Source organism: Streptosporangium sp. NPDC002721, assembly GCF_042888905.1.
Lineage (GTDB): Bacteria > Actinomycetota > Actinomycetes > Streptosporangiales > Streptosporangiaceae > Streptosporangium.
Map to the genome: position 1 here is coordinate 55216 of NZ_JBIAQI010000008.1, position 227334 is coordinate 282549.

202 protein-coding genes and 1 riboswitch (2 of these 203 cut by a window edge) are annotated in these 227334 nt (G+C 72.1%); of the genes, 77 read left to right on the top strand and 125 right to left on the bottom strand.

The window, feature by feature from the left end; genetic code table 11:
- Both ACFYWM_RS12555 and ACFYWM_RS12560 read right to left on the bottom strand, forming a co-directional pair.
- Nucleotides 1-688, bottom strand: the 5' portion of a protein-coding gene (locus tag ACFYWM_RS12555; protein WP_389912889.1) for a DUF2268 domain-containing protein. 224 nt of this gene lie to the left of the window's left edge; 688 of the gene's 912 nt are visible here — the first part of the coding sequence; it begins with the start codon at nt 686-688; its stop codon lies off the left edge, out of view.
- A 90-nt stretch (nt 689-778) separates the two neighbouring features.
- On the bottom strand, nt 779-1543 hold the full coding sequence (locus tag ACFYWM_RS12560) for a hypothetical protein (RefSeq protein WP_389912891.1): 765 nt from the start codon (nt 1541-1543) through the stop codon (nt 779-781).
- Nucleotides 1544-1790: 247 nt separating this feature from the next.
- On the opposite strand from ACFYWM_RS12560, the gene ACFYWM_RS12565 reads away from it, so the two are divergent.
- The 5 genes from ACFYWM_RS12565 to ACFYWM_RS12585 all read left to right on the top strand — a co-directional run bounded on the left by ACFYWM_RS12565 (nt 1791) and on the right by ACFYWM_RS12585 (nt 6118).
- Complete coding sequence (locus tag ACFYWM_RS12565; protein WP_389912894.1) at nt 1791-2795, top strand: AAA family ATPase; 1005 nt, start codon at nt 1791-1793, stop codon at nt 2793-2795.
- Nucleotides 2792-3772 (top strand): DUF58 domain-containing protein, encoded by a 981-nt coding sequence (locus tag ACFYWM_RS12570; RefSeq protein ID WP_389912897.1) that lies wholly within the window; start codon nt 2792-2794, stop codon nt 3770-3772. The genes ACFYWM_RS12565 and ACFYWM_RS12570 overlap by 4 nt, the downstream gene beginning before the upstream one ends.
- Nucleotides 3769-4716 carry a VWA domain-containing protein gene (locus ACFYWM_RS12575; protein ID WP_389912900.1) on the top strand — a complete coding sequence of 316 codons (948 nt, stop codon included), beginning with the start codon at nt 3769-3771 and terminating at the stop codon, nt 4714-4716. Before ACFYWM_RS12570 ends, ACFYWM_RS12575 begins: the two co-directional genes overlap by 4 nt.
- Before the next feature lie 99 nt (nt 4717-4815).
- A complete protein-coding gene (locus ACFYWM_RS12580) occupies nt 4816-5427 on the top strand; it encodes a class I SAM-dependent methyltransferase (RefSeq protein ID WP_389912903.1) in 612 nt (203 codons plus the stop codon).
- A 133-nt stretch (nt 5428-5560) separates the two neighbouring features.
- Nucleotides 5561-6118 (top strand): TrmH family RNA methyltransferase, encoded by a 558-nt coding sequence (locus ACFYWM_RS12585; RefSeq protein ID WP_389912906.1) that lies wholly within the window; start codon nt 5561-5563, stop codon nt 6116-6118.
- 86 nt (nt 6119-6204) lie between these two features.
- On the opposite strand, the gene ACFYWM_RS12590 is transcribed toward ACFYWM_RS12585, so the two are convergent.
- Nucleotides 6205-7989: a cytochrome bc complex cytochrome b subunit gene (locus tag ACFYWM_RS12590; RefSeq protein ID WP_389912908.1), complete on the bottom strand. Its 1785-nt coding sequence runs from the start codon at nt 7987-7989 to the stop codon at nt 6205-6207.
- 374 nt (nt 7990-8363) lie between these two features.
- On the opposite strand from ACFYWM_RS12590, the gene ACFYWM_RS12595 reads away from it, so the two are divergent.
- The 4 genes from ACFYWM_RS12595 to ACFYWM_RS12610 all read left to right on the top strand — a co-directional run bounded on the left by ACFYWM_RS12595 (nt 8364) and on the right by ACFYWM_RS12610 (nt 12059).
- On the top strand, nt 8364-9161 hold the full coding sequence (locus ACFYWM_RS12595) for a glycerophosphodiester phosphodiesterase (protein ID WP_389912911.1): 798 nt from the start codon (nt 8364-8366) through the stop codon (nt 9159-9161).
- Nucleotides 9162-9225: 64 nt separating this feature from the next.
- Complete coding sequence (locus ACFYWM_RS12600; RefSeq protein ID WP_389912914.1) at nt 9226-10581, top strand: MFS transporter; 1356 nt, start codon at nt 9226-9228, stop codon at nt 10579-10581.
- Nucleotides 10582-10729: 148 nt separating this feature from the next.
- A complete protein-coding gene (locus ACFYWM_RS12605) occupies nt 10730-11074 on the top strand; it encodes an RNA polymerase-binding protein RbpA (RefSeq protein ID WP_030904469.1) in 345 nt (114 codons plus the stop codon).
- A gap of 160 nt (nt 11075-11234) precedes the next feature.
- Nucleotides 11235-12059: an isocitrate lyase/phosphoenolpyruvate mutase family protein gene (locus ACFYWM_RS12610; protein ID WP_389912917.1), complete on the top strand. Its 825-nt coding sequence runs from the start codon at nt 11235-11237 to the stop codon at nt 12057-12059.
- 60 nt (nt 12060-12119) lie between these two features.
- Here the strand turns inward: ACFYWM_RS12610 and ACFYWM_RS12615 are convergent, their stop codons facing one another.
- Both ACFYWM_RS12615 and ACFYWM_RS12620 read right to left on the bottom strand, forming a co-directional pair.
- Nucleotides 12120-13322 carry a PP2C family protein-serine/threonine phosphatase gene (locus ACFYWM_RS12615; protein ID WP_389912920.1) on the bottom strand — a complete coding sequence of 401 codons (1203 nt, stop codon included), beginning with the start codon at nt 13320-13322 and terminating at the stop codon, nt 12120-12122.
- Between the two features lie 216 nt (nt 13323-13538).
- Nucleotides 13539-13799 (bottom strand): hypothetical protein, encoded by a 261-nt coding sequence (locus tag ACFYWM_RS12620; RefSeq protein WP_389912923.1) that lies wholly within the window; start codon nt 13797-13799, stop codon nt 13539-13541.
- A gap of 247 nt (nt 13800-14046) precedes the next feature.
- Between ACFYWM_RS12620 and ACFYWM_RS12625 the strand changes: the two genes are divergently transcribed.
- Complete coding sequence (locus ACFYWM_RS12625) at nt 14047-14934, top strand: MHYT domain-containing protein (RefSeq protein ID WP_389912925.1); 888 nt, start codon at nt 14047-14049, stop codon at nt 14932-14934.
- Nucleotides 14935-15107: 173 nt separating this feature from the next.
- A complete protein-coding gene (locus ACFYWM_RS12630; RefSeq protein ID WP_389912928.1) occupies nt 15108-16391 on the top strand; it encodes a phosphotransferase family protein in 1284 nt (427 codons plus the stop codon).
- 96 nt (nt 16392-16487) lie between these two features.
- Here the strand turns inward: ACFYWM_RS12630 and ACFYWM_RS12635 are convergent, their stop codons facing one another.
- Nucleotides 16488-16685: a hypothetical protein gene (locus tag ACFYWM_RS12635; protein ID WP_389912931.1), complete on the bottom strand. Its 198-nt coding sequence runs from the start codon at nt 16683-16685 to the stop codon at nt 16488-16490.
- A gap of 525 nt (nt 16686-17210) precedes the next feature.
- On the opposite strand from ACFYWM_RS12635, the gene ACFYWM_RS12640 reads away from it, so the two are divergent.
- Together ACFYWM_RS12640 and ACFYWM_RS12645 are read left to right on the top strand one after the other, a co-directional pair.
- Nucleotides 17211-18332 (top strand): S1 family peptidase, encoded by a 1122-nt coding sequence (locus ACFYWM_RS12640; RefSeq protein ID WP_389912934.1) that lies wholly within the window; start codon nt 17211-17213, stop codon nt 18330-18332.
- A 64-nt stretch (nt 18333-18396) separates the two neighbouring features.
- Nucleotides 18397-18963 (top strand): snapalysin family zinc-dependent metalloprotease, encoded by a 567-nt coding sequence (locus ACFYWM_RS12645; RefSeq protein ID WP_389912937.1) that lies wholly within the window; start codon nt 18397-18399, stop codon nt 18961-18963.
- A gap of 211 nt (nt 18964-19174) precedes the next feature.
- On the opposite strand, the gene ACFYWM_RS12650 is transcribed toward ACFYWM_RS12645, so the two are convergent.
- Nucleotides 19175-19663 carry a GNAT family N-acetyltransferase gene (locus tag ACFYWM_RS12650; protein ID WP_389912940.1) on the bottom strand — a complete coding sequence of 163 codons (489 nt, stop codon included), beginning with the start codon at nt 19661-19663 and terminating at the stop codon, nt 19175-19177.
- A 226-nt stretch (nt 19664-19889) separates the two neighbouring features.
- On the opposite strand from ACFYWM_RS12650, the gene ACFYWM_RS12655 reads away from it, so the two are divergent.
- Nucleotides 19890-20333 (top strand): SRPBCC family protein, encoded by a 444-nt coding sequence (locus ACFYWM_RS12655; RefSeq protein ID WP_389912943.1) that lies wholly within the window; start codon nt 19890-19892, stop codon nt 20331-20333.
- Here ACFYWM_RS12655 and ACFYWM_RS12660 read toward each other — a convergent pair.
- From ACFYWM_RS12660 to ACFYWM_RS12675, 4 genes are all read right to left on the bottom strand, one after another.
- On the bottom strand, nt 20320-20886 hold the full coding sequence (locus ACFYWM_RS12660; RefSeq protein WP_389912946.1) for an FxsA family protein: 567 nt from the start codon (nt 20884-20886) through the stop codon (nt 20320-20322). The genes ACFYWM_RS12655 and ACFYWM_RS12660 overlap by 14 nt on opposite strands.
- Nucleotides 20887-21059: 173 nt before the next feature.
- Complete coding sequence (locus ACFYWM_RS12665; protein ID WP_389912950.1) at nt 21060-21836, bottom strand: polyprenol monophosphomannose synthase; 777 nt, start codon at nt 21834-21836, stop codon at nt 21060-21062.
- Nucleotides 21836-23929 carry an apolipoprotein N-acyltransferase gene (gene lnt, locus ACFYWM_RS12670; RefSeq protein WP_389912953.1) on the bottom strand — a complete coding sequence of 698 codons (2094 nt, stop codon included), beginning with the start codon at nt 23927-23929 and terminating at the stop codon, nt 21836-21838. Before lnt ends, ACFYWM_RS12665 begins: the two co-directional genes overlap by 1 nt.
- Before the next feature lie 606 nt (nt 23930-24535).
- Nucleotides 24536-26884 (bottom strand): HelD family protein, encoded by a 2349-nt coding sequence (locus ACFYWM_RS12675; protein ID WP_389912956.1) that lies wholly within the window; start codon nt 26882-26884, stop codon nt 24536-24538.
- 202 nt (nt 26885-27086) lie between these two features.
- Here ACFYWM_RS12675 and ACFYWM_RS12680 point away from each other — a divergent pair, with 202 nt between their 5' ends.
- From ACFYWM_RS12680 to ACFYWM_RS12705, 6 genes are all read left to right on the top strand, one after another.
- Entirely contained in the window at nt 27087-28283 is a 1197-nt protein-coding gene (locus tag ACFYWM_RS12680) for an ROK family protein (protein ID WP_389912959.1), read from the top strand.
- Nucleotides 28284-28417: 134 nt separating this feature from the next.
- Nucleotides 28418-29761 (top strand): extracellular solute-binding protein, encoded by a 1344-nt coding sequence (locus ACFYWM_RS12685; protein WP_389912962.1) that lies wholly within the window; start codon nt 28418-28420, stop codon nt 29759-29761.
- A 6-nt stretch (nt 29762-29767) separates the two neighbouring features.
- Nucleotides 29768-30709, top strand: a complete 942-nt coding sequence (locus ACFYWM_RS12690; protein WP_389912965.1) for a carbohydrate ABC transporter permease — start codon at nt 29768-29770, stop codon at nt 30707-30709.
- The gene (locus tag ACFYWM_RS12695) at nt 30706-31608 is read left to right on the top strand and encodes a carbohydrate ABC transporter permease (RefSeq protein WP_389912968.1); all 903 of its coding nucleotides are present in this window, start codon (nt 30706-30708) and stop codon (nt 31606-31608) included. Before ACFYWM_RS12690 ends, ACFYWM_RS12695 begins: the two co-directional genes overlap by 4 nt.
- Nucleotides 31605-32864: a 6-phospho-beta-glucosidase gene (locus tag ACFYWM_RS12700; RefSeq protein ID WP_389912972.1), complete on the top strand. Its 1260-nt coding sequence runs from the start codon at nt 31605-31607 to the stop codon at nt 32862-32864. Before ACFYWM_RS12695 ends, ACFYWM_RS12700 begins: the two co-directional genes overlap by 4 nt.
- On the top strand, nt 32861-33832 hold the full coding sequence (locus tag ACFYWM_RS12705; RefSeq protein WP_389912974.1) for an N-acetylglucosamine kinase: 972 nt from the start codon (nt 32861-32863) through the stop codon (nt 33830-33832). The genes ACFYWM_RS12700 and ACFYWM_RS12705 overlap by 4 nt, the downstream gene beginning before the upstream one ends.
- Before the next feature lie 127 nt (nt 33833-33959).
- Here ACFYWM_RS12705 and ACFYWM_RS12710 read toward each other — a convergent pair whose 3' ends face one another.
- The 3 genes from ACFYWM_RS12710 to ACFYWM_RS12720 form a co-directional block, all read right to left on the bottom strand.
- Nucleotides 33960-34895, bottom strand: a complete 936-nt coding sequence (locus ACFYWM_RS12710) for a nucleoside hydrolase (protein ID WP_389912977.1) — start codon at nt 34893-34895, stop codon at nt 33960-33962.
- Between the two features lie 115 nt (nt 34896-35010).
- A complete protein-coding gene (locus tag ACFYWM_RS12715; RefSeq protein ID WP_389912980.1) occupies nt 35011-35487 on the bottom strand; it encodes an Lrp/AsnC family transcriptional regulator in 477 nt (158 codons plus the stop codon).
- A gap of 94 nt (nt 35488-35581) precedes the next feature.
- Nucleotides 35582-37204: an ATP-binding protein gene (locus tag ACFYWM_RS12720; protein WP_389912983.1), complete on the bottom strand. Its 1623-nt coding sequence runs from the start codon at nt 37202-37204 to the stop codon at nt 35582-35584.
- A gap of 168 nt (nt 37205-37372) precedes the next feature.
- On the opposite strand from ACFYWM_RS12720, the gene ACFYWM_RS12725 reads away from it, so the two are divergent.
- Nucleotides 37373-38326, top strand: a complete 954-nt coding sequence (locus ACFYWM_RS12725; RefSeq protein ID WP_389912985.1) for a pirin family protein — start codon at nt 37373-37375, stop codon at nt 38324-38326.
- Nucleotides 38327-38344: 18 nt separating this feature from the next.
- On the opposite strand, the gene ACFYWM_RS12730 is transcribed toward ACFYWM_RS12725, so the two are convergent.
- Entirely contained in the window at nt 38345-39196 is an 852-nt protein-coding gene (locus ACFYWM_RS12730) for a LysR family transcriptional regulator (protein ID WP_389912988.1), read from the bottom strand.
- Nucleotides 39197-39268: 72 nt separating this feature from the next.
- Between ACFYWM_RS12730 and ACFYWM_RS12735 the strand changes: the two genes are divergently transcribed.
- From ACFYWM_RS12735 to ACFYWM_RS12775, 9 genes are all read left to right on the top strand, one after another.
- A complete protein-coding gene (locus ACFYWM_RS12735) occupies nt 39269-40519 on the top strand; it encodes an MFS transporter (protein WP_389912991.1) in 1251 nt (416 codons plus the stop codon).
- Nucleotides 40520-41102: 583 nt separating this feature from the next.
- Nucleotides 41103-42794 (top strand): ABC transporter substrate-binding protein, encoded by a 1692-nt coding sequence (locus ACFYWM_RS12740; RefSeq protein ID WP_389912993.1) that lies wholly within the window; start codon nt 41103-41105, stop codon nt 42792-42794.
- Between the two features lie 15 nt (nt 42795-42809).
- Nucleotides 42810-43766 (top strand): ABC transporter permease, encoded by a 957-nt coding sequence (locus ACFYWM_RS12745; protein ID WP_389912996.1) that lies wholly within the window; start codon nt 42810-42812, stop codon nt 43764-43766.
- Between the two features lie 70 nt (nt 43767-43836).
- Complete coding sequence (locus ACFYWM_RS12750; protein ID WP_389912999.1) at nt 43837-44700, top strand: ABC transporter permease; 864 nt, start codon at nt 43837-43839, stop codon at nt 44698-44700.
- A gap of 131 nt (nt 44701-44831) precedes the next feature.
- Nucleotides 44832-46877 carry a dipeptide ABC transporter ATP-binding protein gene (locus ACFYWM_RS12755; RefSeq protein WP_389913002.1) on the top strand — a complete coding sequence of 682 codons (2046 nt, stop codon included), beginning with the start codon at nt 44832-44834 and terminating at the stop codon, nt 46875-46877.
- A gap of 39 nt (nt 46878-46916) precedes the next feature.
- Complete coding sequence (locus ACFYWM_RS12760) at nt 46917-47801, top strand: alpha/beta fold hydrolase (RefSeq protein ID WP_389913005.1); 885 nt, start codon at nt 46917-46919, stop codon at nt 47799-47801.
- A complete protein-coding gene (locus ACFYWM_RS12765) occupies nt 47798-48829 on the top strand; it encodes a 2-oxoglutarate and iron-dependent oxygenase domain-containing protein (protein ID WP_389913008.1) in 1032 nt (343 codons plus the stop codon). Before ACFYWM_RS12760 ends, ACFYWM_RS12765 begins: the two co-directional genes overlap by 4 nt.
- Nucleotides 48830-48832: 3 nt before the next feature.
- Entirely contained in the window at nt 48833-49606 is a 774-nt protein-coding gene (locus ACFYWM_RS12770; protein WP_389913011.1) for a DUF427 domain-containing protein, read from the top strand.
- Nucleotides 49607-49847: 241 nt separating this feature from the next.
- The gene (locus tag ACFYWM_RS12775; protein ID WP_389913014.1) at nt 49848-51257 is read left to right on the top strand and encodes a dihydrolipoyl dehydrogenase family protein; all 1410 of its coding nucleotides are present in this window, start codon (nt 49848-49850) and stop codon (nt 51255-51257) included.
- 93 nt (nt 51258-51350) lie between these two features.
- Here ACFYWM_RS12775 and ACFYWM_RS12780 read toward each other — a convergent pair whose 3' ends face one another.
- Together ACFYWM_RS12780 and ACFYWM_RS12785 are read right to left on the bottom strand one after the other, a co-directional pair.
- Nucleotides 51351-52523 carry an acyl-CoA dehydrogenase family protein gene (locus ACFYWM_RS12780; RefSeq protein ID WP_389913017.1) on the bottom strand — a complete coding sequence of 391 codons (1173 nt, stop codon included), beginning with the start codon at nt 52521-52523 and terminating at the stop codon, nt 51351-51353.
- 479 nt (nt 52524-53002) lie between these two features.
- Nucleotides 53003-54121: a M24 family metallopeptidase gene (locus ACFYWM_RS12785; RefSeq protein WP_389913020.1), complete on the bottom strand. Its 1119-nt coding sequence runs from the start codon at nt 54119-54121 to the stop codon at nt 53003-53005.
- A gap of 171 nt (nt 54122-54292) precedes the next feature.
- On the opposite strand from ACFYWM_RS12785, the gene ACFYWM_RS12790 reads away from it, so the two are divergent.
- The 3 genes from ACFYWM_RS12790 to ACFYWM_RS12800 all read left to right on the top strand — a co-directional run bounded on the left by ACFYWM_RS12790 (nt 54293) and on the right by ACFYWM_RS12800 (nt 58026).
- A complete protein-coding gene (locus tag ACFYWM_RS12790) occupies nt 54293-55564 on the top strand; it encodes a PP2C family protein-serine/threonine phosphatase (RefSeq protein ID WP_389913023.1) in 1272 nt (423 codons plus the stop codon).
- A 17-nt stretch (nt 55565-55581) separates the two neighbouring features.
- A complete protein-coding gene (locus ACFYWM_RS12795) occupies nt 55582-56484 on the top strand; it encodes a 5'-3' exonuclease H3TH domain-containing protein (RefSeq protein ID WP_389913026.1) in 903 nt (300 codons plus the stop codon).
- 114 nt (nt 56485-56598) lie between these two features.
- Nucleotides 56599-58026: an RNB domain-containing ribonuclease gene (locus tag ACFYWM_RS12800; RefSeq protein WP_389913029.1), complete on the top strand. Its 1428-nt coding sequence runs from the start codon at nt 56599-56601 to the stop codon at nt 58024-58026.
- Between the two features lie 69 nt (nt 58027-58095).
- Here the strand turns inward: ACFYWM_RS12800 and ACFYWM_RS12805 are convergent, their stop codons facing one another.
- From ACFYWM_RS12805 to ACFYWM_RS12835, 7 genes are all read right to left on the bottom strand, one after another.
- On the bottom strand, nt 58096-60825 hold the full coding sequence (locus tag ACFYWM_RS12805) for a DEAD/DEAH box helicase (protein WP_389913032.1): 2730 nt from the start codon (nt 60823-60825) through the stop codon (nt 58096-58098).
- Between the two features lie 126 nt (nt 60826-60951).
- Nucleotides 60952-61827, bottom strand: a complete 876-nt coding sequence (locus ACFYWM_RS12810; protein ID WP_389913035.1) for a diacylglycerol/lipid kinase family protein — start codon at nt 61825-61827, stop codon at nt 60952-60954.
- A gap of 17 nt (nt 61828-61844) precedes the next feature.
- Nucleotides 61845-62801, bottom strand: a complete 957-nt coding sequence (gene tatC / locus ACFYWM_RS12815; protein WP_389913038.1) for a twin-arginine translocase subunit TatC — start codon at nt 62799-62801, stop codon at nt 61845-61847.
- Nucleotides 62802-62859: 58 nt separating this feature from the next.
- Nucleotides 62860-63195 carry a Sec-independent protein translocase subunit TatA gene (tatA, locus tag ACFYWM_RS12820; protein ID WP_389913040.1) on the bottom strand — a complete coding sequence of 112 codons (336 nt, stop codon included), beginning with the start codon at nt 63193-63195 and terminating at the stop codon, nt 62860-62862.
- A 65-nt stretch (nt 63196-63260) separates the two neighbouring features.
- Complete coding sequence (locus ACFYWM_RS12825) at nt 63261-63449, bottom strand: hypothetical protein (protein ID WP_389913043.1); 189 nt, start codon at nt 63447-63449, stop codon at nt 63261-63263.
- Nucleotides 63450-63474: 25 nt separating this feature from the next.
- Nucleotides 63475-64431: a helix-turn-helix transcriptional regulator gene (locus ACFYWM_RS12830; protein ID WP_389913046.1), complete on the bottom strand. Its 957-nt coding sequence runs from the start codon at nt 64429-64431 to the stop codon at nt 63475-63477.
- On the bottom strand, nt 64428-65384 hold the full coding sequence (locus ACFYWM_RS12835) for a helix-turn-helix transcriptional regulator (protein WP_389913049.1): 957 nt from the start codon (nt 65382-65384) through the stop codon (nt 64428-64430). Before ACFYWM_RS12835 ends, ACFYWM_RS12830 begins: the two co-directional genes overlap by 4 nt.
- Nucleotides 65385-65423: 39 nt before the next feature.
- On the opposite strand from ACFYWM_RS12835, the gene ACFYWM_RS12840 reads away from it, so the two are divergent.
- Nucleotides 65424-66521 carry a DUF3866 family protein gene (locus tag ACFYWM_RS12840; RefSeq protein ID WP_389913052.1) on the top strand — a complete coding sequence of 366 codons (1098 nt, stop codon included), beginning with the start codon at nt 65424-65426 and terminating at the stop codon, nt 66519-66521.
- On the opposite strand, the gene ACFYWM_RS12845 is transcribed toward ACFYWM_RS12840, so the two are convergent.
- The 8 genes from ACFYWM_RS12845 to ACFYWM_RS12880 all read right to left on the bottom strand — a co-directional run bounded on the left by ACFYWM_RS12845 (nt 66467) and on the right by ACFYWM_RS12880 (nt 73937).
- Complete coding sequence (locus tag ACFYWM_RS12845; protein ID WP_389913612.1) at nt 66467-66943, bottom strand: DUF3291 domain-containing protein; 477 nt, start codon at nt 66941-66943, stop codon at nt 66467-66469. The two genes, ACFYWM_RS12840 and ACFYWM_RS12845, sit on opposite strands and share 55 nt — an antisense overlap.
- A 32-nt stretch (nt 66944-66975) precedes the next feature.
- Nucleotides 66976-67617: a helix-turn-helix transcriptional regulator gene (locus ACFYWM_RS12850; protein ID WP_389913055.1), complete on the bottom strand. Its 642-nt coding sequence runs from the start codon at nt 67615-67617 to the stop codon at nt 66976-66978.
- A 346-nt stretch (nt 67618-67963) separates the two neighbouring features.
- Nucleotides 67964-68875, bottom strand: a complete 912-nt coding sequence (locus ACFYWM_RS12855; protein ID WP_389913058.1) for an FKBP-type peptidyl-prolyl cis-trans isomerase — start codon at nt 68873-68875, stop codon at nt 67964-67966.
- A gap of 137 nt (nt 68876-69012) precedes the next feature.
- Entirely contained in the window at nt 69013-70371 is a 1359-nt protein-coding gene (pafA, locus tag ACFYWM_RS12860) for a Pup--protein ligase (protein WP_030904553.1), read from the bottom strand.
- Nucleotides 70372-70543: 172 nt separating this feature from the next.
- Nucleotides 70544-71215: a hypothetical protein gene (locus ACFYWM_RS12865; protein WP_389913063.1), complete on the bottom strand. Its 672-nt coding sequence runs from the start codon at nt 71213-71215 to the stop codon at nt 70544-70546.
- Between the two features lie 115 nt (nt 71216-71330).
- A complete protein-coding gene (prcA, locus tag ACFYWM_RS12870; RefSeq protein WP_389913067.1) occupies nt 71331-72134 on the bottom strand; it encodes a proteasome subunit alpha in 804 nt (267 codons plus the stop codon).
- Nucleotides 72135-72159: 25 nt separating this feature from the next.
- The gene (gene prcB / locus ACFYWM_RS12875) at nt 72160-72978 is read right to left on the bottom strand and encodes a proteasome subunit beta (RefSeq protein WP_389913614.1); all 819 of its coding nucleotides are present in this window, start codon (nt 72976-72978) and stop codon (nt 72160-72162) included.
- A 749-nt stretch (nt 72979-73727) separates the two neighbouring features.
- Nucleotides 73728-73937 (bottom strand): ubiquitin-like protein Pup, encoded by a 210-nt coding sequence (locus ACFYWM_RS12880; protein WP_389913070.1) that lies wholly within the window; start codon nt 73935-73937, stop codon nt 73728-73730.
- 230 nt (nt 73938-74167) lie between these two features.
- On the opposite strand from ACFYWM_RS12880, the gene ACFYWM_RS12885 reads away from it, so the two are divergent.
- The 3 genes from ACFYWM_RS12885 to ACFYWM_RS12895 all read left to right on the top strand — a co-directional run bounded on the left by ACFYWM_RS12885 (nt 74168) and on the right by ACFYWM_RS12895 (nt 76639).
- Nucleotides 74168-74572: a hypothetical protein gene (locus ACFYWM_RS12885; protein WP_389913073.1), complete on the top strand. Its 405-nt coding sequence runs from the start codon at nt 74168-74170 to the stop codon at nt 74570-74572.
- Between the two features lie 170 nt (nt 74573-74742).
- Entirely contained in the window at nt 74743-75537 is a 795-nt protein-coding gene (locus ACFYWM_RS12890) for a serine/threonine-protein kinase (RefSeq protein ID WP_344743373.1), read from the top strand.
- Between the two features lie 214 nt (nt 75538-75751).
- Nucleotides 75752-76639 (top strand): serine/threonine-protein kinase, encoded by an 888-nt coding sequence (locus ACFYWM_RS12895; protein WP_389913076.1) that lies wholly within the window; start codon nt 75752-75754, stop codon nt 76637-76639.
- Between the two features lie 295 nt (nt 76640-76934).
- Here the strand turns inward: ACFYWM_RS12895 and ACFYWM_RS12900 are convergent, their stop codons facing one another.
- From ACFYWM_RS12900 to ACFYWM_RS12945, 10 genes are all read right to left on the bottom strand, one after another.
- Nucleotides 76935-78257, bottom strand: coding sequence for a cobyrinate a,c-diamide synthase (locus ACFYWM_RS12900; protein WP_389913078.1), 1323 nt, complete (start codon nt 78255-78257; stop codon nt 76935-76937).
- Nucleotides 78251-78853, bottom strand: a complete 603-nt coding sequence (gene cobO, locus ACFYWM_RS12905; protein ID WP_344743375.1) for a cob(I)yrinic acid a,c-diamide adenosyltransferase — start codon at nt 78851-78853, stop codon at nt 78251-78253. The genes ACFYWM_RS12900 and cobO overlap by 7 nt, the downstream gene beginning before the upstream one ends.
- Before the next feature lie 154 nt (nt 78854-79007).
- A complete protein-coding gene (locus tag ACFYWM_RS12910; protein ID WP_389913082.1) occupies nt 79008-81218 on the bottom strand; it encodes a magnesium chelatase subunit D family protein in 2211 nt (736 codons plus the stop codon).
- A 55-nt stretch (nt 81219-81273) separates the two neighbouring features.
- Nucleotides 81274-81837, bottom strand: a complete 564-nt coding sequence (locus ACFYWM_RS12915; protein WP_389913085.1) for a histidine phosphatase family protein — start codon at nt 81835-81837, stop codon at nt 81274-81276.
- Nucleotides 81834-82580, bottom strand: a complete 747-nt coding sequence (locus ACFYWM_RS12920) for a CbtA family protein (protein ID WP_389913088.1) — start codon at nt 82578-82580, stop codon at nt 81834-81836. Before ACFYWM_RS12920 ends, ACFYWM_RS12915 begins: the two co-directional genes overlap by 4 nt.
- A gap of 7 nt (nt 82581-82587) precedes the next feature.
- Nucleotides 82588-82782 carry a CbtB domain-containing protein gene (locus ACFYWM_RS12925; protein ID WP_389913090.1) on the bottom strand — a complete coding sequence of 65 codons (195 nt, stop codon included), beginning with the start codon at nt 82780-82782 and terminating at the stop codon, nt 82588-82590.
- A 34-nt stretch (nt 82783-82816) separates the two neighbouring features.
- Nucleotides 82817-82946: riboswitch (cobalamin riboswitch) on the bottom strand.
- A 130-nt stretch (nt 82947-83076) separates the two neighbouring features.
- Complete coding sequence (gene dop, locus ACFYWM_RS12930; RefSeq protein WP_389913092.1) at nt 83077-84594, bottom strand: depupylase/deamidase Dop; 1518 nt, start codon at nt 84592-84594, stop codon at nt 83077-83079.
- An 87-nt stretch (nt 84595-84681) separates the two neighbouring features.
- Nucleotides 84682-85839, bottom strand: a complete 1158-nt coding sequence (locus tag ACFYWM_RS12935; protein ID WP_389913095.1) for an acyltransferase family protein — start codon at nt 85837-85839, stop codon at nt 84682-84684.
- A 253-nt stretch (nt 85840-86092) separates the two neighbouring features.
- Nucleotides 86093-87856, bottom strand: coding sequence for a proteasome ATPase (gene arc, locus ACFYWM_RS12940; protein WP_389913098.1), 1764 nt, complete (start codon nt 87854-87856; stop codon nt 86093-86095).
- Between the two features lie 205 nt (nt 87857-88061).
- On the bottom strand, nt 88062-88940 hold the full coding sequence (locus ACFYWM_RS12945) for a tRNA (adenine-N1)-methyltransferase (RefSeq protein WP_389913101.1): 879 nt from the start codon (nt 88938-88940) through the stop codon (nt 88062-88064).
- Nucleotides 88941-89094: 154 nt separating this feature from the next.
- Here ACFYWM_RS12945 and ACFYWM_RS12950 point away from each other — a divergent pair, with 154 nt between their 5' ends.
- The gene (locus tag ACFYWM_RS12950; protein WP_389913104.1) at nt 89095-90201 is read left to right on the top strand and encodes a GNAT family N-acetyltransferase; all 1107 of its coding nucleotides are present in this window, start codon (nt 89095-89097) and stop codon (nt 90199-90201) included.
- Nucleotides 90202-90233: 32 nt separating this feature from the next.
- Here the strand turns inward: ACFYWM_RS12950 and ACFYWM_RS12955 are convergent, their stop codons facing one another.
- Both ACFYWM_RS12955 and ACFYWM_RS12960 read right to left on the bottom strand, forming a co-directional pair.
- Entirely contained in the window at nt 90234-91457 is a 1224-nt protein-coding gene (locus tag ACFYWM_RS12955; protein WP_389913107.1) for an aminotransferase class III-fold pyridoxal phosphate-dependent enzyme, read from the bottom strand.
- Between the two features lie 108 nt (nt 91458-91565).
- Nucleotides 91566-92489 carry a carbohydrate kinase family protein gene (locus tag ACFYWM_RS12960; protein WP_389913110.1) on the bottom strand — a complete coding sequence of 308 codons (924 nt, stop codon included), beginning with the start codon at nt 92487-92489 and terminating at the stop codon, nt 91566-91568.
- 80 nt (nt 92490-92569) lie between these two features.
- Here ACFYWM_RS12960 and ACFYWM_RS12965 point away from each other — a divergent pair, with 80 nt between their 5' ends.
- Nucleotides 92570-93169: a TetR/AcrR family transcriptional regulator gene (locus ACFYWM_RS12965; RefSeq protein ID WP_389913113.1), complete on the top strand. Its 600-nt coding sequence runs from the start codon at nt 92570-92572 to the stop codon at nt 93167-93169.
- A 29-nt stretch (nt 93170-93198) separates the two neighbouring features.
- Here ACFYWM_RS12965 and ACFYWM_RS12970 read toward each other — a convergent pair whose 3' ends face one another.
- A complete protein-coding gene (locus ACFYWM_RS12970) occupies nt 93199-93987 on the bottom strand; it encodes a serine/threonine-protein kinase (RefSeq protein ID WP_389913115.1) in 789 nt (262 codons plus the stop codon).
- A gap of 120 nt (nt 93988-94107) precedes the next feature.
- Between ACFYWM_RS12970 and ACFYWM_RS12975 the strand changes: the two genes are divergently transcribed.
- The gene (locus tag ACFYWM_RS12975) at nt 94108-96162 is read left to right on the top strand and encodes a cation:proton antiporter (protein WP_389913117.1); all 2055 of its coding nucleotides are present in this window, start codon (nt 94108-94110) and stop codon (nt 96160-96162) included.
- 209 nt (nt 96163-96371) lie between these two features.
- Here ACFYWM_RS12975 and ACFYWM_RS12980 read toward each other — a convergent pair whose 3' ends face one another.
- The 4 genes from ACFYWM_RS12980 to ACFYWM_RS12995 form a co-directional block, all read right to left on the bottom strand.
- Nucleotides 96372-97838, bottom strand: coding sequence for an FHA domain-containing protein (locus tag ACFYWM_RS12980; protein WP_389913120.1), 1467 nt, complete (start codon nt 97836-97838; stop codon nt 96372-96374).
- On the bottom strand, nt 97835-98269 hold the full coding sequence (locus ACFYWM_RS12985; RefSeq protein WP_389913123.1) for a hypothetical protein: 435 nt from the start codon (nt 98267-98269) through the stop codon (nt 97835-97837). Before ACFYWM_RS12985 ends, ACFYWM_RS12980 begins: the two co-directional genes overlap by 4 nt.
- A 12-nt stretch (nt 98270-98281) precedes the next feature.
- Nucleotides 98282-99817 (bottom strand): hypothetical protein, encoded by a 1536-nt coding sequence (locus tag ACFYWM_RS12990; RefSeq protein WP_389913126.1) that lies wholly within the window; start codon nt 99815-99817, stop codon nt 98282-98284.
- 164 nt (nt 99818-99981) lie between these two features.
- Nucleotides 99982-101070, bottom strand: coding sequence for a site-2 protease family protein (locus tag ACFYWM_RS12995; protein WP_389913617.1), 1089 nt, complete (start codon nt 101068-101070; stop codon nt 99982-99984).
- 169 nt (nt 101071-101239) lie between these two features.
- On the opposite strand from ACFYWM_RS12995, the gene ACFYWM_RS13000 reads away from it, so the two are divergent.
- From ACFYWM_RS13000 to ACFYWM_RS13010, 3 genes are all read left to right on the top strand, one after another.
- The gene (locus ACFYWM_RS13000; protein WP_389913129.1) at nt 101240-102118 is read left to right on the top strand and encodes a RecB family exonuclease; all 879 of its coding nucleotides are present in this window, start codon (nt 101240-101242) and stop codon (nt 102116-102118) included.
- A gap of 125 nt (nt 102119-102243) precedes the next feature.
- Nucleotides 102244-103464: a sensor histidine kinase gene (locus tag ACFYWM_RS13005; protein ID WP_389913132.1), complete on the top strand. Its 1221-nt coding sequence runs from the start codon at nt 102244-102246 to the stop codon at nt 103462-103464.
- A complete protein-coding gene (locus ACFYWM_RS13010; RefSeq protein ID WP_389913135.1) occupies nt 103464-104147 on the top strand; it encodes a response regulator in 684 nt (227 codons plus the stop codon). The genes ACFYWM_RS13005 and ACFYWM_RS13010 overlap by 1 nt, the downstream gene beginning before the upstream one ends.
- A 54-nt stretch (nt 104148-104201) precedes the next feature.
- Here the strand turns inward: ACFYWM_RS13010 and ACFYWM_RS13015 are convergent, their stop codons facing one another.
- From ACFYWM_RS13015 to metH, 8 genes are all read right to left on the bottom strand, one after another.
- Complete coding sequence (locus ACFYWM_RS13015; RefSeq protein WP_389913138.1) at nt 104202-105263, bottom strand: ABC transporter ATP-binding protein; 1062 nt, start codon at nt 105261-105263, stop codon at nt 104202-104204.
- A gap of 34 nt (nt 105264-105297) precedes the next feature.
- Nucleotides 105298-106341: an ABC transporter ATP-binding protein gene (locus ACFYWM_RS13020; protein ID WP_389913141.1), complete on the bottom strand. Its 1044-nt coding sequence runs from the start codon at nt 106339-106341 to the stop codon at nt 105298-105300.
- Nucleotides 106338-107351, bottom strand: a complete 1014-nt coding sequence (locus ACFYWM_RS13025) for an ABC transporter permease (protein ID WP_389913143.1) — start codon at nt 107349-107351, stop codon at nt 106338-106340. The genes ACFYWM_RS13020 and ACFYWM_RS13025 overlap by 4 nt, the downstream gene beginning before the upstream one ends.
- A gap of 83 nt (nt 107352-107434) precedes the next feature.
- Nucleotides 107435-109213, bottom strand: a complete 1779-nt coding sequence (locus ACFYWM_RS13030) for an ABC transporter substrate-binding protein (protein ID WP_389913146.1) — start codon at nt 109211-109213, stop codon at nt 107435-107437.
- 58 nt (nt 109214-109271) lie between these two features.
- Nucleotides 109272-110282 (bottom strand): ABC transporter permease, encoded by a 1011-nt coding sequence (locus ACFYWM_RS13035; RefSeq protein WP_389913148.1) that lies wholly within the window; start codon nt 110280-110282, stop codon nt 109272-109274.
- 265 nt (nt 110283-110547) lie between these two features.
- Nucleotides 110548-111105 carry a cellulose synthase gene (locus ACFYWM_RS13040; protein WP_389913151.1) on the bottom strand — a complete coding sequence of 186 codons (558 nt, stop codon included), beginning with the start codon at nt 111103-111105 and terminating at the stop codon, nt 110548-110550.
- Nucleotides 111106-111390: 285 nt separating this feature from the next.
- Nucleotides 111391-112065 carry an HAD family hydrolase gene (locus ACFYWM_RS13045; protein ID WP_389913154.1) on the bottom strand — a complete coding sequence of 225 codons (675 nt, stop codon included), beginning with the start codon at nt 112063-112065 and terminating at the stop codon, nt 111391-111393.
- Between the two features lie 46 nt (nt 112066-112111).
- Nucleotides 112112-115576: a methionine synthase gene (metH, locus tag ACFYWM_RS13050; RefSeq protein ID WP_389913157.1), complete on the bottom strand. Its 3465-nt coding sequence runs from the start codon at nt 115574-115576 to the stop codon at nt 112112-112114.
- Between the two features lie 286 nt (nt 115577-115862).
- Between metH and ACFYWM_RS13055 the strand changes: the two genes are divergently transcribed.
- Both ACFYWM_RS13055 and ACFYWM_RS13060 read left to right on the top strand, forming a co-directional pair.
- Nucleotides 115863-116717, top strand: a complete 855-nt coding sequence (locus ACFYWM_RS13055; protein ID WP_389913159.1) for a PAC2 family protein — start codon at nt 115863-115865, stop codon at nt 116715-116717.
- 255 nt (nt 116718-116972) lie between these two features.
- Nucleotides 116973-117608: a hypothetical protein gene (locus ACFYWM_RS13060; RefSeq protein WP_389913163.1), complete on the top strand. Its 636-nt coding sequence runs from the start codon at nt 116973-116975 to the stop codon at nt 117606-117608.
- 202 nt (nt 117609-117810) lie between these two features.
- Here ACFYWM_RS13060 and ACFYWM_RS13065 read toward each other — a convergent pair whose 3' ends face one another.
- The 5 genes from ACFYWM_RS13065 to ACFYWM_RS13085 form a co-directional block, all read right to left on the bottom strand.
- Complete coding sequence (locus ACFYWM_RS13065; protein WP_389913166.1) at nt 117811-118545, bottom strand: sirohydrochlorin chelatase; 735 nt, start codon at nt 118543-118545, stop codon at nt 117811-117813.
- The gene (locus tag ACFYWM_RS13070) at nt 118542-119711 is read right to left on the bottom strand and encodes a uroporphyrinogen-III synthase (RefSeq protein ID WP_389913169.1); all 1170 of its coding nucleotides are present in this window, start codon (nt 119709-119711) and stop codon (nt 118542-118544) included. The genes ACFYWM_RS13065 and ACFYWM_RS13070 overlap by 4 nt, the downstream gene beginning before the upstream one ends.
- A gap of 76 nt (nt 119712-119787) precedes the next feature.
- Entirely contained in the window at nt 119788-120159 is a 372-nt protein-coding gene (gene nirD / locus ACFYWM_RS13075) for a nitrite reductase small subunit NirD (RefSeq protein ID WP_389913172.1), read from the bottom strand.
- Nucleotides 120160-120225: 66 nt separating this feature from the next.
- Complete coding sequence (gene nirB / locus ACFYWM_RS13080) at nt 120226-122673, bottom strand: nitrite reductase large subunit NirB (protein WP_389913174.1); 2448 nt, start codon at nt 122671-122673, stop codon at nt 120226-120228.
- 233 nt (nt 122674-122906) lie between these two features.
- Entirely contained in the window at nt 122907-124229 is a 1323-nt protein-coding gene (locus tag ACFYWM_RS13085) for an MFS transporter (RefSeq protein ID WP_389913176.1), read from the bottom strand.
- Nucleotides 124230-124464: 235 nt separating this feature from the next.
- Between ACFYWM_RS13085 and ACFYWM_RS13090 the strand changes: the two genes are divergently transcribed.
- Together ACFYWM_RS13090 and ACFYWM_RS13095 are read left to right on the top strand one after the other, a co-directional pair.
- Complete coding sequence (locus ACFYWM_RS13090; RefSeq protein ID WP_389913179.1) at nt 124465-124941, top strand: peptide deformylase; 477 nt, start codon at nt 124465-124467, stop codon at nt 124939-124941.
- A 215-nt stretch (nt 124942-125156) separates the two neighbouring features.
- Nucleotides 125157-125360, top strand: coding sequence for a cold-shock protein (locus ACFYWM_RS13095; RefSeq protein ID WP_344903117.1), 204 nt, complete (start codon nt 125157-125159; stop codon nt 125358-125360).
- 328 nt (nt 125361-125688) lie between these two features.
- Here ACFYWM_RS13095 and mshC read toward each other — a convergent pair whose 3' ends face one another.
- The 5 genes from mshC to ACFYWM_RS13120 form a co-directional block, all read right to left on the bottom strand.
- Nucleotides 125689-126912: a cysteine--1-D-myo-inosityl 2-amino-2-deoxy-alpha-D-glucopyranoside ligase gene (gene mshC, locus ACFYWM_RS13100; protein ID WP_389913182.1), complete on the bottom strand. Its 1224-nt coding sequence runs from the start codon at nt 126910-126912 to the stop codon at nt 125689-125691.
- 92 nt (nt 126913-127004) lie between these two features.
- Entirely contained in the window at nt 127005-127733 is a 729-nt protein-coding gene (locus tag ACFYWM_RS13105; protein ID WP_389913185.1) for an NRDE family protein, read from the bottom strand.
- Nucleotides 127734-127879: 146 nt separating this feature from the next.
- Nucleotides 127880-128641 (bottom strand): SCO1664 family protein, encoded by a 762-nt coding sequence (locus ACFYWM_RS13110; RefSeq protein ID WP_389913188.1) that lies wholly within the window; start codon nt 128639-128641, stop codon nt 127880-127882.
- On the bottom strand, nt 128638-129213 hold the full coding sequence (locus ACFYWM_RS13115; RefSeq protein ID WP_389913191.1) for a DUF3090 domain-containing protein: 576 nt from the start codon (nt 129211-129213) through the stop codon (nt 128638-128640). The genes ACFYWM_RS13110 and ACFYWM_RS13115 overlap by 4 nt, the downstream gene beginning before the upstream one ends.
- A 9-nt stretch (nt 129214-129222) precedes the next feature.
- Nucleotides 129223-129924: a histidine phosphatase family protein gene (locus tag ACFYWM_RS13120; protein ID WP_389913194.1), complete on the bottom strand. Its 702-nt coding sequence runs from the start codon at nt 129922-129924 to the stop codon at nt 129223-129225.
- 65 nt (nt 129925-129989) lie between these two features.
- Between ACFYWM_RS13120 and ACFYWM_RS13125 the strand changes: the two genes are divergently transcribed.
- Together ACFYWM_RS13125 and ACFYWM_RS13130 are read left to right on the top strand one after the other, a co-directional pair.
- On the top strand, nt 129990-130934 hold the full coding sequence (locus ACFYWM_RS13125) for an aldo/keto reductase (RefSeq protein WP_389913198.1): 945 nt from the start codon (nt 129990-129992) through the stop codon (nt 130932-130934).
- Between the two features lie 263 nt (nt 130935-131197).
- A complete protein-coding gene (locus tag ACFYWM_RS13130) occupies nt 131198-132178 on the top strand; it encodes a hypothetical protein (protein WP_389913200.1) in 981 nt (326 codons plus the stop codon).
- A gap of 107 nt (nt 132179-132285) precedes the next feature.
- Here ACFYWM_RS13130 and fabI read toward each other — a convergent pair whose 3' ends face one another.
- Together fabI and ACFYWM_RS13140 are read right to left on the bottom strand one after the other, a co-directional pair.
- The gene (gene fabI / locus ACFYWM_RS13135) at nt 132286-133050 is read right to left on the bottom strand and encodes an enoyl-ACP reductase FabI (protein WP_389913203.1); all 765 of its coding nucleotides are present in this window, start codon (nt 133048-133050) and stop codon (nt 132286-132288) included.
- 1 nt (nt 133051) lies between these two features.
- Nucleotides 133052-133756: a beta-ketoacyl-ACP reductase gene (locus ACFYWM_RS13140; RefSeq protein WP_389913206.1), complete on the bottom strand. Its 705-nt coding sequence runs from the start codon at nt 133754-133756 to the stop codon at nt 133052-133054.
- 76 nt (nt 133757-133832) lie between these two features.
- Here ACFYWM_RS13140 and ACFYWM_RS13145 point away from each other — a divergent pair, with 76 nt between their 5' ends.
- Together ACFYWM_RS13145 and ACFYWM_RS13150 are read left to right on the top strand one after the other, a co-directional pair.
- The gene (locus ACFYWM_RS13145) at nt 133833-135332 is read left to right on the top strand and encodes a TldD/PmbA family protein (RefSeq protein ID WP_389913209.1); all 1500 of its coding nucleotides are present in this window, start codon (nt 133833-133835) and stop codon (nt 135330-135332) included.
- 71 nt (nt 135333-135403) lie between these two features.
- Nucleotides 135404-136771: a metallopeptidase TldD-related protein gene (locus ACFYWM_RS13150; RefSeq protein WP_389913620.1), complete on the top strand. Its 1368-nt coding sequence runs from the start codon at nt 135404-135406 to the stop codon at nt 136769-136771.
- Between the two features lie 108 nt (nt 136772-136879).
- Here ACFYWM_RS13150 and ACFYWM_RS13155 read toward each other — a convergent pair whose 3' ends face one another.
- Nucleotides 136880-138016 carry a carcinine hydrolase/isopenicillin-N N-acyltransferase family protein gene (locus ACFYWM_RS13155; protein WP_389913212.1) on the bottom strand — a complete coding sequence of 379 codons (1137 nt, stop codon included), beginning with the start codon at nt 138014-138016 and terminating at the stop codon, nt 136880-136882.
- A 38-nt stretch (nt 138017-138054) separates the two neighbouring features.
- On the bottom strand, nt 138055-138267 hold the full coding sequence (locus tag ACFYWM_RS13160) for a dodecin (RefSeq protein WP_389913214.1): 213 nt from the start codon (nt 138265-138267) through the stop codon (nt 138055-138057).
- A gap of 111 nt (nt 138268-138378) precedes the next feature.
- On the opposite strand from ACFYWM_RS13160, the gene ACFYWM_RS13165 reads away from it, so the two are divergent.
- Complete coding sequence (locus ACFYWM_RS13165; protein WP_389913217.1) at nt 138379-138654, top strand: DUF3099 domain-containing protein; 276 nt, start codon at nt 138379-138381, stop codon at nt 138652-138654.
- A 196-nt stretch (nt 138655-138850) separates the two neighbouring features.
- Here the strand turns inward: ACFYWM_RS13165 and ACFYWM_RS13170 are convergent, their stop codons facing one another.
- From ACFYWM_RS13170 to ACFYWM_RS13190, 5 genes are all read right to left on the bottom strand, one after another.
- The gene (locus ACFYWM_RS13170) at nt 138851-139108 is read right to left on the bottom strand and encodes a DUF6457 domain-containing protein (RefSeq protein ID WP_389913220.1); all 258 of its coding nucleotides are present in this window, start codon (nt 139106-139108) and stop codon (nt 138851-138853) included.
- On the bottom strand, nt 139105-139833 hold the full coding sequence (locus tag ACFYWM_RS13175; RefSeq protein ID WP_389913223.1) for a molybdenum cofactor guanylyltransferase: 729 nt from the start codon (nt 139831-139833) through the stop codon (nt 139105-139107). The genes ACFYWM_RS13170 and ACFYWM_RS13175 overlap by 4 nt, the downstream gene beginning before the upstream one ends.
- A 79-nt stretch (nt 139834-139912) precedes the next feature.
- On the bottom strand, nt 139913-140902 hold the full coding sequence (moaA, locus tag ACFYWM_RS13180) for a GTP 3',8-cyclase MoaA (protein WP_389913225.1): 990 nt from the start codon (nt 140900-140902) through the stop codon (nt 139913-139915).
- A gap of 149 nt (nt 140903-141051) precedes the next feature.
- Nucleotides 141052-142239: an RtcB family protein gene (locus ACFYWM_RS13185; protein WP_389913227.1), complete on the bottom strand. Its 1188-nt coding sequence runs from the start codon at nt 142237-142239 to the stop codon at nt 141052-141054.
- A gap of 202 nt (nt 142240-142441) precedes the next feature.
- Nucleotides 142442-143011, bottom strand: a complete 570-nt coding sequence (locus ACFYWM_RS13190) for a PadR family transcriptional regulator (RefSeq protein WP_389913229.1) — start codon at nt 143009-143011, stop codon at nt 142442-142444.
- 53 nt (nt 143012-143064) lie between these two features.
- Here ACFYWM_RS13190 and ACFYWM_RS13195 point away from each other — a divergent pair, with 53 nt between their 5' ends.
- Entirely contained in the window at nt 143065-144255 is a 1191-nt protein-coding gene (locus tag ACFYWM_RS13195) for an FAD-dependent oxidoreductase (RefSeq protein ID WP_389913232.1), read from the top strand.
- 132 nt (nt 144256-144387) lie between these two features.
- On the opposite strand, the gene ACFYWM_RS13200 is transcribed toward ACFYWM_RS13195, so the two are convergent.
- Complete coding sequence (locus ACFYWM_RS13200) at nt 144388-145257, bottom strand: UbiA family prenyltransferase (protein ID WP_389913235.1); 870 nt, start codon at nt 145255-145257, stop codon at nt 144388-144390.
- A 354-nt stretch (nt 145258-145611) separates the two neighbouring features.
- On the opposite strand from ACFYWM_RS13200, the gene ACFYWM_RS13205 reads away from it, so the two are divergent.
- The 4 genes from ACFYWM_RS13205 (at nt 145612) to ACFYWM_RS13220 (ending at nt 149201) form a co-directional block, all read left to right on the top strand.
- Nucleotides 145612-146991 carry a type III polyketide synthase gene (locus ACFYWM_RS13205; RefSeq protein WP_389913238.1) on the top strand — a complete coding sequence of 460 codons (1380 nt, stop codon included), beginning with the start codon at nt 145612-145614 and terminating at the stop codon, nt 146989-146991.
- Nucleotides 146992-147284: 293 nt separating this feature from the next.
- Nucleotides 147285-147602, top strand: a complete 318-nt coding sequence (locus ACFYWM_RS13210; protein ID WP_389913241.1) for a 3-oxoacyl-[acyl-carrier-protein] synthase III C-terminal domain-containing protein — start codon at nt 147285-147287, stop codon at nt 147600-147602.
- A gap of 7 nt (nt 147603-147609) precedes the next feature.
- Nucleotides 147610-148191 carry an isoprenylcysteine carboxyl methyltransferase family protein gene (locus ACFYWM_RS13215; RefSeq protein WP_389913244.1) on the top strand — a complete coding sequence of 194 codons (582 nt, stop codon included), beginning with the start codon at nt 147610-147612 and terminating at the stop codon, nt 148189-148191.
- Nucleotides 148188-149201: an NAD(P)/FAD-dependent oxidoreductase gene (locus tag ACFYWM_RS13220; RefSeq protein WP_389913246.1), complete on the top strand. Its 1014-nt coding sequence runs from the start codon at nt 148188-148190 to the stop codon at nt 149199-149201. The genes ACFYWM_RS13215 and ACFYWM_RS13220 overlap by 4 nt, the downstream gene beginning before the upstream one ends.
- 72 nt (nt 149202-149273) lie before the next feature.
- Here the strand turns inward: ACFYWM_RS13220 and ACFYWM_RS13225 are convergent, their stop codons facing one another.
- Nucleotides 149274-150158: a hypothetical protein gene (locus ACFYWM_RS13225; RefSeq protein WP_389913248.1), complete on the bottom strand. Its 885-nt coding sequence runs from the start codon at nt 150156-150158 to the stop codon at nt 149274-149276.
- 318 nt (nt 150159-150476) lie between these two features.
- On the bottom strand, nt 150477-152312 hold the full coding sequence (locus tag ACFYWM_RS13230) for an AMP-dependent synthetase/ligase (RefSeq protein WP_389913251.1): 1836 nt from the start codon (nt 152310-152312) through the stop codon (nt 150477-150479).
- A 180-nt stretch (nt 152313-152492) separates the two neighbouring features.
- Here ACFYWM_RS13230 and ACFYWM_RS13235 point away from each other — a divergent pair, with 180 nt between their 5' ends.
- Entirely contained in the window at nt 152493-153992 is a 1500-nt protein-coding gene (locus tag ACFYWM_RS13235) for a peptide MFS transporter (RefSeq protein ID WP_389913254.1), read from the top strand.
- A 55-nt stretch (nt 153993-154047) separates the two neighbouring features.
- Nucleotides 154048-154662: a trimeric intracellular cation channel family protein gene (locus tag ACFYWM_RS13240; protein ID WP_389913257.1), complete on the top strand. Its 615-nt coding sequence runs from the start codon at nt 154048-154050 to the stop codon at nt 154660-154662.
- Between the two features lie 9 nt (nt 154663-154671).
- Here ACFYWM_RS13240 and ACFYWM_RS13245 read toward each other — a convergent pair whose 3' ends face one another.
- Nucleotides 154672-156108: a PLP-dependent aminotransferase family protein gene (locus tag ACFYWM_RS13245; protein WP_389913260.1), complete on the bottom strand. Its 1437-nt coding sequence runs from the start codon at nt 156106-156108 to the stop codon at nt 154672-154674.
- Between the two features lie 75 nt (nt 156109-156183).
- Here ACFYWM_RS13245 and ACFYWM_RS13250 point away from each other — a divergent pair, with 75 nt between their 5' ends.
- The 6 genes from ACFYWM_RS13250 (at nt 156184) to ACFYWM_RS13275 (ending at nt 164095) form a co-directional block, all read left to right on the top strand.
- A complete protein-coding gene (locus ACFYWM_RS13250) occupies nt 156184-156819 on the top strand; it encodes a YitT family protein (protein WP_389913263.1) in 636 nt (211 codons plus the stop codon).
- An 18-nt stretch (nt 156820-156837) separates the two neighbouring features.
- Nucleotides 156838-158598 (top strand): glycoside hydrolase family 15 protein, encoded by a 1761-nt coding sequence (locus tag ACFYWM_RS13255; RefSeq protein ID WP_389913266.1) that lies wholly within the window; start codon nt 156838-156840, stop codon nt 158596-158598.
- 170 nt (nt 158599-158768) lie between these two features.
- Nucleotides 158769-159023, top strand: a complete 255-nt coding sequence (locus tag ACFYWM_RS13260; RefSeq protein WP_389913269.1) for a hypothetical protein — start codon at nt 158769-158771, stop codon at nt 159021-159023.
- Between the two features lie 94 nt (nt 159024-159117).
- Complete coding sequence (locus tag ACFYWM_RS13265; RefSeq protein ID WP_389913272.1) at nt 159118-160074, top strand: nucleotide exchange factor GrpE; 957 nt, start codon at nt 159118-159120, stop codon at nt 160072-160074.
- A gap of 193 nt (nt 160075-160267) precedes the next feature.
- The gene (locus tag ACFYWM_RS13270; protein ID WP_389913275.1) at nt 160268-162124 is read left to right on the top strand and encodes a dynamin family protein; all 1857 of its coding nucleotides are present in this window, start codon (nt 160268-160270) and stop codon (nt 162122-162124) included.
- Between the two features lie 42 nt (nt 162125-162166).
- Nucleotides 162167-164095 (top strand): dynamin family protein, encoded by a 1929-nt coding sequence (locus ACFYWM_RS13275; protein WP_389913278.1) that lies wholly within the window; start codon nt 162167-162169, stop codon nt 164093-164095.
- A gap of 197 nt (nt 164096-164292) precedes the next feature.
- On the opposite strand, the gene ACFYWM_RS13280 is transcribed toward ACFYWM_RS13275, so the two are convergent.
- The 3 genes from ACFYWM_RS13280 to ACFYWM_RS13290 form a co-directional block, all read right to left on the bottom strand.
- Nucleotides 164293-167064, bottom strand: coding sequence for an Hsp70 family protein (locus tag ACFYWM_RS13280; protein ID WP_389913281.1), 2772 nt, complete (start codon nt 167062-167064; stop codon nt 164293-164295).
- A gap of 226 nt (nt 167065-167290) precedes the next feature.
- On the bottom strand, nt 167291-168220 hold the full coding sequence (locus tag ACFYWM_RS13285; RefSeq protein ID WP_389913284.1) for a hypothetical protein: 930 nt from the start codon (nt 168218-168220) through the stop codon (nt 167291-167293).
- Nucleotides 168221-168247: 27 nt separating this feature from the next.
- Nucleotides 168248-169186: an LD-carboxypeptidase gene (locus ACFYWM_RS13290; protein WP_389913287.1), complete on the bottom strand. Its 939-nt coding sequence runs from the start codon at nt 169184-169186 to the stop codon at nt 168248-168250.
- Nucleotides 169187-169216: 30 nt separating this feature from the next.
- On the opposite strand from ACFYWM_RS13290, the gene ACFYWM_RS13295 reads away from it, so the two are divergent.
- Nucleotides 169217-170107 carry a sulfotransferase family protein gene (locus ACFYWM_RS13295; RefSeq protein WP_389913290.1) on the top strand — a complete coding sequence of 297 codons (891 nt, stop codon included), beginning with the start codon at nt 169217-169219 and terminating at the stop codon, nt 170105-170107.
- A gap of 22 nt (nt 170108-170129) precedes the next feature.
- On the opposite strand, the gene ACFYWM_RS13300 is transcribed toward ACFYWM_RS13295, so the two are convergent.
- The 6 genes from ACFYWM_RS13300 to ACFYWM_RS13325 all read right to left on the bottom strand — a co-directional run bounded on the left by ACFYWM_RS13300 (nt 170130) and on the right by ACFYWM_RS13325 (nt 176484).
- Nucleotides 170130-170480 carry a transposase gene (locus tag ACFYWM_RS13300; protein ID WP_389913293.1) on the bottom strand — a complete coding sequence of 117 codons (351 nt, stop codon included), beginning with the start codon at nt 170478-170480 and terminating at the stop codon, nt 170130-170132.
- Between the two features lie 56 nt (nt 170481-170536).
- Nucleotides 170537-172411: an ABC transporter ATP-binding protein gene (locus ACFYWM_RS13305; protein WP_389913298.1), complete on the bottom strand. Its 1875-nt coding sequence runs from the start codon at nt 172409-172411 to the stop codon at nt 170537-170539.
- A 171-nt stretch (nt 172412-172582) separates the two neighbouring features.
- Nucleotides 172583-173386, bottom strand: coding sequence for an enoyl-CoA hydratase/isomerase family protein (locus tag ACFYWM_RS13310; protein WP_389913301.1), 804 nt, complete (start codon nt 173384-173386; stop codon nt 172583-172585).
- A gap of 133 nt (nt 173387-173519) precedes the next feature.
- A complete protein-coding gene (locus ACFYWM_RS13315; RefSeq protein WP_030904785.1) occupies nt 173520-173735 on the bottom strand; it encodes a helix-turn-helix domain-containing protein in 216 nt (71 codons plus the stop codon).
- A 114-nt stretch (nt 173736-173849) separates the two neighbouring features.
- The gene (locus tag ACFYWM_RS13320; RefSeq protein WP_362685863.1) at nt 173850-175448 is read right to left on the bottom strand and encodes an ABC-F family ATP-binding cassette domain-containing protein; all 1599 of its coding nucleotides are present in this window, start codon (nt 175446-175448) and stop codon (nt 173850-173852) included.
- Nucleotides 175449-175827: 379 nt separating this feature from the next.
- A complete protein-coding gene (locus ACFYWM_RS13325) occupies nt 175828-176484 on the bottom strand; it encodes an acVLRF1 family peptidyl-tRNA hydrolase (protein WP_389913305.1) in 657 nt (218 codons plus the stop codon).
- Between the two features lie 131 nt (nt 176485-176615).
- Here ACFYWM_RS13325 and ACFYWM_RS13330 point away from each other — a divergent pair, with 131 nt between their 5' ends.
- The 3 genes from ACFYWM_RS13330 to ACFYWM_RS13340 all read left to right on the top strand — a co-directional run bounded on the left by ACFYWM_RS13330 (nt 176616) and on the right by ACFYWM_RS13340 (nt 180115).
- On the top strand, nt 176616-177713 hold the full coding sequence (locus ACFYWM_RS13330) for an EAL domain-containing protein (RefSeq protein ID WP_389913308.1): 1098 nt from the start codon (nt 176616-176618) through the stop codon (nt 177711-177713).
- A gap of 172 nt (nt 177714-177885) precedes the next feature.
- The gene (locus ACFYWM_RS13335; RefSeq protein ID WP_389913311.1) at nt 177886-179214 is read left to right on the top strand and encodes an aminotransferase class V-fold PLP-dependent enzyme; all 1329 of its coding nucleotides are present in this window, start codon (nt 177886-177888) and stop codon (nt 179212-179214) included.
- A gap of 49 nt (nt 179215-179263) precedes the next feature.
- Nucleotides 179264-180115 carry a siderophore-interacting protein gene (locus ACFYWM_RS13340; RefSeq protein ID WP_389913314.1) on the top strand — a complete coding sequence of 284 codons (852 nt, stop codon included), beginning with the start codon at nt 179264-179266 and terminating at the stop codon, nt 180113-180115.
- A gap of 125 nt (nt 180116-180240) precedes the next feature.
- Here ACFYWM_RS13340 and ACFYWM_RS13345 read toward each other — a convergent pair whose 3' ends face one another.
- The 23 genes from ACFYWM_RS13345 to ACFYWM_RS13455 all read right to left on the bottom strand — a co-directional run bounded on the left by ACFYWM_RS13345 (nt 180241) and on the right by ACFYWM_RS13455 (nt 204450).
- A complete protein-coding gene (locus tag ACFYWM_RS13345) occupies nt 180241-180846 on the bottom strand; it encodes a DNA-binding response regulator (protein ID WP_389913317.1) in 606 nt (201 codons plus the stop codon).
- A 43-nt stretch (nt 180847-180889) separates the two neighbouring features.
- On the bottom strand, nt 180890-182041 hold the full coding sequence (locus ACFYWM_RS13350) for a sensor histidine kinase (RefSeq protein WP_389913320.1): 1152 nt from the start codon (nt 182039-182041) through the stop codon (nt 180890-180892).
- Nucleotides 182038-182772 (bottom strand): ABC transporter permease, encoded by a 735-nt coding sequence (locus ACFYWM_RS13355; protein ID WP_389913323.1) that lies wholly within the window; start codon nt 182770-182772, stop codon nt 182038-182040. Before ACFYWM_RS13355 ends, ACFYWM_RS13350 begins: the two co-directional genes overlap by 4 nt.
- Complete coding sequence (locus ACFYWM_RS13360; RefSeq protein WP_389913326.1) at nt 182772-183656, bottom strand: ABC transporter ATP-binding protein; 885 nt, start codon at nt 183654-183656, stop codon at nt 182772-182774. Before ACFYWM_RS13360 ends, ACFYWM_RS13355 begins: the two co-directional genes overlap by 1 nt.
- A 132-nt stretch (nt 183657-183788) precedes the next feature.
- On the bottom strand, nt 183789-184634 hold the full coding sequence (gene hisG / locus ACFYWM_RS13365) for an ATP phosphoribosyltransferase (RefSeq protein ID WP_389913329.1): 846 nt from the start codon (nt 184632-184634) through the stop codon (nt 183789-183791).
- Between the two features lie 60 nt (nt 184635-184694).
- Entirely contained in the window at nt 184695-184958 is a 264-nt protein-coding gene (locus tag ACFYWM_RS13370) for a phosphoribosyl-ATP diphosphatase (RefSeq protein WP_012892448.1), read from the bottom strand.
- 157 nt (nt 184959-185115) lie between these two features.
- A complete protein-coding gene (locus ACFYWM_RS13375) occupies nt 185116-187473 on the bottom strand; it encodes a glycoside hydrolase family 2 protein (RefSeq protein WP_389913334.1) in 2358 nt (785 codons plus the stop codon).
- The gene (locus ACFYWM_RS13380; RefSeq protein WP_389913337.1) at nt 187470-188450 is read right to left on the bottom strand and encodes an ABC transporter ATP-binding protein; all 981 of its coding nucleotides are present in this window, start codon (nt 188448-188450) and stop codon (nt 187470-187472) included. The genes ACFYWM_RS13375 and ACFYWM_RS13380 overlap by 4 nt, the downstream gene beginning before the upstream one ends.
- 15 nt (nt 188451-188465) lie before the next feature.
- Complete coding sequence (locus ACFYWM_RS13385; RefSeq protein WP_389913340.1) at nt 188466-189407, bottom strand: ABC transporter ATP-binding protein; 942 nt, start codon at nt 189405-189407, stop codon at nt 188466-188468.
- Nucleotides 189408-190301, bottom strand: a complete 894-nt coding sequence (locus tag ACFYWM_RS13390) for an ABC transporter permease (RefSeq protein ID WP_389913343.1) — start codon at nt 190299-190301, stop codon at nt 189408-189410.
- Complete coding sequence (locus ACFYWM_RS13395) at nt 190298-191293, bottom strand: ABC transporter permease (RefSeq protein WP_389913346.1); 996 nt, start codon at nt 191291-191293, stop codon at nt 190298-190300. The genes ACFYWM_RS13390 and ACFYWM_RS13395 overlap by 4 nt, the downstream gene beginning before the upstream one ends.
- A 94-nt stretch (nt 191294-191387) precedes the next feature.
- Nucleotides 191388-193178 carry an ABC transporter substrate-binding protein gene (locus ACFYWM_RS13400; protein ID WP_389913349.1) on the bottom strand — a complete coding sequence of 597 codons (1791 nt, stop codon included), beginning with the start codon at nt 193176-193178 and terminating at the stop codon, nt 191388-191390.
- 160 nt (nt 193179-193338) lie between these two features.
- Nucleotides 193339-194025, bottom strand: coding sequence for an endonuclease/exonuclease/phosphatase family protein (locus ACFYWM_RS13405; RefSeq protein ID WP_389913352.1), 687 nt, complete (start codon nt 194023-194025; stop codon nt 193339-193341).
- 384 nt (nt 194026-194409) lie between these two features.
- Nucleotides 194410-196122 (bottom strand): DEAD/DEAH box helicase, encoded by a 1713-nt coding sequence (locus ACFYWM_RS13410; RefSeq protein WP_389913355.1) that lies wholly within the window; start codon nt 196120-196122, stop codon nt 194410-194412.
- 367 nt (nt 196123-196489) lie between these two features.
- A complete protein-coding gene (locus tag ACFYWM_RS13415) occupies nt 196490-196894 on the bottom strand; it encodes a metal-sulfur cluster assembly factor (protein WP_389913358.1) in 405 nt (134 codons plus the stop codon).
- Nucleotides 196891-197328, bottom strand: a complete 438-nt coding sequence (gene sufU / locus ACFYWM_RS13420; RefSeq protein ID WP_389913361.1) for a Fe-S cluster assembly sulfur transfer protein SufU — start codon at nt 197326-197328, stop codon at nt 196891-196893. The genes ACFYWM_RS13415 and sufU overlap by 4 nt, the downstream gene beginning before the upstream one ends.
- Before the next feature lie 118 nt (nt 197329-197446).
- On the bottom strand, nt 197447-198706 hold the full coding sequence (locus ACFYWM_RS13425; protein WP_389913364.1) for a cysteine desulfurase: 1260 nt from the start codon (nt 198704-198706) through the stop codon (nt 197447-197449).
- Nucleotides 198706-199476 (bottom strand): Fe-S cluster assembly ATPase SufC, encoded by a 771-nt coding sequence (gene sufC, locus ACFYWM_RS13430; protein ID WP_389913367.1) that lies wholly within the window; start codon nt 199474-199476, stop codon nt 198706-198708. The genes ACFYWM_RS13425 and sufC overlap by 1 nt, the downstream gene beginning before the upstream one ends.
- Before the next feature lies 1 nt (nt 199477).
- Entirely contained in the window at nt 199478-199795 is a 318-nt protein-coding gene (locus ACFYWM_RS13435; RefSeq protein ID WP_389913369.1) for a Rieske (2Fe-2S) protein, read from the bottom strand.
- Nucleotides 199792-200913, bottom strand: a complete 1122-nt coding sequence (sufD, locus tag ACFYWM_RS13440; RefSeq protein WP_389913371.1) for a Fe-S cluster assembly protein SufD — start codon at nt 200911-200913, stop codon at nt 199792-199794. Before sufD ends, ACFYWM_RS13435 begins: the two co-directional genes overlap by 4 nt.
- On the bottom strand, nt 200913-202325 hold the full coding sequence (gene sufB / locus ACFYWM_RS13445) for a Fe-S cluster assembly protein SufB (protein WP_389913374.1): 1413 nt from the start codon (nt 202323-202325) through the stop codon (nt 200913-200915). The genes sufD and sufB overlap by 1 nt, the downstream gene beginning before the upstream one ends.
- Nucleotides 202322-203113 (bottom strand): helix-turn-helix transcriptional regulator, encoded by a 792-nt coding sequence (locus ACFYWM_RS13450; protein WP_389913622.1) that lies wholly within the window; start codon nt 203111-203113, stop codon nt 202322-202324. Before ACFYWM_RS13450 ends, sufB begins: the two co-directional genes overlap by 4 nt.
- 104 nt (nt 203114-203217) lie before the next feature.
- On the bottom strand, nt 203218-204450 hold the full coding sequence (locus ACFYWM_RS13455) for a multidrug effflux MFS transporter (RefSeq protein WP_389913376.1): 1233 nt from the start codon (nt 204448-204450) through the stop codon (nt 203218-203220).
- A 322-nt stretch (nt 204451-204772) separates the two neighbouring features.
- On the opposite strand from ACFYWM_RS13455, the gene ACFYWM_RS13460 reads away from it, so the two are divergent.
- The 3 genes from ACFYWM_RS13460 to ACFYWM_RS13470 all read left to right on the top strand — a co-directional run bounded on the left by ACFYWM_RS13460 (nt 204773) and on the right by ACFYWM_RS13470 (nt 207786).
- Complete coding sequence (locus tag ACFYWM_RS13460; protein ID WP_389913379.1) at nt 204773-205681, top strand: ABC transporter ATP-binding protein; 909 nt, start codon at nt 204773-204775, stop codon at nt 205679-205681.
- A gap of 214 nt (nt 205682-205895) precedes the next feature.
- Complete coding sequence (locus tag ACFYWM_RS13465; RefSeq protein ID WP_389913383.1) at nt 205896-206663, top strand: ABC transporter permease; 768 nt, start codon at nt 205896-205898, stop codon at nt 206661-206663.
- Between the two features lie 205 nt (nt 206664-206868).
- Nucleotides 206869-207786: a DMT family transporter gene (locus tag ACFYWM_RS13470; RefSeq protein WP_389913386.1), complete on the top strand. Its 918-nt coding sequence runs from the start codon at nt 206869-206871 to the stop codon at nt 207784-207786.
- A 222-nt stretch (nt 207787-208008) separates the two neighbouring features.
- Here the strand turns inward: ACFYWM_RS13470 and ACFYWM_RS13475 are convergent, their stop codons facing one another.
- The 11 genes from ACFYWM_RS13475 to ACFYWM_RS13525 all read right to left on the bottom strand — a co-directional run bounded on the left by ACFYWM_RS13475 (nt 208009) and on the right by ACFYWM_RS13525 (nt 219010).
- Nucleotides 208009-208689, bottom strand: a complete 681-nt coding sequence (locus ACFYWM_RS13475) for a GntR family transcriptional regulator (RefSeq protein WP_389913389.1) — start codon at nt 208687-208689, stop codon at nt 208009-208011.
- A gap of 138 nt (nt 208690-208827) precedes the next feature.
- Nucleotides 208828-209553 (bottom strand): ABC transporter ATP-binding protein, encoded by a 726-nt coding sequence (locus ACFYWM_RS13480; RefSeq protein ID WP_389913392.1) that lies wholly within the window; start codon nt 209551-209553, stop codon nt 208828-208830.
- Complete coding sequence (locus ACFYWM_RS13485) at nt 209546-210448, bottom strand: ABC transporter ATP-binding protein (RefSeq protein WP_389913395.1); 903 nt, start codon at nt 210446-210448, stop codon at nt 209546-209548. Before ACFYWM_RS13485 ends, ACFYWM_RS13480 begins: the two co-directional genes overlap by 8 nt.
- Nucleotides 210445-211533 (bottom strand): branched-chain amino acid ABC transporter permease, encoded by a 1089-nt coding sequence (locus ACFYWM_RS13490; protein ID WP_389913398.1) that lies wholly within the window; start codon nt 211531-211533, stop codon nt 210445-210447. The genes ACFYWM_RS13485 and ACFYWM_RS13490 overlap by 4 nt, the downstream gene beginning before the upstream one ends.
- Nucleotides 211530-212423, bottom strand: a complete 894-nt coding sequence (locus tag ACFYWM_RS13495) for a branched-chain amino acid ABC transporter permease (protein WP_389913401.1) — start codon at nt 212421-212423, stop codon at nt 211530-211532. The genes ACFYWM_RS13490 and ACFYWM_RS13495 overlap by 4 nt, the downstream gene beginning before the upstream one ends.
- Nucleotides 212420-213592, bottom strand: coding sequence for a branched-chain amino acid ABC transporter substrate-binding protein (locus ACFYWM_RS13500; RefSeq protein WP_389913404.1), 1173 nt, complete (start codon nt 213590-213592; stop codon nt 212420-212422). Before ACFYWM_RS13500 ends, ACFYWM_RS13495 begins: the two co-directional genes overlap by 4 nt.
- A 426-nt stretch (nt 213593-214018) precedes the next feature.
- Nucleotides 214019-215020: a proline racemase family protein gene (locus ACFYWM_RS13505; RefSeq protein WP_389913407.1), complete on the bottom strand. Its 1002-nt coding sequence runs from the start codon at nt 215018-215020 to the stop codon at nt 214019-214021.
- 43 nt (nt 215021-215063) lie between these two features.
- The gene (locus tag ACFYWM_RS13510) at nt 215064-215957 is read right to left on the bottom strand and encodes a dihydrodipicolinate synthase family protein (protein ID WP_389913410.1); all 894 of its coding nucleotides are present in this window, start codon (nt 215955-215957) and stop codon (nt 215064-215066) included.
- Between the two features lie 3 nt (nt 215958-215960).
- A complete protein-coding gene (locus tag ACFYWM_RS13515) occupies nt 215961-217424 on the bottom strand; it encodes an FAD-dependent oxidoreductase (protein ID WP_389913413.1) in 1464 nt (487 codons plus the stop codon).
- Between the two features lie 7 nt (nt 217425-217431).
- Nucleotides 217432-217740 carry a (2Fe-2S)-binding protein gene (locus ACFYWM_RS13520; protein WP_389913416.1) on the bottom strand — a complete coding sequence of 103 codons (309 nt, stop codon included), beginning with the start codon at nt 217738-217740 and terminating at the stop codon, nt 217432-217434.
- Between the two features lie 40 nt (nt 217741-217780).
- The gene (locus ACFYWM_RS13525; RefSeq protein WP_389913419.1) at nt 217781-219010 is read right to left on the bottom strand and encodes an NAD(P)/FAD-dependent oxidoreductase; all 1230 of its coding nucleotides are present in this window, start codon (nt 219008-219010) and stop codon (nt 217781-217783) included.
- A gap of 220 nt (nt 219011-219230) precedes the next feature.
- Here ACFYWM_RS13525 and ACFYWM_RS13530 point away from each other — a divergent pair, with 220 nt between their 5' ends.
- Both ACFYWM_RS13530 and ACFYWM_RS13535 read left to right on the top strand, forming a co-directional pair.
- A complete protein-coding gene (locus ACFYWM_RS13530; protein WP_389913422.1) occupies nt 219231-220238 on the top strand; it encodes a heme A synthase in 1008 nt (335 codons plus the stop codon).
- Between the two features lie 84 nt (nt 220239-220322).
- Nucleotides 220323-221003 (top strand): vancomycin high temperature exclusion protein, encoded by a 681-nt coding sequence (locus ACFYWM_RS13535; protein ID WP_389913425.1) that lies wholly within the window; start codon nt 220323-220325, stop codon nt 221001-221003.
- A gap of 81 nt (nt 221004-221084) precedes the next feature.
- Here the strand turns inward: ACFYWM_RS13535 and ACFYWM_RS13540 are convergent, their stop codons facing one another.
- Complete coding sequence (locus ACFYWM_RS13540) at nt 221085-222305, bottom strand: PrsW family intramembrane metalloprotease (RefSeq protein ID WP_389913428.1); 1221 nt, start codon at nt 222303-222305, stop codon at nt 221085-221087.
- A gap of 409 nt (nt 222306-222714) precedes the next feature.
- Nucleotides 222715-223668, bottom strand: coding sequence for a heme o synthase (locus tag ACFYWM_RS13545; RefSeq protein WP_389913431.1), 954 nt, complete (start codon nt 223666-223668; stop codon nt 222715-222717).
- A 386-nt stretch (nt 223669-224054) separates the two neighbouring features.
- Between ACFYWM_RS13545 and tkt the strand changes: the two genes are divergently transcribed.
- The 3 genes in view from tkt to ACFYWM_RS13560 are tightly spaced (at most 7 nt apart) and all read left to right on the top strand, a layout consistent with a single transcriptional unit that may run on beyond the window.
- Nucleotides 224055-226088 (top strand): transketolase, encoded by a 2034-nt coding sequence (gene tkt / locus ACFYWM_RS13550; protein ID WP_389913624.1) that lies wholly within the window; start codon nt 224055-224057, stop codon nt 226086-226088.
- A 2-nt stretch (nt 226089-226090) separates the two neighbouring features.
- Nucleotides 226091-227191, top strand: a complete 1101-nt coding sequence (gene tal / locus ACFYWM_RS13555; RefSeq protein WP_389913434.1) for a transaldolase — start codon at nt 226091-226093, stop codon at nt 227189-227191.
- Nucleotides 227192-227198: 7 nt separating this feature from the next.
- Nucleotides 227199-227334: the 5' portion of a glucose-6-phosphate isomerase gene (locus tag ACFYWM_RS13560; RefSeq protein ID WP_389913437.1), read on the top strand. Its footprint extends 1493 nt past the window's final position; the window shows 136 of its 1629 coding nt (coding positions 1-136); its start codon is at nt 227199-227201; the stop codon falls past the right edge of the window.

Consider the following 227334-nt stretch of genomic DNA (forward strand, 5'->3'; position numbering starts at 1 on the left):
CCGGGGTGTTCCACATTCCCCGCAGACCGGCGGCCGCGGTGATCGTGTCGTACGCGCGGTCGAACTCCGCGCCGGTCACCATCCCCGACCACGGGCCCATGGCCTCGGGACCCGACAGTTCCCTGACGAACGCCTCGGCGAGCCCCTCTGACACGATGTGCTCGCCGACGGTGACCGTCTCGGGGTTCCACTCCACGTTGTGGTAGCGCACCTGGTGGTGGAACTCGTGCACCGCGCAGTGGGCGATCCTGCCGATGACGTCGTCCGAGGGCCAGGCCAGCAGGTAGAGCCAGCCCGGTGAGCCGCCCATCCCGTAGTAACCTCCGGCGACGTTCATGAGGTACGCGTCGTCGGGGTCGCCGAGGACGAACATGACCTGCAGCCTCTCCGGCCCCTTGATGTCCGGTACGGCGTCGCCGAGACGCTTCCAGGCGGTCCGCAGGGCGTCCTCGATCCGGCCGCGCACGTCCTGCTCGACCAGCCGCCGCAGCGCGGGGAGCTGGCGGTCGTCGTCGCGGTCCGCCCGGAAGCCGCCGCCCGTGTGGTGGATGTCGACGAGGTCGCCGGGCATGGGGACGGCCTCGCGCATGGGCGCCAGCATCGCGCGCAGCGCTTCCGGACGCCGCTCCACCGGGAGACCCACCAGGTCCAGCATGACCCGCGGGGTGTCGTGAACGATGATTTCCATGCCCGGGATGGTAAAGGCTCCCGTTACGGGAGACTCAAGCGAATTACCGGCCCCGGTAGAGGAGCCCTGAACAAGGCCCTGGCCCGGGCCCTAGATGGGCTCGCCCTCGTTCTCGTCGCCCTCCTGGGGGCCCGGCGTGCCGGTCCCGCTCTGGCTCGGCGACGGCGACGGGGTGGGCTGACCGGGCTCGGGGGTCGTCGGGACCGGCGGCGGGGTCGGCACGAACACCGTGGGCGGCAACGGCCTCGGCAGCGGCTCGAAGTCGTCCTCCCTGCGCAGCAGGAACCAGACCATCGCCGCCAGCAGCACGAGCAGCACGGTCAGCACGACCCCGGCGATGATCACGGACCGGCGGGTCTCGGTCGGCGGCGGCGCGCCCTTGGGCGGCGCGGGCAGCGCGGGCGAGCGGTCGCCCACCCAGTGCGGCGCGAAGTCGGGGCCGTGCCGCTCGCCGATCAGCGTGCCGCTGACCAGCACCGGTTCGAGGAACCTCTCCGCCCCGGCCCGGTCGGGCTCGTACGGCGTGGCGACCCACGGGGCGCTCCCGCCGTCCATGGCCAGCACCTGCGGGACCGTGTCGGCCACGGCGGTGCGCGCGCGTGTCGCCCTCGCCATCCAGCCCCGTACGCCGGACCGGCTGGCCGTCGCGTCGCGGACCCCGGTGACGAAGCGGTCGCGGGCCGCCGGGTCGAGGGCCGCCCCCTTGGTCAGCACCGCGACCGAGACGGCCCGGCCGTCGGGCGCCAGCCCGAGGTAGACCAGCCCGGCGGGTCCCACGCGCAGGCGGGCCTGCACGAGGAAGGGCCCCAGCTGGGGCGGGTCACCGTACTGGAGTGGAGTGGCCACGTCTGACATGAAAGCACACCCCGCCGATCACCCCGCGCCCCAGAGGCACCCGGGGCGCGCGAGGGGACGCGGGGGACGCGAAGAACCGCGAAAGGCACACGAGGGCACACGCGGGCACTGCGAGGGCGCCCGGCGCGGCCCGTGAGGGGTCCCGGGAGCCCGCGAGGGACACCCGGGGACCCGCCCGCGGGCACTGTCAGGAAATACGGAGCGGGCCCGCCGTGCGAGCCGCCTTTTCATTTGATGGAATACCGACATGACCGTCGCCGAAGAACTGCCGAGCGAGACCGACACCGGACTGCTGCGCGACGCCTTGACCGAGGTCCGGAGGGTCATCGTCGGGCAGGAGCACATGGTGGAGCGGTTGCTCGTGGCGCTCCTGGCCAGGGGCCACTGCCTGCTGGAGGGGGTGCCGGGGGTGGCCAAGACCCTGGCGGCCTCGACCCTGGCCACGGTCGTCGGCGGCGAGTTCGCCCGCATCCAGTTCACCCCCGACCTGGTCCCGAGCGACATCGTGGGCACCCGGGTGTACCACCCCTCCCGCGAGGCCTTCGACGTCGAGCTCGGCCCGGTGTTCGTCAACTTCCTGCTCGCCGACGAGATCAACCGGGCCCCGGCCAAGGTACAGTCTGCGCTGCTGGAGGTCATGGCCGAGCGGCAGGTGACCCTGGCCGGGGAGACCCACCCGCTGCCGAGGCCGTTCATCGTGCTGGCCACCCAGAACCCGATCGAGTCCGAGGGCGTCTACCCCCTCCCCGAGGTCCAGCGCGACCGGTTCCTGTTCAAGGTCCGCGTCACCCACCCCAGCGCCCACGAGGAGCTGGAGATCCTGCACCGGATGAGCGTGACCCCGCCGACTCCCGAACGGGTGCTCGATCCCACGCGGCTGGCCGCCCTGCAGTCCATGGCCGACCAGGTCTCGGTCCACCAGCTCGTCGCCGACTACGTGGTCAGGCTCGTGATGGCCACCCGCTCCCCCGCCGAGTACGGCCTGGGCGAGCTGCAGGAGAACATCGAGATCGGCGTGAGCCCCCGGGCCACCCTCGGTCTGGTCGCCGCCGGGCGCGGCCTGGCGCTGCTGCGCGGGCGCGACTACCTGCTCCCCGACGACGTGCGCGACGTGGCGGTGGACGTGATGTCCCACCGGCTGATGCTCACCTTCGACGCCATCGCCGACGGGATCGACCCCGAGGACGTGGTCCGCCAGATCCTCGCGGCGGTGCCGCCCCCGCTGGTCGTCTGGAACCAGGGCCCTCGGTGACCGGCCCCGAAGGCACCGGCGAACCTGACCTGGGCACGGCCGAGCAGGCGTTGCGGCGGCTGGAGCTCACGATCGTCCGGCGCCTGGACGGGCTGCTCCAGGGCGCGTACCAGGGGCTCCTGCCCGGCCCGGGAAGCGAGTTCGGCGACAGCCGGGTCTACGTGCCCGGCGAGGACGACATCCGGCGGATGGACTGGGCGGTGACCGCCCGCACGACCGTCCCGCACGTGCGCGACCTGATCGCCGACCGGGAGCTGGAGACCTGGGCCCTCGCCGACCTGTCGCCCAGCATGGACTTCGGCACCGCCGGCATGGAGAAGCGGGACCTGGTCGTGGCCGCCGTCGGGGCGATCGGCTTCCTGTCGGCCCGGATCGGCAACCGCTTCGGCACCTACGTCCTGCACGACGAGTACGTCCACCGGATGCCCGCCAGGAACGGCCGCCCGGCCCTGTACGGCCTGCTGCACTCGCTGATGGACGCCCCCAGGGGCCGCGCCGTCGCCGGGGCCCCCGACCTGGCCGAGGCGATCGAGATCCTGGCCTCGGCGCGGCGCCGCCGCGGCCTGCGGGTGATCGTCTCCGACTTCCTCGACCCCGAGCCCACCCTCGACCCCGCCCTGGAGCTGCCCTGGGAGCGGCCGATCCGACGGCTGGCCGCCCACCACCAGGTGCTGGCCGTCGAGGTGATCGACCCTCGCGAGCTGGAGCTGCCGCCGGTGGGGCTGGTCAGCATGACCGACCCGGAGACGGGGCGCAGCCGCGAGATCCAGCTCACGCCCAGGGTCCGCCACGCCTACGCGGAGGCCGCCGCCGCGCAGCGGCTGACCAACCAGGTCGCGTTGCGCCGCTCCGGGGTGGCCCACCTGGTGCTGCGCACCGACCGCGACTGGGTGTTCGACATCGCCCAGTTCGTGCTGCGGCAGCGCCGCATGGCGCACCTGACCCATCGGCCCCCGAGGTCGGGAGCGACACGGTGACCTTCCTCTCTCCGGTCTGGCTGTGGCTGTTCGCCGCGCTGGCGCTGCTCGTGGCGGGCTACGTGGCCGCCCAGTTCGCCCGGCGCCGCTACGCGCTGCGCTTCACCAACCTGCCCCTGCTGACGCTGGTGGCCCCCGCCGGGCCCGGCTGGCGGCGGCACGTGGCCCCGGCGTTGTTCCTCGTCATGATGAGCCTGCTGATCGTGGGCGCGGCCCGTCCCGCCGACTCGGTGCGCGTCCCCCGAGACCGCGCGACGATCATCATCGCGCTGGACGTCTCGCTGTCGATGGAGGCCGACGACGTCCAGCCGAACCGGATCACCGCGGCCAAGGAGGCCGCCCAGAAGTTCGTCACGGACCTGCCGGAACGCTTCAACGTCGGGCTGGTCGCCTTCGCCCGCTCCGCCTCGGTCGTGGTCTCGCCCACCACCGACCACCAGGCGGTCGGCACCTCCCTCGGCACCCTCAGCACCCGGGCGGGCACCGCGATCGGCGAGGCGGTGTTCAGCTCCCTGGAGTCGCTGCGCTCCTTCGACCAGCAGGCGGTGACCGACCCTCCCCCGGCCGCGATCGTGTTGCTGTCCGACGGCGACAACACCTCGGGGCGCTCGGTGGCCGAGGCGATCGACGCGGCCAAGACCGTCCGGGTCCCGGTCTCCACGATCGCCTACGGCACCCAGGAGGGGACGGTCTCGATCGACGGCCGCGACGTGAACGTACCGGTGAACAAGGCCACCCTGCAGACCCTGTCGGAGGGCACGGGCGGCCGGGCCTACGAGGCGGAGTCGGGCAGCGAGCTGAAGCAGGTGTACGAGCAGATCGGCACCTCGCTGGGCTACCGGACGGTCAACCAGGAGATCACCCAGTGGTTCGTGGTGGCGGCGATCCTGGCCGGGCTGGTGACCGCCGCAGCGGCCCTGCTGCTGGGGTCGCGTATCCCCTGACCCTCACGTGTCCACGACGGGGGCGCGGTGGAGGGAGCAGTGGAGGGAACGGCCGCGACCGCCCTGAGCCGGTCCCGGCCGTTGGTAACGTTCTACGACGTGGCACATTACTTCGAGGAGCGCCCGGAGACCGCGGGCCGTCCCGGCTCGGTCACGCTCGTGCTCCCCGACCTCCATCTGAAGCTGGAGACCGACAGCGGGGTGTTCTCCGCCGAGCGCGTCGACCAGGGCACCCGGATCCTGCTGGAGAGCGTCCCCCCTCCGCCGCAGGGCGGAGACCTGCTCGACCTGGGCTGCGGCTACGGGCCGATCGCGCTCACGATGGCCTCGCGCGCCCTGGAGGCGACGGTCTGGGCGGTGGACGTCAACCGCAGGTCGGTCGAGCTGTGCGCGAGGAACGCCAGGGCCGCCTCCCTTGACAAAGTAAGATCGATGCACGTCGACGAGGTCCCGCCGGAGGTGCGGTTCTCCGCCATCTGGTCCAACCCGGCGATCCGCATCGGCAAGGCCGCGATGCACGAGATGCTGACCCGCTGGCTGTCGCGCCTCACCCCTGACGGCGTCGCCCACCTGGTGGTCCAGAAGCACCTGGGCTCCGACTCCCTGCAGCGCTGGCTGAACGAGCGGGGCTGGCCCGCCGAGCGCGTGGCCTCCCGCTCCTCGTACCGGATCCTCCGGGTGGGGGCGCGCCCGGAGGCGGAGCCGCGGTGAGCGGTCACTCCCCCGCGGGCGCCGCCGGCGCGCCGGGGCCGGCAGGCGGGCACCGGCACGGCGGCGGGCGGGACACGGAGCGCCGCGAGACGCGCGGAACGAACGAGGAACGACGAGGAACGGTGAACGACCGATGACGGCGAACCCGCGCAGGCAGCTGCGCCCGACCGATGTCAAGCGCCTCAACCGCGGCTGGCGCAGGAACACCGAGGGGCGGCTGGGCCTGATCCTGGAGTCGGTGACCGGCCCGTTCAACATCGGTTCCATCTTCCGCACGGCCGCCGCCTTCGGCGTGGAGCGGATCTGGCTGGCGGGCAACGCCACGCCGCCGACCAACCCCAAGGCGCAGAAGACCGCGCTGGGCACCGACCGGCTGGTGGCCTGGGAGGAGCCGGTCCCCGTCCTGGAGGCCGTACGGGCGGCCAGGGAGGACGGGTTCAGGGTGGTCGCGGTGGAGCTGACCGGGGACGCCGTCCCCCTGTCCGAGGCCAAGCTGGACGGGGACGTGTGCCTGGTGGTGGGCAGCGAGGACCACGGGTGCTCCCCCGCGCTGCTGGAGGCCGCCGACGGCGTCTGCTACATCCCGCAGGTCGGCCGGGTCGGCTCGTTCAACGTCGCGGTGGCGGCGGCGATCGCGGTGGCCGAGGCCCGCCGCCAGGAGTGGTCGGGCAAGGCGGCCCCCGGGGAGTGACGGCCCCGGCCGGTCACGGCAGGGCCGATCCGGCGGGTCCGGTCACGGCAGGGCCGATCTGGCGGGTCCGGTCACGGCAGGGCCGGTCACGGCGGCCGGTTCTCGTCCGTCCCCGGGCCGACGGCCGCGCGCCCGGCAGCGTCACGTCCCTCCCGCTCGCCGTGGCCGTCGCGGCCATTGTGGCCGTCGTGGCCGTCGTGCTCGCCGCGACCGGCGCGGTCACCCCCGTCGTGCCCGACGCGCTCGCCGTGGCCGTTGTGGTCGCCGTGGCCGTTGTGGTCCCGGTCTCCGTCGAGGGGGACCTTCTCCCCGCCGTACGCCCTGCTCATCACGGCGCGAAGCCTGAGGAGCGGGTGGTGCTTGCCGTCCTGCGGGACACCGTCCCCGTCGCCGCCCTCGGCCGCCCCCGGGAGGATCGGGACCGGCTCCTTGCCCCGTACCTGGGCCTCGATGGACTCCATGGGCGGGACGTGGACCTCGATGTACTCCCCCGTGGGCCGACGCTTGATCACGCCGGTCTCCACGCCGTGCCCGAGGGCCTCGGCGTCGCGGCGCTGCAGGCCCAGGCAGATCCGGTAGGTGACGTAGTAGGCCACGGCCGGGCCGACGAAGACCACGACCCGGCCGAGGTAGATGATCGCGTTTATCGAGAGGCGGGAGTTCGCGGCGATCACGTCGGTGGCGGCCATCAGCCACAGCACGCCGTAGAACGTGACCGCCGACATGCCGATCGCGGTGCGGTGCGGGTTGTTGCGGGGACGGTCGGCGAGGTTGTGCTCGCGCCGGTCCCCGGTGATCCACCGCTCGGCGAACGGGTACAGGACCAGGCCCAGCAGGATGATCCCCAGCGGGAGCAGCGCCGGGACGATCACGCTCATCGGCAGCGTGCCCCCCGCGGTGCCGAAGAGGTTGATCTCCCAGGAGGGCATCAGGCGCAGCGAGCCGTCCAGGAACGCCAGGTAGAAGTCGGGCTGGGAGCCCGCCGAGATGTCGGACGGCTTGTAGGGGCCGTACAGCCAGACGGGGTTGATCTGGGCGAAACCACCCAGCAGCGCGATGATCCCGAAGGTGAACATGAAGTAGGCGCCCGACTTGGCCATGAAGGACGGGTAGGTCGGCGCGCCCACCACGTTGTCGTTGGTGCGGCCCTTGCCCGGCATCTGCGTGTGCTTGAGCACCCACGTCAGGATCAGGTGGGCGGTGATGAGGGCCAGCAGGATGCCCGGCAGGAGCAGGATGTGGATCGAGTAGAACCTCGGGATTATCTCGTCGCCCGGATACTCGCCGCCGACGAGGAGGAAGGTGAGCCAGGTACCGACCAGCGGCAGCGACTGCGCCACCCCGGCGGTGATCCGCAACCCGGCGCCGGAGAGGAGGTCGTCGGCCAGGGAGTAGCCGGTCAGGCCCTCGAACAGGGAGAGGGCCAGCAGGGCGACGCCGATCAGCCAGTTCAGCTCGCGCGGCCTGCGGTACGCGCCGTGGAAGAACACCCGGAGCAGGTGGATCATCATGCCGCCGATGAACAGCAGGGCGGCCCAGTGGTGCATCTGCCGCATCAGCAGGCCGCCGCGCACGTCGAAGCTGATGTCCAGTGTCGAGGCGTACGCCTCGGACATCGAGATGCCCCTGAGCGGCGAGTAGGAGCCGTTGTAGACGACCTCCTCCATGACGGGCTTGAAGAAGAACGTCAGGAACGTGCCGGTCAGCAGGAGGATGACGAACGAGTAGAGAGGGATCTCGCCCAGCAGGAACGTCCAGTGGTCAGGAAAGATCTTCCGCATGTTCCGCTTGAGGAACTTCGCCGCGCCGAGGCGGTCGTCGGCGAAACCGCTCACGCTCGCCAGGCGTCCGGGCGTGCTTCTCCCGCTCATGCGCGGCCTCCGTTCTCACGGGCCTCGGCCTCGGCGCGCCCCGAAATCGGGCATGACGCCGAGACCCACCGTGGACGACCAGGTGTTTTCCATCATCCACGGCGATGGACAGGTCAGGGCAAAGCCCCGCCCGGGCTCCGGCCGTGTCGGGACCACCGCCGTGCCCCGTCTCCCACGGCCCTGTGATCCGAACACCCACCGAACCGTCCGCGCCGGAGCCACCGCCGCGTCCCGTTCGGGACCCTGCGGCCTCTGCGCGGAGGTTGATCCCGGTGCGGGGTGGAGACCCGCCGCATCCCGTTCAGGACCCTGTGACCCAAACGTTCACCTGCCCGCGATGACGCGTCCGGCCCGCAGGGGGCATACTCCTGCACGTGCGACGCCGTTACCCCTTCCTCGACCATCCCGGCCCCCTGCCCTTCGCCCACCGGGGTGGAGCCGCCGAGGGCAGGGAGAACACCTTCTCCGCCTTCGAGCGGGCCGTCGGGCTCGGTTACACCTACCTGGAGACCGACGCGCACGCCACCTCCGACGGGGTGCTGCTCGCCTTCCACGACCACACCCTGGACCGGGTGACCGACCGCCGGGGCCGGATCGCCGAGCTGCCGTACCGGATGGTGCGCGAGGCGCGGATCGGCGGCGTGGACGAGATCCCGCTGATGGAGGACCTGCTGGGCTCGTGGCCCGAGGCGCGCTTCAACATCGACGTCAAGGAGTCGGCGGCCATCGCGCCGCTCGCCAGGGCGATCGACCGGACCGCCTCCCACGACCGGATCTGCCTCACCTCCTTCTCCGAGGAGCGGCTCGCCAGGGCCCGCGCCGCGATCGGCCGCGAGGTCTGCTCCTCGCTGGGCCCGCGCGGCGTGGCGACCCTGCGCGCCGCCGCCAGCACCTCCGGATATGGCCGCCTGCTCGCCCGCCTGGCCCGCGCCGGGGTGCCGTGCGCGCAGGTGCCGGTGGGCTTCCGCGGGCTGCGGATCACCACACCCGCCCTGATCCGCACCGCGCACGCGCTCGGCATGCAGATCCACGTGTGGACCGTCAACCACACCGGGGTGATGGAACGCCTGCTCGACCTCGGGGTGGACGGCCTGATGACCGACAACATCTCGGGGCTGCGCGACGTGCTGGAGTCACGTGGCCAGTGGTACCCGGGGCGCCTCGCCGCGTAGGCCACGCGAACGCGACGCCCCTTCTCCTCCCCGCTTCCCCCCTCCAACACACCGAGGACCGCTCATGACCTCCGAACAGGCCGTCGAGGACTCCCCCCAGTCCCGGCGCCGCGAGCAGCGCGGCTGGTACTTCTACGACTGGGCGAACTCCGCCTTCCCGACCACCATCCTGACGGTCTTCCTCGGCCCGTACCTGACGACGATCGCCGAGACCGCCGCCCAGGGGCGCCCGTACGTCGACGTGCTCGGGTTCGACGTGCGGCCCAGCGCCTACTACTCCTTCGTGGTGGGCTGCGCGGCCGTCCTGCAGATCATCCTGATGCCGATCGTGGGCGCGCTGGCCGACCACACCGGCCGCAAGAAGGAGCTTCTCGGCGTCTTCGCCTACATCGGCGCCGGGGCGACCGTCTGCTTCTGGTTCGTCGCCGACGGGCGCTACCTGCTGGGCGGCGTGCTGTTCCTGGTGTCCAGCGTCGCCTTCGCCGCCGCGTTCGTGATCTACAACTCGTTCCTGCCGGAGATCTCCACGGCGGACGAGCGCGACAAGGTCTCCGCCCAGGGATGGGGCTTCGGCTATCTCGGCGGCGGCCTGCTGCTCGCCGTCCACCTGGCGCTCTTCCTCGGCCACGAGGGCCTGGGCATCGCCGAGGGCGAGGCCGTGCGCATCGCCCTGGCGTCCGCGGGCCTGTGGTGGGGCGGGTTCACGATCATCCCGCTGCTGCGGCTGCGCAACCGGCGGGCGCTCCCCTCCGGCGCGGAGAACGTGGGACAGGCCGTGACGGGCAGCTTCCGCCAGCTGGGCCGCACGATCAGGGAGCTGCGGCGCTACCCGCTCACCCTGGGCTTCCTGGTCGCCTACCTCATCTACAACGACGGCGTGCAGACCGTCATCTCCTTCTCGGCCACCTACGCCGACAAGGAACTCGGGCTGGACCAGACCGTGCGGATCGCGGCGATCCTGATGGTGCAGTTCGTGGCCTTCTTCGGGGCGCTGCTGCTCGGCAGGCTCGCCGCCTCGTACGGGGCCAAGCGGGTCGTGATGGTCGCGCTGGTCGCCTGGATCGCCGTGGTGGCCGTGGCCTACTTCCTGCCCAGGGGCGCGGCCCTGCCCTTCTTCGCACTGGCGTTCGCCATCGCGATCGTGATGGGCGGCACCCAGGCCCTGTCGCGGTCACTCTTCTCCCACGTGATCCCGAAGGGCAAGGAGGCGGAGTACTACAGCCTGTACGAGATCAGTGACAAGGGCTCGACGTTCCTCGGGTCGTTCACCCTCGGCCTGGCGCTCCAGCTGACCGACAGCTATCGCCTCGGCATCATCTCTTTGGTGATCTTCTTCGTGCTCGGTCTCGTGCTGCTCGCCCTCGTCAACCTGCCCAAGGCCATCAGAGCGGCCGGAAACCAGGTGCCCGAACGCATCTGAGAACACCGAGAAAAAGGGGTCCTTCGCAGACCGGGTCAAGAACGTGCGATTGGATCACCCTGTCTGTGGGAATCCACACACGGTATCAAGCGTTGTACGCCGTGGGAGACAAACCCCTCACGACGGGGCCCTCAGGAGGCATTCAGACATGGGCGAGCGTGCGCTACGCGGCACCAGACTCGGGGCGACCAGCTACGAGAACGACCGCAACACCGATCTGGCCCCGCGCCAGGAGGTGTCCTACACCTGCCCGAAGGGTCATCGATTCGACGTTCCGCTTGCCGCTGAAGCCGAGATCCCGGCGACCTGGGAGTGCCGCATGTGCGGCGCGACCGCCCTCCGGGTCGACGGCGAGGTGCCGGAGGCCAAGAAGGCCAAGCCCCCACGGACGCACTGGGACATGCTGCTGGAGCGCCGCACGATCGAGGACCTGGAGGAGGTGCTCAACGAGCGCCTGGCGATCTTGCGCGCCCAGCGCCGCAAGAGCGCCTGACCGATTCCGAGAGTTCGAGAGCCGGAGACCCCTGACCCCCACCGGGGCCGGGGGTCTCCGGCGTTCTGCCCCGCCGGGCCGGGCGCGGGGAAGGTGGCCCAATCGATTGGTGCGCGATTGGCTCTTAAGGTCGGTCCGCTTTCCCCCTAGGGTCGCTTCCATGACCACTACCAGCGAAGGCACCGGCGGCGACGCGTCGGCGACGGTCCGTGAGAACGCCTCGGCCCTGCGAGCCCTGCACGTGCCCGGCAAGCCGTTGGTGCTGCCCAACGTCTGGGACGCCGCCTCGGCCCGCGCCGTCGAGGCCGCGGGCTTCCCGGTGATCGCCACCGGCAGCGCCGCGATCGCCCCGGTGCTCGGGTACGACGACGGCGAGGAGACCCCGGTCGGGGAGATGCTGGCCGCGATCGCCAGGATCAGCCGCTCGGTCGGCCTGCCGGTCACCGCCGACATGGAGCGCGGCTACGGGCTGGAGCCCGCGGAGCTGGTCGAGCGGCTCGTCGCCGCGGGGGCGTCCGGCTGCAACCTGGAGGACTCCGACCCCCGCACCGGGGCGATGGCCGACGCCGACGAGCAGGCCGCCTTCCTGCGCGCCGTCCGGGACGCCGCGACCGCCGCGGGCGTGGACCTGGTGATCAACGCCCGGGTCGACACCTACATGAACGGCACGGGCGGCGCCGAGGAACGGCTGGCCGAGTCGGTGCGGCGGGGCCGCCGCTACCTGGAGGCGGGCGCCGACTGCGTCTACCCGATCTTCGCGGGTGAGGCGGGGGCCGTTCGCGCGCTGGTCGGGGAGATCGACGGACCGGTCAACATCCTGTTCCGTCCCGGCACGCCGTCGCTCGGCGAGCTGGCGGCCCTCGGGGTGGCCCGGGTGAGTTTCGGCCACGGCCTGCACAAGGCCGTGCAGGCGTACGCGGCCCAGATGCTCGCGGCGATCCGCGACGGCGAGAGCCCCTACCCTCCCGGGCCGCCCGCCTCCTGAGCCCTACCCGCCGCCCCCGGCCCGCCGCGGCCTCCGGACGACTCAGAGGGCTCAGAGGGCTCAGAGGCGCAGTTTTCCCTGGGCGCCGCCGCGCCACTCCACCAGCAGGACGGTCGCGTCGTCCTGCAGCCTCCCGTCGTGATACTCCAGCACGCTGCGGACCAGGCGCCGCAGGGTCTCGGGCACGGGAAGGCCGTCGGCGCTGCGGCGGATGATGAAGTCGACGAAGCGCTCCAGGCCGAACTCCTGGCCCAGCCGGTTTCGGGCCTCGGTCATGCCGTCGGTGTAGAGGAGGACCCGGTCGCCGGGTTCCAGCTGCTCCCTGCACAGGGTCACGGGCAGTCCCAGGCCGAGGCCCATCGGGTGGGCTGGCGGGCACCGCAGGGTGGCGACCCAGCGTCCTCTCCTGATCACCACCGGGGGGTGGTGCCCGCGGTTCACCCAGGTGAACACGCCGGTACGCATGTCCAGGTTGGCCAGGATCGCCGTGGCGAAGCGGTTGCCCAGGCCGAACTCGGCGATCAGCACGTCCTCGATCCCCTCGCTGACCTCGACGAGCCCGGCGCCCTGGCGGCGGCGGTTGCGGCAGGCGGCCACCGCGAGGTTCGCGGTCAGCCCGGCCGACGCGTCATGGCCCATCGCGTCGAAGACCCCCAGGTGGACGAACCGGCCGGAGAGCGCGTAGTCGAAGGCGTCGCCGCCGAGCTCGTAGGCCGGTTCGAGCGCGGCGCCGATCACCACCTCCTCGTTGGCGAAGGTGAGCGACGGCAGCAGGTTCCACTGCATCTCGGCGGCGACGTTCATCGGCCGGGTCCGTACCAGCCGAGCGTAGGAGTCGCTCTGGGAGCGCTTGCTCACCAGCAGCAGCGCGACCATGGACGCGAGGTGCCGCATGTCCTCCTGGGCCCGGCCCGCCTCCGTCCGCGGCCGGACGGCGGCGCGCAGCACCCCGAGGCGTTCGGTGCCGTCGAGCAGCGGCACCCACCAGCAGCCCGGCTCGGTCCCCGAGGGGAGCTTGGGCAGGACGCGCACCTCCTGGAAGGCCCGCCCGGCCAGCGTCCCGTCGATCCGCAGCTCCCCCTCCCCCGGCGCCGCCCCCGTACCGGCGTCAAGGCCGGTCAGCGGGCGCAGCACGTCCTGCTGCAGGTCGGCCAGGTAGATCAGCACGTCGTACAGCCCGACGTGGGCGGCGTGCTCCTCGACGAGGGCCGGTAGGTCCTCCACCGTGCTCATGTGGCTGGCCTCGGCCAGCCCCGCGAGCATGCTCGCGCGTCCCTCGCGGGGCCCGGTTCCGCCGTTCCCGCGATCTCCGTTCGCTCGCGGTCCAGATGGCACAGATCCGTCCACGACCACCTCTCGACGCTCACGGCACCACCGGACGGCCGGTACGAGCGGTGCGTCCGGCGTCCATCCAGGACTTCTACCCCAGCCCGGGAGGTTGACCCGGCTCCTTCCCGCCCCGTCCACGGGGCCCGCCGGTCACCACTCGTCGGCGGGCAGGTCGACGCCGTTGACGCGGTCGTAGATCACCAACCCGTCGGACAGCCTGACCACGCGCACCCTTCTGGCGAGCCCGGCCGTCTCCAGGTTGCGAGCCGAGTGCACCGCGTGCCCGGGAAAGTGGTAGAGGTCACGGGTGCTCCCGTGTGGTTCGTCGCGCTCGCAGGCGACCTCGTAACGGTCCTGCGGCCATATCGGAGGCGGCGGCGTCTTGCGTCCCTGACCGGTGAGCCTGGTCATCGGCCCCTCCTCTTCTGGAATGTTCACTTCACGTGAGCGGAACAGTCACCGAGTGATCGTTTTAGGCATTCGTAATCACCCCATTATGGCCATTCGGAACCTCGGAACTGTAAGGTGAGCACCCCTCGTAGTGATTGGACGGTCAGCCAATCACGGTACGGGCCCTCTCGACCATCCTGCGCGCGCCGACCGCCCTGACCTCGGTTTGGCACGTTCCAGAACGCCTTCCGTCCGCCAGGAGTTCGCCATGCCTGCCATCGACCACTTCGCCTACGGGTTCGTCACACCGGCGGCCTCCTACATCATGTCGAGTATCGGCTGTCTGCTGGGGCTGCTGCTCACGGCGCGGGCACGCGGCGCGGAGGACGGCTCGGGCGCGTTCTGGCTCGCCGGCGCGGCCCTGTCCATCGGCGGGACCGGCATCTGGGTGATGCACTTCATCGCGATGATGGGCTTCGACGTGCGGGGCACGTCGATCCGCTACGACGTGCCGCTGACCATCGCCTCCGCGCTGCTCGCGATCGTCGTCGTCGGCGCCGGCCTCTTCCTGGTCTCGCGCAAGGAGAACAGCACCGGCGCGCTCCTCGGCGGCGGGCTGCTGACCGGCCTGGGGGTGGCCGGGATGCACTATCTGGGCATGGCGGCCATGAACATGTCGGCGCACATGAGCTACGACCCCCTCCTGGTCGGGTTGTCGCTGCTCATCGCCGTGGTCGCGGCGACGGTGGCCCTCTGGTTCAGCCTGCGCGTACGCGGGGCGCTCGCCACCACCGGCGCCGCGCTGCTGATGGGGCTCGCGGTGAACGGAATGCACTACACCGGCATGTTCGCCATCGGCGTCGGGGTCCACGACACCGTCACGCCGACGAGCGGGGCACAGGGGATGGACTTCATGCTGCCCCTGCTGGTCGGGATCAGCCTGCTCACCCTCGGGCTCCTCCTGGCCATCTTCCTGTCCCCCTCCGAGGAGGAGATGCGCGAGGACGCGGAGCTCCAGTCGCAGCTGCGGCGCAACCGCGCGGGTGACGGCCGGGCGGACGACGGCCGTCACCCGGCTGGACCGATGGAACCGCACGCGCAGCCGGCCCGGCGGCGCGAGCCCTCCCTGTTCGACGACCACGGCCCCGGGCACTGACCGGGCACCGAGGCACCGCGCGGGTACCGAGGCACTGACCGGCCCCCTCCCGTCCGGGAAGGCCTCGGGGAAAACCCGTGGCGCCGGCGGTCCCCCCGGCGGCACACTGCCCGCGTGAGCGAAGCATCAGGCCGTACGGTGAGCACCCCCGCGACCGAAGCACCGGACCGCACGTGAGCACCCCCGTAAGCGCGGCCTCAGGCCGTACGGTGAGCGCCCTCGTGACGACCGGCGGCGAGTGGCTGGGAACGGTCGGGCCGTTCCCGGTGGCCGATCCCTGGTGGGCCGAGGTCGGATCGGTCGTGGCTCACCTGGAGGGGGTGCTCGGCACGCCCGTGGTGGTGCTGCGCCTGGTCGACGCCGAGGACCGGGGCCGCGGACCCCGCGAGGGCCACACGACCTACCACGTCGAGGCCCTCGGCCCGCCGGCGACCGGCCCGGCCTCCCTGCGGCCCGGCACCCCGGACGCGGCCGGGAGACCGTCCGCGCTCGAGGACCTGACGGGCCCCGTGGCGCACCGGGCGGAGTGGGCGAAGGCCTCGGGGGTGCGCGCGGCGCTCGGCTGGGCCCGGACCGCGCTGCGCGAGGCGGGCAGGCCGGCCGAGGGGCCCGCGCGGCAGGTGAGGACCTGGAACCTGGCGGGGCTGTTCCGCATCCCCACGGGCCCGGGGCCGGTCTGGTTGAAGATCACTCCCGGTTTCGCCGCCGACGAGGCCCGCGCGATCGGGATGCTCGCGGCGGAGGACCCCGGCCTGGTGCCCGCGGTGGTGGCGGCCGACACCCCGAACCGGCGGGTGCTGCTGGAGCACGTGCCCGGCGGCGGCTGTCACGACGCGCCGCGGGAGATCGTCGCCGGGGCGGTGAGCCGGCTGGCGAGGGCACAGGCGGCCCACGCCGCGCGCGGGGACGGGCGGCCCGACGGCCTGCTCGACCGCACCCCCGAGGTCATGGCCGCCCTGGTGGGCGGGCTGCTCGACGGCGAGGCGGGCGGCGACCTGGACACCGGGGAGCTGCGCCTGGCCCACCGGCTGGCCGGCCGCCTGCCCTCGCTGATCGCCGCGCTGGAGTCCTGCGGCCTGCCGCGCACGCTGGTGCACGGCGACTTCCACCCGGGCAACTGGGTGTCGGGGCCGCGCGGCCCCGTCGTGCTCGACCTGGCCGACAGCCACTACGGCCACCCCGCCCTCGACGGGCTGCGGCCCCGCGACTTCCTGCCCGCCGACCGCTGGGAGGCGGCCGCGGACGCCTGGTGCGCGACGTGGGCGGCGAGCGTCCCCGGCTGCGACCCGGCCCGCGCGCTGATCCTGGCGGAACCGCTGCAGCATCTCGCGTACGCCCTCCGCTACCAGGAGTTCCTCGACAACATCGAGCTCAGCGAGCGGCGCTACCACGAGGGTGACCCGGCGCAGGCCGTTCGCGCGGCCGTGGCGTCCGCCGAGGCGATCGGCGTCCTCTGAGGGTGCCTCCCCCGCGTGGAGTGCCTGTCCTCGTTCGCGGGGCAGGACGGCCAGGGTAGAACGGCCAGGACAGGGCGACCGGGACCGGTCGGCCCGTCACTCACCCGCGCACAGCGCGGGAGCCTTCTTGTGCGGGTAGACGTGGTCCAGGTCGTGGCCGGGCGGCAGGACGCAGCGACGCTCGCCGGGCTCGGTGTGCGGGCACCGGAGCGCGTCGACGCGGCGCGGCAGCGTCTCCGTCTCCCCGCTCCCGCCGTCGACGGCGGCTTCGACGGCGGCGGCTTCGTCAGTCATGACACATGTCCTTCTGTGACGTCCGGGCCGTGACGGCCCGGCGGTGAGGGGCCGGGACGGCGGCCCGCGCGGGGCGTGTCCGGGGGCGGCACGGAACGGAGCTCGCGAGGGCGCCTTGCCCGCGATCGGCCGCGCGTGCGGGGCAGCGATCCATCCTCGCGAGTTCTGGATGTCCAGAACAAGTCATCGACGCTGCTCCGTTTGATCGCTGTCAGGAATCGGCACCCGTGCGCCGAAGGCGCGGCGACCAGTCTTCCAGAGTTCCCCCCGGCCGCGCGAGTAGGGGAAGCGCGCGATCGCCGATCGCTCGCCCGCCGTTTCGGCTCCATTCCTCGGCGGTTTCGGTCATCTCAGCGCCCCGGGAGGAAGGCGTCCGCGGTCCGCGTACGGTCGTCGCACCTCAGCTCGCCATAAGTCCATAAAAGCCAGCAAGACTCCCCATAACATCGCGATAGGGATTCTTTGGGAGATCCCTCCGCTGGTCTCTCCCCAATACCTTGACATCACCCCTCACAAGGAGTGTTCATGTTACGTCGAGGTACCCTCCTGGCCGGCGCCGCTACCGTGGCCCTGTACCTGGTCGCCACCGTGGCGCCCGCCGTCGCAGCATCCGCCCCCCCTGCCCCCCAGCCTCCGGCAGCCATGCTGGACGCCCTCCAGCGCGACCTCGGCCTCACCGCCGAGCAGGCCGTCCAGCGCCTGGCCAACGAGCACCGCGCGGCCGCCTCCGAGGCCGCCCTGACCAAGGAGCTCGGCGCCGAGTACGCCGGCGCCTGGCTCAACGGAGACGCCTCCCAGCTCTCCGTGGCGACCACCGACGCCGCCGACGCGGGTGCCATCAGGGCCAAGGGCGCGCAGCCCGTGATCGTCAGCCGTTCCCTCGCCAGCCTCGACGCCGTCAAGGCCAAGCTCGACGGGGCGTCGGCGGAGGCCAAGGCCGGCGCGTCCCTCTGGTACGTCGACGTCACGACCAACAGCGTCGTGGTCCTCGCCGGCGACCAGGCCGCGGGTGAGGCCCTCGCCGCCGCCGCGGGCGCGGACCGGGGCGTCGTGAAGGTGGTGCTCTCCACCGAGAAGCCCGAGGCCTTCATCAACATCATCGGCGGCAACGCCTACTACATCGGCGGCAGCCGCTGCAGCATCGGCTTCTCCGCGCGCCGTGGCACCGCCCCCGGCTTCGTGACCGCAGGCCACTGCGGCAGGGCCGGTGCCGCCACCACCAACCCGTCCGGCTCCTTCTACGGCTCGTCGTTCCCCGGTAACGACTACGCCTGGGTCTCCACCCCCGGCCACACCGTGACCCCCTACGTCCGCGGCTCCGGCGGCGCCAACGTCACCGTGCGCGGCTCCACCCAGGCCTCGGTCGGCGCCTCGATCTGCCGCTCCGGCTCCACCACCGGCTGGCGCTGCGGCGTCATCCAGCAGCACAACGCCAGCGTGCGGTACTCCCAGGGCACGGTGAGCGGCCTGACCCGCACCAGCGCGTGCGCCCAGCCCGGCGACTCCGGCGGCTCGTTCATCTCCGGCAGCCAGGCCCAGGGTGTCACCTCCGGCGGCTCGGGCAACTGCAGCGTCGGCGGCACGACCTACCACCAGCCGGTCAACGAGATCCTCTCGGCGTACGGGCTGACGCTCGTCACCGGCTGATCTCGCCTCCTCACCAGCTGCTCCCCGTGAGCAACCCCCCGACGGCCGAGGAGGCCCGCTAGAAATGTCGAGAATCATTCGCTTCGGCGTCGCCCTCATCCTGGGGCTGGCCTTCCTGGTGACGGTCACCCCCGCCCAGGCCGCGCCCGCCCACGCGGCGGACGCCGGCACGGCAGCGGTCCGCGTGCTCAGGTACGACGCGAGCAGGGCCGCGGAGTTCCGGTCCGCCGTGAACCAGGCGGCCCAGATCTGGAACTCCAGCGTCTCGAACGTACAACTGGTGGCCGGCAGTCCCGCGGACTTCGTGGTGATCGCCGACAACGGCTGGCCCCGTGCGCAGCCCACCAGCCTGGGACGCGGAACCGTGTGGATGGGGCGGCAGGCGACCGCTCAGGGTCACAACCCGCTGCGGATCGCCGCCCACGAGATCGGCCACATCCTGGGACTGCCCGACCGGCGTACCGGTCGGTGCACGGACCTGATGTCCGGCGCGAGCGCGGGCACGAGCTGCACCAACGCCAACCCGAACGCGGCGGAGAGAGCTGAGGTCCAGCGCAACTTCGCCGGCTCCACCCCGTCGATCGACTTCGGTCGGATCTACGTCGACAGTCCGGAGCACGCGGCGTTCTAGACGCCCGCGAGCACCTCGCCGGTCCGGCCGTCCCCTCGGCCGGACCGGCGAACCCGTGTCCGGGGACCGGCGGATCCACTTCGGGGGGTACGGTGTCAGAAAGCTTGTCAAATCCGGTCAGGAAAGCCTCTCCGGGGTGGGCCGGTGAGGCCTGTCGAAACGGATCGGGGAAGCCTCCCGAAACGGGCCGCGGGTGCCTACCCGCAGCGGATCAGAGAAGCTTCTCGAAACAGAGGGAACCGGGGAGCCGCTCGTAGGGAGGGAAGACGGGGATGCGGGTGTAGCCCTCCCGCCCGTACATCCTCACCGCGTCCGGCTGGCGGGGACCGGTCTGCAGGACGACCCGGGACGCGCCCAGCGCGCGGGCCGCGTCCTCGGCGGCGGCCAGCAGGGCCCGCGCCACGCGGGTGCCCCGGTGGGACGGGGCCACGAACATCCGCTTGAGCTCCACGTCGTCACCGAGCGCGCGCAGCGCCACGTGGCCGACCGCGTCGCCCTCCGCGTAGGCGACCCCGGTGTAGGCGACGGTCTCCGGCTCGACGTTCATGCCCTCGGGCACGAGGCCGATGACGGCGAGCATGTCGGCGTAGCGGGCGTCCATCTCCTCCGTCATGGCCCGTCGGAGCGCCACGGCCGCCGTGTCGTCCCAGCTGACCGGCCGGACCTCGATCAGGCCGGTTCCCTGCGCGAACGCGGTCATGTGTGAAACCGCCCCTCTCCCCGTTCTCGCGGCCACGGGCCGTCCCGGGCCCGCCGTGGCGCGTGTCGCGCCGGCACGCCCTCATGGCCGCGGTTAGTCCGAAATTCCAACTTAAAAGGTAGAAAAATAGGACTTTACTGTCAACGTCCACGGCAGGATCTCACGGCGCGACCCGGCCCGACGGGGCACGGGGGTCGCTCACCGGTCACTGGGGAAGGATCCAGGGATGACCAGTTCTCATATCAGCGTCTCGGTGGACGCGCACGCCCCGCCGGAACGGGTGTTCGCCGTGCTGACCAATTGGCGGAGACACGACGAGTGGATGATCCTGACCCGGGCGCGCGTCACCGCCGGGAACGGTCACAGCGTCGGGAGCCGGCTGGCGGCCTTCACCGGGGTGGGGCCGGCCGGGTTCGTCGACACCATGGAGATCACCGACTGGGACCCGCCGAGGAGCGTGGGGGTCCGGCACACCGGATGGCCGGTGCGCGGCACCGGGGTCTTCCGCGTGCTGCCCCGCGAGGGCGGCGGCAGCACGATCGTCTGGGAGGAGGAGCTCGACGTGCCGTTCGGCGCGGTGGGACGGCTCGGCTGGCAGGTGATCAAGCCGCTGAACGCGGCCCTGTTCCGCTTCTCGCTGCACCGCCTCGCCGCCCTCAGCGGCCGGTGAGGCCCCGGCCGGAGTCTCTGGAACCACCCGGCGCCCCCGTGCCGCCCGGCTCGTCGCGGACGACCTCGCCGTGGACGACCGGCCCCGAGCCGGGGGGCCTGCCCGCGTCGCGCAGCACGTCGAAGGGCGAGCCCGGGCCGCCGAACGGTGAACCGAGCCCGGCGCCCGCCGAGCTCCTGGCGACGAGGGTGCGGACCCGGCGGGCGAAGAACCAGGCCCCGATCCTGCGGACCATCGGCCGGGTGAACGGCAGCAGGCACAGGAAGCCGAGGACGTCCGTGAGGAAGCCCGGCGTGAGCAGCAGCGTGCCGCCCACCAGGATCAGCGCGCCGTCGGCGAGCTCGCGGTCGGGCATCCGGCCGCTCTGCAGGGCGCCCTGGAGGTTGCGCCAGGCCCGGCGGCCCTCGCGGCGCACGATCCAGGCGCCGAGCAGGCTGTCGGCGAGCAGGAGGGCCACCGTCGGCCACCCGCCGATGACCTGGCCGACCTGGATGAGCACCCATATCTCGAGGACCGGCACCACGAGAAAGGTCAGGAACAGCAGAATGCGCATTTTCGCCTCAACTCGTGCGACAGCCGTATGACATGAACAACGTCCCGGGGTGGCGGCGCGTTCCGCGTTCGCTCAGCGTGGACGGCGTCCTCAGCGGACTCTCAGGATCGCGCCCCGGAGGGTCCGGCGGCCTCGCGGGAGCACCCGCGAGCCCCGGACACGTGAGCCGTGAACTACCGGGCGGCGGGACCGCGGAGCAGCCGGCGCTCGCGACGGCGGCGCAGGCGGGAGGGCAGGCCGGTGACACCCCAGACGGTGATCCGCCACAGGGCCTCGACCACGATGCTCCGGCTCATCTTGCTGGCCCCGACGGTGCGCTCCACGAAGGTGATCGGCACCTCCTTGACGCGCATCCCGCAGACGGCCGTGCGCAGGGTGAGGTCCACCTGGAAGCAGTAGCCCCGCGACTCGACGTCGTCCAGGCTGATCCGCTCCAGGGCCGACGCGCGGTAGGCGCGGAAGCCGGCGGTGGCGTCCCGGACCGGGAGGCCGAGCACGAGCCGGGTGTAGAGGTTGGCGCCGCGCGACAGGAACTCCCGCGAGGCCGGCCAGTTGACGATCTTCCCGCCGGGCACCCAGCGGGAGCCGATCGCCAGGTCGGCCCCCCTGGCGAGCGCGTTCAGCAGCTTGGGCAGCTCCTCCGGCTGGTGGGAGCCGTCGGCGTCTATCTCCACCAGGACGCCGAAGCCCTCCTCCAGACCCCAGCGGAAGCCCGCGATGTAGGCGGCGCCCAGGCCCTGCTTGGCCGCCCGGTGCAGCACGTGGACGTGGTCGTCGTCGGCCGCCAGCTTGTCGGCGATCGCCCCGGTGCCGTCGGGGCTGTCGTCGTCCGCGATCAGGAGGTGGGCCTCGGGCACGGCCTCGCGCAGCCGCCGGGTGATCAGCGGCAGGTTCTCCCGCTCGTTGTACGTCGGGACGATGACGAGCACCCGACCAAGCATCCGCTCCATCACGCGTCTCCCACCTGCTGATCATCCTCCCGGTTCACGGAGTGCCCCACGCCGGGCCTCCGGTGCCGCCAGGCGGCGGCCACCGCACCCGCACCCACAAGTATCAGGGCCCATTCGGGCAGCGCGCCCACGCGGGTGGCGAGGGTCCGCGCGGTCCTGACCGGAACGGTCAGCACGTTCATCGCCGGGACCAGCTCGCCGGTACGCCAGGCGATCGAGCCGTCCGGGGTCACATATGCCGATATGCCGGTAATCGCGGAAGTGATCACCGCTCGATTGTGCTCCACCGCCCGCAGCTGGGACATGGCGAGCTGCTGCGGCGGCAGGTTGGTCAGGGCGTAGGTGGCGTTGTTGGTCTGCACCACCAGCGGCGTGGCACCGGTCCTGGCGGTGTCGCCCACGATGCCGTCGAAGGCCACCTCGTAGCAGTTGATCGCGCCGACGGTCACCGGGCCCAGCTTGAGATCGCCGTCGCGGGTGCCCGCCACCGACTGCTTGCCGACCAGGGCGGCCCGCTCGAACAGGGCCAGCACGAGCCCCTGGAGCGGGGTGAACTCCCCGAAGGGGACCAGCTGCTGCTTGTCGTAGTGGGCGCCGGGGCCGGTGACCGGGTCCCAGACGATGCTGCGGGTCGCCCGGTTGTTCTCCCCGATCCCGACCACGGCGCCGACCAGGACCGGTACCCCGACGTCCTTGACCGCCGCGTCGATCTCGCTTCGGGCGAACTCGTTGCGCAGCGGGTCGATGTCGGTGGAGTTCTCCGGCAGCACGACCAGGTCGGGGCGGGGCGTCCTGCCCTCCCTGACGTCCCGCGCCATCTGGTGGAGCATCCGGGTGTGGTTGCCGAGGACCACGGCGGGCTCGTCGCCCAGGGGGTGCATGCCCCGGCCGGGGACGTTTCCCTGGATGACGCCGACGGTCACGCTCCTGCCCTCGTCGCCGTACCGGGGAATCGCCAGGGTCGCGGCCGGGACGGCCAGCGCCCCCGCGAGCGGCAGGGCCAGCGCCCGCCCCCAGCGCCCGTCACGGGCACGGCGGGGAACGGCGGACGCGGGCGGGCCCGGGGAAACGGGCGGCACCGGGACCGGGAGCGGGCGGGAGGCCGCGGCCTCGGGGCTCGCCGCCGACGAAGGAGCCACCGCCGACGAAGGAGCCACCGCCGGCGAAGGAGCCACCTGCGACGAAGGAGCGCTCGGGAGCGAAGAGGAGGCCGGAAGCGAAGAGGAGGCCGGGGACGAGCGGCGGGCCGGGAACGAGCGGCGGGCCGGGAACGAGCGGCGGGCCGGGAACGAGCGCACCGCCGCCAGGGCGAGCAGGCCGCCGCACAGGGCCACCGCGAAGCTCACCAGCGGCGCCCCGCCGAGCGCGGCGTACGGCGTGAAGATCGACTCCCCCTGGCTGAAGGCCACCCGCGCCCAGGGGAACCCGCCGAAGGGGAACTGTCCCCGCGCCCACTCGGCCGCCACCCAGAGCGCGGCGCTCCACAACGGCCACAGGCGCAACCGGGTCACCAGGGCGACTCCCGTCCCCCAGAGGGCGTAGAAGGCGCTCTCCATGGCCACCAGGCCCAGCCAGGCGTCGGTGCCGATCGGGCTCACCCAGTGCAGGCCGGGCAGCAGCAGGGCGAGCCCGGCCACGAGACCGAGCCAGGTGCCCCGGCGCGGGCGGGTGCCACGGACCGCCAGGACCGCCAGGGCCATGCCGAGCGGCGAGAGGAACCAGAGCCCGAGCGGCGGGAAGGCGAGGAACATCAGCAGGCCACCGGCCACCGCGCCCGCGACCCGGGCGGGCAGCGCCAGACGCGAGGCGGAGAACGGGGCGGGAGACGGGGCGGGGGGCGGGGCCTCCCCGGGACCACCCGGCGACCCGTCGACGGTCCCACCCGCCGGATCGCTCACCGGACCATCCGCGAGAACCGGACCACCCGCGGGAGCGGCCGCCGGATCGCTCACGGAACGGGTCTCCGGACCGACCGCCGCGCCGTTCTCCGGAACGACCTCGGGAACCCGCGCGGGACCGGCCGCCGGGCCGGTCGCGGGATCGCCCGCCACGGACCTCTCCGGTACCGGAGCGGCCGTCTTGTCCTGCACCACGGGCGGGGCTCCTTGTGATGTCGTGCGGGCGGATGGCGCCTGAAGTCCTCCCGGCCGGAACGCCGGTCTTCCTAGCCGGAACGCTACCGCCCTGCGGGCACGCCCCCAAAAGCTCCACACCACATTAACCAGAAACAACGCTAAAGCACTTTAAACCCGACAAATGCCACCGTAAGTGGCTCCAGACGCGGCAACGGGGCGGCCCGGGGTGTCCTTCGACACCCCGGTCCGCCCCGACGCTTGCGGCGCTCGCACGGGAGCGGGAAGAGGGCCCGGACGACCCTTCGGACCGGTTCCGTCCCGTCGGCGGCGAGCGCGGATTGCCGTTGTCTACTGGGTGCCCGGACCCCTCCTGGGTCCAACCCCCCGCCCGGAAGGAGTGCCCCGCCTCGACGGACTGCCGGTCCTGCGCCTGGCTGTACGGACGGGGTGAACCCCCGTCACGGGCGCAGGAGACGGCGATGTCGAATGGCGGCCGACCGGCCAGTCCCGTGCTGGACTGGGCAGCAAACTACCGAGCCCAGCGCAGATGTCAACCGTGTCACTAACTGCGGAAACATCAAGTTTTCGCAGCTGGGACATGATCGACGAGAGCCGTCAATGGTCTCATGTGATCCGATGTCCCTCAAGTCGAGCGAGCGCGTCGGGAAGCGGACCGTCGTGCACGACGCCAAGCCGCCGGGTGGCGCGGGTCAACGCCACGTAAAGGTCGCTCGCCCCGCGCGGGGACTCGCCCAGGATCAGCTCCGGTTCGACCACGACGACCGCGTCGAACTCCAGCCCCTTGGCCTCGGCGACGGTCAGCACCGCCACCTGCGCGTCCAGGGCCGCCGCGCCCGGCCCGGCGACCGCGCCCTCGACGGATCGGACCACGACCTCCCCGTACTCCCCGGCGCGCGACTCGGGGACGATCACGACGAGCCGCCCGCCCTCGACGACCTCGGCCTTGACAACCTCGCCGAGGGAGGCCGTCGGGGATGCCGCCCACGGGCGCGCCCCCGTCTCCCTGACCGAGGCCGGGGCGGTCAGCGCCGGGTCGACCAGGGTGAGCACGTCGGCGGCCACGGCCATCAGCTCGGCCGGGGTGCGGTAGTTGACGCTGAGGGTCTCCTCGCGCCAGCGCCCCGAGACGTACGGGTCGAGGACCCGGCCCCAGGAGCGCGCCCCGGCCGACGAGCCGGTCTGGGCCAGGTCGCCGACGATCGTCATCGACCGCGTCGGGCAGCGGCGCATCAGCATCCGCCAGTCCATCGGCGACAGCTCCTGCGCCTCGTCGACGATGACGTGACCGAAGGCCCAGGTGCGGTCGGCCGCCGCGCGCTCGGCGGTGGTCAGGAAGACGTCGTCGCCGAGGTGGCGGGCGGCGAACTTCTCGGCGTCCATGATGTCGGACAGGCCGGTCAGCTCCAGGACCTCCTTGGCGTAGGCGAGCTGGTGCTGCCGCTCGTCGAGCGCGGCGGCGCGCTGCGCGGCCTGCTCCTCCTCGGCCATCCAGGCCCCGGCCCGCAGCACCGCGGGGTCGATGTCGCCGAGCAGCTCGGCGGCCTCGTCCAGGAGCGGCACGTCGGACTCGGCCCACCAGTTCTCCCCCGTGCGGGGCGGCTCGCGCAGCATCAGCTCGCGCTCGGCCTCGCCGAACTCGGCGGCGGCGTGGTCGAGGCGCTCGCGGGAGGTGAACAGGCCGATCAGGAGCTGCTGCGGGGTGACGTAGGGCCACAGCCGGTTCAGGGCCGCCTTGACGGGCCGCTCGGTGCGCAGGTCCTCGCGGATGTCGGCGAGCTCGTCGTCGTCGATCATCCCCTTGCCGAGCTGCCGGGCGGCCTGCCGGGCGAGCGCGTTGAGCAGGTGGCGGACGAAGACGGCGCGGGCCTCGTTGTGCGCCCTCTTGGAGCGGGCCGCCCGGTTGCGGGCGGCCTCCAGGACGCTGCCCTCCAGCCGGAGGGTGTAGCGGTCGAGCTTGATCTCGATCGGCTTGCGCGGCACCCGCTGCCGCTCGCGCACGGCCCGCGCGACGACCTGGGCCATCCGGGCGTCGCCCTTGACGCCGGCCACCTCGGGACGCTCCTTACGGCCGGGGACGACCCCCGGGTACAGCTCCGAGACGGTCGACAGCAGCACGTCGGTCTCGCCCAGGGAGGGCAGCACCTGCTCGATGTAGCGCAGGAAGGTGAGGTTCGGCCCGAGGATGAGCACACCCCTGCGGGCCAGCTTCTCCCGGTGGGTGTAGAGGAGGTAGGCGGCGCGGTGCAGCGCGACCACGGTCTTGCCGGTGCCGGGACCGCCCTGCACGACGAGCACTCCGTTGAGGTCGGAGCGGATGATGCGGTCCTGCTCGGACTGGATGGTGGCGACGATGTCGCGCATCCGGCCGGTGCGTTTGGCCCCCAGGGAGGCCAGCAGCGCGGCCTCCCCGTTGAGGGTGGCCACGTCCTCCTCGGTGAGGCTGTCGAGGTCGAGGAGGTCGTCGTCGATCCCGATCACCTTGCGGCCCTTGGTCTGCAGGTGCCTGCGGCGGGTGACGCCCATCGAGGCCGCCGGGGTGGCGCCGTAGAAGGGCTGCGCCACCGGCGCCCGCCAGTCGATCAGCAGCCTGCGCTGGTCGTCGTCGGCCATGCCGATGCGGCCTATGTAGAGTGAGGTGTCGTCGGCGTTGTCGAGCCGGCCGAAGCACAGGCCGTTCTCGACCGCCCACAGGCGGCCCAGGCGTTCGGCGTACATCCCGGCGAAGCTGTCGCGCTCGGAGCGGTTCTGATGCGTGCCGCCACTTCCGCCCTGCGCGAGGACGCCGTCCAGCTGCCGCTGGGTGCGCTCGCGCAGCAGATCGAGCCGGGCATAAAGGCAGGAAACATACTCCTGCTCCCGGGCCAGCTCGATTTGACGGGTTGCCGTCGCTCCATTATCGTTGCTAGTAATGGGATACTCCGGGCCATTGCGCTGGTTGTTATGACAAACCATCACCTTAGCAGGTCCGTCGAGAAGTCTACCCACCCCTCGGTCATCACAGCTTGATTGCGGCGCCCCCTGCCTTCTTGACGAAAATCCGCCGGGTTCCTTACATTCACTCGAAGTTAGGAAAGTTTCCTAACTTTGCACCATCCGTGGACGCTCCGTTCGCGGATGCGTCAATCGTGGATGCAAGAACCCCCGCGGAGGATCAGTGGCCCAGCCGACGCCCGGCACTCCCAGCCTGCTGCGCGCGATCAACGACCGTGCCGCCCTGCAGGCGCTGCTGGAGCGCGGCCCGCTGACCCGCCCGGAGATCGGCGCCCTCACCGGCCTGTCCAAGCCCACCGCCTCCCAGCTCCTCATCCGCCTCCAGGAGGCGGGCCTGGTCGTGCTCGACGGCATCCGCGAAGGACTGCCCGGCCGCACCGCCGAGGTCTACCGGCTCAACCCCGCCGCCGCGCACGTCGCCGCGCTGGACGTCACCCGCTCGGGCATCGACGTCAGGGTCGCCGACATCACCGGCGCCGTGGTCGGCGAGCACCACCTGCCCAGCCCCGGCCGCTCGGGCGGCGACGCGCTGGAGCGGGTCCGGGCCGCGCTGGAGGGCGCGGGCGCCCCGGCGGGGCTGCGGCGCGTGGTCATCGGCGTGCAGGGCACGATAGACCCGGGCACCGGCAAGATGGCGTACGCCACCAGCAAGGACATGCCCGGCTGGCACATCCCCGACCTGGTCCGCACCCTCGCCGACGGCCTGGGCGTGCCGGTCGCCGTGGAGAACAACGTCAACCTCGTCGCCCAGGCCGAACAGGCGCACGGCGTGGGCCGCGGCCACCGCGACTTCGTGCTGCTCTGGGCCGACGAGGGCCTCGGCGCCGCGCTCGTCCTCGGCGGGCGGCTGCACCGGGGCGCCACCGGCGGCGCGGGAGAGGTCGGCTACATGCCCACCCCCGGCGCGCCGACCGCCAGGGAGACCGGCCGCTACGCCAACCACGGCTACCAGGCCCTCACCGGCGGCCCGGCGGTGCTGAAGATCCTGCGGTCGTACGGCGTGCGCGGCACCGCGCCCGCGCAGGCGGTGCTGAACGCCGTGCGATCCTCGGCCTCCACCGGCAGGCGCGCCGACGACGCCCGCGCCGGGCTGCGCGACATCGCCTCCCGGCTGGCGGTCGGGCTGGCCGCGATCACCTCCGTCGTCGACCCCGAGATCATCGTGCTGACCGGAGGCACCCTCCTGGCCGGCGGCGACACCCTGCGCGAGCTCGTCGAGCACGAGCTGCACGCGCTCACCATCCCCCGGCCCCCGCTGCTGCTGTCGACCGTCGAGGGCAACCCCGTCCTCGCCGGCGCGCTCGACCTCGCCCTCGCCACCGCCCGCGACGAGGTCTTCAGCTCCACCGTCCCCTCCTGATCCCCCTCCGCCCACCACGCAAAGCCCCGTAGGAACCCCAGCCGGCTCCACAGTCCCCTCCTGCCCCTCGCCGCCCACCACGCAAGCCCCGTACGGACCCCAGCCAGCTCCACCGCCCCCAGGAGGCAGCCGTCGTGCACCGACGCTTTCTCGCTTTCGCCCTGGCCACCCTGACGGCCACCACCCTGACCGCCTGCACCGCGGGCACGGAGAGCGCGCCCGCGCTGGGCTCCCAGCCCAAGCCCTCGGGCTCCGCCTCCGCCGCGCTGCCGGCCTCCACCATCGAGCTGTGGCACGGGTTCTCCGCGCCGGCCGAGGTGAAGGCGTTCGAGGACGCCATCGCGGGCTTCCGCACGAAGTTCCCCCAGATCACCGTCAAGCTGGTCAAGGGCGTGCAGGACGACCAGATCACCCAGGCGGTGCGCGGCGGCAAGGCGCCGGACGTCGCCTCCTCGTTCACCACCGACAACGTGGCCCAGTGGTGCCGCAGCGGAACGTTCCAGGACCTCACCCCGGTGATCAAGCAGGACGGCATCGACCTGTCCGTGCTGCCGGAGGTCTCGCGCTCCTACACCGAGTACGAGGGCAAGCGGTGCGTGATGCCGCTGCTCGCCGACGCGTACGGGCTCTACTACAACAAGGCCCTGATGAAGGGCGAGCAGCCGCCCAAGACGCTCTCGGAGCTGACCGCGCTGACCAAGAAGCTCACCGTCCGCGACGCCGACGGGAACATCAAGGTCGCCGGGTTCGTGCCGAGCTTCCAGTACTACGAGAACTCCGCCTCGCACATGGGCCCGATGGTCGGCGCCACCTGGTACAAGCCGGACGGCACCTCGGCGGTCGGCTCCGACCCGGCGTGGAAGGAGCTGCTGCGCTGGCAGAAGGAGCTCGTCGACTGGTACGGCTACGACAAGCTGGAGAAGTTCCGCAAGAGCCTGGGGCAGGAGTGGTCGGCCGACCACCCCTTCCACAAGGGCAAGATCGCCATGGTCCTGGACGGCGAGTGGCGCAACGCCATGCTCGCGGGCGAGGCCAAGCACATCGACTACGGCACCGCGCCGCTCCCGGTCTCCGACTCCAAGCCCGACCTGTACGGCAGCGGCTTCACCGCGGGCACCGTGATCGGCGTGCCCAAGGGCGCCAAGAACCCGCAGGCCGCCTGGGAGCTGGTCAAGTATCTGACCACCGACACCTCCGCGCTGGTCACGCTCTCCAACGCGCTGCGCAACGTGCCGACCACCAAGGCGTCGCTGGAGTCGCCCGACCTGGTCAAGGACGCGAACTTCCAGACCTTCCTCGACATCTTCGCCCACCCGAAGACGAGCACGGTCCCGGCCAACGTCAACAGCACCTTCAACCAGGAGTCGCTGCAGGAGTTCCTGGTCAAGTGGGAGAACGGCTCGGCCACCGACCTCGACGCCGGGCTCGCCGCGGTCGACAAGCGCCTCGACGACAAGATGAAGCTCTCCGGGGGCTGATCCTCGATGAGCACCGTCCACGCCGCGCCGCCCAGATGGCGGCGCGGCGAGGGCCTCAAGGCCCTCCTTTGGATGTCGCCCTGGCTGGTGGGGTTCGCGGTCTTCTTCGCCTACCCCCTCGCGGCGACGGTCTACTTCTCCTTCCACCGCTACGACCTGTTCACGCTGGAGTTCGTCGGCCTGGACAACTACCGCTACTTCCTGGTGGACGACCGGGCCTGGGTCTCCATCAAGAACACGCTGTGGCTGGTGGTCCTCATGGTCCCCGCGCAGGTGCTCTTCGGGCTGGGCGTGGCCTGGCTGCTCACCCGCCTGAAGTCGGGCGTCGGCTTCTTCCGCACGGTGTTCTACCTGCCGTCGCTGATCCCGGTGGTGGCCGGCACGGTCTCCTTCGTGTTCCTGCTGAACCCCTCGGGGCCGCTCAACCAGTTCCTGGAGTTCTTCGGGATCGCCGCGCCCGACTGGTTCGGCGACAAGGACTGGTCCAAGCCCGGCCTGACGATGCTGGCCATGTGGGGCATCGGCAACACCATGATGATCTTCCTGGCCGCGCTGCTGGACGTGCCCAAGCACCTGTACGAGGCCGCGGCCATCGACGGGGCGGGCGCGTGGCGGCAGTTCAGGAGCATCACGCTGCCGACGATCTCGCCGGTGCTGATGTTCTCGACGGTCACCGGCGTCATCTACGCCCTGCAGTACTTCACCCAGGCGATGATCGCCTCCCGGGTCGCGGCGGGGGTCACCGACTCCCCCGGCAGCAGCTTCGTGCCCGGCTATCCGGAGCTGTCGACGCTGACGCTGGCCCAGTGGCTGTTCCACGTGGGCTTCCGCGACTTCAGCATGGGGTACGCCTGCGTGCTGGCCCTGCTGCTGTTCGCGTTCTCCACGGTCTTCACCCTCATCCTGCTCCGCAGGTTCCGCGCGTTCGACGAAGGAGGCGACCGGTGACCACTGTGAACACTGTGGCCACGAGACCCGCCGGGGCCTCCGTCCCCGCCCCGCGCCCCGCCGCGCGCGGCCCGCGCGGCCGCGCGATCCTGTACTGGATCGCCACCCACGCCATCGCCATCGCGCTGTCGCTGATGTTCGTCGGCCCGCTGGTGTTCGTGGCGCTGACGGCCGTGATGAGCAACGACCAGGCGCTCACCGGCGACCTGTGGCCCCGTACCTGGAACTGGTCCAACTTCGCCGACGTTTTCGCCAGGTCGCAACTGCTGGCCTGGCTGGGCAACACGTTCCTGTACGCCGGGCTCGGCACCGCGTTCGTGCTGCTGTCGTCGATCCCGGTGGCGTACGCGATGGCCCGCTTCCGCTTCCGGGGGCGCAGGCTGGCCTTCCTCGCGGTCATCACGATGATGATGCTGCCGCCCCAGGTCGTCGCGGTGCCCGTCTATCTCATCTGGGCGCGCCTGGACCTCACCGGCACGCTGTGGCCGCTCGTCCTGCCGATGCTGTTCGGCGACGCCTTCTCCATCTTCCTGCTGCGGCAGTTCCTGGTCAGCATTCCCAAGGAGTACACCGAGGCCGCCAGGGTGGACGGCTGCTCGGACTTCCGGACGCTCGTCAGGGTGGTCCTGCCGATGGCGCGCCCCGCGATCGCGGCGGTGGGTCTGTTCCAGTTCTTCTACTGCTGGAACGATTACTATGGTCCGCTGCTCTACGCCTATACGAACGAGGCGAACTGGACGCTCTCCCTCGGGCTGGCGTCCTTCCGGGCACTGCACAGCGTGCAGTGGAACCTCACCATGGCGGCGACGCTGCTCGTCATGGCCCCGGTCATCATCGTGTTCTTCTTCGCCCAGAGGGTCTTCATCGAGGGCGTCACGCTGACAGGAGTAAAAGGGTGAAACTCGCCGTTGTCGGGGGCGGCTCGACGTACACGCCGGAGCTGATCGACGGGTTCGCGCGGCTGCGCGACGAGCTGCCGCTGACCGAGATCGCGCTGGTCGACCCGGACGTTCACCGGCTGGAGCTGGTGTCGGGCATGGCGCGCCGGATGCTGGCGCGGGCCGGGCACCCGGCCACGGTCCTCGCGACCACCTCGGTCGAGGAGGGCGTCGCCGGGGCGCACGCGGTCCTGCTGCAGCTGCGCGTCGGCGGCCAGGCCGCGCGGAACGTGGACGAGACGCTGCCGCTGGAGTGCGGCTGCGTCGGCCAGGAGACGACCGGCGCGGGCGGGCTGGCCAAGGCGCTGCGCACGGTGCCGGTGGTGCTCGACATCGCCGAGAAGGTGAGGAGGCTCGCGCCGGACGCCTGGATCGTCGACTTCACCAACCCGGTCGGCATCGTCACCAGGGCGCTGCTCGAGGCAGGGCACCGGGCCATCGGCCTGTGCAACGTCGCCATCGGCTTCCAGCGCCGCTTCGCCGCGAACCTGGGCGTCGCCCCCGAGCGGATCTCGCTGGGCCACGTCGGCCTGAACCACCTCACCTGGGAGCGTTCCGTCCACCTCGACGGGGTGGACGTGCTGCCGAAGCTGCTGGAGAGCCACGCCGAGGAGATCGGCCGGGACGTCGGCCTGCCCGCCGCGCTCCTGCGCCACCTGGGCGTGGTGCCCTCCTACTACCTGCGCTACTTCTACGAGCACGACCTGGTGGTGGAGGAGCAGCGGACCAAGCCCTCGCGCGCGGCCGAGGTCGCGGCGATGGAGAAGACCCTGCTCGAGCTGTACGCCGACCCGGCGGTGGACACCAAGCCCGAGCTGCTGGGCAAGCGCGGCGGCGCCTTCTACTCCGAGGCCGCGGTGGCGCTGATCGCCTCGCTGGTCGGCGACCGCGGCGACACCCAGGTGGTGAACCTGCGCAACGACGGCACGCTGCCGTTCCTGCCCGACGAGGCGGTCATCGAGGTCCCGGCCACGATCACCTCGGCGGGCGCGGCCGCGCTGCCCGTCGCCCCGCTGGAGCCCCTCTTCGCCGGGCTCGTCGCCCACGTCACGGCGTACGAGACGCTGGCGATCGAGGCGGCGCTGCACGGCGGCGAGGACCGCGTCGCCGACGCGCTGCTGGCCCACCCGCTGATCGGCCAGGCCTCGCTCTCCGGCGACCTGGCCAGGCGCCTGATCGAGGCCAACCGCGGGCACCTGTCCTGGGCGACCGCGTGAGAACGGTCCTGGCCGTCGACGGCGGCAACAGCAAGACCGACATCGCGCTGGTGGCCGAGGACGGCTCGGTCCTCGCCACCGGGCGCGGGGGCGCCTTCCAGCCGCAGACCACGGGGGTGGGCGTCGCGATCGACGTGATCGGCGACGCCGCGCGCTCGGCGCTCGGCCCCGGCGCGACCGCGCCGTACGCCGACCACGTGGCCGCCTACGTGGCGGGCGCGGACCTGCCGGTGGAGGAGGAGGCGCTGCGCGCGGAGATCCTCTCCCGGGGGTACGGCGGGGAGGCGACCGTCGGCAACGACACCTTCGCGCTGCTGCGCGCCGGGGCCTCCGGGCCCGCGGGGGTGGCCGTGGTGTGCGGCGCGGGGATCAACGCGGTGGCGGTCTCCCCGTCGGGGGAGGTGGCGAGATACCCGGCGCTGGGACGGCTCACCGGCGACTGGGGCGGCGGCCTCGGCCTCGGCGAGGAGACGCTCTGGCACGCGGTGCGCGCCGAGGACGGCCGAGGCCCGGCGACCGATCTGGTCACCGGGGTCCGCGAGCACTTCGGCACCCGTACCGTCGAGGAGGTGTCCCTCGCCGTCCACTTCGGCGAGCTGTCCTACGGCAGGCTGAACGAGCTGGTGCCGGTGCTGATGGCGGTCGCGGGCCGGGGGGACGGGGTGGCCCGCTCGCTGGTGGCCCGGATGGCCGAGGAGGTCGTCGTGCTCGCGGTGGTCGCGATGCGCCGCCTGGACCTGCTCTCCGTCCCGATGGAGGTGGTCCTGGGCGGCGGCGTGCTCACCGCCCGCGACCCGCTCATGGGCGAGCTGCTGGAACGGGGCTTCGCCGAGAGCGCGCCGCAGGCCAAGCTGATCGTCGCCGACGTCGCGCCCATCATGGGCGCCGCCCTGCTGGGCCTGGACGCCCTCGGCGCCACCGAGGAGGCCAGGGCCCGGCTGCGGGCCCACTTCCACGCCCTGACCTGAGGTTTCCTGAAATATTGTGACATCGCGCCGCGCACGGCCCGCGTCGAGGGACGCGGGCCGCGGCGCGCGGGGGCACGGGTCGTGGGACGCGGGCCGCGGCGCGCGCGGAGGGGCACGGAGAGCGGCCTCAGGGCCCGATCGTCTTCGCGACCCGGTCGTAGACGGTGAGCAGCAGGTCCCAGAAGCGGCCCACGTCGAGTGAGGTGCCGACCAGGGCGTTGGGGGCGCGGCCCCGGAGGGCGAAGTCGGTCACGGTCATCCCGGCGGTGAAGCGGCCCGCCGTCTCGACGTCCACGACGGCCGGTTCGAGGGTGATCAGCGACGGGTCGATCAGGTGGGCGATCGCGCAGGCGTCGTGGATCGCGGGCCCGCCCTCCTCGGTGATCACGCCGTAGAACCGCACGCACGGCAGGAGCAGATCGGTGCCGAGCCTGCCCATGGCCGCCATGCGCTCCGCCACCGCCCGCGTGGTCACGGCGCCGCGGCTCACGTCGAGGCCGATCATGTTCACCGTCCAGCCCGCGCCGAAGACGACCGCGGCGGCCTCCGGGTCGGCGGCGATGTTGAACTCGGCCGCGGGAGAGAAGTTGCCCCGCGTGTAGGAGCCGCCCAGGATCGTGAGTCCCCGCGCCCAGCCGACGATCGCCGGTTCCCTGAGCACGGCGAGCGCCACGTTGGTCAGCGGGCCGATGGCCACCAGGGTCACCTCACCCGGGGCGGCCCGGAGCGTCTCGACGATGAAGTCGGCGGCGTGCCCGGAGGCCGGCGGGAGCGAGGCCGGGGGCAGCAGCGCCTCCCCGAGGCCGGAGTCCCCGTGCACCCCGGCCGCGTTCACCGGGGGACGTAGAAGGGCGCCCGCGCTGCCCGCGACGACCGGCACGCCGCCGAACCCCAGGAACTCGCGGAGCCGCAGCGCGTTGTCGGTGGTCCTGGCCAGCCCGACGTTGCCGCCGACCGTGGTGATCCCCAGGATCTCCAGCTCCGGGCTCCCGTGGGCGAGGACGAGCGCCAGCGCGTCGTCGATCCCCGGGTCGCAGTCGATGATGATCTTTCTGGGAGGCACCCGTCCAGCTTGGGGCAACCACCACATTCCCGGCAAGCCGCGGACGGCCTCCCGAGGAGGTGAGCGATCACCGCGCCAAGGCCCCTCGAACCCGCCGGGAGCATCCCCGAGACGGTCAGGGGCGCTCCTCGGGCCTCCCGCCGTCCTCGCCCACCGGCTCCGGGGTGCGGTGCTCGTACGGCGTGCTGAGCACCACCGTCGTGCGGGTGGAGACGTTGGCGGCGGTGCGGATCTGGTTCAGCAGCTCCTCCAGCGCGATCGGCGAGGCCACCCGGACCTTGAGGATGTAGCTCTCGTCCCCGGCCACGCTGTGGCAGGCCTCGACCGCGCTCAGGTGGGCCAGCCGCTCGGGGGCGTCGTCGGCCGCCGCCGGGTCGATCGGCTTGATGGAGACGAACGCGGTGAGCGAGAGCCCGATGGCGTCGTAGTCGACGAGCGCGGCATACCCCCGCAGCACGCCGCGCTTCTCCAGCCGGCGCACCCGCTGGTGCACCGCCGACACCGAGAGCCCGGTCTCCCTGGCGAGATCGGTGAAGCTCATCCGGCCATCCCTGGCCAGCAATGTGACGATACGGCGGTCGATCTCCTCCATCCGGTAAACGGTAACGGCATTCGGATACGGTGCGTACCGTCCGCGTGTCACGGCACGGTCCCAACCGCGATCTCCGCGGAGTCCTCCCGTCCGGTCACGACACGTTCCCGGCCGTGATCTCCACGGGGTCCTCCTGTCCGGCCTCTCCCTCACCCTCGCCCACCCGCTCCGGCGCGACGGCCTCGGCGGGCAGCGTGATGACGAAGCGGGCCCCCTCGGTGTAATCGGTGTCCAGCCGGATCGTGCCGCCGTGCTGCTCCACGATCTTCCGGCAGATCGCCAGGCCGATCCCGGTGCCCTCGTAGGCGTCGCGCTGGTGCAGCCGCTGGAAGATGATGAAGATCTTGTCTGCGAAGTTGGGCGAGATGCCGATGCCGTTGTCGGTCACGGTCATCCGCACCTCCCCGTCGAGCCGCTCGGCCCCGATCTCGATCCGGGGCGTACGGCCGGGGTCGCGGAACTTCAGGGAGTTGCCGATCAGGTTCTGCCAGAGCATCACGAACTGGGTCCGGTCCCCGACGACGGTGGGCAGGTCGCCGACCTCGATCTCGGCCCCGGACTCCTCCACCGCCGCGGAGAGGTTGGCCAGGGCCCGGCCGACCACGTCGTTCAGGTCCATCTCGACGGGTTCCCTGCTGATCCGCCCGACCCGGGAGAAGGTGAGCAGCTCGTTGATGAGCACCTGCATGCGCTTGGCGCCGTCCACGGCGAAGTCGATGTAGGTGTTGGCCCTCTCGTCGAGCTGGGAGGCGTACCGCTGCTGGAGCATCTGGCAGAACGACGCGATCTTCCGCAGCGGTTCCTGCAGGTCGTGCGAGGCCACGTAGGCGAACTGCTCCAGTTCGGCGTTGGAGCGCTTCAGCTCCTCGGCCTGGGCGGCGATCCGCACCCGGGAGCTCCGGGCCTCCTCCAGCTCGGTGACGATGCGCCGGCGCATCGCCTCCATGTCGTCGGCCAGCTCGGCGAGGTCGGTGGGGCCGCCGGTGTCGACGTGGTGCGCGAAGTCCCCCATGGTGACCCGGCGGGAGGCCTCGCGCAGGCGGCCCAGGGGGCCGAACACCGCGCTCCTCAGCAGCACCGCCACGGTGACGATGGTGACCAGGAAGGCGGCCAGGATGCCGAAGAAGGTGGCGTCCCTGATCTTGCGGGCGACCTCCAGGTCGGCGCGGGCCAGCTGCCTGGCCTGGGCCCAGGCGTCGTTCTGGGCGACGAGCCCCCTCCTGACGGCGTCGAAGGAGCGCTTGCTCTCCTCGGCCTGCGCGGGGCTCACGCTCTCCGGGCCCTCGGCCCTGACACTCGCGATCATCGGCTCCGCGTAGCGGGTCCGCCAGTCGGCGGCCAGCCGCTGCACCTCGTCGAGCGCCCGCAGCGGGGCCGCGCCCGGCGCCAGCCGCTCGATCTGCGACGACACGGCCAGCTGGTCGCGGAGCCCGTCCGTGTACGGCTGCAGGAACTCCTCCTTGCCGCTGATGACGAAGCCCCGCACCCCCGTCTCCTGGTTCAGCAGGGTCGCCTGCAGGCGCTCCGCCTGGATCCTGCCCACCGAGATGTGGTCGATCAGCCGGTTGGAGGCCGACGCCGCGTTCCGCAGGACCGTGGCGCCGACGATCGCCGACACCCCCAGCAGGAGGGTCATGGCGAGCAACACGACGTTGAACCACGTCTGCGCGCTCCAGCGGCTCTTGCGGGATCCGCCCGGAGGTGTCTCGGTGGTCATTCGGCCTCTCACTTCACACGGTGTCGTCCCGGCGGGGCCGTGGGTGCCCGGCGGGGTGGACGAAAGATACCGGAAGCGGCCGACAGGCACGCGCGTGATCCCCCGGGAGGCGGCGCCCGCCCGGTCCCCGGTGCCCGGAGGTGCCCGATCTCGTCGTACATTCACGGGATGAGCAACCTGGAAACGGACCCGAGGGAATCGGCGTGCGGCGGCCTCGCGGACGTGGCGGCGGAGCCGGTGAGCGAGCTGCTGGCCGGCCGGGACGTGGTCCTGGGCGGTCCCCGGGCGATGAAGGTCACCAGGACCCTGCCGAACCGGGACCTCAGGATGGTCGGCGCGTGGTGCTTCGTCGACCACTACGGCCCCGAGCGGGCGACGATGCACGTCCCCCCGCACCCGCACACCGGCCTGCAGACCGTCAGCTGGCTCGTGGAGGGCGAGATCCTGCACCGCGACAGCGTCGGCAGCGAGCAGCTGATCAGGCCCGGCCAGCTCAACCTGATGACCGCCGGGCGGGCCATCTCCCATTCGGAGGATTCGCCCGCCGAGGCCGCGCTGCACGGGGTCCAGCTGTGGGTGGCGCTCCCCTCGGCCGCCCGCGACACCGCCCCCGCCTTCGAGCACCACCCGGCGCTGCCCGCGCTGACCTCTCCGGGAGTGACGGTGACCGTCATCATGGGCGAGCTGGGCGGTGTCACCTCCCCTGCGACGACCCACACCCCGCTGATCGGGGCCGAGGTGACCCTGGAGGCCGGTGCCACGACGTCGGTAGCGCTGCGTCCCGGCTTCGAGTACGCCGCGCTGGCCCTGTCCGGCACCGTACGGGTCGGCGAGACGCCCCTCTCCCCCGGGCCGCTGCTCTACCTGGGCAGCGGGCGCCCGGAGCTGGCGCTGGGCACCGAGGGGGGCGGGCGGCTGCTGCTCCTCGGCGGCGAGCCGTTCGAGGAGCGGATCGTGATGTGGTGGAACTTCGTCGGCCGCAGCCACGAGGAGATCGCCGGGTTCCGGCGGGAGTGGATGGAGGGCGAGGGGTTCGGCACGGTGCCCGGCACGGGGGCCGCCCCGCTTCCCGCGCCCGCGCTGCCCCTCACCCCCCTCAAGGCGCGCGGCCGCCGCCGCTAGCGGGCCGGGCGGCCCTGTTCAGATCATCCGCCGCAGGGCGGTCTCCACGGCGTCGACGAGCGCGTCACCCTCGGTGCCGGGGTGGCGGGCGAGGCCGAGCTCGACGTCCGGCAGGGTGGGCAGCGCGGCCGCGTCGTGGCAGGCCATGGCCGGTTCGAGGTTGGCGGGCAGGAGCGCCGCGACCCCGAGCCCGGCCCGTAGCGCGGCGAGCACCCCGGCGAGACCGTTGCTCTCGAACGCCACCCGCCAGCGGCGCCCCGTGCCCTCCATCGTCTCCATCGCCTCCAGCACCGACGTCCGCCAGGCGCACGTGTTCGAGAACAGCACCACCGGCAGCGGATCGGCGTCGACGGCGACCCCCTGCCCGACCGCCCAGACCAGCGGCAGGCGTACCGTCCAGCGCGGCGGCCAGGGAAGGTCCGGGACCTCGTCGAGCACGAGCTGGACCCGGCCGGTGTCGTAGGCCTCCCGCATCTCCGCCCTGGAGAGGCTGAGCACCTCCAGCGTCGCGCCGGGGTGCAGCCGCGCGAGGTCGGCGAGCGCCTGGGAGAGGCGGGAGGCGGCGAGATCCTCGATGAGGCCCACCCCGCAGTGCCCGGTGAGCGCCCGTCCCGTCCCGGCGAGCGCCTGTGCCGACAGCGCGAGGATGCGCTCGGCGTAGGGCAACAGCTCCTCGCCCGCCTGGGTCGGCGAGACGCCGGACGGCGCCCGGTGCAGCAGCGGGCTGCCGACGGCCCTTTCGAGCCTGCGCAACTGCTGGCTGAGCGCGGGCTGGGTGCGGCCGAGCGCCGCCGCCGCACGGCTGATGCTGCCCGCCCGCACGGCGGTGACGAACGACCGCAGCAGCGCGGTGTCGAGATCACGTGCCATAAGCGTTCATTATGCCCGGCCCAACGAATTGACGGCTTCCTATGGCCTCCCGGGTTGCCTAGCGTTGAACCGGTGACCGGATTTCGGCAGGTTCTCGCGGTGCCGGGGATGACCCCGCTGCTGGGCGTCTCGCTGCTCGCCCGTGCCGCGATCACGGCGGACGCGATGGCGTTGACCATGTACGTCGTCATCGCCCTCGACATGGGCTACGCGGCGGCGGGGGGCGTGGTGGCGGCGCTCACCGCCGGGGTCGCGCTGGGCGGGCCGCTGCTCGGCCGGATGATCGACCGGCGGGGCCTGCGCGCCGTGCTGCTGTCCACGATCGTGCCGCAGCTCGTGTTCTGGCTGACCGTGCCCGTGCTGCCGTACGTGGTCCTGCTGGGCGCGTCCTTCGCCGCCGGACTGCTGATGGTGCCGGTCCAGTCGGTCACCAGGCAGGCGATCGCCGCGATGACGGCGGCGAGGCTGCGACGGGCGGCGTTCGCGCTGGAGTCGGTGGTGGGCGAGCTGTCGTACATCGTGGGACCGGCGGTGGTGATCCTGGGCGCGGCGACGGTGTCCCCCGGCGCGGTGGCGTGGGGAGTGGGTGCCGCGATCGTCGCCGGCGGCGCGGGGATCGCCCTGCTCGACCCGCCGATGCGGGCCGGGGACGAGGCGGACGGCGAGGCGGGCCTGCCCCGGCCCCGGCGCCGGGAGTGGCTGGGAGCGCGCATGGTCGCCGTCCTGACCATGGGGTTCGGCGTCGCGATGCTGCTCGGCGGCGTCGACCTGGCCATCGTCGCCACCCTCCGGGAGGCCGGTCAGGTCTCGTGGGCGGCCGTGGTCGTCGCCGTGTTCGGGGTGACGTCCGTCGTGGGCGGCCTGGTGTACGGGTCGCTGTCCTGGCCGGTGCCCACCTGGCTGCTGCTCGGCCTGCTCGGGCTGGTGACGGTCCCGGCCGGGCTCGCCCGGGACTGGCCCTGGCTGTGTGTGGCCGTGATCGGCGCCGGGCTGCTCACCGCGCCGACCCTCTCCACGGTCTCCGACGCGGTGAGCCGGCTGGCGCCGGCCGGTGTGCGAGGTGAGGCGACCGGCCTGCAGTCCTCGGCGGCGAGCGCGGGGTTCGCGCTCGGCGCCCCGGTCGTGGGAGTGGCGATCGACGCGTCCGTGCCGGCGGGCGGCTTCGCGGCGGCCGGGCTGACCGGCCTGCTCACCGCGCTGGCGGGGTACCTGCTCTCGCGCCGCTCACCCGCCGCCGCGCCCTTCCCACCGCCCCCACGGTCCCCGTCGCGGGCGGCCGGGTCCCGCGACGCCGTCGCGCCGGCCCCCGTTCCCCGCACGTGAGCGGTCCCCGGCGCGGGGATCACGCCCGGCGTCCTCGAACGCCGTGGAGCGCGCGGGTGCCGCCTCAGGTGTACGTCCGCCTGCCCAGGGCGGTCTCGTAGGCACGCATCGTCCGCACGATCGTGGCGCGCTGCGGGCGCAGGGCGCCCTGACCGGCACGGAGGAGGGCGCCCTGCGCCGTTTCTCGTCCCCCACGGGACCCACAGGGTCCGCAGAACGCCTACAGGGTTCACAAGGCCCGCAGGATCCGCAGTGTCCACAGGCCCGCGGTTCGCAGACCTGCAGGATTCGCAGGGCCGCAGGATCCACGGAACTCGCAGGATTCACAGGAGCCGCAGGGCCTGAGCGGAAGCTCGGAGGCGCGGAGGAAGGCCGGGGACACACCGGGGACACACCGGGGACACACCGGGGGCCGGAAGTGCGGTGAAAGGCCGGGAACGGTCGCGCCACCCGGGCCCGGCAGGCCGCACACCCTTGACATCCCAGTATTCCTACCTGAATAGTATGGATATATTCGAGCCGCCGCGGGACAGCGCCGGGCCGCGCGGATCCTCACCAGCCGCGACCGCGAGGAGACCCTCCGATGCAGGAATCCCCCCACCGTGCTCCTCGGAACGCCCCTCGGAGCGCCCCCGTCCCCGGCGGTCCGGGCCACGAGACGCTCTCCCGCCTTCCCGGCCTGTCACGGCGCCTCTTCCTCGGCGCGGCCGGAGGTGCCGCGCTGACCGGGCTGCTCGCCGCCTGCGCGGGCGGCGCGGGCGACACGGCGAGCGCGGGCGGCGGCGGTCCCCGGACCGCCGCCGCCTCCCCACCGGGCACCCCGAAGACCGGCGGCGTCCTGCGCGCCGGCTCTCCCCCGCCGCCGACCGCGGTCGACCCCGTCACCATGTACGACGGCTCCGCGATCGCGATCGTCCAACTGGTGGCCGACTACCTGATCTGGCTGGACAGGGACTTCGAGCTCGTCCCCCGCCTGGCGGAGAAGTGGGAGTCCGAGGAGGGCGGCAGGCGCTGGGTCTTCTCCCTTCGGAAGGGCGTCACCTTCTCCGACGGCACGCCGCTGGACGCGAAGGCGGTCAAGGCCACCTTCGACCGGCTGCTCGACCCGAAGAGCAAGTCCGCCGCCGCGGCGGCGTTCGACTCGGTGCTGGCCAGGGGCGGCATCGACGTCCGGGGCGACTCGACGGTCGTCTTCACCCTGGAGCGGGCCTTCTCCGACTTCCCGTACCTGGTGTCGGCGGGAAACTACAACGCGGTGATCCTCAAGGAGGACTACGCGGGCGACTTCACCGCCAGGCCGGTCGGCACCGGCCCGTTCCTGCTGGAGTCGTACGACGCCTCAAGCGGCGCGGTGTTCACCCGCAACCCGAAGTACTGGGAACCGGGCAAACCATACCTGGACGGCGTGCGGATCACCTTCTACGCCGACGACCAGGCGGACCTGCTGGCGCTGCAGAGCGGCGAGATCGACGCCCAGATCCTCAGCCGCCCCGCGCTGGCCGGGCCGCTCAAGGGGCTCGGCGACATCGTCGTCGACCAGGTCCAGGGCACCGGCCTGACCGCCTTCACCCTGCGCGTGGACCAGCCTCCCTTCGACAGGAAGGAGGTGCGCCAGGCGATCGCGTACGCGCTGGACCGGCCGGGGGTGAACGCGGGCGTCTACGACGGCATCGGCGCGCTGGGCAACGACCACCTGTTCGCGGCCCTGTTCCCGGCCGCGCCGCCGGACGTCCCGCAGCGGGCCAAGGACCCGGCCAAGGTCGCGTCGCTGCTCGCCGCGGCCGGTGTGGAGAAGCTCTCCTTCGCGCTGACCTACGACCCGCCGAGCAAGGACTACGCCCTCACCGTGCAGGACCAGCTCAAGCAGGTCGGCATCGAGGTGGAGCTCGACCAGCGCACGTCCGGCGACTTCTACGGCGGCGACCAGGAGAAGGACACCCCCTGGCTGTTCACCCGGGCCAACCTGGTGGGCTGGGCCGGGCGCGCGGTACCCAGCCAGTTCATCATCCCGATGGTCAAGAGCGGCGGCGTCTGGAACGGCTCGAAGTACGCCAACCCCGCGCTGGACGCCGCCACCGACGCCTACGACTCGGCGACGACCGACGAGGAGCGCGAGGCCCAGGCCGCGATCATCGCGAAGGCGCTCCACGAGGACGTCCCGGTGATCATCGCGGTCTGGAGCGGCACCGTGCGGGCCTACGACGGCAAGCGGTTCACCGGCGTGGCGGCCCATCCATCGAGCTACGTCGACTTCAGCTCGGTCTCGCGGCTCTAGGGCGGTGGAGGCGGCATGAGACGGTTCCTGCTCCGGCGGCTGGCGGCGATCCCGGTCACCCTGCTCGCGGTGTCCCTGATGGTCTTCGCCGCCACCGAGCTGGTCCCCGGCGACGTGGCCCGCACGATCCTGGGCCGCGAGGCGGGCGAGGAGGCCGTGGCGCGGCTCCGCGAGCAGCTGGGGCTCGACCGGCCGCTCGCCGACCGCTACGCCGACTGGCTGTCGGGGTTCTTCACCGGCGGGTGGGGCGACTCCCTCACCCTCGGGGTGCCGGTCCGCGATCTCGTGCTCGGGCGCCTCGCCGACTCCCTGATCCTGGGCGGGCTGGCGTTCGCCCTGCTGGTACCGGTCGCCGTGACGCTCGGGCTGGTCGCCGGGGTCAACCACGACCGTCCCGTCGACCGGGTCATCAGCGTCACCGGGCTGGCCCTGGGCGCCATACCGGAGTTCGTGACGGGGGTGGTGCTGCTCGTCGTCTTCGCGGTGCGGCTGCGCTGGTTCCCCGCCTCGGCCCAGGCTCCCGACGGCGCGACGATCGCGACCCGGCTCGGCCACCTGGCGCTGCCGGTGATCTCCCTGGTCCTGCTGTGCACCGGCTACGTCGCCCGTCACGTGCGCGCCGGCACCGTGGCGGCGGTGGAGAGCCCGTACGTCAGGGCCGCGGAGCTGCGCGGTCTCGGCCGGGCGCAGGTGGTGCGGCGGCACGTGCTGCGCAACTCCACGGTGCCGGCCACCAGCGCGCTCGGCGTGCAGCTGCAGTTCCTGCTCGGCGGGCTGGTCGCCGTCGAGCTGCTGTTCAACTACCCGGGCATCGGCGCCCTGCTGCTGCAATCGGCGATCGACAAGGACCTGCCGACCCTGCAGGCCACCGCGATGGTGCTCGGCGTCCTCTACATGTCGATCATCCTTGCGGCCGACCTGGCCTACCGCCTGCTCGACCCCAGGGTCCGGCTCGGGGAGGCCGCCGCGTGACCGGGCACACGAGCCGCCCGGCCGTCGAGCGCCGGGAGACACCGGATGCCGGGCGCGGGAGGGAGTCCACATGAGCGCCGTCACAGCGAGCGCGGGCTCAGGCTCGGGCGGGGTGCGGCGGCGGGCGGCCGGGCGCGACTTCCGCGTGGCCCTCGTCGCGGGCGGCGCCCTGGTGCTGGCCTGGGCGGTCGTCGCCGCCTTCTGGCCGCAGCTGGTCCCCTACGACCCGCAGCAGCACGACCCGCTGAGCCGCTTCCTGCCCCCGGGCCCCGACCACTGGCTGGGCACCGACCAGTTCGGCCGCGACACCTTCTCCAGGATGCTCGCGGGAGCCCGCCCGGTGCTGCAGGTCGCGCCGCTCGCGACCGCGCTCGCCGTCGTGGCTGGCACCGCGGTCGGCCTGGCGGCGGGGACGTTCGGCGGCCTCGTCGACGAGATCGTCATGCGGCTGCTCGACGCGGTCGTGGTCTTCCCCGCGATCATCGCCGCGGTGCTGTTCGTGGCCCTGGCGGGCCGTTCGGTGACGGTCATGGTGCTGGTCGTCGCGGGGTCGTTCGTGCCCATCGTGGCCCGCAGCGTCCGCGCGGCGACGCTGGTCGAGCGGGAGAAGGCGTACGTCGAGGCGGCCAGGCTGCGCGGGGAGCGCCCCTGGTCGCTGATGCGGCGGGAGATCTTCCCCAACGTCGGCACGACCGTGCTGGTGGAGGCGACCTCCCGGTTCGGCGACGCGATCTTCGCCGCCGCCACGCTGTCGTTCCTGGGGCTCGGCCAGCCGCCGGGCTCCCCCGACTGGGGCGCCTCGGTCTCGGACAACCGCGTCTGGCTCCAGCTCGCGCCCTGGACCGTGCTCGCCCCGGCGCTGGCCATCGCCTCCCTCGTGGTGGGGGTCGCGCTCGTCGCCGACTCGCTGCGCGGCAGATGGGAGGCGTCATGACCGGGACGGGACACATCGGGACGGCGGGCACCGGCGGACCTCGCCTCTCGCACCCTCGCGGCCCCGGCCTCGCGCCACCCCCCGGGCAGGTCCCGCACGTCCCCGGATCCCGGCCCGGTGAGGAGGAACCGGTGGGCCGGGGGCTGCGTGTGTCGGGACTGTCGGTCTCCTACCGCACGGCGCGCGGCGAGACCCCGGCGGTGACGGACGTCTCCTTCGACGTCGCCCCGGGCGAGACGTACGGGATCGTGGGCGAGTCGGGGTGCGGCAAGACCACGCTGAGCCGCGCGCTGGGCCGCCACCTGCCGCCCGGCGGTTCGATCACCGGCGGCGGGGTGACCGTGGACGGCGTCGAGGTCCCGGCCCTCTCCCCCGCGGACCTGCGGCGCTGGCGGACCACCTCGCTCGCCGTCGTCCACCAGGAGGCGGGCAGCTCGCTCGACCCGACGATGCGGATCGGCGCGCAGCTCGCGGAGGTCCTCAGGCTGGGGGGACGCGGCCGGGCCGAGGCGCGGCGGGAGGCGGTCGCGCTGCTGGCCAGGGTGCGGCTGCCGGACCCGGCCGCGATCGCGCGGCGCTACCCGCACCAGCTCTCCGGCGGCCAGCAGCAGCGCGTCGTGATCGCCGCCGCGCTGGCCACCCGCCCCCGGCTGCTCGTCCTCGACGAGCCGACGACCGGCCTGGACGCGACCGTGCGGCACGAGATCCTCGACCTCATCTGGGCGCTGCGCGCGGAGACGGACGCGGCCGTGGTGCTCATCAGCCACGACCTCGCGCTGGTCGGGCGCCTGTGCGAGCGCGTCGGCGTCCTGTACGCGGGCCGCATGGTCGAGGAGGGCCCGGCGGCGGAGGTGATGGCGGGCGCGCGGCACCCGTACACCTCGGCGCTGCTGGCGAGCGCCCCGCGGCTGGGCGTCTCCCGTCACGCGCGGGAGCTCGCGGCCATCCCCGGCCGGCCCCCGGGTCCCGGCGAGGAGGTCCGCGGGTGCGCGTTCGCGCCCCGCTGCGCCCTCGCCGACGACCTCTGCCGGGAGGAGAGGCCCGCGCTGGTGACCGCCCCCGGCGGGCGGCGGGCCCGCTGCCACCACACCGACCGGCTGCTCGCCATGACGCCCGACACGACCGACACGACCGGGGAGAGTGACGGTGAGCCACCCGGCCCGGCCGGTGCGGCGGACGCCTCCCGCGAGGCGCCGCTGCTGGAGATCCGCGGCCTGACCAGGAAGTACGGCCGGACCACCGTCGTCGACGAGGTGAACCTGACCGTCGGCCGCGCCGAGATCCTCGGCCTGGTCGGCGAGTCGGGCAGCGGCAAGACGACGCTGGCCCGCGCCGTCGCCGGGCTCGGCCCCCGGGGGACGGGGACGATCGCGCTGCACGGGCGGGAGCTGGCCCCGGCCGTGGGACGGCGCGACGCGCTCGACCACCGCCGCGTCCAGATGGTCTTCCAGAACCCCGAGACGTCGCTGAACCCCAGCCACACGATCCGCACGATCCTGACCAGGGCGGTCCGCGGCCTGGGCGGCTCCCGCACCGTCACCGAGCTGGCCGCACGGGCCAACCTGGACGACCACCTGCTGGACGCCCGTCCCGACCGGCTCTCCGGGGGCCAGAGGCAGCGGGCCGCGATCGCCCGCGCCTTCGCCGGGGACCCCGAGCTGGTGGTGTGCGACGAGCCGGTCTCGGCCCTCGACGTGAGCGTGCAGGCGGGCGTGCTGCGGCTGCTGTCGGAGCAGCAGCGGCTCACCGGGACGTCGTACCTCTTCATCTCGCACGATCTCGCGGTCGTCGGCTACCTGGCCGATCGGATCGCGGTCATGTACCGCGGCCGGATCGTCGAGGAGGGGCCCGCCTCGCGGGTGCTCTCCGGCCCGCACCACCCGTACACCGCCTCGCTGGTCGCCGCGTCGCGGGCCCGGCCCGCGGGAGAGGCCACGGGGACCGTACGGGCGGGCGAGGGCGCGCGGGCGGGCCGGACCCGGCGGGAGGGCGCGGCCGGGTGCGGGTTCGCGGCCCGCTGCCCGCTGCGGGTCGAGGGGCTCTGCGACTCGGTGGACCCGCCGGTGGCGCGCCTCGGCGACGGCCACGCGGTCCGCTGCCACCTCGGCACGGGCGACCTTCCACGAACCGGCACCCGAGACACCCGAGTCAAAGAAAAGGAGGACGGATCGACCTAGAACACGCCCTTTTCCCAACCGGCCCTCATGGAGGCACCAATGTCATCCAAACTCGCGGTACCCGAACAGGAATTCGCCCTGCTGCCCGAGCTCGCCGAGAGCCTCGGCCTGCCCGGCCCCGACCCGCACCGCGTCCAGCGCCGCTGGGTCACCGTGGTCAGCGGCGGCCACGTCAGCGGTGTCACCTGGGACACCGGCCCGGCCGAGATCGTCCTGCTGCACGAGGCGCGCCGCAGCGCCCGCTCCTGGGACCGGCTGCTGCTGGCGCTCGGCCGCCCGGCCCTCGCCCTCGACCTGCCGGGCCACGGCCGGTCGGGCTGGCGCGCGAACGGCGTCTACTCCCCGCGCAGGCTCGCCCCCGCGGTGAGCGAGGCCATCCGGTCCTTCGCCCCCGCCTCGAAGGTCGTGGCCGGCGCCGGTCTCGGCGCGCTGACCGCGATCGCGCTGACCGCCCGCTCCCCCGACCTGGTACGGGCCCTGGTGCTGCTGGACACCCTTCCCGGCGCCCCGGGGGAGCCGGGCATCGCGTCCGGCGGCCACGCCTCCAGGGAGGAGGCGCTCGACCGGCTCAGGGAGGCCAGGCCGGACGCCGCCGAGGAGGACCTGGTCGCCGACGTCCGCTACGAGCTCGCCGAGGAGTCCGACGGGACCTGGACCTGGCGCCACCACCTGGGAAACCTGCCCGCCGAGGCCGCGGCGCACCTCGGCGACGAGACCCTCTGGGAGCAGCTGGAGGTCCTCTCCGGGTACGAGGTGCCCATCCTGCTCGTACGTCCCGCCACCGGCGGCCGGCTGAGCGACGCCGCCGCCGGCGAGCTCCCGCGCCGGGCCCCGTCCGCCCGGCTCGTCACGGCGGACACCCCGGCCGAGCTGGCCGGGGTGCTGCGCGAAACGCTCGACACGATCCAAGGGAGAAACGCATGACCGCCCAGATCCCCGTCATCGACCTCGAACTGGCCCTGGGCGACGACGCCCCCGAGGAACTGATCGCCTCGGTGCGCACGGCGGCCGAGCAGGTCGGCATCATCCAGGTCGTGAACCACGGCGTCCCCGCCGAGCTGATCGACGACTTCCACGACCGGATCGGCCGCGTCCTCGCCCTGCCCAGGGAGGAGAAGGTGAGGCTGGCCAGCCCGACCGGGCACCCCTACCGGGGCTGGCGGCAGTGGCCCGACGACTTCGGGCGCCTGGAGCTGGAGCGCTTCAACATCGGCCAGTTCGACACCGTCGAGGAGGCGAGGGCCGCGGGACTGTCGGAGGAGTACGCGCAGCTGTACGCCCACCCCAACGTCTGGCCGCCGCAGGAGCCCGGCCTGGCCGCGGTGGCCAGGCTCTACCACGACGCCTCGGTCGGCGTGGCCGAGCGGGTGCTCGACCTCTACAGCAGGGTGCTCGGCGTGCCCCTGTCGACGTTCCCGATCTCCGGGCGGCCCTACTACACGAGCTTCGTCGTCAACGACTACCCGACCTGGACGCACGAGGACACCGGGGCGGACGACGACAAGCTGCTCCTGCTGGAGCACGCCGACGGCTCGGCGCTGACCGTGCTGCACCAGCGCGGCGACTACGCGGGGCTGCAGGGGCAGGCGCCCGACGGGAGCTGGATCCCGGTGCCGATCGTCCCCGGGGCCCTGCAGGTCTTCTCCGGCCACCTCCTCACCAAGTGGACGAACGGCCGGCTCCGCCCCGGCCGGCACCGCGTCGTGGCGGGCGGCACGGTCACCCGGCGCTCCACCGGCGTCTTCTGGCACCCCAGCCTCGACACGGTGATCGAGCCGCTGGCGCCGTTCGTCGGCCCCGAGGGCAGCGACTTCGAGCCGGAGCTGCTGTGGGACCAGGCCGGCGGGCAGGTCGAGGAGTACCTGCGGGTCTTCGGGCGGCCCGACCAGATCGCGGCCTGGCGCGAGCGCAGGCCCTACGTCGCGGAGCTCGCCGAACTCGCGGAGGCGTAGGCCATGCCCGCGTCAGGCACGTTCAACTGGGAGACCAGCGAGCGGTGGGTACGCGGCACCAGGGGCGGCGTCACGGTCGTCGACAGCCGCCACCCGGTGCTGGTCTGGGAGGCGTCGCACCCGGTGCCCCGCTACGCCTTCCCCGAGGCGGAGGTCCGCGCCGACCTGCTGCGCCCGGCCGCCGCCCCGCCGGCCACCGGCGTCCACGAGGGATCCACGGTCTTCCACGACCTGGTGATCGGCGGCGAGACCGTCGCGAACGCCGCGTGGAGCTACCCGGCCCTGCCCGGCCACATCGCGTTCGAGTGGTTCCTGCACGACGGCGAGGTGCTCGAACACTGGTACGAAGAGGAGGAGGAGATCTTCGTCCATCCCCGTGACCCGTACAAGCGGGTCGACCCGGTGCCCGGCTCGCGGCACGTCAGGGTCGAGATCGGCGGCAGGGTCGTCGCGGAGACCCGGCGCCCGGTGCTGCTGTTCGAGACGGGCCTGCCCACCCGCTACTACCTCCCGCCGGAGGACGTGAACCTGGAGCTGTTCGAGCCGACGGCGACCAGCACCCGCTGCCCGTACAAGGGGATCGCCTCCTACTGGTCCCTGCGCGAGGGCGGCTCCGTCCCGGCCGACGTGGCCTGGGCCTACCCCGACCCGATCCCGGCCGCCGAGCGGATCAGGGACCACGTCGCCTTCTACAACGAGGTCGTCGACATCGTCGTGGACGGCGTGAAACTCGAAAGGCCCGTCACGCTCTTCACCGAGCGCCTGCTGGAGTCCTGAGGGCGAGGAAGGCGAGGCATATCCCCGCCCTCCCCATCCGCCCCGGCCCCGCCCGCGGTTCCCGCCGCGGGCGGGGCCGCTCCGTGCGCGCACCCCAGGGGTGGCTCGCCGGTGAATCCGGCCCGGACCCGCGGGGATCCGGGGCGTGTCCACGGTCCGAGCCCGAGGGTGCGAAGCTGGTATGACCGCGTCGCCGGGGGCGGCGCGCGGTCGATGGCCGGTTCTCTGTGGGAGGTAAGTCGTGTCGGACGAGTTCGACGTGGTGGTTGTGGGCGCGGGGCCCGCGGGCGAGAACGTCGCCGACCGCGCGGTCAGGGGCGGGCTGACCGCCGCGATCGTCGAGAGGGAGCTGGCCGGCGGCGAGTGCTCCTACTGGGCGTGCATCCCCAGCAAGGCGCTGCTGCGCCCGGTGGACCTCACCGCCGAGGTCGCCCGGGTGCCCGGCCTGACACCGGGCCCGATCGACACCGCCGCCGTGCTCGCCCGGCGCGACGAGGCGGTGTCCCACTTCGACGACAGCGGGCAGGTCGAGTGGATCGGAAGCGTGCCCGCGGAGTTCGTCCGCGGACACGGGCGGCTGGACGGCCCCAAACGGGTCGTGGTGACCGCGAAGGACGGCTCGGTCCGCACGCTCACCGCCCGGCGGGCGGTCGTGCTGGCCACCGGCACCGGCGCGACCGTCCCGCCGGTCCCCGGCCTGGCGGAGGCGTCGCCGTGGACGAGCCGTGAGGTGACGGCGACCAGGAGCGTGCCCGGACGGCTGGCCGTGCTGGGCGGCGGCGTGGTGGCCTGCGAGATGGCCCAGGCCATGCACGGGCTCGGCGCCCGGGAGACGACCGTGCTGGCGCGCAGCGGGCTGCTCGGCAGGATGGAGCCGTTCGCCGGGGAGCTGGTGGCCGCGTCGTTCGCCGAGGCGGGCATCACGGTGCGCACGGGCGTCAAGGTGGCGAGGGTCGAGCGGCCCGCACCCGGCGGCCCGGTGACGGTCCACCTTTCCGAGGGCCCGCCGGTGGAGGCCGACGAGCTGCTGGTGGCCACCGGCAGACGTCCGGCGACCGGCGACCTCGGCCTGGAGACCGTCGGGCTGGAGGCGGGCGGCCTGGTGAAGGTCGACGACAGCATGCGCGCCACCGGCGTCCCCGACGGCTGGCTGTACGCCGTGGGCGACATCAACGGCCGCGCCCTGCTCACCCACATGGGCAAGTACCAGGCGCGGGTGTGCGGCGACGTCATCGCGGCGCGGGCCAAGGGCGAGCCCGACGACCTGCCGGGCCTGCGCGACCTGGCGGACGCGTACGGCGCGCCGCAGGTGGTCTTCACCGACCCGCAGGTGGGCTCGGTCGGCCGGACCGAGGCGCAGGCCCGCGCCGAGGGGTTCGACGTCCGCGTGGTCGAGTACGACCTGGCCAGGGTGACGGGGGCCTACCTGCAGGGCGACGGCTACCGGGGCAGGGCCAAGGCCGTCGTGGACGAGCGGCGCCGCGTCCTGCTCGGGGTGACCTTCGCCGGTCCCGCCGTGGGCGAGATGCTGCACTCGGCGACGATCGCCGTCGTCGGCGAGGTGCCCCTCGACCGGCTCTGGCACGCCGTGCCGTCCTTCCCCACGGTCAGCGAGATCTGGCTGCGGCTGCTGGAGACGTACGGGCTCTGACCCCCTGACCCCGCGGTCCGGGCCGGGAGGCGCCCCCTCCCGGACCGGACCGCTTCCGCCGGAACCACCCCGCGGATCACCGGCGCGCGGACGTCACCGCCCGGCGTTCTCCGCGTCCCTGGCGAGGGCGCGGCCGATGACCAGGCGCTGGACCTGGTTGGTGCCCTCGACGATCTGCAGCACCTTGGCCTCCCGCATGAGGCGCTCGACCGGGAAGTCCTCCACGTACCCGTAGCCGCCGAGGACCTGGACCGCGTCGGTGGTGACCTTCATGCACATGTCGGTGGCGAAGAGCTTCGCCATCGCGGCCCGCGTGCCGTAGGGCCGGCCCGCGTCGCGCAGCCGGGCGGCATCCAGGTAGAGGGCACGGGCGGCGGCGATCTGGGTGGCCATGTCGGCGAGCATGAAGCCGACCCCCTGGAAGTCGATGATCCGCGAGCCGAACTGGCGGCGCTCGGCGGCGTACGCGGTGGCGGTCTCGAAGGCCGCCTGGGCCACGCCCACGGCGCAGGCGGCGATGCCGAGCCTGCCGCCGTCCAGGGCGGCCATCGCGATCCGGAAGCCCTCCCCCTCGGAGCCCAGCAGGGCCTCGGGCGCCAGCCGCACCCCGTCGAAGCGGACCTGGGCGGTCGGCGAGGACCTCATCCCCATCTTCCGCTCGGGCGCGCCGAACGACAGCCCCTCCGTCCCGGCGGGCACGTGGAAGCAGGAGATGCCGCGCGCGCCGTCGGCCGAGGTGCGGGCCATCAGCGTGTAGAAGTCGGCTGCGCCGCCGTGGGTGATCCAGGCCTTGACCCCGTCGACCGTGTAACCGGCGGAGCCGCCGTCCCCGGGGACCGCCCTGGTCGCCAGCGCTGCGGCGTCGGACCCCGACTGCGGCTCCGACAGGCAGTACGCGCCCAGCCACTCGCCGCCCAGCATCTCGGGCAGCAGCGCGGCCCGCTGCTCGGCGGTGCCGTAGGCGGCCACCGGGAAGCACGACAGCGTGTGGACCGACAGGCCGAGGCCGACCGCCAGCCAGCCGGCCGCGAGCTCCTCGATCACCTGCAGGTAGACCTCGTACGGCTGCGCCGCCCCGCCGTGCTCCTCGGGGTAGGGAAGGCCGAGCAGCCCCGCGCGGCCGAGCGTGGTGAACACCTCCCGGGGGAAGCGCCCGGCGGACTCGTCGGCCGCGGCCCGGGGCGCGACCTCCTTGCCGATCAGGTCGCGGACCAGGTCCAGGAGGTCATGGGCGTCGCCGGTCGGCAGAACGCGCTCAACGGTCATCTGAGTCCTTCCAGCGTGGAGACCCGCCCCAGGGTTCGCGGGGAGGGAGTCGCGCCCGCGTGCTCCGGGGTCCCGGCGCGGAGTCCCGGCTCCGGGGTCCCGGCGCGGACGGCGAGAGGGCGGCCGGGATCACCGGCCACCCCGATTCTGACACCCGCCGCGCGACCCCGGCCACACGGCCGCCCCCGTGCGCGTGCGATCACAGGCCGTCCCCACGCGCGCACAGCCACACGACCGTCCCCCGCACGCACAGTCACACAGCCGGGCCCACGCGCGCAGCCACGCGATCGTCCCCGCATGCGCACAACCACACGGCCGTCCCCACGCGCAGTCACCCGATCGTCCCCGCATGCGCACGGCCACACGACCGTTCCCTCACACGCACGGCCACACGGCCGGGCCCACGCGACCGCGGTCACGCGACCCTGCGCCGGGCCGTCTCCACGCGACCGGGCCGAAGGCCACCGGCCCGGGAGCCGCTAGACGATCACCAGCTCGCGAGGGCGGTGGTTGACCCGCTCGCCGCCCTCGTCGGTGCAGACGAGGATGTCCTCGATGCGGGCGCCGTGGGCCCCCGGCAGGTAGATCCCCGGCTCGACGGAGAAGGCGAAGCCGGGCGCCAGCGGCTCGGTGTTGCCCGCGACGATGTAGGGCTCCTCGTGGGTCTCCAGGCCGATGCCGTGGCCGGTGCGGTGGATGAAGTACTCGCCGTAGCCCTCGGCCGCGATCACCTCCCGCGCGGCGGCGTCGACCGCCTCGCACGTCACCCCGGGGGCCACGGCGTCGCAGGCCGCCTGCTGGGCGCGCCTGAGCACCTCGTAGTACTTCAGGAACCCGGCCGGGGGCTCGCCCACGGCGTAGACGCGCGTGGAGTCGGAGCAGTAGCCGCCGGGCATCTGGCCCCCGATGTCGATCACGATCGGCTCGCGCTCCTGGATGACGCGGTCCGACAGCTCGTGGTGCGGGCTGGCGCCGTTGGGCCCGGAGCCGACGATGACGAAGTCGACGGTGGAGTGGCCGGCCGCGATGATCGCCTCGGCGATGTCCCTGCCGACCTCGCGCTCGGTCCTGCCGGCCCGCAGGAAGCCGGGCACCTGGGCGTGGACGGCGTCGATCGCGGCGCCCGCCTCGCGCAGCGCCGCCACCTCGGCCGGGCTCTTGCGCATCCGCAGCCCGCGCAGGACGGTCCCGGCGAGCACCTGCTCGGCGCCGGGGATCGCGTCGCGCAGGCGCAGCGACTGCATCGCCCACATCCGGTCGGCGAGGCCGACCTTGCGGACCGCGCCCAGGCGCCCGCCGACGACCGCGTACGGGTCGTCGGTCTCGTCCCAGGGGACGAACTCCACGCCCAGCCGCGACGCCGGGGAGTGCTCGGCCGCGGGCAGCTCCAGGCGGGGCACCATCAGGAACGCCTCGCCCCTGACCGGGACCACCAGGCAGGTGAGCCGCTCCAGCGGCAGGGCCTCGTAGCCGGTCACGTAGCGAAGGTCGGGGCCGGGCGTGAGCAGCAGCGCGTCGAGCCCGGCGGCGGCGGCCGCCTCGCGGGCGGCGGCCAGGCGGGTCACGGGGTAAAGGTCGTCAGAGGGCTCCGTCTTCACGCCGACCAATCTAATCCCGGCCGGAACGGCGGCGCATCCGGGCCGGGCCCGGAAACCGAAAGTCAGGGAAAGGAAGGCACGAAGGCGACTCCGCCACTACAATCTGTTGAAGTACGATCACATTTTGTTGGCAAAATATCCGTAAAGCCATACATTTCGAGAGCGAGCTACATGGTCGGCGTAGTGGGCGGCCACCAGCCACCCCTCCACCCACGAAACGACCAGGTGACCGGCCCGGCCCCGTCGACCGCCGCCGAGACGGCGCGGCGATCGTGCGGTGAGCCGGACGAGCACATGGCCGTGGAGCGACACCTCCTCACCGCACGCCTGGCGCACGCGGAGCGCATGGGCGAGATGGGCTGGGCCGAGTGGGATCTCCAGACCGGAGAGTCCACCTGGTCCGACCAGGCGTACACCATATTCGGCCGTGCCCCCGGTGACGGCCCGATCCAGCTGCGCGACCTGCCCGGTCACGTCGAGGCGGCCGACCGGCCCGACCTCGACCGGCTGCTGTGGTCCGTCGTGCACCGGTCCGAGGGCGGGGAGGCCGAGTTCCGCATCCGCCGCGACGGGGAGGTGCGGCACCTGCGCGCCGCGCTCGACCCCGTCGTGACCGGCGGACGGCCCGCCGTGCACGGCGTCGTGCAGGACATCACCTGCCGCCGTCGCGCCGAGCGGATCATGTCGGAGTCGCGCAGCAAGCTGCTGCGGGTCCGTGAGCAGGTCGCGGAGGAGCACGACATGAGCGTGGCGCTGCGCGAGGCGATCATGCCGGGCCTGGGCGACACCATCGACCTGCCGCACGCGCGCATCGCGGTCCGCTACGTGGCGGCGGGGGTCAAGCCCGGCCTCGGCGGCGACTGGTACGACGCCGTCCCCCTGCCCGACGGCAGGGTGCTGCTGGCCATCGGCGACGTGTCAGGCCACGGGATGCCCGCGATCTCCCAGATGGCCCAGCTGCGTCACGCCCTGATCGGCCTCGCGATGACCGGCCACTCCCCCGACAGGCTGCTGGCCTGGCTCAACGACCTCGTGCTGCACCGGATGCCCGAGACGACGGCGACCGCGGTCGTCGGCCACCTCGATCCGGCCACGAGGAGGTTCACCTGGGGGCAGGCCGGGCACCCGGCGCCGATCCTGGTCCGCGAGGGGACGGCCACCCAGCTCGACCAGCCCGCCGGGGTGCTGCTGGGCGCCACCCCCGACGAGCCGTACGAGCTGGCCGGGGTCGAGCTGCGGGAGGGCGACCTGCTGCTGCTGTTCACCGACGGGCTGGTGGAGCGGCGCACCCGCGACATCGACGAGGGCCTGGCGCTGACCATGGAGGCCGCGGCCCTGCTCAGGGGCGATCTGGACGACGGTCTCGACCGGCTCATCGAGGTGATCGGCGGCCCCAACCCCGAGGACGACACCTGTGTCCTGGCGATCGGGGTGCTCGGCTGATTGGTTAAATGTTCGCCATGCCCGGTCTGATGCTTCTCGACACCCCCTCGCTGTACTACCGCGCCTTCTACGGCATCCCCGAGTCGATGACCGCGCCCGACGGGATGCCCGTCAACGCGGTCCGCGGCGTCATCGACATGATCGCCATGCTGGTCCGGCGCCACTCCCCCGCCGAGCTCGTCGCCTGCATGGACGCCGACTGGCGCCCGGCCTTCCGGGTGGCGGCCATCCCGACGTACAAGACCCACCGGGTCGCCGAGGGCGGCGCCGAGGAGACCCCCGACACGCTCGCCCCGCAGGTGCCGGTGATCGAGCGGGTGCTCGACGCGGTGGGCATCGCCCGCGTTGGCGTCCCCGGCTACGAGGCCGACGACGTGATGGGCACGTTCACCGCGCGGGCGGGCGGCCAGGTCGACGTCGTCACCGGCGACCGCGACCTGTTCCAGCTGGTCGACGACTCCCGGCCGGTCCGGATCCTCTACACCGCCAGGGGGGTGAAGAACCTCCAGCTGGTCGACGAGGCCGCCGTCGCCGAGAAGTACGGCGTCCCCGGCCGCTCCTACGCCGACTTCGCCACCCTGCGCGGCGACCCCAGCGACGGCCTGCCGGGCGTGCCGGGGGTGGGGGACAAGACCGCGGCGGCGCTGATCACCCGGTTCGGGTCGCTGGAGGCGCTGCTGCGCGCCGTCGACGGGGGTGAGGGGGGCGGCGACCTCACCGCCGGGCAGCGCGCCAAGCTGTCGGCGGCCCGCGACTACCTGCGGGTGGCGCCGGAGGTGGTCCGGGTCGCCCACGACGTCCCCCTTCCGGAGGTCGACATCGCGCTTCCCGCCGAGCCCCGGGACCCGGAGGCCCTGGCGGCGCTGAGCGAGCGCTACGGCCTCTCCGGGCCGCTGGAGCGCCTGACCTCCACGTTCTGACTCCCGCTTCCCTCTCACCGCGTCCGGGCTCTGACCTGGCCCCCGGCCGTGCCGGTCACCGTCGTCCCGGCCGGCCGGTGGGGCGGCCCGCCGGGAGCCGGTAGGTTGCTCCCTGTGCCTCACAAGAGCATCCGGGTGCCCGGAGAGTCCCATCCGCGGCTCGACGACGGTTTCGAACGCATCCGCCGTGAGATGAAACTGCCCGAGGAGTTCCCCCGGGCGGTGGTCGACGAGGCCGAGTGGGTCGCCGAGGTGCCCGCCCTGCCCCGGCTCGACCGGACCGACCTGCCTCTGATCACCATCGACCCCCCGGGGGCGATGGACCTCGACCAGGCCGTGCACCTGGAGGAGCAGCCCGGCGGCTACCGCGTCTGGTACGCCATCGCCGACGTCGGGGCGTTCGTCAGGCCCGGCGGCGCGATCGACGCCGAGGCCCGCGTCCGCGGCGAGACGGTCTACATGCCCGACGGGCGCGTGCCGCTGCACCCGCCCGTCCTGTCCGAGGGCGCCGCCAGCCTGCTGCCCGGCGTGACGCGGCCCGCCGCGCTGTGGTGCGTCGACCTCGACGCCGAGGGCCGGATCGTGGGCGCGGACGTGACCAGGGCGCTGGTACGCAGCCGCGAGCGGCTCGACTACGACTACGCGCAGGCAGCCATCGACACCGGCACCGCCGACGGCACGCTGCGGCTGCTGGCCGAGATCGGCCGGCTCAGGCTCGCCCAGGAGCGGGCCAGGGGCGGCGTGACGCTGCCCACCCCCGACCAGGAGGTCGTCCCCGACGGCGACGGCTACCGGGTGGAGCTGCGCGCCCCGCTGGACGCCGAGGCCTGGAACGCGCAGATCTCGCTGCTGACGGGCATGGCCGCCGCCGCCATGATGCTGGACGCCGAGATCGGCCTGCTGCGGGTGCTGCCGCCCGCTCCCGCTGAGAGGATCGCCCAGGTCCGCCGGGTGGCCGCCGCGCTCGGCGTGCCCTGGCCCGAGGGCGCGGGATACGGCGACGTCGTGCACTCCCTCGACCCACAGATCCCCGAGCAGGCCGCGTTCCTGCAGGAGTCGACCGTGCTGCTGCGCGGCGCCGGATACGTCGCCTTCAACGGCGAGCCGCCCGCGCAGGCGGAGCACGCCGCCGTGGGCGCGCCGTACGCGCACGTGACCGCCCCGCTGCGCCGCCTCGTCGACCGCTACGCCACGGAGATCTGCCTGGCGATCGCGGCGGGCGAGCCGGTGCCCCAGGAGATCCAGCGGGCCATGGGCGAGCTGCCGGAGATCATGCACGCCACCGGCCGCCGCGCGGGCGGCGTCGAGCGGGCCTGCGTGGACCTGGTGGAGGCCTTCGTCCTGCGCGAGCGGGTGGGCCAGACGTTCGAGGCCGTGGTGATCGACGTGGCCGAGGACCGGCCGTGGGGCCAGGTGCAGGTCACCGACCCGGCGGTGGTGGCCCGCTGCGACGGCGAGGGGCTCCCGCTGGGTGAGACCGTACGCGTCCGGCTGACGCGCGCCGACCCGACCACCCGCGAGGTCCGCTTCAGCCTGGCCTGAGGCCCTCCCGCAGCCCGGGGTTCGGGCCGGAGGCGGCCTGAGCCCCGGCCGGGCGTCAGGTGTCAGGTGTCAGGTCAGGGACGAGTAGGCCACCACCCCGCGCCGCAGGGCGTCCATCGCCTTGCCCGCGGTCTGCTTGACCTTGCTCCCCGCCGGGGCCGCGTCGGAGATCTGGCCCAGGAGGTCGAGCAGCTGCTTGGTCCAGCGGACGAAGTCTCCGGCGGCCAGCTCCGCGCCCGCGGCGCCGTCGCGGAGCACGGCGTCCAGGGTGTGGCCCTTGGCCCAGCGGAAGGCCGCCCAGGCGAAGCCGAAGTCGGGCTCCCTGATGAACGACAGGCCGTGGTCGCCCTCGATCGACTCCAGATCGCCCCAGAGGCGGACCATGTCGGCCAGCGTCTTCTGGGCCGCCCCCGCGGGGATCCTGGGCTGGCGGGCGTCGTCGGCCTGCCTCGACTCGAAGACCAGTGACGACACGCACGCGGCCAGCTCGGCCGGGTCCAGGTCGTTCCAGAGCCCCCCGCGCAGGCACTCGGCGGTCAGCAGGTCCAGCTCGGTGTAGAGCTGGGCCAGGCGGCGGCCCTCGGCGGTGACGCTCTCGCCGTCGAGGTAGCCGAGCTGGTCGAGCACCCCGCAGACCTTGTCGAAGGTGCGGGCGATCACGTGGGAGCGGCCCTCGACCCGGCGGCGCAGCCCCTCGGTCTCGCGCAGCAGCTTGTGGTAGCGCTCGGCCCAGCGGGCGTGGTCCTCGCGCTCGTCGCACCCGTGGCAGGGGTGCTGGCGGATCTCCCGGCGCAGGCGGTTGATCTCGTCGTCCTCCGCGGCGTGGTCGCGCGCCCTGACGGGCTTGCCGAAGTCGCGGTCGCCGATCTTGGCGTGCACGGAGGAGACCAGGTTGGCCCGCTCCTTGGGCGAGCGGGCGTTGAAGTTCTTCGGGATGCGCAGGTGCTCGACCGGCTCCACCGGGACGGGGAAGTCGGCCGGCGACAGCTTCTTGACCTGCTTGCCGATGGTCAGCACCAGCGGGGAGGGGCCCTCGCCCCGGGAGTTGAGGCCCGGGTCGAGGACGACGGCCAGACCGGCGCGGCGCCCGCCGGGAACCCGGATGATGTCGCCGGGCCTGAGCGCCTCCAGCGAGCGCAGCGCCTGCGTCCTGCGGGCCGCGCCGCGCTGGCGCGACAGCTCGGCCTCCCGGTCGGACAGGGCCCTGCGCATCGCGGCGTACTCCTCGAAGTCGCCCAGGTGGCAGGTCATCGCCTGGCGGTAGCCCTCCAGGGCCTCCTCGGCGCGGCGCACCTGCTTGGCGATGCCCACCACGGCCCGGTCGGCCTGGAACTGCGCGAACGAGGACTCCAGGAGCGTCCTGGCCCGCTCCCTGCCCACCTGGCCCACCAGGTTGACCGCCATGTTGTACGAGGGGCGGAAGCTGGAGCGCAGCGGGTAGGTGCGGGTGCTGGCCAGCCCGGCGACCTGGAGCGGGTCGGTGCCCGGCTGCCAGTGGACGACCGCGTGGCCCTCCACGTCGATGCCGCGGCGCCCGGCCCGGCCGGTGAGCTGGGTGTACTCGCCGGGCGTGAGGTCGGCGTGGGTCTCGCCGTTCCACTTGTCGAGCTTCTCGATCACCACGGAGCGGGCGGGCATGTTGATGCCCAGCGCGAGGGTCTCGGTGGCGAACACGGCCTTGACCAGGCCCCGGGTGAACAGCTCCTCGACGACCTCCTTGAAGGCCGGGAGCATGCCCGCGTGGTGGGCGGCCAGGCCGCGCTCCAGGGCGTCGCGCCACTCCAGGTAGCCGAGCACGCCCAGGTCCTCGTCGGGCAGGTGCGCGGTGCGCTCGTCGACGATCTGCCGGATCTCGTGGCGCTCGGCGTCGGTGGTGAGCCGGATGCCGTCGTGCAGGCACTGCATCACGGCGGCGTCGCAGCCGGCCCTGGAGAAGATGAAGGTGATCGCGGGCAGCAGGGCGTCGGCGTCCAGGCGCTCGATGGCCGCGGCCCGGTCCGGCGGGCCGTTCCTGCGGGGCCGCGAGTAGCCCCGGCGCCCCCTGCCGTACGTCTGGCGCTCCTCGTCCCTGGCGATGCGCAGGAGGTTGGGGTTGATCTGCGGGCGCCGGTCGTCGTCGCCGGTGACGAACAGGTCGTAGATGCGGCTGCCGACGAGCATGTGCTGCCACAGCGGGACCGGGCGGTGCTCGTCGACGATGACGCTGGTGTCGCCGCGGACCTCGCCCATCCACTCGCCGAACTCCTCGGCGTTGCTGACCGTGGCCGACAGGGCGACCAGGCGCACCGACTCGGGCAGGTGGATGATCACCTCTTCCCAGACCGCGCCGCGGAACCGGTCGGCGAGGTAGTGGACCTCGTCCATCACCACGAAGCCGAGCCCGGCCAGGGTGGAGGACCCGGCGTAGAGCATGTTGCGCAGCACCTCGGTCGTCATGACGACGACCGGGGCCTCCCCGTTGACGCTGTTGTCACCGGTGAGCAGGCCCACCTTGTCGGTGCCGTACCGCTTGACCAGGTCGTTGTACTTCTGGTTGGACAGCGCCTTGATCGGGGTGGTGTAGAAGCACTTGCGGCCCTCCTCCAGGGCCACGTGCACCGCGAACTCGCCCACGACGGTCTTGCCCGAACCGGTGGGGGCCGCCACGAGGACCCCGTCGCCCGCCTCCAGCGCCCGGCAGGCGTCGAGCTGGAAGTCGTCCAGCTCGAAGTCGTACAGACCGCGGAACGAGGTCAGCGCCGGCCCGCTCTCGGCCTGGCTCTGACGGAAGGCAGCGTATCGTTCCGCTGGGGTCGTCATGCCTCCAGCCTACCGATATCGGGATTCCGGTCCGTCCCCCCTTTGTCCCGGGAAACACCGGCCTTTGTCCCGGGAACCACCGGCCGCGCGGGCGCTCCGGGAGGTGCCGTACCCCCCCGGGTGACCCTAGACGAGGACCTCCAGCGCGCCGGGAACGATCTCGCACGTCAGCGGGGTGGGGCCGATCCGCTCGCCGTCGGCGTAGGCGATCACTCCGGGCGCCTCCAGGGTCACCCGGCGGGCGCGGCGCATGGTGACGGCGGGGTGGGCGCCGTGGGAGCCCCGGTAGACGCGGGGGAAGGTACGCAGGAACTCCCCCTTGGGGATGGCGCCGAGGATCGTCACGTCCAGCAGGCCGTCGTCGGGGGCGGCGCCGGGGCACACCCGCATGCCCGCGCCGTAGGAGGAGGTGTTGCCGACCGCGACCAGCATGGCCTCGCGCTCGACGATCTCGCCGTCCAGGTCGATCCTGAACGGGATGGGCCGGAAGGAGCGCAGCTCCTCGGCGAGGGCGACCAGGTACCTGGCCATGCCGGGCGGCCAGGTCATCGTGTTGGCCCGCTCGTTGACCCGGGAGTCGAAGCCGCAGGCCAGCACCCCGGCGAACCACTCGTCGCGGCCCACCTTCGCGGCGTCGACCGTGCGCACCCGCCCGCGCAGCACGGTGTCGGCGGCGGCCAGCGGGGCCTTCAGGGGGATGCCGAGCGCGGCGGCGATGTCGTTGCCGGTGCCCACCGGGATGACGCCCAGCGGCACGCCGCTGCCCGCGACCGCCTGGACGGCCAGGTGGACCAGGCCGTCGCCGCCGAAGGCGACCAGCGCCTCGGGCTCCTCCGCGACGGCCGTGCAGGCGCGTTCCAGGGCGTCGGAGGCGGAGTCTCCGAGGATCACCGAGACCTCGCGCCCGCCCTGCCTCAGGCGGTCGAGCACCGGGGAGAGCAGTCCCCGCGAACGGCCGCCGCGGGCGGCGGGGTTGACGAGGACTGCGATCTCTGCGGGCACAGACCGGAACTTATCCCCTATTTGCCGGGATCGGTGTCGGTCGTTCTCGAATCGATAGGAGCGGGATCGCCGACGGGGGTCACGTCACCGACGGGGGCCACGTCGCCCAGGGGCGAGGCGTCGTCGTCGAGCGAGGAGGCCTCGTCGTCGGACAGGTGGGAGAAGTCGTCGTTCTTCGACTGCCTTCTCTCCCTGAGGTACATGAACCCCTCGGCGAGGGCGAACAGCACCACCATCGGCAGGGCGAGCGCGATCATCGTGAACGGGTCGCCGCCGGGGGTGGCGACCGCGCCGAAGACGAACATGATGAAGATGACCATGCGGCGGTGCTTGGCGACCAGCGCGTGCGGCAGCACCCCGATGATGTTCAGGAACACCATGAGCAGCGGCAGCTCGAAGGAGATGCCGAACACGATGAGCATGATCAGCGCGTAGCCGAGATACTCGTCGATCGTGATGCCGGTGAGCGTTCCCGGAGGGGCGAAGCCCAGCAGGATCGACAGGCCCGTGTCCATCACGAAGTAGGCCAGCGCCGCGCCCGCGAGGAACAGCGGGACGGCCAGCATGATGAACAGGATCGAGTAACGCTTCTCGTTGCGGTACAGACCCGGGGTGACGAAACCCCAGATCTGCCACAACCAGATCGGCGAGGAGGCCACGAGGCCGAACATCGCCGCGACCTTCAGGTTGACGAAGAAGGAGTCGAAGACGCCGAGGATCAGCATGGTGCACTGGCCCGGCCGCAACTCCTGCGCCTGGGGAAGCCCGCAGTAGGGGGCCGACACGAAAGACCAGATCGGGTCGAAGAAGATGAAACCGACGATGATGCCGGCGACCAGACCGAGCAGGGCGATGACCAGCCGGTTACGCAGCTCGCGCAGGTGCTCCATGAGCGGCATGCGGCTGTCGCCCGCATCGGCGGGCGGGGGTGCCGCCCCGTTCCGGCCCGATTTGGGCCACTTCAGCAGCGCCATTCACGAATCCTGGGGTGACGAGTCGGACGATCAGGGTAGATCTTCAGGCTACCGCCGATCACTGCGACTTGGGCGCTCCGGCCTGGGCTCGCAGCCGGGCGGCCTGCTCCTCGAGCTGGCGGGCCTGCTCCTCGGTGCTCGGCGCGGGGGCCGGGGCCGGGGTCGCCGCCGGGATCGGCTGCGGAGCCGGGGCGGCGGGCTGGGGCTGTGCCTGGACGACCGTGGCGGTCGCGGTCTGCGGCTCGTCCTCGTCGCGGAGCTTGGCGGTCTCCGACTTGAAGATGCGCAGCGACCGGCCGAGCCCGCGGGCGGCTTCCGGCAGCTTCTTGGCGCCGAAGAGCAGCACCAGGATCAGGCCGATGATGATGAGCTCAGTGGGTCCGAGGTTGGGCATTACACATCCTTACGCCGGGCGACGTGCAGTCTCTGCCCCGATCGTACGCTCCCCGGAGGGCAGACTCATCCCTTCGGCCCCCGTACAGTCGCCGTACGCTCGCCGAACAGGACCCGAACGGGCTCCAGCCGGCCCTGCGTGCGGTCGACCTCACGGCTCAGCTCGGCGGCCGCGCGCATCACGCGAAGGGCCAGGAAAACCAGGACGGCCAGCCCGGCGAGGGCCAGCGAGGCCGCGGCGATGATCCAGTTCATGTCGGAAGGCTCCGGCTCCGTCGCGTCAGGAAATCGACTCGTAACGATTCAGCGCGGCGGTGGCCGCGGCCCGGACGCTCTCGTCCAGCGAGGCGGGCGAGATCACCCTGCCGGTGTCGCCGAGGCGCAGCGCCAGGCGTACCAGCCAGCCCTGGTCCCTGGCCCGCAGGGCCACCCGCAGGCGGCCCTCGCCGAGCTCCTCGACCCGCTCGCACGGGTAGTACTCGGCGACCCAGCGGCCCGCGGCGGTCAGCTCCAGCTCCACCAGCTCGTCGGTCGGCGAGGGCCGGAACACCCCGGGCGTCACCTCGTCGGCCACGGCGTCCTCGGGCGGGTCGGCGGGCACGTCGAGCACGTCGACCGAGAGCATCCGGTCCACCCGGAACAGCCGGACCGCCTCGGCCCGGTAGCACCAGCCCGACAGGTAGGGTCGGCCGTCCACGACGACCAGGCGCATCGGGTCGACCTCGCGCGGGGTGATCTCGTCGCGTCCGGGCACGTAGTAGCGCAGCGACAGCCGCCTGCCGCCCCGCAGCGCCTCGTTGACGACGGGCAGCGCGTCGGGCGCGGCGTCGACCTCCACCGAGACCTGGCTGCTGACCGCCGCCGCGCCCTCGCCGGAGGCCTGCTCGAACTTGGCGATGACCCGGGCCAGCGCGTCGCGCTCCCCGAACTCCGGCATCTCGGCGAGCAGGCGCAGCGCGACCAGCAGGGCGCTGGCCTCGTCGACGCCCAGCCGCAGCGGGCGGGCGATGGTCTCGGCGTTGTCGATGACGATCTCCCCGCCGTCCCACGACACGTCGATCAGGTCGCCGGGGGTGTGGCCGGGCAGCCCGCACATCCACACCAGCTGCAGGTCGTCGATGAGCTGCTTCTCGCTCAGCCCGAAGATCTTCGCGACCTCGGGCACCTGGGCCCCGGGGTGCGACATCAGGTAGGGGACCAGTGCCAGCAGCCTGGGCAGGCGATCGGCCGTGCTCACGCGAGTGCTCCCTTCAGGCGGCAGATGACCGCGTCGCGGGCGTCCGGCGGGCCGACCACCTCGGCGTCGTCGGCGAAGCCCACGATCCACCCGGCCAGCCGATTGGGATCGGTGAAGTCGACGTCCAGCTCGTCCCAGCCGTCGCCGCAGGGCCGCACCGCCTTGGCCACCTGGCGCAGTCCCTGGCAGGTGTCGCGCCTGACCCGGACGAGGGCGGTGCGCTCGCGGACGGCGGCGTCGCTGAAGCCGACCATGGACTTGATGTCGACGCCGTCTGGCACCACCACGGCGCCGGGGCGGCCTACGGTGGTGACCGTGCCGCTGATCCGACTGAGCCGGAAGACCCTCGGCGCGTCCCGGTCGCGGTCGTGGCCGACCATGTACCAGCGGCCCCGGCGGCTCACGACGCCCCACGGCTCCACCGTGCGGGTCAGCACGCTCTGGCTGGCCGCCGCCCGGTAGGCGAAGCGGACCGCGCGCCGGTCGCGTACGGCCTCCCACAGCGCGGGGAAGGAGGGGTCCTGGGTGTCGACGCGCAGCTCCAGCGCCCCGCCGAGCACCCCGTGGGCCTCGTCGGTCTGCACGCCCCCGGCGCGCAGCTTCAGCAGGGCCCCGCTGGCCGCCTCGGCCAGGCTGGCCCGCTGCCACACCTGGGCCGCCAGGCCCACCACGGCGGCCTCGTCGGGCTCCAGGGTGATCTCCGGCAGCTCGTACGCCGAGCGGACGATCCGGTAGCCCGGGTCCTCCTCCCACGGGTCCTTGTGGACCTCGATCGGGATGCCGATCTCGCGCAGCTCGTTCTTGTCCCGCTCGAACATCCGCTGGAAGGCCTCGTCGTTGTCGGCGTCGTAGCCCGGCACCGCCTGGCGGATGTGCTCGGCGCTCAGCGGCCGCCGCGTGGCCAGCAGGCAGATCACGAGATTGAGCAGCCGCTCGGTCTTCCGGCGCGACATCGGGCCTCCTCCCTGTTCGAGTGACGCTACCCTTCCCCCGTGATCAGATGGCGCAGGGGCGAGGTCGTGCGGGTCCGGCGCGAGTGGCCGGGGGCGGTGGAACTCGACGTGACCACCGAGGAGGGTGAGGCGCGCGCGCTCGCCTACCCCGCCCTGGTGGGACGTCCGGAGCCCGGTGACGTGGTGCTGCTCAACACGACCGCGCTCGCGATGGGTCTCGGTACGGGAGGCTACGCCATGGTGGTGGCTGTTCCCGACCGTTTACCGCAAGATCCCCAAGGCCCCGGACACCTGGTGAAGGCACGCTACACCCCGTTGCAGGCTACCGTCCTCGGCGCGGACGAGCAGGACTCGCCCTTCCACGAGGTCCTGCGCGACGCCGACTCCGTGGACGGCATGCCGGTGATCGTCGCTGACCTGCACTCGGCCCTGCCCGCGATCCTCTGCGGCCTGTACGGCGCGAACCCGCCGGAGCCCGGGAAAACCGGGGGCGGGAAGTCTTTGAGGGTCGCCTACGTGATGCTCGACGGGGGCGCGCTGCCCGCCTGGTTCTCCATGTCGTGCGCGCGGCTGCGGGAGACCGGCTGGCTGTGCGGGGTCGTCACGGCGGGCCAGGCCTTCGGCGGCGACGTGGAGGTGGTGACCCCGCACACCGGCCTGCTGGCGGCCAGGCACGTCCTGGAGGCCGACGTCGCGATCGTCACCCAGGGGCCGGGCAACCTGGGCAGCGGCACCCGCTGGGGTTTCTCCGGCGTGTCGGCCGGCGAGGCGGTCAACGCCGCCGCCGTCCTGGGGGGCCGTCCGGTCGCGGCGCTGCGGGTCAGCGAGGGCGACCTGCGCGAGCGCCACATCGGGGTCTCGCACCACTCGCTGACCGCCTACGGCCGGGTGGCGCTCGCCCCGGCCCAGGTCGCCGTGCCCGTGCTGCCCGGCGACTTCGGCAGGCGGGTGGCCGAGCAGTCGCGCCCGCTCGCCGCGCGCCACGAGCTGGTCGAGGTGCCGGTGGACGGGTTGCACGAGGCGCTGCGGGGCTCCCCGGTGCGGCTGTCGACGATGGGCCGCGGCCTGGACGAGGACCTGGCCTACTTCCTGGCCTCGGCCGCCGCCGGACGCCACGCGGCCTCGCTGCTCTCGTAGAAGTCCCTGAAGGTGAAGGCCTCCGGCGTGGGGCCTTCGGCCCTCAGCCGCTCCAGGCGCTCCATCCCCTCGGCGAGCGTCGGCTCGTACCCCTCGGGGATCCACCACATCACCAGGTACGGCTCCGCGATGCGCAGGAACCACTCCCTGCGCCGCTGCAGGAACGCCAGGTGTCCGCTGCGGTAGACGTAGTCCCACAGCGCCTCGCGCGACCTCCACACGGAGAAGGTGATCAGCAGGTGGTCGCCGTACCCGTGCTCGATCATGTCCTCGGGGCCGTCACCCCCCTTGAGGCGCCACACGAAGCCGGGGTCGGCCTCGGCCAGCCGGTTCATGGAGTCGAGGCCCGCCACGAAGGAGGCCAGTTCCGGGGAGTCCTTGGGCGCGCGCGCGTGGGCGACGTTCAGCTGGGCCAGATGCATGGACACAGCAGATCATCCGCGATCCTTCTATGTCAATCGTCATTGTTTTTAGAAAAGGCGACGCAGCACTCCCCGGGACGGGGGTCCAGGCCGGCCGCCGAGGCGTCCCGGCCGAGCGCGTCGAGCAGCCCGCGGCACAGCTCCAGATTCACCGAGCAGACCAGCGGCGGGTGCTCCTCGGCCAGCACGTGGAACGGGCAGTTGCGCAGCCGCACCCGGCCGTCCTCCTCGTACGGCTCGTACCCGCGCCGCCGCAGCACCCCGGTGAGGTCCTCACCCTCCTGCGCGAGCCCGGCCCCCGCGCGCCGGGCGGCCTGCTCGGCCCGCTCGTCCCCGCCGAGCAGCTCGACCGCCTCGGCCAGCACCAGGGCGAGGGTGCGGTAGTCCCTGGCCGGCACGCTGACCTGCCACTCCCCCGGCGCCCTGCGGTAGACCTTCGCCGGCCTGCCGCTGCCGGGCCCGGTCCGCTCCGTCAGCCGCCGGAACCCCGACTCGAGCAGGCCCGCCTCGACGAGCCTGTCGAGGTGGAAGGCGGCCAGGGTCCGCTGCACCCCCACCGCCTCGGCCGCCTCGTTGCGCCCCACGTCCTGGCCCCGGGAGGCCACGTAGTCGTAGACGGCCCGGCGCACCGGGTCGTGAAGTACCGCCACCGTGTCGAGATCGTCACCGCTCACAGCCCGGATTGTAGGCCGGGCCCGCGGGGGTCACGCTCGCCCGTAGCTGCTCGTACGGCGTCCGGGGGCCACGCTCGCCCACACCCACGCGCACCGCGCCCGGGAGCCACGCTCGCCCACACCCACGCGCACCGCGCCCGGGAGCCACGCTCGCCCACACCCGCTCACACGGCGTCCAAGGGCCACCTGACCGGTGCGCGTGCCGGGAGCCCTGCCGGGGAAAGCGCGGAGCCCCGCCCGGAAAGCACGGAGCCCGGCCGTGCGCACGGCCGGGCTCAGGGGGGGCGGGGCGGGGCGCCCCGGCGGCCAGATGGGCCCGCCGGGGCGGAAGAGCAGGTAAGCGGGGTCAGTAGGCGCCCAGCACGTCGACCAGGAACACCAGGGTGTCGGTGCCCTTGATCTTGTCGCCGGAGCCCGCCTTGCCGTAGCCGAGGTCCGGCGGGATGCTCAGCAGCACCCGGCTGCCGATCGGGACGCCGACCAGGCCCTGGTCCCAGCCCTTGATGACCTTGCCGGTGCCGATCTGGAACATGATCGGCTGGGCGCCGCGGGACCAGCTGCTGTCGAACTCGACGTCCGATCCCCAGATCTTCCCGGCGTACTGCACCAGGATCGACTGGCCGGACTTGACCTCGGGGCCGGTGCCCTTGATCACGGTCTCTTTGACGAGCTTCTCGGGGGCCTTCTTCTTGGTCTTGGTGGTGAGCTTCGGCGCGGCGTCGCCGCCCGGGTTCTCCACCTTGACGCCCTTGACACCGGGGTCGACGGCGGTGCCCTTGGCGGCCTTCTCCTGGGGGACGCCGACCACGTCGACCACGAAGACCTGCGCCTGGCCCGGAGGGGCCTGCGCCTGCTGCTCGGCGGGCAGCGCGTCCTTGGCGACGACCGACATGAACCGGCCCCCGCCCTTGGTCTCGGCGAAGCCCTTGCGGAGGATCTCCGGGACCTGCTCGTTGAGCGAGATGACCTGCGGCCCGCCCTCGTCGTAGGTCGAACCGGCGATCTTGTTCTCCTTGCCGTCCCAGGTGAAGACGGTGAAGTTGGCGACCACGTTGGTGCCGAGCTTGGCCGCCTCGCCCGTGGTGCCGGGGGTGAGCACCTTGAAGGAGGAGGTCTCGACCACCTTGGACGGGAAGGCGACGGTCGGCTTGGCGCCGGCCTGCCCGGTCACCTGCAGCTCGGTGACCCCGCTGCTGCTGGCGGGGCTGGAGGCACCGGTGGCCACGCCCCCGCCGGAGCCGCATGCTGCGACGAACATCAGAGGCACTGCGGCCAGTACGGCCATGCTGCGGCGGCGCATAGGTATCCCTCAAGCAGACGTCAGGTTCGCGCCACACTACCCGTCCCGGCGTACGGAGGGGGTAAGGCCGGGACGGGCTTACCGAAGCATGACCGTCACATTCCGGCGATGAGCTTGTCCACCCTCTCGTCGACGCTGCGGAAGGGGTCCTTGCACAGCACGGTGCGCTGCGCCTGGTCGTTGAGCTTCAGGTGCACCCAGTCGACGGTGAAGTCGCGGCGCTTCTCCTGAGCCTTGCGGATGAACTCACCGCGCAGCCGGGCCCGGGTGGTCTGCGGCGGCACCGACTTGGCCTCGAAGATCTTCAGGTCGGAGGCCACCCGCTCCACCGCGCCGCGCTTCTGCAGCAGGTAGAACAGGCCACGGCGGCGGTGCACGTCGTGGTAGGCGAGGTCGAGCTGGGCGACCCTGGGGCTCGACAGCGGCAGGTCGTACTTCTTGCGGTAGCGCTCGATCAGCTGGTATTTGGTCACCCAGTCGATCTCGCGGGCGACCTTGTCGAGGTTGCCCGTCTCGACCGCGTTGAGGGTGCGCTCCCACAGCTCCAGCACCCGGTGGCTGATCTCGTCGCCGCCGCGGCGGTCGACGAAGTCGCGGGCCTTGGAGAGGTATTCCTCCTGGATCTCCAGCGAGGACGCCTCGCGGCCGTTGGCCAGCCGGACCCGCCGCCTTCCGGTCATGTCATGGGAGACCTCGCGGATGGCCCGTATCGGGTTCTCCAGCGACAGGTCGCGCATCACGGTGCCCGCCTCGATCATGCGGAGCACCAGGTCGGTCGCGCCGACCTTGAGCAGCATGGTCGTCTCGCTCATGTTGGAGTCGCCGACGATGACGTGCAGGCGGCGGAACCGCTCGGCGTCGGCGTGCGGCTCGTCGCGGGTGTTGATGATCGGGCGCGACCGGGTGGTGGCGCTGGAGACACCCTCCCAGATGTGCTCGGCCCGCTGGGAGACGCAGTAGACCGCTCCACGCGGGGTCTGCAGCACCTTGCCCGCCCCGCAGATGATCTGCCGGGTGACCAGGAACGGGATCAGCACGTCGGCCAGGCGGCCGAACTCGCCGTGCCGGCCGACCAGGTAGTTCTCGTGGCAGCCGTAGGAGTTGCCCGCGGAGTCGGTGTTGTTCTTGAACAGGTAGATGTCCCCGGCGATGCCCTCCTCGCGGAGGCGCTTCTCGGCGTCGACCAGGAGGCCCTCCAGGATGCGCTCGCCCGCCTTGTCGTGGGTGACGAGCTCCACGACGTTGTCGCACTCGGGGGTGGCGTACTCGGGGTGGCTGCCCACGTCGAGATACAGGCGCGCCCCGTTGCGGAGGAAGACGTTGCTCGATCGGCCCCAGGAGACGACACGGCGGAATAGATAACGCGCTACCTCGTCGGGTGACAGCCGCCGCTGCCCCCTGAACGTGCAGGTGACGCCGTACTCGTTCTCAAGCCCGAAGATGCGACGATCCATTGCCTCACACTATTCGCCGAACCCCTCTCGCGGGAGGGATCATGGGGTTTTCGGTCCTACGGCTTATGCCCCGGGCCGTGAGCGGCTAAGCGCGGACGCGGCCCCGCACCACCCGCGCCCGGTCGGCCGCCGGGCACGGGTGGTGCGGGGGCACCGGGATCGGCGGCCGCGATCAGCCTCCGCCCTGCCAGAAGATCTCGACAACCTTGGTGATCCTGCCGTTCTCGGTGGTGATCAGGGCCGGCCGGTGCAGGCCCTCCACCCCGGTCAGGGAGGCGGCCTCCCTGACGTTGGCGATCAGCGTCTCGCGGGTGCAGCTCTCGGTGCCGAGGTTGGTGGCTTTGTCGTACGTCTGCGTCGTGCCGTCGCAGCCGCTGTCGGCGAGGAACTCGACGTCCTCGGCGAGGGGCGCCAGGTAGCGGACCACGTCGCCCTCCTCGGGGCCGTCGAAGTGGCCGTCCTCGCCGCCGTTCTGGACGAAACGGATGGGCCGGTACTCGGCCACCTCGTTGTCGTCCACGTCGGTGAGCCAGCCGCGCAGGACGCCCTCGAAGGGCGGCGGCCGCCCCTTGCTCCAGTCGTGTTCGGGGGCGGCCTGGAACTCGGTGCCGAAGAGCTCGGGGGTGGCGGCCGGGGTGGGCTTCGCGGCCGTGTCCGGCTCGCCAGCCGGGGAGGCGGTCGCGGCGGGGGAAGGGGCGGAGGCGGTCACGGCTGGGGAGGCGCAGCCGGACACCAGGGCCGCGGCCGCGAGCAGGGCGAGCGCCGCGCCGGCCCTTCTCGGGGAGGCGGGAACGGTCAAAGGGGGGACGAGCCTGGTCCAGGCGCGCGGGGTGGCGTTCTTCACACAGTCTGGGACCGCCGCGAGGCGGTGCCGGTTGCCCGGAGACGGTGTGATCCACGACACACCGGAGCGCCGCCCCCGCGGCGGGGACGGCGCTCCGGGTCGTCGGCGGGCGCGGTCAGCCGCTGGACCCCGTGTCGATGTCGCCGTCGGGCGCGGTCGGCGGGACGCCGGGCGTCTCGGGCGCGGAGAGGGGGTTCTCGCCCCCGGCCGCCCCCGTGGCCGGCTCGGCCGCAGGGGCCCCGTCGGCCAGCAGCCGCTCCAGCCTGGGGCCGTTGAGCCGCAGGAACTTGCGGTGCGGCCGGTTGCGGTCGAGCACCGCCACCTCCAGCTGGCCCGCCGGGAAGCGCTCGCCCCCCGGCTCGGTCAGCGCGAACAGCGCCGCCTCCAGCGCCTCGCCCAGCGACAGGCCGTCGCGGTAGCGCTCCTTGAGACGGCCCGCCACCGCCTCGGCCTGGCCGCCCATGGCCACCAGGCCCGCCTCGTCGAAGACCGAGCCGTCGAAGGTGAGCCGGTAGATGTGGTCCTCGTCGGAGGAGTCGCCGACCTCGGCGACCACGATCTCCACCTCGAACGGCTTCAGCGACTCGGTGAAGATCTGGCCGAGGTTCTGGGCGTAGAGGTTGGCCAGGCCACGGGCGGTGACGTCGTCGCGGGCGTAGGTGTAGCCGTTGATGTCGGCGTATCGGATGCCGCCGAGGCGCAGGGCCTCGAACTCGTTGTAGCGGCCGACCGCGGCGAACCCGATCTTGTCGTAGATCTCGCTGATCTTGTGCAGGGCGCGGGACGGGTTGGGCGCGACGAACAGGATGCCGTCCGCGTACTGCAGGACGACGACACTACGGCCCCGCGCGATCCCCTTGCGCGCGTAGTCCGCCTTGTCCCGCATCTGCTGCTCGGGCGAGACATATCCAAAAGGCATGGACACCTGGGGTGATCCTCTCGTGTTAGCGCAGCGGGGCGACGGGGCCGTCGGGGCGGTCCGCCCGGGAATCGACCACGACCTGGACGAGCTCTCCGACCTCCTCGTCGGGGAGCCGGCGGTATCCGTCGGCGGTGATCACCGCGACGACGGGCCAGATCTTGCGGATCACGTCCGGGCCGCCGGTCGCCGAGTCGTCGTCGGCCGCGTCGTAGAGGGCCTGGATCAGCGTCAGCACGGTCTCCTCGGGGGAGGCGCCCTCGCGGTAGAGCTTCTTCAGGGCGCCCCGCGCGAAGATCGAGCCGGACCCGATCGCGTGGTGCCTGCGCTGCTCGTAGGGGCCGCCGCCCACGTCGTAGCTGAAGATCCGGCCGCCGTCGACGTCGGGGTCGTAGGCGGCGAAGAGCGGGACGACCACGAGCCCCTGCATCGCCATCGGCAGGTTGCCGCGGATCATCGTGGCGAGCCGGTTGGCCTTGCCCGCCACCGAGAGCGTGCGCCCCTCGCGCTTCTCGTAGTGTTCGAGCTCGACCCGGTAGAGGCGGGCCATCTCGATGCCGGTGCTCGCCGCCCCGGCGATGCCCATGCCGGAGTGGTCGTCGGTGCGGAACACCTTCTCCATGTCACGCTGGGAGATGATGTTGCCGGAGGTCGCCCGGCGGTCTCCCGCGATCACCACGCCACCGGCGCACATCGCCGCGACGATCGTGGTGGCGTGCGGGATCTGGTCGCCCACCGGAGTTGCCAGGGTCTCGTTACGGCCAGGCAGCAAGTCCGGCGAATGGGACCTGACAAACTCGGTGAACGAGGAGCTCCCGGTGTCGGTAAAGATATGATTCACCATGCCGGCGGGCAGGTCCCTGTGAGATCCCACGCGACTCCCTCCAAAGGTGCAGTCCTTTAAGGCCCGACCTTACTCATCTTGCCGTGCTGCTTGCACTTCCCTGGATCAGCTCAGCGCGAACCCCCCTCGGCGGGCTTTTGAATCTTCGCGGGTGATCGGTACCGGTCGCCGGATCCCTCACGGAACCCCCCGGGCGCGGCGAAAGCGACGAAGACGACGGATGCGGTGAAACCGGCAACGGGCCCGGATCCGCCGGACCGCGAGGCGGGCAGAGGCTCGCGGAGGGTACGAGGACACGTTCACGGAGAAGGCAGGAGCCCGCGAGGGGCAGGATGACGCGTTCACGGAGAGAGCGGGGGTCGTCCTCCAGCGCGCCGGCCTCCGTCGCCGGAGGTGGCGGGACCGGCGGGAAACGGCCGGCCCGCCGGACCGGGAACGGCCGCGGCCGACTCGGCCCGCGCCTTCCCGTCCCGCACTCCGGACGGTGCTCATGCCCTCCGGGAACCGTTCCCGGAGGGGCCTCCCCTGATCGGCTCGACTGATCGGCTCAACGCGCTCGCGGCGCTCGGCGGCGGAAGGGCGCTCCCGGCGGGGACGGCCGCACGTCACCCGCCCGCCAGGCCCGGCGGGCGCCGGGCCGGGGTCACGGTCAGGACGGGTCCTCCGGCTCCTCGCCGAACCGGCCTCTCACCGGATCGGCTCCTCGCCGGATCCGCCCTCACCCCCGACCCTGGATTCCACCGGGCGGACTACTGGCCGCCCTTCTGCACGTAACTCCTCACGAACTCCTCGGCGTTCTCCTCAAGGACCTCGTCGATCTCGTCGAGGATCGCGTCGACGTCGTCGGAAAGCTTCTCGTGACGCTCCTGGACGTCGGAGGTTTCCGCCTGGGCGGTCTCCTCGACCTCCTTGTCGGTACGGCCGGTCTGCTTCTGGCCGCCGGTGTCCTTGCTTGCCATGTGTGGCACCTCCACCTGGGGGACGGATCTGATTCATATCTTCCCCGAACCGGGCGACATTGCGCGCGGATCGTCCCGCGATCTTTACGGGAGCCCGCACGGGCCGTGCCGAGTTCCTGCCCGCCAGAGAACCCTCCCCGAGTCCCTCAAGGCAAATTCTTATGTCCTTGACTGGATAGCAGCCCTATCCAATAATTGGCTAGCACCACTATCCAACGAGAGGCTCCCCCATGTCACCGTCGTCGCTGAGCACAGCGGGAATACTCCTCATCACCGTGCCCGCCGTGGCCTTCGGCGGGGTCTCCCTGCTCGCGCACATCATGCGCGGCATCCCCGGATACATGGACAATCCGGTACGGCGCGGCCTGTGGCGGGCCGGGCACGCCCACGCGGGCGTCCTGGTGCTCTTCGCGCTCGTCGCGCTGCTCTACATCGACCGGGCGGACCTGTCCGGCGGGCTGAAGGACCTGTCCCGGATCCTGATCGCGGTGGCGCCCATCCTGATGCCGCTGGGCTTCTTCCTGTCCGTGGTGCGCCCCTCCGACACGAAGCCGAACAGGCTGATCTGGCTGGTCCCGGCGGGCGGGGTGTCGCTGGGCGCGGGCACCCTGCTGCTCGGCGTCGGCCTGCTGTGACGCTCCAACGGGCCCGCGCGGCCCCGCGCGAGGCGCGTACGAGCACCTCGGGCCCGTACGCGCCTCGTGTGAGCATCGTCACCCACGAATCCGGGCAGATCCGACACTCCTGGGGAGATAAGGAACGTTCCAGGTAGGCCTTCGGGGCTGGAAACTGCGATCATTGGGGGGTGAGTACCATCATCGCGCGCAGATACAAGCTCGTCTCACGCGTCGGCCAGGGGGCGACCGGCGTCGTCTGGCGCGCATACGACCTGCTTCTGGAGCGAGAGGTGGCCCTCAAGGAGATACTCCTGCCACCCGGGGCCGCCGCGGCCGAGCAGCGACGGCGGGTGGTCAGGGAGGCGCGCATGGCGGCGCGGCTGAGCCACCGGGGCATCGTGACGGTGCACAACCTCACCGAGGAGGCCGAGCGCCTCTGGATCGTCATGGAGTTCCTGGAGGCGCTGACGCTGCACGACACGCTCGTACAGGCGGGCCCGCTCCCGGTGGACCTGGTGGCGGCGATGGGGTGCCGCCTGCTGGAGGCGTTGCGGCACGCGCACGACGGCGGGGTGATCCACCGCGACATCAAGCCCGCCAACATCATGCTGACCGGCGACCGGGTGGTGCTGGCCGACTTCGGCTTCGCCGCGCCCGAGGGCGCGGCGACGACCTCGACGCGGGGCACCCCGGCGTTCATCGCGCCGGAGGCGCTGCAGGGCAGGGGCGGCACCCGCGAGGCGGACATGTGGTCGTTCGGCGCGACGCTGTACATGGCGGTGGAGGGCAGGACCCCGTTCCGTACGGTGAACTCGATGGCGGCGCTGGTCGCGGCGCTGCGCGAGCCGCCGCGCGCGCCGAAGCGGGCGGGCGCCCTGGAGCCGGTGCTGCGGGGGTTGCTGCGCAAGGACCCGCGGGCGCGGCTGAGTGCCGAGCGGACCTCGAAGATGCTGGAGGACGTGCGCTGCTTCAGCGCGGCCTGAAAGCTTTTTCGAGCGTTTCCGAAATTCCTTCACCATCTCCTGGGGCATTTTCCTGAATCCGCAATTAGGGTTTACGGACAGGGAAAAAAACCTCATCATGCCCATGCGTCTGAATCGTTACAGAGAATCACTGTAAGTAATCGCATAGCGCGCTGTTCCGGGTGAAAATATGAATCAGCTGAGGGGCCCGGCTTCTATGTGCAGCAGGTGATTCATGGGAACAGATGCGGGAAAGGCACGCTTACTGGGTGACCGCTATCACCTGGCCTCGCTGATCGGGCGGGACGGCGTGGGCACGGTGTGGCGCGCCCACGACTCCCTGCTCGGGCGGAATGTGGCGATCAAGGAGATCCAGCCCCGGTTCGACGAGAACGGGGCGGACATGCACGACGCGCGGCGCCGGGCGCTGCGAGAGGCACGCTCGGCCGGGAAGCTGAACCACCCGGCGGTGATCTCCGTGCACGACCTGCTGGAGGAGGACGGGCGGCTCTGGATCGTCATGGAGCTGCTGGAGGCCCTCACTCTCAAGGAGACCGTACGGCACCTGGGCCACCTGCCGATCCACTGGGCGGCGTGGATCGGCTTCCAGCTGCTGAGCGGGCTGCGCCACGCGCACGGCGCGGGCGTCCTGCACCGGGACATCAACCCGCGCAACATCCTGCTGACCGGCAACCGGGTGGTGCTGGCCGACTTCGGTATCGCGGCGCTGCACGGCGACCCCGACACCTCCTCCACCGTGCCGGTCGCCCACATCCCCACCTTCGTCGCCCCCGAGCGGCTGCGGGGCGGGCCGCCGACCCCGGCGGGCGATCTGTGGTCGTTCGGGGCGAGCCTGTACTTCGCGGTGGAGGGCCGGCCGCCGCGCCCCCTCTCCCGTACTCCGGCGCCACGCGACCCGGCGGGCGGCGGGCACCAGGAGGCGGTGACGCGGGCGGGGCCGCTGTGGCCCGTCCTGGAGGGACTGCTCCGGCGCGACCCGGCGGCCCGCATCAGCATGGGACAGGCGGGCCGCATGCTGTCGGCGATCCTCCACACGGAGGGGGTGGCCCTGGCCCCGCCCCGGCTGCCCGCGGCCCGGTTGCCGCCGGACACCTTCGCGTAGGACCTATCGGGACCTAGCGGGCGTTCGGGGCGAGGGGGGTCTTTTCCCCGTCTGACACCGGGGCCCGCGACGGCCGGGCGCGTTTCTCCGAATGGACGGAATTCACCGGCATCAGGGGAACCAGAAAAACCATCGAAAGGCCGAGTCGCGATATTTCCGGCATTCTCAGCGTGCGGCACTTCCCGGTTCCTCCCTGATTATCGCGAACCGGCTCGAACCGGCACGAGGTTTCCGGCTGATTCCGGCTGATTCCGGCTGGTTCGAGCCGCTCGGAGCGAGAGAGGGCCGGAGGAAGTCAGACGACCGGGACCCGGCGGCAGGCCTCGACGAACCTGGAGGCCAGCCGGGGGCTGCCGGCCCAGTGCAGGTGCAGGTAGGAGGCGGTGACCCGGCCGTCGGCGAACCCGTCGGCGCCGCCCCGCCAGCGGAACAGCGGCCGGTCGGGGGCGGGCTCGACCGCGGTGCGGTGGAACTCGTGCCCCCGGTAGCGCTCCCCGTCCCTGGTGAGCGGCGAGTCGCGGACGGCCACCGCGTCCCGGTAGCCGAGGGTGAGGGTGCCGGTCATCCTGGCCTCGACGTCGAGGACCCCGCACATCGGCCTGCCGTCCAGCCTCCTGGCGAGGTAGAGCAGGCCCGCGCACTCGGCCGAGATCGGCCCGTCGAACGCGGCGACCCGCTCGCGCAGCGGCTCGTTGGCCGACAGCTCGGCCGCGTAGACCTCGGGGAAACCGCCCCCGATGACGATCCCCCGGGCCCCCTCGGGGAGGGTCTCGTCGACGAGCGGGTCGAAGGGGACGACCTCGGCGCCCGCCGCCGCCAGCAGCTCGGCCTGCTCGGTGTAGCCGAAGGTGAAGGCCTGCCCCCCGGCGACCGCGACCCTCGTGACGGGGGCGGCGGGCGGCCCGGGGGTCCACGGGACGGCCGTCAGCGGCGGCGCCGTACGGGCCAGGCGCAGGATCTCCTCCAGGTCGCAGGAGGCGGCGACCAGGTCCGCGACGGCGTCCATGGCCCGCACGGCCTGGGTGCGGCGCTCGGCGGCCGGGACCAGGCCCAGGTGCCTGGAGGGGGTGGCGACGGCGTCGCTGCGGCGGATCGCGCCGAGCACCGGGACACCGCTCTCGGCGAGCGCCTCACGGCAGATGGCCTCGTGCCGTTCGGAGCCGATCCGGTTGAGGATCACCCCGCCGAGCCTGATCCGGGTGTCGTAGGAGGCGAACCCGTGCACCAGCGCCGCCACGGAGCGGCTCTGCTTGGCCGCGTCCACGACCAGCACCACCGGGGCGCCGAGCAGCCTGGCGACGTGCGCGGTGGAGGCGAACTCGGTGGAGCCCGCCCCGTCGTACAGGCCCATCACGCCCTCCACGACCGCGACGTCCGCCCCGGCGGCGCCGTGCAGGAACAGCGGGGCGACGAGCTCCTCCCCCACCAGCCAGGGGTCGAGGTTGCGCCCTGGACGGCCGGTGGCCATGGCGTGGTAGCTGGGGTCGATGTAGTCGGGTCCCACCTTGTGCGGGGAGACCGCCATGCCCCGGCGGGTGAGGGCGGCCATCAGACCGGTCGCCACGGTCGTCTTGCCCGCGCCGGAGGCGGGGGCCGCGATGACCAGCCGGGCTACCATTCGATGCCCTTCTGACCCTTCTGCCCGGCGTCCATGGGGTGCTTGACCTTGCCCATCTCCGTGACGAGGTCGGCGGCGTCGAGCAGCCGGGGGTCGGCGTCACGTCCGGTGACGACGACGTGCTGGCCGCCGGGACGGCCGCGCAGGGTCTCGACCACCTCGTCGACGTCGATCCAGCCCCACTTCATGGGGTACGTGAACTCGTCGAGCACGTACAGCCGGAACGTCTCGGCGGCGAGGTCGCGCTTGATCTGCTCCCAGCCCTCGCGGGCGTCGGCGGCGTGGTCCTCCTCGCTGCCGGGGCGCTGGATCCAGGACCAGCCCTCGCCCATCTTGTGCCAGGAGACCGGCCCGCCCTCGCCGGAGTCGCCGAGCACCCGCAGTGCCCGCTCCTCGCCGATGCGCCACTTGGCGGACTTCACGAACTGGAAGACCCCGATCGGCCAGCCCTGGTTCCAGGCGCGCAGGGCCAGGCCGAAGGCGGCGGTGGACTTGCCCTTGCCCGGTCCCGTGTGGACGATCAGCAGCGGCCGGGTGCGGCGCTGCCTGGTGGTCAGGCCGTCCTCGGGCACGCTGACGGGTTTGCCCTGCGGCATCGTCGCCCTCCCTTCACTGTCATGCGGCTCACTGTCATGCGGCTCACTGTCATGCGGCTCACTGTCATGCGGCCCACTGTCATGCGGCTCACTGTCATGCGGCCCGCTGTCATGCGGCCCGCTGTCATGCGGCCCGCTGTCATGCGGCCCACTGTCATGCGGCGCCGCGCCGTTCGCGGACCATCCCCGCCAGGTCGGTGAGGTCGTCGAGGCGTACGGTCTCCGCGCCCATCCGTGCCGCCAGCGAGGCGGCGAGGCCGAGGCGCACGTGGCCACCCTCGCAGTCGACCACCACGCCCGCCACCCCGGCCAGCAGTCCCGCCGCGCGATGGGACTCCTCGACGGTGCCCGAGGTGGCCCGCCCGTCGGTGACCAGGACCACCAGCGGGCGCCTGGAGGGGTCGCGCAGGCGCTCGACCCGCAGCACCTCTGCGGCCCGCAGCAGGCCGGCGGCCAGCGGGGTACGTCCCCCGGTGGGAAGCTCGCGCAGCCGGGCCGCGCCGGCCTCGACGGAGGAGGTCGGCGGCAGGACCAGGTCGGCGCGGGCGCCCCGGAAGGTGACGAGCCCGACCTTGTCGCGGCGCTGGTAGGCGTCGAGCAGCAGGCCGAGCACCGCGGTCTTCACCGCCCGCATCCGCTGCCTGGCGGCCATGGAACCGCTGGCGTCCACCACGAACAGCACCAGGTTGCCCTCGCGGCCCTCCCGGACCGCCTCCCTGAGGTCGCCGCGCCGCAGCAGCAACCCCGGCCCGCTCCTGCCCCGCGCCACCTGGTACGGGGCGGCGGCGCCGACGGTGGCCCGCAGGTGGAGGGAGCCGGTGTGGCCCTCGGGGACGCGGGCCCCCGTGGTGCGGCCCAGGGGCGTCCTGGCGCGCGACCGGCGCCCGGGGGCTCCGGCGCCGACGCCGGGGACGGTGAACAGCCGGGTCCTGCCGCCGGGCTCGGCGTCGAAGGTCCGCTCGCGGGCCGGTGCTCCCCCGGCCGTCTCCGGCGGCTCACCGGGGTTCGCGGCGGAGGTAACGGGGTGCGGGGGCTCTTGCGTCCCGGGGTCAGGGCCGTCCGGGACGTCCTGGATCTCGGACCGGGGGGCCTCCCCTCCGGGGTCGCCCCGGTCTTCCTGAGTCCGGTCTCCCTGAGTGGCGTCCTCGGCCTCGGGGCCGCCGTCGGGCGCCGGTCCGTCCGGGCCTTCCTCGGGGCCGGTGCCCCCGGGGCCGCCGGAGCCGTCCGGATCCTCGGGGCCCTCGCGGTCGTCCGGGTCGTCGGGGATCTGGTCCAGAAGGTCCTGGAGCTTGGACTCGTCCAGGCCCGGCGCGTCGAAGGGGTCCCGGCGGCGGCGGTGCGGGAGCGCGAGCCTGGCCGCCTCCCGTACGTCGTCGGCGGTGACGGTGGTGCGGCCCTGCCAGGCGGCGTGCGCGATCGCCGCGCCGGCGGTGACCAGGTCGGCCCGGAGCCCGTCCACCTCGAACCCCGCGCAGACGGTGGCGATCCTGAGCAGCGCCGCGTCCGGCAGCACGACGTGGGGCACCCTGGCGCGGGCCTCGGCGATGCGCGCGGCCAGTGCCCGCTCCTCCTCCGACCAGGCGGCGGCGAAGGCGTCGGGGTCGGCCTCGAAGGCCAGGCGGCGCCGTACCACGTCCACCCGCTGGGACGGTTCCCGCGAGGCCCGGACCTCCACGGTCAGCCCGAAGCGGTCGAGCAGCTGCGGGCGCAGCTCCCCCTCCTCGGGGTTCATCGTCCCGACCAGCAGGAACCTGGCCGCGTGCCGCACCGACACCCCCTCGCGCTCGACGTAGCAGGTGCCGAGGGCGGCGGCGTCGAGCAGCAGGTCAACCAGGTGGTCGTGGAGGAGGTTGACCTCGTCCACGTACAGGACGCCCCGGTGGGCGCTCGCCAGGAGGCCGGGTTCGAAGGACTTCACGCCCTCGGTGAGGGCGCGCTCGATGTCCAGGGAGCCGACGAGGCGGTCCTCGGAGGCGCCGACGGGCAGCTCGACCAGGCGGGCGGGCCGCGCGGCGCCGTCCCGCGCCCCGCCGCCCCGAACTCCGTCCGGCTGAACTCCGCCGGATTCAGCGGCGGGAGGCCGGGCCGCGGAGGACCGGGGCTCCGTTTCCGTACGGGGCTCGTGCGGCCCGTCCGGGCAGCCGGGGTCGGGGGCGGCGGGGTCGCAGGAGAAGCGGCAGCCGGCCACCACCTCGACGGGCGGCAGGAGCGCGGCCAGCGCCCGCACGACCGTGGACTTGGCGGTGCCCTTCTCCCCCCTGACCAGCACTCCCCCGACGCGGGGGGAGACCGCGTTGAGGATCAGCGCGAGTTTCAGGTCCTCCAGCCCCACGATCGCGGTGAAGGGATAGCGGGAATCACGCACCTTCAAGATCTCCTGTCGTCTCGTCGAATCAATGGCTCGCCGGGCGCTCGAACCGTCATGGGAGGTAGCCGAGCCGCCAGCGCCCGCCGCGCCCGGTGAGCGTCACGCGGGCCAGCGGCGCGACGTCGACGCGCCAGAAGGACCGGGCGGGGGCGTCGAGGGCGTGGACGACCGCGGCGCGGATGACCGCCGGGTGGGTGATCGCGACGGCCCTGCCGGGGGCGCGGGCGGCGAGCCAGCCGGACACCCTGGCCAGGAGCGCGGTGACCGGCTCCCCGCCGTGCGGCGCCGCGCCGGGGTCGCCGAGCCAGGAGGCGAGCGCCTCGGGCTCGGCGGCCTCGACCTCGCCGAGCGTCATCCCGCTCCAGCGGCCGTAGTCGCAGTCGGCCAGCAGCGGGTCGTGCTCGGCCCGCAGGCCGAGCGCCGCCGCCGTCTGGACGCAGCGCAGCTCGGCCGGGCAGGCCGCGGGCCCCGGGCCGAGGTCCCGCGCCATCCCCTCGGCCCGGCGCAGGCCGCGCTCGTCGAGTGGTTCGTCACCCGGGAACGCGGCCCGTACCGTCGCCGAGGTGGAGGCGTGGCAGACCAGGAGCAGGCGGGTGACCCCCGAGGGGGTCGTCACACCGGGCCGCGCCTGCGGGCGGCGAAGGCGAACAGCGCGCCGACACCGGCCCAGAAGACCACCTGGGTCCCTATGGAGGCGACCCGGAAGTCCCACAGGAGGTCGGCGGGGAAGCCCCGGGGCACCTCCGAGATCTCCGGCAGCAGGATCCAGGACGCGACGACGGGGACCAGGAAGGTGGCACCGGCCGACAGCCAGCGCACCCACGGCTCGCTCGCCGAGGCGTAGCGGTAGGCGGCGACGGCCGCGGCGACGGCGAGGATCCCGATGACCACCGCGACCAGGTAGAGCACGGTGCGCTGGTTGATGGTCTCCGGGTCACCGACGGCCGGTGGGTTGGCGGGATATTTCACGAAAGGGATGAGGACGACGGAGGTGAACGCGGCGGCGGCGAGGCTCACCGCGAGCACCGGTTCCGAGCGGGGTCCCGCCCGGCCGCGTACGGCCGCGTAGACGAGGGAGAACAATCCTCCGAGCGCCAGCCCGTACAGGCCCAGGGCGAGGAAGAGCCCGAAGCGCTGGCCGTCCCTGCTGACCAGGGCCTCCTCCCCGTCGTGGGAGTGGGAGTGGGCCGCGGTCCCGGTGTCGTCGTGCGGTTCGGCCGGGGAGGCGGCCGCGGCCGCCTCCTCCAGCGCGATGGCCTGGTCGATACGCGGTTCGCCGACGGTGTAGGCGAAGACGGCCGCGAGCAGCCCTGCGAGCAGTCCGACGACGAGGCCCCGGACGATGAGTTTGGTGATCACCTGTGGCTCAGTGGCACGGCACGCCGAGCAGGTGGCGCCCGTCGTGCATGAGTTCGTGCAGGTAGTTTCCCGCCTGGGAGATCGCTCCCTGGTCGAAGGTGACCAGGTAGGCGAGGAGCAGCAGCACCGGTACGGCGAGCAGCCAGCGGGTGAGCGAGTGCCATGGGATGGGCTGAACGTGCGGTGCCGAGATCTGGCTCACGGCCACCTCCTCCGGGATTGACGCGTCCCTTTTCGTAGGTCGGTGGCGGCCGAGTGTGACCTGGCTTCCGGCTCCGGGGAGCCGGTTACAGTGGCGCGACCGCACCGGAATCTCACCGGATTTCCCTCGCACCGCCACAAAACACCCGGAACGTATCCCGGTTCTCCGTCCCCCGTCAATCCGGGTGTCCGGTTTGCCGGGATCCGGCCGGACGTCCGGCGAAACGTCCGGCCGGACAGGGTCCGGGTACGCCGAAAGGGGGGCGGCCCTGCCCGGACCGCCCCCCTCAGGAGGTCACTGCTCGCCGGTCAGCGCCGTCACCAGCTCCGCGGCGGTACGGCAGCGGTCGAACAGCTCGCCCACGTGGGCCTTGGTGCCGCGCAGCGGCTCAAGGGTGGGGACGCGCTGCAGCGACTCGCGGCCGGGGATGTCGAAGATGACCGAGTCCCAGGAGGCGGCGGCCACCGACTCGCTGTACTGGCTCAGGCAGCGGCCCCGGAAGTAGGCCCGGGTGTCGTTGGGCGGCACCTCGATGGCCCGCTGAACCTCTTCCTCGGTGACCAGGCGCTGCATGCGGCCCCGGGCGACCAGCCGGTTGTAGAGCCCCCGGTCGGGACGGATGTCGGAGTACTGGAGGTCGACGAGCTGCAGCCGCGGGTGCGACCAGGGAAGGCCGTCGCGAGTGCGGTAGCCCTCCAGGAGCTCCAGCTTGGCCACCCAGTCGAGCTCCCTGGACAGCTGCATCGGGTCCTCCGCCAGGCGGGTGAGGACCGACTCCCAGCGCTCCAGGATGTCCTTGGTGGGCTCGTCCAGGCCGTTGACGCTGCGCTCCTCGGCGTACTTGCGGGCGAGCTCCAGATACTCCATCTGCAGCTGCACCGCCGTCAGCTTGCGGCCGTCGCGCATGGCGATCTCGTACTTGAGCGTCGGGTCGTGCGAGACCGCGCGCAGGGCCTGGACGGGGTTGTCCACGGCCAGGTCGCGGGTGAAGTAGTTGTCCTCGATCATGGCCAGGACGAGCGCGGTCGACCCCAGCTTCAGGTAGGTCGAGATCTCCGACATGTTGGCGTCGCCGATGATGACGTGCAGGCGGCGGTACTTCTCCGGGTCGGCGTGGGGCTCGTCCCGGGTGTTGATGATCGGCCGCTTGAGCGTCGTCTCCAGGCCGACCTCGACCTCGAAGAAGTCGGCCCGCTGGCTGATCTGGAAGCCCTCACCCCGGGAGTCCTGGCCGATGCCGACCTTGCCCGCCCCGGTGACGACCTGCCGGGAGACGAAGAACGGCGTCAGGTGCCGGACGATGTCGGCGAACGAGGTTGCCCGGCGCATGAGGTAGTTCTCATGGCAGCCGTAGGAGGCGCCCTTGTTGTCGGTGTTGTTCTTGTAGAGCTGGATCGGGGCGTTGGCCGGCATCGCCGAGGCGCGGACCGCCGCGTCGTGCATCACCCGCTCGCCCGCCTTGTCCCAGATCACCGCCGCCCGGGGATTGGTGCACTCGGGCGTGGAGTATTCGGGGTGGGCGTGGTCGACGTACAGCCGGGCCCCGTTGGTGAGGATCACATTCGCCAGGCCGAGGTCCTCGTCGGTCAGCTGGCTCTGGTCGGCCACCTCCCGCGCGAGGTCGAACCCCCGTGCGTCCCGCAGCGGGTTCTCCTCCTCGAAGTCCCATCGCGCGCGCCGTGCCCTGGCCGCCGAGGCCGCCAAATAGGCGTTCACGACCTGAGAGGAGGTCACCATCGCGTTGGCCCCCGGCTGTCCGGGCACGGAGATACCGTACTCGGTCTCGATGCCCATCACCCGCCGTACCGTCATGCGCACCCTCTGTTCGTCAGGGACTGATTCTCTCCGTGGTATCTATTCCCGACCCTAGACCCTTCACTATGCCCGGTGGTCGGACAGTTATGGCACCGAAGCCTTTTCGCCCGTTGAGAGGGGGATCGAGGAGAGCGCGGGGAACTGTGACGAGGGCGGGGATGTGCCCCTTCTCCGCCTCCTGGACTTGACGAATTCCTGAAGCGGGCGCTCGGCCACCCGGTACACCAGGTAGGAGAACGCCATCGCGACCAGCACGGTGACCAGCGCGGTCAGCGCGGGCGGCAGCACGTCCCGCAGGGCGGGGAGGACCAGCACCGCGGCCGGGGTGTGGAACAGGTAGAGCGGGTAGGTCAGCGCCCCCAGGACGACCAGGCCGCGCCAGCGCAGCCAGCCCAGCCAGCCGAGCGCCACCATCGCCATGAGCGCGTAGAAACCCACCACGGTGGCGACCACGGCCCACTCGGGCACGGGCATCGCGGCGTAGCCGACGTTCTCGATCCGCCCGGCCACCCGGTCCAGCGCCGCGCTGACGGCCAGGCCGCCGCTGATCCCCGCCAGGCACCACAGGACGAGCCTGGGACCGAATTTGGTCATCAGGAAGAACGCCATGCCGCCGACGAAGTACGCCGCGTACTTGGGCATGACCACGAGGTCGACCCAGGCCTCCTCGCTGCCCGCGAAGAACCCGGCCGCCAGCAGCCAGACGCCCATGAAGACCAGGCAGCGGTTGAGCGTCACCCCGACGATCACCAGGATCGAGATCAGCACGTAGAAGCGGAGCTCCACCCAGAGCGACCAGTAGACCCCGTTGGCGTCGTAGACGCCGAAGGCCCGCTGGAGCATCGTGAGGTTGATCCCGTACTCGCCGAGGCTGAGCTTGGGGTCCAGGGCCGTGGCGGCGGTGAGCCCGTAGACCGCGGCGGTGACGGCCACGCTGACCCAGTAGGCGGGAAAGAGCCGCACCAGCCGGGAGAGGGCGAACGCCCCCAGGCCACGCCCCCAGATGCTCATCAGGATCACGAAGCCGCTGATCATGAAGAACAGCTCGACGCCGAGGATGCCGAGCCCGGAGACGGTGGAGATCGCCGGGAACAGCTCGGCCGGGCGGTCGCCCCACACCGAGGCGAAGGCGATGAAGTAGTGGAAGGCGAGCACCGCCATGGCGGCGAGGAAGCGCAGGAGGTCGAGCTCGGCGAGGCGGCCACTTCCCCGAAGCGCCTCGCGGGAGCCCGTGCCGTTCACCGGGCGGCCGGGCCGGAATGTTCACGCACGCCACTTGGACGGCGTCTCGATCATTCGGGTTCCCAGGGACGGCTGTCTATTTCCGTTCACTCGCGGGACGGGTGTGAAAGAAGGCGCGAACCTTCACCCCCAAAAGGGACAAAAAGGATTAAGGCTTGCTAATCGCCAAATATCAGTGAAAGTTCGGGAAGACGCCGACGGCGCGGCCCTCGCGAGGAGAGCCGCGCCGTCGATCGAGCGTGGTTACGGGTGGTTACAGGTACTGACCGGTGTTGGCCACCGTGTCGATGGAGCGCCCGGCCTCGGTGCCCTGCTTGCCCGTCACGAGGGTGCGGATGTAGACGATCCGCTCGCCCTTCTTGCCGGAGATGCGGGCCCAGTCGTCGGGGTTGGTGGTGTTGGGCAGGTCCTCGTTCTCGGAGAACTCGTCCACGCAGGCCGCGAGCAGATGCTGGATCCGCAGGCCCTTCTGCCCGGTCTCCAGGAACTGCTTGATCGCCATCTTCTTGCCGCGGTCGACGATGTTCTGGATCATCGCGCCGGAGTTGAAGTCCTTGAAGTACAGGACCTCCTTGTCGCCGTTGGCGTAGGTCACCTCGAGGAAGCGGTTCTCCTCGCTCTCGGTGTACATCCGCTCGACGACCCGCTGGATCATGCCGGAGATGGTCTCCTGGCGGTTGGAGTCGTGCTCGGAGAGATCCTCGGCGTGCAGCGGGAGCTCGGGGATGAGGTACTTGGAGAAGATGTCCTTGGCCGCCTCGGCGTCCGGCCGCTCGATCTTGATCTTGACGTCCAGGCGGCCGGGCCGCAGGATCGCCGGGTCGATCATGTCCTCGCGGTTGGAGGCGCCGATCACGATGACGTTCTCCAGGCCCTCGACGCCGTCGATCTCCGACAGGAGCTGGGGAACGATGGTGTTCTCGACGTCGGAGGAGACGCCCGAGCCACGGGTCCGGAAGATCGAGTCCATCTCGTCGAAGAACACGATCACCGGGGTGCCCTCGGAGGCCTTCTCGCGAGCCCGCTGGAAGACCAGGCGGATGTGCCGCTCGGTCTCGCCGACGTACTTGTTGAGAAGCTCCGGGCCCTTGATGTTGAGGAAGAAGCTCTTGCCGGACTGGCCGGTCTTCTCCGCGACCTGCTTGGCCAGGGAGTTGGCGACGGCCTTGGCGATGAGCGTCTTGCCGCAGCCGGGCGGCCCGTAGAGCAGGACGCCCTTGGGCGGGCGGAGCTTGTGCTCGCGGAAGAGGTCGGCGTGCAGGTACGGGAGCTCGATGGCGTCCCGGATCTGCTCGATCTGCCGCATGAGCCCGCCGATCTCCTCGTAGGAGATGTCGGGCACCTCCTCCAGGACGAGCTCCTCGACCTCGGACTTGGGGATGCGCTCGTAGACGTAGCCCGAGCGGGGTTCGAGCAGCAGGGAGTCGCCGGCCCGGATCGGCTGGTCCACCAGCGACTCGGCGAGCTTGACCACCCGCTCCTCGTCGGCGTGCGAGATCACCAGCGCGCGCTGGCCGTCCTCGAGGAGCTCCTTGAGCATCACGATCTCGCCCAGCTCCTCGAAGCCGAGGGCCTCGACGACGTTGAGCGCCTCGTTGAGCATGACCTCCTGGCCACGCCTCAGCGCCTCGACGTCCACCGCGGGGCTCACGTTCACCCTGAGCTTGCGGCCACCGGTGAAGACCTCCACCGTGCCGTCTTCCCTGGTTTCGAGGAACACGCCGAACCCGGACGGCGGTTGCGCCAGCCGGTCCACCTCTTCCTTCAAGGCGACGATCTGGTCTCTGGCCTCCTTGAGGGTGGCCACCAGACGCTCGTTCTGGCCGGTTACGGCCGCGAGGTTCGCCTGCACGTCATGGAGACGCTCTTCGAGAATCCTGGCCTGCCGGGGAGACTCCGTAAGCTTCCGACGCAACGCGGTGATCTCCTCCTGCAGGAAGGAGACCTGTGTTGTGAGGTCGGCGACCTCCCGTTCGCGCTGCGCGGCACGAGCCTCAGCGTCGTCGCGAGCTGCCACGGCGTCACCTCCTTCCCAGTCGAGACCGACTACTCAAAACCCTACCCATCTGAGGGCTGTCCCTTACCTGGCTGAGCAGTGTTCGTATGACTACATTAAGTGCGTGGTAATTAATCCTTTTTGGCGCTTTTAGTCCTAGAAGTATAAGAACACGAAGGTCTGCTCTCGTGTCACGCTCTCAAGGACCGTCGTGGCCGAATCGTCATCATGTGGCGGAAGACGTGGAAGTCGTGGACTCCTCGCCATGTGCCCCCTTCGCCGGACGTCTACGTCGAGGTGGTGGCGTCACCCCGTCGGCCATGCGACGGGCCGTGACCAGGAACCCGGTGTGGCCGACCATCCTGTGGTCGGGCCGCACGGCCAGCCCCTCGACATGCCAGTCACGAACCAGGGTCTCCCACGCATGGGGCTCGGTGAAACTCCCGTGCTCCCGCAGAGTTTCGACCGTACGCGACAGCTGGGTTGTGGTCGCCACATAACAGCAGATCACACCCCCGGGGGTGAGAGCGCGGGCCGCGGCGTCCACACATTCCCACGGGGCGAGCATGTCCAGGATGATCCGGTCGACGTCGCTCTCGTCGAGATCCTCGGCGAAGTCGCCGACCACCAGGCGCCACTGCTTCATCGGGCCGCCGTAGAACTTCTCGACGTTCTTGGTGGCGATCTCGGCGAAGTCCTGGCGCCGCTCGTAGGAGGTGAGGGTGCCCTCGGCGCCGACGGCGCGCAGCAGGAAGCAGGTGAGCGCGCCGGAGCCGACGCCCGCCTCCACCACCTTGGCGCCGGGGAAGATGTCGGCCATGGCCACGATCTGGGCCGAGTCCTTGGGGTAGATCACCGCAGCGCCGCGCGGCATGGACAGCGTGTAGTCCTGGAGGAGGTGCCTGAACGCCAGATACTGGGTACCGCCGGACGAACGCACCACCGAGCCCTCGGGCTGTCCGATCAGCTCACTGTGCGGGATCCCGCCCTTGTGCGTGTGGAACACGCCGTCTTCCTTCAACGTCACCGTGTGACGCTTGTTCTTGGGGTCGGTGAGCTGAACCTGATCCCCGGCCTGAAACGGCCCATGCCTGCGAAAACCCATGACGGCAAGGTTATCGGCGCGCGGCGGTGTCCTCGGACCGCCGGGGGCGCCCCGGACGCGGCTCGAAGGGGCGTGCCGGGATCTCGCGGTACGGGGCGAGATGATCCACGAAATGATTCGCCCCCACAAGGCGGTACCTGATAGCTGTTGTGGTGTGTTCTCCCCTGATGTGATTCCCGCCGGCCCCGTCGTCCTGAGGCCGCTGGCCCCGGACGACGCCGAGGCGATCGTCCGGGCCTGCGCCGACCCGGAGATCATCCGCTTCCTCCCCCTCATCCCCGTGCCGTACACCATGGACGACGCGCTGCGGTACCTGGAGCTGATGCGGCAGGAGTGGCAGAGCGGAGGGGCGCCGTTCGCGATCGCGGACGCGACGACGGGCGAGTGGCTGGGCAACATGAGCCTGATGGCCCGTCCCCGGGGCATCACCGAGATCGGCTACCTGGTCGCGCCGTGGGCGCGGGGCCGCGGGGTGGCCACGGCCGCCGTCGCCGCGCTGGCCCGGTGGGGGTTCGAGCACGGCGCCGGGCGCATCGAGCTCTTCGCCGACGTGGAGAACCTGCCCAGCCAGCGGGTCGCCCTGGCCGCGGGTTTCCAGCGCGAGGGCGTGCGGCGCGGGGCCGAGGAGCAGCGTGACGGCACCCGCCACGACCTGGTGGCCTTCGCGCGCCTGCCCGGCGACTCCGGCGAGCGCGTGCGGCCCCTGCTGCCGGACTTCCCCGGCGGCTCGCTGACCGACGGGGTGGTGCGGCTGCGGCCGCTCACCGCCGCCGACACCGCCGACTACCTGGCGCTGCGGAACCTGCCCGACATCATGAGGTACAGCGTGCCCTCCGAGCCCACCACCTTCGAGCAGGCCGAGGAGCGCTGCCGCACCGCGGGCGCGAGCCGGCTGGCCGGCACGGGGGCCGAGATCGCGATCCTGGACGCCGAGACGGGCGCGTTCGCCGGGGACATCCAGCTCAGCGGGGTGATCCCCCCGCTGGGGCAGGCCATGACCGGCTACAGCGTGCTGCCGGAGTTCCGGGGCAGGGGCTTCGCCGCCAGGGCGGTGGACCTGCTGGTCGACTGGGCCTTCGAGCACACCTCCCTGGCCCGGATCATCGCCGGCACCTCGCCCGGCAACATCGCCTCGCACCGCGTGCTGGAGCGCGCGGGCTTCACCCGCGAGGCCCTGCTGCGCGGGCTGCTGCCCGGCCCCGACGGCACGCGCCTGGACGACGTCCAGTGGTACCGCCTGCGGGACGACGCCCGGCGCTGATCGCTCACGCGCCCCAGCGGGTCCGGGCGGGCTCAGTCGGCGCCGAAGCGGGCCCTGAGTTTGGCGTAGGCGGCGTCGGTGCCCTGCAGCGCCCGGTCGATGTCGGCGTCGGTGTGGGCGGCCGACAGGAACCAGTTGTGCCACGGATGGAGGTAGACCCCCTCCTCCAGGCAGGCCGCGGCCCAGAACATGCCCTTGTCCAGGGTCGCGTCGCCCTCGAAGGAGAGCCACGGGATCTGCACCGGTCCCGTCTGGTTGACCGTGAAGCCGTGGGAGGCGGCCTGGGCGGCGAGGCCCTCGCGCAGGCGGGTGCCCGCGCGTTCCATCAGGGCGACGCCGTCGATGGCGTGCAACGTCTCGATCGTGGCCTTGGCGGCGGCCATCGGGGCGGCGTTGAACCAGAAGGAGCCGGTGGAGTAGAGCGTCTGGGCGGGCCCGCGCAGGGAGTCGACCCCGGTGACGGCGGCGATCGGATGTCCGTTGGCCATGGCCTTGCTGAAGGCGTACAGGTCGGGGCGCACCCCCAGGGGCTCCCAGGAGCCGCCCAGGTCGATCCGCCAGCCCCCGCGCACGTCGTCGATCACCAGCGCGGCGCCGATCCGGTCGGCGAGGGCCCGCACCCCCCGGGCGAACTCCGCGGCGACGAGCTCCTGGTCCTCGAACGAGTCGTGCTTGAACGGCGTCACGATGATCGCGGCGACGTCGCCCTCCGCCCGGGCCGCGGCGGCCTCGGCGCTGGCCAGGTCGTTGTAGGTGAACTCGACCAGGTCCGCGCGCTCGTTGGGAGTGGTCCCCGACGTGCCGGGCGTGCACCACGGGTCGGCCCCGTGGTAGGCGCCGTGCGCCATGAGGACCTTGGTCCTGCCGGTGGCCGCGCGGGCGACCATCAGCGCCTGGGTGGTGGCGTCGGTGCCGTTCTTGGAGAACATCACCCAGTCGGCCTGCGGGACGGTGTCCACCAGCAGCTCGGCGAGCTCCACGTAGACGGGGCCGGGGCCGTTGAGGCAGTCGCCCGCGGCGAGCTGGGCCGCGACGGCGCCCTCGACGGCGGGGTGACGGTGGCCGAGGACCATGGGCCCCCAGGAGCACATGAGGTCGATGTACTCGCGCCCGTCGGCGTCACGCTGGCGGCAGCCCTCGCCCCCGACGAAGAACTGCGGGTAGGCGGGACCGTGCAGGGCCGCGTTGAGGTGGCCGTACATGCCGCCGGGGACGACCTTGGCGGCCCGCTCCCTGAGTTTGGCGTCGATGGACATGTGTCGTCCTTTCACGTCGGGGTTCACGTCCGGATGCGTTCCGGCGGCCGGGTGCCTCTCCGCCGCCCGCACGGACCCCGGAGAGGCGGGTCCGTACGGGCGGCGAGCTCACCTGTCGTCCCGGAGCTCCCGCGCCCCGTCGAGGCCCGCGTCCGAGCCGAGGCCCCCGGCGACGCGGGCGGCGAGCGCGGTGCCGAGCCGCGCGGCGCCCTCCACGTCGCGGCCGTCGACCAGCCCGGCGACGAACCCGGCGCAGTAGGCGTCGCCGCACCCGGTGGTGTCGACCACCGGCACGTCGAGGGCGGGGACGCGGGTGAGGCCCTTCGCGTCGGCGATCAGGCTCCCGTCGGCGCCGAGCGTGACCAGGACGGCCGAGGGCCCCTCAGGCATCAGGGCCAGCAGGGACAGCGCGGCCTCCTCCACCCCGGCGGCGCCGCTCATCAGCAGCGCCTGCTCCTCGTTGGGCAGGAGGTAGTCGACGTGCGGCAGGAAGCTGCGGACCCCCTGCATGAGGTCCGGCATGTTGGACAGCAGGTCCATGGTCACGATCGTGCCCGCCGCCCGCGCCTCGTCCAGCAGCGCGTAGAACGCGGGGTCGTACAGGCCCCAGGTGGCGTCCATGCCGCCCAGGTGCACGGCCCGCGCGCCGAGGACGGTCTCGCGGGCGACGTCGGCGGTGGACAGGCCCAGGTTGGCGCCGGGGACGTGGAAGGAGGGGCGCCCGCCGTCGGGACGGATCGGCAGGATGGAGGCGGCGGTCTGCTCCCCCGCCCTGCGGACGATCCCGCCCACCTCGACCCCGCGCCGCCTCATCATCATGAGGAGCAGGTCCCCGAGCTCGTCGTCGCCGATCGCTCCCACCGAGGCCACCGGGACGCCGAGCGCGGCCAGATCGACGGCGGTCGCGGCCGCGGCGCCCGCGGCGGTGACGCGGATCTGTTCCAGCAGGTGGGTGTCCTGCCCGGCGGGAATCGACTCCACCGGCCTGGCGAGCACGTCCACGATGTGCACGCCGAGGGTGACGACGGTCATAGCGGGTCCTCCTCGTGTCTTCAGCGGATAATAGACGGGCGACCGACTAAAATGTCAACGGATCCGTTCGGGGAGGGCAGATGCCGAAGATCGTCAATCACGGCGAGCGCCGCGAGGAGGTCGTCGAGGCCGCGCGCCGCGTCATCCTGCGCGAGGGGATCGAGGCCGCCACGACCAGGGCCATCGCCAGGGAGGCCGGTTACTCCAACGGGGTGCTGACCCACTACTTCGCCGACAAGGACGACATCATGCTGTCGGCGCTGCGCTCCTCGCACCGGCGCATCGTGGAGCGCCTGCGCGGCAAGCTGGCCGGTCTCACCGGGCTGGCCGCGCTGCGCGAGCTCCTCCTCGACAACCTCCCGCTGGACGAGGAGCGCGCCGGGGAGAGCGGGCTGGAGATCGGCTTCTGGAGCCGCAGCATGACCAGCCCGGCGATGCTGGAGGCACAGCGCGCCGAGGCCGAGGAACTGCGTTATCTGGTACGCAGCCTGCTCGGCGCGGCGGCCGGCGGCGGGGAGATCGCCACGGCCGACGATCTCGACGACGTCACGGAGCGGCTGCTCGCCCTCGTCGACGGGCTGAGCGCGCACCACCTGCTCTACCCGGACAGGCTCGACGCCGCACGCCTGGAGCGGATGCTCGACGCCGAGCTGGACCGCCTCCGCCCCACCGGCACGTAGACCCACGGGACGGAGGCGCGGCCAGACTCTCAGACCAGCAGTGCGTAGAGCCGGTCGGCCACTCCCCTGGCGGTGGGCCGCTTGGCCACGTCGCCGAGGCAGGACTGGACCAGGTCCGACAGCTCGGGCTCCAGGCCCGGGTCGATCGACGGCGGCGTGCTGTTCAGCTTGCGCAGGGTGAGCAGCGGGTCGTGGGTGGGCAGCTCACCGTAGAGCCCGTTGCCGCTCGCCGCCCAGTGCAGTGTCGCGCCCAGCGACCACACGTCCCCCGCGGGCGTCGGGGTCTCCCCCTGCAGCAGCGCGGGATCGGTGAACTCCACCGAACCGATGTCGCCCATCCCGGTCACCGTCGCGCCCGGCGTCAGCACCTGCGACAGGCCCAGGTCGGAGAGCTTGCCGCCGTCGTCGGTGAGCAGCACGTTGCCGGGACGGATGTCGCGGTGGACGATCCCCTCCTCGTGCAGCGCCTGCGCCGCGTGGGAGACGCAGGCGATCGCGCGCAGCGCCCGCTCGCGCGAGGGGGGCTCCGCGGGACGCGCCAGCGAGCCGCCCGGCAGGTACTCCATCGAGTAGTAGAACACCCCGCCCTGCTGCCCGGCGTCGTAGAGCCGCACCAGATAGGGCGAGCGCACAGCGGCGAACGCCTTCAGCTCCCTCGTCGCGCGGCGGAACGCGTCGCTCCCGGTGCCGCCCACCACCTTCACCGCGACCAGGTCCGCCTCGACGGGCAACCGCTCCGGCCTCTTCGCCAAGTAGAACTCGCCGTGGTTGCCCGCCCCCAGTGACCGGACGAACTCGTAATCGGCGATACCTTCCACCAACGGTCTCCCTCCATACCCGCATGACGTTCGCGACGACATTCCGCACACGGTAACGTCGCCCTCGATATTCTCGGGGCTTTTCTTCACATACGGAAAGCGTGCTGGCAAGTGCTCCATATGGACCTGCTTCTCCTCGACCTTGTCATCGTCCTCGCGGCCGCCCGGCTGTTCGGAGCACTCGCCAGGAAACTCGGCCAGCCACCGGTCATCGGCGAGATCGTGGCGGGCATCCTGCTGGGTCCCACCCTGCTGGGCCCCCTCATCGGCGACCAGCTGTTCGGTCCCGAGATGCGGCCCCCGCTGCAGGCCCTGGCCAACGTCGGCCTCGTGCTGTTCATGTTCGTCGTCGGTCTCGAGCTGGACCAGAAGCTGGTCAGGGGCAAGGGCCGGATCGCGGTGACCGTGGCGCTCGGTTCGACGGTCGTGCCGTTCGTCCTGGGCTGCGTGCTCGCGCTGGCCATCGCGGGCGAGCACGTGGCCGGCGACAGGACCCTGCCGTTCGTGCTGTTCATGGGCGCGGCGATGGCCGCCACCGCGTTCCCGGTGCTGGCCAGGATCCTCACCGACCGGGGGATGCAGCGCATCACGCTCGGCGGCCTCGCCCTGGCCTCGGCCGCCGTCATCGACGTGCTCGCCTGGACCGTCCTGGCGGTGGTCGTGGGCATCGCGGGGGCCGGAGAGGCCGAGGGGCAGTGGAAGGTCCTGCTCGCCCTGCCGTACGCGCTGGTGATGTTCCTGGTGGTCAAGCCGCTGCTGGCCCGCCTGGTGCCCGCGTACGAGAGGGCCGGGCGGCTGACGCCCGGACTGCTCTCGCTGGTGCTCATCGGCCTGATCGGGTCGGCCTGGGCCACCGAGTGGATGCACGTCCACTTCATCTTCGGGGCGTTCGTGTTCGGCACGGTGATGCCCCGCGAGGGGGCGGAGCGGCTCAACCACGAGATCCTGGAGCGGCTGGAGCAGCTCGCCGTGCTGCTGCTGTTGCCGATGTTCTTCGTGGTGGCGGGTCTCAACGTCAACCTGCGTGAACTCGACCTGTCCAGCCTCGGCACGCTCGCCGCGATCCTGGCCGTCGCGATCGGCGGCAAGGTGCTCGGCTCCTACGCCGCCGCCCGGACGCAGCGGCTGCCCGGACGGCAGGCCTGGACGCTGGCCGCCCTGCTCAACACGCGAGGGCTCACCGAGATCGTCATTCTCACCGTCGGCCTGCAGAAGGGCGTGCTCGACGACGAGCTGTACTCGCTGATGGTGGTCATGGCCCTGGTCACGACGGCGATGACCGGCCCGCTGGTGCGCAGGCTCTACCCCGACCGGCGGGTGGCCCGCGACGTCGCCGACGCCGAGCGCGCCGCCCTCGGGGTGACCGCCGCCCACCGGGTGCTGGTGATCGTGCCGGAACCTCCCGCCGAGCAGGCCCCGCTGGTCGGCCTGGCCACCACCCTGGCCCTTTCCAAAACTCCCTCCGAGGTGGTCCTGGGCCACCTGCGCCCCTACCCGGCGGGCCGCCTGGAGGTCGGCAGCGGCCTGTCCTCGGAGCTGGCCGAGCTGGCCGAGACCCTCCAGGAGCTGGAGACGCTGGCCGCCGCGGCCCGCGAGCGCGGCCCGGACACCAGGGTCGTGAGCCGGTTCAGCGCGGACGTGGCGGGCGAGCTGCCGGGGCTGGCCTCCGGAGCCCGTCCCGACCTGCTGGTGCTGCCCGCCGACGTCCCCGGCCACGCCGGCGTGCGCGACGGCGCCACCTGCCGCGTGGTGACCGTGGCCGTGCCCACGACCGTGCCCGCGGTCGTGCCCGCGGTCGTGCCCATGTCCGTGCCCCTCGCTGGATTCGAGTCCCCGTCCCCGCTCGACGGCTCCGGGCCGGTGGCGGTGCACCACGGCGCGGGGAGCGACGCGGCCGTCCACGTGGCGCTCGCCCTCGCGATGTCGTGGGGACGCCCCCTGGTCCTCGCCGGGGGAGGCCGGGCCCCGGCACTGGCCCAGCGGCTGGTCAGGCTCGGGGTGGAGGCGACCTCGGGTCCGGTCCCGGAAGGCGCGCTGGTCGTGGCCGCCGACACGGCGAACGCCCCGGAGGGCACCCACCTGCTGGTCCGCGCCGAGCAGGACGCCGACCCCGTCGACTGGAACGAGGCCGTCCCCGCCCTGCGCGCCCTCACCGCCCCTGTCGCGCGCCCCTGACCGTCCCGCCCGCCCTCACCACCCCGGCCGCACGGCCCCGACCGTCCGCCCCGCGTGCCTCCGGCACCCGGCCGCGCGGGGCCGTCCTGACCGTCCGCCCCGCCGGTCCGGCGGGCTCTGGACGTACACGGTCCCGGACGCACGCGGCCCCGGACGCACGCCGGGCGGCACGGCCGTGGCCGTACCGCCCGGAAGGCGAGAAGCGTCTCTCAGCGGTTGCGGTGCGACTCGTAGCGCATGGTGCGCGAGACGCCGATCCGCACGGTGGTGCCGGGCAGGATCGCGACCGGCTCGTTCGGCGGGATGTCGTAGAAGTTGGGGTCGCCGGGCGGCTGGATCTGGGTGCCGTTGACCGACCCCAGGTCGACCAGGTTGACGTCCCAGCCGTCCAGCGCCACCCGCAGGTGGCGCCGGGAGACCGAGCCGTCGGGGCTGGTGACCTTGGCCGCGCGCACCGAGCCGTCGGCCACCTCCGGGGCCCGCTCGGGGTCGCGGCCCACCAGGTAGTCGGTGTCGAGCCGCAGCGTCAGGCCGTCGTCCAGGAGCAGCACCCCCAGCGGCGGGCGCGGCCCCTTGTAGGGGACCAGGGTGCGCTGGACCAGCGCGATGCCGCAGACCGCGCAGTAGGGCACGCGGGGGTCGTTGAAGTGGTCGTTCTTGCAGTCGACCCCGTAGACCAGCGGCCGTGCCTCGGGCTCGGCCACGGGGCCGGAGGGGTCGTTGCCCGGCTGCGAGCCGCCGGGAGTCAGCAGTTCGTACTCGAACGGCTGGTCGCGCACGTCGATGGGGTCCCCGCCCATCCCGCTCGCCATCGCGGTGTCGATGTCCTCGTGGTGGACGACCGCCGGGGCGGGCCCGGTGGAGGGCCCGCCGGAATGACCGGGAGAAGGGTGGTTGGGAGAGGAGAGCGGACCCTGCGGCGCCGGCTCGGAGTGCCACCCCTGCGGCTGCGGCTCGTGCCGCGGCTCGGCCGGGGGGTAGGACTCGGCCGGTCCCATCGGGTAGGGCGCGGGCGGGGCGGGCTCCGGAGGGGCCGACCACTCGGGGGGCGCCGACCGCTCGGGCGGCGCGGGCATCGGGGTGGGCGCGGGGGTCGAGGGCTCCATCCGGGGCGCGGGCTGCTGGACCTGCGGGACGTGCTGCTGGGCGTGCTGTCCCCGGGGCTCGGCGGACTCCGTGCGCGACACGGCCCGCGGGGCGGCGCCCGCCTCGGTCAGGTCGCACCAGACCCCGCCCGCGACGATCACCCCGGCGTCCAGCCGGGACAGCGGGTGCGCGTCGCCGGCCTCGGGCAGGCGCAGCTCCACCCGGGTCACCGGGCCCGGGACCAACCGGTCGGACCAGGTGAGCGCGTCACGGCCGGCGAGCTGGATCTCACCGTTCGCGCCGGTCACCGACGCGAACGCCGGGCCGCTGACCAGGACTGCCACTCCCCCGCTGACGGGACCGGCGACGGCGCACGCCACCGGCTCGCCCATCATGACGGCGAGGATCTGGGCGACCCGGCGGGCCAGCGCCCGCCCGTCGCCGCCGGAGGCCGCGGTCTCCCGCATCGCCCCCAGCAGATCCTCGACGACGGCCTCGGCCGCGTCGCACACCAGCAGCAGGCCGCCCTCGTGGGCCACCAGCCCGTTGCCCGGAAGCGGACGCACCACCCCGAAGCCCTGGTCGGTCACAGAACTCTCCCTCCCCGGAAACGCCACCGGATGAACGGCACCCTCATGGGACCGTTCGTCACCAACCAGATGCTTACCCAGACGAGTGTGAAATGTGTCCAGAAGGCGGCCGGTGGGACCGGATCGATGAAATCAACTGCACCGGACCGTAGCAAAAAGTACAGCACAAGACCTTCGGGCACGAGTGTCAGCAGGCCGAACAGGGTCGGCCAGTCCTTCTCCCACCTGAACTGCATCAGGAAGTGGTATATCAGCTCCCAGACGACCCCCAGCACGGCCACCGCCACGATGACCAGGAGGCCGTTGACGTAGCGGCCGGAGAGGGACCCGGAGCCGGGGAGCAGCGGGACGATCAGCAGGGTGATGACCACGCCGACGGTGGCGAGCATGAACAGGCGCGTCTGAATACGGCCCAGCAGGGTCGGAACCACGGGAACTACTCCTTACACCGACGAGTTGCGGGCCCATTTGAACCACTGCGCGGTCGAGCGCAGCGGTCCCATCTTCTTGACGAATCCTCGCCGTGCCAGGTCGTCGGCTATCTCCTGGGCCGCGATCTGCAGGCCGAGGAAGGTGTCGACGCCGGGGAAGTAGCCGCCGAGCGTGGCCGACCCGGAGGCGTAGAGGGCGCCGTCGCCGCTGGCGGTCCCCTTTACCTCGAAGTGGCGCTCCACGTCCAGCCTGCCCACCGGGTTGCGGCCCGCCCCGCCGTGCTGGAGCAGGTCCGCGAAGATCCGGTGCTCGGCGATGTCGGCCTCCAGGCCCGTGCAGTCGATGATGTAGTCGGACACCGGCTCCCTGACGATGCCGTCGCCACTGCGCACGTAGCTGACGAGCCGCCCGTCCTGGCTCTCCTCCACCCGGTCGACGGTGCCCTGCACGGCGTGGTAGTAGCCGCCGCTGCGGCCCGCCCGCATCTGCTCCTGCCAGCGCCGCCTGAAGGGGGTGTTGGTGCCGCCCATCTGCTTGTACTTCTTCGCGCGGTCGGCCCCCTCCAGCTTGCGCATCTCCGCCTTGAGCTGGCCGCCCCACACCGACTTGGGGTAGTTGAAGCCCTGGTAGGCCCAGCCGTCGCCGCCCTTGCGGCGCGACCAGACGTGCGGGCCGTGCGAGCCGCTGACGAACGTGCGGAAGATGTGGATGATCTGGGTCTGCAGGTTGTACTTCTCCCGGTCGTCGAACAGACGCTGGAGCACCCGGGAGGCGACGATGCCGCCGCCGCGGATGACCACGGTGCCCGGCCGGGTCTTCAGGAACTCGTACACCTGCTCGTGCGGCTCGTAGGCGTTGACGACGTGCTGGTAGTCACCGTGCTTGGTACGGAACTCCTGCAGGTCGGGCAGGAACTTCAGGCCCGGGTAGCCGATCGCGACGTGCACGAAGCGCGAGCGGAAGATGATGCGCTTGGTCGGCGCCGCGCCGTCGGGCGGGGTGACCACGGTGAAGTAGCCGCCGCCCGCCCTGCGGCGGATCATCCGCACCTGGCCCTTGACCAGCATGTCCCAGTAGTTGATGCGCTTGGCCTCGCGTTCGAGGTTCTCGAAGACGGTGCCGGCGCGCGGGGTCCAGTAGTCGTTCAGGAGCGGCTCGGTGAGGATCTGCCACAGGTACGACGGCTTCTTCTCCTTCCACGCCTCCTCCAGGGCGTAGGAGGGGAATCCCCACAGGTTGTCCGGGCGGGAGGAGGAGTCGGAGCGGATCCGCTCGCCCCGGGGGATCTGCGAGCACCTGGTGAGGAACTCGTAGGTCTGCCACGGATGGTCGATGTTGGACACCACTCGCATCTGCGAGGTGGGAACGCCGTAGATCCTCAGGTAGTCGAGGGTCACGAAGGATCCCATGCCGCCGCCGACCGTGAGGAAGGGGATGTCGTACATGGGGATGCCCGCGGCCGCGACCATCTGGTCGGTCCATTCGGGGGCGCCGAGGAGATCCGGCGTCAGATCACCGGCCGGAGCCGGCGTGTGGGGGGGTGCCAATTGACGTCCCTTAAGCTACTTGACCAGCTCGTTCGCTGGCCAAAACCCTAGTCCTGGTGAGTGCCGAAGACGAGTGGGACGAACAGGCACGATCTTCTCCTGTCGCCCCGCCCCCGTCATCGGCGAGTATCCAGTGAGACGCCTGTAAACGACCTGTGGTTCGCTTAAACCCCGCTGAACACGCGGTTCACGTCCGAGGTCGCGAGCACGCCGAAGATCTCGCCGCCGCGCTCCACCAGGAGATACTCCCCCGCCGGGGACTCGCGCATGGCGTCGATCAGCGACTCCCCCTCCAGGTCGGCGGCGAGCACCAGCGACGGCTCCAGGCTGCGCGACAGCGAGCCCGCCGTCACCCAGGGGCGGCGGCTCTCCGGGGTGGCCTCCACCGCGACCTCGTTCACGATGCCCGTGGGGTGGCCCTCGTGGTCGACCACCACCATCGCCCCCGCCCGCGCCTCCGCGGCCCGGCGCAGGGCCTCGGCCAGCGGCACGTCGCCGGTCACCGCGATGGCCCGCCTGGCCAGAGCCCGGGCGTTGACCTCGGGGATGCGGGCCCGCACGCGGGCGCCGCGCAGCGCCTGGGTGGCGCCGAACCAGATGAAGGCGGCCAGCAGCACCGACCAGATGAGCATCAGGTCCGGCTCCTGCCCGGTCACCAGCGCCGACCAGACGGTGAACACCACCAGGCCGACGGCGAGCGCCCGGCCCGTCCAGGCCGCCGCGATCGTGCCGGTGACGGGCTTGCGGGTGATCTTCCAGACGCCCGCCCGCAGCATGCGCCCGCCGTCGAGGGGCAGCCCCGGCAGCAGGTTGAAGACCCCGACGATCAGGTTGGCGAGCCAGAGCTGCAGGACCAGGACGCCGACGATCGTGCCGGGGGGGATGACGTAGGAGGCGGCGAAGCCGAGCCCGGCCAGCCCGAGCGAGAGCAGCGGCCCGGCGAAGGCCACCATGAACTCCCTGCCGGGGGTCTCCGGCTCGCGCTCGATCTCCGAGACGCCGCCGAGCAGGTAGAGGGTGATGCGCCGCACCGGCAGGCCGTACATCCTGGCCACCACGCAGTGCGCCAGCTCGTGCAGGAGCACCGAGACGTACAGCAGCACCGCGAAGACGAACGCGACGAGGTACGTGAGCGGGACGCTCAGGTCGGGCAGCCAGGAGGCCACCACGCCCTGGAAGGAGTAGGTGATCAGCGCCGCCACGATGAACCAGGTCGGCGAGACGTAGATCGGGATGCCGAACGGGCGGCCCATCCGCAGCCCCGGACCGTCCTGGCGTGGGCTGTCGCTGCTCACCGCTGGCTCACCATTTCCTCGTCCCGTCCACCCTCAGGCCTCGATGGTACGCGCCATCGGGCCCGCGGCAGGCGCCGCGAGGGCACCTCCGGCGCAAACTGTCGTCACCGTGACCTACAGTGCGGTCATGTCACTGACCGAGCCCACGATCGTCGGAGCCCTGTCGCCGTCGCGCGCGGGTGACTTCATGACGTGCCCCCTGCTCTACCGTTTCCGGGTGGTCGACCGGCTCCCCGAGCCGCCGTCGCCGGCCGCGGTGCGCGGCACGATGGTCCACTCGGTGCTGGAGCGCCTGTACGACCTGCCGGCCCCGCAGCGCACGGTCTCCGCGGCCCAGGACCTGCTGGAGCCCCAGTGGCTCAGGCTCCTGGAGGAGGATCCGTCGTACGCCGGCATGTTCACCGGCGACGACGACCGCGCCGAGTGGCTGGCCCAGGCCCGCGAGATGCTGGGGCGTTACTTCACCCTCGAGGATCCCACCTGCCTGGAGCCCGCCGAGCGGGAGCTCTACGTGGAGGCGGTGCTCGGCAGCGGCCTGATGCTGCGGGGCTACATCGACCGGCTGGACGTGGCGCCCACCGGCGAGGTCCGGGTCGTCGACTACAAGACCGGCAGCGCCCCGGGGCCCGCCTTCGAGGCCAAGGCGCTGTTCCAGATGAAGTTCTACGCGCTGGTCCTGTGGCGGTTGCGCGGCTCGGTGCCCCGCATGCTCCAGCTGATGTATCTGGGGGGCGGCGGCGAGGTCCTGCGCTACGTCCCCGACGAGGCCGACCTGCTGGCCACCGAGCGCAAGGTCCAGGCCCTGTGGCAGGCCATCGAGCGGGCCCTGGAGACGGGCGAGTGGCGCTCCAGGCCCAGCAGGCTGTGCGGCTGGTGCAGTTACAAGGACCTGTGCCCGGAGTTCGGCGGCACTCCCCCGCCCGTCCCCGAGCGGCAGCCCGGCGACACCGTCCGCAGCAACCGGCGCCCGGCCAGGACGTCGAGGGCCGCCACCGACGAGCTGTAGCGCCCGTTCCGGGGCCCTCCCGACCCCGGCCCCCTCATCCCCCCGGGGCGGATCCTTCGCGGGGATGAGGGCGATATCCACCTCTGGCAGGGTGGCGCCGGGGGGAGGGCGCCTAAATTGATTGTGTGCGCAACACCATCGTCAGCCTTCGGACGTGGTTCCGCGGGCACCCGCTGATTCCTGACGCGATCTTCGGTGGAGCGCTGGCGGCCGCCTCGGTTCCCTTCGCCCACGCGGCCCACGTCCTCGGCGACCCCGGCCGCCTGAGGGCGCCCGACGCGGTGGGACTCGGCCTGATCGTGGCGGGCTGCCTGTCGGTGACGCTGCGCCGGCACCGGCCGTTCCTGATGCTCTTCCTGGTCTGCCTGGCCGAGGTCGCGCTCGCCTCCACGGGACGCGACCCCTCCCTGCTCTGGCTCGTCACCCTGGTGCTGGTCTACACGATCGCCGCCGGGCGCGGCCTGGCGCTCAGCCTGTGCGCCCCGGCGCTGGCCTTCACCGGTCACGTCCTGTCGTCGTCGGCGGCCGGCGGGGCCGGCGGGTGGAGCGGCGGGTGGAGCGATCACCTGCTGATGGCCGTGTTCACCGCCTCCCTGTGGATCGCCGGCCGGAGCGTGCGGTTGCGCCGGGCCTACCAGGGAGAGCTGCGCGACCGGGCGCGGCGCGTGGAGCGCGCCCGGGAGGCCGACACCCGGGCCGCCAGGGCCGAGGAGCGCTCCCGCATCGCCCGCGAGCTGCACGACGTGATCGCCCACCACGTGAGCGTGATGACCGTCCAGGCCGCCGCGGCCCGGCGGGTGCTGGCCAGCAACCCCGACGGGGCCAGGGAGGCCCTGTCGGCGATCGAGGAGCTCGGCCGGACCGCGATGGCGGAGATGCGCGGCATGGTGGGCGTGCTCAGGACCGACGGGACACCCGCCGAGCGCAACCCGCAGCCGGGGGTGCGCGAGATCCCGGCCCTGGTCGACCAGATGCGCGAGGCGGGGCTGCGGACGCAGCTGTGGATCGAGGACGAGCGGGAAGGCACATCGACGAAGGAGACGCCTCCCGGTGTCGACCTGGCCGCGTACAGGCTGGTCCAGGAGGCCCTGACCAACAGCCTGCGGCACGCGGGGCCGCGGGCGCGGGCCTGGGTGACCGTGCGGCACGAACCGGGCGAGCTGGCCGTACAGGTCGAGGACGACGGTCTCGGCCCCGGGGCGCGCGACCCGGGAGAGGAGGTGACCGGGCACGGACTGGCGGGCATCCGCGAACGTGTCGCCCTCTATGGTGGACTTCTGAGGATCGGCCCGCGTCCCGGGGGCGGATTCGAGGTCAATGCCCGGTTCCCCCTCAAGGACACGTGATGACGATCAGAGTGCTGCTGGTGGACGACCAGCCGCTGCTGCGCACGGGTTTCCGCCTGATCCTGGAGGCCGAGCCCGATCTGACGGTGGTCGGCGAGGCGGGCGACGGCAAGGCCGCGCAGGACCAGTCGCGGGCGCTGCTGCCCGACGTGGTGCTGATGGACATCCGGATGCCCGGGGTGGACGGCATCGAGGCGACCCGCAGGATCGTGCGGGAGGCCACCGCGGGCGCGCACGTGCCCCGGGTGCTGGTGCTGACGACCTTCGACCTCGACGAGTACATCGTGGAGGCGCTGCGCGCCGGGGCGAGCGGGTTCCTGCTGAAGGACGTGCCGCCCGAGGAGCTGGTGCAGGCCATCCGGGTGGTCGCGGCGGGCGACGCCATCGTCGCGCCGAGCGTCACCAGGCGGCTGCTGGACAAGTTCGGCGCGCACCTGCCCTCGGCGCACCAGCAGTCGACCCCCGCGCGCCTGGACCGGCTGACCGAGCGCGAGCTGGAGGTGCTCCGGCTGATCGCCAAGGGCATGTCCAACGCGGAGATCGCCGCCGAGCTGGTGGTGAGCGAGACGACGGTCAAGACACACGTCGGCAACGTGCTCACCAAACTGGGGCTGCGCGACCGCGTCCAGGCCGTCGTCCTGGCGTACGAGACCGGCCTGATCACGCCGGGCGCGCTTCCCTGACCCACCGCACACCACCGCCCGCACGGATGGTCCGTACGGGCGGGATGGGAGCGGTCAGGCGGAGGCGGGCCGCGCGGCCTTCGCGGGGGCGTTCTCCGGGAAGTGGCAGGCGACCTGGTGGCCGGGTGCCAGCGTCTCCAGCGGCGGCTCCACCGTCTTGCAGATCTCCTGGGCCTTCCAGCACCGGGTGTGGAAGCGGCAGGCCGGCGGCGGGTTGAGCGGGCTGGGCACGTCGCCCTGGAGGCGGATGCGCTCGCGGTCCTTGCGCCGGGCCGGGTCGGGGACGGGCACCGCCGACATCAGCGCGGTGGTGTACGGGTGCATGGGCGACTCGTACAGCCCCTTGCGGTCGGCCAGCTCGACGATCTTGCCGAGATACATGACCGCGACCCGGTCGCTGATGTGCCGGATGACCGACAGGTCGTGCGCGACGATGACGTAGGTCAGGTCGAGCTCGTTCTGCAGGTCCTCCAGGAGGTTGACCACCTGGGCCTGGATCGACACGTCCAGCGCGGAGACCGGCTCGTCGGCGATGATCAGCTTGGGCTTGAGCGCGAGCGTGCGGGCGATGCCGATGCGCTGGCGCTGGCCGCCGGAGAACTCGTGCGGGTAGCGGTTGTAGTGCTCGGGGTTGAGCCCGACCAGCTCCAGGATCTCCTGGACCGCCTTCTTGGTGCCCTGCTCGGTCTCGATCCCCTGGATGCGGTACGGGGCGCCGACGATGGCGCCGACCGTGTGCCGGGGGTTGAGCGACGAGTAGGGGTCCTGGAAGATCATCTGCATGTCGCGGCGGAGCGGGCGGATCTTGGCCTGGGACATGTGGGTGATGTCGTGGCCCTCGAAGACGATCTTGCCGTCGGTGGGCTCCAGCAGGCGGGTGATCAGCCGTCCCGTGGTGCTCTTGCCGCAGCCCGACTCGCCGACCAGGCCGAGCGTCTCGCCCTTGCGGACGTCGAAGCTGATCCCGTCGACCGCCTTGACCGCGCCGACCTGCCTGCGCAGCAGGCCCTTGGTCACCGGGAAGTGCTTCTGCAGGCCCTGTACGGACAGCAGCGCCTCGGAGTCGGACCCCCCGGCCGCGCCGCTCCTGTCGTCAACGACGTTGACCGAGGTCACGCGTCCTCCCTAATCCAGTGACCGGCTCGCCGGCTCACGTGCTCTCCATCATCGGCTTGATCTCGTTCTCCCAGATGGACCGCCGTTCCGCGCGGGGCATGTGGCAGCGGACCAGGTGGCCGCCGTCGGTCTCCAGCAGCTGCGGCACCTCCGAGGTGGCCTTGCCCTCGGTGCGGCCGGCGAAGGCGCAGCGGGGGTTGAAGGCGCAGCCGGACGGCACGTTGATCAGCGAGGGCGGGGAGCCCTTGATCGGGAGCAGCCGCTCGGTGGGCTCGCGGTCCAGGCGGGGCATCGATCCCAGCAAACCCCACGTGTAGGGGTGCTCGGGCCGGTAGAAGGTGTCCTCGGCCGTGCCGTACTCGACGCACTTGCCGCCGTACATCACCAGGATGTCGTCCGACAGCTCGGCGACCACGCCGAGGTCGTGGGTGATGACGATCAGCGCGGAGTTGAACTCGCTCTGCAGGTCGCGCATCAGGTCGAGGATCTGCGCCTGGACGGTCACGTCGAGGGCCGTGGTGGGCTCGTCGGCGATGAGCAGCTCGGGGTCGCAGGAGAGCGCCATCGCGATCATCGCGCGCTGGCGCATGCCGCCGGAGAAGTGGTGGGGGTAGTCGTCGACCCGCTTGTCGGGCTGCGGGATCCCCACCCGGCCGAGCATGTCGATCGCGTGCTTGCGGGCGACGGCCTTGCTGACCTGGTTGTGGATCCGGTACGCCTCGACGATCTGGGCGCCCACGGTGTAGTACGGGTGCATGGCGGACAGCGGATCCTGGAAGATCATCGACATCTTCTTGCCGCGCAGGGTCCGCACGTGGTCGGCGCTCGCGCTGACGAGCTCCTCGCCGTCCAGCCAGATCTCACCGGAGATCTTGGCGCGCCCGCCCTTGTGCAGGCCCAGGATGCCGAGGCTGGTCACGCTCTTGCCCGAGCCCGACTCGCCCACGATGCCCAGGGTCTTGCCCCGTTCGAGCTTGAACGACAGGCCGTCGACGGACTTGACCAGGCCGTCCTCGGTCGGGAAGTGGATGCGCAGGTCGCGCAGTTCCAGGAAGGACTCCGGTGCGGGAGTCGTCATGAGAGCCTCACCCTCGGGTCGACCACCGCGTACAGGATGTCCACGATGAAGTTGGCCACGACGATGAAGATCGCCGCGAACAGGGTCACGCCCAGGACGACCGGCAGGTCGTTGCTCCGGATCGCGTCGATGACCAGCTTGCCGATGCCGGGGATGGAGAAGGTGCTCTCGGTGAGCACCGCGCCGCCCAGCAGCAGACCGAGGTCCAGGCCGAAGATGGTGAGGATCGGGGTCAGCGTGGCGCGCAGGGCGTGCTTGGTCACGACCGTCCGCTCCCTGAGACCCTTGGCGCGGGCCGTGCGGATGTAGTCCTCACCCATGGTCTCCAGCATGCCCGCCCGGGTGAGCCGGGCGTACAGGGCGGCGTACAGGAGCGCCAGGGTGACCCAGGGCAGGACGAGCGCCTGGAACCACATGACCGGGTTCTCGGTGAACGCCGTGTAGCTGCCGCCACCGGGGAAGATCCCTAATGTGTACGCGAACAGCGACAGCGACACCAGGCCGGTGAAGTAGATGGGGAGCGACACTCCGGCCAGCGCGACCGTCATCGCCGTCCGGTCGAGCGCGCTGCCGCGTCTCAGCGCGGATATGACGCCCACGCTGACGCCGACGACGACCCAGGTGATCGCGGCGCCCAGGGCGAGGGAGATCGTCGCGGGTAACCGGTCGAGCAGCGTCGGCCAGACCGGCTGGTTGTTGTTGAAGGAGAAGCCAAAGCACGGTGCCGGGCACTCGGCCTTGCGCGGGCCGAGCGAGTAGTCCTGGCCGGCGACGATGCCCTGCGCGAACCGGCCGTACTGCACCAGGAGCGGGTCGTCCAGGTGCAGCCGCTTGACGGCTCCCTGGATCGCCTCAGGGGTGGCGTCTCGCCCGACGTAGCGTGACGCCATGCCCTCGGGGGTCTGTCCCAGGGCGCGCGGGATGAGAAAGAAGATCGCGAAGGTGGCCATGCTGACGATGGCGAGCATCAGCACGGCGGCGATCACGCGGCGGACGATGAAAGCGACCACGATCGTTCGGCCCCGAAGTGCCCGGGAGGATCGCTCCCGGGCACCGTCAGGCCTTCACCTGCCTTTGGCTAACTAGGGAAGGGCTACTGCTGGACGCCGAGCCACGTGTAGTCGTACATGCCGTAGGCCGGGTGCACGTACACGTTGGTCAGGGTCGACGGGCGGAAGATCAGGGTCTTCTCGTAGACGAAGGACATGAAGGCGGCAGACTCCATGACCTTCTGGTCGACCTGGGCCCAGATCTCGTTACGGGCGGCGGCGTCGGTGGTCTGGATGCCCTTGTCCAGGAGGTCGTTCACCGACTTGTCGTTGAGCTCCATCATGTTGTAGTTGCCGGAGTCCTTGATGAAGCGACCGTCGACGATCTGCGACAGGAACCCGAAGCCGGACGGCCAGTCGGAACCCCAACCGGCGATCATGATGCCCAGCTTGTTGGCGTGCACGAACTCCGGCTTGCCGGCGTACTGCGCGCTCCAGTCACCCGAGGGGTACTTCTTGATGGTGGCCTTGATGCCGACCCGGTCGAGGGAGGCCTGGAGGGCCTCGGCGACCTGGACCTCCTTGGTGCGGTCACCGCGGACCGCGATGTTGGTCTCGAAGCCGTTCGGCTGGCCGCAGGCCGCCAGGTGCTCCTTGGCCTTGTTCAGGTCGCCCTTGTGGTCGGCGCCGTTGGGGTACAGGTCGAACTGCTTGTAGCCGACCGTGGTCGGGGTCATCGCGGTGGTGCCGATCTCGCCGCCGAGCGGGCCGCCCCAGGGAGCCTGGGTGGCGGTCTTGTCGGTGGCGTACTGCACGGCCTTGCGGCAGTCGATGTTGTCGAACGGCTTCACCGCGGTCGACATCATCGCGTAGCGGTTGAACGGCGTGAAGGGGTTGTCCGTGGAGTCCTTCAGCTTGGCGTCCGCGACGATCTGGGCGCGGGCCGCCGGCTGCACGCCGGTGCCGCCGAGGTCGACGTGGACCTGGCCGCTGATGAGGCGCTTGTCGATGTCCTCGGCGTTCTGCTTCAGCTGGACCTCGATGCGGTCGGGCAGCTGCTTGCGGGTGGTGTCGGTGGCCGGGTCCCAGTTCTCGTTCTTGACGAGGTTGAACTGCTTGCCGACCTCGTAGCTCTCGATCTTGTAGGGGCCGGTCGAGGCGACGGTCTTCTCGTAGTCGACGCCGGTGTCCTTGGCCTGCGGCACCGGGGCGGACTGCGGGTTGGCGACGAGGAAGTCGAACTCCGCGAACGGCGCCTTCAGCTTGAAGACGACGGTGTAGTCGTCGGGGGTCTCGATGCCCTTGAAGTCGTCGAGGTTCTTGTCCTTGTAGGGACCCTTGTAGTCACCGGCGTCGAGGTACTGGGCGAAGTACTTCGGACCGTCGGTGAGCTCCTCGGTGAAGTTGCTGCGGGCGATGGCGTACTTGACGTCCGCGGCCTTGACCTCGGTGCCGTCGTCGTACTTGATGCCCTTCTTGATCTTGTACGTCCAGGAGAGGCCGTCCTCGGCCATCTCGCCGGGGCCCTCGGCCAGGTCCGGGACCAGCTTCAGGCCGGCGTCGCCGGGCTCGGCGGCGTAGGTCATCAGCGGGCGGGCGTACAGCCTGGTGAAGTTCCAGTTGAACGCGTAGTACGTGTTGCCCGGGTCCATCGAGTCGGGCTCGTCGGAGTAGGCGAACTTGAGGGTTCCGCCCTTGGCGTCGGAGGGGTTGACGACCTTGGTGTAGCCGTCGTTGTGCTTGGCCGCGGCGGCCGCGGCGCCGGTCCCCTGGCTGCCTGAGGACGTGTTGCCACCGCCACCGGCTGTTCCGCCACAGGCGGCCAGTCCCATGGACAGCGCGGTACCCAGCGCGGCGAGCGCCAGTACGTTGATCTTCCTCATCGTGGTGGTATACCCCTTGTCATGAGTGACGGTGATATAGAGGACGGTCGCTTGTTCGCTACCGGGCTCGCGGGTCGAGGGCGTCCCGGAGCCCGTCGCCCAGCAGGTTGAACGCCATAACGGTGATGAAGATCGCTAGGCCCGGGACGATCATGAAGTGCGGGGCGGTCTGGTAGTAGTCGACCGCCCTGGTGAGCATGCCGCCCCAGGAGGCCTGGGGCTCGTTCACGCCGACACCGAGGAACGACAGAGCCGCCTCGAACAGGATGTTCGTGGGGATGAGCAGGGTGGCGTAGACGAGGATCGGTGCCACGAGGTTGGGGAACATCTCACGGAAGATGATGTAGCTGTTGCCCGCGCCCAGGGAGCGTGCCGCGTCGACGAACTCGCGCTCGCGCAGCGACAGTGTCTGGCCGCGCACGATCCGCGCGATGTACGGCCAGTTGAAGAAGCCGATGATGAAGACGATCACCGCGATCCGCAGGCCGTTGCCCTGCAGCCCGAGGGCCTGGTCGGGGACGGCGCCGACGATGGCGATCGCGAACAGCAGCAGGGGGAAGGCGAGGAAGACGTCCATCGCCCGGCTGATGAGGGTGTCGACCCAGCCGCCGAAGAAGCCCGCGAGCACGCCCAGCAGCGAGCCGAGCACCACCGAGACCAGCGTGGCCAGGAAGGCGACCAGCAGCGAGATCTGGGCGCCGGAGAGGATGCGGGCGAAGATGTCGCGGCCGTTGACCGGCTCCAGCCCGAGCGGGTGCTCCAGGCTGATCCCGCCCCAGGCGCCCAGCGGGGCGCTCGTCATGGGGTCGATGAGGTCGTTGTTGGGAATGTTCGGGGAGTCGCCGAACAGCGCGATGAGCCCGCCGAACGGACGCTCCGCGAAGATCGCGACTAACGTCAGGAAGACCACGACGAAAGCGCCGATGATTGCAGCCTTATCGCGCTTCAGGCGCAGCCAAGCGATCTGGCCGAGAGAACGGCCCTCGATGGCTTTTCCGCCCACCCCTTCGAGAACAGCCTCCGGCTGGGCCTCCATGGCCGTGCCGGGGACGTCGAGCGGTGCGGTCATACAGTGGCCCCCTGGATCCCAGACGACGTTGTCCGTCAACGCGTCCCCCGGGTCGGGGCAGCGCGCCGTAAGTCTACGGGCCGTTATTAGTGGTCCCGTGCGCAGAATCTATGGGCTGAACTGCGCTGACCAGTCCTCTGAGGCGCTATGTGGCTCAACTGTGATTCACGTGAAATTCATTCGTTTTGATCTTGAAGGTAATGTCCGGAAGCCGTTCCGCTTATGTCTCGGATTCGTGACACGGAAACGGGGTGACGACACAGCGTCACCCGATCCCCCGGCGCTTCAGGATGTCCTCGATATCGGAGAAGTCGTCGTCGCCCGCCGGCTTCGCCGCGGGCCTGGCTCCGGCGGCGGCCCTGGAGACGGGCGAGGGGGCGGGCGTGCGCTTGGGCAGCGGCTGCGTGACGGCCGTCGCGCCCGGCGCCGCCGGTGCCGCCGACGGCACGGCCCTGTGCTGCCCACCGGAGGCCGGGGCGCTCGCGACGGACGCCGCTGACGCCGAGGACGCGGCTCTGAGCTTGCGGCCACGCAGGAAACCCGAGACCAGGAAGAGCAGCGCGGAGAGCCCGGCCACCCCCACCCCGGCCCACACCGTGGGGTTGAGCACCAGGTTGGCGACGAACGTGACGACCGCCGTGCCGATCTGCCACAGGGTCGGCAGCGCATTGGTCAGGAAGGCGGCGATCGGCAGCAGCGACCAGGCCGCGGCACGCAACCCCGCCGCGGCGCCCCGCCGCCGCATCACCAGGAAACTCAACACCAGCCCCACGCCGGTGACCCCGGCGCAGAGCGGCAACCACGCGATCTGTTCGAACGACATAGCGGACCGCCCCTCGTATCGGCTTACCCCGATCTCCATCCTGGCACGTGGAACCGGGACGGGCCCTCCTTCCTGAGGAGGGATCACCCCTTAGGGGATACGGGCTGGTTCGCCCGAAAGATCAGGGACGATCCCCGACCCCGCCTCCTGTGGTGGCGAGACCGGTATCACGACCGCGGGGCCGAAGCCGGGGAACCCACCGGCGGGGAGCGATCCGGAAAGGACCCCACCGGCGGGAGAGCCGCCCGTGAACGACTAGTCCGTGAACGACTAGTCCGTGAACGACTAGTCCGCGGACGGCTCACCGAGAACCGGCTCGCCGGAGGAGAGCGAGCGCAGGATCGCCACGTCGACCTCCAGCAGCGAGCCGACGACGAGGCGGCCGGGCGCGGCGGGGATCGGCAGCACGCTCGGCACCGCCACCACCCGGCAGCCCGCGGCGGTGGCCGACGTCACCCCGTTCGGGGAGTCCTCCAGGGCGACGCAGCGGGCCGGGTCGACGCCCAGCAGCCGGGCGGCCGTCAGGTAGGGCTCGGGGTCGGGCTTGGTCCTGGCGACGTCGTCGCCGGTGACCACGCGGTCGAAGTTGTGCGCGCCGATGCTCTTCAGGCACGCCTCGGCGATCGTCCGGACCGACGAGGTGACCAGGGCGGTGGCCAGGCCCTGCCCGCGTACCTCCGCCAGCAGCTCGGCGGCGCCGGGCATCATCTCCACCCCGCCCGCGAGTCTGGCGATCATGCCCTCCAGCATCCAGGCCTCCACCTCGGCGGGGGTGGCGCCCCCTCCGGAGATCCTGAGCATGTAGGCCACCGTGGCCGGCATGGAGCCGCCCACCAGGTTCTCCTGGTGCGCCACCCCCCACTCGCCGCCGAGCCGTTCCATCACCTCGGTCTCGACCTGAAACCAGATCTTCTCGCTGTCGACGAGAAGCCCGTCCATGTCGAAGAGAACCGCTTCCATCATTCCCGCCGAACCCCCTTGGCCGACTACGCGCCGGTCATATGTCTCACACGTTGAAATAGTTGGCCTCAGGGTGATGGACGACCAGCGCGGACGTCGACTGCTCGGGGTGGAGCTGGAACTCCTCCGACAGCTCGACGCCGATCCTGGCCGGATCGAGCAGCTCCATCAGTTGAACCTGGTCCTCCAGGTTAGGGCAGGCCGGGTAACCGAATGAGTAGCGGCAGCCGGCGACGTTCACCTTGAGCATGTCCTCCAGGGACTCGTCGCCGCCGATGCCGAGCTCGGAGCGCACGCGCGCGTGCCAGTACTCGGCCAGGGCCTCGGTCAGCTGCACCGACAGCCCGTGCAGCTCCAGGTAGTCGCGGTAGGCGTCCTTGGCGAACAGCTCGGCCGCGGCCTCGGAGACCCTGTTGCCCATCGTCGCGACCTGGAGGGCGACGACGTCGACCTCGCCGGAGTCCTTGGAACGGAAGAAGTCGGACAGGCACAGGTGCCGGTCGCGGCGCTGGCGCGGGAAGGTGAAGCGGGTGCGCTCGTTGCCTCCCTCGTCCAGGATGATCAGCGAGTCGCCGTCGCTGACGCACGGGAAGTAGCCGTAGACGACCGCCGCCTCCAGCAGCCCGTCGGTCTGCATCCGCTCCAGCCACATCCGCAGGCGTGGGCGGCCCTCGGTCTCGACCAGTTCCTCGTACGAGGGCCCGCCGCCGCCACGCGCGGCCTTGAGGCCCCACTGGCCCATGAACGTCGCCCGCTCGTCCAGGAACGCGGCGTACTCGGCGAGCGGCACGCCCTTGACGACACGCTCGCCGAGGAAGGGCGCCGTCGGCACCGGGTTGTCGGCGGCCACGTCGGAGCGGGCGGGCAGCTCCTCCACCGGGGTCCTGGCCAGCGTGGCGCCGCCCTTGACCCGGCGCTCGCGCAGTGGCGGCAGGCCGGCGCCCTTGTCGCCGCGCTTGACCGCCATGAAGGCGTCCATCAGCCGCAGCCCCTCGAAGGCGTCGCGGGCGTAGCGGACCTCGCCCTGGAAGAGCTCCGCGAGGTCCTGCTCGACGTAGGCGCGGGTCAGCGCCGCCCCGCCGAGCAGCACCGGGAACTTCTCGGAGATGCCCCGGGAGTTCATCTCCTCCAGGTTCTCCTTCATGATGACCGTGGACTTCACCAGCAGCCCGGACATGCCGATGACGTCGGCCCTCTTCTCCTCGGCGGCCTCCAGGATGACCGACACCGGCTGCTTGATGCCGAGGTTGACGACCTCGTAGCCGTTGTTGGACAGGATGATGTCGACCAGGTTCTTGCCGATGTCGTGCACGTCGCCCTTGACGGTGGCGAGCACGATGCGGCCCTTGACCTCGCCCTCGACCCGCTCCATGTGCGGCTCCAGGTAGGCGACCGAGGTCTTCATCACCTCGGCCGACTGGAGCACGAACGGCAGCTGCATCTGGCCGGAGCCGAACAGCTCGCCGACGGTCTTCATGCCGTCCAGCAGCACGTCGTTCACGATCTCCAGGGCGGGGCGCCGGGCCAGGCCCTCGTCGAGGTCGGCCTCCAGGCCCTTGCGCTCGCCGTCGACGATGCGGCGCTTGAGCCGCTCCCACAGCGGCAGCGCGGCGAGCTCCTCGGCCTTGCTCTCCTTGAGCGCGGCGGCGTCGACGCCCTCGAACAGCTCCATGAACCGCCGCAGCGGGTCGTAGCCCTCCCTGCGCCGGTCGTAGACCATGTCCAGGGCGACCTGGCGCTGCTCGTCGGGGATGCGCGCCATCGGCAGGATCTTGGAGGCGTGCGCGATCGCCGCGTCGAGACCGGCGTTGACGCACTCGTTGAGGAAGACCGAGTTGAGCACGACGCGGGCGGCCGGGTTGAGGCCGAACGACACGTTCGACAGGCCCAGGACCGTCTGCACCCCGGGGTGGATCCGCTTGATCTCCCTGATCGCCTCGATCGTCTCCAGCGCGTCGCGCCGGGTCTCCTCCTGGCCGGTGGCGATGGGGAAGGTGAGCATGTCGACGAGGATGTCCTCGACCCTCATGCCCCATTTGCCGGTCAGGTCCTCGATGAGGCGGGCCGCGATCTCGACCTTCAGGTCGGCGGTGCGGGCCTGGCCCCGCTCGTCGATGGTGAGGGCCACCACGGCGGCGCCGTACTCGCGGACCAGGGTCATGTTCCGGTGGAAGCGCGTCCCGGGGCCGTCGCCCTCCTCGTAGTTGACCGAGTTGACGACCGCGCGCCCGCCGAGCATCTGCAGCCCGGCCTCGATGACGGCGGGCTCGGTGGAGTCGAGGACGACCGGCAGCGTGGAGGCGGTGGCGAAGCGGAACGCCAGCTCCCTCATGTCGGCCACGCCGTCGCGGCCCACGTAGTCGACGCAGAGGTCGAGCATGTGCGCGCCGTCGCGGGCCTGCCCCCGCGCGATCTCCACGCACTCCTCCCAGTCCTGGGCGAGCATCGCCTCGCGGAAGACCTTGGAGCCGACGGCGTTGGTGCGCTCGCCGATGGCCATGTACGAGGTGTCCTGGCGGAAGGGGACGCTCTGGTAGAGGGAGGAGGCCCCGGCCTCGGGGCGGGGGCGGCGCGGGGCCGGCTCCCGCCCGCGGACCCGCTCGACGACCTGGCGCAGGTGCTCGGGGGTGGTGCCGCAGCAGCCGCCGACCAGGGACAGCCCGTAGTCGCGGACGAAGTTCTCGTGCGCCGAGGCCAGCTCCTCGGGGCTCAGCGGGTAGTAGGCGCCGTCGGAGGTGAGCACGGGCAGCCCGGCGTTGGGCATGCACGACAGGCGGACCCGGGCGTGGCGGGCCAGGTAGCGCAGGTGCTCGCTCATCTCGGCGGGACCGGTCGCGCAGTTGAGGCCGATCACGTCGACGCCGAGCGGCTCGATCGCGGTCAGGGCCGCGCCGATCTCCGAGCCCAGCAGCATCGCGCCGTTGGTCTCGATGGTCACCTGGGCGATGACCGGCACGTCGCGGCCGGAGTCGGCGACGGCCCGGCGGGCGCCGATCACCGCGGCCTTGACCTGGAGGAGGTCCTGGGAGGTCTCGATGATCAGCGCGTCGGCGCCGCCGCCGACCAGGCCCGCGGCGTTGTCGTAGTAGGCGTCGCGCAGCACGTCGTACGGCTTGTGCCCGAGGGTGGGGAGCTTGGTGCCGGGGCCGATGGAGCCGAGCACGAAGCGCGGGCGGTCGGGGGTGGACCAGGCGTCGGCGGCCTCGCGGGCGACGCGGGCACCGGCCTCGGAGTACTCGAAGACGCGCTCGGAGATGTCGTATTCGCCGAGAGCTGAAAGGTTGGCGCCGAAGGTGTTGGTCTCGACGCAGTCGACCCCCACCTCGAAGTAGGCCTCGTGCACGGCGCGGACGATGTCGGGACGGGTGACGTTGAGCACTTCATTGCAGCCCTCATGGTCTTGGAAGTCATCCATGGTGACGTCGTGGGCCTGAAGCATCGTCCCCATGGCCCCGTCGGCGACCATCACGCGCTCGTTCAGGACTTCACGGAAAGACGGAGTGCTTGTCATGCGACAAGAATACTTGGGAGCCGTCCGGGCCCCCTGGTTCCCGGCGGCACCCCTGGCCTCAACTGGACCTTCCGTCCAATTGACCTGGTGAGCGCCCCGCCGGGCCCGTCGCCGCCCGGTGCGCGGGCCGCGCACGGGCCGCGTACGGGCCGCGTACAGGCCACGTACGGGCCACGTACGGGCCACGACGTCCTGATCGTCCACAGCATGTCGGGAAGGTGACGTGAAGGCCCCCTCACCGCATAGGCTTAGCCGGATAGGACGTGAGGTGAGAAGGAGGGGGCGCGTGATCGAGATCGAGGGCCTGCCCGAGCTCGTCGACCCGGTGATGATCGCCGCGTTCGAGGGGTGGAACGACGCGGGTGAGGCCTCGAGCGGAGTGATCGCGCACCTCGAGGAGCAGTGGAAGGCGACCCCGCTCGTCTCCCTGGACCCCGAGGAATACTACGACTTCCAGGTGACCCGCCCGATCGTCGAGATGGGCGAGGGGCTGACGCGTTCCATCACCTGGCCGACCACCAAGCTGTCGGTGGCCAGGCCCCCGGGCGTCGACCGCGACGTGGTGCTGCTGCGCGGCATCGAGCCCAACATGCGCTGGCGCGCGTTCTGCGAGGAGATCGTGTTCGTCTGCCGCGAGCTGGGGGTCGAGCTCGCGGTCCTGCTCGGCGCGCTGCTCAACGACTCCCCGCACACCCGCCCGGTGCCGATCGTGGGCTCGGCGACCGACGAGGGCCTGGCCAGGGCGATCAACCTGGAGCTGAGCCGCTACGAGGGGCCGACGGGCATCGTCGGCGTCCTGCAGCACTCCCTGGGCGCCGCCGGGCTGCACGCCGTGTCGCTGTGGGCCTCGGTGCCGCACTACGTGGCCCAGCCGCCCAACCCGAAGGCCACCATGGCGCTGCTCAGCCGGATGGAGGACCTGCTCGACATCCCGATGCCGCTGGGCGAGCTGGCCGAGGAGTCCCGGGCCTGGGAGCACGGCGTCGACGAGCTGGCCTCCCAGGACAGCGAGGTCGCCGAGTACGTCAAGGAGCTGGAGGAGCGCAAGGACGCCGCCGAGCTGCCCGAGGCGAGCGGCGACGCCATAGCCGCCGAGTTCGAGCGCTACCTGCGCCGGCGCGACCGTGACTCCGACGGCTGAACTCACGGCGTACGGTTACCACCGGGCGCTCTTTTTCGCCTAGGTTGAATCAAGGTTGAATCAAGGTCGAACCCGGGGTCGGGTCCGGGTCGACACGAACCGATCGGGCACGCCCCGGACCGACGGGGGCGTGCCGAGCGGAGAACCGGACGTCGGCGACTCCACGGCCGAAAGGACACGGCCCCGTGGACACCGGCGGACGACACATCACCGTCACGACCATCTGTCCATGTGACTGCGCACGTTAGGGCGACCATGGCGACTCCCTATATCGACCCGTACCAGATCGACCACTACCAGCCGACCGACCTCGACCCGCACCGCAACACCCAGGAGGCGCGGCGGCGCGTCCTCGAGCTGGCCGCGTTCATGAAGCGCGAGGAGGCCGGCGAGGCCACGCACCCGCGCTCGCGGGGCACCGCGTCCGGGCACGCCATCGACCTGTTCCTCGCCCTGCTGCAGGACCGGCTCCCGGTCTGGCGGCGCGTCCTCGACGACCTGATGTACCTGGTCGGCAAGGGCCGGGTGAGCGAGAACCTGCTGCCCATCGCGCGGGCGGGCATCGACTACTACTGCGAGGTCCAGGCGGCGGCGCTGCCCGCCTTCACCTCCCCCTCGGTCACGGTCCGCTTCCGCGAGGCGATGCGCGACAGCGACATCGGGCCGATGTCGGAGATCGTCCCGCTCACCGCGTACCTGGCGGCCGAGCAGCGCGCGGGGCGCCTCTCCCCCGACGTCGTCCCGGTCGCCAGCGCCCGGCTGCTGCTCGCCGGGTGCTTCAGCCACGCCTACTACGAGACGCTTCTCGGCGCCGACGACTTCCTGCCGTCGCGGGACGACGTCGCCGAGGAGATCGTCCGCGAGCTGAGGCTGGAGCTCCGGCAAGCCTGACCACCGCCCGCGACCGGACCGGGGCCTCACCGACCCTGACCGTGCGCGCGCTCGGACCGGGCCCCGGCGAGCCTGCCCCTCACGACCGGACCGGAGCCCGCCGGGCCTGACCGCCCCCCGCGGTCGGACCGGAGTCCCGCCGAGCCCGATCGTCCCCTCACGACCGGACCGGAGCCCCCCGGACCCGGCCGACCCCCCGCGGTCACCGGCTCCGGGCGGGCCCCGCCGGGATCCGCGGGCCCCTGTCGAGACCGGCCGCCACCGCCGCCAGGCGGGCCTGGTCGAACCGGGCCCACACCAGCGCGGCCAGGTCGGCGTCCACCCCCAGGGGAGCGGCGACCAGGTCGGCGCCCGACGCCTCCAGGCGGTCCTGGAAGAAGCCGGGGGCCAGGAGATAGGAGGCCAGCGCGATCCGCGGCGCCGGTCCCGAGCGCAGCCGTTCCAGGGCCTCCGAGATCGAGGGGGCGCCCGTCGCGGCGAAGGCCGCGGTGACCGGGCGGGAGAGCCGCACCGACAGCAGCCGGGCCGCCGCCCGCACGTCGGCCAGCGCGGCCGGGTCGGACGATCCCGCCGCTCCCAGGATCACCGAGTCGGCCGCCCGGAGCCCCGCGGCCGAGAGCCGCCTGGCGAGGACCGCGGTGAGCAGCGCGTGCGGCCCGAGCGGGGCCGCGACCACGGCGTCCGGCCGGGCGGAGGCCACCACGGAGGGCAGGTCGATGTGGACGTGGTAACCGCCCGCCAGCAGCAGCGGGACCACCACGACGGGTCCGGGCAGGCCGGGCAGCACGTCGGCGAGCAGCGGCGAGCTGATCTCCAGGAACGCCTGCTCCACCCGCGTCCCCCGGCGGCACCCGCGCACCAGGTCCCGCAGCCCGGCCAGGGTCTCCTCGCCTCGCGCGCTGCGCGTCCCGTGCCCGGCCAGGACCAGTGTCGTCACAGGCCTTCGCCCCGGTCGCAGGCCAGGCGGTAGCCGCGCTTGACGACAGTCTCGACGATCCCCGCGGGACCGAGCGCGCGGCGCAGGCGGGTGATGGCCATCTCGACCGCGTGCTCGGCCGAGTCGCGCGACGGGCCGCCGGGGAGCACGGTCCGCAGGTCGGAGCGGGCCACCACGTGTCCCGGCTTGTCGGCCAGGCGCTTGAGGACCGCCATCGGCGCCGGAGGCAGCGGCTTCAGCTCGCCGTCCACCGCGACGGCGTGGCCGCGGATCTCCAGCCGGTGGCCGCCCGCGACCAGGCGGGTGACGCTGTGCTCGGGCAGGTGCCTGGCGAGGGTACGGGCCAGCGTGCCCAGGCGGGAGCGCTCGGGCTGCACGGTGGGCACCCCGCGCGCCTCCAGCGGCCCGGCGGTGACCGGGCCCACGCAGGCGGCGACGACCGGCCCGGCGAAGGCCGCGACCAGCGCGTCCTCCAGGCCGTCCGCGCGGGCGGAGTTGAGCATGGCCAGCACGGCCGGGGCGCTGGTGAAGGCCACCGCGTCCACCCCGCCGGAGATCGCCTGGCTGACCAGGCGCCGCAGCGGTGACACGTCGCGGTAGGGCAGCCACCGGTAGACCGGCACCTCGATGACCTCCGCGCCCGCCTCGCGCAGCGCGGCCACGAAACCGGTCAGCGGCTCGCCGTGCAGCTGCACGGCGACGCGGCGCCCGCGCAGGTCCTGGGCGAGCAGGTGCTGCTTGACCTCCTCGCACGACTCCGTGGGCGGGGTCCAGTGGTCGGTCAGGCCCGCCGCCCTGACCGCGCCGCGCGCCTTGGGCCCGCGGGTCAGCAGCCGGGCCGCGGTCAGGTGCTCGGCGAGGTCGCCGGACAGTCCCCAGCCCTCGGCCGCGGCCATCCATCCGCGGAAGCCGACGCCGGTGGTGACCACCACGTCGTCGACCGGGGCGGCCAGGGTGGCGCGGGTCGCGGCCAGCAGGTCGGCGTCCTCGGCCAGGGGCACCAGCCGGATCGCCGGGGCCCGCACCACCCTCGCGCCCCGGCGTTCCAGCAGCGCGCAGAACTCCTCGCGCCGCCGGGTGGCGGTCACCCCGATCGTGAACCCGGCCAGCGCGTCGGGCGCGGTCTCGGGAGAGCCGATGGGACTGTCCAGAACGGCGGTGCTCATCTGTCGTTCACCACTTCTCGCTCGATGTTTCCTCGGTATCCGGCCGCCCGCGTCCGCATCCCGCGCCCGCCCACGCTCACCGGGGGCCCACCTCCACCGTTCCGCCGGTGACGCGGATCGGGTAGGTCGGCACGGCTACCGCGGGCTCGTCCAGGCACACCCCCGTGAGGAGGGAGAACACCTGCTTGTGCATCGGGGAGGCCACCACGGGCTCGCCGCCCCTGGTGCCCACGATCCCCCGGGACAGGACGTGGGCGCCGCTGAACGGATCGCGGTTGCCGATCGCGAACAGGGAGCCGTCGAAGGCGCGGAACAGCGCTATCTGGCTGCCGCCGACGAGCGCGCACGCCCCGCGCTCGGGCAGCAGGTCGGCGTAGGAGCAGACCGCCGTCCAGGCGGTCGTCTCCAGCGTCTCCGGTGTCTCCAGGTCTTCTCTCAGGGCAGTCATCGGCGAAGGCCTCCTCTCCTGGGGTCCTCTGGGTCCTCTGGGTCCTTGTGGTGCGGGCGGTCCGGATCAGGAGCGGACCACCTCCAGCGGGATCAGCACCGGCTTCACCTGGTCGCGCTCGGGCTCGAAGGCGATCGACGGGTCCGGGGTGCCGGGGGCGTTGACGAAGGAGACGAACCGCCGCAGCTTCTCCGGGTCCTCGATCGCGGCGCGCCACTCGTCGGCGTACCCGGTCACGTGCCGCTCCATCTGGGCCTCCAGGTCGGCGCAGATCCCCAGGGAGTCGTCCAGGACGACCTCCTTGACGTAGGCCAGGCCCTGGGCCTCCAGCCAGGCGGAGGTGCGCTGCAGGCGGTCGGCGGTGCGGACGTAGAACATCACGAACCGGTCGATGACGCGGACCAGTTCCTCGGTGCTCAGGTCGGAGGCGAACAGGTCGGCGTGGCGCGGGGTGAAGCCGCCGTTGCCGCCCACGTAGAGGTTCCAGCCCCGCTCGGTGGCGATGACGCCGAAGTCCTTGCCGCGCGCCTCGGCGCACTCGCGGGCGCATCCGGAGACGGCCGACTTCAGCTTGTGCGGCGAGCGCAGGCCCCGGTAGCGCAGCTCCAGCGCGATGGCCAGGCCGACGGCGTCCTGCACCCCGTACCGGCACCAGGTCGAGCCCACGCAGGACTTCACCGTGCGCAGCGCCTTGCCGTACGCCTGCCCGGACTCGAAGCCCGCGTCCACCAGCCGCTTCCAGATCAGCGGGAGCTGCTCCACCCGGGCCCCGAACAGGTCGATCCGCTGCCCGCCGGTGATCTTGGTGTAGAGGCCGAAGTCGCGGGCCACCTCGCCGATCACGATGAGCTTGTCCGGGGTGATCTCCCCGCCGGGGATGCGCGGCACCACCGAGTAGGTGCCGTTGCGCTGGATGTTGGCCAGGAAGTGGTCGTTGGTGTCCTGCAGGGCGGCCTGCTCGCCGTCGAGGATGTGGCCGTTGCCCAGCGAGGCGAGGATGGAGGCGACGACGGGCTTGCACACGTCGCAGCCTCGCCCGGTGCCGTGCTCGGCGATGAGGTGCGAGAACGTCGTGATGCCGCGCACCCGGACGATGTCGAACAGCTCCGCCCTGCTGTACGCGAAGTGCTCGCACAGGGCCTTGGAGACCTCGACGCCCGAGGAGACGAGGAGCTGCTTGAGCGTCGGGACGCAGCTGCCGCAGGTGGTGCCCGCGCGGGTGCACGCCTTGATGCCCGGGACGTCGGTGAGGCCGTGCTCGACGATGGCCGCGCACACCTGGCCCTTGGTGACGTTGTTGCAGGAGCAGACCTGCGCCTCGTCGGGGACCTCCATGTTCGCCGGACCCCCGGTGAACAGCAGCTCACTCGGCGAGCCCGGCAGGTCGCGGCCGACGAAGGGCTTGAGGGTGTTGTACGGGGTGGCGTCGCCGACGCAGATCCCGCCGAGCAGGGTGCGGGCGTCGTCGCTGACGAACAGCTTCTGGTAGACGCCGCCCACCGGGTCCATGAAGGTCACGTCCAGCGCGCCCTCCATCGCTCCGAACTGGGCGACCTCCACGCCGAGCAGCTTGAGCTTGGTCGACAGGTCCGCGCGGGTGAAGACCGCCTCGCCGCCGAGGATGCGGTCGGCGGCGACCTCGGCCATCGTGAAGCACGGCCCCACCAGCCCGTAGACCATGCCCTCGTGCAGGGCGCACTCGCCGATCGCGTAGATCGCCGGGTCGCCGGTGCGCATCCCGTCGTCCACGGCGATCCCGCCGCGCGCGCCGACCTCCAGACCGGCCTGCCTGGCCAGCTCGTCACGCGGCCGCACGCCCGCGGAGAAGACCACGATCTGCGCCTCGACGGTCTCGCCGTCCGGCTTGACCAGGCCCGCCACCCGCCCGTCCGGGCCCGCGACGATCTCCCTGGCCCCGGCCTCGGTGTGCACGCTCAGACCGAGCGCCTCCACGTGGCCGCGCAGGACGGCGCCGCCGCCCTCGTCGACCTGGCGGGGCATGAGCCAGCCGCCCATCTCCACGACGTGCGTCGCCAGCCCCAGGCCGCGCAGCGCGTCGGCGGCCTCCAGCCCCAGCAGCCCGCCGCCGATCACGACGCCGCTCGTGGCGCCCGAGGCGGCCTCCCTGATCGCGTCGAGATCGTCGATCGTGCGGTAGACGAAGCAGCCGTCCAGCTCCCTGCCCGGCACCGGCGGCACGAACGGGCTGGAGCCGGTGGCCAGCACCAGCACGTCGTACGGTTCGCGGTGGCCGTCGGCGGTGACGGCCTCGCGCGCCTGCCTGTCGATCTCCACGACCCTGGACGACAGCCGCAGCACGACCCCCTCCGGCGTCGGGTAGGTAAGGTCTTCGACGCTCCTGCCCGTCAGGTAGGAGGTGAGCGCCACCCGGTCGTACGCCGGCCGGGGCTCCTCCCCCAGCACCGTGATGCTCCCCGCGAAGCCCTTGGCGACCAGAGCCTCGACCAGCCGGTGCGATGTCGGTCCGTGTCCTACCACGACGAGCCGTGACATGGTTGGCCTTTCCCCTCTCGTCCGCTCCGCCCCAGCCTTCACAGGCGTCTGGGGGGGAAGTGAGACCGGCATGGATCCGATGGTGCTTTCAGGCGGTTTCACCGCGAGGTCTCCCCTGTTACCGATGTGCTACAAGCCGCTAACCGTGTTCACATTCGCGATGAGGCGGATGTGAGTCGTCCGTCGGCCGGGCCGGTGCCGGATGTGATCACGGGCGCCCGCCACCCCGGTGGTCACACGCGGGCCGCGGCCAGGCTCGGCACCGATCCCGCGGTACGCAGGTAGCAGGCCCAGGTGATGACCGCGCACACGACGTAGAAGGCGGCGAAGGAGGCCAGGGCCGCCCCCGCTCCCCCGGTCGCGGCGATGGAGCTGCCGAACCCACGGTTGATGAAGAACCCGCCGAAGGCGCCGATCGCGGAGATGATCCCGATCGCGGCGGAGGCGTCACGCTTCCCGACGGCGGCGGCGGCCTCGTGGGCGTCCGTACCGGGGGCGATGCCCGCCACGGCCTTCGCCCGGAAGATCGCCGGGATCATCCGGTAGGTGGAGCCGTTGCCGATGCCGGTGGTGGCGACCAGGAGCATGTAGGCGCAGAAGAACAGCGCGAAGACGTGCTGGGACAGGCCCTGCCAGACCAGCGCCGCCGCCCCCGCCATCGCGGCGAAGTTGAAGAGCGTCACCCGCGCCCCGCCGAGCCGGTCGGACAGCCAGCCCCCGACCGGGCGGATCATGGAGCCGAGCAGCGGGCCGATGAAGGCCAGTCCCACCAGGGAGGCCTGCTCGGGGAACTGGCTCTTGATGAGCAGCGGAAAGGCGGTGGAGTAGCCGATGAAGGAGCCGAAGGTGCCGATGTACAGGACCGACATGATCCAGGTCTGGGCCCGGCCGGCGACCTTCAGCTGGTCGGCGGGACTGGCCTTGGCGGAGGTCAGGTTGTCCATGAAGAAGTAGGCGCCGATCGCGGCGGCCAGGACGAACGGGATCCAGAACAACCCGGCGGCGGCCAGGCCGAACGCCCCGATCACCAGGGGCATGACGAGCTGCACGGAGCTGACCCCGATGTTGCCGCCCGCCGCGTTGAGCCCGAGCGCCGCCCCCTGCCTGTCCTGGGGGTAGAAGTAGGTGATGTTGGCCATGCTGGAGGCGAAGTTGCCACCGCCCAGGCCCGCCGTGGCCGCGATCACCAGGAACATCCAGTAGGGGGTGGCCGGGTCGCCGACCGCGATGGCGAGCAGCACCGCGGGCACGAGCAGCAGCAGGGCGCTGACCACGGTGAAGTTCCGGCCGCCGAACCTGGCCGGGGCGAAGGTGTAGGGGATGCGCAGCGCCGAGCCGACCAGGTTGGGCAGGGCGACGATCCAGAAGAGCTGGTCGGTGGAGAACTCGTAGGAGCCCAGCTGCACGGCCACGATGCTCCACACGGTCCACAGCGTGAACCCGAGGTGCTCGGCGAAGATGGAGAAGACCAGGTTCCTGCGGGCCACCTTCCTGCCCCGCTCCCGCCAGAAGGCGGGGTCGTCGGGCCGCCAGTCGCTGATCCAGGGCTTGGCCATCTTTTCCTCCTGCGGGTTTCGGGGGCTTCGATCCCGAAACTTAGGAGGGCGGCATTACGCACATTCACTATCTGTGATGGTGCGCCGGTTACGTGTGACTAACCATGGAAATACGCAATGCACACGTCGCACATCGGCAACCTCCCGGAAACGCGAAGGACGAAAGGGCAACGGTTGAGCCGCGCGGCAACGGGAATCGTCTCCGTTGCCGATTCGTTCGCCTCGGGGAGTGCGCGTGGCCGTCCAGCCGATCCGACCGTTCACCGATCCCGTGCTCCGCACGGTGTCCGAGCCGGTGACCACCTTCGACCGCCCGTTGCGCGCCCTGGTCAAGTCGCTCCAGGTCACGATGCGGGCCGGCGCGGGCCGCGCGGGGCTGGCCGCCCCGCAGATCGGCGTCCCCCTGCGGGTCGTCGTCTACGAGCTCGACGGCAGGTCCGGTCACCTGGTCAACCCGCGCCTGGAGCTGTCCGAGCGCAGGATCGTGGCCGACGAGGCCTGCCTGTCGGCGCCCGGCCGCTGGTGGCCCCTGGAACGCTCCTACATGGTCACCGCCCGTGGCCGCGACATGTTCGGCAAGCCCGTCACCGTGCGCGCCCTGGGCATGCTCGCCCGCGTCCTGCAGCACGAGGCCGACCACCTCGACGGCACCCTGTTCGTCGACCGTCTCCCCGAGGACGAGCGCGAGCGGTTCTTCGCAACCATCTCGTGACTTGCGCACCTTGGGATCGTCAGATAGGCTTGCATGGTTGCAGTCGTAGTTCTCAGCTTAGCCTTATCATCTCAAGTGCTTATGAGAAGTCCGCCGACAGCGGACGTTACACAGTTTCTCCGGATGGTTTCCGCGGGTGCATGGTAGGGTCCGCAACGCAGCCCCGTGCCGCCGACCTGGTGGTTCGGTGAGGCTCCCAATGAGGAGAAGTAGTTTTGTCTGAGGGCACCGTTAAGTGGTTCAACGCCGAAAAGGGCTTCGGATTCATCGCACCGGATGACGGCACCGCCGATGTCTTCGTGCACTACTCGGCTATCAACTCCGGCGGCTACCGCAGCCTGGAGGAGAACCAGCGTGTCAGCTTCGTCACCACGCAGGGCCAGAAGGGCCCGCAGGCCGACCAGGTTCAGGTCATCTGATCCGGTCTGACCTCAAAGGCTTCAGATAGGGCCCGCACCGCGCAAGCGGTGCGGGCTCCGTCGTTTTCCAGGGCCACACGTTTCCAGGGCCACATCCGGCGGGGCGCCCCGGTGCCGCTCGTGGCGCACGCCACGCCGCGGGCCCCACCGTCTCCCGGGCCGTTTCCAAGGTCACACCCGGCGCGGGCCGACCCCGTGCCATCCGTGGCGCACGCCACGCCGCGGGCCCCACCGTCTCCCGGGGGCCGGCGGCGCACCTGGATCGAACCGGGCGCCGCCGCGCGCCAGGAGGCCCGTCACGCCCCCCGAGCTCCGCACCCCGGAGCGTCTAGAGCGCGACCCCGAGCAGCGCGTCCACGGTCTCCCTGACGAGGACGGGCGCGTTCGGGTCACTGCCCCCCTCCGACAGGGCCCGCTCCGCCCAGTCGTCGACGGCCGCGAGGGCCCCGGGGGCGTCCAGGTCGTCGGCCATCCGGGCGCGCACCCTTTCGAGCACGACACCGGCGTCGGGGCCGGTCTGCAGCCCCGCGGCCGAGCGCCAGCGCGCCAGCCGCACCTCCGCCGAGCCCAGCTGCTCGGAGGTCCACTCCCAGTCGGAACGGTAGTGGTGCGCCAGCAGGGCCAGCCGGATGGCCATCGGGTCGGCCTCCCGGCGCAGGCGCGAGACGAAGATCAGGTTGCCCTTCGACTTGGACATCTTCTCGCCGTCCAGGGCGACCATGCCCGCGTGCACGTACGCCCTCGCGAAGGGCCACTCCCCGCACGCCACGTGGCCCTCATGGGCGCCGCACTCGTGGTGGGGGAAGATCAGGTCGGAACCCCCGCCGGCGACGTCGAAACCGCTGGACAGGTTCGCCAGGGCGATCGCGGTGCACTCGATGTGCCAGCCGGGCCTGCCGGGGCCGAACGGCGAGGGCCAGGACGGCTCCCCCGGGCGCTCCGCGCGCCAGAGCAGCCAGTCGAGCGGGTGCTTCTTGCCCGGCCGGTCCGGGTCTCCCCCGCGCTCGCCGAACAGGGTGAGCATGTGCTCCTCCGGGTAACCGGAGACGGCCCCGAACTTGGGGGCGGCGGCCACGTCGAAGTAGACGTCGCCGTCGAGGACGTAGGTCGCGCCCTTGTCGCGCAGCGACACGATCAGGTCGGCGACCTGGTCGATCACCTCGGTCACGGCGACGTAGTCACGCGGCGGGAGGATGCGCAGCGCCTCCATGTCGGTCCGGAACAGCTCGATCTCACGCTCGGCCAGGTCCCGCCAGTCGATGCCGGTCTGCCCGGCACGTTCCAGCAGGGGGTCGTCGACGTCCGTGGCGTTCTGGGTGAAGTGCACCTCGTGACCGGCGTCGCGCCAGGCCCGGTTGACCAGGTCGAAGGCGAGGTAGGTGTTGGCGTGGCCCAGATGGGTGGCGTCGTAGGGCGTGATGCCGCAGACGTACATCCGTGCCGTGCGGCCCGGCTTTGTGGGGCCGGTCTCTCGCGCGGCGGTGTCGAACAGCCGCAGCGGGACACCGGCACCGGGAAGCCGAGGAACCTTCGGCTCAGACCACGATCTCATAAAATGAAGCCTATCCAGCGGTTGGACCACCCCGGTTGGCTCGGGATGGTGGATAACAGGGGCACTCACCTCAACTCCGGGAGCCGACCGGATCATTCCGTGCGGATCTCGCGGAAGGCGCCCGGATCACGAGGGTCTGCGGTGAACTCGTAGCGGACGCCGCCGGGCGCCAGGGCCAGCAGGGTCACGGAGCCGGAGGCGAAGGTCCGCCCGTCGGGCAGCTCGTGACGGACGATCATCGTGCGGGGGTCCTCGAAGGGAATCCCCGCCCCGGTGGCGAGTTCCCGCCACTCCTCCCAGGGGCCGTCGAGCTCCAGGGGGCGGCCCGCCTTGGCGAACAGCGGGCGGAAGAACGCCACCCGCTCGTTCTCCGCGCCGCGCTCCCAGCCGCTGTTGACGATCATGTGGGTCCCCGGCGGGAGGTCGTCCCGCTCCAGGGTGATCCCGTCCCAGTGCCACAGGCGGGCCCCGTCGGGATCGGCCCTTAGCAGGTGGAAGGGGTCGTAGTGTTCAAGCTCGTCCTCCGCGGGCCCGCCCCCGGCCGCCGCCAGGAGCGCCAGGTCGCCCCGCGAGCGGCGGGCCTCCTCGGGGGCGAGCACACCGAGCCCGTTGAGGAGGGCTCCGACCCGCCTGGCCCCGGGGTCGACGGCGAGCCAGGTGCCGCCTCCCCGCAGATCACGCCCGCCGATCGGGCCGGGCCCGCCGTCCGGCCAGTGCCGGGCCGGGGGAACCCAGGGGCGGTCGACGAACTCGTCGCGCACCCCGACCACGATCAGGGGGATCTCGGCGCTCGGATCGATGCTGACGACAACCGTGCACATGCCCCGGAGGCTACGCCCTCGCGGGGGGCGGGCGCGGACCGGGGCCCTCCGTCGGGAGGGAAACCGAGGTCACGGAGGCCGCGACCGGAGAGCCGCCTCCTCGCGGGACGCCGGTGCCCGGGGCGGCGGGCCGGCGCGCGAGGACCTCAGATCGGCGGCCAGGGGATGGCGGGCCAGTCCTTGGAGGGGAGGGGGTGCAGGCCGGTGTCGAGCAGCCTGCGGACCCGCGACCAGGTGGCCTCGACCTCGTGGAGGGTGAGGAGCTCGCGAAGGCGGCGGCCGAGGCGGCCCTGCTCCAGGTCGGACTCCAGGCGGGTCAGGACGTTCATGGCCTCGCGGGACAAAGGTTTGCCGCGCCACTGCCACAGCACGGTGCGGAGCTTGTCCTCGGCCGAGAAGGAGACCCCGTGGTCGACGCCGTAGACGTGACCGTCGGCGAGCGGCAGCAGGTGGCCGCCCTTGCGGTCGGCGTTGTTGACGATGGCGTCGAAGACGGCCATCCGCCGCAGCGAGGGCTGGCGGCTGCGGATCAGCACCATCAGGTCGGTGCCGGGGTCGGTGTCGATCCAGAGCTGGCACATCCCCGGGCCGAAGGGGCCGTCGCGGTAGACGGTGGGCGGCACGATCCGCCAGCCGATCGCCGCGGAGACCTCGTAGGCGGCGACCTCGCGGGCCGCCAGGGTGCCGTCGGGGAAGTCCCAGAGGGGGCGTTCGCCCCGTACCGGCTTGTACACGCAGGCCGCCGCGAGCCCGCCGAGCCGGACCGAACAGTAGAGCGTCATGTTGGTCGCCTCGACCAGGCGGCCCGCCACGTCAAGTTGGCCGTCACGGAGCAGACGCGTCGCGGTCTCGTCGTCCAGCCCCGCGGCCGGCGCCGCACTCAGCGTCGGCTCGCTCTCAGCACTCATTCGCCTCCTCCAGCAGATGAAGCGCTACTACCCCGGTAACCATTGAGCCGCACACAAATATGCCCCTCGGCGTCGAGAGGCTGGGCGCAGAGAGGGCAGGGCGGGCGGCCGGCGGCGACGAGCGCCATGGCCCGCTTGGTGAAGGCCCTCGCGGCGCCGGGGCTGATGTGCACGCGCAGCACCGTGGGCTCGACGAGCGGGGACGGCTCGAACTCCTCGTCCTCGGCGACGGCCTCCTTGGCCTCGATGACCACCTGTGAGGCCTCGGAGTCCCAGGCCAGGGCCATGACGCCGACACGGAAGTCCTCGCTGATCGGCACGTCGAGGGGGGCGTTGTCCGCCAGCGCGGCCGGGGCGACGGCGGGCACGGGGACACTGCCCTCACCGCGTCGCAACACCTCGTCGAGCAGCTCGTCGAGACGGTCGGCCAGCGCCGCGACCTGGAACTTCTCCAGCGCCACGGTGGTCAGCCTGCCCTGGCCCCGGGCCTGCAGGAAGAAGGTTCGTGACCCCGGTTGCCCCACGGCACCGGCCACGAACCTCTCGGGTGGATCGTAGTCGAAGACCGGCATAGCCCGACCTTACGTGGTTCCGGATCCGCCGCCGACTGCGGCATCGCTCCCGGTGGGATTTTCTCCCCCTTCCGCGCCCTCCGAACCCTCCCCGAGGCGCAATCCGGCCACATCTCCGCCCAGGTCGTTGAGCCTGAGCACGAAGGGGCGCAAGGGGGTGTAGCGAATGGCGGTGAGCGACGCCGGGTCGGCGGTTATCCGCTGGAACTGGTCCAGGTGCAGCCCCATGGCGTCGGCCACGATGGCCTTGATCACGTCCCCGTGGCTGCAGACGAGATAGACCGCCTTGGGGCCGAGGCGCTCGTTCCACTCCCTGACGGCCGTCACGGCGCGGTGCTGGACGGCGGACAGGGACTCCCCGCCGGGGAACGTCACCGCGCTCGGGTGGGCCTGCACGACGGGCCAGAGGGGGTCCTTGGCGAGCTCGGCGATCGGGCGGCCCGTCCAGTCGCCGTAGCGGCACTCGCCGAAGCGCTCGTCGGTCAGCACCTCCGCCCCCCGCCGTCCCTCCGCGACCGCCTGCGCGGTCTCCTGGCAGCGCTCCAGCGGGCTGGAGACGATCGCGTCGAGCTCCAGGGAGGTCAGCCGCGCGGCGAGCGCCTCCGCCTGGGCCCGTCCCGCGTCACTGAGGTGCACGTTCGGGGTCCAGCCCGCGAGGACCGGACCGGTGAGGTGGGTAAGGCCGTGTCTGGCCAGCAACAAGGTCGTCACGCGGGCAAGTCTTGCAGCCTTCGCTCCACTACTTTTAAGTGGCCGGGCGGTAACCTGGCCGGATCATGGAGCAGCGCTATGTGGGCCGGAGCGGCTTGTCGGTGTCCCGCCTGGGACTGGGGACGATGACGTGGGGACGTGACACCGGCGCCGAGGAGGCCGCGGCGCAGCTCCGCACGTTCGCCGAGGCCGGCGGCACGCTCATCGACACCGCCGACGTCTACACCGGTGGCGACGCCGAACGGCTGCTCGGGCGGCTGCTGCGCGACTCGGTGCCGCGTTCGGAGCTGGTGCTGTCCACCAAGGCCGTGCTCACCCCGGCCGGGCGCAGGCCCCGCGACGCCTCCAGGAAACACCTGGTCGCCGCGATCGACGCCTCCCTCACCCGCCTGGGCGTCAACGAGGTCGACCTGTGGCAGCTGCACGCCTTCGACCCCGACGTCCCGCTGGAGGAGACCCTGGCCGCCGTGGACGCCATCGTGTCCTCGGGCCGGGCCGCGTACGCCGGGGTGTGCGACTACGCGGGCTGGCAGCTGGCGACCGCCGCCGTGGGGCAGCGGGCGGTCCCCGGCAGGGTGCCGATCGTCGCCGCCCAGGTCGAGTACTCGCTCCTGGCCAGGGAGGCCGAGCGCGAGCTGATCCCCGCCGCCGAGCACGTCGGCGCGGGTGTGCTCGCCTGGTCGCCGCTCGGGCGCGGGGTCCTCACCGGGAAGTACCGGACGGGCATCCCCGCCGACTCCCGGGCCGCGACCCCGCACTTCGCCGACTTCGTCACCCCCTACCTCGACGAGCGCTGCCGCCGGGTCGTGGAGTCGGTGACGACCGCCGCCGAGGGGCTCGGCGTCTCGCCGCTGTCGGTGGCCCTGTCATGGGTACGCGACCAGCCGGGGGTGGCCTCCGCCATCGTCGGCGCCCGCACCCACGCGCAGCTGTCCGGGGTGCTCCAGGCCGAGGACCTGACGCTGCCCGTGGAGATCAGGGAGGCGCTCGACGACGTGTCCGCGGACTGAGGCTCGAGACCGGGGAGGCATCGAGGAGACACCGGGGAGACACCGGCGCGGACGGCCTCCCAGGAGAACCGGACTCTCAGAAGAACCGAACCCTCAGGAGAACCGAACGAGAATTCGTCTCGCGTATCACTAGTCGATACCGAATGACGACTTTCCGTGGAAAAAACGAGCCTCCCTACAAAACTGTCAAACAGGTGGCAGGGGGGCACCTGGATGCCGGCGGGATCTCATGGCCGGCATCCGGTCCGGGGTGAAGGAGACGAGTGCGAACTGCGATGGCGGCAGGCGTTCTGGCGCTGGCGCTGGGGGGTGGGATTCCGGCTGTCGCGATCGTGCCCGTGAGCACCGCCCGGGCGAGCACGCGGACGGACGACTGCGACCGCGGGGGGCTGCTGGGCACCGTGACGGGCCCGGTCTGCCAGGTCGTGGACGACGTCGTGGACGGCCTCACGAAAGAGGGCTCCCCGCTCTCCCCCTCACCCCTGCCCTCCGGCGGAGGCGCCGCCGAGGACAACTCCCGGCTGCCCGCCGAGGAGGCACCCGCAGAGACGGAGACGTCGCAGACCCCGCAGACCCCGCAGACCTCGGCACCGGCCCCCTCCGCCTCCAGGACCCCCTCCGGAAAGAAGCCACCCGCCACGAAGGACACGGAAGGATCCTCCGGCGGCACGCAGCCGTCCCAGCCCCAGGGCCCCGCCGACTCCTGCCGGTCCGTGGCCTCCTCCAGGTGCGCCGACCCGTCGGTGGCCCCCCTCAGCCAGGATCCGCAGCAACCGGCGACCTCCACGGAGACGAGCCGGCCCCAGGCCTCGCCGACCCCCAGCCCGTCGGCGACGCCCTCGGCGAGCCCCTCGCTGGACCAGGGCGCCGCCCCGGCGCGAAAGAGCCCGGTTCCGGCGCCGGCCGACCCGGGGCCGCTTCCCGTGCCCCACCCGGTGACCAGGACGCTCACGGCCGACGTGGGCGAGCCGGTGGCCCCCAGGCCCTCGTCACCCGTGGTCGACGCCGAGGCGCCCCGGGTGGAGCTGTTGTGGCCCGCCCCGCTGATGCAGGAGCTCCAGCGGCAGATGCCGGAGGCGCAGCCGGTGACGCCCACCCGGTCGTCCGACACGGCGAGCACCGTGCTCACCACGGCGGTGCTCGTCTCGACGATCCTCGCGGTCCGCCTGCTGTACAGCAGGCGCAAGATCAGGGAGTCGATACCGTTCGAGCCCGCCCCGCCGGGACACCACCGGGTGGCCTGACCGCGCCGCCCCCGCCCCTCGGCTCGGTCGTTCCACGGCCGCCCGCGACATCACCGTTCAGTACGGCGTCCCCCCGGCCGGCCGTCGCCCGCCGGGGTGTGGACGGCTCAGCCGCCGATGGCGTGGACTCCGCCGTCGACGTGGACGATCTCGCCGGTCGTGGCGGGGAACCAGTCGGACAGCAGGGCGACGCACGCCTTGGCCGCCGGGATCGGGTCGTTGATGTCCCAGCCGATGGGGGCCTTGGCGGGCCAGCTCTCCTCGAACTCGACGAAGCCGGGGATGCTCTTGGCGGCCATGGTCCTGATCGGGCCCGCGGCGACGAGGTTGACCCGGATGCCGTGCTTGCCGAGATCGCGGGCCAGATAGCGGGAGCAGGACTCCAGGCCGGCCTTGGCCACGCCCATCCAGTCGTACACCGGCCAGGCCTTCGTGGCGTCGAAGTCGAGGCCGACGATCGCGCCGCCCTCCTTCATGAGCGGGAGCGCGGCCACCGCGAGCGACTTGAACGAGTACGTGGAGACCTGGACGGCGGTCGCCACGTCCTCCCAGGAGGTGTTGAGGAAGTTGCCGCCCAGGGCGGTCTGCGGCGCGAAGCCGATGGCGTGCACCACGCCGTCCAGGCCGCCGAGGTGCTCGCCGACCCGGTCGGCCAGCGAGTCGAGGTGCTCGGTGCTGGTGACGTCGAGCTCCAGCACGGGGGGCGGCTCCGGCAGGCGCTTGGCGATGCGCTCGACCAGGCTGAGCCGGCCGAACCCGGTGAGCACGATCTGCGCGCCCTCCTCCTGGGCCAGCTTGGCCACCGAGAAGGCGATGGAGGCGTCGGTGAGCACCCCGGTGACGAGGAGCCGCTTGCCTTCGAGGATTCCCACGTCAGTGCCCCATTCCAAGGCCGCCGTCGACGGGGATGACGGCCCCCGTGATGTAGGCGGCGTCCTCGCCGGCCAGGAACCTGACCACGCGCGCGATCTCCTCCGGGGCGGCGTAGCGGCCCAGGGGGATGTTCTTCCTGATCTGCTCCTGGTAGGCGTCGTCGAGCTCGGCCGTCATGTCGGTCTCCACGAAGCCGGGGGCGACCACGTTGACGGTGATGTTGCGCGAGCCCAGCTCCCTGGCGGCCGACCGGGCGAAGCCGATCATGCCCGCCTTGGAGGCGGCGTAGTTGCTCTGCCCGGCCGAGCCGAGCATGGCGACCACCGAGGAGATCAGCACGATGCGCCCGCGCTTGAGCCGCAGCATGCCGCGGGTGGCGCGCTTGGCGACCCGGTAGGCGCCGGTCAGGTTGGCGTCGATGACGTCGGTGAAGGTCTCCTCCTTCATCATCGGCAGCAGCGTGTCCTTGGTGATGCCCGCGTTGGCGACGAGCACCTCGACCGGGCCGTACTCGGCCTCGACCTTCGCGAAGGCGGCGTCCACGTCGGCCGTGCTGGTGACGTCGCAGCGCACGCCGAACAGCCCCTCCGGGGGCTGGCCGGAACGGTAGGTGACGGCGACGTCGTCGCCTGCCTGAGCGAGTTCGCGGGCGATCGCGAGGCCGATGCCGCGATTGCCGCCGGTTACGAGAACAGATCGAGCCATGGTCAGACGGTATCGGCTACCGGCGGGTAACCACCTTGTCCGGGAGGGACAAGATCACAGGGCTAGGATCGTCGACATGCGCCAGATCGACTCCGACTTCCTCGCCCTGCCGCTGCGCCGGCTGGCGGACGCGGCCCTGCAGCGCGCCCGTGACCTGGGCGCCGAGCACGCCGACTTCCGGCTGGAGCGCATTCGCGGGGAGACCCTGCGCCTCTCCGACGCCGCGCTGGAAGGTTCCATCGACGCTGACACCCTCGGTTACGCCGTACGGGTCGTCAAGGACGGCACCTGGGGCTTCGCCGGGGGTGTCGAGCTCACCCCGGAGGCGGCCGTCAGGGTCGCCGAGCAGGCGGTGGAGGTGGCGGTCGTCTCCGCGGCGGTCAACCGCGAGCCCGTCGAGCTGGCCCCCGAGGCGGTCCACTCCGACGTCACCTGGGTCTCCTCCTACGAGGTCGACCCGTTCGAGGTGCCGATGCGCGACAAGGCGGCGCTGCTCGCCGACTGGTCGGGCGCCCTGCTGAGGGATCCCGGGGTGGACCATGTCCAGGCGTCGCTGATGCAGGTCAAGGAGCAGAAGTTCTACGCCGACACGGCCGGGACCGTCACCACGCAGCAGCGGGTGCGCGTACACCCCCAGCTGAAGGCGACCAGGGTGCTGGAGGGCCGCTTCGACTCGATGCGGACGCTCGCCCCGCCCGTCGGCCGGGGGTACGAATACCTCACCGGCACCGGCTGGGACTTCCCCGGGGAGCTGACGCGCATACCCGAGCTGCTGGAGGAGAAGCTCCGTGCCCCCTCCGTCGAGGCGGGGCTGTACGACCTGGTGGTCGACCCGTCGAACCTGTGGCTGACGATCCACGAGTCGATCGGGCACGCCACCGAGCTCGACCGCGCCCTCGGTTACGAGGCGGCGTACGCCGGGACGAGTTTCGCCACCTTCGACCAGCTCGGCACGCTGGTGTACGGCTCGGAGCTGATGAACGTGACCGGCGACCGCACCGTCGAGCACGGCCTGTCCACGATCGGCTACGACGACGAGGGGGTGGCGACCAGGGAGTTCGACATCGTCTCCGACGGCGTCCTGGTCGGCTACCAGCTCGACCGGCGGATGGCGCTGCTGAAGGGCCTGGGCGCCTCCAACGGCTGCGCCTTCGCCGACTCCCCCGGCCACACCCCGATCCAGCGGATGGCCAACGTCTCGCTGCGCCCGGCGTCCGACGGCCCCACCACCGAGGAGCTGATCTCCGGCGTCGACCGGGGCATCTACGTGGTGGGCGACAAGAGCTGGTCCATCGACATGCAGAGATACAATTTTCAGTTCACCGGTGAGCGGTTCTATCTGATCGAGAACGGCAGGCTCACCGGGCAGCTGCGCGACGTCGCCTACCAGGCCACGACGACCGACTTCTGGCGATCGATGGCGGCGGTCGGCGGGCCCCAGACGTACGTGCTGGGCGGGGCGTTCAACTGCGGCAAGGGGCAGCCGGGCCAGGTCGCGCCGGTCAGCCACGGCTGCCCGTCGGCGCTCTTCCGCGGCGTGCGCATCCTCAACACCGTCCAGGAGAGTGGCAGTTGAGCACGCGCGGCGAGCGGGTGGCGGAAGGCGGCGGCCGGGAGGACCGGTGGGAGAGGCGGGAGAGGAACGGGATGACCCCTCAGGAGATGATCGAGAAGGTTCTCGAGCTCTCCACGGCCGACGACAACGTCGTGATCGTGGACGAGACGTCGAGCGCCAACCTGCGCTTCGCGGGTAACACCCTCACCACCAACGGTGTGTCCCGTTCCACGCAGCTGACGGTGATCTCCATCGTGGGCCGCGGCGTGGGCGTGGTGTCGCGGGCGGCGGTCCGTCCCGAGCAGCTCGACGACATCGTGGCGGCCGCCGACCACGCCGCCGAGGACGCGCGGCCGTCCGAGGACGCCCGTCCGCTGCTGGAGGCCACCCGCTCCGGCGACTGGGACGCCCCCGCCGAGGCGACCTCGATCGGGGTGTTCGGCGCCTTCGCCCCCGCGCTGGGCGAGACCTTCGCCACGGCCGAGGCGGGCGGGCGCAGGCTGTACGGGTTCGCCGAGCACACCGTCACGACGACCTTCGTGGGCACCTCGACCGGCACCCGGCTGCGGCACACCCAGCCCACCGGCCGCCTGGAGCTCAACGCCAAGTCCCCCGACATGCGGCGTTCGGCGTGGACCGGCGTGTCCACCCGCGACTTCTCCGACGTCGACGTGGCGGCCCTGGACGCCTCGCTGGCCCAGCGCCTGGAGTGGGCGAGGAACCGCGTCGAGCTGCCCGCGGGCCGCTACGAGACGCTGCTGCCGCCGACGGCCGTGGCCGACCTGATGGTCTACCTGTACTGGACGACCGGGGCGCGCGACGCCCTGGAGGGGCGCACGGTCTTCTCCAGGCCCGGCGGCGGCACCCGCGTGGGCGACGTCCTCTCCGAGCTGCCGGTCCACCTGTACGGCGACCCCTCGGCGCCGGGCGTCGAGTGCCCGCCGTTCGTGGTGGCGCACGCCTCGGGCCGGGAGAACTCGGTGTTCGACAACGGGCTTCCGCTGGAGCCCACCGACTGGATCTCCGGCGGGAGGCTGGCCAACCTGCTGCAGACGCGGCACTCGGCCGAGCTGACCGGCCTGCCGGTGACCCCGGCCGTGGACAACCTGATCATGCGGGGGCCCGAGGGCGGGCGGTCGCTGGAGGAGATGATCGCCTCCACCGAACGCGGCCTATTGCTCACCTGCCTGTGGTACATCCGCGAGGTCGACCCGCAGACGCTGCTGCTGACCGGGCTAACCCGCGACGGCGTCTACCTGGTGGAGAACGGCGAGGTCGTGGGCGAGGTGAACAACTTCCGCTTCAACGAGAGCCCGGTGGACCTGCTCCGGCGCCTCACCGAGATCGGCGCCTCCGAGCAGACCCTGCCGCGCGAGTGGAGCGACTACTTCAACCGCGCGATCATGCCTCCGGTCCGGGTGCCCGACTTCAACATGTCGACGGTGAGCCAGGCCAGCTAGCTCCTCCGCCGGTACGGGCGGGGGGGTGTACCGCGTCCGTCTCCTCCCGTTCGACTCCGGGCGGACGAGAGGGGCGCGCCGCGTCCGTATCCCGCCCCGGCCGGGCGCTCAGCGCTGGACGAGCGGGATGGTGTGCACGGTCTCCCAGCGCTGGCCCGCCACCACGCGGGCGGTGGCGTCTGTGAGGTCGTAGACGACCGACCAGCGGGTGTGCGTCTGGGCCACCTTTCGCAGCAGGCCCATCGCGCCCTGCCAGTCGCGGGTGGCGGGCAGCCCCTCGGCGAGCGTGCGGTAGCGGTGGTCGGCCCGGCGCTGGGCGGCGGAGGTGCCCGTCATTCCGAAATTGGTGAGCATCCGGTCGTCGATGACGTTGAGCCTGCCCCCGGCGTACTCCACGACAGCCGACTTGCCCGCCGCGTCGGCGATGAGGTAGTGGATCTGCGGCCCGATCGTGAAGTCGACGTCGTAGCGGCGCATGATCGCCAACGCCTCGTCCACGGTCGCGGCCTTGTCGAGCATGATCCTGATGACGCGGACGCTGGTGATGTCGGGGCGGTCGGGGGAACGGGCGGGCAGCCCTCCCTCGGGGGAGGTCGCCATGCCGATCGCGAGCCCCTTCTCGTTGACCCCGTCGTAGGGGGCGAGCACCGCGTGAGCCATCCTGCGGCGGTCGGGCGCGGCGGACAGGTCCGGCGGGGTGGAGCCTCCGATCAGGTGGAACAGGTCGACGACGGAGACCGAGGCGTAGCCGTCGGGCGGGTCGGCGTGCACGATCAGCGCCGGGTTGGGGTCCCAGTCGAAGTTGCGGCCGAACAGCGGCCGGTCGCCGCCCAGGGCGAACAGGGAGCAGGCCCAGCCGTCGGCCCGTCCCGCCAGTTCCTCCTCCCCCAGGGGCGCCTCGCGGTCGTACGACCCGTGGTAGGTCATCTCGTACAGCGGCAGGTCGTCGATCTTGCGGATACTGCCGATCGTCCGCGCGACGTCGGCGGCGCTCTGGCGCAGCAGGGGTTCCTGCCCGGTCCCGGCTCGCGGCGCGGTGATCGTGGGTACGGGCGCGGTTCGCGGGGCGGACACGGTGGTGGCGGGCGCGGCGGCGGGGACGGGGGCGGACACGGGGGGCGCGCCGCCCGCCGGGGCGGCGCAGCCCGCGGGGAGGATCACCGCCGCGGCCAGCGCGGCCCGCGCCACCGCCCCCATCCCCGCACCGCGCGGTCTTCCCGTTCTCGCGGCCCGAGTCTCTTCCATGCCCGCAGTCTGCGGCACGGGACATCCGCCGTACAGGCTCAGTCGTCCTCCAGACGGAACCCGATCTTCAGGCCGACCTGGAAGTGGCCGATCTCCCCCTCCTCGATGTGTCCTCTGATCTCGGTCACCTCGAACCAGTCGAGATGGCGCAGGGTCTGGGAGGCGCGGCGGACCCCGTTGCGGACGGCGGCCTCGATGCTCTCCCCCGAAGTGCCGACTATCTCGGTCACCCGATACGTTCGATCTGTCATCCCCTGCTCCTTCCCGGAAAGCCACGATTACATGACCGTTCACACCCAGCCGATATGAGGCTTAGATTGGGAGTTGTGAAGGTATGGGGTAAGCGTCCGGTGGTTCACCAGGTGACGGACGCCCAGCCCTCACTGAGCGCCGACATAGGCAAGCGCGAGAAGAGCTACTTCATCAAGATGGGGATCCGGCTGATCTGCCTGGTCCTCGCCTTCACCGTGCCCGCCCCGATGCCCGTACGGCTGCTACTCTTCGCCGGGGCGATCTTTTTACCATACCTTGCCGTGATCGGGGCCAACGCGCCGCCGCGCGGAGTTCCGCGTGCCCCTGACATGGAAGATTCCGGACAAAGCGAGATTCCACGCCACCGACGCGAGATCGGGTCGTGACTAAGTCTTGACGCACCCCAAGGGTAGTAGGTGTACGCTTTAGCCAAGTGCCCTGGTCCCCCGTCGGGGCACTGTTGCCGGCGTTCCGGGCCCCCGTCGGAACGCCGATGAAGCGACGCCGGGTGGTTTGCCCCCGTAACCACCCGGCGTCGCCCTTTTCTCAGACTTTTACATCAAAACGTCTCACCTTTTGGCATTATTTGTCGCCCGGTGTCTCGGCCGTCGCCTGTTCCCAGTTGCGCGCCAGCGCGGTCAGCCTCTCCACGGCGTCCGGCGGCGCCGTGCCCGCTCCCTGGGCCAGGCCGAGCAGATAGGCCGTGAGCGGCGCGGCCGGCCTGGCCACCCCGTGCGCGACCTCCTTGGTCAGGTCCAGCACCTCGTCTCGATCCAGCGTCGCGGGGTCGACACCCAGCTCCCGGCAGACCAGCGCGGTCCATTCCGCCAGCACGTTCATCTCTCGCTCCTTGTCCGCGGCCGCGCCCGTACCGTACCGTCGCCGCTCTCGCGGCCCTCGCCGGAACCGGCCCTTCCGCCCTCGGAGCCCGGCTCCAGCGTCCGGGCCCGCTGTAGATCGTCCATGGTGTCGCAATCGAACCACGGCTGCCCGGTGAGATGAAGCGTGGCCGGGTCGAGCGGGGCCAGCAGCCCGTGCAGCGACCGCCCCTCGTAGCGGGCGAGCGCCCGCGCCAGGCTCTCTACGTGCCACACCCCGGCGAGCCACTGCTCGCGCCCGCCGTCGTCGAGGAGCACCGCCCCGGCCCGGCGCTCGCCCGTTTTCCCGGTACGCTTCCCGGCCCCCGCGTACGGCATCGTTTCTCGCCCCGCCGGGTCCTGCCCGTCCCCCGCCCCCGCGGCGTCGAGCAGCGCGGCCACGTGCTCGGCGGTCAGGAACGGGAGATCGGCGGCGAGGAGCGCCACCCACGGGGCGGTCACCTCGGCCAGGCCCGCCCGCAGCGCCGGGACGGGCCCGCCCCCGGGCGGGTCCTCACGCCGGAAGATCGCGCGCGGCAGCCCGGGGCGGGGCGGCCCGACGACGATCAGCCGTGCCGCGCCGGGCACGGCGGCGGCGACCGACTCGACCAGCGGGCGGCCGGAGACGTGCAGGCCGGGCTTGTCGCGCCCGCCGAGCCTTCGCGCGAGGCCGCCCGCCAGGATGCAGGCGTCGTGGCGGACGGTCATCGGGCACCTCCAAGGGCTCCGTGTCTCTGCGTCTCCAGGGCTCCAGGGCTCCGGGGCTCCGGGGCTCCGGGCGGGGACGTCAGCCGCCGATGGCGGACATCGGGCGGGACGGCTGCAGGAAGGTCGGGTCGTCGATGCCGTGACCGGCCTTCTTGATCCGGACCGCGGACCGCCAGCGCTCGGCGATCTCGTCGTCGTCGGCGCCCGCGCGCATCGCGGCCCTCAGGTCGGACTCGTCGGTGGCGAACAGGCAGTTGCGGATCTGGCCGTCGGCGGTGAGTCTCACCCGGTCGCACGCGCCGCAGAACGGCCGGGTGACCGAGCCGATGACCCCCACCCTGGCCGGGCCGCCCTCGACGAGGAACAACTCCGCAGGGGCGCTGCCGCGCTCCGCCGAGTCGGCGTCGACCAGGTCGAAGTCGGCCTTCAGCATGGCGAGGATCTCGTCGGCCGTGATCATGTTCTCCCGGCGCCAGCCGTGCTGGGCGTCCAGCGGCATCTGCTCGATGAACCGGAGCTCGTAGCCCCGCTCCAGGCAGTAGCGGAGCAGCGGCACGGCCTCGTGGTCGTTGATCCCGCGCATCAGCACCGTGTTGACCTTGACCGGGCGCAGTCCGGAGGCGTCGGCCGCCTCCAGCCCGGCGAGGACGTCGGCCAGGCGGTCGCGGTGGGCGAGCCTCTTGAAGGTCTCGCGATCGAGGGTGTCGAGGGAGACGTTGACCCGGTGCAGACCCGCGGCGGCCAGGGAGGCGGCCATCCGGCCCAGCCCGATCCCGTTGGTGGTCAGCGAGACCTGCGGGACGGGGTCGAGCGCGGTGGTGCGGGCCACGATGTCGACCAGCTCGCGGCGGAGCAGGGGCTCGCCGCCGGTGTAGCGGACCTCGGTGATGCCGAGCCGCTCCACCCCGATGGTGACCAGCCTGACGATCTCGTCGGCGGTCAGCAGCTCGGGTTTGGGCAGCCATTCGAGGCCTTCGGGTGGCATGCAGTAGGAGCAGCGCAGGTTGCAGCGATCGGTGAGGGACACCCGCAGATCAGTCGCCACGCGACCGAACGAGTCCTGCAACACGGGACGCCACCTCCAATTGATCACCTGTTGGAACAGGGGGCCAGCCTACGGCCAGCCCCCCTTCCGGCCCTAGACAGGCCTCACTGTTCCAACATCACCAAGAGATGGTTGATTCCTGGATATGTCGTCGCATGTCCCGTTTCCGGCCGTCAGCCCTTGACGCAGACCAGCTGCCGCAGGTGGGCGACGACCTCGACCAGGTCGGCCTGCGCCGCCATGACCGACCGGATGTCCTTGTACGCGCCGGGAATCTCGTCGATCACCCCGGTGTCCTTGCGGCACTCGACACCGGCGGTCTGCGCCTTGAGGTCGGCCAGGGTGAAGGTCTTCTTCGCCCTGCTCCGGCTCATCCGGCGGCCCGCGCCGTGCGAGGCCGAGTTGAACGCGGCCGTGTTGCCCAGGCCCTTCACGATGTAGGTGCCGGTCGCCATCGACCCGGGGATGATCCCGAACTCGCCGGAACCCGCCCGGATCGCGCCCTTGCGGGTGACGAGCACGTCCACGCCGTCGTAGCGCTCCTCCGCCACGTAGTTGTGATGGCAGGAGATCGGCCGCTCGAAGGTGATGCCCGCCAGGTGGCGCCGGAGCACGTCGCAGACCAGGGCCATCATGACCGCGCGGTTGCGCCGCGCGTAGTCCTGCGCCCAGAACAGGTCACGCCGGTAGGCGTCCATCTGCGGGGTGCCCCCGACGAACACCGCCAGGTTCCGGTCGGGCAGGTCCTGGTTGTGCGGCAGGTGCTGGGCCTGGCCGATGTGGTGCTCGGCCAGCTCCTTGCCGATGTTGCGCGACCCGGAGTGCAGCACCACCCAGACCGTGCCCTCGTCGTCGGCGCACACCTCCAGGAAGTGGTTGCCCCCGCCCAGGGTGCCCATCTGCACCTCGGCGCGCTCCCGCCTCGGGCGGACCGCCGGGGCCAGCGTGTCGAAGTCCTTCCAGAACCCCGCCCAGTCGGCGGTCTTGAGCCCGTGCAGTTTGGTGGGGTCGACCGGCCGCTTGTGGTGCCCGAACCCGACGGGAATCGCCTGCTCCAGCTTCGAACGCAGGTGGGCCAGGTTGTCGGGAAGGTTCTCCGCCCTGAACGAGGTCTTCACCGCGGTCATCCCGCACCCGATGTCGACCCCGACCGCCGCGGGCGAGACCGCGTCGCGCATCGCGATGACCGACCCCACCGTCGCACCCATCCCGTGGTGCACGTCCGGCATCACCGCGACTCCCTGCACCCACGGCAGGTTCGCCACGTTGCGCAGCTGCTGCATCACGTTCGGCTCGACCTCCGCCGGGTCGGCCCACATGCGGATCGGCGCACGCCCACCCATCACCTCGTTGTACGACATCTCCACATCGCCTCCTCCCGGCCACATCCCGAACGTGATCAATAAGGCCAGAAAGGCCATCCACCCCGCAACTCAATAATCATCGGGTCACGGCCTCGGGCGGGACACCGGGGAGGGTCGGAGCCCGAGCTCGGGCGGTTCGTCGCCGGTGAAGGTGAGCTTCACGACGGGGAAGGTCCCGTCGCCCATGAAACGGCGGAGGTCAGATGCGGTAGTCCCAGTCGAGCAGGCCCGCGCGCAGGTCGCCGGTGAGGCCGCGGACGTAGTCGAGTTCGGCCCTGAGCACGGCCCGCTGGTACTCGGACTCCACCAGGAAGACGCGGGGCAGGAACCTCGCCCCCTCGGTGAGGCCGGTGTCCAGCTCCGACAGCCGCGTCTCCAGTGAGGTGACGCGCTCCTCCAGCGCGGCACGGACCTCGCCGGGCGGCAGCACGGGCAGGAAGGCGAGCGCGGCGGGGAACTCGGGGAACTCGCGGGCCCGCGCGGAGAGCATCGTCCGCATCCACTGCCGCAGCGTGTCGCGGCCCGCCTCGGTGGGCTCGTAGACGGTCCGCTCCGGGCGGTTCTCCTCGCGCGAGGTCTCGCGGACCGCGATGAGCCCGTCGCGCAGCAGCCGCTCGATGGTCTGGTACACGCTGTTGCGCTGCGCGACGTTGACCACGTCGTCCTTGTGCCGTTCCTTGATCAGCCGCTGCATCCGGTACGCGTGCATCGGCGCCTCGACGACCAGGGAGAGCAACGCCATGGCCAGGGGAGATCGCCTCGTAGACATGGCGAACATCGTAGGGCCCGCCGTTTGATGGTTATTCTATGTATAGTCATGTTATGACTAAAAAAGCGTTGATCATCGGCGGGGGCATCGCCGGTCCGGTGACGGCCATGGCCCTGCTGCGCGCGGGCGTGGACTGCGAGGTCTTCGAGGCGTACGACCGCGGTTCGGAGGGGGTGGGCGTCTTCCTCACGCTCGCGGCCAACGGGATCGAGGCCCTGCGCCCCCTCGGCCTACGCGACCTCGTCCACGATCTGGGCATGGACTCCTCGCGGATGCTGATGCTCAACGGCCGGGGCAAAGTGCTCGCCTCCACCCGGCAGCCCAGCCGGACGCTGAGGCGCGCCGACCTCTACCTGGCGCTGCGCGACGAGGCCGTGCGGCGCGGGGTGCGGATCCACTACGGCAAGCGCCTCACCGACGCCTCGATCACCACGGACGGGGTACGCGCGGCCTTCGCCGACGGCGGCACGGCCGAGGGCGACCTGCTGGTCGGCGCCGACGGGCTCCACTCGCGCACGCGCACGATCATCGACCCCGGCGCGCCCCGCGCCCGGCACGTCGGGCTGCTGAACACGGGCGGTTTCGCGGACGGTGTGAAGGTGCCCGGCGAGCCGGGGACGTACCACTTCGTCTTCGGCAAGAAAGCCTTCTTCGGCTACCTGGTCCACCCGGACGGGCAGGTGTGGTGGTTCGCCAACCCGCCGAGCCGGAAGGAGCCGACCCCGGAGGAGCTCGCGGCGGTCACCCCCGAGCGGTGGCGCGCCACGCTGACGGAGTTGTTCGGGGACGACACCGGGCCGATGCTCGACATCATCCGCGCGACCGCCGACATCCCGGCCGGATGGAACACCTACGACTTCCCGACCGTGCCGAGGTGGTCCAACGGGCGCATGGTGATCCTGGGCGACGCCGCGCACGCGACCTCGCCCTCGTCGGGCCAGGGGGCGTCCATGGCGATCGAGGACGCGGTGGTGCTGGCCAAGTGCCTGCGTGACGTCCCCGGCACCTCCGACGCGTTCGCCGCCTTCGAGAGGCTGCGGCGAGGCCGGGTGGAGCGGATCGTGGCGCACGGCAGGCGCAACGGGAGCGGCAAGGCCCCGGGAGCCGTCGGCGCCTTCCTGCGCGACCTCGCGCTTCCCGTCGTCATGCGGCAGGTGGACAGGAGGGACGCGCTGGCCTGGATACACGACCACCGGATCTCCTGGGACGACCGGGTGCCCGCGGTGCCGTCGGCCTCTCGCTGAGACTCGGACGCCCGCACCGGCCGGGGAGCGGACCGGGCCGATCTGGGGCGGTCCGGTCGGAGGCGAGCCGTCGGGGCGGGGATCGACGGCCCGACATGAGCGGAACGAAGCGCGGATCAGCCGGGGCGGGAGTCAGGGGGCGGTGATGGCGGTGCCCCGGGCGAGGAGCAGGACGACGTCGACCGCGGCGACCGCTATCGCCATGGCGAAGGGGACGCGCGACGAGCCCCGGCCCAGGGCCAGCCCTCCGGCGGTGAACGCCCCCGCCGCCGCCAGGGCGATCCAGCCTCCCGCGCCCGGCGGCTCCGGGGGACCGAAGACGAGCAGGGCCGTCGCGGCCAGCGGCGGCAGCGGGATCAGGGCGCGGACGCGGGCGGTGCCGAGCCGCTGCGGCCAGCCGCGGACCCCGCCCGCGAGGTCCGCGGGGATGTCGGGGAGCACGTTCGCCAGATGCGCCCCGCAACCGAGCAGCGCGGCGGCCGCCACCGCCCACCAGGCGGGCCACGGGCTTCCCGGCAGGCCCAGGGTCACGAACCCCGGCAGCGAGCCGAACCCCACCGCGTACGGCAGCCAGGACAGCGCGGTCGCCTTGAGCCCGAGGTCGTAGGCCCACGCCGCGGCGACGCCGGCCAGGTGGACGGCACCGGCGGCGGGACCGGAGGCCAGCGAGAGCGGCACGCACAGCGCCAGGGCCACGAGCGCGGCGGCCCACACCGTGCGGACGCCCACCGCGCCGGAGGCGACGGGCTTGGCGGCGCGTCCCGCGGCGGCGTCGCGCGCGGCGTCCACCGCGTCGTTGCACCAGCCGATCGAGAGCTGCCCGGCCAGCACGGCGGCGGCCACCAGGGCGCACCCGGCCGCGTCACGCCCGCTCGCGACGGCCAGCGCGGTCACCAGGGCGGTGACCGCCACGGTCGGCCCCGGGTGACAGGCCAGCAGCAGCCCTCGTACGGCCCGGAACGACGGCTCGGGGCCCAGGCGCGATGGCCGACTCGTCGTCACAGGTCGATCGTAGGCGGGAACCCCACCGGGCGCGGGGCCCCCGCGGACCGGAACGCGGCCCCCGATCGCCGGCCAGCCTCTCATCGCCGGTGAGTCCCTGATCCGCCGGTCAGTTCCTCGTTGCCGGTCAGCCCCTGATCCACCGGTCAGCTCATTGCCGGCGAGTCCCTGATCCGCCGTCGGCCCCGATCGCCGGTCATCCGCTCTCCGGTCATCCGTCTCACTGTTTCCCGCTTCGCGGAGCGGTGGACCGGAATGCCGTGGAAAGCGGGCAGGGAGGACTTCGTGACGCATGCCGCTACGGCAGATGGGCAAAAGGGAAGTGTCCGCTGTTTGCGAGCCGGGGGTTAATAGATGACGCGAATCATCGCTGTCCGCGGCGCACTCCCGCCGAACCACCACTCCCAGGCAGAGATCACCGACGCGTTCGCGCGAGCGTGCCTTCCCGAAGGGGCCAGCCGCGGGCTGCTCGACAGGCTGCACGCCTCCGCGCGGGTCGAGTCACGGCACCTGACGTTGCCGCTCGAACGGTACGCCAAGCTGGACGGCTTCGGCGCGGCCAACGACGCCTTCGTGGAGACGGCGGTGGAGCTGGGCGTCGAGGCGGTGAGCGGGGCGCTGGAGGACGCGGGGGTCGTCCCCGAGGACGTGGACATGATTCTCTTCACCTCGGTGACCGGTGTCGCGGCGCCCTCGGTGGACGCCAGGCTGGCCGGGCGGCTCGGGCTGCGCCCGGACGTGAAGCGGATACCGGTCTTCGGGCTGGGCTGCGTCGCGGGAGCGGCCGGGATCGCCCGCCTCCACGACTACCTGCGCGGCTGGCCGGACCATCTGGCGGTGCTGCTCTCGGTCGAGCTGTGCTCCCTCACGCTGCAGCGCGGTGACGCCTCCGTCGCCAACATGGTCGCGAGCGCCCTGTTCGGCGACGGTGCGACGGCAGTGGTGGCCTGCGGATACGAGTGGCGGCCCCGGCGTACCGGCTCCCCCGGTAGCTTCCGCGCCACTGGGGCGAGCGACGTGTTCGCGACGACGCGGGCCGCGGGACCCGCCGGGTCCTCCCCGCCGAACGGCGCGCCCGCGACGCGACACCGGCTCCCCCTCCCCGGCCCCTCCGCGCCTTCTGCGCCTTCCGCGTCTTCCGCGTCTTCCGCGTCTTCCGCGTCTTCCGCGTCTTCCGCGTCTTCCGCGTCTTCCGCGTCTTTCTCGACCTCCCCGGTTTCCGCGTCTCCGGGATTCGTGAGCCCCTCCCCCGCAACGCACCATCCGCTCCCCGACCAGGCGGAGGCGTACGGGATCCCGGGGCCGACGGTGGTGGCCTCGCGCAGCCACCTGTATCCCGGCTCCGAGCACGTGATGGGCTGGCACGTCGGCGACACCGGCTTCCGCGTGCTGCTCGACGCGAGCGTCCCCGAGGTGGTGCGCACCTACCTCGCGGAGGACGTACACGGCTTCCTCGGCGACCACGGCCTGCGGGTCGAGGACGTGACGGCGTGGGTGTGTCACCCGGGCGGCCCGAAGGTCCTGGAGGCGGTGGCGGAGACGCTGCGGCTTCCCGAGGGCGCGCTGGACCTCACCTGGCGCTCGCTCGCGGCGATCGGGAACCTGTCCTCGTCCTCGGTCCTGCACGTCCTGCGGGATACGCTCGCCCTGCGGCCACCACCGCCGGGCACGCCGGGACTCCTGCTCGCGATGGGGCCGGGATTCTGCTCCGAACTCGTCCTGCTGCGCTGGTAGGGGTCCGATGTCCTGGCATCTGTCGTCCTGGTATCTGCTCCTCGTGCTGCTCGTCGGTCTGGAGCGTGTCGCCGAGCTGGTCGTCGCGCGCCGCAACGCGCGCTGGAGCATGGCGCGCGGCGGGGTGCTGTCCGGGCAGGGGCACTACCCGTGGATGGTCGTCCTGCACACCGGCCTGCTCGCCGGGTGCCTGGCCGAGGCGGGCCTGGCCGACCGGCCCTTCGTGCCCGCGCTCGGCTGGCCGATGCTCGCGCTGGTGGTCGCCGCGCAGGGGCTGCGCTGGTCCCGAGGTGGTGCGCACCTACCTCGCGGAGGACGTACACGGCTTCCTCGGCGACCACGGCCTGCGGGTCGAGGACGTGACGGCGTGGGTGTGTCACCCGGGCGGCCCGAAGGTCCTGGAGGCGGTGGCGGAGACGCTGCGGCTTCCCGAGGGCGCGCTGGACCTCACCTGGCGCTCGCTCGCGGCGATCGGGAACCTGTCCTCGTCCTCGGTCCTGCACGTCCTGCGGGATACGCTCGCCCTGCGGCCACCACCGCCGGGCACGCCGGGACTCCTGCTCGCGATGGGGCCGGGATTCTGCTCCGAACTCGTCCTGCTGCGCTGGTAGGGGTCCGATGTCCTGGCATCTGTCGTCCTGGTATCTGCTCCTCGTGCTGCTCGTCGGTCTGGAGCGTGTCGCCGAGCTGGTCGTCGCGCGCCGCAACGCGCGCTGGAGCATGGCGCGCGGCGGGGTGCTGTCCGGGCAGGGGCACTACCCGTGGATGGTCGTCCTGCACACCGGCCTGCTCGCCGGGTGCCTGGCCGAGGCGGGCCTGGCCGACCGGCCCTTCGTGCCCGCGCTCGGCTGGCCGATGCTCGCGCTGGTGGTCGCCGCGCAGGGGCTGCGCTGGTGGTGCATCACCGCGCTGGGCCCGCAGTGGAACACCCAGGTCATCGTCGTGCCCGGCCTGCCGCCGGTGGAGCGCGGCCCCTACCGGCTGCACTGGTTGCGCCACCCCAACTACGTCGCGGTGGCCGTCGAGGGGGTGGCGCTGCCCCTGGTGCACACCGCGTGGGTCACCGCGCTGGTGTTCACCGTGCTCAACGCCGCGCTGATGGTGGTGCGGATCCGCTGCGAGGAGGACGCGCTGGCCCTGCTCGCCACGGCCCCGCCAGGCGACGGGCCACCGCGGTCCACCGGCGGGCCGTCGGCGTGATCGACGTCCTGATCGCGGGCGGGGGCCCGGCGGGGCTGGCCACCGCCATCCACGCCGCCCTGGCCGGGATGGAGGCGGTCGTCGTCGAGCCCAGGGCCGTACCGGTGGACAAGGCGTGTGGCGAGGGGCTGATGCCCAGCGGGACCGCGGCCCTGGGGGCGCTGGGGGTGCGGGTGGAGGGCAGGCCGCTGCGCGGCATCCGCTACCTGGACCGCCGGTACGCGGTGGAGGCCGCGTTCCGCGACGGGCCGGGCCTGGGGGTGCGGCGGACCGCGCTGCACGCCGCGCTGGCCCGGCGGGCGCGGGAGCTGGGCGTGCGGGTCGTACCGGGCAAGGTGGACGGGGTGCGGCAGGACGGCCGCGGGGTCGAGGCCGCGGGCCTGCGGGCCCGCTGGCTGGTGGCCGCCGACGGCCTGCACTCCCCGCTGCGCGCCCTGCTCGGGCTGGAGCTGCCGGGGCGCGGGCCGCGCAGGTACGGGCTGCGGCGGCACTACCCGGTCGCGCCGTGGACGGACTTCGTCGAGGTGCACTGGGCCGCGGACGGCGAGGCGTACGTGACGCCGGTGGGCGAGAACCTGGTGGGCGTCGCCGTGCTGAGCTCGCGGCGGCGCGGCTACCCGGAGCACCTGGCGGACTTCCCCGCGCTCCTGGAACGGCTGCGGGGACCGGCGGCGACCCCGGTGCGCGGGGCCGGGCCGCTGCGCCAGCGGGTGCGCGCCCGGGTGGCCGGGCGGGTGCTGCTCGTCGGCGACGCGGCCGGATACGTCGACGCGCTCACCGGGGAGGGGGTGTCGCTCGCGCTGACGTCCGCGCGGCTGCTGGTGGACTGCCTGCGGGCCGATGCCCCCGGGTCGTACGAGGCCGCCTGGCTGCGGTTGTCCCGGCGGCACCGGCTGCTCACCGGCGCGCTGGTGGGCACCCGCCAATACCGGACGGCGGGGCGGCTGATCGTCCCGGCCGCCCGGCGGATGCCCGCCCTGTTCGGCGCGGCGGTGCACGCCCTGGCCTGACCCGGAGGCCGGTCCGTGCTTCTTCCCGGCCCGGGTGCTCCCGGCCGGTCGTCGGCGCCCGCGGGGTTGCTGCTAGCGCGAGACCTGGTGGACGATGCCCAGCCTGGGGGCGTAGTGGTTCGTGCCCTGGAAGCGGATCCGCCACTCGCCGCCCGTGCGGTCGCCCACGGTCCGGGCGAAACGGCCGTGGGAGTCGGTCGTGGCCCCGGCCACCCTCGTCCATCCGGCCTTCTCCCTCTCCTTCTCCCTCTCCTTCGGCCGGTGCAGGATCTCGACGGGCTGGCCGGGGAAGGGCGCGTAGTCGAGGTCCCCCTGCGGATCGACCCTGTTCAGCACGCCCGTCACCCGCACGCCCGAGTTCCCCCTCACCGCCTCCACGCCGCCGAACCTGGTCAGGCGCTTCAGCAGGAAGCCCGTGTGCCCGGTGACCTCGGCGCCGTCCACGCCCCTGGCGGTCACGGAGACCGTCCAGGGGCCCGCCGGGTACCAGCGGCTCAGGCTCTTCTCCGGGGCGAACCGCCAGGTCACCCAGCCCTCCCCCGGCCCCTCCCCCGGCAGGGAGACGATCCTCTCCTCGGTCGCCCCGGCCGTGCCGTGAGCGAGGCGGGCGGCCACGATCGGGCCGGGTGCCGGGCCGGGCGCGAGAGCCGGCCCCTGTCCGGGCTTCGGCTGGGCGGGTGTCTCGCGGCGCGGCGCGGTGACGGGGAAGGACGTGCCCGAGGCGGGAGGCGCGCCGGGCTCGACCCTGATCCTCACCCCTCCGGGGCCGGTGACGCCCCGGGCCACCACCTCTATCACCATGCGCACGGAGTCGGCGGGCCCGACCACGGGGCTCGCCGGGCGCAGGGTCACCGAACGGATCGTCAGGTCCTCGACGGCCGCGGCCGGTGCTCCGGCCGGTACCGGCAGGGTCACTGCCCCGGCCGCCAGGGATGCGAGAAGGACTCTCATCGTCATGATCAGGACGCTAGGAGGCCGCCGGTAACAAGCAGGTAGAGGACACACGCCCCGTTGGGCAAAGCGCGGGGCGTCCACCGGGGGACGCGGCGGCCGCGAAGAGGGGACCCGGCGCCCGGCGACGGCGGGCGCCGGGCGGCTCGCGCGCGGCCCGAGGTCTCCTCGTGGTCAGCTCTCGTACATGCCGACGCGGTCAGCTCTCGTGCATACCGACGCGGTCAGCCCTCGTGCATACCGACGCGGTCAGCTCTCGTGCATACCGACGCGGTCAGCCCTCGTACATGCCGACGCGGTCAGCCCTCGCACGTGCCGACACGGTCAGCCCTCGTACATGCCGTCGATGATCTCCGAGTACTTGGCGTGGATGACGCGGCGCTTGAGCTTCAGGCTCGGGGTGAGCTCCGCGCTCTCGGCCGTCCACTCCACCGGCAGCAGGCGCCAGCGCTTGATCTGCTGGACGCGGGCCAGCTTCTCGTTGGCGACGGCGATCGCGCCCTCGACGGTCTTGAGGACGTCGGGGTGCTCGGCGAGGTCGGCCAGGGTGGTGAACGTGACGCCGTTGGCCTGCGCCCAGCCGGGGGCCACCTCGCCGTCGAGGGTGAGGATCGCCACCGGGTACGGCCTGCCGTCGCCGTAGGCGAGGGCCTGGCCGATGAGCGGGTGCTCCTTGAGGTAGTTCTCGATGTTGGCCGGGGAGATGTTCTCGCCCCCGGAGGTGATGATGATCTCCTTCTTGCGGTCGACGATGCTGACGAAGCCGTCCTCGTCGACGGAGCCCACGTCGCCGGTGTGCAGCCAGCCGTCGTCGTCGAGCAGCTCGGCGGTGGCCTCGGGCCGGTTGAGGTAGCCGCGGGTGTTGGCCGGGCTGCGGGTGATGATCTCGCCGTCCTCGGCGATCCTGACCTCGACGCCCGGACCCGCCTGGCCGACCGTGCCGAGCTTGTAGCGGTCGGGGGCGTTGGCGGTGAACGCGCCGGTCGTCTCGGTCATGCCGTACACGTCGAGGACCCGCAGGCCGAGACCGGCGAAGAAGCGCTGGACCTCCAGCGGCATGGGCGCGGCGGCGGTGGCGAGCCAGCCCGCGTTCTCGAAGCCGATCATCGCCCGGATGATCGACAGCAGCGCGGCGTCGGCCTGCTCGTAGGCGGCCACGACCTCGGGCGAGGGGGTGCGCCCGTACTGGTTGGCCTCGATGTAGGCGAGCCCGGCGGCCATGGCCTGGCGTACGCCCTCCTGCTGCTCCTCCGGCTGGGTGGCGAGCAGCGCCTGCAGGCGGGCCATCATCTTCTCCCACACGCGCGGCACCCCGAAGAACAGCACCGGCTTGACCTGGCCGAGGGTGGCGCCGAGCTGGGCGAGGTCGGTGCAGAAGTGGGTGTGGGAGAACTTGAAGAGCGGCAGGTAGAGGCTGAGCACCCGCTCGGCGATGTGCGCGTAGGTGAGGTAGGAGATCTGGGTGCCGTTGCTGGGCAGCTCGGCCATCCGGTTGGTCGCCACGACCTCGAAGAACACGTTGGCGTGGGTGAGCGGCACGCCCTTGGGGTTGCCGGTGGTGCCGGAGGTGTACAGGACGGTGAGGACGTCGTCGGCGGTCACCGCCTGCCAGCGGGCGTCGACGGCGGCGGGGTCGGCGGCGAGCGTCTCGCGGCCGAGGGCGAGGAAGTCGTCCCAGGAGACGAACCGGTCGCCGGCCGGGGCGCCCTCCAGCACGATGATCTTGCGAAGCCCGGGAAGGTCGTCCAGGACCGGCTCCCACCTGGCCAGGTCGGCCGCCCCGCCGAGCACCGCGATCCTCGCCCCGACGTCGCCGGCCACGAAGGCCACCTGGTCGGGGGCGAAGGTCGAGTAGACCGAGCAGGACACGGCACCGGCGTGCACCGCGCCCAGGTCGGCCAGGACGTGCTCGCTGCGGTTCACCATCATGAGCGCGACCGCCTCGCCGGGCTCCAGCCCGAGCGCGGCGAAACCGGCGGCGATCTCCAGGACCCGCTGCCTGGCCTGGGAGTAGGTCAGGGTGGACCAGCCCCCCTCGACCGGGTCGGAGTACGCGGGCGCGTCGGGATTGCTCTCGGCCGCCTCCTTCAGCTGACCGCAGACCGTGCGGCCCGCGATCTCCCTCTCGATCGCCGCCCGCTCCTCAAGGACACCGGCCATGACGCGCCTCCAGAAAGTGTTCACTTGCACGAGTGGCATGCATCGCACCACACGCCGTTCCCCTCGGACAAGACCCTGAAAGGGAGAAGAAACGCCACATTGCACATCCGGCTTTCCCGTCCCGGCGGGAGGCGTACGTAGAGTTAGCCTCTGATCACGCGATGACGTTCGGGGGGACGCATGCCATCGGGAACACGGGCTCGCGAGAGGACCTTCTTCGGGCACCCGCGCGGCCTCGCCACGCTGTTCGGCACCGAGATGTGGGAGCGCTTCAGCTGGTACGGCCTGCGGGCCATCCTCGCCACCTTCATGGCCGCCTCCCCCGCCACGGGCGGCCTCGGGCTGACCGAGCAGACCGCCCAGGCGATCATCGGCATCTACGGCGCCCTCATCTATCTCGTCGCGCTGCCCGGCGGCTGGATCGCCGACCGGGTACTCGGGGCCCGCAGGGCGGTGCTGTGGGGCGGCGTCGTCATCATGTTCGGCCACATCAGCATGGCGATCCCCGCCAGGACCGGCGCCTTCGTCGCGCTCGGGCTGCTCCTCATCATCGCCGGGACCGGGCTGCTGAAGCCCAACATCTCCACGATGGTCGGCAAGCTCTACCCGCGGGACGACGACGCGCGCAGGGACGCGGGCTTCTCGATCTTCTACCTCGGCATCAACATCGGCGCCTTCATCGCCCCCATCGTCGTCGGCCGCCTCGCCGAGGGCGACCGCTGGCACCTGGGCTTCGGCGCGGCGGCGGTCGGCATGGCCCTGGGCCTGACGCAGTACGTGCTGGGCAGGCGCCACCTGCTGGGGACGGGCGAGCGGCCGGGCCACCGGATGACCCCGCGCGAGCGGCGGCACTTCACCCTCGCCGCCGTCGCGGCCGTCGTCGTGGCGGGCGGCGCGCTGGCCGTGTGGGCGGCCACCGGAACGTTCAGCCTCGACACCTTCGCCCTGGTGATGACGCTGCTCATCGTGGCGGTGCCGGTGTTCTACTTCGGCTACATCCTGCTGGGCAGCCACAACCTGACCGACGACGAGCGCTCCCGGATGAAGGCCTACGTCTGGCTGTTCGCCGCCGCCGCCGTCTTCTGGATGGTCTACGACCTGGCGCCGACCGTGCTGCTGTTCTTCGCCCAGAACAACACGGACCTGTCGCTGTTCGGCCTGCGGATCACCCCGGCGACCACGCAGGCGTTCAACCCGCTGTTCATCATGATCTTCGTGCCGGTCTTCGCGGCGCTGTGGGTCCGGCTGGGCAACCGGGTGACCGCTCCCCACAAGTTCTCGCTGGGACTGTTCGTCAACGGGCTGAGCTTCATGATCATGGCGCTCGCCGCCACGCTGGCCGCGACCGGGAGGATCTCGGTGTGGTGGCTGGTGCTGGTCTATCTCGTCCAGGTCTTCGGGGAGCTGGCGCTGAGCCCGGTCGGGCTCTCGGTCACCACCAAGCTCGCCCCCGAGGCGTTCAAGAGCCAGATGCTCGGGCTGTGGTTCCTCTCCTTCTCGGTGGGCGACGCGGTGGGCGGGCAGACGGGGCGGCTGAAGAACCACATGTCGGAGGCGGCGTACTTCCTCACCCTGGCCGCGATCTCCATCGTGGCCTCGCTGGTGCTGCTCGCGTTCGCGGGCCGGCTGCATGCGATGATGCGCGAGCACCGGGCGCCGGAGGCGTCCCCCGCGTCCTGACCGTCCCGCTCACCTCCTGGAAAGCGCATATATCCGGTCATGGGATGATTTATCCGTGAATCATGTGCTCGATCTCGTCGGGATCTTCGTCTTCGCCCTCTCGGGCGCCCTCGTCGGTGTGCGCAGGCGGCTCGACGTGGTGGGCATGACCGTGCTGGCCGAGATGACCGCGCTGGGCGGCGGCATCGCGCGCGACCTGATCCTGAACGTGCGGCCCGCGGCCTTCTCCAGCGTCGGGTACGTGGTCGTGCCGGTGGTGGCCACGGCGATCGTGTTCTTCTGGCACCCCCAGGTCGAGCGGTTGATGCCCGCGGTGAACGTCTTCGACGCCGCGGGGCTCGGCCTGTTCTGCGCGGTCGGCACCGAGAAGGCGATGTCCTTCGGCCTCTCCCCGCTGCACGCGGCCCTGCTCGGGGTCACCACCGGAGTCGGCGGCGGCATCCTGCGCGACGTCCTCTCCGGGCAGATCCCCAACCTGCTGTACGACCGCCAGTTCTACGCGGTGCCCGCCATGCTCGGCTCGGCGCTGATGGCGCTGCTCTACACCCTGGACCTGCACGGCTGGCCGGCCACGCTGGCCGCCGCGCTGCTGGCCTTCGGGCTGCGGATGGCCGCCGTGCGGCTGAGGCTGCGGGCCCCGCTGGCCAGGGGCGTCACCATCTCCGACTGAACCACGGGATCACAGGCTCGGGGTGAGGGGCTCGGCGGGGCGGATGCCGTACGCCCCCCTCAGCCTGGCCTCGGCGATGCGCCGCACGGCCTCGACGAGGACCCGGGGCGGCTGGGTGAAGGGGAGGCGGAGCCGGCCCTCCAGGGTGCCGTCCACCCCGAACCACTGCCCGGGGGCGAGGCGGACCCCCTGGCAGGCCGCCGCGTCGACCAGCGCGACGGCCGAGGGGCCGGACAGCCGCACCCAGAGCGAGCCGCCGCCCCGGGGCGTCAGGAAGCTCCAGTCGGGCATGCGCGCCGCCAGCTCGGCCGCCAGGACGTCCCTGGAGGCGCGGAGCAGGCGGGCCCGCTCGGCCCTCGCCTCCTCGATGCCCTCGAACAGCCCCGTCACCACCAGCTGCTCGAAGAGCGGGCTGGCGATGTCCACGGAGGCGCGGAGGACGGCCAGGCGGCGGACCGTCGCGGCGGTGGTGCGGATCCAGCCGATGCGCAGCCCGCCCCACCACAGCTTGGACGCCGAGCCGACGGTGATCACCCTGCCGTCGGTGTCGAACGCGGCCAGCGGCGTGGCCCGGGCCCCCTCGTCGATCGCCAGCTCGCACCAGCTCTCGTCGGCCACCAGCGTGGTGCCGTACCGCCTCGCCGCGGCGGCCAGGGCCGCCCGCGCCGTGTCGTCCATCAGGTGCCCGGTCGGGTTCTGGAAGTCGGGGATGACGTACACCAGGCGGGCGGCCGACTGGCGCATCGCGCAGGTCAGCAGGTCCAGGTCGCGCCAGCCCTCGTCGGGGACGCCGACCGGGACGATCCTGGCCCCGCGCGTCCTGGCCAGGTCCAGGACGTGCGGGTAGGTGGGCGACTCCACCAGCATCGGGTCGCCCCGGGAGAGCAGCAGCGTGGTCACCAGGTGGATGGCCTGCTGGGCCCCGGTGGTGACGAGGATCTGCTCGGGGCGGGTGGCCACCCCGCGCGCGGTGTAGCGGGCCGCGATCGCCTGGCGCAGCGGGGCGATCCCGACCGGGTCGTAGCCCATGCCGAGGGTGTAGCGGGGATATCGGTCGGTGGCGGCGGCGATCGCCCCGGGCAGCGTCGAGATCGCGCTCGGGGCCGCGGCGTGCAGCGGCAGCAGTCCGTCGTCCCCGGCGGCGAGCCAGGGGTTGTCGGTGCCCAGCGAGCCCGCGTCGGGCAGCGCGGTCCAGCTTCCCGCGCCCTGCCTGCTCTCCAGGTACCCCTGCTCGCGGAGCAGGTCGTAGGCCGAGGTCACGGTGGTGCGGCTCACGCCCAGGGCCGCGGCGAGATGCCGTTCGGCGGGCATCCGCACCCGCACGGGCAGCCGCCCGTCGAGGACCAGCGACCGCACGCTCCTGGCCAGGACCCGGTAGTACGGCCTGGCCGCGGGGTCGATCGACAGCAGGCGGGCGAGCTGGGGGCCGCTCAGGTACCGGTCCATGACGGTCATCGTAAGGCCACTTATCGCGATTGGCCCTTTTGATCTGACCCTATGGCCCTGACGATTGACGCCATTATGAGCGAACTCTCCCTGCCCGCCCTCGTCTCCCTTCCCAACCGGCTCACCCGCCTGTACGCGGGCCTGGCCCTCTACGGCGTCGGCGTGGCCCTGCAGATCGAGTCCCGGCTGGGCGGCAGCCCCTGGGACGTGTTCCACCAGGGGCTCTCCATCCACATGGGGCTGTCGATCGGCACCTGGATCATCATCGTGGGCGCCCTGGTCATGCTGCTGTGGATCCCGCTGCGGCAGCGGCCGGGGGTGGGCACCCTCAGCAACGTCGTCTTCCTGGGCCTGTTCGCCGACGCGGCCATGTGGCTGCTCCCGACCCCGGACGCGCTCGCCGCGCGCTGGGCGTACCTGCTGCTCGGCGTCGTGGTCACCGGCGCGGCGACCGGCCTGTACATCGGCGCGGGGCTCGGCCCCGGGCCGCGCGACGGCCTGATGACCGGCCTGAACCGCCTGGGCCTGTCCATCCGCTCGGCGCGCACCGTCATCGAGGTCACCGTGCTGGCGGCGGGCTGGCTGCTGGGCGGGACGGTGGGGGTGGGGACGCTGGTGTTCGCCCTCGCGATCGGGCCGCTGAGCCAGTTCTTCATGCCCAGGACCCGGCCGGGCGCCCAGTTCCTCCGGAGGTCACCGCGGACCCCGTGAAGGGGTTAACTTCGAGGCATGTGGATCGAGGACTACGCTCTCATCGGCGACATGCAGTCGGCGGCCCTGGTCGGCCGGAACGGCTCCATCGACTGGCTCTGCCTGCCGCGCTTCGACTCGCCCTCCTGCTTCGGGGCGCTGCTCGGCGACAAGAAGAACGGCCAGTGGTGGATCGGTCCCGCGCACGCCGAGCGTCCGCACGCCACCCGGCGCCGCTACCGGGGTGAGACCCTCGTCCTGGAGAGCGAGTGGGACACCCCGACCGGCACGGTCCGGGTGACCGACTTCATGCCCACCCGGCACACCAACCCCGACCTGGTGAGGATCGTGGAGGGCGTGTCCGGCACGGTGGAGATGGCCACCGAGATCCGCATCCGCTTCGACTACGGCCGCATCGTGCCCTGGGTGCGCCGCAGCGACGGCCTCCTGCAGGCCGTCGGCGGGCCCGACTCGGTGTGGCTGCACTCCCCCGTCCCGCTGGAGGGCGGCGACTACGCCCACCGGGCCAGGTTCGAGGTCTCCGAGGGCGACAGCCTCGCGTTCGTCTTCACCTGGCACCCCTCGCACGAGCCCCGGCCCGTCGAGATCGACCCGTACGAGCAGCTGGCCGAGACCGAGACGCTGTGGGCCGAGTGGGTCGAGCAGTGCACCTACCGGGGGCCGTGGCGCGAGGCCGTGGTCCGCTCGCTCATCACGCTCAAGGCGCTCACCTACGCCCCCACCGGCGGCATCGTCGCCGCCCCGACCACCTCGCTGCCCGAGGACCTCGGCGGCGTGCGCAACTGGGACTACCGCTACTGCTGGCTGCGCGACGCCACCATGACCCTGGACGCCCTGATCGGCGCCGGGTACCTGGAGGAGGCGGGCGCGTGGCGGTCCTGGCTGCTGCGGGCCATCGCGGGCCGCGCCCAGGACCTGCAGATCATGTACGGCGTCGCCGGGGAGCGCAGGCTGACGGAGCTGGAGCTCGACTGGCTGCCCGGCTACGAGAACTCCCGGCCGGTCAGGATCGGCAACGGCGCGGTCGACCAGCTCCAGCTGGACGTCTACGGCGAGGTCATGAACTCCCTGCACCTGTCGCGCGTCTCGGGCCTGCAGGCCGACCACCGGGCCTGGACCCTGCAGTACGAGCTGATCTCCTACGTCGAGGAGCACTGGGGCGACGCCGACGAGGGCCTGTGGGAGGTCCGCGGCCCGCGCCGGCACTTCGTCCACTCCAAGGTGATGTGCTGGGTCGCCGTCGACAGGGCGGTCAAGCAGGTCGAGGCCTTCGGCAAGCCCGCCCCGCTGGCGCGCTGGAAGGAGCTGCGCGACCGCATCCACGCCGAGATCTGCGACAAGGGCTTCGACCCGGTGCGCGGCACCTTCACCCAGTCGTACGGCTCGCAGGAGCTGGACGCGGCCCTGCTGCTGATCCCGATCGTCGGCTTCCTGCCGCCGGAGGACCCCCGCGTGGCCGGGACGGTGGAGGCGATCCAGCGCGAGCTGATGGTCGACGGCTTCGTGCTGCGCTATCCCGTCTCCCCCGACAACGACGTGGACGGCCTGCCCGGCGGCGAGGGCGCGTTCCTGGCGTGCAGCTTCTGGCTGGCCGAGGCACTGGCGATGATCGGCCGCAAGGACGAGGCCGTCGAGCTGTTCGAGCGCCTGCTGTCGCTACGCAACGACGTCGGCCTGCTCGCCGAGGAGTACGACCCCCGCTACGGCCGGATGGTCGGCAACTTCCCGCAGGCGTTCAGCCACGTTCCGCTGATCCACACCGCCCGCGCGCTCAGCTGAGACGGGGACATCCAAGCCCCTTTGTCGCTTTTCATCCCTTTTTATCGGGATAAGGGACGAGACTCGGCCGACTTTTCGGAAATTCACTAAGAAATCTGGGATCGGGCTGCAACAATCCGGTGCGATCGTCACTCTCATCTGACGTAACAACACCTGAAAGGAACGAACCAATGAGCGATTTCGACGTGACCACCACCGACCTGGTCGACTACGACGGCGACGGGGGCACCGACGCCCAGCTGATCGACACCGACGGTGACGGTCTCGCCGACGAGGAGCGCTACGACACCGACGGCGACGGCGTCACCGACGTCGTCTACCTCGACCACGACGGCGACGGCTACATCGACGAGACCCGGGTCGACCTGAACGGCGACGGGGTCTCCGACTACACCGAGACCGCGGGCCCCTTCCCGACCGTCTGATCCGGCGAGACCGGCACGAGCCCGTGTGACTCAACCCGCCTCCACCGGGGGACCCGGATCCGGGTTCACACGGGCCGCCGACGAAAGGCTTGCGATGAGGGACCGGCGCGCGTTCCTTCCCCTGCTCCTGGCCTGGCCGGCGCTGACCGGCTGCGGCGTGGTGACCGGGTTCGGAGGGGAGGCGTCCGGCGCGCCGTCGGCGCCGCTGCGCGACGGCGGCGTGCGCTCCCTGCGTCCCGGGGAGGGGGAGTCCGTCACGGTGGGCACACCGTTCGGGTTCCTCCCGCCGCCCCTGGTGCTCGCGGTGGCGGCGGGCGCCCTGGCCCTGGTGGTCGCGGGCCTGTACCTGTGGCACCGCGGCCGCCGCCCCACCCCTCCGGCGCCCCTTCCCGGCACCTGGGGAGCGGCTCCCGCGTCCACCGTGATGCCCCCGTTCCCGGCGTCTCCGGCGTTCCCGGCTTCCTCTGCGTTCCCGGCGTCTCCGGCGTTCCCGGCGTTCCCGGCGGGCGAGACGGGCGAGACGGGACGGGCGCAGGGGCACCCCGGCGCGGACCGCGCCGCGCCGCCGCCCGTACCGCCGTCCGCACCGCCGTCCGTGTCACCGTCCGTGTCACCACCTGTGTCACCGGCCGACCTGTCGGCGGACCCGCTGGCCGGGGCGCTGGCCGAGGTCGCGGGCAGCGGGGTCAGCGCCGCGCTCGCCCAGCAGGTGGAACGGCTCCTGGCCGGGGGCCACCCGGGCCGCGAGGCCCTGGTGGCCGCCTGCGTCGGCTACCGCGACCAGCTCGCCGAACGGCACCCCCGGCTGGCCGGGACGCTGCTGGAGGCGCTGAACCGGGCCGGCGTCCGGGAGATCGTCGCCGACGGGCGGCGCTTCGACCCGCGCCTGCACGAGGCGACCGGCACCGAGGCGGCCGGACGCCCCGAGCTGCACGACATCGTCGCCGAGACCGTCAGGTGGGGGTACGCCGACGGCGAGCGCGTGATCCGCGTGCCGCAGGTCGTCGTCTACCGCCACGACTCGCCACCGGACCAGGGGACCGGGCGGTGAGACCCCCCTCCCCGCCGCACCACTCCCTCACCCCCCGCACCGCCCCGGGGAACCGGGCCGCGAATGGTCCCTCCCACGCTCCCCGTACCGACCCAGGAGACGATCCCGACATGCCCGCTCAGACGCCCGTACCGGACGGCCGGGCCCACGCACCCGCCCTCGGGAACACCCCGGGCGGCCGGGACGGTGACGCGTGAACGCCGGGCCCGCGGACCTGCTGCGCCGCCTGTGCGACACCACCGCGGCCAGGCTCTCCGGCGCCGAGCTTCGCGAGCGGGTGCGGCAGGTGCGCGCCGGACTCGACGCCCCGCTGCGGGTCGCGGTGGCGGGCGCGGTGAGCAGCGGCAAGTCGACGCTGGTGAACGCGCTGCTCGGGCTGCCCGTCGCCCCGGTGGACGCGGGCGAGTGCACCTTCGTGGTCACCCAGTACGAGTACGGCGAGGACGACGGCCACATCACGGTCGAGCTCACCGACGGCGGGACGGTCCACTCCCGGCTGCTGCCCGGCCACCGGCTCCCCGCCGAGTTCGGCGTCGAGGTGGCCAGGATCCGGCGCCTGCGGGTCACGCTCGACCTGCCGTCGCTGCGCACGATCACCATCGTCGACACCCCCGGCATGAACACGGTGACGGTCGCCAACGAGCGGGCGGCCAGGAGCATGCTGTTCGGCTCGGGCGACGAGGACGACCGCGCCCAGGCGATGATCTACGTGCTGCGCTACGTCCAGAAGTTCGACGACACCACCCTCGCCGAGTTCCGCGGGCTGACCGACGCCTGCGGCATGAGCTGCGTCAACACCCTCGCCGTGCTCGGCCAGGTCGACCGGCGCGGCGACGAGGGCGACCCGTGGCCGACCGCCAGGCGGCTCGCCGCCAAGGGGTACGAGGACCTGCGCACCTCCGTCTTCGACGTGGTCCCGGTGATCGGCCTGCTGGCCGAGACCGCGCGGGCCCGGCCGCTGGACGCCGAGGACGCGGCGGGCCTGGCGGCGCTGGCCGGGCTCGACGAGGACGACCTGGAGGACTACCTCCTGGACCTGGACGACTTCCGCTCGGCGCCCGAGCTGCCCGTACCGGCCGAGGTGCGGCACCGGCTGGTGGAGCGGCTGCACCGCTACGGCGTCACCAGCGCGGTGGAGGCGGTGCGCGCGGCCGGGACGGCCGACCCCGCGATGCTCGCCGCCCACCTGCTGGAGCGGTCGGGCTACGCCTCCGCGGGCCGGGCCGCGACCGGCTCGGTGGCCGCGGGCATCGCCCACTTCGCCCGCCGCGCCGACCAGCTGAAGGCGCTCGACGCGCTGACCCGGCTGCGCGCGATCGCCCGCACGCCCGCGCTGGGGGCCGACCGCGCCACCCTGGACGCGCTGGCGGCCCAGCTCGACGAGAACCGGCCGATCGCCACCGCCCTGGGCGGCCTGCGGATCTTCACCGCCGCCGAGGCGCTCGGCCGCGGCACGCTCGTGCTGGACGAGGAGATGACCGGGGAGCTGCTGCGCCTGGCCCGCCACGACGAGCCCGCCGAGCAGCTCGGCCTGCCCGCCGGGGCCACCCCCGCGCAGGTCGCCGCCGCGGCCACGGCGGCGTCGATGCGCTGGCGCACCCTCGCCATGATGAGCGAGGGCAGGAGCGGCGGGCACCGGGCCAGGGACGTGCTGACCGTCCTGGAGGACCTCGTCTCGGCCGCGCTGGACGAGGTGGCGCTGGAGGAGGCGGCACAGGGCACCGCCCAGGACGGGCGGGTGGCCTCCGGCGGCGGCGAGCCGCTCCCCCCGGTCCGGGTGGACCCCGCCGCGATCGAGGCGCTGCGGGCCTCCCCCCTGGTCCCCGCCGACGACCGGCGGGCGCTGGAACTCCTGCTCGCGGGTTCCGAGCTGGCCACCCAGCTCGGGGCGCCGCCCGGGGCGCCGCGCGCCGAGGTCGCGGGCTACGCCGCCGCCCTGGGCGCCCGGTTCCGCACCCTCACCCACCGGCCGCTCTCCCTGCGGCAGCGGCGGGCCGCCGAGACCCTGTGCGAGGCGTACGAGACCATCTGGGCGCACTACGGCTCCTGAGCGCCCCTACCACCGAACCATCCCCGACAGGAGAAAAGGCTCATGACGACCCCCGACCCGACCGGCCCCGTGGCCAGGTTGCTGCGCTACGCCAACGAGGTCCACGCGCTGGCCGGGCAGTGCGGCAGGAAGGACCTGGCGGAGGTGCTGGCCGCGTGCGCGGGCCGCTGGAAGGACGAGTGCACCGACATCGTGGTCGCCGGGGCGCAGAAGCGCGGCAAGAGCCGGCTGCTCAACACGCTGGTGGCCCACCCCGACCTGCTCCCCGTCGACGCCGACGTCGCCACCAACTGCTTCCTGTCGCTGCGGCGCGGCCCCCGGCTCGCCGCCGTCGTACACCGGAGCACCGACGCGGGGCCGGTCCAGACGCCGATCACCGTCGAGTCGATCCCCGACTACGCCTCGATGCGCGGCGACGCGGGCAAGCGCCGCGACGTCGTGAGCGTGGACATCACCCTCGACAACCCCCTGCTCGACGGCCTGCGGCTGCTCGACACCCCCGGCGTGGACAGCCTGACGGTCGGCCACCGGCAGGTGACGGTGGCCATGCTGCAGCGGGCCGACGCGCTGCTGTTCACGCTCAGCGCCCAGGACCAGCCGGTGCTCAGGCACGAGCTGGAGTTCCTCGCCGAGGCCGCCGAACGGGTCCAGGCGATCGCGTTCGTCCTGACGAAGGTGGAGGACTCGGCCAACTGGCGCGCCCTGCAGGAGGAGAACAGGGCCCGCCTGCGGACCTTCGTCACCGAGGCGATCGCGGCGAGCCCCGGCAGGGCGGCGACGCTGGCCCCGCTGCTGGAGGCGCCGTGGATCCCGGTGAGCGCCAAGCTCGCCGAGGCCGCCGAGGTCAAGCGGCGCGAGGGACGCACCGAGCGCGCCGACACCCTGCGGGCGCGCAGCGGCATGGACGTGCTGGAGCGGCACCTGCGCGGCTTCGCCGAGGGCCGGGACTCCGCGCGGGGCGCCACGGTGGTCGCCGCCGCGCTGTCGGTGCTGGGCTCGCTGGCCACCGGCGCGAAGGACGACGTCGCCGTGGGCTCCGACGACGAGGGCGACGTCACCGCCCGGCTGGCCGAGGTGGACGCCGGCCTGGCGGAGCTCGCCGAGCTCGCGGGCCGCCGCAGGGCGGGCGCGGTGGCCAACACCTTCCTCGGGCGCGAGGTGGCGGGCATCGTGGCGGCGCGGGTGTCGGAGATCCGCCAGCCGTACGAGAACACGATCGCCACGCTGAAGAAGCAGGCCCAGCTCGACCAGTACATGGCGGAGCTGCCGGAGAGCGTGCAGCGCTCCCTGGAGGCGGCCTGGTCGCAGATCGTCTACGACGTGGAGAAGCTGGCCAGGACCACGCTGGACGCCTTCGCCCGCGACCTCGGCCTCGACCCGGTCGACCTGGCCACCGACGGCCGCGCGATGCCCAACCTGACGCAGGTCCAGGTGAAGGGTGACATGGCCGCGGACGACCCGGGCGGCGTGGACCTGATCAGGGACGTGCTGCCCTCGGCCTCGATCGGTCTGTCCCTGGGCGGCTTCGCCACGGCCCTGCTCGGCCCGGTGGGCTTCATCCTGGTCGCCCCGGCCATCGGGGCGGCCATCTTCATGGGACGCCGCTCGATGGAGAAGGTGCAGCGCAGCCAGGCGGCGATCCGGGGGGCGCTGCGCGACCAGTTCTCGGTGGTCGCCAGGGAGATGACGCTCGACCTGGAGCGGATGGTGGCGACCTGGCGGGTGGGCGTCGAGCAGGCCGCCGACGACAGCCTGGCGCGACGCCGCAGGGAGCTGGAGACCAGGCGGGCCGAGCTGAAGTCCGCCTCCGCCCGCTCGGCCGCCGACCGCCTCAAGGCCCGCAAGTCCGGCGAGGACCGCATCGCCGCGATCGGCACCCTCACCACCCGGGGCCAGGAGCTCCGCAAGGAGCTGGCGGCCGCGGTCGCCGCCCTGGGCGCGGAACGACCGGCATCCGCCGCGACGACCTGACCTGACCTGACACCTCCGGCCCGTGGCGGCCGGCCGCGCGGTCATGGCCGGTCATCGTCGGCCGTCGCTCCAGCGGGTGACGAAAGCCGGGCCGGAATCGCTCCGGCGGGTCACGAAGACCGGGCCGGAGCGGCGACGCGCCCGTGGGGCTGCGGTGCCGTGGTGCCCCCGCCGCCCTTGGCGGGGGCCGTGAACGGTCAGAGCGGCAGGTGCACCAGGGTGGCGGGCTGGTCGCGGGCGGTGCCGTTCGCGTCGGCGGGGCGGTGCAGGCAGAGCAGGCCGCCGGACACCCGGGCGACCGGCTCGAACGTCCCCGGCGTGCGGTGCACCTCCCGCGCCCCGCCGGGGGTGACGTGCAGCAGCCTGCTGCGGCCCGCGTCCCGCATGGTCATCCACATCGAGTCGCCGTCGGCGACGAACCTGGGGCGCTCCCAGCGGTGCCGCGAGGTGAGGTGACCGGCCAGCGTCGCCGACTGCTTGCCCATCAGGAACTCCAGTGTCTGGGAGCGCTGGTCGAAGATCCCGACCGACCAGCCCCTGGCCGGGCTCACCTGGTCGACGCCGACCGCGTAGATCTGGCCGCCCGCCGGGAACCAGCGCAGCGCGCCGCCCCGGGGGCGCGGCATGACCAGCCTGGTCCCGCCGTCCGCGGTGCCCGCCTCCAGCCCCGCCGAGCCGGAGGTGAACCACCTGCCCCGGTGCAGGACCACCTGGTGCAGCCAGCCGCGCCCCGGCTCGCGCACCGTCGGGCGCACGACGCCGCCTGGGTCGACCAGGCACAGCACCTGCCACGGCCGGAAGTCCTGGTGCCGGTTCTGGAACATCGGCTTGTTGCTGCTGAACTGCCCGAGCACCACCGTGCAGCCCGGCGCGCCCACCGAGGGCGAGGGCTCGGTGCCGCCGGGGGCCTCCTGGTCGAGCAGCCGGCGCAGCCTGTTGTCCTCGTTGAGGAACCACTGGGCGTGGGGGCCCAGCTCGCGCGGCTGGGGGGCCTGGAAGGCGAAGGTCCCGGCCAGGTCGAGCTCGATCATGGCCAGCTGGCCGGTCTCGCCCCAGGGCAGGCCCATCGTGGTGTCGACCGGGACGGCCTGCCGGGAGTGGAAGAACACCCACGCCGTACGGCCGTGGGCGATCACCGTCGGGTCGCCCCACATCTGCATCGGGTGGGTGGCCCGGATGGCCAGGTCGGGGGTGAGGGTGCGGACCAGCACCTGCGCGGGCCCCACCTGCTCCACGGCCACGACGCCCTCCCCGGACGCGGCCCACTCCACGAGCCTGCCGAAGCGGAGCTCCCGGTCGTGGCGGCCCCCGACGCCGTCGAGCCTGCGCAGGAAGTGGCCGTTGTCGAAGGCCTGGTGGACGAAGACCCGGCCCGCCTCGGCCCGCGCCTCCAGCACGGCGTCCATGACCTTCTCGATCCCCTGGACCGTGGGCCCGCCCGCCGCGCCTCCGGCACCTCCTCCTGAGCCCCCTGGGCCTCCTGGGCCTCCTGGCGGGCCGGTGGGGGTCCGGTGGCCGCCGGTGGCGCCGTCCTCGGGACCGCTGAGCACCCGGTGGTCCCCGGTGGCGCCGCCCGCCGGACCGGTGAAGGCCCGCTGCCCCGTGGCCGGGCCCGCCGCCGGACCCGCGCTCGGACCGGCCACCGGACCCGCCACCGGGCCCGCGGCCGGACCGGCGAGCGGGCCCGCGATCGGCGCGCCGGGCGGCCGGTGTCCCCCGGCCGGGCCGCCCGCCGGGAGCGGGGAGTCCGTCGCCGGGCCGGTGAAGGCCCGCTGCCCGGGACCGGAGACCTGCCCGGTGCCGGGAACACCAGGAGCACCGGGAACACCGGTGGGCACCGGGTGGCCGCCGGTGGCGGGGCCGGTTCCCCGGCCGGGCTCGCGGTGCTCGACCTTGAGCTTCCAGGCCAGCTGCGCGGCGCCGTAGGCGACCACGATCTTCGGGTCGTCGTAGGTCCTGACCCGCTCGCCGAAGCGCTCGCGTACGGCCTTCTGGACCAGCGGCATCCTGCTGGGCCCGCCGGTCATGAACACCGCGGCCAGATCGTCCGGCCCGACCCCCGCGCCCCGGATCGTCTCGTCCAGGATGTCGACCGTCCTGACGATCTCCTCGCCGATGAGGTCCTCCAGGTCGGCCCTGGTGATGTGGACGTCCTCGTTGATGCCCACCACGTAGTGGGAGGAGGTGTCGAACTTCGACAGCGTCTCCTTGGCCTCCCTGGCCATCTTGAGCAGGTCGGCGGCGTAGCTGACGTAGCGGCGCTCGGGGTTGGTGGTCACCTGCAGCCACCAGTCGGCGTCGAGCCGCTCGATCTGGGCGCCGAGGAAGGCGAAGACCTGCTCGTCGAACCCCTCGCCGCCGATCTCGTCGCTGCCCCCCGGCTCGCCGACGACCGCGAAGTCGCCGCCGTCCACGGTGAGCACGGCCGCGTCGAACGTGCCGCCGCCGAGGTCGTAGACGGCGAGCCGCGAGCCGCCGCCGGGCGCCCGCCCCGCGGAGGCGTAGTAGCGGGCCGAGGCCACGGGCTCGTCGATGAGCGCGATCCGCACCCCGCTGACGACCTTCCGCGCCGCCGCCAGCAGCACCGCCTTGCGGTCGGCGCCCCAGGCCACCGGATGGGTGAGCGCGATGCAGTCGGGGTCGGCGCCGTCGAAGCGCCGCCGCCCCTCGCTGACGAACAGCTCCAGCAGCGCCGCCAGGGCGTCGGCCACGTCCACCGGGACGCCGCCGAGCAGCATCCGGCCCCGGCCGACGTAGCGCTTGGGGTTGCGCTCGACACGCTCGGGGCTGATCGCGATGCCCCGCTGGGCGATCCTGCCCGCCACGAGCTCGCCCCGCTCGTCCAGCATGACGGCTGAGGGGATGCGCCGCTCCCCCTCGACCTCCAGGACGTCGAAGCGCCCTTCCGCCGCCATCACCCCGGCGGAGAAACTCGTCCCCAGATCGACACCGAGGCACCACTGCGCCATGTCCACTCCTCGTAGATCAGGACCCATCATCCCGCATCCGGCGACCGCGGCCGGGGCACGGGCCGAAGCGCCGGGACCGGTCCAGGACCCTGGACGTCGGCGATCGCCGGGACGGGCGCGGGAACGTCCTCATCATCTCGCGCCCGCGCCGGTGCCGTCTCCACGGCTCGTGACTCCGCCCTGCGAAGCCGTACGAGGAAGCCGTACGGGCGGGCGGGAAAGCGGGTCAGCCGCCGGTGGCGCCGTCGGGGCGGAGGGCCAGGGCGGCGAGGACCCGGGCGAAGTCCGGCGGGGGCGCGACCACCAGCCGGGTCTGCCCGTCCTGGCTGACCAGGTCGGCCCTGATCAGGGAGAGGCGGCCGCCGTGCCACCAGTAGACCTGCGGGCTGAGGGCACCGGCGCGCTTGTCGAACTCCCGCTGGGCGAACAGCCGCAGCCGCTCGATCGCGCGCACCACGCCGATGCTCTCGACCGGGTGGACGATCAGCGTCGCCGGGTCGGGCAGGGCGACGAGGACCCCGTCGGAGGGGACCGGCAGGTAGTCGCCCAGCCTGCGCAGGTGGGCGGCGGCCCCCTCGGTGGGGCCGGTCAGCCTGCGGACCGCCACGCCGCCGAGGTCACCCTCGGTGACCGAGAGCCGCTCCTCCCGGTGGGTGTTCTCCAGGGCCAGGTCGAGGGCCTGGCCCGCGGTGATCGGCCAGCAGCCGACCTCCTCGGGGCGGACCGGGCGCCCGGTGGCGGCGTCGCCGACGGCGAGCACCTCGACCAGGTCGGCGGTGAGGTGGCGCCCGACCACGCGGGCCGGGTCGAGGTCGTCCTCCAGCTGGATGCGGGTCCGCAGCATCGGGCGTACCTGCTCCAGCTCGCAGGCGTCGAACGGCTCGTCCGCCGTGGCCAGGGTGTGGGACAGGTGCTCGGAGACGAGCACGGGCCAGTCCTCGCGGGAGCGCCGCAGCGCCTCGGCGCGCAGCCCGGCGAGCCGCACCACGACCCGGCGCGGGCCGGTGAGCGTCAGGGCCGCGCCGCCGGGATCGAAGGCGCAGGCGTAGCCCAGATTGTCGGCGACCAGGGCGAGCAGGGAGTCGAGATCGACCTCTTCGACCGGACGCGGCGGCGTCTCGGTCCGCCGGTCACGGTGTCGCCGGAACAATCTCACGCGTGCGCCCCCTCTGCCGGTTTCCTCCTAGGTTCGCACCCAGAGTGCCTGGTCGGCGCCCCCTGTTGAGTAGGCCAGAGAGCACGATTTTGCATCAATAGCACCAAGTGCCCCGAGCAATACAGAAAACTGTGGCTTTCCATGCCCTATCGGAAGCCCCGCGACGACCGGCACGCCGAGCGGCGCGAGCAGCTCCTCCAGCACCGGGTACGGGTCGCCGCAGCCGACCCAGGACCCCAGGACGAACCCGGCGGCCCCGTCGAGCGCCCCCGCCTGCAGCAGCTGGGTGATCATCCTGTCGATCCGGTACGGCGCCTCGGTGACGTCCTCCAGCAGGACGATCCGGCCCCGCGCCGACAGCGCGTACGGCGTGCCGCAGAGCGCGGCCAGCAGGCTGAGGTTACCGCCGGTGACCGGCGCGGTGACCTCGCCGGGAACGATCACCCGGTCGCCGGTGATCGTCGGCGGGGCCCCGGTGAGGGCGGCCCCGAAGTTCTCGAAGGTGCGCGGCTCGGGCCCCTCGGGATCGCTGATCGTGGAGCAGGCCGGCATCGGCCCGAACCAGGAGGCGACGCCCAGCTCCACGGCGAACGCGCTGTGCAGGGCCGTGATGTCGCTGGAGCCGACCAGCGCCTTGGGCCCGGCGGCCCGCATGGCGTCCCAGTCGAGGTGGCCGAGGAGGCGGGTGGCGCCGTAGCCGCCACGGGCGCAGAACACCGCGCTCACCGCGGGGTCGCACCAGGCGTCCTGCAGATCGGACGCGCGGGCGGCGTCCGGGCCCGCCAGGTAGCGATCCCTGTCGAGGACGTGGGCGCCGACGACGACCTTCAGCCCGAGCCCCTCCAGGACGCGGATGCCGCGCGCCAGCCGCTCGGAATCGGGAGGTCCGGACGGGGCGACCACCGCCACCGTGTCGCCCGGGCGCGGCGGAGGCGGGACCGGTATCCCGGCGGCCGGTTCGTTCACTCCGCAAACGGTGCCACACTGGGCTTTCATATGCGACCTCCGCCCCACATCCTGGTGGTCAACGGCATCAAGGTCCGCAGGCCGGTGTTCGTGCTCGCCGCCCCGCACTCCGGCGCGGATCTGCTGGCCCGCGCCCTGAAACGCTCCCCCGGATTCCACGTCACCATGGGGCGGGCGGCGGTGGCGCACGTCGTCTACGCCTTCGCCCGGCGGCCCTCGATCGCGGGACGGGGCATGGGCGCGACCCGCGTGCTCCGCGACGCCATGGCCGAGTCCTGGCAGATCGTCCCCGGCGCCTGCGAGGAGTGCCCGGCCCCGTGCCGGGAGGCGGGCGGCGTGACCGGGGCCGGGCCCTGCGTGGCGTCGGGCTCGGTGACCCGCTTCGGCGACGCCAGCCCCGACCTGCTCTACAGCGCCTCGGTGCTGCTGCAGGCCTTCCCCGACGCCCGCTTCGTCCAGCTCATCAGGGACGGCCGCGACGTGGCCGCCGACATGCTGGCCGACCCCGCGTCCCTGACGTGGTTCAAGCCGGCCATGCTGAGCGACGAGACGGAGTTTCCCAACCCGTTCCTCGGCGTCAACTCCGGCGAGCACCGCGAGCGCTGGAAGGCGATGCCCACGGCGGGCAAGTGCGCGCTGCGCTGGCGCAGCGCGGTGCGGCTGTCGGCCTCGCTGCACCAGGAGCTGCCCCGCGAGCAGTTGCTGACCCTGCGCTACGAGGACCTGGTCTCCTCCCCCGCAGAGTCCCTGGACGGGCTCTCCCGCTTCCTGGAGACGCGGGTCCCCAAGATCGCCCTGCTGGGCAGGAACGTCCCCAAGGTGGGCGTCTGGCGCACGCGCCTGCGCGGGCAGGACGCCGAGCTGGTGGCCAAGGTCGCCCGCGAGGAACTCGCCCGCCTGGGCTACGCCCCGTCACCCTGACCGCCGGTCCGCGCGGGTTCGGTCACCAGTTCGCGACCTCGAACAGCGCGCCGGGCCGGATGTCCCCCGGCGGGCCCGCCGCGGGGCCGGGATTCCCTCCGTCGCCGGAGCCGCCTCGCAGCTCGCCCAGGATCGTCTCCCAGGTGCCGTCCGAGGACCAGCGGCGGTGCCGGTTGTAGACCGTCTTCCAGTTGCCGTACGTATCCGGCAGCTTCCGCCAGGGACAGCCGCTCCTGGTGCGGAAGAACACCCCGTCGATGATCGTGCGGTGATCGGCCCACCGGTTCCCCCGCCGGGCGTGAGCGGGCAGCAACGGCGCCAGCCGCCCCCACTCGTCGTCGGTCAGGTCGTCGCGTCTCAGCCGGTCGTCCACTTCCCCATGATCTAACACCATTGGGACCGGAAGATCCACTTGTCGGCCCGGGGGCGTTACGAGGTCTGGCTGAACTGGGTCCGGTAGAGCTCGGCGTAGACCGCCCCCATGGCCAGCAGCTCCTCGTGGCGGCCCCGCTCGACCACCCGGCCGTCCTGGATCACCAGGATCTGGTCGGCCTCGCGGACCGTGGAGAGCCGGTGGGCGATGACCAGCGAGGTGCGCCCGGCCAGCGCGATCTTCAGCGCCTGCTGGACGGCGGCCTCGGACTCGGAGTCGAGGTGCGCGGTGGCCTCGTCGAGGACGACCACGCGGGGCGCCTTGAGCAGCAGCCTCGCCAGGGCCAGCCGCTGCTTCTCCCCGCCGGACAGCCGGTGGCCCCGGTCTCCAACCACGGTCTCCAGGCCCTCGGGGAGGTCGAGGACCAGGTCGGAGATCTGGGCGGCCCGCAGGGCGTCCCAGATCTCCTCGTCGGTGGCCCCCGGCCTGGCGTAGCGGAGGTTGGCCCCGATGGTGTCGTGGAACAGGTGGGCGTCCTGCGTGACGACGCCCACGGTGTCGCGCAGGGAGGCCAGGGTGGCGTCGCGCACGTCCAGGCCGTTGACGCGGACCGCGCCCTCGCCGGCGTCGTAGAGCCGGGAGACCAGGCCGGTGATGGTGGTCTTGCCCGCGCCCGAGGGGCCGACCAGGGCGACCATCTCACCGGGGCGGGCGGTGAAGGTCACGCCGCGCAGCACCTCGTGGCCGGGCCCGGTGTCGGGGCGGGCCACCGCCTCCAGCGAGGCGAGCGAGACCTCCGAGGCCGAGGGGTATCTGAACCGGACGTCGTCGAACTCCACGGAGACCGGGCCGCCGGGAACGGGCCTGGCGTCCGGCCTCTCGGCGATCATGGGCTTCAGGTCGAGGACCTCGAAGACCCGGTCGAAGCTCACCAGCGCGGTCATCACGTCCACGTGCACGTTCGACAGGCTCGTCAGCGGGCCGTACAGGCGCATCAGGAGGGCCGCGAGCGCCACCAGGGTGCCGAGCTCGAAGACGTCGGAGACGGCCAGCACGCCGCCCACGCCGTAGACCAGGGCGGTGGCCAGCGCCGCGACCAGGCCGAGCGCGACGCGGAAGACCGTCCCGTACATGCCGACGGTGACGCCGACGTCGCGCACCCGCCCCGCCTTCTCGCCGAAGGCGGTGTTCTCGTCGGCCGGGCGGCCGTACAGCTTGGCGACCATGGCCCCGGCGACGTTGAACCGCTCGGTCATCATGGTGCTCATCTCGGCGTCGAGCTCCATCTGCTCGCGGGTGAGCCCGGACATCTTCCCGCCGACCCACTTCGCGGGGAGGATGAAGATCGGCAACAGCACGAGGGCGACGATCGTGATCTGCCACGAGAGCACCAGCATGGCGCCGAGGACCAGCACCAGCATGACCACGTTGGCCACGACCGACGACAGGGTGCTGGTCAGGGCGCGCTGGGCGCCGATGACGTCGGTGTTGAGCCGGGAGATCAGGGCGCCGGTCTGGGTGCGGGTGAAGAAGGCCACCGGCATGCGCTGGACGTGGTCGAAGACCTCGGTGCGCAGGTTGTAGATGAGGCCCTCGCCGATCCGCGAGGAGAACCAGCGCTGGACCAGGGTGAGCGCCCCGTCGACGACCGCCAGCCCCGCGATGACCAGCGCGAGGGCGACCACCACCTCCTGCCGCTTGGCGATGACGCCGTCGTCGATGATCGCCTTCATCAGCAGCGGGTTGGCGATCACGACGACCGAGCTGACCACGACCAGGGCGAGGAAGGCGGCGATGTGGCGCGCGAAGGGCCGGGCGTAGCGGGCGACGCGCCTGACGGTGCCCGGCGCGAGCCGCTTCTTGGTCACCGACCTGTCGCGCCGGAACGACATCATCGCCTGGGGGCCGAGGCCCCCGCCCATCATCGCCATACGGCCTCCTCTCCCGATGCGAGCATCGGGAGAGGCACGTTGATTCCCCTGTCAGCTTCGGGCGAACAACATCGGCACCGGGCGAACGGCACCCGGACGGGCCACCGGACGCCCCTCCCCGAGCAGGGCGGCCTACCCAAACCCCGAGCCATGGGCCACGAGCAGGGCGGCCTACCCGAAGAGCGCCTTGACGCGCCCCGCCTGCTCGTGTGCCTCGGCCGCGCACTGCTCCTCCAGCGTGCGCCCCGAAGCACCCTGAAGCAGCCGCTTGGTCGCCGTCGCGGCGTCGCGGTTGGTCGCCAGCAGCGCGTCGGTCAGGTCGCGTACGGCCTGCGTCAGCTCCTCCGGCGCGACGACCAGCTCGGCCAGGCCGATCCGCGCCGCCTCCTGCGCCCCCACGACGCGGGCGGTCAGGCAGATCTCGATGGCCCTGGACAGGCCCACCAGGTCGACCAGCGGCTTGGTGCCGGTCAGGTCGGGAACCAGCCCGAGGGCCGGCTCCTTCATGCACAGTTTGGCGTCGTCCGCCAGGACCCGCAGGTCACAGGCGAGCGCCAGCTGGAATCCCGCACCGACCGCGTGGCCCTGAACGGCCGCCACGGAGACGATGTCGGGACGCCTCAGCCAGAGAAAGCCCCGCTGGGCCCGCGCCACCCGCCCGGCGAAGTCCGCCTGGTCGAGTGTCGCGGAGGACGCGAACGACCCCTGCCCTGGAACCCCCTCCGGGGTGAACATCCTCAGATCGATCCCAGCCGAGAAGGACGGCCCCTCACCCCTGATCACGACGACCCTCACCTGCTGCGGCAGGCCGTCACCGATATGAGCCAGAGCCGACCAGGTAGCGAACGTCTGGGCGTTCCGCTTCTCCGGACGGTCCAGCGTGATCGTCGCGATCTCGCCGTCCACCTCGTAGCGCAGACCGACCTCCTTGAGAGAGATCTCCTCCGCACTCCCCCCGAACGCCACTTCCGCCATCGTCTGTTCTCCCACTCTCGGTGTCCGCCTCGCCCGAGCCTATCGACTCTCCAGAATGAGGTTCTACAGGTTCGGGCGGGGACGGCTTCAGAGTGGGGGACGAGCGGCTGCGGTCGCGCGTTCCGAGGCGGGGTCAGCGCTTGGACTTGCCTCGGGTGGCGCCGCCGCGCCCGCGCAGAGTCACGCCGGACTCGCTCAGGATGCGGTGGATGAACCCGTACGACCTGCCGGTCGAAGCGGCCAGGGCGCGGATGCTCTCACCCGCGCTGTAGCGCTTCTTGAGATCGGAGGCCAGTTTTTCACGATCGGCCCCGGTAACCCGGGTGCCCTTCTTCAGAGTCTCGGCCACGAGTACCTCCTGTAGTGCCAGACTTCCGCAGCGTTACACACGCCATGATCAGTCATTTCAGCGAGATCGGCTACCTACTCCACGGGAAAAGATCCGTACCCGCTCAAATTAAGATCAGGCAAGTGCCACAAGATCGGAAAATTCGTCGCTCCACGCGTCTTCAACTCCGTCAGGCAGCAAGATCACCCTATCGGGTCGTAGCGCCTCTACAGCACCCTCATCATGCGTGACAAGCACAATCGCCCCAGAATAGGACGTTAGCGCCGAAAGAACCTGCTCCCTGCTCGCCGGGTCGAGGTTGTTCGTGGGCTCGTCCAGGAGGAGGACGTTGGCCGCCGACAGCACCAGCGTGGCCAGGGCCAGCCGCGTCTTCTCCCCGCCCGACAGCACGCCCGCGGGCTTGTCCACGTCGTCGCCGGTGAACAGGAACGAGCCCAGGACCTTGCGCAGCTCCACGTCGGGAAGCTCTCCCCCGGCCGAGCGCATGTTCTCCAGCACCGTGCGTTCGGGGTCGATCGTCTCGTGCTCCTGCGCGTAGTAGCCGAGCTTGAGGCCGTGTCCCGGCTTGACCGCGCCGGTGTCGGGCTCCTCGATGCCGCCGAGGATGCGCAGCAGAGTGGTCTTCCCCGCGCCGTTCAGGCCCAGGATGACGACCCTGCTCCCCCTGTCGACCGCGGCGTCGACGTCGGTGAAGACCTCCAGGGAGCCGTACGACTTCGACAGCCCCTCCGCCATGATCGGGGTGCGCCCGCACGGGGCGGGCTGGGGGAAGCGCAGCTTGGCGACCTTGTCGCTGCGCCGCTCCACCTCCAGGCCGGACAGCAGGCGCTCGGCGCGGCGCTGCATGTCCTGGGCGGCCTTGGCCTTGGTGGCCTTGGCGCGCATCTTGTCGGCCTGCGACATCAGGGCCGAGGCCTGCTTCTCGGCGTTGGCGCGCTCGCGCCTCCTGCGCTTCTCGTCGGTCTCCCGCTGGGCCAGGTAGGCCTTCCACCCGACGTTGTAGGTGTCGATCACCGCACGGTTGGCGTCGAGGTGCAGGACGCGGTTTACCGTCGCTTCAAGAAGCGTGACGTCGTGGCTAATAATGATCAAGCCGCCCTGGTGAGATCGTAAAAAATCACGAAGCCACCCGATTGAGTCCGCATCTAGGTGGTTTGTCGGCTCGTCAAGAAGGAGAGTCTCCGCCCCGCTGAAGAGGATCCGGGCCAGCTCCACCCGCCTGCGCTGCCCTCCGGAGAGGGTCTCCAGCGGCTGGCCGAGCACCCGGTCGGGCAGTCCCAGGCTGGAGGCGATGGAGGCGGCCTCCGACTCGGCGGCGTACCCGCCCAGGACGTGCAGCCGGTCCTCCAGGCGCCCGTAGGCGCGGACCGCGCGGTCTCTCGTGCGGTCGTCGGCCGAGGACATCCCGGCCTCGGCCTCGCGCAGCTCGCGCAGCACCTGGTCGAGCCCCCTGGCCGACAGGATGCGGTCACGGGCGAGCACGTGCAGGTCGCCGGTGCGGGGGTCCTGCGGCAGGTAGCCGACCTCGCCGCTGATGGAGACCGTGCCCGAGGCGGCCGACCCCTCTCCCGCGAGCACGCGGGTCAGCGTGGTCTTCCCGGCCCCGTTGCGGCCGACGAGCCCGATCTTGTCGCCGGGGTTCACCCGGAAGGACGCGCCCTCGATGAGCAACCGGGCCCCGGCCCGCAGTTCGATGTCAGAAGCTACGATCATGGTTGGAGAACACTCCCAGCAGGAAATACACAGGCTCACTTCACTGTGGCCGAACCCGCCGCGCCCTGTGTCTCCCGGCTCTCGGCTCGGCCGTCTCGCCTTCATCGGGACGACGGTCAATCGGGAGTGCGCATACCGATCAGTGTACGGCGCGACACCGAGCGGCTTCTCCACGTTTTGAACGAGCCCCGCTTTCCCGGGCCCTGTTCCCTCAGGGTTCCCTCAGGCCCAAGCCCCGGGCACCGCTCCCCCGGGCCGCGCCCACCCGCGAACCGCGGGCCCCGCTCAGTGCCCGCTCAGCCGGGATCGCTCGCCCGGAACCCACCCGTCCGGACCCTGCCACGCGGTTCCCGGCCCCCCAGGTCGTTCCCGCGCCCGCTCAGCCGGGATCGCTCACCCTGATGCGGATCGCGCGGAACTGGGCGGGGGTGTCCTTGAGGATCACCAGCCGGGGGTCGGGAACGGTCAGGAAGGGCTCCGTCTCCAGCGCGAAGAGCGGCGCGAGCCTGCGGTCGGGCCGCAGCGCGTCGACCGCGCGCCGGTCGCCGCCCAGCACGACCGCCTCCAGCTCGCCCACGCGCGGGACGAGGATCCGCAGCGCCACCTCGGCCGCCGCCTCGTGCGCCTGGTCCACCTGCTTCTCCCTGCGCCGGGCGAAGCGCCGCTGCGACCAGCCGCCCGCCGCGCTGCGCCCGTGGACCTGCCGCGAGCCCACCTTGGAGGAGATCAGTTCCTCCCCCTGGAAGATCCCCGCCGCGTGGCCGCCCAGCCGTACCAGCAGCACGCCGATCCTGCGCTCGGTGCGCACGTGGGTGACCAGGCGCGCCATCGGGCCGCCCCCCGAGGAGACCAGCGGCGGGAACGGCACCTGGCACTCGGCGACCGCGCCGTCGGCCCCCTCCAGTCGTACGACGGAGTCCGAGGCCGTCACGTCGGGCGGGCCGTGCCGGTCGACGAAGCCGTCGATCCAGCGGTTCAGGCGCTCGGGCGCCACGGAGACCCAGCGGCCTCCCCCCTTGGCCGGTCGCGACGTCATGGAACGCGACACTACCGGCTGACCTCGCCCGACACACGATCTCGCTGGTCAAGTCCAACGAACGGCGAAATATGGGTGAACATCACAGTGCGTTACTTCTGTGACGGTAGAGAATGCCCCATGCTCGGAATGTGACGACCAGAGCGCGAACCATCCCGCAGGTCTCCGCGGCGGGCACGGGTGTCACGCCTGTCGTCGACCTCGACACCGGGGGCGTCATCGCCTTCCAGGCGAACGGCGAGGGCCGCGGGAACATCTCCTCCACCGCCCAGACGGTACGCGACGTCGCCGCGAGCGAGGTCCTGCTCCCCCTGGTGCTCACCCTGCCGACGGCCGCGGTGATCGGCGGCTCGGCCGCGCTCGCCCCGCTGCACGAGGCCCTGCGCGCCTCGGGCCGGCGCCCCGGCGAGGTGATCCTCACCGTACGGGGCGACTTCGGCCAGTTCGAGCGCCGCTCCCTGCTCACCGGCCTGGAGGGGCTGCGCGCCATCGGCTACCTCATCGCGGTCGGCGACCTGGGCACCGGGCACGTCCCGCTGGACCTGATCGCCGACGCGGCGCCGTACCTGGTGGTGATCTCACCGGAACTGATCGCCCAGGTGCCCCACGACCCGCGCCGCGCCGCGGTCGGCGAGGGCCTGGCGCGGCTCGCGCGGGGAACGGGGGCGCACGTGCTGGCCCCAGGAGTGCGGGACGAGGCGCAGCTCGCCGCGATCCGCGGCTGGGGGGTGCGGCTGGCCCAGGGCCCCCTGCTCATCCCCGGCCCGTCGGGACGGGTGCACGTGCCGCTCCCGGTCGTCGAGCAGGAACCCTCGCGGCTCATGCTCGGCCCGCGCGTCCACGAGTTCCTGCTGCCCGCGGTGACCCTCCCCTACGAGGCCACCGCCGAGGCCGTGATCGACGCCTTCGGCAGCGAGCCGTCCATCACCAGCGTGATCCTCGTCGACGAGTACCAGCGTCCCAGGGGCAGCCTCGACCGCAGCCGCTTCCTGCTGTCGATCGCCGGGCGCTTCGGTCACGCCCTGCACGGCAAGAAGGCCGCCGCGCGGCTGGCCGACCCCGTGCGCACGGTGCCCAAGACCACCCCCGCCATAGCGGCCATGCAGGTCGCGGGCCGCGACGCCGAGCGCGTCTACGACGACCTGGTCGTCACCGACGAGGTGGGGCGCTGCATGGGCATCGTCCGGGTCTCCGACCTGATCCGCCAGGTCGCCGCCATGCAGCGCTGAGTCCCTCTTCGCGCGTCGAAGGAACGGTCCTTTCTCTCACCCGGCGCCGACGCCTTTACGTTGTAGATTCGTAGATTCGCCGCACCCGCCCCGTACCCCTTGGCAGGCGCGCATGATCACGGTAGGAAGGGCACAGGGGGCGGGATGACGGCGAGGGGCGGCGAGGGCACGAATGGACGATCGCGGACCTCGGGTCGGGCGGCGCGGGCTGCTCGGCGCGGGACTCCTGGCCGGAGCCGGGGCCGCGCTGTCCGGCTGCACCCCCGGCGAGACCCCCTCCGCGCCGGCTCCCTCGCGACCTCCGCCGTTCGACCCCGCCAGCTGGGAGTCGGTGCGGGCCCAGTTCCCGCTCGACCCCTCCTACGCGCAGTTCGCCGCCTACGTCCTCGCCTCCCACCCGGCCCAGGTGCGCCGGGCGATCGAGGAGCACCGGCGCGGCCTCGACACCGACACCGACGCCTACCTGCACGGCGAGAACAGGGAGGGGGCGGTACGCGAGGCCGCCGCGGCCTACCTGGGCGCCGACGCCCCCGACGTCGCCCTCACCGACAGCACCACGATGGGCCTGGGCCTGCTCTACGGCGGCATGCGGCTGCTGCCCGGCCAGGACGTGCTCACCACCGAGCACGACTTCTTCGCCACCCACGAGAGCCTGCGGCTGCTCGCCGCCAGGACCGGCGCCGAGGTCCGCAGGGTGAGCCTGTACGACGACCCGGCCAGGGCCTCCGCCGACGAGATCGTCTCCCGGCTGAAGGCCGCGCTCACACCGAGGACCCGGGTGGTGGCGATCACCTGGGTGCACTCGGGCACCGGGGTGCGGATGCCGGTCAGGGCGATCGCCGACATGGTCGCCGAGGCCAACCGCTCCAGGGACGCAAAAGACCGGGCGCTGCTGTGCGTGGACGGGGTGCACGGCTTCGGCGCGATGGCCGACGGGGTGGAGGAGCTGGGCTGCGACTTCCTGGCCAGCGGCACCCACAAGTGGCTGTTCGGCCCCCGGGGCACCGGCATCCTGTGGGGCAGGGGCGAGGCCTGGCGGGCGCTGCTGCCGGTGATCGCGAGCTTCTCCAGCGTGACCGTCGACCCGGGCACCGGCGACGAGCCGTACGGCCCCGGCGGGCTCCTGCACACCCCCGGCGGCTACCACAGCTTCGAGCACCGCTGGGCGCTGGGCGAGGCGTTCGCCTTCCACCGGGCGATCGGCAAGGAGCGGGTCGCGGCCAGGATCACCGAGCAGGCCACCCGGCTCAAGGAGGGGCTCGCGAAACTGCCCAACGTACGGCTGATCACCCCGGTCTCCGCCGAGCTGTCGGCCGGGCTGGTCTGCTGCGTGGTCGACGGCATGGACGCCCCCACCGCGGTGGGCAGGCTCCGCCGGGACCACCGGATCATCACCAGCGCCACCCCGTACCAGGACGTCTACCTGCGCTTCGGTACCGGGATCGTCACCACCCCGGAGCAGGTGGACCAGGCGGTGAGGGCCGTGGCCGCCCTCAGGTGACGTATGGTACGAGTTAGGCTTACCTAACTTAGACCACACGGAGTGACATATGGCAGAAGACAGAGGCGAGCGCCGCACACCGAAGGTGAGGAGCGGCCTGGTCCGGCGGGTGGAGCGGCTCACCCCCCACATGATCCGGGTGGTGCTCGGCGGCGAGGGGCTCGCCGGTTTCCGCGCGGACGAGTACACCGACCACTACGTCAAGCTGCTGTTCGCCCCCGCCGGGGTGAGCTACCCCCGGCCGTTCGACGTGGAGGCGATCCGCCGCGACCTGCCCCGCGAGCAGTGGCCCACCACCCGCACCTACACCGTCCGCCACTGGGACGCCGACGCGGGCGAGCTCACGATCGACTTCGTCGTCCACGGCGACAGCGGCCTGGCCGGGCCGTGGGCCGACCGGGCCCGGCCGGGCGACGAGCTCCACTTCTTCGGCCCCGGCGGCGCGTACGCGCCCGACCCCGAGGCCGGCTGGCACCTGTTCGCGGGGGACGAGAGCGCGCTGCCCGCCATCGCCGCCTCCCTGGAGAACCTCCCCGCCGGGGCACCGGCCCGGGCCTTCATCGAGGTCGAGGGCCCCGAGGAGGAGCAGAAGATCGACTCCCCCGGCGACGCGCGGATCGTCTGGCTGCACCGCGGGGACGCCCCGTACGGCGAGAAGCTGGTCAGGGCGGTCCGCGAGCTCGACTTCCCCGACGGCGACGTGCACGCCTTCGTCCACGGCGAGGCGGGCTTCGTCCGCGACCTCAGGCGCCACCTGCGCGCCGAGCGCGGCATCCCGCTGGCGAGACTCTCCATCTCGGGCTACTGGCGCCTGGGCCGCGACGACGAGGCGTGGCGCTCCTCCAAGCGCGAGTGGAACGAGCAGATCGAGGCCGAGGAGGCCGCGACGCTCTCCTCCTGACCACCACCCGCTCGGCCAGGCCGGCGCCCGCACCGTCGAACCGGAACCGGCACGATCGAAGCCGGAACCAGGACGCCCGGAACCGGAACCGGCGGGCACGGGCGAAACCGGGACCGGCACGGGCGTCAGAGCCAGCCCTGGGTACGGGCGCGCTCGGCGGCCTCGGTGCGGTTGCGGGCGTGCGTCTTCCGGATGGCCGAGGAGAGATAGTTGCGCACCGTGCCCTCCGACAGGTGCAGCCTCCCGGCGATGTCGGCGATGCTGGCTCCTCCCGAGGCCGCGGCCAGGACGTCGCGTTCGCGGGCCGACAGCGGGTTGGGGCCCGCGCTGAGCGCGGCGGCCGCCAGGCCCGGGTCGATGACGCGCTCGCCGTCGCGGACCCGCCGGACGGCGGCGGCCAGCTCGCGGGCCGGGCTGTCCTTGACCAGGAAGGCCGTCGCGCCCGCCTCCATCGCCCTGCGCAGGTAGCCGGGACGGCCGAAGGTGGTCAGGATCATGACGCGGCAGCCGGGCAGCGCCTCCCGGATCCGTGCCCCCGCCGTGATGCCGTCCCCGCCGGGCATCTCGACGTCGAGCAGCGCGATGTCCGGCCGGGTCCTGAGCGCCACGGCGAGCGCCTCCTCCGCGGAGGCGGCCTCCCCCACCACCTCGATGTCGGGCTCCAGCCCCAGCAGCGAGGCCAGCGCGCCCCTGACCATCGCCTGGTCCTCCACCAGCAGCACCCGGATCATCGAACACCTCCCGTGCGGACGCCCCTCGCCCCGGCCCCCATGGTCACCCGGACCGGGAGGCCGAGGGCAGCGGGACCGAGACCCTGAGGGCGAAGCCGGTCTCGCGCGGCCCGGCGGAGACCGTGCCGCCCGCGGCCCGCACCCGCTCGGTGAGCCCGGTCAGCCCGCTGCCCGGCCCGTAGGGCGCCGCGCCGCGCCCGTCGTCCACGATGTCCAGGGTGGCGGCCTCCCCGCCGACGGTCACCTCGATCTCGCACCGGGTCGCCCTCGCGTGCCGGACGACGTTGGTGACGCCCTCCCGCACCGCCCAGCCGAGCAGCTCGTCCAGCGTGCCGGGCGGCGGGGTGCCCGCCAGCCGGATCGTCGCCCTCGTCCCCGCCGCCTCCAGCGCGGCGCGGGCGCCGTCCAGCTCGCCGGAGAGGCCGCGCTGCCGGTAACCGGTGACGGCGTCGCGCACCTCGACGAGCGCCTGCCTGGCCACCGACTCGATGTCGCGGATCTCCGCCACGGCCCGCTCCGAGCCGTTCTCCGCCAGCCGCCCGGCCAGCTCGCTCTTCAGCACGATGAGCGACAGGCTGTGGCCGAGCAGGTCGTGCAGGTCCCTGGCGATGCGCAGCCGCTCCTCGCTCGCGGCCAGCCGCGCCACCTCCTCCTGCGCCTGACGGAGCCGCACCACCAGCATCCGGGTGTTGCGCACCCCCATGAACAGGGCGCCGAGCGTGAGGACCTGGAAGACCAGCACCAGCGTGCCACCCGGGTCGTTCCCCCTCAGCAGGCCGACCAGCACGACGGTGACGACCATCGCCAGCACGCCCGCCACCGACAGCCGGGGACGCAGCGCCATGCTGTAGACCACGGTCATGTAGATCGGCAGGGTCAGCCAGCCGCCGCCGAGGGCCACCGCCAGGCCGACGCCCAGGAGCGTGGTCGCCCCCAGCAGCCAGTACGTCAGGGGGGTCGGGTCGCCGAAGTTCCTCGGGCTCAGCACGGTGGCGGTGTAGAGGCAGACGAAGACGGCGAGCCCGGCGCCTCCCCACAGGGCCCTGTCGCCGGTCACCTCGCCGGTGACGATCTCCAGCACCGGGAAGCACAGGTAGACCAGGCCGATGGAGATCCCCGCGAGCCGCCGCAGGCGGGACGGAGACTCGTCCGTCCCGCCGGAGGTGAGCAGCGGGAACGCCGGGAACGCCTTCACGACCGCGCGAGGGCCCGGCGGTAGGCGAACACCGCGGCGGCGCAGAGCGCGACGGTCCAGGCCGCGAGCGTCACCACGTCGGACGGCGGCGGCGCGTCGCCCGCGACGATGTGCCGGCCGATGTCGGCGTAGTGGAAGGAGGGAAGCACCTGGGCGACGTTCCTCATGGCCTCGGGCATGATCTCCACAGGGAACCACAGGCCTCCCAGGATCGCCAGCCCGAACATGCTGATCATCGCGACCGACTGGGCGGTGTCGCCCGTCAGCAGCGAGCCGATGACGAGGCCGAGCGCGGCGAACGGCACGACCCCGAGCCACAGCAGGAGGACCAGCGACAGCCACTGCCCCGCCGGCAGCCTGACGCCCTGGGTGAGGACCGCGGCCAGGCAGACCAGCAGCAGGGACGGCAGCACCAGCAGCAACGAGGAGATCAGCTTGACGACGATGATCGACCAGCCGCGCAGCGGGGTGACCCTCAGCTGGCGGAGCCAGCCGGACCGCCGTTCCTGCGCCCACGGCACGGCGGTGCTCATCATGGCGGCGGCGATCGCGCCGTACGCGCCCATGGAGACCATGAGGACGGCGGCGGCCCGCCCCCCGCCGATGCCGGCCCCGTCGCCCCAGATGCTGGAGAAGATCAGGTAGAACACCACGGGGAAGCCGACCACGAAGATGACGTAGCGCCTGTTGCGCAGCATCCGCAGCGCCTCGATCTTGACGTAGTTCGGCATCAGGACTCCCGGGTGAGCGCGAGGAAGGCGTCTTCGAGGTCGGTACCGGCGATGTCGAGGTCGCGGATCTCCAGCGAGGTGCCCCGGTACAGCGCCGCCACGGTGGCGTCCAGGTCGGTGGTGCGCAGGGTGGCGACGTCTTGGGAGACCTCCACGGCGGAGACGCCCGGCAGGCCGTCGAGGCCCGCGGCGGCCTGCCCGCCGAGGGTGAATCGAACGACCTGGCCGCCGATGCCCGCCTTGAGGTGGGCGGCGGTGCCGTCGGCCACGACCCGGCCCCGGGTGATCACGATCACCCGGTCGGAGTTCTCGTCGGCCTCCTCCAGGTAGTGGGTGGCGAACAGGACCGTGCGCCCCCCGGCCGCGTAGTCGCGCATGTTCTTCCAGAAGAGCAGCCGCGACTCCACGTCCATGGCCGCGGTGGGCTCGTCCAGCACCAGCAGCCGGGGCGCGCCCGCGACGGCGAGGGCGAACCTGACCCGCTGCGCCTGCCCGCCGGACAGCGCGCCCGCGCGCCGGCGCGCCAGGCCGGTGAGGTCGGCCATCCGCAGGATCTCCTCCAGGCCGAGCGGTTCGGGGTAGAGCCGCCGGACGAAGTCGACCGTCTCCCGGACGGTGAGCTCGGGCACGAGCTCACCGCTCTGCTGCATGGCCCCGACGTCGCCGCGGGCGACGGCCTCGCCGGGGGAACCTCCGAAGACCTCGACCCGGCCGCGGGTCGGGCTCGTCAGGCCGAGCAGCATGTTGATCGTGGTCGACTTCCCGGCCCCGTTGGGACCGAGCAGGGCGACGGTCCGGCCCACCTCCACGGTGAGGTCCAGGCCGTCGACGGCGAGCGTGCTCCCGTAGCTCTTGCTCACGTCGGTGAGCGCGATGGCGTCCATGCCCCAACGCTAGGAGCGCCCGGCGTGAATCCTCAGTGCCACTCCTCCGGGTCTGGCGGTGACATTTGTCAGATCAGCCGGGGCCGGCTCATGGGTACGCCGGTGTCCGCGCGAGGATACGCCGCTCCCGGCTCAGAGGCGGCAGGCGAAGATGGCGGTGACCAGGATGGCCTTGGCGCCCATCTCCCAGAGCTGGTCCATGATCTGCTGGTGCCCTTTGCGCGGGACCATCGCGCGGACCGCGACCCAGCCCTCCCGGTGCAGCGGGGAGACCGTCGGCCCCTCCATGCCGGGGGTGAGGGCGATGGCCTCCTCGATCCGCTCGGCGCGGATGTCGTAGTCCATCATCACGTAGTCGCGCGCCACCAGCACGCCCTGCAGGCGGCGGATGAGCTGCCTCAGGCCCGGGGGCTCCCCGGCGCCGACGCCCTTGATCAGCACACCCTCGGAGTGGGTGATCGGCTCGCCGAACACCTCCAGGCCGATGTTGCGCAGCGTGGTGCCGGTCTCCACGACGTCGGCCACGGCGTCGGCCACGCCCAGCCGGATGGCGGTCTCGACCGCGCCATCCAGCTTGATCACCCGCGCCTCGACGCCCTGCTCGGCGAGGTAGGACTCCAGCAGCCCCGCGTAGGCGGTGGCGACGCGCCTGCCCTTGAGGTCGGCGACGGAGTCGAAGTCGCCGGGGTTGGCGGCGAAGCGGAAGGTGGAGCGGCCGAAGCCGAGCGGGATGATCTCCTCGACCCGCGCACCGGAGTCGTGGAGCATGTCGCGGCCGGTGATCCCGGCGTCCAGGGTGCCCTCGCCGACGTAGACGGCGATGTCCTTGGGCCGCAGGAAGAACAGCTCGCAGGAGTTCTCCGGGTCGGCGACCACGAGCTCCTTGCTGTCCTTGCGGACGCGGTATCCGGCTTCCTTGAGGATCGTCTGGGCCCCCTCGGTGAGGGCCCCCTTGTTGGGTACGGCGAGACGCAGCATGGCTGGATTCCTTACGTGTGGACGGGATTGCCTACATGACCGGAAGCCGGGCGCACCGGCTCACAGATGCTTGTAGACCTCGTCCAGCCCGATCCCCTTGGCGATCATGAGGACCTGCACGTGGTAGAGGAGCTGGGAGATCTCCTCGGCCGCCCGCTCGTTCGACTCGTGCTCGGCCGCCATCCAGCTCTCGGCGGCCTCCTCCACGACCTTCTTGCCGATGGCATGGACCCCGGCGTCCAGCGCGGCCACGGTGCCCGAGCCCTCGGGCCGGGTGCGCGCCTTGTCGGACAGCTCGGCGTACAGCTCTTCGAAGGTCTTCATGATCTCTCTCGGCGTCGTCGGATGTGCCCGTCAAGACTAACGGGCCATCCGACCCCGGCGCGTGCCGGTCCACGCTCTGGGACGCCCGCCGCCCGCTCCTCGCCCCCCTCTTTACGGACGGTTCCCCCCGGACGGCACGGGATCTTCCGGAAGCGGCTCAGCCGTTGACGCAGCGCAGTACGGGGCGGGTGACGAGGGCGGCGGGGTCGGGTGAGCCGGTGACGTGGAAGGTGGCGCTCTCGCCGGGCAGCAGGGTCAGGAGCATGTCGTCGACGCTGGAGTGCGGGTCGAGGCGGTCGGGGAACAGGGCCAGGTCGCGCAGGAGGGTGCGGGCGGTGACGGTGACCTCCAGGCCGCCGGCCACCGGGGTGGTCTCGGTGTCGTAGGCGGCGGCGGGCAGGGCCAGATGGATGTCCTCGGCGAAGAATTGCAGGGTGCGGTGCTCGCCCAGCCGTACCGACAACACCTCGGCCGAGGGGTCTTTGGGGGCGGCCACCGCGTCCGGCAGCGGGAGGGTCGTCACCGAGCGGGGCGCCACCTCGACGGTGACGCTCTCCTTGGCCAGCGGTTGTCCGGTCAGGGCGAGCCGCCGGAGTTCCAGCTCGCCGCTCCAGGGGTCGGGGCTGTCGTTGATCACGGCGACGGTGCCCTCCTGGACGCTGAGCAGCCGGTCGGCGTAGAGGCGGCGCAGCGCGTACCACAGGGGTTTGCGGCGGCCGGCGCCGTCGACGGCGGCCCAGGAGGTGACCGGCCAGCAGTCGTTGAGCTGCCAGACGACGGTGCCGGCGCAGTGGGGGGCCAGGGCGCGGAAGCGTTCGATGCCGAAGGTGAGGGCGCGGGCCTGGTTGAGCTGGGTCAGGTAGTGCCAGTCGTCGAAGGAGTGTGGGGCCGGTAGGTGCCCGCTCAGGCCGCGCAGGAGTTTGGCGTTGCCCTCGTGGGCTTTTTGGTGGTGCAGCACCAGGGGGGCGTCGGGGGCCAGCTCGCCGCTGACGGCCTGGCGCAAGGTGGTGTGGGCCGGCGGGCCCTGGAAGCCGAACTCGGCGACGAAGCGGGGGGTGTAGGTGGCGTAGTGGGTGTAGTCCTCGCGGTTCCACACGTCCCAGATGTGGACGGTGCCGCGGGCGGGGTCGTTGGGCGCCAGGTCCGGATGGCCCGAATACGGGCTGCCGGGCCAGTAGGGGCGGGTGGGGTCGAGCTCGGCCACCAGCGCGGGCAGCAGGTCGTGGTAGAAGCCCGCCCCCCAGGTGCGATCGCCCAGCGTGTCTTGCCAGCCCCAGTCGGCGTGGCCTTCGAGGTTTTCGTTGTTGCCGCACCACAGCACCAGCGAGGGACGCCAGGCCAGCCGGGTGACGTTCTCGCGTGCCTCGGCCTCCACCTCGGTGGCGAAGGGTTCTTCTTCGGGGTAGGCCGCGCAGGCGAAGGGGAAGTCCTGCCACACCATCAGGCCCAGCTCGTCGGCCAGGTCGTAGAAGTCCTCGCTCTCGTACAGGCCGCCGCCCCACACCCGCAGCAGGTTGACGTTCGCACCGGTGGCCTGGCCGAAGCGCTCGGCCAGGCGGTCGCGGGTGACGCGGGCCGGGAAGCAGTCGTCGGGGATCCAGTTGACGCCGCGTACGAACACCGGGGTGTCGTTGACGACGACGGTGAACCCCTCGCCGGTCCGGTCCACGCGCACGTCGCGGAAGCCGATCCGCCGCGTCCAGGTGTCCTCGGCGCCCTGTCCGGACAACCCCACGGTCAGCTCGTAGCGGTCCTGGGCGCCGTACCCGCGCGGCCACCAGCGCCGGGGCTCGGGCACCCGCAGCCTCAGCACCGCCTCGCGCTCGCCGGGGGCCAGTACCGCCTCGGCCACCACCCCGGCCACCCGCGCGGTCACCGTGAGGGGGGCGTCACCGGCGCGCTCGACGGTGACGTGCGCCTCCACCCGGCCGTCCCCGCCGACCAGTGGCCGCACCGACGCGATCCGGGCCCCGCTCCACGAGTGCAGCCCGATGGGCCGCCAGATACCGGAGGTGACCACCGACGGACCCCAGTCCCAGCCGAAGTTGCAGGCCATCTTGCGAATGAACTGGTACGGCGCCTCGTAGCTGCCCGGACGGTCCCCCAGCTCGGCCCGCCGCGCCTCGGCGTACTCGACGGGGGAGGCGAAGCGCACCCGCAGCGTGTTCTCGCCCTCGCGCAGCAGCTCGCGTACCGGGAAGCGGTAGGAGCGGTGCTGGTTGGCCGTGGTCGCGACCAGGACGCCGTTGAGCTCGACGGTGGCGACGGTGTCCAGGCCCTCGCAGACCAGGTCGGTGCGCTCGTGGCCGTCGTCGTGCCAGGTGAAGGCCGTCTCGTACTCCCAGTCCGCGCGGCCGATCCAGGTGAGCCGGTCCTCGTTGTCGTCCAGGTAGGGGTCCTCGATGAGCCCGGCGGCCAGCAGGTCGGTGTGCACGCACCCCGGCACCGTGGCCGGGACGCGCGAGAGGCCCCCGCCCACCTGGTGAAGGGTCCAGCCGTCGTGTAGCGCCCTCAATTCACACTCCCCGTGGATGTGGTGTCGTCCCGCTCGGTCCGCTCGTCCCGCTCGGTCCGCTCGGTCCGCTCGGTCCGCTCGGTCCGCTCGGTCCGCTCGTCCTGCTCGGTCCGCTCGTCCGGCTTGTCCCGCCGGACGAAGTGGCCCGGCTCGGCCTCCACCAGTGTGGAGGGTCCTTCTCCCGAGACCCTCGCCGGGGCGGCCGGCTCGCCGTTCCACCGGGCGGTGAGCCTGGGCACCGACGACAGCAGCCTGGCCGTGTACGGGTGGAGGGGGTTGCCGAACACCATGCCGGTGGGACCGGACTCGACCACCCGCCCCCGGTACAGCACCACGGCCCGCTCGCTGATGTAGTTGCCCAGCGACAGGTCGTGGGTGACGAACAGCACCCCCAGGCCGCGCGACTTCAGGTCGGCGAGCAGGTTGAGGACGTCGATCCTGGTTGACGCGTCGAGCATGCTGGTGATCTCGTCGGCGACGAGGTACCGCAGGTCGAGCAGGAGCGCCCTGGCGATCAGCAGGCGCTGCAGCTGGCCGCCGCTGAGCTGGTGGGGGTAGCGGCCCAGGATCTGCCCGGGGTCGAGGCCGACGTCCTTGAGTGAGGTGTCGATCCTGCCGTCCCACTCGGAGTCGGCGACGCCGGGGAAGTACTCGTCCCTGATCATCCGGAGCACCCGGTCGGCCTTGAAGACCGGGTTGTAGCAGCTGAACGGGTCCTGGAAGACGCCCTGCACGTGCCGGTAGTACGCCTTGCCCGGCCGGGCGGGGGCCCCGTCGAGGGTGATCACGCCCCTCGTCGGGCGGAGCAGCCCGAGGACGGTCTTGCCCAGGGTCGTCTTGCCGCTGCCGCTCTCGCCGATGAGGGAGACCACCTCCCCCGGCGCCAAATCAAGGCTCACGTCGTCGACGGCGGTGAGGGTCGCGGTGCCGAAGGCACCCACCCGGTAGGTCTTGGTGACCCCTTCGAGACTCAGCATCGTCGAGAAATCCCTTCAGGCCTTCCAGCAGGCGACGTGGTGACCGGGGGCGACCTCGACCGGCGGGGGGTCCTCCGCGCACCTGCCGAAGGCGAGCGGGCAGCGGTCCCTGAACCGGCAGCCGGAGGGCGGGTCGAGCAGCGAGGGCGGCCTGCCGGGGATACCCGACAGCCTGCGCTCGGCGTGGCGGACGCCGACCTCGGGCAGCGAGGAGATCAGCATCCGCGTGTACGGGTGGCGCGGCTCGCCGACGATCACGTCCGCCGGGGCCTTCTCGGCGAGCCTCCCCGCGTACATGATCATGATCGTGTCGGCGATCTGGTAGGTGAGCGAGATGTCGTGGGTGATGAAGATCATGCTGCGCACGAAGCCCCGGTCCCTGAACTCCGTCAGCGTCCTGGCCACGGCCTTCTGGGTCGACACGTCGAGCGCGGAGGTGATCTCGTCGGCGATGAGCAGGGACGGGTCGAGCAGGGTGGAGACGACCATCACCATCCGCTGCTTCATCCCGCCCGACAGCTCGATCGGGTAGCGCCCCAGCACGTCGCGCGGCAGCTCGACCAGGTCCAGGCGGCGTTCCAGCTCGGCGACGTCGAGGCGCTCGCCCCGGGAGGCGAGCAGCTCGGTGACCATCCGGCCGATCCTCCTGGTGGGGTTCAGCGCGCTCATGGAGTACTGCGGGATGAGGGAGACCCGGCTGAAGCGGAAGGCGTTCATCCGGCGGTCGTCGCCGATCGGCAGCTCCTCGCCGTCCAGCTCGACGGTGCCCCCGGCCAGCCGCATCCGGCCGTCCATCCTGATGAGGCTTTTGCCGAGGGTCGTCTTGCCGCAGCCGGATTCGCCCGCCAGGCCGAGGATCTCGCCGTCGCCGACGTCGAAACTCACGCCGTCGAGCGCCCGCACCTCGCCGCGCAGCGTCCGGTAGTGGACCCGCAGGTCGTTCACGCGCAGAGTCATCTACAGCTCCCGCAGTTTCGGGTTGAACACCTCGTCGAGACCGACGTTCATCACGTAGAGGGCGCCGACGATGGCGGTGATCCCGGCCCCCGGCGGGACGAACCACCACCACATGCCCAGGTGCAGGGCGCTCCAGCGGGCCGCGTTGTTGAGCATCAGGCCGAGCGAGACGCCCTCGCTGGGACCGAGTCCGATGAAGTCGAGCGAGGCCGCGATCAGGACCGACCCGCCGAACAGCAGGATGAAGGTCATGAAGAGGTACGAGCTCATGTTGGGCGCGATCTCCCTGGCGATGATCTTCCAGGTGCGCACGCCGCTGAGCCGGGCCAGGTCCACGAAGTCGCGCGAGCGCAGCGAGAACGTCTGGGCCCTGATGGCCCTCGCCGCCCAGGGCCAGGAGGTGAGCCCGATGAAGAGCGCCTGCACGCCGACGCTGCGCACTCCGAGGTAGGCGTTGACGATGAGCAGCACCGCCAGCGCGGGCAGGACCAGGACGATGTTGGTGAGCATGTTCAGCACCTCGTCGACCAGCCCGCCCCGGTACCCGGCGGTGAAGCCGATCGCCATGCCGATGACCGCGGCGAGCCCGCCGCCGAGCGCCCCCACCTGGAAGGTGACGCTCAGGCCATGGACGAACTGGGCGAAGATGTCCTGGCCGAACATGGTGGTGCCGAACCAGTGCTCGGCCGAGGGCGGCGAGGCGGGGGTGGAGACGTAGGCGTTCGGGTCCCCCCCGGCGATCACCGGTGCGGCGACGGCGAGGACGAGCAGCGGGACCAGCACGACCAGCCCCGCCAGGAGCTTTCCGTTGCGCATCGCGAAGTACAGCCCCTCGCGGCGTCCGGTGTCCCTGTTCGGGCGCGGTTCCGCGGGCACGGCGGGCACGGCCGTCATGCCGCCTCCCCTCCCATCCCGATCCTGGTACGCGGGTCGACCAGGACGTAGACGATGTCGATGATGAAGTTGGCGATCAGCACGCCGACGACGATGAACAGGAAGGCCCCCTGCAGCAGGAAGAAGTCCTGGTTCTGGATCGCCATGAGGATCAGGTGGCCCAGCCCCGGATAGGAGAAGACGATCTCGGTGACCAGGGCTCCGGCCACGAGCACGCCGAGCTGCAGGGCCAGGCCGGTGATCTGCGGCAGGACCGCGTTCCTGAACGCGTAGCGCCGGATGAGCCGCCGCGAGGCCCCGAGCGAGGACAGGTAGGTGGAGTAGTCGGCCTCCAGCTCATAGATGATCATGTTGCGCATGCCGATCGCCCAGCCGCCGAACGCGACGAGGAAGAGCGAGGCGAACGGCAGGAACCAGTGCAGCGCCAGGTTCCCGGCGAACTCCCACGACCAGTTGGGCCGCATGGAGAAGCTGTAGCCGCCGGAGACCGGGAAGATCCCGGCCACGATGCCCAGCCCCCAGGCCATCAGGATGGCGAGCCACATGTACGGCGTGGCGGTGAGCACGTACCCGATCGGCAGGACCGTGTTGTCCAGCCACTTCCGCCTCGCCGCGAAGGCGCCGAACCTGTTGCCCGCCCACCAGCTGAGCAGGATGGACGGGATGAGCAGCGCCAGCGTGTACGGCACCGCCCGCACGATGACGTCGGTCACCGGGGTGGGGAACAGCCAGATGCTGGTCCCCAGGTCGCCCCGGAACAGCGCGGCCCAGAAGTTGGCGTACTGCCGCCAGAGCGGCAGGTCCAGCCCGAACAGGTTCGTGTAGTGGGCGCGCATCGCCTCCACGGCGGCGGGCTGCGACACGTTGGCCCTGGCCAGCATGCTCTGGACCGGGTCGCCCGGCATGAAGCGCGGGATCATCCAGTTGATCGTGACGGCCACGAGGAAGGTGAGCCCGTACACGAGCAGCTTCCGGCCGAAGTAACGTCGCACGCGATCCTCCAGAATCGGCGAGATGAACCCCTCCCCGCGCGCGCCCGGAAGCGGGTGAGGGCGGCGCGCGGGGAGGGGGTGAGGATCGCGGGGGTCAGCCTCCGGCGGGCTTCAGCTCGGTCAGGGTGAGCACCCCGCCCAGCTCCAGCCAGTTGCGCCACATGGTCGGCGGGGTCTTGGGGGTGCCCGCGGCCGAGGAGGGCCAGTTGGTCCAGGCCGCGTTACTGGTCTGCGCCCACAGGCCGTTGTACCAGAGGGGGATCACCGGCAGCTCGTCCAGCTGGATCCTCTGGATCTGCGAGGCGACCTGCTTCATGCCCTCGACGTCGTCGACCTTCCTGCCGTCGAGGTCCTGGACCAGGTCCCAGACCTTCTTGTTCTCGTAGCGGCCGAAGTTGACGGTGTTCTGCTGCTTGTTGACCGGCAGCCGGAACATATAGTCGTAGTACATCCAGGGGGTGTTGGACAGCTGCCGCTCGTTGTTGAGCAGCAGGTCGAACTTGCCGGACGTGCGCTGGTCGACCAGCGCGTTGTAGTCGGGGAACTCGGGGGTGAGGTCGATCCCGGCGGCCTTGGCGCCCTCGGCGATGACCCGGCTCGCCTCCATCCAGTCGGTCCACCCGGCCGGGACGATCACCTTCAGCGAGGCCTTGGAGCCGTCCTTGTTCTCCACGAACCCGTCGCCGTCGCCGTCCTTGTACCCGGCGTCGGCCAGGAGCTTCTTCGCCTTCGCGGTGTCGAACGCGAAGCCCTTCTCGCTCACCACGGCCTGGTCGACGTACTTGTCCCACTGCGGCAGCAGGCCGGTCGGGCTGGAGGCCTTGACCAGGTTGCCGTAGACGCCTTCGACGATCTTCTTGGTGTCGATGGAGTTGGCGAGCGCCTTGCGGAAGGCGGGGTCGTCCATCGGCTTCTTCGTGGTGTTGGGCACCAGGAAGGCGGTGTTGGCCGAGAGCATGTAGGGCGGTTCGGGATAGTAGGTCTGGACGCCGAAGTTGCCCTTGACGAGGTTGGCCACCCCGGGCAGGAAGTTGTTGCTGAGGTCCAGGCCCTTCTGCAGCAGCAGGCCCATCGCGACCTCGTTGCTGGAGTTGACGATGTCGACGATGTACTTGGGCTTGACGTCCTTGCCCAGCGCCGCCGTGGCCCACCAGCCGTCGCGCTTGACCCAGGCCATCCGGTCCTGGTCGTGGCTGTGGTAGGCGTACGGCCCGGTGCCGACCGGTTTCTCGTTGACGCCGTTCAGCACCTCCTCCTCGGAGAGGCCTCCCCAGATGTGCTTGGGGACGATCGCGTTGCCGTAGACCCAGTTGGCCCACTGCTGGTAGTTGGCCTTGTCGAAGGTGAACTTGACCGTGCCCGGGTCGACCGCCTCGACCTTCTCCAGCCAGTCCCACAGGTTGGCGTAGGGGACGGTCTTCATCTTGCCGAGCTCGACCGTGAAGACCACGTCGTCGGCGGTGAAGGGCTTGCCGTCGGCCCAGGTCACCCCCTGCCGCAGCTTGAGCTCGTAGGTCTTGTCGTCGGTCCAGGTGCCGCTCTCGGCCAGCCAGGGGGTGAACTTGTCCGTCTGGGGGTCGTACAGGAACAGGGTCTCGTAGACGAGCCCCTTGGTGCCGGTGGCCGAGTCCCAGGTCCGCAGCGGGTTCCAGTTGACCGGGGGACCCCACTGGGTGCCGCTGGTGTACAGGGTCTCGTTACGGGGGAACGCGGCGTTCGCGCCGCCCGCCCCGCCCGCTCCGGCCGAGGGGGCCGCCGCGCCGGAACTTTGCGGCGCCCCGCTCGGAGCGGACGGCGTCGTGGACCCTCCGGTGCACCCGGCCACGGCGGTGCAGGCCACGCAGGCCGCCGCCCCCAGGATCGCGAACCTTCGTCGAATCCGCATCGACAGTCTCCTCTCCTGCATGGGAGCGCTCCCAACCGATTTAAACGCGACCTCATGCGCTTGCTGAACCGGATAAGTAACGTGACCGTAAAGTCAATGTGTCTGTGCTGTCAATAGCGGCATGGACCGGTTCAGCTACAATCCCCGCAGCCGGGGCGCGTCAGGGCCTGGTGAGGGTCACCAGCAGCGCGGGGTGGTCGGTGTACCTCATGGAGATGACATCGGTGCGCTCGAAGCCCATGCTCGCCGCGAAGACGTGCTGCACGTCCCCGTCCCCCTTCCTGAAGAAGGGAGCGGAGTTGCAGTTCTGGACGTTCTGCCCGAACAGCGGCGCGTACCTCATGTTGAAGTCACCCCCCAGGAAGGTCGGCCTGGTCGCCGCGCCCCGGCCGCGCAGCATCGCGATGGCGGCCTTGCACTGCGCCATCGCGACGTTCCCCGTGGTCGACAGGTGGGTGGCGCAGCCGGTCAGGTCGGGGAACTCGGCGCACACGTAGACGCGCCTCTCGCTGCCGCCGTCCTGGGTGGCGTAGACGCCGGAGAAGTTCGTCGCCCCCGTGGCGCGGAAGAGCAGGCCGTTGCCGTACTCGTCCCCGTTGACGCAGCGCACCGGTGTGCCGTCGGGCCGCAGCGCCGGGGCGAACACCCGGTGACCGTCGCCCATCGAGGGGGCCAGCTGGGCCAGGTCGTCGCGGCAGATCTCGTTGAGCGTGACGGCCTGCGGCTGCCTGGCGCCGATGATGTCACGCGCCTCCTGGATGACATTGGCCCCGTTGAAACAGGAGGTGTTGACGCCGCTGTGGCAGAGGTTGAGCTGCAGGACGCGGTAACTCTGCGCCGTGGTCACGGAAGGACCAGCGGCGGACGCGGCGGACGCGGCGGACGCGGCGGACGCGGCGGACGCGGCGGACGCGGCGGACGCGGCGGGGACGGTGGCGGCAGTCCCGGCCGTGGCCAGCAAAACAACGAGGGGAAGGCGGGCGAGAACACGGAGGCTGGACCACGAAAGGCGCATTTATCCTCTTATCTCGGAGATTCCACACGCACCGGTTGATCGCGGAGACGGCTCGGGACGCTCGAAGCTGATGGGAAAAAAGGGGATATGAAGCCCATCATGACGACTGGATGTAGATCGTCAACCGCGTCCCGGCACCCGGCCGGGAAAGCCGAAGGGCCGGCACGGCGGATGCCGTACCGGCCCTTCAGGGTCCTACGAGGTGATCAGAGGCGATCAGCGGCCGTAGCGGCTGCCGCCACCGCGCGGGGCGGAGCCGCGGCCGTCGGCGCGGAACTCGCCGCCGCGGAAGCCGCCGCCCTGGCGGTCGCCGCGGAACGGCTCGCGCTCGCCCGCGGGACGCTCGGAACGGTAACCGCCACCGGCCGGGGCCGGACGGTCGGCGCGGAACGGCTCACGCCGCTCGCCACCGCGGTAGCCCCCGGTGGGACGCTCGGAGCGGAAGCCGCCGCCCGCCGGACGCTCGGAACGGTAACCGCCGCCGGCCGGGCGCTCGGAGCGGTACTGGCCGCCACCGGTGGCACCGGTGCCACGGCTGTCGTCACCGAAGGAACGCTCGCGGGGCTGCTGGCCCTCGCCGTGGGCGGGACGGTCGGAGCGGAAGCGGCGCGGGCCACGCCCGCCGCCACCGTTGCCGCCGAAGCCGCCGCGGCCCTGACGCTGCTTGGCGGCCGGCGCCGAGGGCTCCCAGACCGGGATCGGCTCACCGGTGGGCGTACGCGCGCCGGCGACCTCCTCCAGGCGCGGGTGACCCGGGGTGGCCTTGAGGCGGAACGGCTTGATGCCCGCGCGGCGGGTCATCGACTCGGTGGAGCGGCGCTCGTTGGGGAGCACCAGCGTCATGACGGTGCCCTTCTCCCCGGCGCGGGCCGTACGGCCACCGCGGTGCAGGTAGCTCTTGTGGTCCTGGGGCGGGTCGACGTGCAGCACGAGGCTGATGTTGTCGACGTGGATGCCGCGGGCCGCGACGTCCGTGCAGACCAGGACGTTGATCGTGCCTTCCTTGAACTCGGCCAGGATGCGGGTGCGCTGGTTCTGGCGCTTGCCGCCGTGCAGGCCGCCGGCCCGGATGCCGACCTGGGCGAGCTGCTTGCACAGCCGGTCGACCCCGTGCTGGGTGCGCACGAAGATGATGGTCCGGCCCTCGCGGTTGGCGATCTCGGCGGTCACCGGGAACTTGTCGTCGCGGTGCACCTCCAGCACGTGGTGCTCCATGGTGTCGACCGAGGAGGCGGCCGGGGCCATCGAGTGGGTCACCGGGTCGGTGAGGAAGCGGCGGACGAGCTTGTCGACGTCGCCGTCGAGGGTGGCCGAGAACAGCAGGCGCTGGCTGTCGGCCGGGGTCTGCTGCAGGATCGCGCTGACGACCGGGAAGAAGCCGAGGTCGCACATGTGGTCGGCCTCGTCGAGGATCGTCACCTGGACCTCGTCCAGCATGCACTCGCCCTGCTGCATGAGGTCGGTCAGGCGGCCGGGGGTGGCCACGACGACCTCGACGCCGCGGCGCAGCGCCTCGATCTGGCGGCCCATCGACATGCCGCCCACGACGGTCTTCATCCGCAGCGACAGGCCGCGGCCGAGCGGCTCGAGCGCGTCGGTCACCTGCATGGCGAGCTCGCGGGTCGGGACCAGGACGACGGCCAGGGGGTGGCCGGGACGGGCCTTGGCGCCGGCGATGCGGGTCATCATCGGAAGGCCGAAGGCGAGCGTCTTGCCGGAGCCGGTCTGGCCGCGGCCGAGAACGTCGTGACCGGCGAGAATGTCGGGGATCGTGGCCCGCTGGATGGGGAAGGGACTGTCGATGCCCGCACGCGAGAGCCCCGTCACCAGCGGCTTCGGCAGACCGAGGAGGGTGAACTCGGACACGCCTGCGGGGGCCGGGGAGATCTCGGTGATGTCGGTGATTTCGGGCAGAACAGCGTCAAGCATGGTCACGAAGACTCGTGCCTTTCGATAGAAGAACGGGGCACGTCACTTCTGCGAAAGGACGAGCCTGGAACGCACGGCCTGAGGCCGCGCTGGATCAACGCCCACATGGGGGCGGTAGTGCGGTGCAAGTCGAGGCGCACCGCACGGGGCGGGTCTAGCTTACCCGCACGCAGTCAAACCACGATCAAGCATACCCGGCGTTCGCAGTGCCGGGTTCGGTCGGGGCGTCCGGCATCGGCCGATCGCTTGTCCGTCGGTTGGAGTCAACACTCCTGGCCGGGCTTTTCTTCCCGGCCTCCGAAATCCTCTCACACAATTGGGTACGGCCCGAACCCCGGGGGGTGCGAGCCGTACCGGAAAGCACTTCTCAGACGTTGAACCCCAGCATGCGGAGCTGCTCGCGTCCCTCGTCGGTGATCTTGTCCGGGCCCCACGGCGGGAGCCACACCCAGTTGATCTTCACATCGGAGACCATGCCCTCCAGGGCCGAGTGCGCCTGGTCCTCGATGACGTCGGTCAGCGGGCAGGCCGCGCTGGTCAGCGTCATGTCGATGGTGGCGACCGGCAGGGCGGCGCCATCGCCGCCCTCGCCGCCCTCGGCGTTGCCGGCACCGGCCTCGGCGGCGTCGAGGTGGAGCCCGTAGATCAGGCCCAGGTCGACGACGTTGATGCCGAGCTCGGGGTCCACGACGTCCTTGAGAGCCTCCATGACCTCGTCATGGGTGGTGTCCCCGTCGTAGGCCGTGGTGGGGGTCTCTACAGCCTTGCTCATTCGGTGCTCCTCACGACCGCGTCCTTGTAGGCCATCCACGCCAGTAGCGCGCACTTCACCCGGGCGGGGAACTTGGCGACCCCGGCGAAGGCGACGGCGTCGCCCAGCACGTCCTCGTCCGCCTCCACCTTGCCCCTGCCCTGCATGAGCCGGGTGAACTCGTCCACGACGCCGAGGGTGTCGCCGACGGTCGAGCCGGTGGCCAGCTCGTGCAGCACGGAGGCCGCGGCCTGGCTGATGGAACAGCCCTGCCCGTCGTAGGAGACGTCCTCGACCTTGCCTCCGTCGCCCAGCTTCACACGCATGGTGATCTCGTCACCGCACGTCGGGTTCACATGGTGGACCTCGGCGTCGTACGGATCGCGGAGCCCCCTCCCCTGCGGGTGTTTGTAGTGCTCCAGGATCAGCTCCTGGTACATGGACTCGGCGATCATAGGGTCGTGCTCACCTTCTCGTTCGCTGCGCCGTGCGCTCGCGCGTCGCCGGACGCCGTGCGGCGGGCGCCGCGCGCCCGCCGTTCGCCCGTCCGCCGGCTCGACTGCTCGGGCATGGCTAGGCGAACACCTTCCGCACGTGGTGGAGGCCGCGGACCAGGGCGTCGATCTCGGCCGGTGTGTTGTAGAGATAGAAGGACGCCCGCGTGGTCGCGGGAATCCCGAACCTCAGGTGGAGCGGGCGGGCGCAGTGGTGTCCCACGCGCACGGCCACCCCGAAGTTGTCATCCAGGATCTGCCCGACGTCGTGCGGGTGAATCCCCTCCAGGGTGAAGGAGACCGTGCCACCCCGGTCGGCCAGGTCCAGCGGGCCGATCACCCGCAGCCCCGGGATCTCCCCCAGGGCGCCGAGGGCGTACTCCGTGAGCTCGCGCTCGTGGCGTACGACGGCGTCCATCCCGATCTCGGACAGGTAGTCGATCGCGGCGCCGAGGCCGATGGCCTCGACGATCGGCGGGGTGCCCGCCTCGAACTTGTGCGGCGCGGGCGCGTAGGTCGAGTGGTCCATCCAGACCGCCTCGATCATCTCGCCGCCGCCCATGAACGGGGGCATCGCCTCCAGCAGTTCCGCGCGGCCCCACAGCACGCCGATGCCCGACGGGCCGAGGACCTTGTGGCCGGTGAAGGCGAGGAAGTCGACGCCCAGCGCGGCCACGTCCACCTGCTGGTGGGGCACCGACTGGGAGGCGTCGAGCATCATCAGCGCGCCGACCTCGCGGACCCTGGCGAGCACCGGGGCGACCGGGTTGACCGTGCCCAGCACGTTCGACTGGTGCACGATCGAGACGATCCTCGTGCGCTCGTTGACGAGCTCGCCGAGGTTCGACAGGTCCAGGCGGCCCTCGTCGGTGACGGAGAACCACCGCAGCGTCGCGCCGGTGCGCTGCGCGAGCATCTGCCACGGCACGATGTTGGAGTGGTGCTCCATCTCGGAGATGACGATCTCGTCGCCAGGGCCGAGCCGGAAGCGGGGGTCGGTGCCGATGGGGTTGCCGAAGGCGTACGCCACCAGGTTGAGCGCCTCGGAGGCGTTCTTGGTGAAGACGACCTCGTCGCGGCCGGGCGCGCCGACGAAGGCGGCGACCTTGTCGCGGGCGTCCTCGTACGCCTCGGTGGACTCCGCTCCCAGCACGTGCATGGCGCGGCCCACGTTGCTGTAGTGCATCGCCATGTGCTCGCGCATCACCTCGACCACCTGGGTGGGCTTCTGCGAGGAGTTGCCGGAGTCGAGGTAGACGAGTGGCCTGCCGCCGGGAAGCTCGCGGGACAGGACCGGGAAGTCCTTCCTGATCCTCTCCACGTCAAGGCCGTTGTCCATCAGGCCGACGCCTTCGTGTAGGCCTCGTAGCCCTCCGCCTCGAGCTTCTCGGCGAGCTCGGGGCCGCCCTGCTCCACGATCCGGCCGGCGGAGAAGACGTGGACGAAGTCCGGCTTCACGTAGCGCAGGATGCGGGTGTAGTGGGTGATGAGCAGCACGCCGGTCTCGCCGGAGCGGAAGCGGTTGATGCCCTCGGAGACCACGCGCAGCGCGTCGACGTCGAGGCCGGAGTCGGTCTCGTCGAGGACGGCGATCTTCGGCTTGAGGAGCTCCAGCTGGAGGATCTCGTGGCGCTTCTTCTCACCGCCGGAGAAGCCCTCGTTGACGTTGCGCTGGGCGAAGGCCGCGTCGATGGACAGGGCGTCCATGCCGGACTTGAGGTCCTTGGCGAACTCGCGGAGCTTGGGAGCCTCGCCGCGGACGGAGGTGACGGCGGTGCGCAGGAAGTTGGAGACGCTGACGCCGGGGACCTCGACCGGGTACTGCATGGCGAGGAACAGGCCGGCGCGGGCGCGCTCGTCGACCGTGAGCTCCAGCAGGTCGACCCCGTCGAGCAGGACCTGGCCACTGGTGATGGTGTACTTGGGGTGGCCCGCGATCGCGTACGCGAGCGTCGACTTGCCCGAGCCGTTGGGGCCCATGATGGCGTGGGTCTCGCCGGCGCGCACGGTCAGGTTGACGCCGCGCAGGATCTCCTTGTCGGCGACGGTGACGTGCAGGTCGCGGATCTCCAGGGTGGTGCCCGAGGAGGCTCGGCTGGTGTCAGACACTTTATGACTCCTTCGAGAGCGAGACGAGCACGTCGTCGCCATCGATCTTTACTCGGTATACGGGGACGGGCTTGTTGGCGGGCGGGCCGGTGGGCTTGCCCGTACGCAGGTCGAAGCACGAGCCGTGCAGCCAGCACTCCAGGGTGCCGTCGTAGACCTCACCCTCGCTGAGCTTCACTTCGGCGTGGGAGCACACGTCGTGCAGCGCGTGGACCTCCTCGCCCTGGCGGACCAGGGCGACGGGGGTGTCGCCGACCTCAAGGCCGATGACTCCCTCGTCGGGGATGTCCGCGAGCTTGCAGACCTTCTCGAACGTCACTTCTCAAGCTCCGCCTCGACCCGGGCGAGCACCCGCTCGCGAAGCTCGGGGACCTCGATCTTCTCCAGCAGCTGCGCGAAGAAGCCCCTGATGACGAGGCGCCGGGCGTCCTCGAAGGGGATGCCGCGGGCCTGGAGGTAGAAGATGTGCTCGTCGTCGAGACGGCCCGAGGCGCTGGCGTGACCCGCCCCGGCGACCTCGCCGGTGAGGATCTCCAGGTTGGGCACCGAGTCGGCGCGGGCGCCGTCGGTGAGCAGCAGGTTGCGGTTGAGCTCGTAGGTGTCGGTGCCCTCGGCCTCGACGCGGATGATGACGTCGCCGATCCAGACCGCGTGGGCGTCCTGGCCCTGCAGCGCGCCGCGGTAGTCGACGTTGCTGCGGCAGTCGGGCCTGGAGTGGTCGACGAGCAGGCGGTGCTCCAGGTGCTGGCCGGCGTCGACGAAGTAGAGGCCGTTCAGCTCGGCGTCGCCGCCGGGGCCGTCGTAGGCGACCGACGGGGAGAGCCTGACCAGGTCGCCGCCGAGGGTGACCACGAAGCCGCGGAAGGTGGCGTCCTTGGCCAGCAGGGCGTGGTGGTGGGAGACGTGCACGGCGTCGTCGGCCCAGTCCTGCAGGCTGACGACCTTGAGCGTGGCGCCCTCGCCCACGACGAACTCGACGTTGTCGGCGTAGACGGCGCTGCCCTGGTGGTCGAGGACGACCACGGCCTCGGCCATCGGCTCCAGCCTCACGACCGTGTGGCCGTACGCGGCGCCCTGGCCGGACCCGGTGAAGGTGATCACGGTCGGCTTGGAGGCGACGGCCTCGCGCGCGACGGTGACCACGGTGGCCTTCTCGAAGGAGGCGTAGGCCTGGGCGCTGACCCGGTCGGCGGGCACGTAGGCCTTGCCGACCCTCTGGTCGTCGCGTCCGACGGTCTCCACGGTGACCTCGGGTGCGGCGTCGACCTGCACGACCACGTTCGCGGAGGCCGCGACGCCCTCGTGCAGGCCCTTGAGCCGGGAGAGCGGGGTGAAGCGCCACTCCTCCTCCCGGCCGGTCGGCACCGCGAAGTCGGCCACGTCGTACGAGGCCTTCTCGTGGAGGGTCGACAGGGGTTTTCCGGTGTCGAGACCCATCAGCCGACGGCTCCTTCCATCTGCAGCTCGATCAGGCGGTTCAGCTCCAGGGCGTACTCCATCGGGAGCTCGCGGGCGATCGGCTCGACGAAGCCCCGGACGATCATCGCCATCGCCTCGTCCTCGCCCAGACCGCGGCTCATCAGGTAGAAGAGCTGGTCGTCGGAGACCTTGGAGACGGTGGCCTCGTGCCCCATGGAGACGTCGTCCTCGCGCACGTCCACGTAGGGGTAGGTGTCGGAGCGGCTGATCTGGTCGACCAGGAGCGCGTCGCACTTGACGGTGCTGGCGCTGCCGTGGGCGCCCTCCTCGATCTGGACCAGGCCGCGGTAGGAGGTGCGGCCGCCGCCGCGGGCGACGGACTTGGAGATCACCGAGGAGCTGGTGTTGGGCGCGAGGTGGACCATCTTGGCCCCGGCGTCCTGGTGCTGGCCCTCACCGGCGAAGGCGACGCTGAGGGTCTCGCCCTTGGCGTGCTCGCCCATGAGGTAGACGGCGGGGTACTTCATGGTGACCTTGGAACCGATGTTGCCGTCGACCCACTCCATGGTCGCGCCCTCGTACGCCACGGCGCGCTTGGTGACCAGGTTGTAGACGTTGTTCGACCAGTTCTGGATGGTCGTGTAGCGGCAGCGCGCGTTCTTCTTCACGATGATCTCCACGACGGCGCTGTGCAGCGAGTCGGAGGAGTAGATCGGCGCGGTGCAGCCCTCGACGTAGTGGACGTAGGAGCCCTCGTCGACGATGATCAGGGTCCGCTCGAACTGGCCCATGTTCTCGGTGTTGATCCGGAAGTAGGCCTGGAGCGGGATCTCCACGTTGACGTTCGGCGGCACGTAGATGAAGCTGCCGCCGCTCCAGGTGGCCGTGTTCAGCGCGGCGAACTTGTTGTCGCCGACCGGGATCACGGTCCCGAAGTACTCCTTGAAGATCTCCTCGTGCTCCTTGAGGGCGGTGTCGGTGTCGACGAAGATGACACCCTTCTCCTCAAGGTCCTCGCGGATCTTGTGGTAGACCACCTCGGACTCGTACTGGGCGGCGACGCCAGCGACCAGGCGCTGCTTCTCCGCCTCGGGGATGCCGAGCTTGTCGTAGGTGTTCTTGATGTCGTCGGGCAGGTCCTCCCAGGAGGCGGCCTGCTTCTCCGTCGAGCGCACGAAGTACTTGATGTTGTCGAAGTCGATCCCGCTGAGGTCGGAACCCCAGTTGGGCATGGGCTTCTTGCCGAAAAGGCGCAGCCCCTTCAGGCGAAGGTCCAGCATCCACTCCGGCTCGCTCTTCAGCGCGGAGATGTTGCGGACGACCTCTTCGGACAGGCCGCGCCGGGCCGTCGCTCCCGCGGCGTCCGAGTCGGCCCAGCCGAACTTGTAATTCCCGAGGCCTTCCAGCTCCGGGCGGTCGGTGACTGTCACCTTCCGGTCTCCTTGCTCGATGTGTCGATCGTTTCGTGGATTGCCGGCGGTTGCGCCGGATCAGGTATCGAAAGGCCCGGCGCGCGTTCCCGCGCGGCGGGCCCGGGTGTCCTGTGGGGACTCACGTGGGTGGTGCACACGCCGTCGCCGTGGGCGATGGTCGCGAGTCGCTGCACGGGGGTGCCGAGGATGCGCGCGAACGCCTCCGTCTCGGCCTCGCACAGCTGCGGGAACTCCGCGGCCACGTGCGCCACCGGGCAGTGGTGCTGGCACAGCTGCTCGCCGCCGAGGCTGGCCTTGCTCGCCGAGGCGGCGTAGCCGTCGGCCGACAGGGCCTCGGCCAGGACGCGGACCCGCTGGTCGGCGGGGACCTCGCTCATCCGCGGCCTCAGGCGGTCGACCAGGCCGGCCACCTGCGATCGGGCGAACTCCGTCACGGCCTCCTCGCCCACGCGCTCGGCCATGAAACGCAACGCGCTTCCGGCGAGGCCGTCGTAGGCGTGCTCGAAGGCGCTGCGGCCCGCGTCGGTTATCGCGAACAGCTTGGCCGGTCGCCCGCGCCCGCGCTGGCCTCGCGGCCTGGCGGTGCGGGCCTCGGTCATCCCCTCGGCCAGCAGGGCGTCGAGATGCCTGCGTACGGCGGCGGGGGTGAGGCCGAGACGCTCGCCGAGCGCGGCGGCGGTGATGGGACCGTGCTCCAGGATGAGCCGGGCGACACGCGCTCGCGTGCTGTGCTCGGCGGACACGCCGGAGAGCCGCGCGGTGGCGGCTCCTTCGGTGCCCTGCATCCCGGTCACGTATTTCACAACATCAGTGTGCCGTAATTGCTTCCCCAGTTACAAACCCGAAGTTCGGTCGACCGAATGTGGTTCGTCACGCAGGTAAGCCTTACCTAACCAGGGGAAACGCTCCGCGAGGCCCCCCGCAGGCCGACGAAGGCGACGAGCGCGGCGAGGGTGAAACCGGCCAGGACGACGGCCATCGGCAGGGCCGACCCCTCGCCGCCCAGACCCACCAGCGGGGCGGCGAGCGCGCCGAGCGCGAACTGCAGCACGCCCGTCAGCGCGGCCGCGCTCCCGGCGATCTGCTGGGGCTGACCGGCCAGGGCGAGCGCGCCGCTGCCCGGCAGGACGAAGCCCGCCCCGCACATCATCACGAACAGCGCGGCGACCAGCACCGGCAGGGGCAGGTGGAACAGGGCCGCGACGAGCACCCCGGCGGCCCCGGCCACGCTCAGGAACAGCCCGGCCAGGATCAGCCTGGCCGGGTCCAGGCGCCCGGCCAGGCGCCCGCCGATCTGCGCGGTGACGGTCAGGCCGAGGGCGTTCAAACCGAAGACCAGGGAGAAGGTCTGCGCCGAGGTGTCGTAGACGTCCTGGAGCACGAAGGGCGAGCCGGAGATGTAGGCGAACATGGCCGCGAAGCCCAGGCCCCCGGCGAGGGTGGCGGCCATGAAGGAGCGGTCGCGGAGCAGGTGCCAGAAGGTGACGAGGGTGTGGCGCAGCCCGCCGCTCTCGCGCCGTTCGGCGGGCAGCGTCTCGCGTACCCCCGACAGCGCGAAGACCAGCAGCAGGAGACCGGCGACGCTCAGCGCGACGAACACGCCTCGCCAGGAGGTGTGGTCCAGCAGCTGCGCGCCCGCGATCGGGGCGAGGATCGGCGCGAGGCCGGTCACGAGCATGAGGGTGGCGAAGATCCGGGCGATGGCCGCGCCCTCGTACAGGTCGCGGACGACCGCGCGGACGATCACCAGCGCGGCGCCGCCCGCGATGCCCTGGAGCAGGCGGAAGCCCACCAGCCCGTACACCGAGGGAGAGAAGGCGCACAGCAGGGAGGCGACGGCGTAGGCGGCGATGCCGATCAGCAGCGGGCCGCGCCGGCCGCGCGTGTCGCTGATCGGGCCCGCGACGACCTGCCCGACGGAGAAGCCGACGAGGCAGGCGGTGAGGGTGAGCTGCACCTGCGCCTGGCCGCTGCCCAGGTCCGCGGCGATGGAGGGGAAGGCGGGCAGGTACATGTCGATCGACAGGGGACCGACCGCCGACAGCGCGCCCAGGATGAGCAGTAGCAGTGTCCTGCGCCGTGCGATCGGCGCCACCTCCGGCTCGACGACGGCCGCGGTCATACTCGTATCCCCTTTTTGGTCGCGGGCCACTTCGGTCTCAGGCCACTTCGGCTGCGGGCACCTGGTCGCGGGCCGTCCTGGTCGCGGGCCACGCCCTGCGGTCATGGATGACACCGGTCATGGGCGATGGCGGGCCCACAGGGGCCGAAGCGTCCCAACCAACAGGCGGTCATCCGAATTCCTGCATTTCGGAAAATTCCCCAGAAAAACCTTTAAGCGCCAGTCGGGCGGGTCCGCCACCGGCCGGAAAACGGGCCCGGGGTGGCCCCGGACGCGTGGTCCGGGAACGGGACCGGCGAGCGCAGTCCCTAAACTCGTGGCCATGGACTCCCCAGCCGTCGAGATCGTCGACCTGGTCAAGAGATACGGCGGGACGACCGCGATCGACGGCCTGACCTTCACCGCCGCCCGAGGCGCGGTCACCGCGGTGCTGGGCCCCAACGGGGCCGGCAAGACCTCCACCCTGGAGATCTGCGAGGGGTTCCGCCGGGCCGACGGCGGCACGGTGCGGGTGCTCGGGCTCGACCCGTCGCGACCGGAACTGCGGGCCAGGGTCGGGGTGATGCTCCAGGCGGGCGGCGTTCCCCCGGCGTCCCGCTGCGGGCAGTGGCTGCGGCTGATGGCGCGCTTCCACACCAACCCGCTCGACCCCGCGGCGCTGCTGGAGCGGCTGGGGCTGAGCGAGCACGCCCGCACCCCGTACCGCAGGCTCTCCGGCGGCCAGCAGCAGCGCGTGTCGCTGGCGGGGGCGGTCGTCGGCCGCCCGGAGCTGGTCTTCCTCGACGAGCCGACCGCGGGCCTGGACCCGCAGGCCAGGCACGCCTGCTGGGAGCTGGTACGGGACCTGCGCGCGAGCGGGGTCTCGGTGGTGCTCACCACCCACCACATGGACGAGGCGGAGAAGCTCTCCGACCAGATCGTGATCATCGACCGCGGCAGGGTGGTCGCCGAGGGCACGCCCTCCTCCCTCACCGGCGCCGAGCGGCAGCTGCGCTTCCGCGCCCGGCCCGGCCTCTGCCTGGACGAGCTGCTCGCCGCCCTGCCCGCCGGCAGCGCGGCCAAGGAGTCGCCGGCGGGGCACTACATCATCGAGGGGCAGGTCGCGCCCGGCCTCCTGGCCACCGTGACGACCTGGTGCGCCGCCGAGGGGGTGACCGCCGACGACCTCAGCATCGAACGGCGCACCCTGGAGGACGTCTTCCTGGAACTCACCGGACGTGAACTCCGATGACGCCCCCGGGACCCCTTGGCACGGTGAGGCCCGCGGCACCCCTTGGCACGGTGACGTCCTCGGGGCCTTCGGCCGCGGCGACGCCCCCGGCCCTCCCCGCTTCACCGGCGCCCGTCGTCCCGGCGGCGCCCTCCGAATCCCCACGCCACCGCCCCGCGCGCGTCCGGGCACGGTCCGGGCCGGGGCGCGGGCCAGAAGACCGCAGGAGAGCCCCATGACGACCCTGGACCTCACGCCGGCCCCCGGAGCCGCGCCGCTGGGCCGGATGGTGGCGGCCCAGACGGGCGCGGAGATCCGGGCGATGCTCCGCAACGGCGAGCAGCTGCTGCTCACGATGATCATCCCGGTGCTGCTGCTCGTCGGCCTCTCCTCCGCCCCGATCCTCGACGTGGGCGGCGGTTCCCGGATCGGCTTCATGACCCCCGGCGTGCTCGCGCTGGCCGTGATGTCCACCGCCTTCACCGGGCAGGCCATCGCGACGGGCTTCGAGCGCCGGTACGGCGTGCTGAAGCGGCTGGGCGCCACCCCGCTGTCGCGGACCGGGCTGATGCTGTCCAAGACGCTCGCGGTGATCGCCGTTGAGGTCGTCCAGGTGGCCGTCATCTGCGCGGTCGCGCTCGCGCTGGGCTGGCGTCCCACGGGCTCGCCGCTCGCGGCGCTGCTGCTGATCGTGCTGGGCACCGCCGCGTTCAGCGGGCTCGGCCTGCTCATGGCGGGAACGCTGCGCGCCGAGGCCACGCTCGCCGCGGCGAACCTCGTCTACCTGCTCCTGCTCGCCTGCGGCGGGGTCGCCTTCCCGCTGGCGAAGTTCCCCGAGGCGGTACGGCCGGTGCTGGAGCTGCTGCCGATCTCGGCACTGACCGGAGGGCTCCGCGCGGTCCTGAGCGACGGTACGGGGCTCCCGCTCGCCGCCGCGGCGATCCTCGCGGCGTGGGCGGCGGTGTCGCTCTTCCTGACCTCCCGCACCTTCCGCTGGGAATGACCCGGCCGGAAGCCGCCTGACATGACGGGGCCCTGACAGGGCCCGGTGGCCGGTGGGGGCACCCGGCCGGTCCGGGGCCGAGGGATGCCTCGCGACCGGGGCGTCGCCGCGTGCGGGGGCGTCTCGCATCGCGGACGCCACTGAAAACGAGGGCCGCGATAAGTAAGGTGTCATCGACCGTTTCGCGCCTGGCAGGAGGAGAGTCGTGACCGCCCAAGCCCGGCAGGGGCCCGCCGAGCCGTACAAGCAGGGCCTGCCCGGGCCCGGAGCGCTGCTGAAGGCGGCCTCCGACGCCGTCCCGCCGTCCGGGCTGGTGATGCTGGCCATCCTGTCGGTGCAGGTGGGCGCGGGCTTCGCCAAGGACCTGTTCTCCCAGCTGCCGCCGAGCGCCGTGGTGTTCCTGCGGATCGCGACGGGAGCGCTGATCATGGGCGCGATCGCCCGCCCCCGGTTGCGCGGGCTGTCCCGGGCGGACATCGGGGCGGGGGTGGCGTTCGGCGTGACGCTGGGCGTGATGAACCTGTCGTTCTACGAGGCGCTGGCCCGGCTGCCCATGGGCATCGCGGTGGCGATCGAGTTCCTCGGCCCGCTCGGCGTCGCGGTGGCGGCCTCGCGCCGTCGCCTCGACCTGCTCTGGGTCGCGCTCGCCGGGTCGGGCGTGGTGCTGCTGGCCCCGTGGGGCACGTCGGCGTCCAGGATCAGCTGGGCCGGGATCGCCTTCGCCCTGGTGGCGGCGGCCTGCTGGGCCGGCTACATCCTGCTGTCCGCCTCGGTCGGCCGGCGCTTCCCCGGGACGACCGGCCTCGCCCTGGCGATGATCGTCTCTTGCCTGCTGGTCGCCCCCGCCGGGATCGCCTCGGGCGGCGCCGACCTGCTGCAACCCGAGCTCCTGCTGATCGGGCTCGGGGTGGGCCTGCTGTCGTCGGTCATCCCCTACTCGATCGAGCTGGAGGCGCTGCGCAGGATGCCCAAGCGGGTCTTCGGCATCCTGATGAGCCTGGAGCCCGCGATGGCGGCGCTGGTCGGGCTGCTGGTGCTGGGCGAGGTGCTCCAGGTGCGGGAGTGGGCCGCCATCGGCTGCGTGGTCATCGCCAGCGTGGGCGCCACCCGCGGCACCGGCTGACCCGCGCCACCCGCGGCACCGATTGACTCGCGCCACCCGCTGCCCCGCGCCACCCGCGGCACCGGCTGACCCACCCCTGCCCGCGCGCCTCTCCCCCGCCCCCAGGAGTCGCCGCTCCGGGAGCCCCTGCTCCGGGAGCCCCTGCTCCGGGAGCCCCTGCTCCGGGAGCCCCTGCTCCGGGAGCCCTCCGGCCCGGCCGGTGGCCCCGGCCGTCGGGCCGCGTCACTCGGGCCGGCTGGCCCAGATGCCGCGGACGTGCCGGATGTGGGCGCGCATCAGCCGCTCGGCGCCGCTCGCGTCCCCCTCGGAGAGCAGCGCGAGCAGGGTGAGGTGCTCGCGGGCGGAGTCGACGAGGGTGCCCCGCCGGTGCAGGGCGGACAGGCCGTACAGGCGGGCCCGGTTGCGCAGGTCGCGGACCACCTCCACGAGATGGGAGTTGCCCGCCAGGGCGAGCAGGTCCAGGTGGAAGCGGATGTCGGCGTCGACGTAGGCGAGCAGGTCGCCGCGCTCGGCGGCGTCGACGATCGCCTGGGCCAGCGGACGCAGCGTGTCGAAGCTCGGCGCGCGCCCGGCGTCGGCCAGCTGCGCCACCGTGGGCACCTCGATGAGCCTGCGGATCTCGGTCAGCTCGTCCAGGTCCCGGTCGGACAGCTCGGTGACCCGGAAACCCTTGTTGCGCACCGCCTCGACCAGGCCCTCCTTGGCCAGGTCGAGCATGGCCTCGCGCACCGGGGTCGCCGAGACCCCGAACTGGGCGGCGAGGACCGGGGCGGAGTAGACCATGCCGGGCCTCATCTCACCGGTGATGAGGGCCGCCCTGAGCGCGTGGGCGACCTGCTCCCGCAGGCTCTGCCGCTCGCTCACGGCCGGCAGGTCGAGCCGGCCGTCCGCCCTAGAAGACATACCGGAGCCTCTCGTGTCGCTCGCGTCCACGCCTGATCGGCGGAACCCGCCACCTCCACATCTTCCCAGGCCGTCCGTACCTCTCCGCACACCCGGGGGCCGATCCGGAGGGTACGGCGCCGCGGGCGGGCCCGCCGGTCATCCCCGCTCGCTCCCCCGGAGCCCGCCGAGGTAGGCCTCGACCACCCGGGGGTCCCTGCGGAGCTCGGCGGCGGGCCCGTCGAGGACACACTCGCCGTTCTCGATCACGTAGCCCCGGTGGGCGATCCCCAGGGCGGCCACGGCGTTCTGCTCGACGAGCAGGACCGAGGTGCCCTGGGCGTTGATCCCCGCGATCAGCTCCATGACCGAGGCGACCACCAGGGGTGCCAGTCCCATGGAGGGCTCGTCGAGCAGCAGCAGCCGGGGCCCGGTGACCAGCGCCCTGCCGATGGCGAGCATCTGCTGCTCGCCGCCCGACAGCGTGCCGCCCTGCTGGGCGCGCCGCTCCGCCAGGCGGGGCAGCAGCTCGTAGACGCGCTCGATCCGCGTGCGGATCTCCGCCTGGTCGCGGACCAGGTAGCCGCCCAGCTGCAGGTTCTCGTGCACGCTGAGCGTGCTGAAGATCCTGCGGCCCTCCGGGACGTGCACCAGGCCGCGCGCGGTGATCCGGTGCGGCTTCTCCCTGGTGATCGCCTTCCCGTCGAAGACCACCGTGCCGCCGGAGGGCCGCAGCAGCCCGGAGACCGCGGACAGCGTGGTGGTCTTGCCCGCGCCGTTGTTGCCCAGCAGGGCGACGATCTCCCCCTCGGCGACACCGAGCGACAGGCCGCGCAGGGCGTGCACGCCGCCGTAGTGGACGTCCAGCCCGTCGATGTCAAGCATTGGCGTCTCCCCCGGCCGCACGCGCTTCTCCCGCTTCTCCCGCGGTCCCTCTCCCCGGGGCCTGTTTCCCCGCGCTCTCCTCTCCCGCGGCCCCGTCGGTTTCGTCGGCCCCGTCGGTTTCGTCGTTCGCGGCGGTGGCGTCGCCGCCGAGGTAGGCCTCGATGACGGCCGGGTCGCGCCGGACGTCCTCGGGGCGGCCGTCGGCGATCTCCCGGCCGAAGTTGAGCACGACCACGCGCTCGGAGACCTCCATGACCAGGCCCATGTCGTGCTCGATGAGCACGATGGCCACCCCCAGCGCCTGGATGCGCCGGATCAGGTCGAGCATCTCGGCCTTCTCGCCGTGGTTGAGCCCGGCCGCGGGCTCGTCCAGCAGCAGCAGGTCGGGGCGGCGGGCCAGGGCACGGGCGATCTCCGTGCGACGCTGCTCGCCGTAGGGGAGGTTGCGGGCCTGCCCGTACCGGTCGCCGCGCAGGCCGACGAAGTCCAGCCAGTGGTGGGCCTGCTCGGTGCACTCGCGCTCGGAGCGCCGGTAGCGGGGGGTGTGCAGCAGGGCGTCCAGGACGCTCTGGCGCAGCCACAGGTGCGATCCGGCGCGCACGTTGTCCAGGACCGACAGCTCGCCGAACAGGCGCAGGTTCTGGAAGGTCCGCGCGACGCCCAGGCCCGCGATGGCCGAGGGCCGCATCCCCGGCAGGTCCCTGCCGCGCAGGGTGATCCGGCCCGAGGTCGGCCGGTAGAAGCCGGTCACGCAGTTGAAGGCCGACGTCTTGCCCGCCCCGTTGGGCCCGATCACGGAGACGATCTCCGCCTCGTCCACCGAGAACGACAGGCCGTCGATGGCCACCAGCCCGCCGAAGGTCAGGCGCAGGCCGTCCACGCTCAGCAGGCTCACGGGACCTCCTTGGAACGGGCCGGCCAGATTCCCTGCGGTCGCAGGAGCATGAAGACGATGAGAAGCACGCCGAACAGGAAGAACCGGTAGTCGGCGAGGTCGCGCAGGATCTCCGGCAGGACGCTGATCACGACGGCGCCGACGACGACGCCGGGCACCGAGCCCATGCCGCCCAGGACCACGGCCATGAGCACCAGCGCCGACGACAGGAAGGTGAAGCTGCCCGGTGAGATGGCCGACAGCTGGGCGGCGAACAGCACCCCGGCCAGACCGCCCCAGACCGCCCCGGCGATGTAGGCGGCGAGCTTGACCCGGTAGGTGTGCACGCCCATCGCCTCCGCGGCGTCCTCGTCCTCCCGGACGAAGCGCCAGGCCCGGCCCAGGCGGGAGCGGCCCAGCCGCGCCGCGCCGAGGACGGCCAGCGAGACGACGGCCACGGTGACGTAGTAGAAGACCGCGGGATGCTCGACCAGGTGCGGGATCCCGTAGATGCCGGAGGGGCCTCCGGTGACGTCCAGGTTGTTGGCGGTGATCCGGATGATCTCCCCGAAACCCAGGGTCACGATGGCGAGGTAGTCGCTGCGCAGGCGCAGGGTGGGGGCGCCGATGACGATCCCGGCGAGGACCGTGACCACGAGCACGGCGGGCACCGTGGCGAGCAGCGGCAGGTCGAAGCGGGTGGCCAGCACGCCGCTGGTGTAGGCGCCGACCGCGAAGAAGGCGACGTAGCCCAGGTCGAGCAGGCCGCAGTAGCCGACCACGATGTTCAGCCCGGCGGCGAGCATCACGGCGATGGCCGCGCTGGTCATGACCGACAGCGCGTACGGCGTGGCGTTGACGAAGGGGGCCAGCAGCGCGATCAGCAGCCCGGCGATCCCGGCCCACCGGTTCTGCAGCAGCCTCGACGCCCGGCTGGGCGGCCGGTCGGTGCCACGGCGGCGGACCTTGGTCCCGACGGAACCGGCGGGTCCGGCGGGTCCGGCGGGTCCGGCGTTCTTGGCGGCTCCGGTGGGCCCGGCGTTCTTGGCGGCTCCGGTGGGCCCGGCCGGTCCTGTGGGTTCGGCGGGTCCGGTCGTCCCGTTCATACGCGCTCCGTGACGCGCTCGCCGAGCAGACCGGTGGGCCGTACCGTCAGGAACAGGATCAGCACTCCGAAGGCGAACACGTCGCGCCACTCGCCGCCCAGCCAGAACGTGCCGAACGACTCGAGCAGCCCGAGCAGCAGCCCGCCGAGCATCGTGCCGGGGATGTTGCCGATGCCGCCGATGACGGCCGCCGTGAAGGCCTTGAGCCCGATCAGGAAGCCCATCATGAAGTCGATCTTCCCGTAGTAGGCCCCGGCCATCACCCCCGCGGCCCCCGCCAGCGCCGAGCCGATGAAGAAGGTCCGGGAGATCACCGCGTTGACGTCGATGCCCATCAGCGCGCTGGTGCGCGGGTCCAGCGCGATGGCCCGCATGGCCCGGCCCTCGCGGGTGCGGGTGACCAGCAGGTTGAGCCCGGCCATGAGGAGCACCGCCACGCCGATCAGGACGACCTGCTGCACGGTGAGCCGGGCCCCGAGGATCTCCAGCGAGGTGCCGCCCAGCCGTACCGGGTAGACCCTCGGGTCGGCCCCGGCCACCGCGCGCATCCCGTACTCCAGGGCGAAGGAGGCCCCGACCGCGGTGATCAGCAGGGACAGCCGCGGGGCGCGGCGGAGCGGGCGGTAGGCGATCCGCTCCAGCGCCACCCCGGCCAGGCCGGTGGCGACCATGGTCGCCAGGAGCACCGCGAGCAGCAGCGGCAGGGCCATGGAGGAGGACACGCCGCCGACCGCGCCGAGGATGGCGAAGCCGGCGAACGCCCCCAGCATGTACAGGTCCCCGTGGGCGAAGTTGAGCAGCTTGATGATCCCGTAGACCATGCTGTAGCCCAGGGCCACCAGGGCGTAGAACGAGCCGACGAACAAACCGTTCCAGACGAGCTGCGTCACTGGAGGGCGTCCTGCAGGGCGAACTTGTCGCCCTTGACGACGAGGATCTGGAAGCCGCCGTTGGCCAGGGTGTGCTCGGGGGTGAACTTCAGCGGCCCGGAGAACATCGAGAAGCCGTCGATCGCCTCGAGCGCCGCGATGACCTTCTCGCCGTCGGTGGCGCCCGCCTTGGTGACCGCCTCGGCGGCCAGCCGCACCGCGTCGTAGGCCTGGTTGGAGTACGGGCCCGGCTCGGCGGAGTACTTCTTCTTGTACGCCTCGATCCAGCCCTCGGCGCCCTCGAGGGTGTCGGGCGTCTGGGTCATCGTGGCGTACAGCCCCTCGGCGGCCTCGTCCCCGGCGATCTCGATCAGCTTGGGGGAGACCGAGCCGTCGCCGACCATGATGGAGCCCTTGTACCCGGCCTGCCGCAGCTGGCGCGCGATCAGGCCGCCCTCCTGGAAGTAGCCGGTCCAGTAGACGAAGTCGGGCTTCTTGGCCAGCACGTTGGTGATGTTGGCGCTGTAGTCGCTCTCCTTGGGGGTGACCGCCTCGGTGATCACGGCCTCGGCCCCGTCGGGAGCCTCCAGGAGGGTCTGGGTCCGCAGCGCGATGTCCTTGGAGTAGCTGGTGTTGTCGTGCATCAGCGCGACGCTCTTGGACCCCTGCTTGGCGATCCACTTCTCCGCGGCCGCGGCCTGCTGGGAGCCCGTGCCGTTGATCAGGAAGACGTGCTTGAGCTTCTGGTCGACCAGTTCCTGGGAGTTGGCGGCCGGAATGATCATCGGGATCCCGGCCTTGCCGAAGATCGGCAGGGTGGGTAGCGTCGCACCGGAGCAGTAGCCGCCCACGGAGACGTCGATCCCCTCGGTGACCAGCTTGTTCGCGCCCGCCGCCGCGGACTGGGCGTCGCAGGCGTCGTCGGCGGTCCTCAGCTCCAGCTTCCGGCCGAGCACACCGCCCTTGGCGTTGATCTCGTCGATCGCGAGCTGCGCCGCGTTGCTCATGTAGGGACCGATCGCGGCCTCGCTGCCCGACTGCGGGATCAGCATGCCGAGGACGATCGGCTCGTCCTTCGCGGCGGCCGTCTGGCCTCCGCCTCCGTCACCGAGCAGTCCCTGGCCACATCCGGTGACCAGGAGACCGAGCACGGCCAGCGAGGTGAAGCACTTCAGGGGGGTGGCGCGCATGCGCGGCTCCTCACGTCCGGTGGTGTGTGATATTGCATGCGCAATGCAGGTACGCGTCAAGGGCCGAAACAAGACCGTTAGCGTTAAGACGCCGTTTCTTCGGCAAGTCGCGGCCTGCCGGGAACGCCCCCGGAAGGAGCGGCGTGTTCGCAGCTCGGAGCGGGGCGGGCGGCGCCCGGGACCGTTCCCCGCGAGGACTTCTCGGTACGGGGGTTGCGGTCGCGACCCCTCGTGGGAAACGGTCCCGGCCGCTCGGGCCGAAACCGGGCGATCAGCGGCCTGACGAGCCGTCGCGCACCGAAGCTGCCACCGGCCGGACCACCGGGAAGCGGGCGGCCGGCGGCCCGGCGGCCGGGCCTGGCGGATCAGAGCCGTCGAAGCCGTCGAAGCCGTCAGAGCTGTGGAAGCGGTCGGAACGTCAGATGGTCAAAGGAGGAAACCCGCGGGGAACGGGTCGCGGGGGTCGAGGAAGTACTGGGCGGTGCCGGTGACCCACGCCCGCCCGGTGATCGCCGGGACCACCGCGGGCAGGCCCGCCACCTCCGTCTCCCGCGTGAGCCGGCCGACGAAGCGGGTGCCGATGAACGACTCGTTCACGAAGGCGGTGTCCAGCGCGAGCTCGCCCCTGGCGTGCAGCTGGGCCATCCGGGCGCTGGTACCGGTGCCGCACGGCGAGCGGTCGAACCAGCCGGGGTGGATCGCCATCGCGTGCCGCGAGTGCCGGGCGTCGGAACCCGGCGCGGTGAACTGCACGTGGTGGCAGCCCCGGATGCCGGGGTCCAGCGGGTGGACCGGCTCGTCCGACTCGTTGATCGCCGCCATGATCGCCAGCCCCGCGTCGAGGATCGCCTGCTTGTACGACCGCTCGAACGGCAGGCCCACCGACTCGATCGGCAGGATCGCGTAGTAGTTGCCGCCGTAGGCGAGGTCGTAGGAGACCTCCCCGATGCCGGGCACCTTGACCACGCGGTCCAGCCCCGCGCCGAAGGAGGGCACGTTGGTGATGGTCACCTCCGTGGCGGCGCCGTCCTCGACCCTGACCTCGGCGACGACCAGGCCCGCCGGGGTGTCCAGCCGGATGGTGGTGACCGGCTCGACGACCTCGACCATCCCGGTCTCGACGAGGACGGTGGCGACGCCGATGGTGCCGTGCCCGCACATGGGCAGGCAGCCGGACACCTCGATGTAGAGCACGCCGTAGTCGGCGTCGGGCCGGGTGGGCGGTTGCAGGATGGCCCCGCTCATCGCCGAGTGGCCGCGCGGCTCGTACATGAGCAGGGTGCGGATGTGGTCCATCTCGGCCAGGAAGTACTCACGCCGCTCGGCCATGGTCGAGCCGGGGATGACCCCCACCCCACCGGTGATCACCCGGGTGGGCATGCCCTCGGTGTGGGAGTCCACCGCGTGGAAGACCCTCTTCGTTCTCATCCGACTCTCCTCACAGGTGCGAGACTCACAGGTGCGGGACGGTCTACCGCAGGCCCTCGGCGAGGGCCTTCTCCGTGGCGGCGCGCACGGCGGCCTCCTGCTCGGGGACGAGGCCGAGCCTGGGCGGGCGGCACGGGCCGCCGTCTCGCCCGGCCAGGTCCATGGAGAGCTTGATGGCCTGGACGAACACCGGCCTGGAGTCCCAGCGAAGCAGCGGGTGCAGCGCGCGGTAGAGCGGCAGCGCGGTGGCCAGGTCCCCCGAGGCGGCCGCGCGGTACAGGGCCACGGTCGACTCGGGCAGCGCGTTGGGGTATCCGGCCACCCAGCCGACCGCCCCGGCGGTGACCAGCTCCAGCAGCACGTCGTCGGCCCCGGCCAGCACGTCCAGCCCGGGGGCGAGCTCGGCGATCTCGTAGACGCGTCGGACGTCCCCGCTGAACTCCTTGACCCCGACGATCAGACCCTCGGCGTGCAGGGTGGCGAGCAGCCGGGGGGTGAGGTCGACCCGGGTGTCGAAGGGGTTGTTGTAGGCCACCACCGGCAGACCGGCCCGTGCCACCTCCCGGTAGTGCTCCACCACGGTCCTGTCGTCGGCGCGGTAGGCGTTCGGCGGGAGCAGCATCACCGCGCGGCACCCGGCCTCGGCCGCCTGCTCGGCCCAGCGCCTGGCCTCCAGGGAGCCGTAGGCGGCGACCCCCGGCATGACGCGGTCACCGCCGACGGCCGCGACCGCGGTCTCCACGACCGAGGCCCGCTCCTCGGGGGTCAGCGTCTGGTACTCGCCCAGCGACCCGTTCGGCACGACGCCGTCGCACCCGGAGGCGACCAGCCACCGGCAGTGCTCGGCGTAGCCGTCCAGGTTGACGGACAGGTCCGCGTTCAGGGGCAGCGCGGTGGCCACGGTCACGCCGTGCCAGGGCTTCGCGGGAGTCGTCATGCTTCATCCTTCCGAGGGGTTTTCCAGCCGGTGCGGTTCCGGGTCCGGGTCCGGGTCCGGGTCCGGGTCCGGGTCCGGGTCCGAAAGGATCTCCGGCCGGTCCGGGGAGGGCAGGGGGCGCGCGGCGAGGTCGCCGAGCCTGACGGGCTGGGCGATCGGGCGCCGGGGCGGCGCGGGGTCCTCGCCCGCGAGGCAGGCGATCGCGTAGCCGCACATCCTGCCCTGGCACCACCCCATCCCCGGCCGGGCCAGGAGCTTGACGGAACGCGCGTCGACGGCCCCCATGGCCTGTGCCTCCCGTACGGCCGACAGGGGCACCTCCTCGCAGCGGCAGACGAGCGTGTCGTCGCGCAGCCACTCCCGCCAGCCCGGCCTTACCGGATAGGCCTCCTGCAGGGCGCGGGCGAAGGCGGCGAGCCGGTCCCTGCGGCGGGACAGGGCCGGGTCGGGCGGCACGGGACGGCCGAGGTCGGCGGCGGCGGACCTGCCCGCGACGCGTCCCTCCACCTCGGCGAGCGCGGCCCCGCCGACGCCGGTGGACTCCCCCGCCGCGTAGACGCCGGGCACGCTGGTGCGCATGCCCGCGTCGACCGCGACGACCGGGCCGCCGTCGAGGTCGCGGCGGGTCTCGCAGTCCAGCTGGACCGGCAGGTCGAGCTGGGGGACGAACCCGTAGCCGAAGGCGAGGGTGTCGCACTCGACGGTCCTCGTCGAGACCGGCCGCCAGTCGCCGTCCAGGCGTGCCACGGTGACGTGGGTCAGCGCGGTGTCGCCGTGCGCGGCGATCACCGCCTCGCGGCGGTGGTAGGGGATCCGGTGGCGGGCCAGGCGCGCTCCGTACCCGAGGGCCTCACCGGCGCGTCCCAGGGCGAGCAGCGGATGCCTGGCGAGCCCGAGCCCGCCGCCGGCCTCGTGGACGCCGAGCACCCGGGCCCCCGCTCCGGCCAGGCCCGCGGCGACGGGGAGCAGGAAGGGGCCGGTACCGGCGACCACGACCCTGCTTCCCGCGAGGACCAGGTCGCCCTTGAGCAGCGCCTGCGCGCCGCCCGCGGTGAGCACCCCCGGCAGGTCCCAGCCGGGGAACGGCAGCGGCCGGTCGTGCGCGCCGGTGGCGATCAGCAACCCGCGCGCGGTCACCGTGCGGGGCCGCTCCTCGCGATCACCCTCCAGGCACCGTACGGTGACCGTCCCGTCCGCGCGCTCGACCGCCCAGACCCGGTGGCGCAGGAGCACCTCGGCGCGCTCGCGGAGCGTCTCCCACTGGCGGGTGAACTTACCGAGGCCGTGGTGGAGCGCGCCGGGCCGCGTGGCGCGGAACCCCTCGGCGGGGTGCCGGAAGTACTGGCCGCCCGGCCTGGCGGCCCCGTCGACCAGCACGACGTCCAGCCCGGACAGGGCGGCGGTGAGCGCGCCCGCGACCCCGGCGGGGCCCGCGCCGACGACGGCGAGGTCGTGGATCCGCGTCATCGGCCGCTCACCCCTCCCCCTCGCCGCCGGAAATGTCGCCGGTGGTCACCACGTCTCCCGGAAGGGCCTCGGTGAGGCAGGCGCGCAGGGACGGGGTCCCGTTCACCGTGACCAGGCAGTCGAAACAGACCCCGATGCCGCAGAACAGCCCGCGCGGGCGCCCGCCGAACCTGGTGGCGCGCCAGGAGAGGACACCCGCGCCGTGCAGGGCGGCACCGACGGTCTGGCCGGGGACCACCGGGACGGGGACGCCGTCCACGCTGATCTCGAACCCCGGCTCGGGCCGCGCCCCCACCAGGCGGTACGGATCCCTCATCGGGCACCTCCGTCGTGAAGGCCCCGGCTCTCCGAGAAGGTCAAGGCGCCTCCTCGGCGAAGCGGTCGGGGCGGAAGGGGGCGAGGTCCAGGTCGGGGCGGACACCGGCCAGGAGCTGGGCGATCAGGTGGCCGGTGGCCGGGGCCAGGCCGATGCCCGCCCCCTCGTGGCCGCACGCGTGGTAGAGGCCGGGCGCCCTGGGGTCCTCCCCGATCACCGGAAGGTGGTCCGGGCAGTAGGGACGGAAGCCGCAGTAGGCGCGGATCGCCCGGTACGCGGCCAGGGCGGGGAACAGCTCCACGGCCTGGCGGGCGAGACGTTCGAGCACCGGGACCGAGACCGTGCGGTCGAAGCCGACCCGCTCGCGGCTGGCCCCGATGAGCACCGGCCCCGCCGGGGTGCTCTCCACGACGGCCGACGTCTCCAGCCCCTCCGAGTCGCTGGCCACCGCGGTGACATAGGCGGCGGTGTAGACCTTGTGCCTGACGAGCGGCCCGGCGAGGGGCTCGGTGACCAGGATGAAGCCGCGCCTGGGCAGGATCGGTACGCGCACCCCGGCCATCGCGGCGATCTCGCCGCCCCAGGTGCCCGCGGCGTTGACGACGGCTCCGGCGAGGATGTCGCCGTGGTCGGTGGTGACGCCGGCGACCCGGCCGCCGTCGCGGACGAAGCCGGTCACCGTGACGCCGGTCCGCAGCATCAGGGCGCCGTGGCCGAACCGCTCGGCGCCCCCGCGGATGAGCCTGGCCGCCGCCAGCATGGGCTGCACCTGGGCGTCCTGCGGGTAGAACACTCCCCCGGCGAACCCTCCCGCCAGGTGGGGCTCGTAGCCGGCGAGCTCCGCCGGGGCGACGGCGACGTGCTCGACGCCCTGTTTGGCCGCCAGGTCGGTGAGCGCGGCCAGGACCTCGTCCGTCTCGGCGACCACCAGGCCGCCCTTGGCCTCGAACTCGAACCCCCCGCCCGCCGCGCCCCTTCCGGCGCCTCCCGGCCCGTCCCCGGTGCCGGGTCCGCCGATGGAGAGGCCTCCCCTGCCGTAGGCCTCGCCGGTCCCGGCCAGGTCCCGCCAGAGCCGGTTGGAGAGCAGCGCCAGGTCGAGCTCGGGTCCCGGTTCCTTGTCGGAGACCAGGATGTTGCCCTCACCCGCGCCCGTCGTACCGCCCGCCACCGCACCCCGGTCGACGACCACCACGTCCAGCCCCGCGCGGGCGGCGTAGTAGGCGCAGGCGGCGCCGACGACCCCGGCGCCGACGACCACGACGTCCGGCATGTTCCACCTCGCTCCCGCGCCTCGGGCTCGCCAGTACTATGTCACATACCTTCTACTGGATCAATGCACCAAAACGGACATCCTCCCTGCTTCCGGCCCAAGCGCACCCCTACCCACCGGCCCGTACGGCACGCCGTCCCGAGGGCGGGCGGCCCGCGCAGGTGGCCGGTACCCGGGGTCCGAGGCGGGACCGCGCACCTCGCCACCTAGCATGTGAGCCGTGAACCACCTCCTTGACCGGCCCCTCCGGCATGCCGCGAAGGCGGCGCGGATCGTGGGGCCGCCGACCCTCCTCACCCTGCGCCGCTGGGCCCTGGCGGCGGTCGTCGTCAACATCGGGATCACGGTGACGGGCGCCGCGGTACGGGTCAGCGGGTCGGGCCTGGGCTGTCCCACCTGGCCCCGGTGCACGCCGGAGAGCTTCACCCCGGTGGCCCACCCCGAGATCTCCCCGCTGAACATGGCGATCGAGTTCGGCAACCGGATGCTGACCTTCCTGGTGCTGGCCGTCGGCGTGGCCTGCCTGGTCGCCGCCCTGCGGCTGGCGCCCCGCCGCCCCGACCTGGTCAGGCTGGCCTGGCTGCAGCCGATCGGCGTGGCCTTCCAGGGGCTCTGGGGTGGCCTGGTCGTGCGCAGCGCGCTCAACCCGGTGACCGTGAGCGTGCACTTCCTGGTCTCCATAGGCATGATCGCCGCGGCGTACGCGCTGTACGCCCGCGCCGGCCAGGGCCAGGGCCAGGGCGAGGGCCAGGGCGTGCCTCGGCAGCGGGTCCACCGCCACGTCCGCACGCTCGCCTTCGCGCTCGTCGCGGCCGTGTTCGTCCTGCTCGTCGTGGGCGTGGTGGTGACCGGCACCGGGCCGCACTCCGGGGACGAGATGGCCTCCCGGTTCGGCTTCGACATCGAGACCGTGGCGAGGATCCACGCCGACGTCGCCTACGTGGTGGTCGGCCTCACCTTCGCGCTGGCGTTCGCGCTGCACATCACCGACGCGCCCGGGTACGCCCGGCGGGCCGCGTGGACGCTGCTGGCCGTGGAGGCGGCGCAGGGGGTCGTCGGATACGTCCAGTACTTCCTGGGCGTGCCCGCGGCGCTGGTCAACCTGCACGTGCTCGGCGCGACCCTGGTCTGGCTCTGCGCGCTGCGGGCGCTGTTCGCGACCGGCCCGCGCGGGTCGCGGGAGGTCCCGGAGAAGGTCGGCGGCGGGCTCGACACCGTCCGCGTCTGAGCTCCCCTGCTCCCGGCCTCCGGCCGCCGCCCCCGGACGCCGTCCGCACTCGACGCCGTCCCCGTACGGCTGGACAATGATCGGATGTCGTTGTCACGCACGACCATGCGGCGTTGCTACCAGGGCGTCGTGCTGCTGAGCGTCCTGGCCGTCACCCCGATCACCTGGGCCTGGCTGTCCAGCTCCGGCCACCGGGCTGTCGCCGACTCCTCCCCCGGCTGGGTGGCCGGGGTTCCCGAGGCCCCGGTGGCGCTGGTGCTGGGGGCGGGCGTCGTCGGGGAGACCCCCTCCCCCATGCTGGCCAGGCGGCTGGACATCTCCGCGCAGCTCTACCGGGCGGGCAGGGTCGAGGCGATCCTGCTCTCCGGCGACAACAGCCGCAGGGAGTACGACGAGCCGACCGTGATGCGCGACTACCTGCTGGCGCGCGGCGTACCGGCCGGGGCGCTGGTCCTGGACTACGCGGGCTTCGACACCTGGGACTCGTGCGTCCGGGCCCGTACGGTGTTCGGCGCCTCCAAGGTCACCGTGGTCACCCAGGTGTTCCACCTGCCCAGGGCGGTCACCCTGTGCCGCACGGCGGGCCTCGACACCTTCGGCGTGGGCGACGACTCCTCCAAGCGGTGGGTGTCCACCTACGGCCTCGCCGCCCGCGAGTTCCTCGCCTCGGCCAAGGGGCTCGTCGACTCCGTGCTCCTCGACTCGGCGCCCGTCTTCCCCGGGCCGCGCGAGATCACCCTGGAGACCGCGCTCCGGCGGGAGTGAACCCGGCGCCCTCTGTGGCACATCTCACGGCGAACGGCGAACGGCGAACAACCGGGGCCGCGTCCCACCTGTGCGGGAACCTCACCCGCTGAACGGCCCGCCCTGCGGCGGGCGGCCGGGGCCGTCGGGCGGCGGATAGGGAGCCGAGGCGTGGCCCGCCGGGGCGTTCCCGGTCGCGGACGGCGCGGGGAACAGGGCGCGGGCACCGGCCATGCACTCCAGCAGCGCCCGCTGCTCCTCGTTGAACGTGCGCTCGTCGATCACGTGGCCCCTGGCCCGCTCGTGCAGCAGCCCGAGCTCGGTGGCCGCGAGCTGGTAGTCGCTCATCGCCCGCAGGGCCTTCCTGCCCCCGTGTTTCAGGGCCCACTGCCGAGCCTGGCGGCGGCCGGGCAGGGACGAGAGCATCTCGACGTCGCGCGAGGACACCAGCCCCGTCGCCCAGTAGGCGGGCAGGTAGGTCTGGATGAGCGCGATGATGCGCTTGCGGTCGCGGAAGATGATCCAGATCAGCACGAACAGCACGGTCATCAGCAGCAGGTAGGCGATGGCCAGGCCGCCGATGCCGACGTAGGTGGCGAAGCCGTTCCAGATGCCGTGCAGCAGCATCGCGCCGACCCAGCCGGCGGCGATGACGAAGATCCGGCCCGGCCCCCGGCGCTGCGCCGCGTACGCCACCGCGACACCGATCATGGAGGTGAACAGCGGGTGCGCGAACGGCGAGAGGATCCCGCGCAGCACGACGGTCACCGCCAGGCCCTGCGCGCCCAGCTCGTCGAGCGCGGCCACGTAGTAGCTGACGTTCTCGCTCATGGCGAAGCCGAGGCCGACCATGCTGGCGTAGATGATGCCGTCGGTGGGCCCGTCCAGCTCGGCGCGCTTGAACCTGAGCAGGCCCAGCAGGACCAGGCCCTTCATCGTCTCCTCGACCACCGGGGCGCCGAAGGTGGCGGTGAGGTTGCGCGCGTAGTCGTAGCCCAGCTGGGCGGCGTTCTCGATGTAGATCAGGTTGAAGGAGTTGATCACTCCGGCGACCAGGACCGCCACGCCCGCGCCCCAGGCGAACGCGAAGAGCAGGTTGCCGCGCGGCTCGGGCTCGATCCGGTCGAGCGCCAGCACCGCGGCCAGCAGCACCGGGACCGGCGCCAGCGCGAGGCCCAGCGCGATGAAGAAGTAGACGGGGTCGCCGTTCAGCACGTCGAAGGAGAACGACACCAGGGCGCACAGTCCCGCCAGGACGAGCCCGACGATCAGCGTGACCGACGGACGGTCCCTGAGCACCCAGCGGGGGTCATGGCCGGCCATGTGGCCACCGTAACCGCTGGTCCCCGCCCCATGGTCCGAACCGGGAGATCATCGCTCCGGTGACGGGCCCCGCGCCGAGGGGAACCCGGTGAACCCGGTCGACCCGGTCGATCCCACGAGCCTCGTGCGCCCGGCCGGAGCGTCCGGCCGCTGTGAGTTCCGACACCGTGCCGAGTGATGAGCCGCCCCCGCGGCCGGAGCCGGAATCCGGCTCCCAGGGTCTGCCGAGAACCACGAAACACCCTCCCCACGACCAGGCCCACCCCGGGCCGGTCAAGAAAACATCTTCCCCCGGGAGACGTCTCCCCCGGGTCAGGGGCGCGGAAACGGGCGCACCGCAGGAGACCGTACGTGTGAGATGACTCAGACGAGTGTCGGATGAGCCTCAGGCGTACATCGGACGAACACTTCAGACGAACATCGAGTCGATGGCGACGGCCAGGAACAGCAGCGCCAGATAGGCGTTGGACCAGTGGAAGAAGCGCATCGGGCGCAGGTCGACACCGGTCTTGCCCGCGTTGACCCGGCCCATGAGGCGATGGACCTCCCACAGGCAGGCGGCGCCCAGGACGGCGGCCACGGCCGGGTAGAGCAGCGTGGTCCCGGCGATCGGCCACAGCAGCAGCGAGCACAGCACCGTGGCCCAGGTGTAGACGATGCTCTCCAGCACCACGCGGCGCTCGGTGGCGACCACCGGGAGCATCGGCACCTTCGCCGCCGCGTAGTCCTCCTTGTAGCGCATGGCGAGGGTCCAGGTGTGCGGCGGCGTCCAGAAGAACACCACGCCGAAGAGCACCACGGGGGCCCAGTCGAGGCTGCCGGTGACGCCCGCCCAGCCGATCAGCACCGGCATGCAGCCCGCGATGCCGCCCCACACGACGTTCTGCGAGGTCCGCCGCTTGAGGATCATCGAGTAGACGAGCACGTAGAACAGGTTCGCGCCCAGCGACAGGCCCGCGGCGAGCCAGTTCACCGTCAGGCCGAGCCCAAGGGTGGACAGCACGCCGAGGATGATCCCGAAGATCAGCGCGTTCGTCGGCGGCACCAGGTCGCGGGCGAGCGGGCGGCGCCGGGTGCGGCGCATGGCCGCGTCGATGTCACGGTCGATGTAGCAGTTCAGCGCGTTCGCGCTGCCGGCCGACAGGGTGCCGAACACCAGGGTGTTGACGGCGATCCACAGCGGCGGCAGGCCTTTGGCCGCCAGGAACATCACCGGCAGCGTCGTGATCAGCAGCAGCTCGATGATCCGCGGCTTCGTGAGGGCGACGTAGGCCTTCACGACGTCGCCGAAGGAACGCGGCCCGGTCTCGGGGACCGTGCCCCCCTCGGACGGGGCCGTCGATTGCTTGTCGGTGAGCACCATCTAAGGCGCTTCCAGCACGTGCGGGGTCAACGCGTAACCTCTGATTAGAGCGGATCCGTGAATGCGGGCACCAGCCAGCCTTGAGGACTCACTGTAGTTGCAGGGGGGGCCGGTCCCGGCACGGGGTGCGGAAGCGGCGCGAGGGGGGCTCCTGCGATGGGGGCGCGCGTGTCGCCTGCGGATCCCGCGGACCCGCCCCGGTCCGACCTACGCCACGGTAGCCAGGTCGAAACCGTTAGGGTCCGGTGTGGGCGGGAAATACCAGACCGGCGCCACCATCACACGATATAGATCCGGAGATCGAGCACTTGAGCAGTGAACTCGTGCCAGCCCTCGAATGGAGCGACCTGGACCGCCGTGCGGTCGACGTCGTACGGGCCCTGGCCATGGACGCGGTAGAGAAGGCGGGATCGGGTCACCCTGGCACCGCGATGAGCCTGGCGCCGGCCGCGTACCTGCTGTTCCAGCAGGTCATGCGGCACGACCCGTCAGACCCCTCGTGGGTGGGTCGTGACCGGTTCGTCCTTTCCGCAGGTCACAGCAGCCTGACCCTCTACATCCAGCTCTTCCTGTCGGGGTACGGCCTGAGCCTGGACGACCTCAAGGGGCTGCGCCAGTGGGAGAGCCTCACCCCGGCCCACCCCGAGCACGGCCACACCATCGGAGTCGAGACCACCACCGGCCCGCTCGGCCAGGGCATCGGCAACGCGGTCGGCATGGCGATGGCCGCCCGCCGCGAGCGCGGCCTGTTCGACCCGGACGCCGCTCCGGGCGCGAGCCCGTTCGACCACAACATCTGGTGCATCGCCTCCGAGGGCGACATCGAGGAGGGCATCAGCCACGAGGTGAGCGCCCTGGCGGCCCACCAGAGGCTGGGCAACCTCACCGTCGTCTTCGACAGCAACCACATCTCGATCGAGGACGACACCCAGATCGCGCTGAGCGAGGACGTCGTCGCGCGCTACGAGGCGTACGGCTGGCACACCCAGACCGTCGACTGGACGCAGACGGGCGACTACGTCGAGGACGTCGAGGCGCTGCACCAGGCCCTGGAGGCCGCCCGCGCCGAGACCGGCAGGCCGTCGTTCATCCGGCTGCGCACGATCATCGGCTGGCCCGCCCCCAACAAGAAGAACACCGGCAAGATCCACGGCTCGGCGCTGGGCGCCGACGAGGTCGCCGCGACCAAGAAGGTCATGGGCTTCGACGCCGAGAAGAGCTTCGACGTCCCCGCCGAGGTCCTGGAGCACTCCCGTGAGGTCGTCAAGCGCGGCCGGGCCGTGCGCGCCGAGTGGGACAAGCTTTACCAGAGCTGGCGCGAGGCCAACCCCGAGCGCGCCGCCGAGTTCGACCGCATCTCCGCGCGGAAGCTCCCGGCGAACTGGACCGAGGCGCTGCCCTCCTTCGAGATCGGCTCCTCCGTCGCCACCCGCAAGGCCTCCGGCGAGGTGCTCAGCGCCCTCGCGCCGGTGCTGCCCGAGCTGTGGGGCGGCTCGGCCGACCTGGCCGAGTCCAACAACACCACGATGAAGGGCGAGCCGTCCTTCATCCCCGAGGAGTTCCAGACCAAGGCGTTCCCGGGTGGCCCCTACGGCCGCACGCTGCACTTCGGCATCCGCGAGCACGGCATGGGCGCGATCCTCAACGGCATCGCGCTGCACGGCGGCACCCGCCCGTACGGCGGCACGTTCCTGGTCTTCAGCGACTACATGCGCCCGGCCGTGCGGCTGGCGGCGCTGATGAGGCTGCCGGTCACCTACGTGTGGACGCACGACTCCATCGGCCTGGGCGAGGACGGCCCGACGCACCAGCCGATCGAGCACCTGTGGTCGCTGCGCGCGATCCCCGGCCTCGACGTGGTCCGCCCGGCCGACGCCAACGAGACGGCCGCCGCCTGGCAGGTCGTGCTGGAGCACAACGACCGCCCGGCCGCGCTGGCGCTGACCCGCCAGAACCTGCCGGTCTTCGAGGGCACCGGCGACGCGGAGAAGGTCGCCCGCGGCGGTTACGTCCTGCGCGACGCCTCCGACGGGCAGCCCTCGGTGATCCTGATCGGCACCGGTTCCGAGGTCGAGATCGCCCTCGGGGCCCGTGAGGTCCTCGAGGCGCAGGGCATCGCGACCCGGGTCGTGTCGATGCCGTGCGTGGAGTGGTTCCAGGCTCAGGACGCCGCCTACCGCCAGACGGTGATCCCCTCCTCGGTGCGCGCCCGCGTGGCGGTGGAGGCGGGAATCGCGCTGGGCTGGCGGGAGTTCGTGGGAGACGAGGGTGTGGTGGTGAGCCTGGAGCACTTCGGTGCCTCGGCCCCCTACAGGACCCTCTACGAGCAGTTCGGCCTGACCGCCGAGCGCGTGGCCGCCGCAGCCAAGGCGAGCCTCGCCAAGACCGGAGCCGACAAGGGCGAGACGACGGGAAACTGATCATGAGTGAGATCCTGAAGAAGCTCTCCGAGCAGGGTGTCTCCATCTGGCTGGACGACATCAGCCGCGAGCGCCTGCGTACGGGCAACCTGCAGTCCCTGATCGACAACCACGTGGTCGGCGTCACCTCCAACCCGACGATCTTCGCGTCGGCGCTGAGCAAGGGCGACGCCTACGAGGGCCAGCTGCACGACCTGAAGATCCGCGGCGTCGACGTCGAGGAGGCCGTGCGGGCCATCACCACGTACGACATCCGCTGGGCCGCCGACGTGCTGAGGCCGGTCTACGACGCCAGCGGCCAGGTGGACGGCCGGGTGTCGATCGAGGTCGACCCGCGCCTGTCCAGGGACACCGACAAGACCGTCGCCGAGGCGCGCGCGCTGTGGTGGCTGGTCGACCGGCCCAACCTGTTCATCAAGATCCCCGCCACCGTCGAGGGCCTGCCCGCGATCACCCAGGCGATCTCCGAGGGCATCAGCGTCAACGTCACGCTGATCTTCTCCCTCGAGCGCTACCGCGCCGTGATGGACGCCTGGCTGACCGGCCTGGAGAAGGCCAAGGCCAACGGCCTGGACCTGTCCGCCATCGAGTCGGTCGCCTCGTTCTTCGTCAGCCGGGTGGACGGCGAGATCGACAAGCGCCTGGACAAGATCGGCACCCCCGAGGCCCTCGCGCTGAAGGGCAAGGCCGCGGTCGCCAACGCCCGCCTGGCCTTCGCCGCCTTCGAGGAGGTCGTCGAGTCCTCGCGCTGGCAGGCGCTGGCCGCGGCCGGCGCCCGGCCGCAGCGCCCGCTGTGGGCCTCCACCGGCACGAAGAACCCCGACTACCCCGACACCCTCTACGTCGACCAGCTGGTCACCTCCGGCACGGTCAACACGATGCCGGAGAAGACCCTGCAGGCCACGGCCGACCACGGGAACATCACCGGTGACACGGTCCGCTCCTCCTACGAGGAGGCCTGGAACACCATGGCCGCGCTCAAGGAGGCCGGCATCGACTACGACGACGTCGTGCGCTTCCTGGAGGAGGACGGCCTGGACAAGTTCGAGGCGTCCTGGAAAGAGCTGCTGGAGACCGTCTCCTCCGAGCTGAAGAAGGCGTGAGGAACACATGTCATTGTCCGTAACGTTCGGCGACGACGACCTCACCGAGCAGGCCGGGGAGACCGCCGGGCAGCTCGCCGCCGAGGGGGTCCCCCAGGCGCTGGCCTCCGGCGACTCCACGCTGTGGGGCACCGAGGCGCAGG

Coding starts and splice junctions, on each gene's coding strand:
- ACFYWM_RS12610 (WP_389912917.1), top strand. CDS start 11,235: ATGACCACTACCAGCGAAGGCACCGGCGGCGACGCGTCGGCGACGGTC.
- ACFYWM_RS13140 (WP_389913206.1), bottom strand. CDS start 133,756: ATGGCTCGATCTGTTCTCGTAACCGGCGGCAATCGCGGCATCGGCCTC.
- ACFYWM_RS13305 (WP_389913298.1), bottom strand. CDS start 172,411: ATGGCGATGATGGGCGGGGGCCTCGGCCCCCAGGCGATGATGTCGTTC.
- nirB (WP_389913174.1), bottom strand. CDS start 122,673: ATGTCACGGCTCGTCGTGGTAGGACACGGACCGACATCGCACCGGCTG.
- sufD (WP_389913371.1), bottom strand. CDS start 200,913: ATGGGTCTCGACACCGGAAAACCCCTGTCGACCCTCCACGAGAAGGCC.
- ACFYWM_RS12720 (WP_389912983.1), bottom strand. CDS start 37,204: ATGACCACCGAGACACCTCCGGGCGGATCCCGCAAGAGCCGCTGGAGC.
- ACFYWM_RS13260 (WP_389913269.1), top strand. CDS start 158,769: ATGAGCGATTTCGACGTGACCACCACCGACCTGGTCGACTACGACGGC.
- ACFYWM_RS13160 (WP_389913214.1), bottom strand. CDS start 138,267: ATGACAGATCGAACGTATCGGGTGACCGAGATAGTCGGCACTTCGGGG.
- tatA (WP_389913040.1), bottom strand. CDS start 63,195: ATGCCCAACCTCGGACCCACTGAGCTCATCATCATCGGCCTGATCCTG.
- ACFYWM_RS13425 (WP_389913364.1), bottom strand. CDS start 198,706: ATGGACAACGGCCTTGACGTGGAGAGGATCAGGAAGGACTTCCCGGTC.
- cobO (WP_344743375.1), bottom strand. CDS start 78,853: ATGCCGCAGGGCAAACCCGTCAGCGTGCCCGAGGACGGCCTGACCACC.
- ACFYWM_RS12945 (WP_389913101.1), bottom strand. CDS start 88,940: ATGGGTTTTCGCAGGCATGGGCCGTTTCAGGCCGGGGATCAGGTTCAG.
- ACFYWM_RS12560 (WP_389912891.1), bottom strand. CDS start 1,543: ATGTCAGACGTGGCCACTCCACTCCAGTACGGTGACCCGCCCCAGCTG.
- ACFYWM_RS12975 (WP_389913117.1), top strand. CDS start 94,108: ATGGACCTGCTTCTCCTCGACCTTGTCATCGTCCTCGCGGCCGCCCGG.
- ACFYWM_RS12615 (WP_389912920.1), bottom strand. CDS start 13,322: ATGCTCGCGGGGCTGGCCGAGGCCAGCCACATGAGCACGGTGGAGGAC.
- ACFYWM_RS13355 (WP_389913323.1), bottom strand. CDS start 182,772: ATGCCGAACTACGTCAAGATCGAGGCGCTGCGGATGCTGCGCAACAGG.
- mshC (WP_389913182.1), bottom strand. CDS start 126,912: ATGAGATCGTGGTCTGAGCCGAAGGTTCCTCGGCTTCCCGGTGCCGGT.
- ACFYWM_RS12740 (WP_389912993.1), top strand. CDS start 41,103: ATGCAGGAATCCCCCCACCGTGCTCCTCGGAACGCCCCTCGGAGCGCC.
- ACFYWM_RS12725 (WP_389912985.1), top strand. CDS start 37,373: ATGAGCAACCTGGAAACGGACCCGAGGGAATCGGCGTGCGGCGGCCTC.
- tal (WP_389913434.1), top strand. CDS start 226,091: ATGAGTGAGATCCTGAAGAAGCTCTCCGAGCAGGGTGTCTCCATCTGG.
- ACFYWM_RS13345 (WP_389913317.1), bottom strand. CDS start 180,846: ATGATCCGGGTGCTGCTGGTGGAGGACCAGGCGATGGTCAGGGGCGCG.
- ACFYWM_RS13125 (WP_389913198.1), top strand. CDS start 129,990: ATGGAGCAGCGCTATGTGGGCCGGAGCGGCTTGTCGGTGTCCCGCCTG.
- ACFYWM_RS13105 (WP_389913185.1), bottom strand. CDS start 127,733: ATGTGCACGGTTGTCGTCAGCATCGATCCGAGCGCCGAGATCCCCCTG.
- ACFYWM_RS13150 (WP_389913620.1), top strand. CDS start 135,404: ATGACCCCTCAGGAGATGATCGAGAAGGTTCTCGAGCTCTCCACGGCC.
- ACFYWM_RS12625 (WP_389912925.1), top strand. CDS start 14,047: ATGCCTGCCATCGACCACTTCGCCTACGGGTTCGTCACACCGGCGGCC.
- ACFYWM_RS13540 (WP_389913428.1), bottom strand. CDS start 222,305: ATGGCCGGCCATGACCCCCGCTGGGTGCTCAGGGACCGTCCGTCGGTC.
- ACFYWM_RS12880 (WP_389913070.1), bottom strand. CDS start 73,937: ATGGCAAGCAAGGACACCGGCGGCCAGAAGCAGACCGGCCGTACCGAC.
- ACFYWM_RS12655 (WP_389912943.1), top strand. CDS start 19,890: ATGACCAGTTCTCATATCAGCGTCTCGGTGGACGCGCACGCCCCGCCG.
- ACFYWM_RS13190 (WP_389913229.1), bottom strand. CDS start 143,011: ATGTCTACGAGGCGATCTCCCCTGGCCATGGCGTTGCTCTCCCTGGTC.
- ACFYWM_RS12750 (WP_389912999.1), top strand. CDS start 43,837: ATGAGCGCCGTCACAGCGAGCGCGGGCTCAGGCTCGGGCGGGGTGCGG.
- ACFYWM_RS13340 (WP_389913314.1), top strand. CDS start 179,264: ATGGCAGAAGACAGAGGCGAGCGCCGCACACCGAAGGTGAGGAGCGGC.
- ACFYWM_RS12600 (WP_389912914.1), top strand. CDS start 9,226: ATGACCTCCGAACAGGCCGTCGAGGACTCCCCCCAGTCCCGGCGCCGC.
- tkt (WP_389913624.1), top strand. CDS start 224,055: ATGGACGCGGTAGAGAAGGCGGGATCGGGTCACCCTGGCACCGCGATG.
- ACFYWM_RS13265 (WP_389913272.1), top strand. CDS start 159,118: ATGAGGGACCGGCGCGCGTTCCTTCCCCTGCTCCTGGCCTGGCCGGCG.
- ACFYWM_RS12770 (WP_389913011.1), top strand. CDS start 48,833: ATGCCCGCGTCAGGCACGTTCAACTGGGAGACCAGCGAGCGGTGGGTA.
- ACFYWM_RS13510 (WP_389913410.1), bottom strand. CDS start 215,957: ATGACGACTCCCGCGAAGCCCTGGCACGGCGTGACCGTGGCCACCGCG.
- ACFYWM_RS13030 (WP_389913146.1), bottom strand. CDS start 109,213: ATGAGGAAGATCAACGTACTGGCGCTCGCCGCGCTGGGTACCGCGCTG.
- ACFYWM_RS12895 (WP_389913076.1), top strand. CDS start 75,752: ATGGGAACAGATGCGGGAAAGGCACGCTTACTGGGTGACCGCTATCAC.
- ACFYWM_RS13255 (WP_389913266.1), top strand. CDS start 156,838: ATGTGGATCGAGGACTACGCTCTCATCGGCGACATGCAGTCGGCGGCC.
- ACFYWM_RS13060 (WP_389913163.1), top strand. CDS start 116,973: ATGGCGACTCCCTATATCGACCCGTACCAGATCGACCACTACCAGCCG.
- ACFYWM_RS13520 (WP_389913416.1), bottom strand. CDS start 217,740: ATGAGGGATCCGTACCGCCTGGTGGGGGCGCGGCCCGAGCCGGGGTTC.
- ACFYWM_RS13415 (WP_389913358.1), bottom strand. CDS start 196,894: ATGAGCAAGGCTGTAGAGACCCCCACCACGGCCTACGACGGGGACACC.
- ACFYWM_RS13385 (WP_389913340.1), bottom strand. CDS start 189,407: ATGACTCTGCGCGTGAACGACCTGCGGGTCCACTACCGGACGCTGCGC.
- ACFYWM_RS12665 (WP_389912950.1), bottom strand. CDS start 21,836: ATGGAGCGGATGCTTGGTCGGGTGCTCGTCATCGTCCCGACGTACAAC.
- ACFYWM_RS13455 (WP_389913376.1), bottom strand. CDS start 204,450: ATGACCGCGGCCGTCGTCGAGCCGGAGGTGGCGCCGATCGCACGGCGC.
- ACFYWM_RS13235 (WP_389913254.1), top strand. CDS start 152,493: ATGCCATCGGGAACACGGGCTCGCGAGAGGACCTTCTTCGGGCACCCG.
- ACFYWM_RS13500 (WP_389913404.1), bottom strand. CDS start 213,592: ATGCGCGCCACCCCCCTGAAGTGCTTCACCTCGCTGGCCGTGCTCGGT.
- ACFYWM_RS13155 (WP_389913212.1), bottom strand. CDS start 138,016: ATGGAAGAGACTCGGGCCGCGAGAACGGGAAGACCGCGCGGTGCGGGG.
- ACFYWM_RS12690 (WP_389912965.1), top strand. CDS start 29,768: ATGAGCACCGTCCACGCCGCGCCGCCCAGATGGCGGCGCGGCGAGGGC.
- ACFYWM_RS13335 (WP_389913311.1), top strand. CDS start 177,886: ATGGACGATCGCGGACCTCGGGTCGGGCGGCGCGGGCTGCTCGGCGCG.
- ACFYWM_RS13110 (WP_389913188.1), bottom strand. CDS start 128,641: ATGAGTGCTGAGAGCGAGCCGACGCTGAGTGCGGCGCCGGCCGCGGGG.
- ACFYWM_RS13475 (WP_389913389.1), bottom strand. CDS start 208,689: ATGTCTTCTAGGGCGGACGGCCGGCTCGACCTGCCGGCCGTGAGCGAG.
- ACFYWM_RS13325 (WP_389913305.1), bottom strand. CDS start 176,484: ATGACGTCGCGACCGGCCAAGGGGGGAGGCCGCTGGGTCTCCGTGGCG.
- ACFYWM_RS13280 (WP_389913281.1), bottom strand. CDS start 167,064: ATGGCGCAGTGGTGCCTCGGTGTCGATCTGGGGACGAGTTTCTCCGCC.
- ACFYWM_RS12955 (WP_389913107.1), bottom strand. CDS start 91,457: ATGTCCATCGACGCCAAACTCAGGGAGCGGGCCGCCAAGGTCGTCCCC.
- ACFYWM_RS12640 (WP_389912934.1), top strand. CDS start 17,211: ATGTTACGTCGAGGTACCCTCCTGGCCGGCGCCGCTACCGTGGCCCTG.
- ACFYWM_RS13515 (WP_389913413.1), bottom strand. CDS start 217,424: ATGACGCGGATCCACGACCTCGCCGTCGTCGGCGCGGGCCCCGCCGGG.
- ACFYWM_RS13195 (WP_389913232.1), top strand. CDS start 143,065: ATGACTAAAAAAGCGTTGATCATCGGCGGGGGCATCGCCGGTCCGGTG.
- ACFYWM_RS13000 (WP_389913129.1), top strand. CDS start 101,240: ATGTCACTGACCGAGCCCACGATCGTCGGAGCCCTGTCGCCGTCGCGC.
- pafA (WP_030904553.1), bottom strand. CDS start 70,371: ATGGATCGTCGCATCTTCGGGCTTGAGAACGAGTACGGCGTCACCTGC.
- ACFYWM_RS13370 (WP_012892448.1), bottom strand. CDS start 184,958: ATGAAGACCTTCGAAGAGCTGTACGCCGAGCTGTCCGACAAGGCGCGC.
- ACFYWM_RS13360 (WP_389913326.1), bottom strand. CDS start 183,656: ATGGACGCCATCGCGCTCACCGACGTGAGCAAGAGCTACGGGAGCACG.
- ACFYWM_RS13320 (WP_362685863.1), bottom strand. CDS start 175,448: ATGATCGTAGCTTCTGACATCGAACTGCGGGCCGGGGCCCGGTTGCTC.
- ACFYWM_RS12960 (WP_389913110.1), bottom strand. CDS start 92,489: ATGACCGTCGTCACCCTCGGCGTGCACATCGTGGACGTGCTCGCCAGG.
- ACFYWM_RS12790 (WP_389913023.1), top strand. CDS start 54,293: ATGGTCGGCGTAGTGGGCGGCCACCAGCCACCCCTCCACCCACGAAAC.
- ACFYWM_RS12900 (WP_389913078.1), bottom strand. CDS start 78,257: ATGGTAGCCCGGCTGGTCATCGCGGCCCCCGCCTCCGGCGCGGGCAAG.
- ACFYWM_RS13525 (WP_389913419.1), bottom strand. CDS start 219,010: ATGCCGGACGTCGTGGTCGTCGGCGCCGGGGTCGTCGGCGCCGCCTGC.
- ACFYWM_RS13145 (WP_389913209.1), top strand. CDS start 133,833: ATGCGCCAGATCGACTCCGACTTCCTCGCCCTGCCGCTGCGCCGGCTG.
- ACFYWM_RS12635 (WP_389912931.1), bottom strand. CDS start 16,685: ATGACTGACGAAGCCGCCGCCGTCGAAGCCGCCGTCGACGGCGGGAGC.
- ACFYWM_RS13535 (WP_389913425.1), top strand. CDS start 220,323: ATGTCGTTGTCACGCACGACCATGCGGCGTTGCTACCAGGGCGTCGTG.
- ACFYWM_RS12780 (WP_389913017.1), bottom strand. CDS start 52,523: ATGACCGTTGAGCGCGTTCTGCCGACCGGCGACGCCCATGACCTCCTG.
- ACFYWM_RS12885 (WP_389913073.1), top strand. CDS start 74,168: ATGTCACCGTCGTCGCTGAGCACAGCGGGAATACTCCTCATCACCGTG.
- ACFYWM_RS13035 (WP_389913148.1), bottom strand. CDS start 110,282: ATGACCGCACCGCTCGACGTCCCCGGCACGGCCATGGAGGCCCAGCCG.
- ACFYWM_RS13225 (WP_389913248.1), bottom strand. CDS start 150,158: ATGACGATGAGAGTCCTTCTCGCATCCCTGGCGGCCGGGGCAGTGACC.
- ACFYWM_RS12835 (WP_389913049.1), bottom strand. CDS start 65,384: ATGTCGCGCCGGAAGACCGAGCGGCTGCTCAATCTCGTGATCTGCCTG.
- dop (WP_389913092.1), bottom strand. CDS start 84,594: ATGACGGTACGGCGGGTGATGGGCATCGAGACCGAGTACGGTATCTCC.
- ACFYWM_RS13505 (WP_389913407.1), bottom strand. CDS start 215,020: ATGAGAACGAAGAGGGTCTTCCACGCGGTGGACTCCCACACCGAGGGC.
- ACFYWM_RS13115 (WP_389913191.1), bottom strand. CDS start 129,213: ATGCCGGTCTTCGACTACGATCCACCCGAGAGGTTCGTGGCCGGTGCC.
- tatC (WP_389913038.1), bottom strand. CDS start 62,801: ATGGCGCTGCTGAAGTGGCCCAAATCGGGCCGGAACGGGGCGGCACCC.
- hisG (WP_389913329.1), bottom strand. CDS start 184,634: ATGCTGCGTCTCGCCGTACCCAACAAGGGGGCCCTCACCGAGGGGGCC.
- ACFYWM_RS13480 (WP_389913392.1), bottom strand. CDS start 209,553: ATGCTTGACATCGACGGGCTGGACGTCCACTACGGCGGCGTGCACGCC.
- ACFYWM_RS13410 (WP_389913355.1), bottom strand. CDS start 196,122: ATGCTTGACGCTGTTCTGCCCGAAATCACCGACATCACCGAGATCTCC.
- ACFYWM_RS12765 (WP_389913008.1), top strand. CDS start 47,798: ATGACCGCCCAGATCCCCGTCATCGACCTCGAACTGGCCCTGGGCGAC.
- ACFYWM_RS12675 (WP_389912956.1), bottom strand. CDS start 26,884: ATGGTTTGTCATAACAACCAGCGCAATGGCCCGGAGTATCCCATTACT.
- ACFYWM_RS12645 (WP_389912937.1), top strand. CDS start 18,397: ATGTCGAGAATCATTCGCTTCGGCGTCGCCCTCATCCTGGGGCTGGCC.
- ACFYWM_RS12650 (WP_389912940.1), bottom strand. CDS start 19,663: ATGACCGCGTTCGCGCAGGGAACCGGCCTGATCGAGGTCCGGCCGGTC.
- nirD (WP_389913172.1), bottom strand. CDS start 120,159: ATGACTGCCCTGAGAGAAGACCTGGAGACACCGGAGACGCTGGAGACG.
- ACFYWM_RS13245 (WP_389913260.1), bottom strand. CDS start 156,108: ATGGACCGGTACCTGAGCGGCCCCCAGCTCGCCCGCCTGCTGTCGATC.
- sufU (WP_389913361.1), bottom strand. CDS start 197,328: ATGATCGCCGAGTCCATGTACCAGGAGCTGATCCTGGAGCACTACAAA.
- ACFYWM_RS12760 (WP_389913005.1), top strand. CDS start 46,917: ATGTCATCCAAACTCGCGGTACCCGAACAGGAATTCGCCCTGCTGCCC.
- ACFYWM_RS13310 (WP_389913301.1), bottom strand. CDS start 173,386: ATGGCGGAAGTGGCGTTCGGGGGGAGTGCGGAGGAGATCTCTCTCAAG.
- ACFYWM_RS12845 (WP_389913612.1), bottom strand. CDS start 66,943: ATGCATCTGGCCCAGCTGAACGTCGCCCACGCGCGCGCGCCCAAGGAC.
- ACFYWM_RS13230 (WP_389913251.1), bottom strand. CDS start 152,312: ATGGCCGGTGTCCTTGAGGAGCGGGCGGCGATCGAGAGGGAGATCGCG.
- ACFYWM_RS13215 (WP_389913244.1), top strand. CDS start 147,610: ATGTCCTGGCATCTGTCGTCCTGGTATCTGCTCCTCGTGCTGCTCGTC.
- ACFYWM_RS13020 (WP_389913141.1), bottom strand. CDS start 106,341: ATGACGACTCCCGCACCGGAGTCCTTCCTGGAACTGCGCGACCTGCGC.
- ACFYWM_RS13490 (WP_389913398.1), bottom strand. CDS start 211,533: ATGAACGGGACGACCGGACCCGCCGAACCCACAGGACCGGCCGGGCCC.
- ACFYWM_RS13175 (WP_389913223.1), bottom strand. CDS start 139,833: ATGACCGTCCGCCACGACGCCTGCATCCTGGCGGGCGGCCTCGCGCGA.
- metH (WP_389913157.1), bottom strand. CDS start 115,576: ATGACAAGCACTCCGTCTTTCCGTGAAGTCCTGAACGAGCGCGTGATG.
- ACFYWM_RS13380 (WP_389913337.1), bottom strand. CDS start 188,450: ATGCTGAGTCTCGAAGGGGTCACCAAGACCTACCGGGTGGGTGCCTTC.
- ACFYWM_RS12565 (WP_389912894.1), top strand. CDS start 1,791: ATGACCGTCGCCGAAGAACTGCCGAGCGAGACCGACACCGGACTGCTG.
- ACFYWM_RS13010 (WP_389913135.1), top strand. CDS start 103,464: ATGACGATCAGAGTGCTGCTGGTGGACGACCAGCCGCTGCTGCGCACG.
- ACFYWM_RS13465 (WP_389913383.1), top strand. CDS start 205,896: ATGACGACCCTGGACCTCACGCCGGCCCCCGGAGCCGCGCCGCTGGGC.
- ACFYWM_RS13390 (WP_389913343.1), bottom strand. CDS start 190,301: ATGACGGCCGTGCCCGCCGTGCCCGCGGAACCGCGCCCGAACAGGGAC.
- ACFYWM_RS12855 (WP_389913058.1), bottom strand. CDS start 68,875: ATGTTCGTCGCAGCATGCGGCTCCGGCGGGGGCGTGGCCACCGGTGCC.
- ACFYWM_RS13085 (WP_389913176.1), bottom strand. CDS start 124,229: ATGGCCAAGCCCTGGATCAGCGACTGGCGGCCCGACGACCCCGCCTTC.
- ACFYWM_RS13170 (WP_389913220.1), bottom strand. CDS start 139,108: ATGAACGTGCTGGCGGAATGGACCGCGCTGGTCTGCCGGGAGCTGGGT.
- ACFYWM_RS13275 (WP_389913278.1), top strand. CDS start 162,167: ATGACGACCCCCGACCCGACCGGCCCCGTGGCCAGGTTGCTGCGCTAC.
- ACFYWM_RS13205 (WP_389913238.1), top strand. CDS start 145,612: ATGACGCGAATCATCGCTGTCCGCGGCGCACTCCCGCCGAACCACCAC.
- ACFYWM_RS12745 (WP_389912996.1), top strand. CDS start 42,810: ATGAGACGGTTCCTGCTCCGGCGGCTGGCGGCGATCCCGGTCACCCTG.
- ACFYWM_RS13295 (WP_389913290.1), top strand. CDS start 169,217: ATGCGACCTCCGCCCCACATCCTGGTGGTCAACGGCATCAAGGTCCGC.
- ACFYWM_RS12660 (WP_389912946.1), bottom strand. CDS start 20,886: ATGCGCATTCTGCTGTTCCTGACCTTTCTCGTGGTGCCGGTCCTCGAG.
- prcA (WP_389913067.1), bottom strand. CDS start 72,134: ATGCCTTTTGGATATGTCTCGCCCGAGCAGCAGATGCGGGACAAGGCG.
- ACFYWM_RS12995 (WP_389913617.1), bottom strand. CDS start 101,070: ATGGGCCGCCCGTTCGGCATCCCGATCTACGTCTCGCCGACCTGGTTC.
- ACFYWM_RS13450 (WP_389913622.1), bottom strand. CDS start 203,113: ATGCAGGGCACCGAAGGAGCCGCCACCGCGCGGCTCTCCGGCGTGTCC.
- ACFYWM_RS12825 (WP_389913043.1), bottom strand. CDS start 63,449: ATGAACTGGATCATCGCCGCGGCCTCGCTGGCCCTCGCCGGGCTGGCC.
- prcB (WP_389913614.1), bottom strand. CDS start 72,978: ATGGTGAATCATATCTTTACCGACACCGGGAGCTCCTCGTTCACCGAG.
- ACFYWM_RS12805 (WP_389913032.1), bottom strand. CDS start 60,825: ATGACGACCCCAGCGGAACGATACGCTGCCTTCCGTCAGAGCCAGGCC.
- ACFYWM_RS12590 (WP_389912908.1), bottom strand. CDS start 7,989: ATGAGCGGGAGAAGCACGCCCGGACGCCTGGCGAGCGTGAGCGGTTTC.
- ACFYWM_RS12715 (WP_389912980.1), bottom strand. CDS start 35,487: ATGGAGGAGATCGACCGCCGTATCGTCACATTGCTGGCCAGGGATGGC.
- ACFYWM_RS13400 (WP_389913349.1), bottom strand. CDS start 193,178: ATGCGGATTCGACGAAGGTTCGCGATCCTGGGGGCGGCGGCCTGCGTG.
- ACFYWM_RS13460 (WP_389913379.1), top strand. CDS start 204,773: ATGGACTCCCCAGCCGTCGAGATCGTCGACCTGGTCAAGAGATACGGC.
- ACFYWM_RS12585 (WP_389912906.1), top strand. CDS start 5,561: ATGACGGCGAACCCGCGCAGGCAGCTGCGCCCGACCGATGTCAAGCGC.
- ACFYWM_RS13250 (WP_389913263.1), top strand. CDS start 156,184: ATGAGCGAACTCTCCCTGCCCGCCCTCGTCTCCCTTCCCAACCGGCTC.
- ACFYWM_RS12965 (WP_389913113.1), top strand. CDS start 92,570: ATGCCGAAGATCGTCAATCACGGCGAGCGCCGCGAGGAGGTCGTCGAG.
- ACFYWM_RS13070 (WP_389913169.1), bottom strand. CDS start 119,711: ATGAGCACCGCCGTTCTGGACAGTCCCATCGGCTCTCCCGAGACCGCG.
- ACFYWM_RS13045 (WP_389913154.1), bottom strand. CDS start 112,065: ATGGAAGCGGTTCTCTTCGACATGGACGGGCTTCTCGTCGACAGCGAG.
- ACFYWM_RS13545 (WP_389913431.1), bottom strand. CDS start 223,668: ATGGTGCTCACCGACAAGCAATCGACGGCCCCGTCCGAGGGGGGCACG.
- ACFYWM_RS12795 (WP_389913026.1), top strand. CDS start 55,582: ATGCCCGGTCTGATGCTTCTCGACACCCCCTCGCTGTACTACCGCGCC.
- ACFYWM_RS12620 (WP_389912923.1), bottom strand. CDS start 13,799: ATGACCAGGCTCACCGGTCAGGGACGCAAGACGCCGCCGCCTCCGATA.
- ACFYWM_RS13185 (WP_389913227.1), bottom strand. CDS start 142,239: ATGTCGTACAACGAGGTGATGGGTGGGCGTGCGCCGATCCGCATGTGG.
- ACFYWM_RS13040 (WP_389913151.1), bottom strand. CDS start 111,105: ATGTCGTTCGAACAGATCGCGTGGTTGCCGCTCTGCGCCGGGGTCACC.
- ACFYWM_RS12605 (WP_030904469.1), top strand. CDS start 10,730: ATGGGCGAGCGTGCGCTACGCGGCACCAGACTCGGGGCGACCAGCTAC.
- ACFYWM_RS12730 (WP_389912988.1), bottom strand. CDS start 39,196: ATGGCACGTGATCTCGACACCGCGCTGCTGCGGTCGTTCGTCACCGCC.